Origin of the sequence: Duganella caerulea, assembly GCF_040362985.1 — a bacterium.
GTDB classification, from domain to species: domain Bacteria; phylum Pseudomonadota; class Gammaproteobacteria; order Burkholderiales; family Burkholderiaceae_D; genus Rugamonas; species Rugamonas vulcania.
Genome location: NZ_BPWJ01000005.1, coordinates 226649 through 457334, shown reverse-complemented (window position 1 = coordinate 457334; position 230686 = coordinate 226649). Strand labels below are relative to the sequence as shown.

Genomic DNA, 230686 nt, shown 5'->3' with positions numbered 1-230686 from the left:
GCTGCGCGGCGCGTTGGGGGTACGGCGTTCCGCTGCGGCGCCGGCTGGGCGGGCGAAGCCTCAGCTCAAGCTGCTGGCCTGACGGTTTATCATGCTGGTTTGACGCGGCATTTCGGGAAGCAGCATGGACAAGGCAGTACGGGTAACACTGGCGGGGCAGGGATGGACCTTCGACGCGCAAGCGCCGGCGACGGTGCTGCAAAGCGCGGAGCGCGGTGGCGTGCGCCTGCCCAGCTCCTGCCGCAACGGCACCTGCCGCACCTGCATCTGCCTGAGCACCAGCGGCACGGTGCGCTACCTGATCGAGTGGCCGGGCCTGAGCGCGGACGAAAAGCGCGAGGGCTATATCCTGCCGTGCGTGGCCATCGCCGAAACCGATCTGCTTATCGTGGCGCCCGCCGCCTCCAGGCTCCCGGCCCCACCAGATACTGGCGCTTGAAGGCGCGGTTGAAGGCCGCTTCCGATTGATAGCCCACCGCCTCGGCGACGTCGCCCGCGTGCCGGCCGGCGTCCAGCAGGCGCGCGGCCTGCGCCATGCGCAGCTGCGTCAGCACGACGGCCGGCGCGGCGCCTGCGGCTTGCTTGAACAGGCGCGCGAAGGTGGCGCGCGACATGTGGCATGCCGCCGCCAGTTGTTCCAGTGTCCACGCCCGCTGCGGCGCGGACAGCATGCCGTCCAGCGCGGCCAGCAGGCGGCGCTCCGCCAGCACGGCGAACAGTCCCGGTACCGCCATCGATTGTTCCAGCCAGCTGCGTATCGATAGCGCGAACAAGGCCGACGCCAGCTGGCGCACGATGGCCCCCGATCCGGCGCGCGGCGCTTCCGCCTCCGCCTGCAGCATGGCGATCAGGTGGTTCAGGCCTTGCGCGTCGGCGCGGTTCGCGGTGCGCACCACCAGCATCGGCGGCAGCGCGGCCAGCAGGCCGTTGGCGCCGTCGTCGTCGAAGCGGAATTCGCCGCACAGGATGTCGGTGGCGGGGCCGTCGCCGTCGTTGCCTTCGTAGCGCAGCAGGCCGGGCGCCACGTGCATAGGCGAGGCTTGCGCCGGATCCCCGATGTAGAGCCGGTGCGCGGCGCCGTGCGGGAAGACGATCAGGTCGCCCGCTTGCAGCGTCATGCCGTCGGCGCCGTCCACTAGCGCCGCGCCGCGCACGATCAGGTGGTAGGGCGCGATACCGCTGGCGCTCGCCGGGTGGTCCAGCACCCACGGCGCGCCGAAATGGCAGCGCGTGTCCAGCGCGGTGCGCATCGGGTATAGCGAGAGCAGGCGGCTGAGGGTGTCCATGGCGAACTTCGAATGAGACGAATGAGCAAATTGTAGCGCATATCGAGCATTCAGGATCTTGCCCGGTGAGCCTAGACTGTTTCCATACCAACTCACCTGAAAGGAAACATCATGTCCCGTCTGACTACTCAAGCTGTCTCGGAAGCCACCGGCCACGCCGCGCAATTATTCACCGCCATCAAAGGCTCGCTTGGCAAGGTGCCGAATGCCTATGTCACGCTGGGCACCAACAGCCCGATCGCGCTGGAAACCGCCTTGAATATGGACGCCGCGCTGCGTAAAAGCAGCCTGTTGGCGAAGGAAGTGGAAGTGGTCAAGCTGGCTGTCAGCCAGGATGCGCAGTGCGACTACTGCCTGGCCGCGCATACGATGGCGGGCGCCAGGTCCGGCCTGGGCGGCGAGACGATGCTGAACGTGCGCCACGGCCAGGCCAGCGGCGACGCGCGCATCGATGCGCTGGCGGCTTTCGCGCATACCGTTTTCACCACCAGCGGCGAGGTGCCGGCGGAGGTGGTGGCGGCGGTCAAGCAGGCCGGCTACAGTGACGCGCAGATCGTCGACGCGCTGCTGGCGATCGCCACGATCACCTTCACCAACCTGTTCAACCGGGTGAACGCGACGACGCTGGATTTCCCTCCGGCGCCTTAAGCCTGCGGGCCGCCGTCGCCGCGTTTGCGCAGGCGGCTCAGTAGCGCGTCGGTCGATTCGCTGAGCGGCACGCCGTGGCGCCGCATCAGCTGGATGTTCAGCACCATGTTCTCCAGCACCAGCTTGGCCGCCACGGCCAGCAGCGTCAGGTGCTTGTCTTCCTCGCTGAAGCTTTCCATCGCCTCGGCCATCTCGCACAGGTGGTTGGAGATCAGGCCGCGCAGGTCGTGCTCGTCGAACGGCAGGTCGGCGAAATCGATCGGGTCTTCCTTCTCCACTTCCTCCATCAACAGTTCCAGCTCTTGCGGTGTGATCGTCATGCGGCGCTCCGTTAGTTGATGCGGTTTTATTTTATGCGATTCAGGCATAGAATCTGAATTCCCGTCGAATAAACCAACAAGCATAACGATGGCGCAACTCATTTTTACCCAGCAACTGGCCCGCTTCATGGACGTGCCGCAGGTGGAGACCAGCGCGGCCGATCTGCGCGGCGCCCTCGACGCCGCCTTCGCCGACCATCCACGGCTGCGCGGCTATGTGCTCGACGAGCAGGGCCACTTGCGCGAGAACGTCGTCATCTTCATCGACGGCCAGCGCACCCGCGAGCGAAAATTATTGAACGATGCGCTCGTGCCGCATTCCAAAGTCTATATCTTGCAAGCTCTTTCTGGAGGTTGACATGTCTGACCGCGCCTACATCGGCACTCGCAAAGGATTGTTCGAAATCTACCGCACGCACGAGGCGTGGCATCTGGACCGGCAGCATTTCCTGGGCGATCCGGTGACGATGGTGTTGCCGGACCGGCGCGACGGTACCTTGTACGCGGCCTTGAACCTGGGCCACTTCGGCGCCAAGCTGCACCGGCGCGACCCGGGCAGCGAAGAGTGGACCGAGGTGGCTGTGCCGGCGTTCCCGGTCAAGCCGCAGGACTCGACCGATCCGGTGGAGTGGACGCTGAAGCAGATCTGGTCGCTGGCGGCGGGCGGGCCGGACCAGCCGGGCGTGCTGTGGGCAGGCACCCTGCCGGGCGGCCTGTTCCGCTCGAACGACCGGGGCGACAGCTGGCAACTGGTGGAATCGCTGTGGAATGTGCCGGAACGCTCGCAGTGGATGGGCGGCGGCTACGACGTGCCGGGGATCCACAGCATCTGCGTCGATCCGCGCAACAGCAAGTCGGTGCTGGTGGGGATTTCCTGCGGCGGCGCCTGGCTGACCAACGACGGCGGTGAAAGCTGGAGCATGCGCGCCAAGGGCATGCTGGCCCGCTACATGCCGCCGGAACTGGCCGAGACGCAGCAGGTGCAGGATCCGCACCGCATCGTGCGCTGCCCGTCCGAGCCGGACAAGCTGTGGTGCCAGCATCACAACGGCATCTGGCGCAGCGTGGACAACGGCGCCAACTGGACCGAGGTCATCAGCGCGCCGTTGTCCAATTTCGGTTTCGTGACGGCGGTGCATCCGTCGGATGGCGAGACGGCGTGGTTCGTGCCGGCCGAGGCGGACAGCAAGCGCTACGCCGCGCATGCGGCGCTGGCGGTCACGCGCACCACCGATGGAGGCAAGACGTTCACCGCCTGGCGCGGCGGCTTGCCGCAGCAGCATTGCTATGATTTGGTGTATCGCCACGGGCTGGCCGTCAGCGATTGCGGGCAGATACTGCTGATGGGATCGACCACCGGCGGCGCCTGGCTGTCGGAGGATGGCGGCGGACAGTGGCAGACTATCTCCACCACCTTGCCGCCGATTTATTCGGTCAGCTTCGCCTAGTTAGTTGGCGTAGGCCAGGAACATATCGACGGTCGCCTCGACCACTTTTTTCTGCGTGGCAGCGTCCAGCGGCGGTTGGTTGAGCGTCACCTGCGGCCAGAAGGCGAAGGTCTTCAGCTGGCCGCTCAGCATCTGCGGCGCCAGCACCGGGTCGGCCTTGAGCAGCTTGCCGTCGGCCTGGGCGGCGCGCAGCCAGGCCGTGGCTTCCTCTTCCTTGCGGCTCAGCCGCGTCACCATTTCCTGCGCCCGCTCGGGCGAGTGGATGGATTCGGCGATCGCTACCCGCGCCAGATCCAGGAAGTAACTGTCCTGGAGCATGGCCATCTTTTTCCACAGCAAAGACAGTAGTTGCTCGCGCATCGGCACGGCCGGGTCGTAGGGCTGGTGCTCCTGCGCCATCGAACTATTCCACAACTCATGCAATATCTGCGCGAACAGTTCGTCTTTACTGGGGAAGTGGTTGTACACCGTGCGCTTGGACACGCCTGCGGTGGCGGCGATCTTGTCCATGCTGGTCGATTCGAAACCGCTGACGCGGAATTCCGCGATGGCGGCGTCGACGATGGCCTGGCGTTTGCGGTCGGTCAGTTTGAGGGGCAGGTTCATGGCTTTATTTTACACCGGCTAGTTTACTTTTTAAAAGATAAGAACTACACTGTGTAGTGTACATTCTCAATCCTTGGAGTTGCCCATCATGGCTTATCAATCCGCTATCGCCGAATCCGACCTCGACGGCTTGTCCGTGCCCAGCGCGCCGCGCACGCGGGACGGCAAGTTCCGCAATCCGGTCAAGATGCACAAGATGGGCCTCATCCAGTCGCTGGGCGTGATGCTGCGCTTCGCTTTCGACAAACCCAAGGACACCGTGCCGCGCCAGGCTATTCCCGTTCATGCGATCACGCAGCAGCAGTTATTGGATGCTCCGGATCGCAGCCTGTTCCGCCTGGGGCACTCGACGGTGCTGCTCAAGCTCGACGGCCATTTCTGGCTGACCGATCCGGTGTTTTCCGAGCGCGCGTCGCCGGTGCAGTGGGCCGGGCCGCAGCGTTTCCACCAGACGCCGATCGGCATCGAGGAGCTGCCGCCGATCAAGGGCATCATCCTGTCGCACGACCATTACGACCATCTGGACTACGCCGCCGTGATGAAACTGGCCGCCAAGACCGAGCATTTCATCACACCGCTGGGCGTGGGCGACCGCTTGATGAGCTGGGGCATTCCGGCCGCCAAGGTGCGGCAGCTGAGCTGGTGGGAATCGACCCATGTGGCAGGGCTGAGGCTGGTGGCGACGCCGGCCCAGCACTTCTCCGGCCGCGGCCTGAGCGACCGCAACAAGACGCTGTGGGCATCGTTTGTGATCGAGGATCGCGATGTGAAGGTGTTTTTCAGCGGCGATAGCGGATATTTCGATGGTTTCAAGGAAATTGGCCGCCGACATGGCCCGTTCGACCTCACCATGGTGGAGACCGGCGCCTACGATCCGCAATGGCCGGACGTGCACATGCAGCCGGAAGAATCGCTGCAGGCGCACATCGACCTGCGCGGCAAGGTGATGCTGCCGATCCATAACGGCACCTTTGACCTGTCGCTGCACGCCTGGCACGACCCGTTCGACCGCATCCACGAACTGGCGGCCGAGCGCCGGCTACCGCTGGCCACGCCTGAAATCGGCAAGGCACTGGATATCCACAATCCGCTGGCGGATGGCCGCTGGTGGGACGAGGTAAAAGCATTGGAAGCGGCAATGTCCGCCAGTTAAAACATTGGGGTCAAGTCTGACATTCGGACACGAGCTCTGCCGTAGGCGCGCGCCTACGGCAGAGCTCGTGTCCGAATGTCAGACTTGACCCCAATTAGGCGACGATATTGATCAGCTTGCCGATGGTTTCGCCCTGGGCGTTGATTTGCGGCTTGGGCGGGGCGGTCAGGTCGGCCGGCAGTACCTGCTCGGCGCGGGATGGTTTTTCTATCGCGTTGTTCAGATTCGGGGCCGGCGTCGCTTTCAGCGGCGGTGCGGATGCCTGAGCGCTTTGCTGCTGGGTATCGCTCAGCGTCTGCTTGTCCTTGGTCAGCTGCACGCGGCTTTGCTCCAGCCGGCTGGCGTCCTGGTTCACGCGCGACTGGTCCGTTTGCACCTGCCTTTCGGCTTGTGCAATCGATGCCTGCAGCGCACTGACGGACGTTACGGAAGCCACGATCTAACCCCTAAGCAAGAATTCCAGGCATGGTAAGGCAGAATCGTATTGAGCACGATCAATTGAAGAGTAGGCTACAAAAACAAAAAAGGCAAGGCTGACCACGCCTTGCCTGTGAGGGAGACAGGTTGCTTAGAAGCGGTACAGCACCGACGCTTCCCAGGTGCGGCCAAACAGCGGACGCGCGTTGATCGGTCCGGTGCCTCCGGCTGTCAGGCGGGAATTGCCTTCGGTCAGGCCCAGTTCGTTGTTGAGGTTGGTGCCGCTGAGGCGCACTTCGATCTTGTCGCCCAGCGAGAACAGCACGCCGGCGTCGATGGTGCGGTAGGACGGCAGGTATTGCTGGTTGGCCTGGTCAGCCCAGCGCTCGCCGATCGAGGTGTAGGTGGCGTAGAGCTTGGCCGAGTTGCCGTCGCCGAAAGGAATCCGGTAGGTCGGCGTGAAGCGGAATTGCAGCTTCGGCTGGCGCTGGACGGTTTTGCCTGCGGTCTGCGGATTATCGCGGTATTCCGATTTCTGGTAGTCACCGGTCAGCGCCAGTTGCAGGTTTTCGATCGGGCGCACGGCCAGTTCGAATTCCAGGCCGTTGCCCTTGGAGCCGCTGATCGAGTGCAGTTCGCGGCCGTCGGCCAGGATCTGCGTGAAGGCGATGCCGTCGAACTCCGTGTGGAAGGCGTTGATGTAGGCGCTGTACAGCTGAGTCGCGGTCTTGAAGCCGATTTCGTACTGGCTCACCTTCGGCGTCGGCAGGATGCTGCGGTCGTTGGCGGTCTGCTGGTTGCCGGCGCCGCGCAGGTCGTCGAACGAGATGAAGGTGTGGCCGCGGTTGGCGCGGACGAACACGGCCGTATCCTTGGCCAGCTTGTAGTTGCCGCCGATGGTGAAGGAGTTGGCGCTGTCGGTGCGGCTCAGGTAGGTGTTGGAGCCGTCCGGCATCGAGGTGCCGTTGTTGTACACGGTCAGCGGATTGTTGTCGGTGTCGCCCGAGGTCAGGTTGGAGATCGTGCCGCTGATCTTCTGCTGTTCATGGCGCATGCCGAAGTCGACCTTGATGCGGTCGTTGACTTTCCACTCGTCCGAGATGAAGCCGGCGGTGTTGCGGCCGTCGTACGAGGCGACCGGCGCGTAGAACACATTGCCGTCGGTGCCGTTCTTCGACACGACCACGCCGTTGTTCAGGGTTACGTTGATCAGGCTGGCTTGCGGCACGGCCGACATCAGATGGCTGTTGCCCAGGTACCAGACGTCGCGCGACGAGTAGTCGGCGAAGTAGCCGCCCACGGTGAGCGTGTGGCCGTGGCCGATGTCCTTGCTGACGCGCAGTTCGTCCGTAAACGATTTTAATTGTTTTTCCACCGACCACAGGCCGGCTTGCACCACCTGCTGGTTGCCGTCGACCGCGCCGCCGTGCACGTAGGTGGCGGTGCCGGCCGTGGCCAGCCTGCCGCCGGCCGCCGCGACCGTGGCCGCGTTGCCGTTGGCCGAGGCGATGGCCGCGTTCAGATAGTCGTTCATCGACAGCGGGTTGTTACCGGTGAACATGGCGTTGGTGTTGAGGTCGCCATCGAAGCGGTTGAACTTGTTCGACACGCTCCACTCGCCGATCTTCTGGTCGAAGTCCGCGCCGAACACGGTGGCCTTCAGGCCGCGCCCGTCCGCCAGGTCGCGGTTCAAGGTCTTGCCTGGCGCCGCTTCGATGGTGAAGTTGCGCATCTCGCCGCTCATCAGGGTGCCGGTCAGCGGATTGAAGCCGGGGAATTCCGAGATCGTGTGACCGCCGTTGCTGGAGATCAGCGGCACGCCGGTGTAGAAGGCGTTCTTGTCGTCGGTGTTGCGGACGTACATGGTCAGCTTGCCGTCGTCGAGCTTGCGCGTCAGCGTGGCGGTCAGCTGGTGGCCGTCGTCGGCCGGGAAGCCGGCGTCGCGCACGCCGTCGGTCTTGCGGTAGAAGCCGCCGACCGAGCCGTACCAGCCGTCGCTGATTTTGCCGCCGTAGAACATGTCGACGCGGCGCAGGCTGCCGGTGCCGGTGGTGAAGCGCACCGAGCCTTCCGGCGTGTCGCTGCCTTCTTTCAGGATGAAGTTCATCGTCGCGCCGGGCTGGGCATTGGACCAGATGGTGGACGGGCCGCCGCGCAGCACTTCAACGCGCTCGACCGTGTCGTCCAGGCGGAAGGCCGACGAGCCTTCGAAGAACGACAGCGTCGGCGGCGGGAAGATCGGATTGCCCATCAGCTGCACCGAGACGAACGGCGAATCGCTGCCGGACGGGAAGCCGCGCACCTCGATGTTGGCGCCGGACTGGCCGCCGGTCGACTCCGCATACACGCCCGGCACGATTTTCATGATATCGGCGGTGCTGCTCGGCGAGGCCTGCTTCAGCTGTTCTTCGGTGGCGGTGGTGATCGAGAAGGCCGAGTCGACCTTGCGCACGCCGCGCGCCGAGGCCACGCCGGTGACGACCACTTGCTGGACTTCGGCGGCGACTTCCTTGGTGGGGGCTACTTCGGCGGGGGCGGCGCTCTGGGCTTGCGCGGCGGTCTGGTTGACGAGCGTGAGGACGGCAGCCGTGACTGCGGATAACAAGAACGGATTCTGGCTTTTCATGTGGTCTGTGCTTTCTTATGGTGTAAATCGTCTCCTGGACGGCGCGCCACCAGCAAAAACAGCCTGCGGTAGTTCCATCCCCATCTTCCACGATTCGTGAAGATGGGCCATTGAAACAAGAAATGATATCGATGTCAATCAAAATGTTATCGATGTCATTTTTCGCGACAAACGAAAATTTTCTGTCATAATGCGTGCGCACACCCTGTTTCCAACCTATGAGCGATCAATGCCTTCGAATAAGTCTGTAGCCCGCAAAGCCGAAACAGCATTGACGATGGAGGATCTGGCCAAGCTGGCCGGCGTCTCCAAGATCACCGTTTCACGCGCCCTGCGCGACAGTCCGCTGGTGACGGCGGAGACGCGGGAGAAGATCCGCACCTTGGCGAACGAGCAGGGCTACCGTTTCAATGTGAGCGCGCGCAATCTGCGCATGGGCCGCAGTTATTCGGTGGCGGTTGTGGTGGAAATGACACCCGTGCGCGGCAGGCCGATGTCCGACCCGTATCCGCTGGAGCTGTTGGGCGGCATCACGCAGGAGCTGACCACGGCCGGCTACAGCGTGGTGCTGACCTCCAAGCAGTTGATGAACACCGCGCCGGTGCAGGGCGCCGACGGTTTGATCCTGCTGGGACAAGGCTCGCACGGCGAAGCGGTGCGCACCTTGCAGCAGACCGGCATGCCGCTGGTGGTATGGGGCGCGCCGGAAGCCGATACCGACTACATCGTGGTCGGCTCGGACAATAGAAAGGGCGGCATCAGCGCTGCCGAGCGCTTCATCGCGCAGGGCCGGCAGAAGCTGGTGTTCCTGGGCGACGTCGATCACGCCGAGGTGCAGGAACGCTGCGCGGGCTTCATCGACGCGATGGGCGGGCGGGCGACGGTGCACATCATCCGTCCCAAGGCCTTCACCTTCGAGGCGGGCTTCGACAGCATCTCGGCGCTGTTGAAAAAGAAGGGCGCCATATTCGACGGCGTGTTTGCCGCCAGTGACTTGCTGGCCATGGGCGCGATCCGCGCGCTGGCCGAGAAGAATTTGCGGGTGCCGGAGAATGTCTCCGTCATCGGCTACGACGATACGCCCGGCGCGGCCAGTTTCGTGCCGCCGCTGACCAGCGTGCACCAGTATCTGCGCGATGGCGGCGTGTTGTTGGCCAAGAAGATGTTGGGCCTGATCGAAGGCCAGCCGGTGGCGTCCGAAATGCTGCCGACCACCTTGATGGTACGCCAGACCTAGTTTCCCCCTGAATTAAGCTGAAAACCTCGAAAAACCGGCTTTTTTCAAAATTCAAACCGCTTTGAATCGCATTTTTAAGGAATACGCTGTGCAACAACACACCTATCCCCTCGAAGCCTGGTGCATCCGCGAGACCAGTTTCGACACCGACTCCCACTTTCTTGACGAGACCCTGTTCGCTTTGGGGAACGGCTACATCGGCCTGCGCGGCACCGGCGAGGAGGGCTACAGCGGCCCGGCCGGCACTTCGCTGGACGGCACCTACCTGAACGGCTTCTATGAATCGGAGCCGATCCAGTATCCGGAGGCGGCCTACGGCCTGGCCAAGGTGAACCAGTTCATGCTGAATGTGCCGAACGCGAAGGGCATCGAGTTGTGGTTGGAGGACGAGCGCTTCGACCTGCTGGCCGGTTCCGTGCAGGCCTACGAGCGGGTGCTGGACTTCCGCACCGGCGTGTTGACGCGCACCGTGGAGTGGACCTCTCCGCAGGGCCGCAGCGTGAGGGTGCGCAGCCGCCGCCTGGTGTGCTTCGAGAACAAGCATCTGTTCGCGATCGAGTTCGAGGTGACGCCGCTGAACTTCGCGGGCCGCGTGCGGCTGGTGTCGTCGCTTGATGGCGCGGTGAAGAACCAGGAGGCGGGCGACGATCCGCGTGTGGGCTCGGCGGTGTCGGGCCAGTCGCTGCACATGGTGGGGCACGAGCAGAACGTCGGCTTCGCGGCGCTGGTGCAGCGCACGCACAACAGCGGCTTCATGCTGGTCAGCGCCACCGATACCGAGTTGACGGGCGCCGATGCGACCATCGAGATCGCGCAGGTGGAGCAGCGCCTCACGCAGACATACGAGCTGCAGGCGCAGGCGGGCCAGCGCGTCGCGCTGACCAAGTACGGCAGCTATTTCTCGTCGCGCGACTACGCCGAGGCGGAGCTGATGTGGCGCAGCAAGGACACGCTGGCCACCGCCAAGGCGGGCGGCTTCGAAGACCTGCGCCTGGCGCAGGAACAGTACCTGGCCGATTTCTGGCAGCAGGCGGACGTGCAGATCGCCGGCGACGACGCGCTCCAGCAAGGCATCCACTTCAACCAGTTCCACCTGCTGCAATCGGTGGGCCGCGACGGCAAGACCAACATCTCCGCCAAGGGCGTGACGGGCGAGGGCTATGAAGGCCACTATTTCTGGGACACGGAAATCTACATCTTCCCGTTCTTCCTGTACTCGAAGCCGGAGATCGCGCGCAAGCTGCTGGAGTACCGCTACGCCGGCCTGCCGAAGGCGCGCGAGCGTGCACGCCAGATGTCGCACGCGACCGGCGCGCTGTACCCGTGGCGCACCATCGCCGGCGACGAGTGCTCGGCCTACTTCCCGGCGGGGACGGCGCAGTACCACATCAACGCCGATATCGCCTATTCCATCAAGCTGTACATGGAAGCGACCGGCGACCAGGAATACCTGATGAAGCACGGCGCGGAAATCGTCATGGAGACGGCGCGCATCTGGATGGGCATCGGCAGCTACGACCGCGAGGGCCGCTTCTGCATCAACCAGGTGACGGGGCCGGACGAATACACGGCGCTGGTCAACAACAACTACTACACCAACGCGATGGCGCAAATGCACCTGAATTTCGCGGCCTCCATCACGGAGCAGCTGCAGGCACAGGCGCCGTCCGAGTTCGCGCGCATCGCCGCCGCCACCGCGCTGGATGCGGGCGAGCCAGCCGCATGGCGCCGCGCCGCATCGCTGATGAACCTTCCCTACGACGACGCGCTACAAATCCACGCGCAGGACGACAGCTTCCTGTCCAAGAAGGTGTGGGATTTCGCCAACACGCCGAAGGAAAACTATCCGCTGCTGCTGAACTACCACCCGATGGTGATCTACCGCCATCAGGTGTGCAAGCAGGCGGACGTGGTGCTGGCGCTGCTGCTGCTGTCCGACCAGTTCACGCTGGAAGACAAGCGCCGCGACTTCGACTACTACGAGGCGGTGACGACGCACGATTCGTCGCTGTCCTCCTGCATCTTCAGCATCATCGCGGCGGAGGTGGGCTACCAGGACAAGGCCTACGACTACTTCATGGAGACCGCGCGCCTTGACCTCGATGACACGCACGGCAACACGCATTACGGCGTGCACACGGCGGCGATGGCCGGCACGTGGATGGGCGTGGCGTATGGCTTCGCGGGCATGCGCGTGGTGGGCGGCGAACTGCATTTCGCGCCGTCGCTGCCGAAGCAGTGGCAGCACTACACGTTCAAGATTCATTTCAAGGGCGCGCTGCTGGAGGTGCACGTGGAGCCGGGCCGCGCGGATTACCGCCTGCTGCAAGGCGAGGCGCTGCACTTTACCCACGGCGGCGAGCCTGTCGCACTGACGCTGTCGCAACCGACGCAATCGAGGAGCTTTGCATGAGCCGCTTTAAAGCCGTTATCTTTGACCTGGACGGCGTGATCACCGACACCGCCCACTATCACTACCTGGCGTGGAAGCGCCTGGCGGAATCGCAGGGCGTCCACTTCGACCACGCCTTCAACGAGAACCTGAAGGGCATCGACCGTATGGGATCGCTGGACCTGATACTGGCGTCGTCCAAGCGGACGTACACTGCGGAGGAGAAGCTGGCGCTGGCCGACGAGAAGAACCGCCACTACCAGGAGCTGATCGCGACCATGTCGTCGGCCGATCTGCTGCCGGGCGCGGTGCGGGCGCTGGACGTGGTGCGTGCGGCGGGCTTGCGCATAGGCCTGGCATCGGTGAGCAAGAACGCCTTTACGGTGCTGGGCCGCCTGGGCATTACCGATAAATTCGATTACGTGGTCGACGCGGCGACCATCGCGCGCGGCAAGCCGGATCCTGAGATTTTCCTGAAGGCGGCGCGGGAATTGGGCGTCGCGCCGGAGGACTGCCTGGGCGTGGAGGATGCGGTGGCGGGCGTGGCGTCGATCAATGCTGCCGGCATGTTCGCGCTGGGGATAGGACATCCCTTTGTGCTGACCCAGGCCGACGTGGTGATCACGAGCCTGAACGACTTCAATCTAGAATCATACTAAATCGTATAAATAATAAAATTCGGAGACAGTATGAAGAACAACCGCATCCTATTTGCGCTATTTCTGATTTACTTTGTATTCGCGATCCTGCTCAACAGCGTGGGCACGGTCATCCTTCAGATCATCAACAACTACGGCGTGAGCAAGTCCAGCGCCAGCGTGCTGGAAGGCTTCAAGGACTTGCCGATTGCGGCGGTGTCCTTCCTGATCGCCTCCTTCCTGCCGCGCCTCGGCTACAAGAAAGCCATGCTGGCCGGGCTGGCCATCGTCACCGCCGCCTGCGTGGCGATGCCGGTGCTGCCGTCGTTCGCCACCACCAAGCTGCTGTTCTTCTGCGTCGGCGTATCGTTCGCGCTGGTGAAGGTGTCGGTGTATTCGACACTGGGCCTGATCGCCGCCGACCGAAAACAACACGCCAGCATGATGAACCTGCTGGAAGGCTTCTTCATGGTCGGCGTGTTGAGCGCTTACTGGGTGTTCGGCTACTTCATCGACTCGTCCGATCCGCTGTCGCACAGCTGGTTGCAGGTGTACTGGGTTCTGGCCGTGCTGTGCGCGCTGACCTTCGCGCTGGTGCTGACCACCCACTTCAACGAGGACCTGGCCGCGCTGCCGGAAGGCCGGGGCATCGCGCAGGATTTTGCGGCCATGCTCAAGCTGTTCTTCAAGCCGCTGGTGTGCGTGTTCGTCATCACCGCGTTCTTGTATGTGCTGATCGAGCAAAGCGTCGGCACCTGGCTGCCGACCTTTAACAACGAGATTCTCAAACTGCCGGCGGCGATGAGCGTGCAGGTGACCAGCATCTTCGCCGCCTGCCTGGCGATCGGGCGCCTGTCGGCCGGCGTGTTGATGCGCAAATTGAACTGGTATCCGGTGATGAACGCCTGCGTGATCGGCATGGCCGCCATGGTGCTGCTGGCGCTCCCGCTGACGCATGACGTGGTGGCCGATCCGAACATCAGCTGGTCCACCGCGCCGCTGGCGACCTTCCTGTTCCCGCTGATCGGATTGTTCATGGCGCCGATCTACCCCGGCATCAACTCGGTGATGCTTAGCTCCCTGCCGAAGAACCAGCACTCCGCCATGACAGGCCTGTTGGTGATTTTCTCGGCGCTGGGCGGCACCACCGGATCGCTGATCACCGGCTACGTGTTCGGCAATTTCAGCGGCCACTTCGCCTTCTACCTGACGTTGGTGCCGATTTCTATCGTTCTGATTATGTTGTATTTTTTCAAAAAAGCGGTAGATGACGGTGGTGGTGGTTTCGACCCCTCCGCTATAATCAGCGGTCAACATTGAATAATTGTCTATGAACCTGGAGCGCCTCGCGAACTTACTCGGCATGTCGAAGACCACGGTGAGCCGCGCGTTGAACGGCTACCCCGAGGTGAATGGCCGGACCCGCGAGCGCGTGCTAAAGGCGGCCAAGGAGAACGGCTACCAGCCCAATCCGATGGCGCGCTCGCTGGCGCTGGGGCGCACCAATGTATTCGGCATCATCTACCCGCTGCTGCCTGCGGACCTGGGCGATCCGATGTTCCTCGACGTGGTGGCCGGCATGTCGGCAGCGCTGGAGCGGGTCAGCAAGAACCTGATCATCGCGCCGGTGTCGCCGGCGGCGGAGCAGCCGTCGTACCAGCAGATCGTGCGGGGACGGCGGGTCGATGGACTGCTGGTCAGCCGCACGCTGGTGCGCGACGAGCGCATCGCCTTCCTGAGCAAATCCAGGTTCCCCTTTGTCGCGCATGGCCGCACCGAGCTTGGTGCGCCGTACGCGTGGTTCGACTACGACAACGCGGCCGGCATTCGCATGGCGATGGAGCGCTTGTTGGGATTGGGGCATCAGCGCGTGGCGCTGGTCAGCGCGCCGCTGGAATTGAACTTCGCCCGCCAGCGCAAGGACGCGTTTGTGGCGGCGATGGCGTCGGCCGGGCTGGCGGTGGATACGCGCTACCTGATCGACAACACGCTGGACCGCCGCAGCGGCTACCAGGCGATGCAGCAGCTGCTGGCATGTTCGCCGCGTCCGACCGCGGTCATCGTCGACAATCACCTGTCCGGCGTTGGCGCGGTGCGTGCGCTGCTCGATGCGGGCGTCGATATCGGCAAGGAGATCTCGGTGATCGTCTGGGGCAGCATGGCCGACACGCTGGCCGGTATCGACGTCACCACCATCGACCAGCCGGACGCGCATCAAGCCGGCGCCCGCATGGCCGACATGCTGCTCGCGCTGGTGGACGGCAAGCCGGCCAGCGAACTGCAGGAGCTGTGGCAGCCGGTGCTGCTGGCTGGATCAACGGTGGGATTTGCTCCCCACGCATGACGAAAAAATTTATTTCGGTTGCCGCTGTATGGGCCACGTTCCTGGCCGTGCCGCTCCACGCCGAGAACAATGACGCCACGTGGAAAAGCGTGACGGCGCAGTTGGAGGTATCGCGAAAGTGGGTCGCCGGCGTCATCGACGTTACCAGCGACGTTGACAAGGGAAACGGCGTGCGGCGCATGTCGGCCACCATGCACCTGAGCGGTTGGGAAAAGCAAAAGCCTGTGTACACCACGGTTAAGAAGCAGCCGGAGGAAAAGGCCATCGACTTGACGTTCCTGAACGGGATCACGGCGATTTCCACGTCGATGACGGAGGATGAAACGCCCACCCGGACCGATGGCGTGGCGCTTGACGGCGTCACGTGCACGGTCTTCGAATCCCAGTTCAGCAAAGCCTTAAACAAGGGCACGATGAAACTGTGGGTCGATGCCGGCACGAACAAGCTGCGGCAGATGGTGTTAATTTTCCACTCGCCGTTCTTCGCCGATGGAACCGTCATCACGCACTATGTGGCGGGCGCGCAGGGGCAGGTCCTGCCGGGCGTCGTCGACTACGATCTGAATATCCTGATCCCGTTCAGGAGTGCCAAGATCCGCATACAGCAGACCTCTTCCGCCTGGGTGGCTGTACCCAAGGCGGATTGACCCCAGCGATGTCCGCGGCTGCCGGGACATACTCTCAGTCCCGTTGAATGCCTGTTGCATATTTTTTTCTGACGGATTAGTATCGATTCAATCGACGTCGGCATGAATCCGTAGGCCGGCTTCGATCCTTGACCTGCGCGACCTCGGCTCCCCGCCCTCGTCGCAACGGCGACAGGTACGCAAGGTGCCTGTTTCAGTCATCGCAATCCGGATGCTGAATGTTTATCCAGACCCACCCCGTTGGCTTATATCGATCCTGACTCGCTCAGGCGCGTTGTATCAACACGTGGGTACGAATCGTCACTCGCTTAGCAAGTCACTTTCTAAAAATGGAGACAACCTTGAACTATTCACTCATCGCCGCCAGCGTCCTGCTGGTATCCGCCGCGCAGGCCGCAACCATCGATGCAAAAACCTTTGTCGGCGCCAGCACGCCTTTGCAGACGGCCCAATATGGCGTGCGCAATTACTCGGCCCCGGTGCTGACCAATGGCCTGCACGACCCGGCCAACTACGCGGCCGCGCCCAAGCTGCCGGTGTGGCAGTTCGCCTCGGCCGATCCCACCGGTGGCGTGCTGACCTTTGAGCGCGACAGCGCACCGGCCACCGGCTGGCATGCCCAGACGCGCAAGACGCCGGTGCTGGTGACGGGCGGCGGCTCGGCCACCGCTAACCGCGTCTACACCGTGTACAACGGCCAGCAGCTGGTGGCCGCCATCAATGAAGCAGGCAACGAGCCGAAGATCATCCGCGTGATCGGCCACATCGACCTGCGCTGGAGCCAGAACAATACCGTCTTCAAGGAGTACACCAGCTATTCGGACCAGAAGCTGGGCGGCTCGATCAGCATCCCGTCGAACACCACGCTGGTCGGCATCAACGACGCGCAGGGCCGTCCCGCGCGCATCACCGGCACGTCGCTGCTGATCGGCGGCGAGCTGCCACTGACGGCCGGCGGCGACCCCGAGACGGACTTCAAGAAGTGGATCGCCGATGGCAAGGACGGCGACGACTATCCGACGTGGACCCGCAACGTCATCGTGCGCAACCTGGTGCTGGATACGCCGTGGGACGTCAATCCGGAGGACTCGGCCAACGCCTACGCCGACGGCCTGACCGTATCGCGCGGCCAGAACATCTACCTCGACCACCTGACCATCAGCGACGGCGACACGCCGGACTCGCTGGCCGCGTCGCCATACACTACGCGGCACGACGGCGCGCTGGACGTGGTGCGTGGCAGCGACTACGTCACCATCGCCAACAGCTCCTTCGGCAAGCACCACAAGACCACGCTGGTGGGCAACGGCGACTCGGGCCGCGCATGGAGCGACGAGGGCCGCATGCACGTCACCTTTACCGGCAACTGGTGGAATGGCGCGACCACGCGCCTGCCGTTGAACCGTTATGGCCAGGTCCACCTGTTCAACAATCTTGTCAGCGGCAGCGTGTCGACCACGGATGCGGATGTGAAGTTCGAAAGCGGCTCCGATGCGCGCTACCACTCGAATATGCTGGTCGAGAATAACTACTACAACCTCACGGGCCTCAAGCTGTCCGAGTTCTGCGGAAAGGTCATCAAGGGCAAGGACTACACCGGCTTCCGTTCGTCCGGCCACGTCTTCGTCAGCGACAAGTCGGGTACCAACATGGTCGACGGCCAGTGCGGCCTTGCTGCGCCGAGCGCCGCCAATCAGTGGACGCCGCCGTACGTGTACACGCTGCAGACCGCGACAGCGGCGCAGACCTCCGTGCAGGCCAACGCCGGCGCAGGAAAATTGAAGTAATCGGCTTGTTACAGTCCGGCTCTGCGCCTATATTGCAATGGAACCGTACCGTTAGGGAGAGTGCCATGGCGAACGCGCATGACAATTTGACGTTGCAGATGCTGGACTGGCTGCAGCAGCGGCCACATTCGTATTCCGAGGTGATGGAGGTGTGGCGCAGTTCCTGCCCCAGGTTGACGATTTGGGAGGACGCCTGCGCCGATGGCCTGATCGCGAGCGAAGGAGGGGCCTCCGGGCGGGTCTTCGTTTCGGAGAAGGGCCGGAGGCTGCTGCTGTCGGCCGGCGGGAGGCATTGAACCGCCTCCCGCTTTGCTGCCTTACATATTGCGGCGGTACTGGCCGCCGACTTCGAACAGCGCCGTCGTGATCTGGCCCAGCGAGCAGACGCGCACGGCGTCCATCAGCTTTTCAAACACGTTGGCGTTGTCGATGGCGGCTTGCTGCAGTGCCGCCAGCGCTTGTGGCGCGTGCTCCGCGTTACGGGCGTGGAAGTCCGCAAGGCGGGTGAGCTGCGATTGCTTCTCGTCGTCGGTGGAGCGCGCCAGTTCGATCTTCTGCGGCTCGCCGGTCGCCTTCGGATTGCGGAAGGTGTTGACGCCGATGATAGGCAGCGTGCCGTCGTGCTTCTGGTGCTCGTACAGCATCGACTCTTCCTGGATCTTGCCGCGCTGGTAGCCGGTCTCCATCGCGCCCAATACGCCACCACGTTCGGCGATGCGTTCGAACTCCTGCAGCACCGCTTCTTCCACCAGGTCGGTCAGCTCTTCCATGATGAACGAGCCCTGGTTCGGGTTCTCGTTCTTGGCCAGGCCCCATTCGCGGTTGATGATCAGCTGGATCGCCAGCGCGCGGCGCACGGATTCGTCGGTCGGCGTGGTGATCGCTTCGTCGTAGGCGTTGGTGTGCAGCGAGTTGCAGTTGTCGTAGATCGCGATCAGCGCCTGCAGCGTGGTGCGGATGTCGTTGAAGTCGATCTCCTGCGCGTGCAGCGAGCGGCCCGATGTCTGCACGTGGTACTTGAGCTTTTGCGAACGGTCGTTGGCGCCGTATTTGTCGCGCATCGCCACCGCCCACAGGCGGCGCGCCACGCGGCCCAACACCGTGTATTCCGGGTCCATGCCGTTCGAGAAGAAGAACGACAGGTTCGGTGCGAAATCGTCGATGTGCATGCCGCGCGCCAGGTAGGCTTCGACAAACGTGAAGCCGTTCGACAGCGTGAACGCCAGCTGCGAGATCGGATTCGCGCCCGCTTCGGCGATGTGGTAGCCGGAGATCGACACCGAGTAGAAGTTGCGCACCTGGTGGTGGACGAAGTATTCCTGGATGTCGCCCATCACCTTCAGCGAGAACTCGGTCGAGAAGATGCAGGTGTTCTGGCCCTGATCTTCCTTCAGGATGTCCGCCTGCACGGTGCCGCGCACGTTTTGCAGCACCCAGTCCTTGATCTTGGACGCTTCGTCGGCGCTCGGCTGGCGCTTGTTCTCTTCGACGAATTTGTCGACCTGCTGGTCGATGGCGGTGTTCATGAACATCGCCAGGATGGTCGGCGCCGGGCCGTTGATGGTCATCGAGACTGAGGTGCTCGGGCTGCACAGGTTGAAGCCGTCGTACAGCACCTTCATGTCGTCCAGCGTGGCGATCGATACGCCCGAGTTGCCGACCTTGCCGTAGATGTCCGGGCGCAGCGCGGGATCGGCGCCGTACAGGGTGACGGAATCGAAGGCGGTCGACAGGCGCTTGGCGTCCATGCCGGTGGAGACCAGCTTGAAGCGGCGGTTGGTGCGGAAAGCGTCGCCTTCGCCGGCGAACATGCGCGTCGGGTCTTCACCTTCGCGCTTGAAGGCGAACACGCCGGCCGTGAACGGGAAGGAGCCCGGCACGTTTTCCAGCATCAGGAAGCGCAGCACTTCGCCGTGGTCTTCATAGCGCGGCAGGGCCACCTTGCGGATCTTGGTGCCGGACAGCGTGTGCTGGACCAGGCGGGTGCGGATTTCCTTGTCGCGGATTTTGACGACGTAATCGTCGCCCGCGTACGCGGCCTGCATGTCCGGCCATTGGGCCAGCAGCTTCTTGGCGCCGCCGTCCATTTCCGCATCGCGTTCGGCGATGAGATCGTCGAAGTCGGCGGTCTTGTGGGCGATGGCCAGCATGCGTTTCGATTCGGTCAGCTGCTGGCGTTCGCGAGCCAGCGTGACCTGCTTGCGCGTGAAGCGGTGGTAGCCGCGCACGGTGTCGGCGATCTCCGCCAGGTAGCGCGCGCGCGCCGGCGGCACGATCACGTGTTTGCCGCTGGAGAAGCGCACGTCCACCGGCGCCAGCTTGCCCGGCTTGGCCTTCAGGCCGAACTGCGCCAATTTAGGCAGCAGGCCTTGATACAAGGCGGTCACGCCGTCGTCGTTGAAGCGCGACGCTTGCGTGCCGTAGACCGGCATTTCGTCCGGACGCTTGCTCCACATTTCGCGGTTGCGCTGGTACTGCTTGGCGACGTCGCGCAGCGCGTCCTGCGAGCCTTTGCGGTCGAATTTGTTAATGGCGATGAAGTCGGCGAAATCGAGCATGTCGATTTTTTCCAGCTGCGATGCGGCGCCGAATTCCGGCGTCATCACGTACATCGATACGTCGACGTGCGGCACGATGGCGGCGTCGCCCTGGCCGATGCCGGAGGTTTCGACGATCACCAGGTCGAAGCCGGCTACCTTGCAGGCGGCGATCACGTCAGGCAGCGCCTGCGAAATCTCGGAGCCCGCTTCGCGCGTGGCGAGTGAGCGCATGAAGACGCGCGTCTGGCCGTTCCACGGATTGATCGCGTTCATGCGGATACGGTCGCCCAGCAGCGCGCCGCCGGATTTGCGGCGCGACGGGTCGATCGAGATGATGGCGATGTTGACGGCGTCGCCCTGGTCGAGGCGGATGCGGCGTATCAGTTCATCGGTCAGCGAGGATTTGCCGGCGCCGCCGGTGCCGGTGATGCCCAGCGTCGGCACGGCCAGGCCTTCGGCTGCGGCCAGCAGTTCGGCGCGCAGTGCGGGGGAGGCTTTTTCGTTTTCCAGCGCGGTGATCAGCTGGGCCAGCGGGCGGTGGCGGGTGGCGATATCACCTTCCTTCAACGGCGCCAGCGAGGTTGGCGAGTACTGGGACAGGTCGATGTCGCACTGCTGCACCATCCACTGGATCATGCCGACGAGGCCCATGCGCTGGCCGTCTTCCGGGCTGAAGATCTTGGTGACGCCGTAGGCGTGCAGGTCGGCGATTTCGTCGGGGACGATGACGCCGCCGCCGCCGCCGAATACCTTGATGTGCGCGCCGCCGCGCTGGCGCAGCAGGTCGATCATGTATTTGAAGTATTCGACGTGGCCGCCCTGGTAGCTGGAGATGGCGATGCCTTGCACGTCCTCGGCCAGCGCGGCGGTGACGACTTCGTCGACCGAGCGGTTATGGCCAAGGTGGACCACTTCCACGCCGTTCGATTGCAGGATGCGGCGCATGATGTTGATCGAGGCGTCGTGGCCGTCGAACAGCGAGGCGGCGGTGACGAAACGGACTTTGTTGTTCAGACGCGGCTGATCCGGCACGGCTGCGATTTTCGGAGCGGAGAGGTCGTTCATGGTGTCCCTTGTGCTTTTGTTCAGTTCATTATATGACGTTTACGTTAACGTCAAGTCAAGCGAATTTTTGTCGTTCCCGCGCAGGCGGGAACCCATGCTGAGCGTGCGCCGTATGGGTCCCCGCTTTCGCGGGGACGACGCGGCGGTTTAGGCGGCGCGCTGCTGGCTGAATTGATTCAGCAGGCGTGCCTTCTCGGTACGGAAGGTGGCGACAGCCTTTTCCTTCACGTGGCCGAAGCCGCGCACTTTCTCCGGCAGGCCGGCCAGTTCCACGGCGGTGGCGTGGTTTTCCAGCGACAGCTTGTCCATCAGCGTGGCGACCAGTTCGCGGTATTCGACGATCAGCGCGCGCTCCATCTTGCGCTCCTCGGTGTAGCCGAAGATGTCGAACGCGCCGCCGCGCAGGCCCTTGAACTTGGCCAGCAGCTTGAACGCGCTCCACATCCACGAGCCGAATTCCGCCTTGACCAGGTGGCCCTTGGCGTCCTTCTTGGCGAACATCGGCGGCGCCAGGTTGAACTTGACCGAGAAGTCGCCCTCGAACTGCTGCTTGAGCTGCTCGACGAAGCGGCCATCGGTGTACAGGCGCGCCACTTCGTATTCGTCCTTGTAGGCCATCAGCTTGAAGGCGTACTTGGCGACGGCGGTGGACAGCTTGTTGCCCAGGCCCAGAGCCGTTTCCTTCGCGCGCACCTGCGACACCAGCTGTTCGTAGCTCGCAGCGTAGGCGGCGTTCTGGTACGCGGTCAGGAACTCGACGCGCTTGCTGATGACGTTCTCCAGGCTTTGCGGCATCTGCATCACGATCGCTTGCGTAGGCGTGGCCACGCGCTCGACGCGCTTCAGGTCCACGGCGGCGCGGCGGCCCCACAGGAAGCTCTTCTTGTTCGATGCGATGCCGACGCCGTTCAGCTCAATCGCGCGCAGCAGCGATTCTTCTTTCAACGGGATGCGGCCCTTCTGCCATGCGTAGCCCAGCATGAACAGGTTGGCGGCGATGGAGTCGCCCATCAGCGCGGTGGCCAGCTTGGTGGCGTTGATGAAATCGGCCGCGCCAGCGCCGACCGATTCCTCGATCAGCGCGCGTACTTCCTCCACCGGATACTGCCAGTCGGCGTTCTGCGCGAAGGTGCCTGGTGGCTGCTCGTGCAGGTTGACGATGGCCAGCGTGCGACCCGGACGCATCTTCGATACCGCGTCGGCGGCACCGGCGGTCAGCATGTCGCAGCCGAGGATCACGTCCGCCTCGCCGGTGGCGATGCGTTGCGCGCGCAGGTGGGCCGGGGTCTTCGCCACTTTGACGTGCGAGGTGACCGAGCCGTTTTTCTGCGACATGCCGGTCATGTCCAGCACCGACGCGCCTTTGCCTTCCAGGTGCGCGGCCATGCCCATCAGCGCGCCGACGGTGATTACGCCGGTGCCGCCGATGCCGTTGATCAGGATGTTGTACGGCTCGTCGCAGGACGGCAGCACTGGTTCCGGCAGGGCGCCGAAGCCGTCGTCGGCGTTGTCCTTGGTGACGCCGGTCTTGGTCTTCTTCAGCGATCCGCCTTCGACCGTGACGAAGCTCGGGCAGAAGCCCTTCACGCACGAGTAGTCCTTGTTGCAGGACGACTGGTCGATGGTGCGCTTGCGGCCGAACTCCGTTTCCTTCGGCAGGATGGAGGTGCAGTTGGACTGGATGCCGCAATCGCCGCAGCCTTCGCACACGGCTTCGTTGATGACCATGCGCTTGGCAGGGTCGGGATATTCGCCTTTCTTCCGGCGGCGGCGCTTCTCGGCCGCGCAGGTCTGGTCATAGATCAGCACCGATACGCCGCCCACTTCGCGCAGCTCGCGCTGGACCGCGTCCATGTCCTTGCGGTCGTGCAGGCTGACGATGGACGGCAGTGCGCTGCGGTCGGTGTAGCGGTTCAAGTCTTCGGTCACCAGCGCGATGCGTTTGACGCCTTCGGCCGCCATCTGCTGCGCGATCATCGGCACCGAGGTGATGCCGTCGACCGGCTGGCCGCCGGTCATCGCCACCGCGTCGTTGTACAGGATCTTGTAGGTCATGTTGACCTTGGCCGCCACCGCCGCGCGGATCGCCAGGTAGCCGGAGTGGAAGTAGGTGCCGTCGCCCAGGTTCTGGAACACGTGCGGGATCTTCGAGAACGCGGCCTGGCCGATCCACGGCGCGCCTTCGCCGCCCATGTGCGTGGTCAGCTTGTTGAACTCGGGGTAGATCGAGGTCGCCATCACGTGGCAGCCGATGCCGGCCAGCGCCAGGCTGCCTTCCGGGACCTTGGTCGAGGTGTTGTGCGGACATCCGGAGCAGTAGAACGCTGGACGGAACGGGGTGTTGATGGCCTTCTTCAGCACCGCGTCCTTGGCGTCGAGGAAGGTCAGGCGGGCCTTGATATGGTCGCAGGTGACCGGGTCGGAAATCAGGCGCTTGACGCGCGAGGCGATCACGCGCGCCACTTGCGAGACCGAGAAGTCGGCCTTGGAGGTGAGCAGCCATTCGCCGCGCGGCGCGACCCATTCGCCTTTTTCATCGAACTTGCCGATCACGCGCGGACGCACGTCGTCGCGCCAGTTGTACAGCTGTTCCTTCAGCTGGTACTCGACGATCTGGCGCTTTTCCTCGACCACCAGGATCTCGTCCAGGCCCTGGGCGAATTCGCGCACGCTGTCCGGCTCCAGCGGCCATGGCATGGCGACCTTGAACAGGCGCAGGCCGACATCGGCCGCCATCTTCTCGTCGATGCCCAGTTCTTCCAGCGCTTCCAGCACGTCCAGGTAGGACTTGCCGGAGGCGATGATGCCCAGCTTGGCGTTCGGGCTGGTGATGGTGGTGTGATTGAGTTTGTTCTCGCGCGCGTAGGCCAGCGCGGCGTAGATTTTGTAGTCCTGCATCAGCGCTTCCTGATTGCGCGCCTGCTGGCCTAGCGGGATGCTGGACAGGCGCGCATTCAGGCCGCCTTCCGGCATGACGAAATCGTGCGGGATCTTGACCTCGACGCGGAACGGATCGGCGTCGACGGAGGCCGACGATTCGACCGTGTCGGCCAGCGCCTTGAACGCCACCGTGCAGCCGGAGAAGCGCGACATGGCCCAGCCGTGAATGCCCAGGTCCAGGTATTCCTGCACGTTGCATGGATACAGGACTGGGATCATCGAGGCCGAGAACAAATGGTCCGACTGGTGCGGCAGCGTCGACGAGTAGGCGCCGTGGTCGTCGCCGGCCACCAGCAGCACGCCGCCGTGCTTGGACGTGCCGGCATGGTTCATGTGCTTGAAGACGTCGCCGCAGCGGTCCACGCCTGGGCCTTTGCCGTACCACATGGCGAACACGCCGTCGTACTTGGCTTCGCCGATCAGGTCGACCTGCTGCGAGCCCCAGACGGCGGTCGCGGCCAGGTCCTCGTTCACGCCCGGCACGAACTGCACGTGGTGCGCTTCCAGGTGCGGCTTGGCCTTCCACAGGTTCTCGTCCAGGCCACCCAGCGGCGAGCCGCGGTAGCCGGAGATGAAGCCGGCGGTGTTCAGGCCGGCCGCCTGGTCGCGCACGCGCTGCATCATCGGCAGGCGCACCAGCGCCTGAATGCCGGACAGGAAAATGTCGCCTTTGATCGCGGTGTATTTGTCGTCGAGGCTCACGGAGGTGAGGCGGGATGGGGCGGCGGCGTCGTCTCTGGCGGACGTTGCTGGGCCGTGTGCCGTGGTATCGGGCATGGCGGTGTCTCCGGTTTTGTGTCAGATCGCGCCCAAACTTGGAGGCGCCGGGTAGGCGCGCCAGGATCAGGCCATGGGCCGCATGGTTAGCGGCGGTGCAGATATTTTAGGCTTAAAAATCTGCTTTGTAGCGGAGTATGGGCGCGAGTTGACGTATACGGAAATACGGAATGCCGATAGGGGTATAAGAAAAAGTGATGACCTGTTGGCGGCGCTCAGGCGATGGCGGTCGCGCCCGGCCAAGTGCCGCCCGCGCACAGCTGCGCGCTGACCTGTTGCACCAATCGGCTGACCGCCGCCGCCGCGTTAGTCAGCGGAATGTTCTTGGACGCGCACAGCACCACCGTCCGGGAAATCGACGGGCTGTGGATGCGGTGGGCGCGCATGGCGCCCCGCTCGAGCTCGTCCAGGACGGGCGCCGACGGCAGGATGGTCGCGCCCATGTCGGCCAGGATGGCGGATTTGAGGATGGCGATGGAGTTGATCTCGATCACATTGCCCAGCGTTAGCCCGGCCTGGCGCGCCACGCTTTCGATGCGCGGCCGCACGCCGTGCTGCAGGCCGGGCAGGATCAGCGTGGTGTTCAGCGCCTGGGTCAGTGTCAGTGCTTGCTCACCTTGCGCGTAAGTGGCGTCGGCCCGACAGATGAATTGCAGTTCCTCTTCCGCCAGCGGCGTGGTGGCGAACTGGGCCAGTTGGCCGTCGTCGAACAGCACGGCCAGGTTGACGCGGCCGGACTTGAGCTGGTCGCTCAGGTTGCCGGTCAGCTCTTCCGTCAGCTGCAGGGTGATTTCGGGATACTGGGCGCGGGACGCCGTCAGCAGCGGCAGCGCCAGCGCGCCGGAGATGCTGTGCGGCAGCCCCAGCGTGACGCTGCCGCTGGGGCGCTCGGCCGACTGCGCCACGGCCGAACGGGCGTCCGAAACCTGCTTGAGGATGGCTTGCGCGTGTTCGTAGAAGATCTTGCCGGCGTCGGTGCTGAGCACGCCCTGGGCCGAACGATGCAATAACTGCACGCCCAGCTCCTCCTCCAGCTGCCGCAACTGTTGCGTTAGTGCCGGTTGCGCAACATGTAGTACAACAGCCGCCCGCGACAGCGAACCGTGGTCTACTATAGCTACAAAGTAACGAAGTTGGCGTAATTCCATAAATTGCTAGCGTTCTTAACCTGGACAAACAAATGGTAGCACCTGTAAATCTAATCCTGACAGGAAACTATTTGCTATACTGGCATCAGCCCTTTCCGCTGTTTCCAGCCTCTTCAATGTGGGTACCGGTATGTTAAAGAAAGTCGACGCTTCCCAGTTAAAAGTGGGCATGTACATCCATGACCTGAGTTGCGACTGGATGACCCACCCGTTTGTCCGCAACCGTTTTTTGCTGACCAGTGAAGACGAAATCCGCAAAATCATCAATGCCGGTATCCATGACGTTGTCATAGACAACTCCAAGGGCCTGGACGTGCAGGATGCCCCGTCGGTGGATGAAGCGCAGGCGGCGACCGAACGTGAAATCGTGGAAATCGTCGCCAAGGCGCCGGTCGTCACCCGTGTTTCGCTGGGCGAGGAGATGCAGCGCGCCGTACAGATCCGCCACCAGGCGTCGACCCTGGTGCGCACCGTGATGCAGGATGCGCGCCTGGGCAAGGCCATCGAACTCGATCAGGTCCAGCCGGTGGTGCAGAATATCACCGAATCGATCTTGCGCAATCCAGGCGCGCTGGTGGGTTTGCTGCGGATCAAAAACAAGGACGATTACACGTTCCTGCACTCGGTGAGCGTGTGCACGCTGCTGGTGGCCTTCTGCCGCTCGCGCGGCATGGACCCTGAAATCACCCACCAGGCCGGCCTGGGCGGCCTGTTGCACGACACCGGCAAGGCGCTGGTGCCGGACGCCATCCTGAACAAGCCCGGCCCGCTGACGGACGAGGAATTCGCCATCATCAAGCGCCATCCCCAGGACGGTTACAACATCCTGCTGAAGTCGCCCGAGGTCGGCCCGATTCCGCTGGACATCACGCTGCACCACCACGAGCGGCGCGACGGCAGCGGCTATCCGAACAAGCAGGAAGGCGACGGCATCAGCGAATTGGCGCAGATGGCGGCCATTGTTGACGTGTACGACGCAATTACAGCGGATCGTTGCTATCACAAGGGCATGTCGGCTGCGGCGGCCCTGCGCAAGATCTATGAGTGGAGCAAATTCCACTTCAACCCGAAGTACGCGCAGGAATTCATGCGTTGCGTGGGGATCTATCCGGTTGGCACCATGGTGATGCTGGAGTCGGGGCGGCTGGGTGTTGTAATTGAGCCACACGAGACCAATTTGCTGGCGCCCAAGGTCAATGTGTTCTTCAACACCAAGAAAAATCTCTACATCAAGCCGGAAACCGTGGATTTGTCGCGCGGGCTGGGTTTTGGCGGCGGCGACAAGATCGTCGGCCACGAATCGCCTGCCAAGTGGAACGTCGACCCGATGCGCTTCCTGACCCTGGCGTAAAACCTAGAAGAATTCGGCCGTATCGTTGGATTCGATGGCGTGCAGCAGGCCGCCATCGACCAGTTCGTCGTAATGGCAGGCCAGGTTGCGGCCGTGGCTCTTGGCGTAGTACAGCGCCTGGTCGGCATGCCCCAGGATGATCACCGGCGCCTCCAGCGCGCTGATGCTGACAAAGCCCACACTCACCGTCACCTTGCCCACTTGCGGGAAATCATGCGACGCCACGTTCATGCGGAAGCGGTCGATGATCTTCTTGGCGTTGTCCAAGGTGGTCGAGCGCAGCAGCACGACGAACTCCTCGCCGCCGAAACGGAACACGCGGTCTTGCGCGCGGAACGAGGAGGTGAGCAGGTTGGCGATCAGGATCAGCACCTCATCGCCGTACAAATGGCCGAAACGGTCGTTAACGTGCTTGAAATGGTCGACATCGACCACGGCCAACCATTGCTTTTCCTGCTCATGGTGGCTGCGGCGCTCCGGTTCGCCCGGCAGCGTGACGGAATCCTGTTCGGTGCTGGCGGCCAGCATCTTGGCCAGCTGGTCGTCGAAGGTCTTGCGGTTGAGCAGGCCGGTCAGCGAATCGCGTTCGCTGTAGTCCAGCAGGTTCTGGAAGTTGCGGTAGACGCTGACGATGCCGCCGATGACGTGGATGGTGTCGCTGGTGTACGGCGTCGGATTGACGATTTCCAGGCAGGTGTCGGCCTTGTCTCCCAGCCAGATCGGCAACCACAGCGTGTGTTCGCCCGCCTCGTTGGCGACGTCGGCGCCCGATTCGTGGTTGGCGATGCACTCGGCCAGGGCCGGGAAGCTTTCGATGGGTTCGCCGGGATTGTGCAGGTCGGAACTGTCGACCATGCGCGCAGCCTCGCCGGCGCAGATGATGGCGCGCGGCCGCACGAAGACCTTGCCCCTGACTGTGGCCAGCGTCAGTACGCGGGCCTGGCTGGCGCGGGCAAGTTCCTGCACCGCCGAGATCACGGAGATGTCGAGCATCGTGTGATCGCGGTGGCCGGTCATGTCCACCATGTGTTTCAGTAGGGAATCCATTTTCTTCTCTGGAAAATAATCACACAACCTTGTGTCTAGCCACGTTTCGTTCACGCCTATCAAGCCAATCTCTTTGATAGTCAGGCGCACAGTGAAGCTGCAACACGGGGCCTTTCCAAAGAACAGCTAAGCAGGATAATAGCTTTTTGCAATCAAGGCAATTCATGTGTGCGAAAAAAAACTTTCCTTGCATCTGAATGCGACCTTTTTCCGACAGCCGGGTAACCCCTTCCAGCCTACCCACCGGGAAACTGATGCAGTTTGACATAAGCCAGCCGTGATGTGTGTCCCGTGCGCAGATTTTCCTCCCACTCATGAAAATAATGCCACACGGAAAACTTGCGTCACGTCAACTCTCGGAAAACTCCGATCCGTATAGTAATCCTTAATGGCCCGGGAACCGGTGATTGGGCAGTCCGCCGGCCCGTGCCAGGGGTACTTTTTAACTTCATCCAGAGGAGTAAATCATGAACTCGCTTATTGCAGCGGCAAAAGTGTTCGTGCAGGACGAGGACGGGATCACGGCCATTGAATACGGCCTGATCGCGGCAACGATGGTGGCGGCGGTGGTCACCGCCTTCGCTTTCTTGACGCCGGTGCTGACCAACGCCTTCAGCAAGATCGCGGACAAGATCACCGCCGCGACGTAACCACCAGGCTTTCCAGCCGCGGTTGGCTGGAAAGCCTTACGTTGGAGACCCTCATGTCGATAGCGCTCGAAGTCATCTTGATCTGCCTTGTGGCGCAAGCGGCCGTCACCGACCTGGCCCTGCGCAAGATCCCGAACGTATTGGTGCTCAGCGGCCTGCTGCTGGCGCTGCTGTTGCACCTGCTGGGCGGCCTGCACTGGGCGCCACTGACGCACTGGATGGCCGGCGCCTTGGCCGGCTTTTTTTTATTCCTGCCGCTGTATCTGCTGCGCGGCATGGCCGCCGGCGACGTCAAGCTGATGGCCATGGTCGGCGGCTTTGTCGGCCCGCTGATGGCCGTGAAGGTGGCCATGCTGGCCGCGCTGATCGGCGGCGTGATGGGCCTGCTGATGCTGGTATTTAACGGCCGCTGGCGGGAAGGCTGGCGCAACGTGGCCGCCATCTGCAAGCCGATGCTGCTGCGCAGCCTGGGCGTGCCGCTGCAGGCGGTGCCGCTGGCGCCGGGCGCCAGCGTGGGCGGCATCCCCTACGGTTTGGCGATCGCGCTGGCCACGATGGCGACTGTGGCACTTGCACATCGCTAACGTTCCGCCTGCCGCGCCTTTGCTGCGCGTCAATATCCACAAAGCATGGGCCGATAGACTTGATTCCTCAACGTAACTAATCCACCGCTGGAGATCGTCATGCTCGCCGTCGAAACGCCTACCTCCGCCCTCCATGCCGATCCCGCCGCGGTGCTGCCGGTCCAGCCGAAATCGGTGCGTGACACCGGCTTGACGCAGCAGATGATCGTCGAGCTGATCGCCAAGTCCATTCTGGTCGGCGGCAAGATCCACCTGCCGGTGCTGACCACGCGGCTGCACCTGTCGATCAACGTGCTGCGCGAGGCGCTGGAGTTCATGGTGGCCGAACACGTGGCCGAAGTGGCCTGGCGCGGCGAGTCGGACATCGACGTGCAGTACCAGCTGACCTCCGCCGGCCGCTTGCGCGCCAGCGCCTGGATGGACCGCTGCCCCTACATCGGCCCCGCGCCGGTGACGCTGGAGGCCTACCGCGCCGTGGTCGAGCGCCAGGCCGTCCAGGCGCCGCAGCTGTGCGCCGACGAACTGGCCGCCGAATTCGCCGACGACTTTCTCAGCCCCGCCGTGCAGCGCATGCTGGGCGCAGCCATGTATGCCGGCCGCACGGTGCTGCTGCATGGCCCGTCCGGCGGCGGCAAGTCGGTGCTGGCGCGCCGGCTGGGCAGCCTGCTGCAGGGCGTGATCGCGGTGCCGCATGCGCTGGTGGTGGGACAGGAGATCGTCCAGGTCTACGACGCGCTGCTGCACCGCGCGCCGTCGCCGCAGCATCTGCGCCAGCTGCGGCCGGCGCAGGAGCGCCGCAGCAGCGATCCGCGCTGGGTGCTGTGCCAGCGTCCCGTGGTGGCGCTGGACGCGGACCTGAGCGCCGACATGCTGGAGCTGCAACCGGACAGCCATAACGGCTGCTATCGCTCGCCGCCGCAGCTCAAGGCCAACAACGGCCTGCTGATCGTCGATGACCTGGGTCGCCAGCGCATGGCCGCCGCCGATCTGCTGAACCGCTTCTCGCAGGCGCGGGAGCTGGAGCGCAGCCAGCTGGCGCTGGTCGGCGGCTTCCATTTCAGCGTGCCGTGCCGGATGCAGCTGGTGTTCGCCACCAGCCTGGCGCCGGAAGCGCTGCTCGACGCCTCGGCGCTGCGCCGCATCGGCTACAAGATTCCGGTCGGGCCGCTGGATACGGCCAACTACCGCACCTTGTTTCGCCAACAGTGCGTCAGCGCCGGCGTGACGTTCGATGAAGCGGCGCTGCGCTACCTGGTCGACGAGCTGCATGCGGGCAGCGGCCTGCCGCTGCTGGCCTGCTATCCGCGCGAGATCGTCGGCCGCATCAACGACTTCGCCGGCTTCCTGGGCGAGCCGGCGCGGCTAAGCGTGGAGACGCTGGACCAGGCCTGGACCAGCATCTTCGCAGCTGGCGCACCATCGCCGGTCTACGGGCAGGCAGCATGAACAACCGGCGCGCATTGATGATGATGGCGCTGGCCATCGTCCTGGGATTGGTGGCGGTGGTGCTGGCCTCGCGCTGGCTGCTGCACCAGACGCCGGCGTCGGCCAACAAGATCGTCGTCGCGGCCACCGATGTGAGCCTGGGGCAGCGCCTGACGCCGGAGATGCTCAAGGCGATCGACTGGCCGGCCGAGAGCTTGCCGCGCGGCGCCATCCGCGACGGCACCAAGCTGGCTGGCCGTGTGCTGAAAACCAGTGTGCTGCGCGACGAGCCCCTGACCGAGGCCAAGCTGGCGCCGGCCGGCACGCTGGGCGGCCTGTCGGCACTGATCTCGGAAGGCAAGCGCGCCATCACCGTGCGGGTCAACGACGTGGTGGGCGTGGCGGGTTTCGCGCTGCCGGGGAATTTTGTCGACATCATCGTCAACACGCAGGCCGCCGCCACCGGCAACGAGAACGCGATTTCCAAGATCGTGCTGGAACGGATACTGGTGTTGGCCGTGGCGCAGGAAGTGGGCCGCGACGAGACCAAGCCGCGCGTGGTCAACGCCGTGACGTTGGAGGTGACGCCGGCGCAGGCCGAGAACATCGACCTGGCGCGCAGCGTCGGCACGCTGTCGCTGGTGCTGCGCAACCAGGTCGATCCGCGTCCCGGCGTGACCGACGGCGCCACCAAGAGCACCTTGCTGGGTATCGCCAAGGCGCAAGCTCCGGCTGCGGCGCCGGCCGAACCGCCGGCGGCCGCGCCCAAGCCGCATGCGCAGCTGGCGCAGGCCGCGCCGCGCATCCGGCCGTGCATTGGCGTGATCACCGGCGTGCAGCGCACGCAGGAATGTCTGTGAGCGCGTCATGACGACACTACGATACGCGGCGCTGACGCTGGCGGTGGCGAGCCAGTGGCCGGCGGCGGCCGCCACCAACAACGCCGACCTGCCCGCGCTGTTGGCGCGTCCGGCGGCGGCCTTGGCCGGCGCCGCTCCCGCGCGCGTGGCGGCGGATGGCGCGTCCCGCGAATCGGTGGGCCTGCGCTGCAGCGGCCAAGCAGCCACGCCGGGCAGCCTGACGCTCGCACTGGGCAAGTCGACGCTGATGCGCATGCCGGAAGCGGTGGCGGCGCGCAGCGTCGGCAATCCCGCCGTGCTGCAGGCGATGCTGGTGGCGCCCGACACGCTGTACCTGGTCGGCGCCGATATCGGCAGCAGCAATATGATCGTGCAGGGACGCAGCGGCTTGTGCAACGTGATCGAGGTGGTGGTCGGCATCGATCCCACCGCGCTGCAGAAAGCCTTGGCCGCGCTGATGCCGGAGCAGAAGGACATCCACGTCAGCGCGGCCGGCGACACGCTGGTCCTCAGCGGCACGGTCGACGATGCGCCGACGGCGGCACGGGTGCTGGAGCTGGCCTCCGCGTTCGTGCGGCGCCCGGCGCAGGCACTGGAATCGGCCAAGGGCGAGAAGGGTGACAAGGGCGGCGCGCCTGCGGCAGCGGCAGCACCATCGTCGCCAGCTCCAGTGTCGGCGGCCGGTGCGGGCGCCGCGCGCATCGTCAACTTCCTCAACGTCGGCGCGCCGCAGCAGGTGATGTTGGAAGTGAAGATCGCCGAGGTGTCCAAGACGCTGCTGGACAAGCTGGAGGCCGGCGTGTCGCTGGGCTTTGGAGGCGGCAGCTGGAGCACCACGCTGGCGTCGAGCTTCATCAGCGGGACGTTGAAAGGCCTGCTCAGCGCAGGCAAGGCCACCGGCAATCATGTGGGCATCGCCGCCGACAAGCAGGATGGCCTGGTGCGCATCCTCGCCGAGCCGACGGTGATGGCGATCAGCGGCCAGGAAGGCAGCTTCCTGGCGGGCGGCAAAATCTTCGTGCCGGTCGCGCAGGACAACAACAAGGTCACGCTGGAGGAGAAGGAGTTCGGCGTCGGCCTGCACTTCACGCCCACCGTGCTGGCCGGTGGCCGCATCAACCTGCGCGTGGCGCCGGAAGTGTCGGAACTGTCGCGCGAAGGCATAGGCATCTCGGCGGCCGGCTTCTCGGGCGGCGCCATCCTGCCGCTGATCACCACGCGCCGCGCCGCCACCACGGTCGAACTGTTCGACGGCCAGAGCTTCGCCATCGGAGGCCTGATCAGCAACAACCAGACCACCAACATCCGCGGCCTGCCGGTGCTGGGCGAGCTGCCGGTGCTGGGGGCGCTGTTCCGCAGCACCGACTTCCAGCAGGACCGCACCGAGCTGCTGTTCGTCGTCACGCCGCACCTGGTCAAGCCGCTGCCGCCGAACTACAAGCTGCCGACCGACGACGTGACCACGCCGACCCGCGCCCAGCTCTTCCTCGAAGGGCGCATGGAGGGGGCTCCGCCCCCGAGCACCGACCGCAAATAAACGGGATACGACTATGCGACATCTACTTAGCCTGCCGCTGGCATGCATGCTGGCCTCTTGCGCCCTGCAACTCACGCCGACCACGCCGCAATGGGACCGGGACTTCGGCATCGTCACCCGCGTCGCGCTGGCGCAGCAGGTCGCCGACGCGGAGGCGGGCCGCAACCGCGATCCGGTCGCCGGCATGAACGGCCGCGCCGCGCACGCGGCCTACGAGCGCTATCAGAAGGCCAACAGCGAACCGCCGGCGCAGCCGTCCGCATTCACCATCGGCGTCAGCGGCGCCAAATAGTCGCGCAGATAAAAACGAGGAATGAATATGAAAGCACTAATGATCAGCAAGGACAGCCTGCTGCATGCCGAAGTCGCCGCGCAGGGTTCCGCGCGCATGCCGGCCGTGCAGCTGGTCGCGTCGCGCAACGGGCTGCGCGACGCGGTGGAACGCCAACTGCCGGAGATGCCGGAACTGGTGATCCTCGACGCCAGCGACGTCGGCCCGGACGAGGGGGAACTGGTCGAGCGCCTGAGCAAGCTGTATCCATCGTCCTCCTTCATGCTGCTGGCGCGCGAGCCGCAGCAGGACTTGTTGATCCGCGCCATGCGCGCCGGCATGCGCGAGGTGCTGCAGCTGCCGTTGGTGCACAGCGCCTTCCACGAGTCGATGAGCCGCATCGAGCTGGCGGCGGGCGTGAGCCAGACGCGCGACGGCAAGGTCCTGGCCTTCATCTCCTGCAAGGGCGGCAGCGGCGCGACCTTCTTGTCGACCAACTTCGGCTACGCGCTGGCCGCGCTGGCCGACAAGAAGGTGCTGCTGATCGACCTGCATGGCCAGTTCGGCGACGCCACCTTGTACGTGTCTGACCAGAAGCCGGGGATGACGCTGTCCGACATCTGCGCGCAGATCAGCCGCATGGACGGCGCCTTCCTCGATTCCTGCCTGGTGCATGTGGCGTCGAACTTCGGCGTGCTGGCGGCGGCCGACGATCCCAATCACGCGGTCGACATGAAGCCGGAGCACATGGACGCCATCCTGCGCCTGGCGCGCCAGCACTACGACTTCATCGTGCTTGACGTGGGCCGCCAGATCGACGCCATCTCGCTGCGCGCGCTGGACCAGGCGGACGTGATCCACCCGGTGCTGCAACTGGCGCTGCCGGACATCCGCGACGGCCGCCGCCTGCTGGACATCTTCCGATCGCTGGGCTACCCCAGCGAACGTATCCGGCTGATCGTCAACCGCTACGAAAAGGGCGGCAAGCTGCGGCTGATCGACCTGGAACAGGCGCTGGGCGCGGACGTGGTGCACACGGTGCCGAACGATTATCTGTCGGCCACCGACTCGGTCAACCAGGGCATACCGGTGCTGCAGCTGTCGCGCAGCAGCGCGGTGGCGCGCAGCCTGGCCGAGCTGGTGGAAATGGTGACGGCGCGGCGGGTCTCGGAGAGCAAGGGCCTGTTCGACCGCCTGTTCGGCCGCAACGACAACGACTGACCAAGACAGCGGAGGATGACATGAGTTTACGCGAACGGCTGGCTTCCCCGGACGACAAACGCCACGGCGTCAACGGCCCGCCGGGCCTGGCGGCTGCGGCCTACCAGGAACTGAAGAAGAGCATGCACCAGACGATACTTGACCGTATCGACCTGGAACGCCTGAAGCGTCTCACGCCCGAGCAGTTCAAGCACGAGCTGGCGCTGCTGGTCCAGCGCATCATCGAGGAAGAGCGCATCGTGCTCAATCAGCACGAGCGGCATAGCCTGGTGCTCGACATCCAGCACGAGATGCTGGGTTTCGGGCCGCTGGAGCCGCTGCTGGCCGATCCCGGCGTGTCCGACATCCTGGTCAACACCTGCGCCCAAGTCTACATCGAACGCGCCGGCCGGCTGGAGCTGACCGACGTCACCTTCAACGACAACGCCCACCTGATGAAGATCATCGAGAAGATCGTCTCGCGTGTGGGCCGGCGCGTGGACGAATCGAGTCCGATGGTCGACGCGCGTCTGCCGGATGGCTCGCGCGTGAACGCCATCATTCCGCCGCTGGCGATCGATGGCCCCATCCTGTCGATACGGCGCTTCGCCGTCACGCCGCTGACGGTGCAGAACCTGCTCGACTACCGCAGCCTGACGCCGCCGATGATGGAGGTGCTCAAGGCGCTGGGGCAGGCCAAGGTCAACATCCTGATCTCCGGCGGCACCGGCAGCGGCAAGACCACCATGCTGAACGTGCTGTCCGGCTTCATCCCGGCGGCGGAACGCATCGTCACCATCGAGGACGCGGCCGAGCTGCAGATGCGCCAGCCGCATGTGGTGCGGCTGGAGACGCGGCCGCCCAACATCGAGGGCAAGGGCGAGGTCAATCAGCGCTCGCTGGTGCGCAACGCGCTGCGCATGCGGCCGGACCGCATCATTCTCGGCGAGGTGCGCGGGCCGGAGGCGTTGGACATGCTGCAGGCGATGAACACCGGCCATGAAGGCTCACTGGCCACTATCCACTCGAACACCCCGCGCGACGCCTTGTCGCGGCTGGAGAACATGGTCGGCATGACCGGCCTGAATCTGACGCCGCGCGCCACGCGGCAGCAGATCTGCTCCGCCATCACGGTGGTGATGCAGGTGTCGCGGCTGACCGATGGCACGCGCAAGCTGGTCAGCCTGCAGGAGATCACCGGCATGGAGGGCGACGTGATCGCCATGCACGAGATCTTCCGCTACGAACAAAAAGGCGTGGACGCCAACGGCAAGGTGCTGGGCCGCTTCTCCGCCACCGGCGTGCGGCCGCGCTTCGCCGACCGCCTGCGCATGTTCGGCGTGCCGGTGGCCGATACGGCGTTCGACCCCGACAAGATCTACGAGTAGCGCATGGACGGAATCTTCACCGCTTTCGAGGTGCTGCTGTTTGCCGCCGTGATCCTGCTGATCGAAGGCGGCTGGCTGTGGTGGTCGGGCGCGCACGGCCGGGGGGCGCGGCGCATCGCCAAGCGCCTGCGGCTGATGGCGGCGCGCGGGGAGCGCGGCGGGGAACGCATCGATATTCTCAAGCAGCGCTGCTACAGCCGCAATCCGGCGCTGGAGAAGCTGCTGCGCCGCGTCGGCCGCCTGGCCGCGCTGGACCGGCTGCTGCTGCAGGCGGGCGTGCGCTGGTCGGTGGCGCAGTTCATCGCCTGCGTGCTGGCGCTGCTGGTCCCAGGCCTGCTGCTGCCGGCCATGCTGAACATGCCGGCGCTGGCGGGGGCCGCGCTGACGGCGCTGATCCTGTCGCTGCCGTGGGCGATGCTGATGCGCACGCGGCGCGCGCGCCTGCTCAAGCTGGAGCAGCAGTTGCCGGAGGCCGCCGATTTTCTCGGCAGGGCGCTGCGCGCCGGCCACTCCTTCGCCAACGTCATGCAGATGGTGGGCGAAGAGCTGCCGGAGCCGATCGCCGGCGAATTCAAGTTCGCCTACGAAGAGATCAACTACGGCGTGCCGATGAACGAGGCCTTGCACAACTTGGCGATGCGCGTGCCGCTGACCGACCTGCGCTACCTGGTGATCGCGGTGTTGATACAGCGCGAGTCGGGCGGCAACCTGGCCGAGGTCCTGGGTAACATCAGCCGCCTGATACGCGCGCGCCTGCGCTTGATGGCGCAGGTGCGCGTGATGTCGGCCGAGGGCCGGATGTCGGCATGGATACTGGGCCTGCTGCCGCTGTGCGTGCTGGCGCTGATGATGGTGGTGAATCCCGCCTACGTGCGGGTGCTGTGGACCGATCCGGCCGGCATCACGCTGACGTGGTACACGCTGGTGATGGCGGTGGGCGGCGTGCTGTGGATGCGCAAGCTGATACGCATACGGGTGTGAGGAGCGCGGCATGGATATCCGGCAGATCGTTTTCCTCCTGATCGTCTTCGCGGTGGTGGCGGGCGTCGCGCTGGTGGCGCTGCTCGGTTTTTCATCGGTGCCGATAAGGGACCGGCTCAACGGTTTCATGGGACCTGCGGAATCGTCGGCGCCAACGGAGGGCGGCTGGGTGGAGAAGGTCGCGCATGCGGCGCAGCCTTTCTCCCGTCTGTCGCTGCCGGAGGAGGGCTGGGAGCGGTCGCCGCTGCGCACCCGCTTCATGAACGCCGGCTGGCGCAGCGCGTCGGCGCCGTCGCTGTACTTCGCCGCCAAGACGCTGCTGTCGCTGGGGCTTCCGTCGCTGCTTGCGCTGCTGGGCGCCGCCACGCTGGAGAATGCGGTGAACAAGGGCTTCGTCTACCTGCTGCTGATGACGGCGGCCATCGGCTACTACTTGCCGAACGTGGTCCTGTCGCGCAGGGCCGCCAGCCGCTGCCGCGAGATCTTCGAGACCTTCCCGGATGCGCTGGACCTGCTGACCGTCTGCGTGGAGGCGGGCCTGAGCCTGGAGCGCGCGATGGCCAAGGTGGCGGGCGAGATCCACATCAAGAGCGTGGCGCTGGCGCAGGAGCTGCAGCTGGCGCTGATGGAGATGCGCGCCGGCTTCACCAAGGAGAAAGCCTTGCGCAACCTGGCGCTGCGCAGCGGCGTCGAGGACGTCGACACGCTGGTGGCGATGTTGATCCAGTCGGAGCGCTTCGGCACCAGCATGGGCGAATCGTTGCGGGTCCACTCGGACAACCTGCGCGCCAAGCGCAGCATGATCGCCGAGGAAGCCGCCGCCAAGATCGCGTTGAAGCTGCTGTTCCCGCTGATCTTCTGCATCTTCCCGACCTTGATGCTGGTGTTGATCGGTCCCGCCGGCATCCAGATTTTCCGGATGCTGCCAACCTTGATGGGGAAATAGGAGGCGATGATGAAGCGTACCCTGAGCGCCGCGTGCACCGGCGCGTTGCTGATGGCGTGCAGCGGCATGCAGTCGGCGCCGGCACCGCAGACCGACCCGCAGGCTGCCGCCATCGCGGCGCTGGGACAGGCGTGCCTGCGCGATCCGACCAGCGCGGAAAGATGGGAACAACTGGGCGCGGCGCTGGAAGCCGGCGGCGAACATGAACGCGCGGCGACCATGTTCAGGCAGGCCGCCGCGCTGCGCGCGCACGATGTGCGGCGCGACTATGCGTTGGTGAAGGAAGCCGCCGCGCAGGCCAGTGCCACGACCATGCCCACGGTCGACGCATCGATGCCGCGCACGGAGGTGCGGCAAGTCGGCGCGGCGCTGGTGGAGGTGTTGCGTGTCGCCGCCGGCGAGCGGGCGGTGGCCGAAGCGCATGGCGTCAAGCTGGAAATCAGCAACGGCAATGGCGTGGCCGGCGCCGCCGCGCGGCTGGCGCGCACGCTGGACGCGGAAGGCATCAAGGCCACACGGCTGACTAATCTGAAGCCATTCGTGGTGTCGATCAGCCGCATCGAATACCAGCGCGACCAGCGGCTGCTGGCGCAAGCGCTGTCGCAGCGACTGGGCTTGCCGCTGCAGGTACAGGGCGGCAAGCAGGCATACGCCGACATGCGCATCGTGCTGGGGCGCGACACGGCGCAGGCACGCTATCTCAAATAAAAAAAATCCGTCCGAAAGAAGTGACCCTCTCGGACGGTAAAAACACACCCATGTGTTTCCTGCTGCGGACTACCGCATTCCTTACTGCCAGCTGATGCTGCCCATGCCTCGGGCGCTGGCGTTCCTGCTGGCCGGGTTGCCATACACCTTGGCCGAACCCATGCCGGATAACTTCATGTTCGCGCTGGTCTTCGCGTACACCGACGCGCTGCCCAGGCCTGACATATCGACGTCCACCGCGTCGGCGCGCAGCTGCTGCGCGTCCAGGCCACCAATGCCGCCAAGGCTGGCGTGCAGTTGCCGGGTCTGGCCCGTCATTTCAATGTGGCCCGCGCCGCTCAAGTTCAAGTCGATGTTGTCGCTGCTGCCGGCGTTGACGGTCATGCTGCCCACGCCGCCCAGTTTGACGTCGACATTGCGGTACTGCGCATTTACCCTGACCGCGCCGGCACCTTCCAGGGCCAGGCGCAGCTTGTCGCCATTGAAGCCGTTCACTTCCGTGGAACCGACGCCGCCCGACACCACCTGGCGTAGATTTGGCAGCGTCAGTTCCGCCCGCAGCTCCTGCTTGTTACCGAAGTTGAAGCTGCGGGTCTTGCTGGTGCCGATGTGCAGGGTATCGCCCGTCTGCTCCACCGTCACTTTTTTCAGCGCGTCAGCCTCTCCGTATAGAGTCAGCGACGCGGCTGGACCTTGCCGGACCTTGAGGCTGATGACGCCATCAAGATCGATGTTGACGGTGCGCGCATCGACGCCGCGGTTCTCGCTGATCACATCGGCCGCCAGCGCGGCGTGGGCGCCGCTGCTCAGTACCGTGGCCAGCATCGCAGCCTTCAGATATTTTTTCATCATGCGCTCCGTCGGTCGGCTTGAATTACAGGGCTGCTTTTTCAGCGGCGGTCAGGCGCTTGGCGCTGACGGTCACGATCTGTATCTTGCTGGTGTCGGCCTTGGCGACCACCGCCGCAACTGGGGCTGCGGTGTGCAGGGCTGGTACGGCCGCGGTGGCGAACGAGGTGGCGCTGGCGACTACGATTGCTGCGACGAAGATGGCTTCCATGTTTTTAGCGATGTTCATTTTGAGCTCCTTGGGTGGTTGGTTTCACTGCGTTTTGTCTTGCGTTGAGTGAACTATAGACAAGGGCCCTCTGCACAGCCACCGGGATGTGACGAACTGCAAAAACGGGGGGGCAGAATGCGGATTAGGGGGGTAAAGCTGCACCGCACAATAGCTCCTGGCTGGCGGCGTAGAGCTGCGACAGCCAGGTGGCGACAGTCTTGAAGCGGGCGATGGAGCCGGCGTCGCGGTGGCTGAGCAGCCAGATGTCGCGCAGCACCTCGACACCTTCGCCGATGCGCACCAGTCCTTCCTGCTGTCCCATGATGCAGGGCAGCAGCGCCATGCCGACGCCCGCGCGGCAGGCGCGCACCATCGTGCTCAGGCTGTTCACCTTGAGCACGATGCGCGTCGGCGCTATCCCCGCCAGCCATTGCATTTCGGCGGTGCCGGCCAGCGCGTTGTCGTAGCCGATCCACGGCTGCTCGCTCCAGCGCTCGCGCGGGAGGCCGGCGAAGCTGGCGTGGCCGTAGACCGCGAAGCCCAGGTCGCCCAGCCTGCGCATCACCAGCGCCGCGTCCTCGCCCGGCTGGCCCAGGCGCAGGGCGAAGTCGGCCTCGCGGCGGGTGAAGGACAGGTTCTGGTTTTCCGCCTGCAGCGTCAGTTGCAGGTGCGGATGCTGGGCGTGCAGGGCGGGGACGTGCTCCAGCAGCCAGTAGTCGAACAGGAAGTCGATCGAAGTGATGTTGACCGGGCCGGCGGTGGCGTCGGCCTCCTGGGACGAAGCCTGCAGCATGCTCTGGACGTTGCCGTACACCGCCTCGCCATGCTCGACGAAGACCTGGCCGGCGTCGGTCAGCTGGTAGCCGGTGTTATCGCGGATGAACAGGCGCAGCTTCAAGGACTTTTCGGCGGCGGCGATGCGGCGGCTGATGGTCGACGCGTCCACGCCCAGGTGGCGGCCGGTGGCGCTCATGTTGCCGCTGCGGGCCAGCGCCAGGATCAGCGGGATGTCGTTCCAGTCGAATTCGGTGGTTGATGGCATGGGTGGGGTCGGTTCGTGGTGGCGGCCTGCATTTTTGCAAAGTCACCTTGCAGGGCTGTCTGTTCCGCAAACGCGGCTGCGGGCCTAAGATTCATCCCATCGCAAGGCCAGATTTGCCGGGAACTGTAGCACAGCACCTCAACTCCATCTATCGACTAAAAGGAAGAAAATCATGCAAAACGTAACGCAAACCACCAGCACCATCACCACCCGCGACGGCGTCGAAATCTACTACAAGGACTGGGGTCCACGCGGCGGCCAACCCGTTGTGCTGAGCCACGGCTGGCCGCTGAACGCCGACAGCTGGGAATCGGCAGCCTTCCACCTGGCTAACAATGGTTTCCGTGTCGTCACCCACGACCGCCGCGGCCACGGCCGCTCCAGCCAGCCTTGGGATGGCAACGACATGGACCACTACGCCGACGACCTGGCCCAGCTGATCGAGGCGCTGGACCTGAAGAACGTGATCCTGGCCGGCTTCTCGACCGGCGGCGGCGAGGTGGCGCGTTACGTGGGTCGCCACGGCACCGGGCGCATCGCCAAGCTGGGTTTGATTTCGGCGGTGCCGCCGCTGATGCTCAAGACCGAGACCAATCCCGGCGGCCTGCCGATGGAAGTGTTCGACGGCCTGCGCGCCGGTTCCGTCGCCAATCGTGCGCAGCTGTACCTGGATATCGCCTCGGGGCCGTTCTATGGTTACAACCGTCCGGGCGCCAAGCCATCGCAGGGCATCATCCAGGCGTGGTATGCGCAGGGCATGCAGGCCGGCCACAAGAATACCTACGATTCGATCAAGGCCTTCTCGGAGACCGATTTCCGCGACGACCTGAAGAAATTCGACAAGCCGACGCTGATCATCCACGGTGACGACGACCAGATCGTGCCGATCGACGCCGCCGGCAAAGCCTCGGCCGCCATCGTCAAGCAAGCCAAGCTGATCATCTACGCCGGCGCACCGCACGGCCTGACCGACACGCACAAGGACCAGTTCAACGCCGATTTCCTGGCATTCGCCCAGTCCTGATGCACGGGGCCGCCTTCGGGCGGCCTAAAATAATTTAATTAAATAGCTTGCTATTGAATTGTTGGCGATATATATTGTCGACATGGGCAGCACGAAACGCTCGAACAAGACACTTGAAATAGCTCGCTACTAAATCGTTAACTACTTAAAATGGAGTTCGTCATGAATAAATCTTCCCAATCCCAAGCAATGAACCCATCCCGTCGTTCCGCCTTGTTCGGTGGTGCCGGTGCTGCAGCGGCTGCGGTCGCTCTTCCGCTGGCGGCTTTCTCCGGCAGTAGCGCACAGGCCGCTCCTGCCATTCGCGGCGGCGCCGTCAGCAAAACCGGCAGCACCATCACCACCCGCGACGGCGTTGAGATCTATTACAAGGATTGGGGTCCACGCACCGGCCAGCCAGTCATCCTGAGCCACGGCTGGCCGCTGAACGCCGACAGCTGGGAATCGGCAGCCTTCCATTTGGCTAACAACGGTTTCCGCGTCATCACCCACGACCGCCGCGGCCACGGCCGCTCCAGCCAGCCTTGGGACGGCAACGACATGGACCACTACGCCGACGACCTCGCCCAGTTGATCGAAGCGCTGGACTTGAAGAACATCATCCTGGCCGGCTTCTCGACCGGTGGCGGGGAAGTGGCGCGCTATGTGGGCCGCCACGGCACCAAGCGCATCGCCAAGCTGGGCCTGATCTCGGCGGTGCCGCCGCTGATGCTCAAGACCGCCACCAACCCGGGCGGCCTGCCGATGGAAGTGTTCGACGGCATCCGCGCCGGCTCGGTCGCCAACCGTGCGCAGCTGTACCTGGATATCGCCTCGGGACCGTTCTTCGGCTACAACCGTCCTGGCGCCAAGCCATCCCAGGGCATCATCCAGGCGTGGTATGCGCAGGGCATGCAGGCCGGCCACAAGAACACCTACGATTCGATCAAGGCCTTCTCGGAAACCGACTTCCGCGACGACTTGAAAAAATTCGACAAGCCGACGTTGATCATCCACGGTGACGACGACCAGATCGTGCCGATCGACGCCGCCGGCAAGGCCTCGGCCGCCATCGTCAAGCACGCCAAGCTGATCGTCTATCCCGGCGCGCCGCATGGTTTGACCGACACGCACAAGGACAAGTTCAACGCCGACTTCCTCGCGTTCGCCCAGTCGTAAAACGAACACAGGGCCCGTCGAGGGCCCTGTGTTTGCGGTTTCAACGTGCTATATTGCAAGTATGAGAGCGCGCCTGATGACACTGACCATGCTATGCGTTGGCGTGTTCCACGGCGCGGCGCGAGGCGAGGTCATCAACGTCTACACCAGCGCTCGTGTCGCGCCGCTGATGGTCGGTGACGGCAGCGGCATCTACCCCGACCTGGTGGCTTACCTGAACCGCAAGAAGCTGGACCAGTTGAGCTTCAAGCTGGTTTATCTTCCGCGCAAGCGCTTGCAGCTGCAAGTGGAGCGCAACGAGCTGGACGGCATCGTCATCGGCATGATGCCGCACTGGTTCAACGACGTGGCCGAGAAAAAATACCTGTGGACGGCGGCCTTCGGCACTGACCGGTACGTGATCGTGCTGCCGGCGGCTCTGCCTTTCAACTCATCAAGGCCCGGCGCGCTGACTGGCCGCACGGTCGGCCTGGTGCTGGGCTACAGCTATCCCGAGCTGGACGGATGGATACGGCAGCAAGGCCTGGTCCGCAACGACGCCCCCAGCGACGAGCACAGCCTGGAGAAGCTGCGGGTGGGGCGGATCGATAGTGTGATTGCCGCGCAGTCGGTGGTGCGCTACTACATGAAGGTGCACGCGATGGAGGCCGACAAGTTCCAGCTGCACGAGCTGCCATCGAGCCTGACCGAGCGCCACTTCCTGGTCCCGCGCGCCAAGGCGGCGGTCTACGAAAAGATCGCGCCGGTGATCCGGCAACTCAAGGACGATCCCGAATGGCAGCGCCTGGTTGCCAAGTACGAGTAGGCCAGGATCACCGTTCGCGATGTCGCGACGACGTTGCCAATTCAAGTTCGTCTACGATCGCCAATAACTTGTGCAGATCGGCGGGATCTTCGAAGTTGATGCTGCTTTCGTTGGGCAGTTCCATCCGCTGGTCGGCGAGCTGAGCGATTCGCCTGCCATGCTGGAAGAAGTCGTCCACGTTTGCGATCTTGATGGTCACAGTATTCATTTTTGCTCCCGCAGCGCCTTGCCACTCTTGCCGAAAGCGCGTTTCGCTATTATGGCCGAAATGGTCGCTGGGGGCTGCGGCCGCGCAAACGAAATCAATCTGAATGCTAAACGTAGGGCGTACCTGCCAGCGCAACGTTTAATCCGATGGTTCCCTTATCCACGATCGCGAGAAAGACGGCTTTCGCCGCCGCTGGATCCTGGCTCCGCCGATAGGCTTGGTGCGCCTGGAGTAGCGCCACGCTCCATGTCGCCAGCAGCAGGGAGGCCGCCAGTTGGGCGTCGACATCATCCGGTTCGCGGCCCGCGCATTCGGACAGCGCCAGCGCCACCACTTGCGCGATCTCGTCGCGTATCGCCCTGGCCCGGGCCTTGAGGGTTTCGCTGCTGTCGATGGTCGCGACGAAGCTTTGGCTGCCGGCGGTAAAGCAGACATACAGACTCTGCTCCTCCACCAGCCGGTGGGCGAGCAGGCGCAAGGTCTCGACCGGTGCGGTACCGGGATCGCGCTGCCGCAATGCCTCGCGCAGGAGCTCGCGGCCCTCTTCGTCGCGGTCGAAGAACATGTCCTCCTTGCGCGGGAAATGGTTGAACACCGTCATCCGCCCGACGTAGGCCGCCGCCGCGATTTCATCCACCGTCACATGATCGAAGCCACGCTCGAAGAACAGGCGCGTGGCGGCGTTGGAGATACCCTGCCGCGTGGCGAGGCGTTTGCGGGAGCGAAGATCGGTTGACATGCGGCAGATGATAGCATAGTTTACATATACTGAGTACATATTGGGATTGAGTATATGAAAGTCGATGTAATCGTTGTGGGAGCGGGACCGGTCGGGCTTCTGACCGCCTCGCTGCGCTAGCGCTCCGCGAATTGCCCGCAATGGTTGCGCATATCATTGTCGATGGTTTTTATTGACAATAACTTTTCAACCCTTTTACACTGGGTAAAGGACAATACATAGCAGCCAATCGGAGACGACAACATTGGGCAACCAACAGGCCGCGAAGCCGATACGCGAACTCCACGGCGTTACCCCGGACGGTTTGACGGACGCCATCCTGACGGCGACGCAGCCGCTGGTGTTGCGTGGCCTTGCGGCGGCGTGGCCGATGGTGCGTGCCGCGCGAACCTCGCCGCAGGCAGCCGATGCCTATCTGCGCCGCTTCTACCGCGACGCCAGCGTCAACGCGATGCATGGCGCGCCCGACATCGGCGGACGTTTCTTCTACAACGCCGATATGAGCGGCTTCAATTTCACGTCGGTGCGGGTCCGCTTCGACGCCGTGCTCGACGCGCTGCGCGAGCACCTGGATGACAAGCAGCCGCCCACCTTCTATGTCGGCTCGACCACCATTGATGCCTGCCTGCCGGGCTTTCGCGCGGAAAACGATATCGACCTGGGCGCGCGCGATGCCCTGGCCAGCATCTGGGTAGGCAACCGCACGCGCATCCCCGCGCACTACGACTTGCCGGACAACCTGGCCTGCGTGGCGGCCGGGCGCCGCCGCTTCACCTTGTTCCCGCCGGACCAGCTGGCCAATCTGTATGTCGGCCCGCTGGACCTGACGCCGGCCGGCCAGGCGATCAGCCTGGTCGACTTCGCCGCGCCCGACTTCGCCGCCTTCCCCAAATTCGCCACCGCGCTCGAACACGCGCAGACGGCCGAACTGGAAGCGGGCGACGCGCTCTTCATTCCCAGCATGTGGTGGCATCACATCGAGGCGCTGGACAGCTTCAACGTGCTGGTCAACTACTGGTGGCGGCAATCGCCCGACTATATGGACACGCCGGTCAACACGCTGCTGATGGCCCTGATGACGCTGCGCGAGTTGCCGCCGGCGCAGCGGCAGGCGTGGCAGGAGATCTTCCGCCATTACGTGTTCGACAGCGACGGTAGTGAAGCCAGTCATATCGCACCGCATGCGCGCGGGGTGCTGGCGCCGTTCGATGGCGACGCGGCCCGCAGGCTGCGCGCGCAGTTGTTGAATATGATGCGGCGTTAAACCTTGAGCTTGCCCGCGATCTTGGTGACCGGGCGCATCCGTGGAGCGGCGTCGGATTGGCGCCGTATCAGCTTGTAGTCCATTACCACATGCTCCGGCGCCTCGTCCTCGCCGTCGCGCTGGGCGTTGATCTGCCTGACCAGGAACTGCACCGCCGCCGCCGCCATGTCGGTGATGGGCTGGCGCACGGTGGTCAGCTCCGGCCAGATGGTGGTCGCCAGCGCGGTATCGTCGAAGCCGGCCACCGTCAGGTCGCCCGGCACATCCAGTCCCAGCCGATGGGCGATGGCCACCGTCGCCGCCGCCATGTCGTCGTTGCTGGCGAAGATGGCGGTGGGGCGCTGTTCCAGTCCCAGCAAGGTCTCGGCGGCGTCCAGGCCCGAGCGGTAGGTGAACAGTCCCTGGACGATCAGCTCCGGCCCGCTCTGCGCGCGCTTTTCGGCGATGGCGGCCTGGAAGCCGGCCAGCCGGCGCGCGCTGGCGGTCTGGTTGGGATGGCCGATGATGAAGCCGATGCGCTGGTGGCCCAGCGAGATCAGGTGGTTGGTCATCGCGTGCGCCGCGTGGAAGTCATCGATGCTGACGGCGCAGACCCGGTCGTCCGGGCTGCCGCAGGCCACCGTGACGGCCGGCGTGCCGGAAGCGGCGATGGCATCGATCAGGTTCGGCGTGTCGCACAGCGGCGGCGGCAGAATGATGCCGTCGATGCCGTTGGCGATCATACGGCGCGCCTGGTCGGCGACCTGGTCGTCGGCCTCGCACTTTTCCACCAGCAGCTGCACGTTGTTCGGGCTGGCCTGGTTCAACAGGCCGACCAGCAATTCGCTCAGGTAGCCGGCGCTAGGGTTACTGTACAAGAAGCCGACGCGGATGGGCGGCGCTCCCGCCAGGCGGCGCGCGGCCTGGTTGGGCACGTAGTTCAGCGCCGCCACCGCCTTGCCGACGCGGTTGCGGGTGACTTCGCGGACACGGGTGTCGCCGTTCATCACGCGCGACACGGTCATCGGCGAAACGCCGGCCAGCTTGGCGACGTCGATCATCGTCGGCGCCCCCGACCGGGAACCCGCTGCGGGTTTGGATTTCACCTTGATGCTTGCCATCGGCCTTTTGCTAACCTTGTGTTGTAACATTTTGATTATGCCACGAGTGTTAGCAAACATTTTCACCATGGAGCCTGTCAATGACGATTTCTCGTAGAAATACCTTGGCCTTGCTGGCCGGCGCCGGCCTGATGTCGCTGAGCGGCGTGTCCGCCGCCGACCAAGCGGAATCGTTGAAGGTGCTCGGCAAGCGCAAAGGCCTCAATGTCGGCAACGCGATCGGCGCGGTGGGCTTCCGCGATCCCGCCTATCTGGCGTTGATGGCGCGCGAGTGCAATGTCATCGTCGCCGAGAACGAATGCAAGTGGCCGGCGCTGGAACCGCGCCAGGGACAAGCCAACTACGAACCGGCCGACCGGATGTTCGCCTGGGCCAGGGAGCAGGGCATGCTGATACGCGGGCATAACCTGCTTTGGCAGACGGCCAGGTGGCAGCCGGCATGGATCAATCAATACGACTTCGGCGCGCGGCCCGCGCTGGCGGCGGAGCGGCTGATACGCGAGCACATCGGCGCCGTCTGCAAGCACTTCGGGGCGCAGGTCCATAGCTGGGACGTGGTCAACGAGGCCGTTGATCCGGCCGACGGCGCGCTGCGCCAGAATGTGCTGACCGAGCGCCTCGGGGCGGTCGAGGAGATCGACCTGGCGTTCCGGCTGGCACGCGAGCACGCGCCGCAGGCGCAGCTGGTCTACAACGACTACATGCGGCCCGACGACGGCAGCGCCAGGCACCGCGCCGGCGTGCTGAAGCTGCTGCAGTCGTTGAAGGCGCGCGGCACGCCGGTGCAGGCGCTGGGGCTGCAGAGCCATATCGGTTCATGGGATGAGATGGGACCGGGCAGCAAGGGCCTGCTGGAGTGGCGCAAATTCCTCGACGAGGTGAGCGGCATGGGACTGGATTTGCTGGTGACCGAATTCGACGTCAACGACCGCAAGCTGCCGGCCGATATCGCGGCGCGCGATGCGGGCGTGGCGGCGCTGGCCAAGGACTACCTGGACGTGACCTTCAGCTACCCGAGCTGCCGCGACTTCGTGATGTGGGGCATGGCCGATCACATGAATTGGCTGCAAGGCTGGAAGGAGGCGCCGCGGCTGGATGGCTTGCCGATGCGGCCCGCGCCTTTCGACAGCCGGCTGAACGGCAAGCCGCTGCGCACAGCCATCGCGGAGGCCATCAAGGCCATGCCGCCCAGGTCCGGCACGGCTGGCTAAGACGTGTTGACTTGGCAATCTCATTCGATCACACTGGGAAATGGTAGCGCTATTCATTTTGAGTTAATGGCGTCATACCGCCTAACAAAAACCAGGAGACAAGATGAGTAACGACAAGCGCAGGCAGTTCCTCAAATCGATGACCGGCCTGGCCGGCGCGGCATCGCTCGCGCCGGCGATGGCGCTGGGCGCCACCGCGCGCCCGCCGTACAAGGATGCGTCGCTGCCGCTCGCCAGGCGGGTGGACGATCTGCTGGGCCGCATGACGCTGGACGAGAAGATCGTGCAGATGCAGTGCATCTGGCAGGACAAGAAGCTGATCCAGGACGGGCAGAACGAATTCTCCGCCGAGAAGGCGGCGCGGCTGTACCCGCACGGCCTGGGCATGGTGGCGCGTCCGTCCGACCGCCAGGTGGGCCAGGCGGCCGGCGCCGGCGACACCGGTGCGGTGGGCAACCGCAATGCGTTTGAAACCGCGACCTATGTGAACGCCGTGCAGAAATGGGCGCTCGAGCAAACCCGCCTCGGCATCCCCCTGCTGATGCACGAGGAGTCGCTGCATGGCTACGTGGCCCGCGACGCGACCAGCTTCCCGCAGGCGATCGGCCTGGCGTCGTCGTTCGATACGGACATGGTGCGCGACGTGTTCAGCGCCGCCGCCCGCGAGATGCGCGCGCGCGGCGCCAACCTGGCGCTGGCGCCGGTGGTGGACGTGGCGCGCGAACCGCGCTGGGGCCGCATCGAGGAAACCTACGGCGAAGACCCGCACCTGTGCGGCGAGATGGGCAAGGCGGCCGTGCTGGGCTTCATGGGCGAATCGCGACAGCTGGGCAAGGACAAGGTGTTCGCCACGCTGAAGCACATGACCGGACACGGCCAGCCGGAGAGCGGCACCAATATCGGCCCGGCCGAAGTCAGCGAGCGCACACTGCGCGAGGAGTTCTTCCCGCCGTTCGAGAAGCTGGTCAAGGAAACCCATATCAGCGCCGTCATGCCGTCGTATAACGAGATCGGCGGCGTCCCGTCGCACGCCAACCGCTGGCTGCTGACCAAGGTGCTGCGCGAGGAGTGGGGTTTCAAGGGCGTGACGGTGTCGGACTATTTCGGCATCAATGAACTGATCAGCCGCCACAAGCTGGCCGCCACGCCGAAGGAGGCCGCGCTGATTGCCTTCAAGGCCGGCGTGGATATCGAAACGCCGGACGGCCAGGCCTACAAGACGCTGGGCGAACTGGTACGCGAAAAGAAGATCGCGGAAAAAGAAATCGACGCGGTGGTGCGCCGCATCCTGGAACTGAAATTCCTGGCCGGCCTGTTCGAACAGCCCTATGTGGATGCCAAGGCCGCCGACGGCCTGACCGCGACGCCGGAGGCGGTCGCCCTGGCGCGCCGCGCCGCGACCCGCACGCCGGTGCTGCTGAAGAACGACAAGGGCTTGCTGCCGCTGGACGCGAAGAAGGTCGGCAAGGTGCTGCTGCTCGGCACCCACGCCAAGGACTGCCCGATCGGCGGCTACTCCGACGTGCCGCGCCACGTGGTGTCGATCCACGACGGCCTGCTGGCCGAGAGCCGCGCGCAGGGCTTCGAACTGCGCTACGCGGAAGGCGTGCGCATCACCGAAGGCCACGTCTGGGGCGCGGACGAGATCAAGTTCACGGCGCCGGACGTCAACGCCCGGTTGATCGCCGAGGCGGTGGAAGCGGCCAAATCGGCCGACACCATCATCATGGTCCTCGGCGACAACGAGCAGACCAGCCGCGAGGCCTGGGCCGACAACCACCTGGGCGACCGCGACAGCCTGGACCTGATGGGCCAGCAGAACGACCTGGCGCGCGCCATTTTCGCGCTGGGCAAGCCGACCGTGGTGTTCCTGCTGAACGGCCGTCCGTTGTCGGTCAACCTGCTGGCGGAAAAAGCCGACGCGCTGATCGAAGGCTGGTACATGGGCCAGGAAACCGGCCACGCCGCCGCCGACCTGCTGTTCGGCCGCGCCAACCCGGGCGGCAAGCTGCCGGTGTCGATCGCGCGCAGCGTCGGCCAGCTGCCGGTGTTCTACAACCACAAGCCGTCCGCGCGCCGCGGCTACATCGACGGCCTGACCAAGCCGCTGTACCCCTTCGGCTTCGGCCTGAGCTACACCAGCTTCGACATCTCGGCGCCGCGCCTGGCCAAGGCCAGCATCCGCGCCGGCGAATCGACCAAGGTCGAAGTGGACGTGCGCAACACCGGCAAGCTGGCCGGCGACGAAGTGGTGCAGATCTACATCCGCGACGACGTCAGCTCGGTCACCCGTCCGGTGCTGGAGCTGAAGGCCTTCAGGCGCGTGACGTTGCAACCGGGCGAGCAACGCACGCTGTCCTTCGACATCACGCCGGCCGACCTGTGGTTCTACAACATCGACATGAAGCGGGTCGTCGAGCCGGGCAGTTTCACCATCCATGCCGGCCCGGATAGCGTGCAGCTGAAATCCGTCAAGCTGATGGTGTCATAAGCAAAAAAGCCGCTCCCTTTTCGGGGAGCGGCTAAGACCACGAGCGTGGCCGCGAGACGATGGTGTGGTGCTTAGAACTTGTAGCGCGCGCCGATCATGTAACGCGGTCCTGCCTGCGTCACATTCAACGTCGATGCGAACGTGCGGCCATGCTGGCGCTGGGTGGCATCGTTCAGGTTGATCGCCTCAAGTTGGAAGCTCAGGTTCTTGTTGTAGTTGTAGCCCACGCTGACGTCGACCTGGCCGTAGGCGTCGGTGTACACCGGCGCCGCGCGGTTGTTGCCGTCGACCGTCGCGGCCAGGAACTCGTCGCGCCAGTTGTACGCCACCCGCACCGACCATTGCTTGTTCTCGAAGATGCCCACCACGTTGGCTGAATTGCTCAAGCCGAGAATGGCGAACTGGTCGTTGACGTCGGCGTTGTTGTACTTCAGCGGCGAGTGCACGTACGTGTAGTTCGCCTGCACACCGAAACCGCTTTCGCCGAACATGTGCTGCACGTTGACCTCGGCGCCACTGACGTTGGCCGATTTCTGGTTGGCGTAGGTGGTGGTCTGGAAGTAGAGCAGCGGGTCGGTCGACAGGCCGGTGATGGTACCGTCCAGCATGCCATCGCCTTTTTTCCCGGTCATCTTCACGCCAGGCTGGCCGTCGAAATTGCCCAGGATGTAGTTGCGGATGCAGTTGGTGTCCGCCGCGCCGCAGCCGCTGCCCAACGCCGCCTTGTAGTAGGCGCCGCCGATCGGCGTGTGCAGGTCGTACAGCGACTGCGAGATCAGGGTCTGGCCGGCGTAGTTATCCAGCTGTTTGCGGAAGAAGGCCAGCGACAACAGGCTCTGCTTGTTGTAATACCATTCCCACGAGAGATCCAGGTTCTTCGACTTGACCGGCTTCAGCGCCGGGTTGCCGACCGAGGCGCTGCCGCCGGTGAAGACGTTGGCGATGGTGCCCAGTGTCATGCCGCCTTGCAGCTGATCGTAGCGCGCGCGGCCGATGGTGGCGCCGAGGCTGGCCCGCAGCTTCATGTCGCTGCGCAGGTCGGCATCCAGGTTGAGGGCCGGCAGCACATTGGTGTAGGACGCGTCGGTGCTGCTGAATGCCTGGCCGCCGAAGGTCAGCGGCAACTCGTTCTGCGCCACCCACACCACCGCGCTGGCCGGCAGCACCTGGGCGACCGAGCTGACCTGGGTGCGTTCCACCCGCACCCCGACCGATGTGTGGACAGGAATCTTGAGATCCCAATCGCTGTTGAGGGACAGGTAGGCCGACGTGGTTTTTTCCTGCAGCGTGCGGTCGGTGTCGGGAACACCGAAGTTAGGCAGGTAGGCGGCCTGGTTGCCCACCGCGTTCGCGGTCACCTGGCGCACCTTGGCGAAGTCGAAGGTGTACAGCGTGCCGAACAGGTCGGGCGAGTTGGCGCCGCCCAGCTTGTTGAAGAACGAGGGCAGGGAGTTGGCCTGGTACAGGCTGGCCGGATAGTCCGACGCCTTGGTCGCGCCGCCCCAGGTGTTGTTCTGCACATTGGAGAAGGTCGAGCGGTTGGTGGTGTCGGTGTAGCCGACGCCGAAGTTCAGCTCGGATGCCTCCATCAACTGCAGGCTGCCTTTTGCCTGCGCCTGCTTGATGACTGATTTTTCGTAGCCGTTGTGGAACCACGACCCGGCGGCCTGGATCGGCGCGGCGGCCAGGTTGGCGGCCGGCATGCTCAGAATCGGCAGCTCGTGGGTGAAGTCGACCTTGGTCGTGCCACGGCTGAAGCTGGCGTTGGACAGCGCGTTCTCGCTGCCGAACGGGCTGTCCGCGCCGGACTCGGCGGTGGAATGGTGGGCGTCGAACTCCAGCTTCAGGCCCGGACGGACTTTCCAGGCGGCGTTGAAGCCGATCGACTGGTTCTTGGTCTTGGTGGCGAAGTCGCTGCCCACCACCGAGATGTCCTGCGGCGTCGGGTAGACCTCGGAATAGGTCAGCGGGCTGACCACGTGCCCGCTCGGCCAGCTGCTGGTCGAGGTCGGCGTCTGCGCGAACCATACGCTGAGCTCGTTACGCTTGGTCTGTATCTTGTTTTCCGAATAGGTGTAGTCGACCGTCGTGGTCAGGTCCTTCACCGGACGGAACTGGAAGGTCAGCTGGCCGTTGGTGCGCTGCCGCTGGACCGCGGCAACGTTGTAGTTCATATTCTGTGGAATCGAATACAGCGCGTCCTGCGCCGGGCGGTTGGTGATGTTCGCCGCGCCGGGCGTGCCGGGTTGGGGCAGGGTCTGTCCGTCGATGACCGCCGACCCCAGGTACGGACCCTGGTAGCCATTGAACAGGCCGGCGCGGTTGAAGCCGGAATCGCGCGACTGGAAGCTGGCGCTCAGCGACACGCCGAAGCGGCCGTCGGCGCTGGTGTTCGAGTAGATGCCCGACACTTCCGGGGTGACGCTGTCGCCCTTCACGCCGGATGGCAGATGGTCGTTGGAGGTATCCTTGACCGCCTTGACGCCTATGCTGGAATGCATGCCGGGATTGTCGAACGGACGGCCGGTGACCACGTTGATGGTGGCGCCGATGCCGCCGGTCGGGCTGTCGGCGCGGCCGGTTTTGTACACCTGCAGTTGCGAAATCGATTCCGACGCCAGGTTCGAAAAGTCAAACGAGCGGCCGGACAAATCGCTCAGGTCGGTGGTGGGCATCTGGCGGCCATTCAGCAACACCAGGTTGAAGTCCGGGCCTAGGCCACGCACGGTGACTTTCTGCCCTTCGCCATTGCTGCGGTCGATCGAGACGCCGGAAATCCGCTGCAGCGATTCGGCCAGGTTGGTATCGGGGAACTTGCCCATGTCTTCGGCAACGATGCCGTCGACAATGCCGTCCGAGTTGCGCTTGAGGTTCAGGGTCGACTGCATACTGGCGCGGATGCCCGTCACGATAACTTGCGGGCCTTCGGTGCCGGGAACTGGCGCCTGCTGTGCGTGGCCGGGCATGGCCAGCGCGCTGCATGCACTGGCAACCGCCAGGTACATCAAACGACGTTGAAAAGGTTTCTGCATAAAGTCTCCGTATTTTTTATATTGAGTTGCTTGTACGTGGTCTAACGGTTTGATGTCCGGTCGCTTCTCTCCTTGTAACGGTTGATGTTTAGCCGCTCCTTGTCATCGCGGTAATGACACGGTGCGCTTCAAGACCATGGGCGCCTGCTGTCCCGCCACGCCCGTGCCGGGCTGCCCGGAGCCCACGCTCAGCTGGTACTGTCCCGGCGTCAGCTGGCGCTGGCCGTCGCGCGTGACAAAGCTCAGGTCGCGCGGCGTCAGGCGGAAACTGATCTTGCGGCTCTCGCCCGCCTTCAGCGTGACGCGCTGGAAGCCGCGCAAGGCCAGCCGTGGCGCACCGTCGAAGGCCGGCGGCGTCAGGTACAGCTGCGCCACCTCGTCGCCGTCGCGGCTGCCGGTGTTGGTCACTTGCGTGGTCACCGTCACGCCGTTTTCCGGCGCGCCATCCACCGGCGCGACCTGTAGCGGCGCGTAGCCGAAGCTCGTGTAGCTGAGGCCGGCGCCGAAGGCATAGACCGGTGTTCCGGTGTAGTAGCGGTAGGTGCGGCCGCGCATGCCGTAGTCGTCGAACGGCGGCAGGTCGGCCACGTTGCGGTAGAAGGTCAGCGGCAGGCGGCCGCCCGGATCGGCGCGGCCGGTCAGCACATCGGCAATCGCCAGCCCGCCCGACTGGCCGGGATACCACGCTTCCAGGATGGCGGCAGCGTTGTCCCTGGCCCACGACAGGTCGAGCGCGCTGCCGTTCATCAGCACCACCACCAGCGGCTTGCCCAGCGCCTTGGCGCGTTCCAGCAGTTGCCGCTGCTCGGCCGGCAGGTCCAGCGATGTCTTGTCGCCGCCCTCGAAGCCGTCCACCTTGATCGCCATTTCCTCGCCTTCCAGGTCCGACGTCAGGCCGACCACGGCCACGACCACGTCGGCGTCCGCGGTGGCGCGGCGCAGGTCGGCATCGGCGTCGCTGGAGATGCGCTTCCAGAACAGGCCGGGCACGCCGCTGCCGCCGGACTCCGCCTCGAAATGCAGCGGATAGCGCTGGCCTTGCTCCAGCCGCACCGTGGTCAGTTTCAGCGGCTCGCCCCATTGCGAATATTCGCTGGCCTCGACCAGCGCCTTGCCGCCTGCCTTCAGCGCACCCTTGACGCCGCTGACACCCAGCCGGTACAAGCCGCTTTCCGGAACGCTCAGCTCGCCATCCCAGGTGATCTTGTGATGATCGGCGACCGCCTTGAATTGCAGGCCGTGCGCTTCGAGTCCCGGTTCGGTGAGGCTCAACACCGGCTTGCTGTCGTATTGCTCACCGTTGCGGTTGAAGTACTCGACGCGCAAGCCCGGCTGTCCATCCGGCGCGCGCAAGGCGGAGGCCGGCACCGGATCGCCGTCGGTGATCGAGGCGCCGGCGGGCGCCAGCGTGATCCGCGCCTGCGGCAGCACGCGCCGCAAGCCCTCCAGCACCGACACCGGCGGCGCCGACTGGGTCGACGAGTAATTGCCGCGCAGGACGCGGGTGGCGTCCGCCAGCGGGCCGATCAGGGCCAGTTTGAGTCCCGGCTTGAGCGGCAGCACGCCGTCGTTCTTCAGCAGCACCAGGCTGCGCGTGGCCGCCTGCAGCGCCAGCGCCTGGTGCGCGGGCGTGTTGATGGCGCTGACCGGCACCGCATGGGCCTGGCGCTGCGGCAGGCCGGCCAGGTCGCCGTTGCGGTAGCGTGCCGAGAACAGCCGCACCAGGGCCTGGTCGATGTCGGCCATATTGATCAGGCCGCGCTGCCAGGCTTCGCGATAGCGCTCCGCCAGGCCTGGCGTTTCACCCAGGGTCTTGGTATTGCACTCGTTGTCGGTGCCGGCCTTCAGCGCCACCGCCACGGCGGCGGCCGGGTCGGCGGCGTATTTGTGGCGTTCCGAGATGTCGGTCACCGCATCGCAATCGGAGACCACATAGCCCTTGAAGCCCCAGGCGCCGCGCAAATGCTGCTGCATCAGCAGCTCGCTGCCGCAGGCCGGCTGGCCGTTGATGCGGTTGTAGGCGCACATGATGGAGCCGGCCTGGGCATCGACAATGGCGGCGCGGAAGGCCGGCAGATAGGTGTCCTCGAGATCGTGCGCGGAAACGAACACGTTCGCCGCATGGCGGGTCGATTCCGGCCCGCTGTGCACGGCGAAATGCTTGGGCGTGGCGACCACGTCCGGCAGATCCGGGTTGCCGCCCTGGATGCCGCGGATGAAAGCGACGCCCAGCGATGCGGCCAGGTAAGGATCCTCGCCATAGGTTTCCTGGCCGCGTCCCCAGCGCGGGTCGCGGAAGATGTTGATGTTGGGCGACCAGGTATCGAGCCCGGTACCGATGCGGCCCAGGTGCCCGGTCTCGCGGCCCAGCGTGTGCAGGGCGCGCACCTCGGTGCTGATGGCGGTGGCCACCTGGTGCAGCAGCGGCGCGTCGAAACTGGCGGCCAGGCCTATCGGTTCGGGGAAGTTGGTGGTGGGCAGCGGCCCCAGTGCGCCATGCAGCGACTCGGTCCACCAGTTGTAGGCCGGGATGTTCAAGCGCGGCACGGCGGGCGCCACGTTCAGCAACTGATTGATCTTCTCGTCCAGCGTCAGTTGCGCCACCAGCCGGTGGGCGCGCGCCTGGGCGTCACCGCGCACGTCTGCGGCATGGACCGGGAGCGGAATGGCAGCAGCCAGCACCAGGGCCTGTACGGCCAAGCGCCTCCATCCGCGATACGTGTCTCCTGTTCGGCCCTGTAGGCGGGCCTTTTTATGTCGCATGTTAGCCTTCATGTTAGTGAAGCTAAAAATGTTTGCGGTAACATTTTTTAATACGACAAATGTAGTCCTTGAATTATCAATTAACCAATCACTTTTTTTTCTCGCTTGATACCGAAATTGATATCGCAGGGAAGGTGCGGGCACCGCCCACTCCGAACCGCGTATTATTGCTTCAGTTGCGCGCTTGACAGCCAATATTTGCAATGGAAGAATGCCCGCCCGATCAATTCCTGCCAGCTGACCTGCCATGTCCATAGACCATCGCCAACCGCCGCTGGTGTTATTCGTCGCATTTCCCCAAATGGGATTGCTGGACCTGACCGGTCCGCAATCGGCGTTTTGGGTCGCGTCCAAGAACATGGCAAAGCTTGGCCAGGCCGGGTACGAGCGGCACACGGTCAGCTTGCGCGGTGGCCTGATCCAAACGGTGGAGGGCGTCGGCATCGACAGCCGCCCGTTCAGCGACTTCGAGGGCCGGGTGATCGATACCATCGTGGTGCCGGGCGCACCGGACATCCTGACGGTGATGGGCGAGGTCCCGGAAACGGTGGACTGGATCCGCGCCAACGCCAAGCTGGCGCGGCGCACCACATCGGTTTGCACCGGGGCCTTCCTGCTGGCCGAAGCCGGCCTGCTGCAGGGGAAACGGGTGGCGACGCACTGGGCCCAGTGCGACGAGTTGCAGCGGCGCTTTCCCGCGCTGACCGTCGATGGCGAGGCCATCTTTGTGCAGCAGGGCGCCACCTGGACTTCCGCCGGCGTCACCGCCGGCATCGACCTGGCGCTGGCCCTGATCGAAGCCGACAGCGGGCGCGGCATGGCCATGCAGGTGGCCAAGGAGCTCGTGGTGTTCCTGAAGCGCTCCGGGGACCAGGCACAGCATAGCGAGTTGTTGCAGGCGCAGTCCAAGGACACGGCCGCCTTTGACGAGCTGCACCTTTGGCTGGCTGAAAACCTTGGCCAGACCAACATCACGGTCAGCGTGCTGGCCGAGCGTGCGTGCATGAGTTCGCGGAACTTCTCCCGGGTCTACAAGCAAAAGACCGGCAATGCGCCGTCCAAGGCGGTCGAGCTGTTTCGCCTGGAGGCGGCGCGGCGCCTGCTGGAGAACTCGAAACGCAACCTGGACCAGATCGCCCGTCATTGCGGCTTCGCCGACGAGGAGCGCATGCGGGTGATCTTCCACCGCAATCTGGGGATGTCGCCATCGGATTACCGGAAGCGCTTTGCCGCCCGTGCGGCGGCCGAGTGACGGCCTTATCCCTGCGCCATGCGCGTGAAATTGGTGATGCAATGCAGGTCCAGCGCGCGGATGTGCTGGGTCATGTAGTCGACGAAGACCCGTATCCTTCGCGGCAGGTGATGGCGGCTCAAATAGCACACATAATGCCCACGGTCGTTGGGCGCGCAGGAGGGCAGGCAGGCCACCAGCCGCCCCGAGCGCAGGTGATCGCATATCTGATAGCCCGCCAGCTGCGCCAGCCCTTCGCCGTCGAGCACGGCCTGTAGCACCAGGTCGGCGTCGTTGTAGCTGCTGCTGCCCTGGGGCAGGAACTTCTGCTCGATGCCGCCCACCTTGAACTCCCATTCGCACACCCGGCCCGAAGCCAGCAACAGGTTGATGCACCGGTGCTGCGCCAGCTCGTTCACGCTTTGCGGCATGCCATGCTTCTGGATATATTCGGGCGAGGCGCACACCAGCATTTGCATAGGGATCAGCTGCTTCGCCACCACCTGGCTGTCATCCATGCGGCCGTTGCGAAACGCCACGTCGATGCGGTCGGCGATGAAGTCGGTGGGGCTGTCCTCCAGCACCAGGTCGATCCTGATTTCCGGATAGGCCTCGCGAAAGCCACGCAACAGCGGCGCCACCACCTTGCGCCCGAAACCGGCCGTGGCGCTCAGGCGCAGCAGGCCGCGCGGCGTTCCGCTGCGCAGTTCGCGCATCTCTTCGATTGAGCGGACGATGCGCTCCACGCCCGGCCTGCAGTTCTCGTAGAACAGCTCACCCTCGCCGGTCAGCGATGTGCTGCGCGTGGTCCGCAGGAAGAGGCGCGTGTCGAGCTGGTGCTCCAGCTTCTGCACGCTGCGGCTGATCGCCGAGCGGCCTATCCCCAGCCGCTCCGCCGCCTTGGCGAAGCTGCCTTCGTGGACCACCGCGATGAACGCCACCACGCCCGCATAGGTCGTGGCGAAACTCGATGCGAGCGCGTCAACTCGGTGGTCTGGATGAAGCTGATGAAGTGTCATGTGCTCGCCTTGTCACGTTGTCGCCCGCACGGTTTTTCGGTGGCGGGCGCTGCTTGTTTCCTGAGCTGGATGGTAGTTTCGAACCAACCCGGCGTAAATGACAAAAATCCCTTTATTTATGACGGGGCCGTCTGGATTGGTGCCTGCCATGAACCACTGTGCAGCCCGGCACAGCCCTACCGCCCGATATGGAGCAGGCCTAGAATTTTCCTTGGCATCACTGCTATTCCCTACCCATATCTCGAAAGGCGGATCACCATGAAGATCGTCGTTATCGGAGGCACTGGCCTCATCGGAAGCAAGCTGGTCAACATTCTTCGCACACGTGGCCACGAGGTGGTCGCCGCGTCGCCCGCATCGGGCGTCAACACCATCACCGGTGAAGGCCTGGCCGAGGTGTTGGCGGGAACGAATGTGCTGGTGGACGTCGCCAACTCGCCGTCGTTCGAAGACCAGGCCGTGATGGAATTCTTCCAGACGTCCGGCCGCAACTTGCTGGCCGCGGCTGCCTCGGCGGGCGTCCGGCATCACATCGCATTGTCTGTCGTCGGCACGGAGCGTTTGGTGGACAGTGGCTACATGCGCGCGAAGGTTGCGCAGGAGGCCCTCATCCGCCAGTCGGGCCTGCCGTACACCATCGTCCACGCGACACAGTTCTTTGAATTCCTCGGCGGCATAGCCAAGGCAGGCTTCGATGGCCAGGCGATACGGCTGTCGCCCGCCATGATGCAGCCGATGGCGTCGGACGATGTCGCGGCCGCTTTGGCCGACATCGCATTGGGCAGCCCTGTCAATGGCCTGGTTGAGATTGCCGGACCCGAGCGCGGCAGCATGGCCGGCCTGGTGCAGCGCTATCTGGACAGCATCAAGGATGGCCGTGCCGTCACGGCGGATGTGCATGCGCGCTATTTCGGCGCCGAGCTGAAAGAGCTGGACCTGGTGCCGGGCGGCCAAGCGCGCCTGGGCACGATCACGCTCGATCAATGGCTGAAGACGGCAGGCGCCGCGCATCCATAAGTGCGGCCCAGCAAAGGAGGAGACACGATGAGAGAACTGTCCGCGCCGCCGGTTTCCATGCTGGACAAGTACGTCGGTGAAGACTTCAAGCCGCTGTACAAGACCTGCGTCAACGTGACAGGCGGGTGCACAGAGCATGGGCGGGCTTCGGGCAAGGTGCGCTCGGACGACGGCGCTCTGGACATCGAGCTGAGGTTGCCGAAAGCCTTGGGCGGCCCCGGCGGCGGCACCAATCCGGAGCAGTTGTTTGCGGCCGCCCTGGCCGCCTGCTTCCACGGCGCGCTGACGCTGCTGGCGACGAAGTCCGACATCAAGCTGGAGGGCTGCTCGGTCGACGCCTCGGTCGCTTTTGGACGGGATCCGGTGGATGGGCTTTACATGCTGGTCGCCGAAGTCTCGATCGACATGCCCGGTGTTCCACTCGCCATTGCCGAGGAACTGGTTCGCAACGCGGAGCGCGTGTGCCCGTACACCAAGATGGCGCGGCACGGCATCATTTGCATCGTCGCCCTGGTCAAGCCATGAAGCGCTTCCCTGCCCAGCAGCGTGCGATCCAAGTCCATCTGATGCACCAGTGTCCCATCGTCAGCGCGGGCTTGCGCGCCATATTGTCCACCCAGCCGGACTTCCTCCTCAGCACCGATGCGCATGGCGCGCCGCCTGCCGGATCCACCTGCGTGGTCATCGCCGACTACGAGTCGGGCGTCAACGCGACGCGCGGTGAGCCGGTACTCGTGTTGACCTATCAGGTGAAGGCGGAGGCGATACGGCATGCGATGGAAAGCGGTGTGCGCGGCTATGTCATCCAGGGCTGCGATGCCGGCGAGCTGATCGAGGCCGTGCGCATGCTGGGCCGGGGCGGTTGCTATCTCAGTCCCGTGGCCGGCCGCCTGCAAGCCGAGGAACTGCAACGTGCGCCCCTGACCCGGCGCGAGGCCGAGGTGTTGCAGGTGTTGGTGCGCGGCAGTTCCGACAAGGTGATCGCCCGTGGGCTGGGGATCGGAGTCGGGACGGTGAAGACTCATATGAAGCAATTGTTCAGGAAGCTGGGTGCATCCACCCGGACCCAGGTCGTCATCAAGGCGATGGATCTCGGGCTGCATGAATCGCTCGGCGAGCTGGGGCACAGGCTTCCATTACTAGACCCGTATTGCCAACAACAGGAGAAACGTCATGTCCCAAATTAAAAATCTCATCGCCATCATCTGCGCCACGGCTGGCTTGCTCGCCACGCAGCACGCCAGCGCCGCCGCCGATGCCGTGGTCGCGCCGCTGATCACCAAGCCATTCAATGACCTGCCTGGCAAAGAGGGGTTGATGCTGATGGTCGAATATCCACCGGGTGCTGTCGACCCGGTCCATCGCCACGACGCGCATGCCTTCATCTACGTGCTGGAAGGCTCCATCGTCATGGGCGTCAAAGGCGGCAAGGAACAGACGCTGACGGCGGGCCAGACATTTTACGAAGGCCCGAGCGACATCCATACGGTGGGCCGGAACGCGAGCGCGACCGAGCCGGCCAAGTTCCTGGTGTTCATGGTGAAGGAGGCGAAGAAGCCGGTCCTGATACCGGTTAAGTAAGCACGGCTGGAATTTCATCTTCAATCTTCAATAGGAGTAGTTCATGCGCATCCCATTCATCGCCATATCCGGCTTGCTGCTTGCCGCCACCGGCGCGTCCGCGGCGGACGTGAAATCGATCTCCCGCCTTGCCGCCGGACCGGACAACATCCTGTTCGTCGCCGACTGGAAAGCGGCGCGCGTCCACGCGATCACGCTGCCGGCGGCGGCGCAACAGCCGTCCGGCACGATATTCAATGTGTTGGACCTGGAGCCGCGTTTGTCGCGCGAAGTCGGCGGCGCCAAGGTCACCGTCGAGGACATGGTGGTCCGGCCCGGCACCGGCGAAGTGTATGTGGCGGTCAGCTACGGCCCGGCGAAAAAGCCGGCGCTGATCGTCGTGACCAGCGACAAAAAGACCCGCCGCATCAACCTGCAGGCGGCGCCATCGACCTCGATAGCGCTGCGCAACGCGCCGACCACGGACAACAGTTTTTGGCGCGACACGCCTGAGCGCAGCTTCACCGCCACCGATATGAAGTGGCGCAACGGCGAGCTGTTCGTCGCCGGCCTCTCCAACCAGGACTTTGCCTCGACGCTGCGGCGCATCAAGTATCCATTTGGCTCCGAGCAGTCGGTCACCTCGGTGGAGATCTATCATGCCGGCCACAACCTGATCGAAACGCGGGCGCCGGTGCGGGCGATGAGCTTTGCCAGCTGGGGCGGCAAGTCTTACCTGGTGGCCGCGTACACCTGCACGCCGCTGGTGACCATCCCGCTCGACGACCTGAAGGATGGCGCCCATATCCGCGGCAAGACCGTCGCCGAACTGGGCTATGGAAACACCCCCGCCGACATGATCTCGTATACCACGACCCGCGAGGGCAAGGCCGAGGATGTACTTTTGCTGGTGAATTTTAACCGTGTGTCGAACCTGATTCCGGTGTCGCAGCTGGAGGCGGCGGGCGCTCGGCCAGGCATCGAGAAGAACGTGCCGTACGGGCAGGTCACTGGCCTGGACGTGGCGCAGGTTCCGCTGTCTGGCACGCTGCGGGTCGACAACCTCGACGACAAGTCCATCGTCGTCGTGCGCCGCCAGCTGGAGCGGGATGCGCTGCAACTGGTATCGATAGGGAAGGAGCTGAGCTTCCGCCTGAGCGACCATGTGTCGGAATACGCGTTTCCGGAATTTAGTTTCCGGGGCAACGCCTTCCAGCAGCAGTATGCCAAGCCGCGCGTGGACATACTGATGAAGGAAGAGGGATTCCCTGAGTTGATCAAGGCGTCGGAGTAACCGGTGCGGCCCGGTCGACTGATCGTCGCCGCCTTGTTTGCGGCGCTGAGTGCGACGGCTGCCGTGCAAGCGGCGCCGGGCGTGGTGCAGGTTCAGCCATCGGCGGCCGAGGTTCCCGCCAACCTGCTGCGCATCTCGATCCGGTTTGCGGCGCCGCCCGAAGGGGCGGTGCTGCCCAGGCTGGCCTTGCGGCACGCCGATGGCAGGCCGGTGCAGCAGCCGTTTCTGCCGCAGGAGCTGTGGTCTCCGGACGGCAAGATACTGACGATCCTGATGCATCCCGGCCGCGTCAAGACCGGCCTGCTTGCGCGCGAGGAGATGGGGCCGATCCTTGCGGCGGGGGACGACGTTGTGCTGACGCTGGACGGACATCCTCTTCAGCGCTGGAATGTTGGGCCTGTCCGCGAGGGTGGTCCGATGCCGTCGGCGTGGCGGTTGTCGCCTGTCGCGGCAGGGTCGAAGCAGGCGCTGGTGGTGAGACTCGATGGCGCCATCGATGGCCGTGACGCCGGCTACCTGGCGATTGCGGACCATCGCCACCGGCGCGTCGCTGGCAGCGTGCGGTTAAAGGATGGCGAGAGGGTCTGGACCTTCACGCCGCAAGCGCCCTGGCGGGCCGGCGAATACACGCTGGTCGCCCGTGGCACTTTGGAGGATCCTGCCGGCAATCGACTGGGCGGCCACTTCGAAACGGCGGTTGATCAACCGGGCGGCCCGCCGGTTGATGCGGCGATTACCTTTAAGGTGGACAGGTGACTACCCCGTTTGCGCTTGACGCCGGAGGCGGTCTATGGTCCGATCTCATCGATCACAAATTGTAAGAAAGACGCCATGAACAAGCCCATCAAAATTCTTTTGCAGACCACCATCGTCACCACCGACAATGATTGGCATATCGGCCGCTTCTCTTTGCTGCGCGACTTGTTGGCCGGCTTGACCGGCGATGATGGTCAGCCGCTGTTCGAGGTGACTGCGCGCGACCGCGTCAGTGTCGGCAGTGCCGATCCGGTGCTGTCGACATTGGCGGAGTCGGACTACGGCCAGGTATGGCTGTTCGCGGTCGACACCGGCGACGGCTTGCACACCGACGACCGCGCGGGACTCTCCGCGTTCCACCGCCGGGGCGGCGGCTTGATGATCACGCGCGACCATATGGATTTGGGCTGCTCCATCTGCTCGATAGACGTGATCGGCGCCATGCATATTTTCCATAACCACAATCGCGTCGCGGGCAGCTTGCCGCCTGCGCCGGACGATCGCGGCACGCCGCAAATCCTGTGGCCTAATTTCCATTCGGGAGCCAACGGCGACGCTCAACGCATCGCCATCGTCAGCCCGGCGCATCCCGTGTTGCGCGATGCCGAGTCCGAAGACGGCTTGCTGCATTATCTGCCGGCCCATCCGCATGAGGGCGCGGTGGACGCACCGGCCGGCGTGGCGAATGCACGCGTGATCGCCACCGGCATCAGCAAGGCCACCGGCAACCCGTTCAACATCGCCGTCGCAATCGAAGCGACCGCCGGCAACGGCCCGGTGATTGCACAGTCCACCTTCCACCACTTCGCCGACTACAACTGGAATCCGGCCTCAGGCTGCCCGGACTTCGTGAGCGAGGCGCCGGGGAACAGTCTGGCGACGACGCCTCACGCAATGCGTTCGGTTCACCGGTACGCTAGCAACGTCGCGCTGTGGTTGGCTGGACGGCTGGGCTAAAAATTCGGAATCGTTGCTCGGCGTGCCGAAATTACCCAATACAACCCACTAGCTGTAAATTGAATTTACAGCTTATATACTGTAAGAGGTGATTGGAGCCTGATCATGGATTACCCCATCCGAACTTTGCAGCAACTACGACCACTACTTGTCGGCTTTCGTAAGCACGCAGGCTTGTCGCAGGCCGAGGTAGCCGCATTGTTTGGAGTGACCCAACAGAGCTATGCAAAGATCGAGGCGAACCCAGCCGCCACGAGCGTCGAGCGGCTGTTCACGATTCTACGACTGCTCGGCGGTGAGATCGTGTTGGCTCAAAACGATAAATCTGGTGAATCTGGTGAAGCGTTGATATTGGATACTATGCCAGATTGTGCGCCAGCAGGTGGCCGGCCTGTGCCAGCAACCAAGCCCAAGAAGGTAAGTGTGGCCGCGCCATCCAAAGTGGTCCCGCGAACCAAGAAGATGGAGCCTTGGTAGCATGGGACGGCGCACGCATGCCCAGCGGTTGAAGAAACCGGGGAATGCGCCGTATCGCGGCCCGGTGGTGGAAAACTATTTCGATAATCTGCTGCCCGATAGCGACGGGATACGTCGACGAATTGCGAAGCGTTTCAGGATGGAGGGGTGTGAGCCTTATCAGCTGCTTGCGGCTATCGACCGCATCTTGAGCATGGTCAAGTAATCGCGAATGTTGCTATGCAGCATTTTGGAAGTAAAGGTTGCCCAATTTTGAGCAACTTGGTACTATGTTGGCGTAGACAAGCGCAGGACTTGTAGAGGTCGCTTAACGGCGGCAGCCCGAATGGGTGGGAACCTCGAACCTGGGGTCTACTTTTATTTAAGGGCTCACTAATTCAGTGAGCCTTTGTTTTTCTACTTGGTCGCTGCACCATAGCTTAAGACCATAGCCTTCTATCCGGTTTTGCTTCTTGTATAGAGTTGGCAATAGCATACGTAAATACCGTTCTTCTACCTCGCCATACTGCGTTTTGTTCACTGCAAAAAAAACGCTTGAAGCGACCGCATCGGCAAGCTGTAAACCAGCCAATTTATCGTGGTTAACTGCTCGGACCTTATCGCAACTTATCGCTGGCCAGTAGATGCTGATATCGCTGGACGCCGCAGACTGGTGTTTTAATAATTGCAAATAACTCCGTAAATCGTCATACGACATAGCGGACCTGTTCGAAAATACAAGGTCCGCGCTGCATTTCCCCTCATGCGCAAAATCCCGGCATAACCAACTCACTCGCTCCAGCAACAGCCGAGTCGCGTACCGGTAAAGCTTGTGCGCCTCTTGCTGAAAATTTTCAGGATTTGGAATTGACGGTTTATGAATGAGCACGTTGACGGTCTTGACCGGCATTCCACTGATAAGCCGTACCAAGGGATACGCTGCTCATGCTTTAGCTCGCGAAAGTGGAAAACAAATTTTTCTGGCTTCCCTAGCAGCGTACGAGCATCCTTGGCAATCTTCACCATCTGTAGGTCATTCGACTTGCGAGCCACTGTTGCAGAGAGCACAAACCAACGAGAGCTGCCACGCTCACCCTCTAGGAACTTGAAACCTTCGTCCCCTGCTTCATCTATATACACAACAAAATCTGCTGTCATACCCAGATCCTTTAGCTCGTAGCGCTCACTAGATTATAAAGGGAAGTTGAACCGCCTCTGAAAAATGCGACGCTGCCTATATGGCGCCTATAGATGGGTACAAACAGCTTCGGCAGTAAAAAAGGGTTACACGCCAAAGCATGTAACCCTTTGTTATTCCTGCGTATTTCTGGTGCCGACTGCCGGTTTCGAACTGGCCACCTGATGATTACAAATCAACTGCTCTACCAAATGAGCTAAGTCGGCGAAACTTGTACGGGGCGAATTATACGCTATTTAATTCGCGTGAGAGTAGGACGGCCACCCTTTTTTGGCGGGTCGGTATCGTCTTCCGGAGCGCTTGGCGCCTCGGTTTTCACCTCTTGCGCGGGCGCTGGAACGGCGGCCAGCACCGGTGCCGGCGCGCTGGTTTCCTCATCGGCTGGTGGCTCGGCAAAGCCCAGTTGCGGCTCGAACGCCATCCCCTGGCCGTTCTCGTTGGCGTAGATCGCCATGACGTTGTTGACCGGGACGTAGATCTCCCGCGACACACCGCCGAAGCGCGCGTGGAAGCGGATGCTGTCGTTGTCCATCTTCAGGCCCGAGGTGGCGCCGAAGCTGATGTTGAGGACGATTTCGCCTTTTTTCACATATTCCATCGGCACCGTGGTCGAGGCGTCGACCTTGACGGCGAGGTAGGGCGTATAGCCGCTGTCCGTGCACCACTCATAAATGGCGCGCAGCATGTAGGGCTTGGTTGAGATTTCAGACATGGTCTTCCAGACTGCAGTAAAACCCGGCGCGCCGCCCGCTAAGGCCGGCAAACGCGCCGATAGACTTCAAGTAAATCGGCCCGCGTCCGATTAACGGCGCATGACCTTTTCCGACGGCGTCAGCGCTTCGATGTAGGCAGGACGCGAGAAGATGCGCTCGGCGTACTTCATCAGCGGGGCCGCGGTCTTCGACAGTTCGATGCCGTAGTGATCCAGGCGCCACAGCAGCGGCGCGACCGCCACGTCCAGCATCGAGAACTCATCGCCCAGCATGTACTTGTTCTTCAGGAACAGCGGCGCGAGCGTGGTCAGGCGGTCGCGGATTTCCGCGCGCGCCTTGTCGTGGCTCTTGTCGTTGCTCTTGGCGCGTTCGCTTTCCAGCACGTGCACGTGGACGAACAATTCTTTCTCGAAGTTGAACAGCATCAGGCGCGCACGGGCGCGCATCAGCGGGTCGGCCGGCATCAGCTGCGGATGCGGGAAGCGTTCGTCGATGTACTCATTGATGATGTTCGATTCGTACAGGATCAATTCACGTTCCACCAGGATGGGCACCTGACCATAGGGATTCATGGTCGAGATGTCTTCCGGCTTGTTGAACAGGTCGACATCGCGCACTTCGAAGTCCATGCCTTTTTCAAACAGGACCAGACGGCAGCGTTGCGAAAATGGGCAGGTTGTACCCGAATAGAGAACCATCATTTTTATAGTTCCTTAGAAGAACAAAGGGGGTGAAGCCGCGAACGGATCACCCCGGATCGATCGCCCGCCAACGCGGGCATCGCAAAACAAGCGCCGGCTAGCCGGCACTCTCGATTATTTAACTTCTTTCCAGAACGACGCGTTCAAGCGCCATGCCAGGAAGGCGAAGCCGGCCATAAACAGCACCACCCATGCGCCCAGTTTTTTGCGGGTCTGCGCTGCAGGCTCCGCCATCCACTCCATGTAACCGACCAGGTCGGCCACCGCAGTGTCGTATTCCAGCTTGCTCAGTTTGCCCGGCGTGACTTGCTCGAAGCCGGCAAAGTGATGGATCTTCTTGCCTTCCTCGTGCGGGTCGGCCACTTCTTCCATCTTGACCTTCTGCACGCCCTGCAGTTCCCACAACACGTGCGGCATCGCCACGTTGTTGACCACCAGGTTGTTCCAGCCGGTCGGGCGGGTGTCGTCCTTGTAGAAGGTGCGCAGGTAGGTGTACAGGTAGTCGCCGCCGCTGCCGGCGCCCGAGGCTTTCGCGCGCGCGATCACCGACAGGTCCGGCGGCACCACGCCGAACCATGCTTTCGCGTCTTTCGGGTTCATCGTGGTGGTCATCATTTCGCCGACCTTGTCGCCGGTGAACAGCAGGTTGGCCTTGATTTGCTCTTCCGTCAGACCGAGGTCGCGCAGACGGTTGTAGCGCATCGAGGACGCATTATGACAGTTCAGGCAGTAGTTGACGAACAGTTTGGCGCCGTTTTGCAGGGCCGCCATGTTATTCGAACGGTCAGGCGCCTTGTCGAGGGCGACGCCGCCTTCGTTGGCCAGTACCAGGCCTGGCACCAGGGCCAGGATGGCGAGCAGTTTTTTAGAAAAATTCATGTAATGTCCTTTGTGTACTTTAGCGGGAGGCGTCGATCAGTGCGCGTGGAACACTACGCGGTCCGGGACCTTCTTGAACGTGCCCATGGCGCTCCACCAAGGCATGAACAGGAAGAAGCTAAAGTAAAGCAGGGTGCATACTTGCGAGAACAGCGTGCGGCCTTCGGTCGGCGGCAGGGTACCCAGGTAGCCCAGCGACAGGAAGCAGAAGAAGAACACGGCGTACACATACTTGTGCCAGCTCGGGCGGTAGCGGATCGACTTGACCGGCGACTTGTCCAGCCATGGCAGGAAGGCCAGGATCACCACCGAGCCGCCGAAGAACACCACGCCCCAGAACTTGGCGTCGAGCACCTGCGGCAGCATGCCGACGATGGCCACCAGCGCGATCGCGGCGATCACGGTCTTGACCGCGCTCGACAGGCGCGACTTGAGCCAGATGAACACCACGTAGGCGGCCACGAAGAACATCAGCACCCACATGAAGTCGGCGGTGGTGGCGCGCAGCACCGAGTAGAACGCGGTGAAGTACCAGGTCGGCGCGATGTGCAGAGGGGTCTTGAGCGAGTCGCCCGGCAGGAAGTTGTTATATTCCAGGAAGTAGCCGCCCATTTCCGGGGCGAAGAACACCACGGCGCTGAAGATCAGCAGGAAGATCGATACGCCGAACAGGTCGTGCACGGTGTAGTAAGGGTGCGAAGGGATGGAATCGACCGGGTGGCCGTCGGCGCCCAGGTTTTCCTTCACTTCGATGCCGTCCGGGTTGCTCGAGCCGACTTCGTGCAGCGCGATCAGGTGGGCAGCCACCAGACCCAGCAGCACCAGCGGGATCGCGATCACGTGGAAGGCGAAGAAGCGGTTCAGGGTGGCGTCGGACACCACGTAGTCGCCGCGGATCCACAGCGACAGGTCAGGGCCGATCAGCGGGATGGCGCCGAACAGGTTGACGATCACCTGGGCGCCCCAGTACGACATCTGGCCCCATGGCAGCAGGTAGCCGAAGAAGGCTTCTGCCATCAGGCACAGGAAGATGGCGAAACCGAACAGCCAGATCAGCTCGCGTGGCTTGCGGTACGAGCCGTACAGCAGGCCGCGCGTCATGTGCAGGTAGACGATGATGAAGAAGGCCGAGGCGCCGGTCGAGTGCATGTAGCGCACCAGCCAGCCCCACGGTACTTCGCGCATGATGTATTCGACCGAACCGAAGGCCAGGTTGGCGTCCGGCTTGTAGTGCATGGTCAGGAAGATGCCGGTGACGATCTGCAGCACCAGCACCAGCATGGCCAGCGAGCCGAAGATGTACCAGAAGTTGAAGTTTTTCGGGGCGTAGTATTTGCCCCATTGGTCGTTCCACAGCTTGGTCAGCGGGAAGCGGTCGTCGACCCAGCCCAGTGCTTTTTGTGCGGCCGGTGCATCGGCCGGGAATTTAGTCTCTTTGAAAGCCGCCATGATTTACGCCTCGCCTTTCTCGTCTTTACCAATGATCAGCTTGGTGTCGCTCAGGAACATGTGACGCGGCACCTGCAGATTGTCCGGCGCCGGCTTGTTCTTGAACACGCGGCCGGCCATGTCGAAGGTCGAGCCGTGGCATGGGCACAGGAAGCCGCCTTCCCAGTCGTCCGGCAGCGATGGCTGCGGGCCGGGAGTGAATTTGGACGATGGCGAGCAGCCCAGGTGGGTGCAGATGCCGACCGCCACCAGGATCTCCGGCTTGCGCGAACGCCATTCGTTGCGGGCGTATTCCGGGGTGAATTCCTCCGGGTTGCGCTTGGAGTCGGCGTCGGCCACCTTGCCGTCGGTCTTTTTCAGCGAGGCCACCATTTCAGGGGTACGCTTGATAATCCAGACCGGCTTGCCGCGCCATTCGACGGTTTTCATTTCACCGGGATTGAGGCTGGAAATATCCACTTCCACCGGTGCGCCGGCGGCCTTGGCGCGCTCGGAAGGTTGGAACGTGCTTACCAGTGCCCCGGCGGTTGCCAGGCCCACTACGCCACCCGCCGCGCCTGTTGCGACGAGCAATCCGCGTCGGCCCGAATCGACCTGCTTTTCGATACTCATACAAACCCCAATCAGTCAAAGTGCGAACAAAATCCGAAAACCGCGAACAAAATCTGAAACTTGTTGAAGCACGAATATCGCTTCTAGCAACCTTAAATTATAAGGTAAGCGTGATACGAATTAAAGCAAAAACGTTGCCGTAACCCCAATTGCGGGCATTTGCGCACCGTTTTGGACTTGATTTTTGCCGGCCCATCCCCTACTGACGGAGCGCAAGCGATAGATATTGATGCAAGACAAATTTATAGCGTAAATCGGTGTCCAACGCGCATGGCGCGAGCGAGTTTGGAATCCAATTGAAAAAATAGTATGATCCAGACGCAGTTTTGTTCACAAATGACCACAGAGCGAGGATAGAAGAATGGCAATGATGCAGGAATTTAAAGAATTCGCGATGAAGGGCAATGTGGTCGACCTCGCCGTTGGCGTGATCATCGGTGGCGCGTTCGGCAAGATCGTCGACTCGCTGGTGGCCGACATCATCATGCCGCCGATCGGCAAACTGTTCGGCGGGCTGGATTTCGCCAATTACTATATCGCGCTGAACGGCCAGGATCCGCACCTGAGCCTGGCCGAAGCGAAAAAGCTGGGCGCGGTGTTCGCCTACGGTAATTTCGCCACCATCCTGCTGAACTTCATCATCCTGGCCTTCGTGATCTTCCAGATGGTGCGGCTGATGAACAAGGCGCGCCATTTGAACACCAAGGAAGTGGCGGCGGAAGCGGCCGCGGCGCCGGCGCCGACCCCGGAAGACATCGTGCTGCTGCGCGAAATCCGCGACTCTCTGAAGAAATAACAAGGACGCCGTCCGTGGGACGGCAGGCTGAACGCTATGCGACGACTCTGGTTATTGTTTGCGCAAACGGTGACCGTCGTATTGGCACTGTATTTCGTCTACACGGCGGTGGGGCCGGAACGGCTCGCGCCGGTGCGCTCGCAGCAGATCGGCAACGCCGACCATCCGGCCGTGACGCTGGAGGCGGGACCGGGTAAGGCGCCCGGCGTGGCGGTCGGTTCCTACCGGGCGGCGGCGGGGCGGGCCATGCCGGCCGTGGTCAACATCATCACCAGCAAGAAACCCAAGCGCGGCAAGCATCCGCTGCTGCGCGACCCCTTCTTCAAGAAATTCTTCGGCGACCGCGACCACGACGGCGAGAACGACGACGACGAGTCCAGCCTGGGCTCGGGCGTGATCGTCTCCGGCGAAGGCTACATCCTGACCAACAACCACGTGGTGGAGGCGGCCGACGAGATCGAGGTGATCCTGGCCGACGGGCGCAAGGCCGCCGCCAAGGTGGTCGGCACCGATCCCGAGACCGACCTGGCCGTCATCAAGATCGCGCTCGACAAGCTGCCGGTGATCGTGCTGGGCCAGGCCGAGCAGGCGCGGGTGGGCGACGTGGTGCTGGCCATCGGCAATCCGTTCGGCGTTGGCCAGACCGTGACGATGGGCATCATCTCCGCGCTGGGGCGCAACAACCTGCACATCAACCACTTCGAGAACTTCATCCAGACCGACGCCGCGATCAACTTCGGCAATTCCGGCGGCGCGCTGGTGGACGCCAACGGCAACCTGCTGGGGATTAACTCGGCGATCTATTCGCAGTCGGGCGGCTCGGTGGGCATCGGCTTCGCCATTCCGGTGTCGACCGCCAAGTCGGTGATGGAGGCCATCATCAAGTCCGGCCACGTGGTGCGCGGCTGGATCGGCGTGGAGACGCAGGAGATCACGCCCGAGCTGGCGTCGAGCTTCGGCTTGACGCGGCAGAGCGGCGCCATCATCGCCGGCGTGGTGCGCAACGGCCCGGCCGACAAGGGCGGCATGAAGCCGGGCGACATCCTGCTGTCGGTGGACGACAAGCCGGTGGCCGACACCAACGACATGCTCAATCTGATCGCCCAACTCGTTCCCGGCGGAAGCGCTAAAATGCGGATCTTGCGCAAGAGCCGCGAGACCACGCTCGAGATCACGGTCGGCAAGCGGCCGGCCGGCGCCAAATAAGGAACCTGAATGCACCTGCGTGACCTGACTCAATTTCTCAAGGAACTGGCGGACAACAACAACCGTCCCTGGTTCATCATGAACAAACCGCGCTACGACATCCTGCGGGAAGAATTCCTGCAGGTGGTGACGGAGATGATAGGCGAGCTGGGCAAGTTCGACGCCGCCGTCAAGTTCTGCAATCCGAAGAAGGCGATGTTCCGCATCAACCGCGACGTGCGCTTCGCGCATGACAAGAGCCCGTACAAGACGCGCTTCTCGGCCGCGGTGGCGCCGAACGATTTGCGCCGTCCGAGCAAGGCCGGCGGGCCGACGTATTACATGCAGATCGACGGCAGCGGCAAGCTGCTGTTTGGTGCCGGCGAATACATGCCGCCGCCGGCGCGGCTGAAGGCGCTGCGCCAGCACATGGTCGAGGACGCGGCCGGCTTCAGCAAGGTGCTGAAGAATAAAAAATTGAAAGCCACCTTCGGCGACATCCAGAACGAAGGCAAGCTGATGCGTCCGCCCAAGGGCTACGACCCCGAGCACCAGCACATCGAATACATCAAGCTGAAGAGTTTCTTTGTCTGGACCGAGGTCGACCTGCCGCTGAACAAGCCGGAGCTGCTGGTGCCGATGATCGCCAGCGGCCTGAAGGATGCCTACCCGCTGGTCGAATGGATGCGCGCCGCCAAGGAAGAGGCGGCCGAGGACTAACGCTTCACTTTTTCATCGCGGGGGTCGCGGGCCAGCAGGCGCGAGACCATCGCTTGCGGCTGGTCGCCGTCGAACAGCACGCCGGCCACCGCGTTGGTGATCGGCATGTCGACGCCCATCCGGGCCGCCAGTTCGCGCACGGCCTTGGAGCACGGCACGCCTTCGGCCACGTGGCCCAGCTCGTGCACGATGGCGTCCAGCGGCTTGCCCTGCGCCAGCCCGAGGCCGACGCGGCGGTTGCGCGACAGGTCGCCGGTGCAGGTCAGGATCAGGTCGCCCATGCCGGTCAGGCCCATGAAGGTTTCGGTCTGCCCGCCCAGCGCGGTGCCGAGGCGGGTGATTTCCGCCAGCCCGCGCGTGATCAGCGCGGCGCGCGCGTTCAAGCCCAGCCCCAGGCCGTCGGCCACGCCGGTGGCGATGGCCAGCACGTTTTTCACCGCGCCGCCCACTTCCACGCCGACCAGGTCTTCGCTGGAGTACACGCGGATATTGCCGCCGTGGACGGCCGCCACCACGCAGTCGCGCAACGCGGCCGAGTCGGAGGCGATGGTCAGCGCGCACGGCAGGCCCCTGGCCACTTCCTGCGCGAACGACGGGCCGGACAAGGCGCCGCCGGCCACGCCGGCGCCCAGCACTTGCCGCACGATCTGGTGCGGCAGCAGGCCGGTGCCGTATTCAAAACCCTTGCACAGCCAGACCACGTTCGGTATCGCCCGCGTCTTCAGCTGCTCCAGCAGCGGACGCAGGCCCGCCACCGGGCAGGCGGCGATCAGCAGGCTGTCCGGTCCGGCCACGTGGGCCAGCGCGGCGTCGAAATCGTCGGTGACCTGTAGGCCAGCGGGGAAGGGATGGCCGGGCAGGTAGGCGCTGTTTTCGCGCGCGCGCGCCATGTCTTGCATGGCGTCGCGGTTGCGGCCCCACAGCATGACGTCGTGACGCTGGGCCAGCGCCATGGCGACGGCGGTGCCCCAGGCGCCCGAGCCGAGCACGGCCACCTTGCGGACGGTGCCCGCGGCTTTGTTTGGATTATCTTGCATGGGACCTCATTCGACGCCTGATGGCGCCGCTACGGCAATTATATGCCCCAGACTTCGGAATTCTTGACGTAACCGACCAGGCCGTCGCGGTGACGCACCTTGAGCCAGCCGCCGGCGGCCGATTCGGTCACTTCCAGCAGTACGCCCTTGTCGGCGACGAACACCGGCGCGGCGCTGTCGTCCGGCGTGGCGCGGATCTTCAGGTTGGGCGTGCGGATGATGACGTTGCGCTTGGCGGTCAGGCCCTTGGCCTCGGTCCAGGCCAGCTCGCCTGTGACGTCGCGCACCTTGAGCCATTCGCCGTAGGCCAGCACCACTTCCAGCGGCGTGCCACGCGGTACGACGAACAGCTTGCCGCCCTTGGTCGATGGCGCGTCGTACAGGATCACGGGCGCGGCGCCTACCGTTTTGAAGTCGAACGCGTGCCCGGCGCTTACCGCCAGCATCAGGGTCAGACCGGCAATCAAACGGGGAAAAGTCATGGCTTACCTTGCAGAGGGACAGCGCGCGAAGGCGCGGCGTGTCGGGGTGATACCGCTGCCGGACGTGGCGTCCGGCAGCGTCATACTTCAGAAACGGCTTAGTGCGTGGTCGCGGCGCCGTCGGTTGCTGCTGGTGCTGCGGCGGCCGCGTCGGCGATCGCTTGCATGCGCTGCTGGTAGAACACTTCGAAGTTGATCTCGGCCAGGTGCACTGGTGGGAAACCGGCACGGGTGATCACGTCGGCGATGTTGGCGCGCAGGTAAGGGTAGACGATGTTCGGGCAACCGATGCCCAGCAGCGGATCGAGCTGCTCGGCTGGGATGTTGCGCGCTTCGAAGATACCGGCTTGCTTGCCTTCAACCAGGAAAGCGACCTTGTCTTTGACTTTGGCGGTCACGGTGATGGTGACGGTCGATTCGAACACGCCATCGGCCAGCGGCTCGGCGCCGACGTCCAGGGCGACTTCGATCGATGGCGCTTCCTGTTCCAGGAAGATTGCTGGGGAGTTCGGTTGTTCCAGCGACATGTCTTTCAGGTAGACGCGTTGGATTTGGAATACTGGTTGCAGGTTTTCGTCAGACATGGAACGCTTTCGTTATAGTGAAAACGAGCGGCACGCGCCGCTCGGAATATGTTGGCTTGGTATGGAGCTCAAATCAAACGCGAGGGCAATTGTATCAAAACCATTAAGATTTCAAACTATTTCTGCGGCCCTCTCGTTGTTATTTTGGGGCGCTTAGCCGTTTAACAAGGGGGTCAGGCGGCCGGCCTGCTCCAGCGCGTACAAATCGTCGAAGCCGCCGACGTGGGTTTCGCCGATATAGATCTGCGGCACGGTGCGGCGGCCGGTCTTTTCCATCATCAGCATGCGCTGTTGCGGATCCAGGTCGACGCGGATCTTTTCCAGCGTGGTCACGCCCTTGGCTTCCAGCAGGCGCTCGGCGCGCACGCAGTAGGGACATACGGCGGTGGTGTACATGATTACACGGGCAGTCATCTTGACCTCCTTATTTGGCCAGCGGCAAGCCGGCTTTTTGCCATGCGGCAATGCCGCCGTCCAGGTTGACCACGTCCGCGAAGCCGGCCTTGGCCAGCACGCCGGCCGCCGAGTTGGCGCGCGCGCCGCTCTGGCAGACCAGGACCACGCTCTTGCTCTTGAACTTGTCCAGTTCGCCAATGCGCTTGGACAGCTCGCCCAGCGGAATGTTCTTGGCATCCGGCAAGTGGCCAGCGGCAAATTCCGTTGCTTCACGAACATCCACAACGGTGGCTTTGCTGCGGTTGATCAACAGCGTCACCTCTTGCGCGCTGGCGCGTTTGCCGCGCTGCGTCAGTACCGGCCAGAGCAGGGCGCCGCCCGAGAGGACCACGATGGCGATGATGAAAATATTGTCAATGAAGAATTTCACAGGGTTCCAATGGTTTAAGTCAATGCGCGCATTATAAAATAGAAGCTGGAAGAGTTCTCGCAGTACCGGTTTTCCGTCCCGTTCAATCCTTTTTGAAGATAGTTCAAATGTATAAAATCGTATTCATGCGCCATGGCGAGTCCACCTGGAACCTCTCGAACCGCTTCACCGGCTGGACCGACGTCGACCTGACCGAGAAGGGCATCGCCGAAGCCAAGGCGGCCGGCAAGGTGCTCAAGGAATCCGGCTACACCTTCGACCTGGCTTACACCTCGGTGCTCAAGCGCGCGATCCGCACGCTGTGGCTGACCATGGACGAGATGGACATGATGTACCTGCCGGTCAAGAACGACTGGCGTTTGAACGAGCGCCACTACGGCGCGCTGCAAGGACTGGACAAGGGCGAGACCGCCGCCAAGTACGGCGACGACCAGGTGCTGGTATGGCGCCGCAGCTACGACACGCCGCCGCCGCCGCTGGCCGAGAACGACGACCGCGCCTCTTTCAACGACCCGCGCTACGCCGGCCTGGACAAGTCGCAGATCCCGCTGACCGAATGCCTGAAGGACACCGTGGCGCGCGTGATGCCGGCCTGGGACGAGGAAATCGCCCCGGCCATCCGCGCCGGCAAGAAGATCATCATCTCGGCCCACGGCAACAGCCTGCGCGCGCTGATCAAGATGCTCGACGGCATCAGCGATGACGACATCGTCGGCCTCAACATCCCGAACGGCCAGCCGCTGGTGTACGAACTGGACGCCGACCTGAAGCCGATCCGCCACTACTACCTCGGCGACGCCGACGCCATCGCCGCAGCGCAAGCCGCCGTGGCCAACCAGGGCAAGGCCAAGTAATTTGTCGCATTTTTCCTTACGAGGCTGGCGCGGCGCCGCCACCAGTGCGGCGCTGATGCTGATGATCCTGAACGGCGCGCACGCCGCGCCGTTCAGCAAGACCACCGAGCGCAGCAAGCAGAAAGCGGCGGCCGAGGCCGAGCGCGCCAGCCTGCAGCAGAAACTCAGCGCGCTCAAGAAAGACATCGGCAAGACCGAGAGCGCCAAGGACGACGCGGCCGACACGCTGGCCGAGTCCGAACAGGCGATCTCGGACGCCAACCGCTCGCTGCGCGATCTGGCGCAGGAGCAGGGCGACACCAACACCAAGCTGCAACAGCTCGCCGTCGAACACGACAAGCTGGCGGCCACGGTCGCCCAGCAGAAACAGCAGCTGGCCAAGCTGCTGCGCGAACAATACGTCGCCGGCAACGAGGACCGCATCAAGCTGCTGCTGTCCGGCGACAACCCCAACCGTATCAACCGCGACCTGCAGATGATGTCCTACGTGTCGCAGGCGCAGGCGCGGCTGCTGGACTCGCTGCGCGCCAACCTGAAGGCGGTCGAGGTCAACCAGGCCGAGGCGCAGAACGCCAAGGACGAGCTGCAGGAAATCGCGGCCGAGGAAATGGAACAGAAGGCCAAGCTGGAGCAGGAGAAGTCGCGCCGCGCCGCGCTGCTGGCTTCGCTGTCGAAGAAACTGGTGGCCCAGCGCAAGGAAGCCGGCAATGTCGAGCGTGACGAGCAGCGCCTGACCGGCCTGGTCGACAAGCTGGGCAAGCTGATCCAGGAGCAGGCGATCGCCGCCGCGGCCGAGAAGAAGCGGCAGGAACTGGCCGCCGCCCGCGCCAGGGCTGAAGCGGAAGCCAGGGCCAAGGCCGAAGCAGACGCGCGCGCGCTGGCCAAGGCCAAGGCTGCGGCCGAGGCGGAACGCCAGCGCCTGGCCAAGGCCAACGCCGCCAAGTCCGGCACCATCAAGCCGCCGCCGTCCAAGCCCGACGCCATCGACGCCGACGAACCGAAAGTGGCGCAGCAGCCTGCCCGCCCGCCGGAACCGGTCAAGCCGCCGCCGCGCGAGGAGGAACCGGCCAGGCCGGCGGCCAAGGCGGCGGATATCGCGCTGGCGCCGGCCGTGCCGTCCGGCGCGCCGTTCGCCAGCCTCAAGGGACAGCTGCGCGCGCCCGTCAGCGGCAAGATCGCCGCCAAATTCGGCACCAAGCGCGGCGACGGCCCAAGCTGGAAGGGGATGTTCATCCGCACCGGCGAGGGCGCCGAGATCCGCGCCATCGCCGGCGGCAAAATCATTTTCGCCGACTGGCTGCGCGGCTTCGGCAACATGATCATCGTCGACCACGGCGGCCAGTACTGGAGCATCTACGGCAATTGCGAGTCGCTGCTCAAACGGGTCGGCGACGTCGTCAAACCCGGCGACTCGATTGCCAGCGCAGGTAACAGCGGCGGCAACGAGGAATCGGGGCTATACTTTGAGCTTCGCCATCAGGGCACGGCATTCGATCCGGCTGGCTGGGTCAAGTTTTAAGGTTTGCGGAAAAAATGGGCAACAAAGTCAAGAGCATCGGCCTGATCGGCCTTGGGATGGTGGCCGGGGTTGCCGTCTCCCTGCAGTTTTCCGCCATCGCGCAAAAGGTCACCGGCTCGCCGCTGCCGCTGGAGGAGTTGCGCCAGCTGTCCGACGTCTTCGGCTTGATCAAGACCGACTACGTTGAAAACGTCGACGACAAGAAGCTGCTCACCGAGGCCATTTCCGGCATGGTGGCCTCGCTCGACCCGCACTCGGTCTACCTCGACAAGAAAGCCTTCCGCGAAATGCGCGAGACCGTGGCCGGCAAATTCGTCGGCATCGGCATCGAGGTCGGCATGGAGGACGGCTACATCAAGGTGGTCTCGCCGATCGAGGATTCGCCCGCGTTCAAGGCCGGCATCAAGACCGGAGACCTGATCACCCGCATCGACGGCACGCCGATCAAGGGACTGACGCTGGATGAAAGCGTCAAGAAGATGCGCGGCGAGCCGCACTCCAAGGTCACCGTCACCATCAGCCGCAAGGACGAGGACAAGCCGCTCAACCTGACCATCGTGCGCGAGGAGATCCGCGTGCAGAGCGTCAAGGCCAAGATGATCGAGCCGGGCTACGCCTGGCTGCGCATCTCGCAGTTCCAGGAGCCGACCGTCGAGGATATGGCGCGCAAGCTCACCGCCCTGTACGCGCAGGACCCGCACATCAAGGGCCTGGTGCTGGACCTGCGCAACGATCCGGGCGGCGTGGTGCCGGGCGCGATCGGTGTCTCGGCCGCCTTCCTGCCCAAGGACTCGGTGATCGTCTCGACCAACGGCCAGCTGCTCGACTCCAAGCAGACCTTCTACGGCCGCAGCGAGTTCTATTCCACGCGCGCCAAGAACGATCCGCTGGCCAAGCTGCCGGCCGCGCTCAAGGATGTGCCGATGGTCGTCCTGGTCAACGCCGGTTCGGCGTCGGCCTCGGAGATCGTCGCCGGCGCGCTGCAGGACTACAAGCGCGCCACCATCATGGGCACGCAGACCTTCGGCAAGGGCTCGGTGCAGACGCTGCGCCAGCTGACCGCCGACACCGCGGTCAAGCTGACCACGGCGCGCTACTACACGCCGCACAACCGCTCGATCCAGGCGCGCGGCATCGTGCCGGATTTGATGGTCGATGAAACCGCCGACGGCGACGGCTTGAACAGCCTGCGCGTGCGCGAATCCGACCTGCAAAAGCACCTGAACAACGACAAGGACCCGGACGGCGACAGCGCCGCGCAGAAGGCCCTGACCGCGCAGCGGGACGAGCTGGAAGACGAGCAGCGCGCGGCCTCGCTGGCGAAGAAAGCCAAGCCGGTGGAATTCGGTTCCAAGGACGACTTCCAGCTGGCGCAGGCGATCAACCACTTCAAGGGCTTGCCGGTCAAGCTGTCGAAGGTGGAGGCGGCGCCCGCCGCCGGCGGCGAGGTTGGCGAGATCAAGTCGGACAGCAAGCCGGCCGTCAAGCCAGCCGCCAAGCAGGATTCCAAGCCCAAGGCCAGCGACAAGAAGCCGGCCCTGAAACAACCCGTGACCCAATAACGGCGGGCGCGCCGCCGGCCTGAGACGATGAACGACTCGCAACTGCTGCGCTATTCGCGCCACATTCTCCTCGACGAAATCGGCATCGAAGGCCAGCAAAAGCTGCTGGCCGCGCATGCGCTGGTGATCGGCGCCGGCGGCCTCGGATCGCCGGCCGCCATGTACCTGGCGTCGGCCGGCGTCGGCCACATCACGCTGGTGGACAACGACACCGTCGACCTCACCAACCTGCAGCGCCAGATCGCCCACACCACGGAGCGGGTCGGCCAGCCCAAGGCCGAATCGGCGCGCATCACGCTGGCGCAGATCAATCCCGAGATCGAAGTCACCGCGCTGACCGAGCGCGTGGACGACGCCCGCCTGGCCGAACTGGTGGCGCGGGCCGACGTGGTGCTCGACTGCACCGACAACTTCGCCACCCGCCACGCCGTCAACCGCGCCTGCGTCGCGCTGGGCAGGCCGCTGGTATCGGGGGCGGTGATACGTTTCGACGGCCAGGTCAGCGTGTTCGATCCGCGCGGCGGTGCGCAGCCCTGCTATTCCTGCCTGTTCCCGCAGGACCAGAAGTTCGAGGACGTGGCCTGTTCCACCATGGGCGTGTTCGCGCCGCTGGTGGGCGTGGTGGGCGCGATGCAGGCGGCCGAAGCGCTCAAGCTGCTGATGGGCGTGGGCGCCTCGCTGGCCGGGCGCCTGTTGATGCTGGACGGCCTGCACATGGAGTGGACCAGCATCGGTGTGGGACGCAATGGCGATTGCCCGGTCTGCGCAAAAAAATAACACTAAACGGAAGGAGACTATCTTGCTGATGAAACGACTCGCTGTACTGCCGCTGGCGCTGTCCATGGCGTTCGCCGCGCAGGTGGCCACCGCCGCCGCCAACATCAAATACCTGATCATCGCCGAAAACGGCAAGCAGATCGGCGAGCAAGCCGTCGAGCGCCAGGACGACGGCCTGACCAAGGTGCGTTTCATCTTCAAGAACAACGGCCGTGGCCCGGAACTGACGGAGCAATTCCGCATGGGCGCCGACGGCGTGATGACCGAGTACAGCGTCAAGGGCAACTCCACCTTCGGCGCGGTGGTCGACGAGCGCTTCGCGCGCACGGGCGGCCAGGCCGAATGGAAGTCGACCTCCGAGCAGGGCACCAAGGCCGTCAGCGGCCCGGCCGGCTACCTGCCGCTGAACGGTTCCTTCGAAACTGTCTCCGCCTACATCACCGCGCTGGCCGCGGCGCCCGAGCATAAACTGGCCCTGCTGCCATCGGGCACGCTGTCGCAGACCGTGCTCGATACGCTGGAAGTCAGCAGCGGCAGCGGCGCGAAACAGACCGTGCAACTGGTGGCGCAGACCGGCGTCGGCTTGTCGCCGGCGTTTTACTGGGCCACCACCGGCGCCAGTCCGCGCCTGTTCGGCGTGATCATCCCCGGCTTCGCCAACATGCTGGAAGAGGGCTGGCAGGGCGCCGCGCCGGAGCTGGCCGTGCGCCAGAAAAAAGCCGAGAACCGCATGCTGGAAGAGCTGGCGGCCAGGCTGCAGCACCCGCTCACCGGCCTGACGCTGGTGCGCAACGCCCGCGTGTTCGACAGCGACAAGGCCACCGTCGGCGCCCCGTCCGACATCTACGTGCTGCGCGGCCGCATCACCGCCGTGCTGCCGGCCGGCTCGCCGGTGCGCGAGGCCGACAACACCATCGACGCCGGCGGCCGCATCGTGCTGCCTGGCCTGTTCGACATGCATGGCCACGTGGACCGCTGGTCCGGCGCGCTGAACATGTCCACCGGCGTGACCAGTGTGCGCGATATGGGCAACGACAACAAGCAGTTGCAGGCGATGCTCGACGAAACCGCGGCCGGCAAGCTGCTGGCGCCACAGGTGGTGCCGGCCGGCTTCCTGGAGGGCGAGAGTCCGTTCAGCGCCAACAACGGCTTCGTCATCAAGGACCTGGCGGGCGCGAAGGAGGCGGTCGACTGGTACGCGGAGCGCGGCTATCCGCAGCTGAAGATCTACAACTCCTTCCCCAAGGCGATCCTGAAGGACACCGTGGCCTATGCCCACAGCCGCGGCATGCGGGTGTCCGGCCACATTCCGGCCGGCCTGCGCGCGCAGGAGGCGCTGGACGCCGGCTACGACGAGATCCAGCACATCAACCAGGTGCTGCTGAACTTCCTCGTCAAGCCGGATACCGAGACGCGTAACCTGAACCGCTTCCTGCTGCCGGCCGAAAAAGTGGCCGACATGGACTTCAACACCAAGCCGTTCAAGGACTTCGTGGCCGGCCTGGTGAAAAAGCAGATTTCGATTGACCCGACCATGTCGGCCTTCGCTTTCATCCAGCAGAAGGACGGCGACCTCAATGAACCCTACCGCGCCTTCGCCGCCAACATGCCGCCGGACGTGGCGCGCAGCCTCGCGGTCGGCGCCATGAAGATCGACGGCGACGCCACCCTCAAGCGCTACCAGAAGTCCTACGGCAAGATGGTGGAATTCGTCGGCATCATGTACAAGGCCGGTGTGCCCATCGTGGCCGGCACCGACGATATCGCCGGCTTCACGCTGCATTCGGAGCTGGCGCTGCTGGTCAAGGCCGGCCTGACGCCGGCCCAGGCCCTGCAGGTGGCGACCCGCAACGGCGCCCGCTACACCCGCACCAGCAACGACCGTGGCAGCATCGCGGCCGGCAAGCTGGCCGACCTGGTGCTGGTGGATGGCGATCCAACCAAGGATATCGCCGACGTGCGCAAGGTGGCGGCGGTGATCACGCGCGGTTACGTGATCTACCCGCGCGAGATCGACGCCGCGCTGGGCATCGCGCCGTTCGTCCAGAACGCGCCGCAGGTGGCCAGAACCTCGGCCGCCGTGGCGGAGATCAACGGTGCCGGCAACGAGGGCGCGCTGCGCCGCATCGACGCCACCGCCCGTCAGCGCGATTGAGTAAATCGCGGTAAAAACCGGACGCGAGGCGTGTCCGGTTAAGCGCTGTTTAAGCCTGCCGGCGCAAAAATCGTTCTCTGGTTTCGCTGGCGGCGGCGATTCGGCCTTATACTCTGCACTCACTTTTACCTGTTATCGAATATGAAAAAACTCTTCGTCCCCCGTCGTGCCGCCGCGCGTGGCTTTACGCTGATTGAAATCATGGTGGTCGTGGTCATCATGGGTGTGCTGGCGGCGCTGGTGGTGCCCAAGCTGCTCAGCCGCACCGGCGAATCGAAAGTCGCCGCGGCCAAGGTCGATATCGCCACCGTCATGCAGGCGCTCAAGCTGTACAAGCTGGATAACCAGCGCTACCCGACCACCGAGCAAGGCCTGCAGGCGCTGCTGACCAAGCCGACCACCGGCCCGGCCGCCAATGGCTGGAAGTCCGGCGGCTACCTGGAAAAAATGCCGAAAGACCCTTGGGGCAATCCATACCAGTTCCTCTCGCCCGGCATCAAGGGCGAGGTCGATGTGTTCTCCTACGGCGCCGACGGCGCGCCGGGCGGCACCGGCGACGATGCCGACATCGGCTCCTGGGATAACTGATCGCAGGGGGACCACGGCTCATGCGCGCCGCCCGCCAGCGTGGATTCACGCTGATCGAACTGCTGGTGGTGATGGTCATCCTGGGCATCACGCTTGGGCTGGTGTCGCTCAACGCGCTGCCGGGCCAGAAGCAGTCCTTGCGTGAGGACGCGCAGCGCATCGCGCTGCTGCTGCAACTGGCACGCGACGAGGCGATCGTGCGCAACCGCCAGATCGCCTTCGAGGCGGGGCCGGACGGTTACCGCTTCCTGATCCGCAACGAGCGGGAATGGACGCTGGCGGTGCAGGACGACCTGCTGCGCGAGCGCGAATTCAAGCACGGCCCCATCACGCTGATGCTGGATCCGCCGCCGAGCATCCCGGACGCCGGCAACCTGCGCATCGTCTTCGGCCGCGAGCCGGTCGACAAACCCTTTGTGCTGACCCTCAGCGGCGGCGATGCCAGCATCGCCATCCGCGCCGACGGCATCGGCCATTTCACGGTGGACTAGATGCGCCTTCAACGACAACGCGGCTTTACCCTGCTGGAAGTGCTGGTGGCGCTGGTGATCGTCGGCACGGCGCTGGGCGCCTCGCTGCGCGCGGTCGGCAGCCTGACGCAGAACAGCAATGGCCTGCGCGGCGCCATGATGGCCACCTGGTCGGCCGAGAACCGGCTGGTGCAGCTGCGCCTGACGCGCCAGTTCCCGGCGGTCGGCAAACAGACCTTCGAATGCCCGCAGGGCGACATGAAGCTGATGTGCGAAGAGGAAGTGATCGCCAGCCCGAACCCGCGCTTCCGCCGGGTCGAGGTCAGCGTCTACGACCAGGCCGCGCCGGAGCGGCGCATCATCAAGCTGGTCCAACTGGTGCTGAACCAATGACGGCCCCGATGCGCCGCCGCGCGCGCGGCTTCACGCTGATCGAGCTGCTGGTGGCGATTTCGATCCTCGCCATCGTCGCGGTGCTGGGCTGGCGCGGTTTGGACGGCATCATCCGCTCGCGCGGCGCGCTGACCGCGCAGATGGAGCAGACGCGCGGCCTGCAGCTGGCCTTCGCCCAGCTGCAGAGCGATTGCGCCAACCTGGTGCCGCAGGCGCTGATCGGCACCCGCGCCATCCTGCGCGCGGAGGACGGCCGCATCACGCTGGTGCGCATGTCGCTGGGCGAGAACGAGCCGACGCGCTTGCAGGTGGTGTCCTACCGCGTGCGCGACGGCGTGCTGACGCGGCGCGAATCGGCCAGCACGCGCGACCTGGTGCAGCTCGACACGCTGTGGCAGGCCGCCACCGGCGACGCCGATCCGGCCGATGGCGTGGCGCTGCAGTCGGGCGTGCAGCGCATGACGGTGCGCTTCTGGACCACGCAGGGCTGGGTGCCGGCGGCCGGTGTGATGCCAGCCCCTCCCGCCCCGGCGGTGGGAGCGCCGAGCGGCATGGAAGTGTCGATGAACCTGGACGGCGTGGAAGTACCGATGATTAAATCCTTCCTGCTGGGGGCCCTATGAAGCTGCGGCGCCAGCGCGGCGTGGCCGTCATCACGGCGCTGCTGTTGACCACACTGGCGGTGACCATCGTCGCCAGCCTGTTCTGGCAGCAGCAGGTGCAGGTGCGCTCGATGGAGAACCAGCGCCTGCAACTGCAGACCCGCTGGATCGTGCGCGGCGCGCTCGACTTGAGCCGGTTGGTGCTGTACCAGGACCACCTGGATTCGCCAACGGTCACGCAGCTCAACGGGGTCTGGGCCACGCCGCTGGAAGAAACGCGGCTGGACGACTACATCGAACGCGAACGCGCCGAGGCGGAGAATTTCAACGCCACGCTGTCCGGCAAGATGATCGACGCGCAGTCGCGTTACAATCTTGCCAATCTGGCCGTCAACCACGGAGTCAAGCCCGACGAGTTGAAGGTGTTCGAGCGGCTGCTGACCAACCTGCGGCTCGATCCGTCGCTGGCGCAGGCGGTGGCCACGCAGGTGGCAAACGCGCAGACGGCGGCGCCGCCGGGACCGGGGGGGACAGGAGGGCAGCCGCCGCAACCGGCGCAGACCTCGGGGCCGCAGCCGGTCGACCTGTTGCGCGTGGAGGATCTGCTGGCGGTGAGCGGCTTTACGCCGCAGATGGTTGAGAAGCTGCGCGACTTCGTCATCATCCTGCCGGAGCGCGGAACGGAGTTGAACGTGAATACCGTGCCGGCCGAACTGCTGTCGGCCATGTGCGAGCAGCTGTCGTTGTCGGATGCTGCAGCGATTGTAAATACGCGGCAGCGCGCTTATTTTCGCGACAAGGCGAATTTCAATGCGCTGCCGCAGCTGTCCGGTGGCGACAAGCTGCCGAGAACGAATTACGACGTCAAGAGTCGCTACTTCCTGGCCTACAGCCGGGTGAGGCTGGACCGGGCGGCGCTGGACGCGCAATCCCTGCTGGTGCGGGCGGCCAACGGCATCACGACGGTGGTCTGGATACGGGAATATTAGAACTGGCATGAACGAAAGCGAGACCCTTTGACTACACTACTTATCCGCTATCCGGCCAAGGCCAGCGTCGACAGCGGCGCGGCCCAGACCTGCCCGTTCGCGCTGGTGGGCGACGGCGGCAACCTGCTGCAGCAGGGCGTTTCCCCGCTGGGCAACCTGTCGGACCTGGTGGCCTCCGCGCGCCGCGTGGTGCTGCTGCTGGCCGCCGCCGACGTCACGCTGCTGCGCGTGGTGGCGCCGCCATTGTCCGCCGCGCGCCTGAAAGCCGCGCTGCCGGCGCTGGTGGAGGAACAGGTGCTGGGCGATCCGGCCGACTGCGTGCTGGCGGCCGGCGCCGCCGACGCCGACGGCGGCCGCACGGTGGCCGTGGTGCAGCGCAGCTGGATCGAAGTGCTGGTCAAGGCGCTGCTGGCGCAGGGCGCGCATCACGTCTCGGTGCTGCCGGCGCAACTGTGCCTGCCGTTCCAGCCGGGGTCCGTGTCGGCCGCGTTGAGCACCGGCGACGCCGGCTTCGAACTGATACTGCGCCAGTCGCAGACCATGGGCATGGGCCTGACGCTGCCGGCGCAGCCGCAGGCCGCGCTGCAGACGCTGCGCGCGATGGCGGGCGACGAGCCGGTCACGCTGTACCTGGCGCCGGCGCAGATGGCGCAGTTCGCGCCGCTGGTGGCGACGGCGGACGCCGGCCACGGCGTCACGCTGATGGAAGACCACTGGGCGCACTGGGTGGCCGCCTCGCGCTCGGCGGGGCTGGACCTGGCGCCGGCATTGGGCGCCACCGGCGCCAACGCGCGCCAGTGGCAGCGCTGGCGCTGGCCGGTGCGCATCGCCGTGCTGGCGCTGCTGGTCAACGTGGCGGGGCTGAACATCGAATGGCTGCGCCTCAAGCGCGAGGCCGGCGCGGTCAGCCAGTCCATGCTGCAGACCTTCAAGGCCGCCTATCCGAACGAGCCGGTGATCCTCGACCCGGCCGCGCAGATGCGCAAGAATATCTCGCTGGCCAAGGCCGACGGCGGCCAGCCCGCCGCCGACGAATTCACCGCGCTGAGCGCCGCCCTGGGCGAGGCGCTGGGCGCCTTGCCGCGCAAGGACATCATCGCCACGCTGGAGTACCGCGACCGCGCGCTGCAGATCAAGGTCAAGCCCAACACCGTCGATAGTGGCACGCTGGCGCAGCTGCGCTCCGCGCTGGCCGCGCGCAAGCTCGATCTGTCGGAAACCAATCCGGGCGCCTGGCAGATACGTCCGTCGAGCGGCGCGGGCGGAGGAAAATCATGAACAAACTGACCCAAACGATACAAGACTATCGCGGCCGCGCCTCGGCCTTCTGGATCGAACGCACCGAGCAGGAACGCAAGTTCCTCGGCGTCGGTGGCGCGGTGCTGGGCGTGGCGCTGTTTTATTCGGTGCTGATCGCGCCGGCGCTGGACGGCGGCGCCAAGCTGCGCAAGTCGCTGCCCGAGCTGCGCCAGCAGGCCGCCGAGCTGCAGGCATTGGCGCTGGAGGCGGCCGCGCTGCGCGGCCAGAACACCATCGCCCCGTCGCCGATGACGCGCGAGATGCTCAACGCCGGCCTCGCCGCGCGCGGGCTGACCACGCAATCGGTGTCCGTCACCGGCGAATACGCCAAGGTGCAGATGAACGGCGTGCCATTCCCGGCGCTGATCGCCTGGTTGGACGCGATCCGCACCGAGAGCCGCATCGCCGTCTCGGAGGCCAACATCAGCGCGCAGGACACCGCCGGCATGGTCAACGCCACGCTGACGCTGCGCCAGAACGCGGGCGGCCGGTGATGCGAAAAGGCTGCCCATGAAGCGCCTCGTGCTATGGTTGCTGACCATCGCGCTGAGCGTGGCGGCCACGCTGGCGGTGTTCTTCCCGGCGGCCTGGCTAGGATCGCTGGTGGAGACGCGCACGGGAGGACGTTTGACGCTGGGGGACGCGCAGGGTACGCTGTGGCGCGGTTCGGCCTTTATCGGCGGCGCGGCCAGCGGCAACAGCCCGGTCACGCCGCTGCTGCCGGGCCGTTTCAGCTGGAAGATTTCGCCGCTGGCGCTGGTCGGCATGGTCGACCTGCAGCTGGAGAACAGCGAGGCGCTGGCGCAGCCGCTGACCTTCAAGGGCAGCTGGTCGCAATGGCAGCTCAGTCCATCGGCGCTGCTGCTGCCGGCCGAGGGCCTGGCCGGCCTGGGCGCGCCGCTGAACACCGTGGCGCCCAGCGGCACGATGCGGCTGTCGTGGACCGCGCTGGAGCTGGCACTGGCCGACCGCCAGGTCGCCATCAACGGCCGCACCACGCTGGAGATGACGGACATGGCCTCGCGGCTGTCGTCGGTGCGGCCGCTGGGCAGCTACACGCTGGCGCTGGACTGGCATGGGCAGTCGGCGGCGCTGACGCTCAATTCCGTCAAGGGTCCGCTGTTGTTGAGCGGCTCCGGTAACCTGAATAACGGCCGCCTGCGGTTTTCCGGGCAGGCCGAGGCAGCAAAAGGATTTGAAGAGCAGCTGGCCAACCTGTTGAATTTGCTGGGCCAGCGCAAACCGAATAGTGACCGCAACATCATCGCTTTAGAGTTCCACTAAGTTCAGATAAAAGTTCAGACAATGAAAAAACAGTCCGTGAGCAAATCCACCCTTCCCGCGCTGCGCCGCCTGAGCGCGGGCGCGATGCTGTGCTGTGCGACGAGCGTCGTGCCGGTCGTGACGCCGTTGCTGGTGCTGCTGCCCGCCACCGCCCACGCCGCGGCCGACGACGCCGCGCTGAACTTTGTCGGCGCCGACATCGAGTCGGTGATCAAGGCGGTCGGCCACTACACCAACATCACCTTCGTGATCGACCCGCGCGTCAAGGGCACGCTGACGGTGGTGTCGGAGAAGCCGGTCACCAAGTCGCAGGCGTTCGGCCTGCTGACTTCCGCGCTGCGCCTGCAGGGCTACGCGGTGGTCAGCGGCGACGGCTACGCCAAGGTGGTGCCGGAGGCGGATGCCAAGCTGCAGGCCGGCCCGACCCAGGTCGGCGCCAGCCAGGCCTCGGCCAAGGGCGACCAGATCGTCAGCCAGATCTTCCATCTGAATTATGAGTCGGCGGCCAACGTGGTGACGGTGCTGCGTCCACTGATCTCGCCCAACAACACCATCAACGCCAACCCGGGCAACAACACCGTGGTGGTCACCGACTACGCCGACAACGTCAAGCGCCTGGCCAAGATCGTCGCCGCGCTGGACGCGCCGGCGGTCGCCGACCTCGATGTGATCCCGGTGCGCTACGCCATCGCCAGCGACCTGGCGGCCATGGTCAACAAACTGATGGACTCCGGCGGTGGCGCCGGCGACGCGGGCAAGACCAGCGTGCTGGCCGATCCGCGCACCAATTCGCTGATCCTGCGCGCGCCGTCGGCGGCGCGCTCCAACCTGGCCAAGTCGCTGATCGCCAAGCTCGATCAGCCGACCCAGGAACTGGGCAACGTCCACGTGGTCTACCTGAAGAACGCCGAAGCGGCCAAGCTGGCGCAGACGCTGCGCAGCGTGGTCTCGGGCGACACCTCGGCGGCCAACGCCACCGGCGTCGGCACCGGCCAGACCGGCCAGGGTGGCCTCGGTGGCCAGGGCCAGGGTGGTTTGGGCGGCCAAAGCAGCAACACCGGCAGCGGCATGGGCTCCAACAGCTCCGGCATCAGCTCCGGCCCATCCAATCCGCTGCTGAGCGGCTCCGGCCAGCAGCAGCAGGGCGGCGGCGGCGGCACGGCAGGTTTCATCCAGGCCGATTCCACCACCAACACCCTGATCATCACCGCGCCGGAATCGGTGTACCGCAACCTGCGCGCCGTGATCGACCAGCTGGACGTGCGCCGCGCGCAGGTCTACATCGAATCGCTGATCGTCGAGGTTTCGTCCGACAAGGCCTCCGAATTCGGCATCCAGTGGGTGGGCGCGACCGGCAACGAGAACAGCACCTACCGTGTCGGCGGCCTGCAGTCGTATTCGAGCGGCGGCAACAACATCGGCACGCTGGCCAGCCAGCTGCTCAACAAGGGCACCGGCACCACCACCACAGGGCCGACGCTGCCCGGCGCGGGCCTGACCATCGGCGTTTTCAAGCAGGTGGCCGGTGGCCTGGGACTGGGCGCGCTGGCGCGCTCGCTGGAATCGGACGGCAACGCCAACGTGCTGTCGACGCCTAACATGATCACGCTCGACAACGAGCTGGCCACGATCTCGGTCGGCCAGAACGTGCCTATCCTGACCGGCCAGTTCACCACCACCTCCGGCACCAACAACAATCCGTTCCAGACCATCGACCGCAAGGAAGTGGGCCTGACGCTGAAAGTGCGTCCGCAGATTTCCGAGGGCGGCACGGTCAAGCTGGCGATCTATCACGAGACCTCCAGCGTCGACAAGACCACGCTGACGGCGGCCGCCGGCATCACCATCAACAAGCGCGTGATCGAGAACAACGTCATCGCCGACGATGGCCAGATCATCGTGCTCGGTGGCCTGATCGAGGACACCGAGGGCGACGGCGTGGACAAGGTGCGCGGCCTGGGCGACATTCCGGTGCTGGGCAATCTGTTCAAGTACCAGACCCGCACCCGCAAGAAGACCAACCTGATGGTGTTCCTGCGCCCGGTGGTCATCCGCAGCAAGGAGCAGAGCACCTCGCTGGCGACCGACCGTTACGACTACATGCGCGGCCAGCAGGAGTCGATCCAGCCGCCCGAGAGCATCCTGGTCAAGGATCTGGGCCAGCCCTTGCTGCCGACGCTGAAGGACGGCGCGCCGCTGGGCGGGACGATGGTGCGTCCGCTGCCGGCCGCGCCGACACCGGTGCGCGAACCGGGCGCCGGCGAACCAACCAAGCAGCAGTGATATGAGCAATCTCCTTCCATACGCCTTCGCCCGCGACTTCGTGGTGCTGGCGCAGCAAAGCGACGAAGCCGAACACACGGTGGACGTGCTGGTCTGCGGCGCCACCGCGCCCGCGGCCATCGCCGAGGTGTCGCGCCGCTTCGGCCGCATCCAGCTCAAAAGCATGCCGCGCGCCGACCTGGAAACGGCCATCGCCGCGGCCTACGCCAGCTCGGGCGGCAACGCCTCGATGGTGGCCGAGGAATTCGACGCCGACCTCGATCTGACCAAGCTGCTGCAGGACGTGCCGGCCATCGAGGACCTGCTGGAATCGTCCGACGACGCGCCGGTGATCCGCATGATCAACGCGCTGCTGACGCAGGCGCTGCGCGACAGTGCCTCCGACATCCACATCGAGCCGTTCGAACAGACCTCGGTGGTGCGCTTCCGCGTCGACGGTTCGCTGCGCGACATCGTCCGTCCGCGCAAGGCCATCCACGGTTCGCTGATCTCGCGTATCAAGATCATGGCGCAGCTGGACATCGCCGAGAAGCGCCTGCCGCAGGACGGCCGCATCACGCTGCGCATCGGCGGCAAGCCGGTGGACGTGCGCGTGTCGACGCTGCCGACCGGCCACGGCGAACGCGCGGTGCTGCGTTTGCTGGACAAGGAAGCGGGCCGGCTGGACCTGAACCACCTGGGCATGAGCGAGACCATGCTGCCGCAGTTCGACGCGCTGATCAACCAGCCGCACGGCATCGTGCTGGTGACCGGGCCGACCGGCTCGGGCAAGACCACCACGCTGTACGCCGCGCTGTCGCTGCTGAACGCGGCCACCACCAACATCATGACGGTGGAAGACCCGATCGAATATGACCTGAACGGCGTCGGCCAGACCCAGGTCAACCCGCGCATCGACATGACCTTCGCCAAGGCGCTGCGCGCCATCCTGCGCCAGGACCCGGACGTGATCATGATCGGCGAGATCCGCGACCTGGAAACCGCGCAGATCGCGGTGCAGGCCTCGCTGACCGGCCACCTGGTGCTGGCCACGCTGCACACCAACGACGCCGCCGCCGCCGTCACGCGCCTGCTGGACATGGGCATCGAACCGTTCCTGCTGTCGTCGTCGCTGCTCGGCGTACTGGCGCAGCGGCTGGTGCGCAAACTGTGCGGCAGCTGCAAGACCTTCGACGGCCAGCAGTGGCACGCGGTGGGCTGCGAGCATTGCGGCCACACGGGCTACCAGGGCCGGGTGGGCGTGTACGAATTCCTGCAGACCACGGAGCAGATCCGCGCGCAGATCCACAACCGCGCTTCCGAGGCCGAGGTCAAGGCGGCGGCGCTGGCGGGCGGCATGCACACCATGCGCGAGGACGGCGAACGCTGGCTGGCCGCCGGCATCACCACGCAGGCCGAGCTGCTGCGCGTGACCAAAGACTAGGCGACCGACGATGCCCGCATTCCGTTATGAAGCCGTCGACGCCAGCGGCGCCACCAAGAAGGGCGTGCTCAATGCCGACAGCGCGCGCTCGGCGCGTTCCGAGCTGCGCACGCAAGGCCTGGTGCCGCTCAAGGTGGACGCCATCGCCGCGCAGGTCGACGCCGCCGGCGTGGCCAAGAGCCGCGGTTTCGGCGAGCGCCTGTCGGCCACCGAGCTGGCGCTGTTCACGCGCCAGCTGGCCAGCCTGCTGGAGGCGGGGCTGCCGCTGGAGCAGGCCTTCACCGCCTTGCTGGAGCAGGCTGAGCGCCCCTACATGCGCGACCTGATCGCCTCCATCCGCTCCGAGGTGATCGGCGGCGCCTCGCTGTCCGACGTGCTGGGACGCCATCCGCGCGACTTCGCCGAGATCTACCGCGCGCTGGTCGCCTCCGGTGAGCAGATCGGCCAGCTGTCGCGCGTGCTGTCGCGCCTTGCAGACTACATCGAGCGCCGCAACGCCTTGATCCAGAAGGTGCGGCTGGCCTTCACCTATCCGGCCATCGTCACTGTGGTGGCGTTCTCCATCGTGATCTTCCTGCTGACCTACGTGGTGCCGCAGATCGTCTCGGTGTTCGCCAACACCAAGCAGAAGCTGCCCATCCTCACCATCATCATGCTGGCGGTGTCGGACTTCGTGCGCAACTACGGCATCGTGGTGGCGATCCTGCTGGTGGGCGCGTGGTTCATGTGGCGCCGGGCCTTGCAGAACCCCGCGCTGAAGCGGCGCTGGCACACCTGGTTGTTGACCGCGCCGCTGTACGGCAAATTCGAGCGCAGCCTGAACACGGCGCGCTTCGCCAGCACGCTGGCGATCACCACCGGTTCCGGCGTGCCTATCCTGCGCGCGCTGGAGACCAGCCGCGACACGCTGTCCAACGTCGCCATGCAGGAGCTGGTGGAAGAGGCCAGCGACGCGGTGCGCGAGGGCGTGAGCCTGGCGCGTTCGCTGTCGGCGCAGAAGCACTTCCCGCCAATGCTGATCCACATGATACGGGCCGGCGAAATCACCGGCGAGCTGCCGGCCATGCTGGACCGCGCCGCCGCCGCCCAGGAGGCCGACCTGGAACGCCGCACGCTGACCATCGCCGGCCTGCTGGAGCCGGCGCTGATCCTGGCGATGGGCGTGGTGGTGCTGCTGATCGTGCTGGCGGTCCTGATGCCTATCATCGAAATTAATCAGCTGGTACGCTGAGGAAGTAAAGAGAACCATGAAGCGTTTGCCATTATTCGTTACCGTCCTTGCCGTGGTGCTGTTGTCGGCGTCGCTGGCCTACTGGGGCCTGCAGTTGTTCAAGCCGCAGCAGCGCGCCATCGCCGCGCCGCCGCAGCAGGTGGCGCCGCCGTTGAACATCGAGGCGGCCAAGGGCCTGTTCGGCGGCCAGATCACCGTGGCCGCCGTCAGCAACTACCAGTTGAAGGGCGTGGTCGCCGCGCGCGGCCAGGACAGCGCGGCCATCATCGTGGTCGACGGCCAGCCGCCGTTGGCGCTGGGCGTGGGCCGCGAGGTGGTGCCCGGCGTGACCGTCAAGGAAGTCCATCCGAACTACGTGCTGCTGTCCGAGGGCGGTGCGCTCAAGCGCGTGGAGCTGGCCAGCGATGCCGGCCCCGGCGCGGGAGCCAATGCGCCGCAGTCGCTGTTGCCCGGCGCGGGCCAGCCGCCGCTGCCGCCGATCGCGCCGCCGCTGGCGCCGCCGCCACAGCAGCAACCGCCGCCGCAGCAACAGCCGCCACAGCAGCAGCCGCAGCAACCGCCGCCGCGTTCCAGCGTTTCCGGCACCATCGTCGCTCCCGATCGTACTCAATAGGCCGTCCCATGGTGATCTCCCGTACCCTGGCCGCAGCTTTTTGCTGCGGCTTTTTCTTGGCGGCCGTGATCGGCGCGCCCGCCGCCGCACAAACCGCCGTGCAAACCACCGCGCCGGGCGGCACGCTCAAGCCGCGGCCCAAGGTCGCGCTGGTGCTGTCCGGCGGCGGCGCGCGCGGTTTCGCCCACATCGGCGTGCTGCGCGCCCTGCAGGAGCTGCGCGTGCCGGTCGACTTCGTGGTCGGCACCAGCATGGGCAGCGTGGTGGGCGGCGCCTACGCGGCCGGCAGCTCGGTCGAGCAGCTGGAGCAGCTGGTGCGCCGCACCGACTGGAACGCCGTGGTGGCGGACCGCCCGCCGCGCGATGAGCTGGTGTACCGCCGCCGCGAGGAGGATCTGCTGCTGCCGTCGCGCATCGAGTTCGGCGCCAAGCTCGATGGCATCTCGCTGCCGCCGGCCGCCGCCGGCAACGAGGCGCTGGAGCTGGCGCTGACCCGCGTGCTGCCGCACGGCGCGCGCGACAAGCCGGTCAACCTGCTGCAGCTGCCGTTCCGCTCGGTGGCCTCGGACCTGGTGACGGGCGAGCTGGTGGAGCTGAACGACACGCCGCTGTTCCTGGCGATGCGCGCCTCGCTGGCGGTGCCGGGCGTGTTCGCTCCGGTGCGGGTGAACCAGCGGCTGCTGGTGGACGGCGGCCTGGTGCGAAACCTGCCGGTGGACGTGGCGCGCGACATGGGCGCCGACGTCATCATCGCGGTCAACGTCGGCACGCCGCTGGCGCAGGAAAAGGAACTGATCAGCGCGGTCAGCGTGGCGCAGCAGATGCTGCAGATCCTGACCGAGCAGAACGTGCAGCGCTCACTGAAGGAGCTGCGCCCCGACGACATCCTGGTGGCGCCCGACCTGGGCGGCATCGGCTTCCTCGACTTCGCCCGCCACGACCGCGCCATGAAGGCCGGCGAGGCGGCGGTGCGGGCCATGAGCGCCAGGCTGGTCAAGCTGGCGCTGCCCGAGTCGCAGTACGCGGCGTACGAGCTGCAGCGGCTGTCGGCGCCGGTCGGCATCGACCAGCCGGTGCGGCTGGCCAAGCTGGAGGTGGCGCCGAGCGGGCGCATCAATCCGAAGGAACTGGAAGTGCAGTCCGGCCTGAAGGTGGGGCAGCCGGTGACCAGCGAGCAGGCGCAGGCGGCCGGTAACGCGCTGTTCGGGCGCGGCGACCTGGCGCGGGTGGAGACCGAGGTGCATGACGACAAGGATGGCCGCAACGTGCTGATCAAGCCGACCGAGGCCGACTGGGCCCGCAGCCGCCTGCGCGTGGGCCTGGAGCTGACCAGCGATTTTTCCGAGAACAACGCGTTCGAGCTGAAGGTGATGCATGTGCTGTCGTCGCTCAACGACTGGGGCGCCGAGCTGCGCACGGTCGGCCGGGTCGGCACCGAGCGCGCGCTGGGCGTGCAGTTCTGGCAGCCGCTGGGCGCGGGTTCGCAGTGGTATGTGGCGCCGGGGCTGCAATACGACTCGTCGGCGGTGGACATCTTCAGTCCGAGCGGCTTCCGCCAGGCGCGCTACGCCTACAACCGCCAGGTCGGCGAGCTGGCGCTGGGCCGCCAGCTGGGCCGCTGGGGCGATATCCGCTACAGCGTGTCGCGCCAGAAGCAGGTGTATCACCAGAGCATACCGGAGGACCGCACCGAGGGCTCGGACATGCAGACGGTGCAGCAGCTGTCGTTCAACATCGACAGCCTCGACACGGTGGCCTTCCCGACCCGCGGCACCTTGTTCTCGCTGGGCTGGCAGCGGCTGATGCACAGCGGCTCCACCGGCGCCGTGCCGACCACGCAGGCGGTGCAGGGGCTGCAGGCCTTCCACCTGGACCGCTGGGCCGGCCATGTGTACGCGGAATGGTCGCGCAGCCAGGGCGGGGCGTCGGCCAATACATTGGGCGGCTTCCTGCGCCTGTCGGGATCGACGCCGCAATCGATCATCGGCGACCGCACGCTGCTGGGCCGGGTGGTGATGGCGCGCAGCATCGGCGCGATGCCGGCCGCGCTGGGCGGCGATGTGCGGCTGGGCTTTTCGCTGGAGGCGGGCGGCGCGTATAGCCCGACCAGTCCGCTGCGCTGGGGTTCGCTGCACCAGGCCGCCAGCGGCTTCTTCGCGGTCGATACGCGCTTCGGTCCGCTGTACCTGGGCGCCGGCACCACCAAGGGCGGCAACAGCAGCGCCTATCTGTTCCTCGGACCTATTTGGTAAGCGAGGTGGCGGGCGCGCGCCGCAGCGCGGTGAAGGCGGCGAATTCCCACGAGCGGAAGCCGACCAGCAAGGTAAAGCCGTCGCGGTCCTGCGGCGCCAGCTTGCGGTCGCCCTGGTGCAGCCGCGCCAGCTCGCCGGCCAGTTGCTGGATGCGGCCGACCAGCTCCTCGGCGCTGGGCAGCGACAGCCGCGCGGGCAGGCACAGCAGCGTCTCGCCGGCGCCGTCGAAGCTGCCGCTGAAGTAATCGTGCACCGCGTGCTCGCGGAAGAATTGTTGCACCGGCCCGTCCGGCAGCCAGCGGAAGGCGTTCGACACGCGCAGGCGGTAGCGGTTCAGCGGTTTCAGTTCGATCACGCCCAGCCGGTCCAGTTCGGCCAGCAGCAGGATGCATTCGGGTTCGGTCAGGTTGTAGGTTTCCAGCACCTGCTCCAGGGTCCAGTGGCCCAGGCAGCAGATCGCCATCAGCAGCAGGTGGGGCTGGGCCAGCAGCGATTTTTCCTGCGTCAGCGTCAGCGCGTCCGCCTGTGGCGTGGCGTCGGCCGCGCCGCGCAGCACGTCCTCCATCGCCACCCCGGCCGCCTTGCAGATCTGCGCCAGCCGCGACAGCGACATGTCCTGCTGGCCGAACATGCGCTTGACGCTGGACTCGCTCATCGAGATCCGCTCGGCCAGCATTTTGTAGGTGACGCCGGCGGCCCGCATCTGGGTCCGCAGCACTTGCAGCAGCAATTCCGGTGAGCTCATACCCTGCCTTGGCAAAAGAATAAAAGGTATCGTAACACGGTACTTGCCGGCGTGAAAAGCGGCGCTTGGGATAATCGATTGGTACATCGCGCGTAAGTGCGCGACACTGCGGGCACGCTGTCCCTCGCAGCAGGGATGGCACCGGATAACCCGAGAGCGGGGGCCACCACCGGCGTCCGCTAACGGTTACTTTTCCTCAGGATCCGGCTTCAGGCTGATCTTCGCCAGCAGGCGCTTGGCGGCCTGCCGGTCGACCGACTGGGGCTTGGCGTGCGGCCCGGCGCCGCCGGCGCGCGCCTTGGCCGCCAGCGCCACCGGGTTGCGCGGCGGCTTCTGCGACGGCTCGACCCGTATCGTCATCTTCTGCCGCGTGGCCAGTGCCTTGTTCGCCATGATCCCTCCTTACAAGACGTAGCGCGACAGGTCTTCGTTGACCGCCAGCGCATCCAGCCGCGCGTTGACGTAGGCCGAGTCGATGGTGATGACCTTGCCGCTGTCCTCGCTGGCCGTGAACGACAATTCCTCCAGCAGCTTTTCCATCACCGTGTACAGCCGGCGGGCGCCGATGTTCTCGGTGCGCTCGTTGACCGAGTAGGCGATCTCCGCCAGCCGCGTGATGCCTTCCGGCGCGAACTCGATGGTGACGTTCTCGGTGGCCAGCAGCGCCTCGTACTGCTTGGTCAGGCAGGCGTCGGTGCTGGTGAGGATGCGCTCGAAATCGGCGATCGACAGCGACTCCAGCTCGACCCGGATCGGGAAGCGGCCCTGCAGCTCGGGGATCAGGTCCGACGGCTTGGCCAGGTGGAAGGCGCCCGAGGCGATGAACAGGATGTGGTCGGTCTTGATCATGCCGTACTTGGTGTTGACGGTCGTGCCCTCGACCAGCGGCAGCAGGTCGCGCTGCACGCCGGCGCGCGAGACGTCGGCGCCGCCCACCTCGGAGCGCGAGGCGATCTTGTCGATCTCGTCGAGGAACACGATGCCGTTCTGCTCGACGTTCTGGATGGCCTTCTGCTTCATTTCCTCGTCGTTGACCAGCTTGGCGGCTTCCTCGTCGATCAGCACCTTCATCGCTTCCTTGATCTTGACCTTGCGCGCCTTCTTGCGGTTGCCGCCGATGCCGGAGAACATCGATTTGATCTGCTCGGTCATCTCCTCCATGCCGGGCGGGGCCATGATCTCCATCTGCGGGCCGTTCTCGGCCAGCTCGATCTCGATTTCCTTGTCGTCCAGCTCGCCCTGGCGCAGGCGCTTGCGGAAGGTCTGGCGGGTGCTGTCGCCTTCCTTGCCCTCCTTGGGCGCGTCGGCTGGCGTGGCCGGGTGGAAGCCGAAGTCGCGCGCCGGCGGCAGCAGGATGTCGAGCACGCGGTCCTCGGCGGCGTCCTCGGCGCGCGCGCGCACCTTGGCCATCTCGGCCGAGCGGGTCTGCTTGACGCCGATGTCGATCAGGTCGCGGATGATGGTGTCGACGTCGCGGCCGACGTAGCCCACCTCGGTGAACTTGGTGGCCTCGATCTTGATGAAGGGCGCGTCGGCCAGCTTGGCCAGGCGGCGTGCGATCTCGGTCTTGCCGACGCCGGTCGGGCCGATCATCAGGATGTTCTTCGGCGTGATTTCGTGGCGCAGCGGCTCCTCCACCTGCTGGCGGCGCCAGCGGTTGCGCAGCGCGATGGCGACCGCCTTCTTGGCCTTGCCCTGGCCGACCACATGTTTGTCGAGCTCGCCGACGATTTCCTTCGGGGTCATGTTCATGCTGGATCCAGTGTTTCGATGATGTGGTTCAGGTTGGTGTAGATGCACAATTCGCCGGCGATGGTCAGTGACTTTTTGACGATTTCCGACGGCGACAGTTCCGTGTTTTCCACCAGCGCCTTGGCCGCCGATTGCGCGTAGCTGCCGCCGGAGCCGATGGCGCCGATGCCGTCCTCCGGCTCGAGCACGTCGCCGTTGCCGGTGATCACCAGCGTCGATTCGCTGTCGGCCACCAGCAGCATCGCCTCCAGGCGGCGTAGCACGCGGTCGGTGCGCCAGTCCTTGGCCAGCTCGACCGAGGCGCGCAGCAGGTTGCCCTGGTGTTTTTCCAGCTTGCCCTCGAAGCGGTCGAGCAGGGTGAAGGCGTCGGCCGTGCCGCCGGCGAAGCCGACCAGCACCTTGCCCTGGTAGGTCTTGCGCACCTTGCGGGCCGTGCCCTTCATGACGATGTTGCCCAGCGTGACCTGGCCGTCGCCGCCCAGCGCGACCTGCTTGCCGCGGCGCACGCACAGGATGGTGGTGCCGTGAAATTGTTCCATAGTTACCTCAAAGTAATGACGCGAACTGCTACAAGACTGAAAAGTGGGGTTGGTCCCGGAAATTGCAAGATTCAGTAGTTGTGCGGGTAAATCCTGGCGATGTCGGCAAAGCCCAGCAGGCGCAGCAGCGCCGTGACCAGGTGGTTGACGTCGCGGAACTCGATCTTCTTGTCCAGCTGGACCAGGCTGGCGTGCAGCTGGTTGGCGCAGGCGTAGTCGATGCGGCTCAGGCGCGAGCAGTCGAACACCAGGGTCTGGTATTGATCAGCATAGTGCTGGATCTGGCCGAGTAAAGGGCCGAGCTGGCCTTCGAGCAGCGGCGGCAGCATGAAGCGGTTCGGCGGCGAGGCCGAAACGAAGGCCGTTGGCCGCTGCGCCGTGGCGGTGGCCACCTTGTGCGGCGCCGTGAACGACGGCGGCGACACTTCGAAGGTGACGCAGTAGTCCATGCCGGTTTCCTCGAATTCCTTTTCGCGGTTCAGCAGTTGCAGCAGCTCCAGCAGCAGCAGCCACGGCGCCTCGGTGTCGTCGCGGCGGCCGACCGCGATGCCGTCGCGGATCAGCGCGGCCAGGCTGTCGGCGCCCACCAGGATCAGCTCGCGCTGCTGGGCCTGCAGCTTGCGCAGCGTCTCGAGCAGCAGCGCGCAGCCGGCCGGCTCGACCGCCGTCACGCGGGAAAACTCCAGCCGCAGCACGGGGCTGGCGGCGGCCGCCTGGCGCAGGCGCTCAAGCTGGGCGTCGATGTGCGGATCGAGCACGCCGGCGAAGGCTTCGGTTGGCGTCAGGCCGGCCCAGCCGGAAGAGGTTGCGGCCGGTTCGGCCGGCGCGTTCCACGGCGGCGGCGAGGTTTCAAAGGTGCTGGCGTAGTCGATCGACAGGTTGTCGAAGCGCTCGCGCTGGCCGCCGACCTGGTACAGGTCGAACAGCATCCACCAGACGGTGCGGTCGCCGCCGGCCTCGGCCACGCTGGCGGTCAGCAGCTGCTCGGCCACGGCGCCCTGGCCGTTGGCGTACAGGATGGCGATTTCCTCCACCACCGGGGCGGTCTCGGCGGCCACGGCCTGCTGCGGCAGGTCGTCGTCGCGCAGCAGGATGGTGGTGGGCAGGTCGTCCAGCGCCTGCGTGTCGGGGCCGGCGTGGGCGGCGGTCTTGGGCCTGGCCGGGCGGGCGGCGCGCTGGCTGCCCCAGGCCGGCTCCGGCTCGTTGAAGATGTCGAAGGTCATCGCCGATTCGATGGCGTCGATCTTCATCGCGGTGGCGCGGGCGATCTCGCGCTGGCGCGCCTGCTGTTGCTGGCGTTCGGTTTCGCTGTTGGCGGCCAGCCGCGCCGCCTCGTCATCCTCGCTGGGGGCGGGGGCGGGCGTTGCGTCGGTCTTCTTGAAGATGGAGAACAGTCCCACGCTGATCCTCGTCTGAACCTCGGTAGCTGCCGTAAAAAAAGCACGCGGTTGCGTGCTTTTTTTAAAGTCCGGGCGAATTAATCGCCGTACAGTTTCTGCTTCAGTTCGCGGCGCTGCTGGGCTTCCAGCGACAGCGTCGCGGTCGGACGGGCGATCAGGCGTGGAATGCCGATCGGCTCGCCGGTTTCCTCGCACCAGCCGTAGTCGCCGCCGTCGATGGCGACGATCGATTGCTGGACTTTTTTCAGCAGCTTGCGCTCGCGGTCGCGGGTGCGCAGTTCCAGCGCGTGCTCTTCTTCGATGGTGGCGCGGTCGGCCGGGTCCGGCACCAGCACGGTTTCGCGCAGGTGTTCGGTGGTTTCGCCGGCGTTCTTCAGCAGTTCTTTTTCAAGCGCTTGCAGCTTGGCTTTGAAGAAGGCCATTTGCGCCGGATTCATATAATCCTTTTCATCCATCTTCAGAATTTCTTCTTCGGTCAGGATGCGGTCGGCGGCGGCGGGGGTCGATTTATTAGTTTTGGTGGTCATAACTTCGCTTACCTTCGATACGACAGAGTTTTCAATTAATCAGCCCGGAGTTTGTGGCTATTTAGCCATCCCCACAAAACCCGGATAGTTTATACCAGACATTGTTCTAAACCGCTAATAAAGATATCTTTCGGCAGATTTTTACCGATAAACACCATTTTGCTGCCTCGAACGTCGTTTTCTCCCCATTTGGCGCCCAGGTCGCTGCCCATGATCTGGTGTACGCCCTGGAACACGACCTTGCGATCGGCGTCCTTCATGAACAATACGCCTTTGTAGCGCAGCATGCGAGGACCGTAGACATTTACCAGCCCGCCAAGGAACTCGTCGAGCTTGGCGGTGTCGAATGGGCGTGTACTTTTGAACACAAACGCGGCGATGTCGTCGCTGTGGTGGGCGTGGTGGTGGTTGTGGCCGTGGTCTCCGTGGTGGCCGTGTTCGTGATTGTGATCGTGGTTGTGGCCGCAGTGCTCGTCATGCACGTGGTCGTCGTCGTGGGCCTGGTCGGTTTCCAGGAAATCCGGGTCCAGCTCCAGCTTGTCGTTCAGGTTGAAGCCCTTCAGGTCCAGCACCTCGGACAGCGGGGCGCGGCCGAAGTCCGCCGTGCTGACCGGCGCGCGCGGGTTGATGCGCTTGAGGCGGGCGGTCAGCGTGGCCACGTCCTCGGCGCTGACCAGGTCGGTCTTGGACAGCAGCAGCTTGTCGGCGAAACCGACCTGACGCTGGGCTTCCTCGTGCTGGTCCAGCTGGTCCATGGCATGGCGGGCGTCCACCACGGTGACCACGGCGTCCAGCATGTAGTGAGTGCCCACTTCCTCGTCCACGAAGAAGGTTTGCGCCACCGGGCCGGGATTGGCCAGGCCGGTTGTTTCGATCACCACGCGGTCGAACTGCAGCTCGCCGGCTTCGCGCTTCTGCGCCAGGCCGCTGAGGGCGACGATCAGGTCGCCGCGCACGGTGCAGCAGATGCAGCCGTTGTTCATTTCCACGATCTGTTCGCCGCTGTCCTGCACCAGGATTTCGTTGTCGATGTTTTCCTGGCCAAACTCGTTTTCGATGACGGCGATGCGCATGCCGTGCTGCTCCTGCAGGATGCGGTTCAGCAGGGTGGTCTTGCCGGCGCCAAGGAAGCCGGTGAGGATGGTGGTCGGTATCAGTGCCATGGTGCTTACCAGTCTGGTCTAGAGGGAAACCCTAGATGGGGATCAAATGCAGAAATGCAACCGGCCGATTATGCCGGAATTCGGCCGACGCTAGCAATTCGTCCGATTGAGCAACCTCAGTACGGGCCGCGCTATTTTACTTTGGCGCGCGGATGGGCCTTGTCGTACACCTCGGCCAGGTGCTGGAAATCCAGCGCGGTATAGACCTGGGTCGAACTGATGCTCGAATGGCCCAGCATCTCCTGCACCGCCCGCAGGTCGCCCGACGATTGCAGCACGTGCGAGGCGAACGAGTGGCGCAGCATGTGCGGGTGCACGTGCACCGGCGCGCCGTGGGCCACGCCATGGGCCTGCAGGCGTTGCTGGATCACCCGTGGCGACACCCGCGTGCCGCGCGTGCTCAGGAACAGGGCGTTGCCGCCGTCGGTGGGCGCCGGGCGCACGGCGATCCAGGCCGCCAGCGCCTCCAATGCGGCGTTGCCGACCGGGACGACGCGCTGCTTGTTGCCCTTGCCGGTGACGACGACCTCGCGGTTGTCCAATGCCACCCAGCCCAGCGCGTCCTTGCCGGCGGTCAGGTCCAGCCCGGCCAGCTCGGACACGCGCAGGCCGCTGGAATACAACAGTTCGAACATGGCGCGGTTGCACAGCTCGGCCGCGTCCGGGGCGGCGCCGGCGCTGGGCCGGGACGGCGCCACCAGCTGCACGGCATCGTCCACCGACAGCGCGCGCGGCAGTGTCTTGGCGCGTTTGGGGGCGCGCACGCCCTGCACCGGGTTGGCCGCCAGCGCGGTCTGGCCGCCCAGCCAGTCGAAGAAGCCGCGCCAGCTCGACAGCTTGCGGGCGATCGAGCGCGGATCGAGCTCGCGCGCGTGCAGCTTGGCGGTCAGGCGGCGGATGGCGAAATGGTCGATCGCGGGCCAGTCCTGCCCGGCGGTGAGGCCGGCCAATTCCTGGAGGTCGCGCGCGTAGGCGCTGACGGTGTGGGGCGACAGCTGGCGCTGGTCGCGCAGCTGGGCCAGGTAAGCGTCGATCCAGGCCAGCTTGCTGTCCGGGCCGGCGCTCATGGCGGCGCTCAGGCCAGCAGCCAGGCCAGCGCGGTGCTGGTGGTTTCGCCGATGTGGACCAGGAAATCGGTGGCCATCAGCGAGGTGAAGCGCGCCGGGTCGGCCGAGCCCATGATCAGCAGGCCGAAGGCGTTCTTGTTGCCCGGCTTGCGCAGCGGAATGATCACGGTGGAGGTGATGCCGGTGGCGTCCTGCAGCCAGCGCACCGCCTCGAAATCCTTGTTGGTGCCGCAGTAGGGCGCCATCAGGCTGTTGGCGAAGATGCGCGCGTCTTCCGAGACGCCGTTGACGAACCATTCGCCGAGGTAGTCGGGCGCGGTGTCCCAGATGCGCAGCGTGACCTGCGGTACATCAAAACTGTTCTTCAGGCCGCTGACCACGGCGTGTGGCATGGAACCCACATCTTCGGCTTCCAGCAGCACCTTGGTCCAGCGGTGGAACTTGTTGGCGATCGCTTCGTTTTCCGACGCCAGGCGCATCAGATTGCTCATGCGCAATTCCAGCGCCTTGTACTTGTCGCGCATCACTTCCATCTGGCGCTCCTGCAGCGACACGGCGCGTCCCGTCAGCGGGCTGGCCAGTTTGATTTCTCCCAGCAATTCAGCGTGCTCTTCGAAGAAATTCGGGTGTTCGGTCAGGTATTGCGCGACGAGGGTGTGATCCAGTGGGACAGTCATTGAGGTACTTTATTTACGAGGGTGGAAAGGCAGTGTCATTCTAAACGAAAAAAAACGGACATGGTTGCCCATGCCCGTCATTCCCCAACCCAAGCGCCGGCAGTTCTTGCCGACTGCGCGGCTTAGAAGTTGTGGTGGATACCGAGGCTGTAGAAATTCAGCGTGGTAGCTGCCTTCTTGTTCGAGGCATCGATATACAGGTAGGTGCGGGCCGACAGGTTGTAGTCGTAGCCGATCGACGCTTGCTTGGTCTTGACCAGGGCTGGGTTGTTCAGCGCGTTGTCCGGGGTCTTCTGGCCATAGCCAACGCGGATCAGGCCGGCGCCGACGGTGTAGTTGGCGCCCAGCAACCAGGCCTTGGTGTTCGGATTGATCAGCGTGCTGTTGCCCTGGTCCTGCTTCTGGTAGGAACCCATCAGTTTCAGGTCGTTGATTGGTTTGAACGAGGCGCCGATCGACCACAGTTTGGTTTCGATGGCGTTTTTCTCGTACGCGGCATAGGCGGCGAACGGGCCGTTGGCGGCGGTGGCGCTCAGCGAGTAAGGCATGGTCTGCGGCGCGCTGTTGGCCGGGAACTGCGGATTGAGCGTCGTGCCCTTGCCGACGATGACCGGATTGCCGTTGGCTTCCTTGGCGGCCACGGCGACGTTCAACTGGAACATGTCGGCGATCATCGGGGTGTTATAGAACACGGCGTTCGAGAAGCGGTTGTTCGAGTTGCCGGCTGGGCTCAGCGGATCGCTGGTGTAGCCGGCCACTTGCAGGTCGGTCTGGTAGCCGGCTGGGCCTGGCATGCCGCTCCATGGTTCGAAGGCGGTGCTGGTTTCCTGGAAGGGGGTCAAGCCACGGCCCAGGCGCACGGTACCGAAGTCGCCCTGCAGGCCGACGCGGCTTTGGCCCTGGAACAACGGACGGCTGGTGGTGGCGGTGGTGTTCTCAATGACGCCGGTGTCCGGCTCGTAGCGGATCTCCAGCTGGAAGATGGCCTTCAGGCCGCTGCCCAGGTCTTCGACGCCCTTGAAACCGAGTTTGTTGTTGTCGCGCTTGCCCACCTGGGTGGTGGTGCCGGTGCGCTTGGAAATGCCTGCATCCACAGTGCCATAGATGGTCACGGACGATTGCGCGTATGCGCCAGCAAATGCGCCCATGAGAGCCAGAGCCACTAAAGATTTTTTCATTTGAGTTATTCCTTTATGAGTGAACATGCATACAGCCAAAGCTAGCGGGTCGCAAAGTCAACCCTCGATGAGAGGAACCTTAATATCTCATCAGGCCAAAAACGCTGGAATGGTTGATTATGGCGGCTAGTTTTGGTCGAAAGCCAAAGAAACCGGGCTTCTTGTTGTATTTTTGAAACGCTTGATACGCAAGCCACCAGGGCCTGTTTAACGCATTATTTCCTTTCATTCAGGCACCAAAACAGCCTTTAGCGTACAGGGCTAAACGGGGTGGGACGCTTGTGCAAAATCAAAGCGAACCGCATATTCTTTAGGGTGTGGCGCCGATCGCACGCTACACTCATAAGTAGCAACGGTCGCCTAGGCTGCACAGACAGCACGGCTGCGCCCGCTTCGATGAATCGGACGAATAGTGAGACGATGGCAAATCGAGAAGAGTTAGGGATCATCCGGGGGGCGCGCGCGGGAGATGCGGTCTGCCAACTGGCGCTGGGCAAGCTCTACTTGTTCGGCGGCGCGGGTTTGCCGCTCAGCCTGCCCACGGCACTGCATTGGCTGAACCGCGCCGCGCTGCAGGAGCAGGACGAGGCCTGGATGTTGATCGGCAACTACGTTCCATTCGAGCACGCACAACATTGCCTGCCGTCCGCGCTGTCCTGGTACGACCGCGCCTACGACGCCGGCGTCGAACAGGCCGGCCTGGTGCTGGCGCAACTGGTGTTGAACCACGCCGCGCCGCCGGAAGCGTTGCATCTGCGCGACAAGGCGCTGCTGGCGCTGGAGACCGCCGCGCGCGGCGGCTCGGCCGAGGCGCAATGGCTGTTGGCGCACCAGACCGGCGCGCCGTCGCCGACGCCGGTGGCGCCGTTGCCATCCCGGCGTGGCGTCCCGCTGTCGCACCGCGCCAACGCCCGCCAGCAGTGGTTGGACCGGGCGGCCGACGGCGGCCTGGCCGCTGCCCAGTACGCGGTGCTGGAACAAGCCTGGCACGGCGACCGCGCGGCGTTTTTGCAACGGGCGCTGCCGCTGGCGCGCAAGCTGCTGGACGGCGCCCCGGCCGATGCCGAGGCGGCCCGCGCGGTCGACTGGCCGCTCGAGCCGGTCCAGCTGACGCTGCTGTCGCGCTGCGCCGCGCTGCTTGACGAGGAGGCCGGCCGCCACGCCGAGTTCCGCGACGAACTGCACCATTGCCGCGAACTGGCCGCCCACGGCGGCGACCGTCAGGCCCAGTTGGCGCTGGGCTTGTGGTTCGCCCGCATGGATGGCGACGGCCGGCGGCAAGTCAACGGCATCGCCGCCGTCAATTTCAAGCGCGCCATACGCTGGCTGACGCAAGCGGGCGAGCAGGGCCTGGCCGACGCCTGGTACGCGCTGTCGCGCATTTATCTGAAACCGGAATTTTCCCAGCGCTGCGTGGCCGAGGCCCAGGGCTACCTGGAGCGGGCGGCCGACATGGGCCACTGCGCCGCGCAGCTGGAATGCGGCATGTACGCCTGGCGCAACCGCCGCGCCGACGAGCAGAGCGACGTGCGCGCGGCCTACTGGCTGCAGAAGGCCGCGGCCCAGGGCTGCGACGAGGCCGAGGCGGCGCTGGCGCGCATCGGCGCGGCGCCCAAGGAGTCGGACTGGGCCGAAGCCATCCTGCGCCACATGTCGCGCGAGGCGCTGGAAAGCCAGCCGTTGCTGGCGGCGCGCCTGACCCTGGCCCAGCTGTTCGGGCTGAGCCGCGCGGAAGCGTTGTTGCTGGATGTGAAAGCGGCCGACCAGGGCCATTGCCTGGTGGTGGATATCCGCGCCAGTTACGGCCGCAGCAAGCGGCGCCTGGTGTTGCTGCGCACCGCGCGCGAGCGGCAGGCGCTGGACCGCATCGGCCGATTGTTCGAGAATCTCGACAACGGCCCGGACGGACTGGAAGGCAATTACCGCCAGCGCCTGTACCGGCTCAAGACCTGGTTGCCAGGCGCCGACGAACGGCTGGCGGCCTGAGCCAGCTTTAAATTTCTATCTCGCCCTCGAACACCGTCACGGCAGGGCCGGTCAGCCATACCGGCTGGCCCACGCCCGCCCAGCTGATCGACAACTGGCCGCCGCGCGCATCCACGCGCACCGGGCTGTCGAGCAGGCCGCGGCGGATGCCGGCCACCACGGCTGCGCACGAGCCGGTGCCGCAGGCCAGCGTTTCGCCCACGCCGCGCTCGAACACGCGCAGCTTGATGTGGTTGCGGCCGACGATCTGCATGAAGCCGGCGTTGACCCGGTTCGGGAAGCGCGCATGATGCTCGATCAGCGGCCCGGTCAGTTCCACCGGCGCGGCGTCGACATCGTCGACGATCTGCACCGCGTGCGGATTGCCCATCGACACCACGGAAATGAGCACGCTCTCGCGCGCGCCGCCCAGCTCCAGCACCAGCGGCCACAGCGTGTCTTCGCCCTGGCGCTCGCCGTGCAGGCCCTCGGCGTCGAACGGCACGCGCTGCGGTTCCAGCACCGGCGCGCCCATGTCGACCGTGATGCTGCCGTCCAGCTCCAGCCGCGGCGCGATCACGCCGGCCTTGGTCTGCACCGTGATGCTGCGCTGCGCGGTCAGGCCTTTTTCCGCCACGAACTTGACGAAGGCGCGCGAACCGTTGCCGCACTGCTCGACCTCGCCGCCGTCGGCGTTGAAGATGCGGTAGCGGAAATCGCAGCCTGGCTCGGTGGGTTTTTCCACCAGCAGGATCTGGTCGGCGCCCACGCCGAAGCGGCGGTCGCCCAGCAGCTGCCATTGCGCGGGCGAGAAGTCGATGTGCTGGTTGATGCCGTCGATGACCACGAAGTCATTGCCGGCGCCGTGCATTTTGGTGAATTTGAGTTTCATCTGCTGCCTGTGTTTACTTGGAACGCTGGTACAGCGACGCTTCGCCGTTCGGGCGCGTCTTGAACCGTTTGTGCGTCCAGAAATATTCAGCCGGGGCTTCGCGCACGCGTTCCTCGATGAACTCGTTCATGCGGCGGGTGGCGGCTACCATGTCGGGACCAGGGTAATTGTCCCACACTGGATAGAATTTCACACGCCAGCCCTGGTAATCGGGCAGGAAAGTGGCGATCACCGGCATCACCTGCGCGCCGGTGGTGGCGGCGATGCGGGCGGTGGCGGTCAGCGTGGCGGCCTCGATGCCGAAGAAGGGCACGAACTCGGCGTCCTTCTCGCCGAAATCCATGTCCGGCAGCATAAAGTAGGGCAGCTTGTCGCGCAGCGCCCGCAGGATGGGCTTGATGCCGTCCTGGCGGGTGAACAGCTTGACCGGCTTGAAGCGGGCGCGGCCGGCGCGCAGCACCTGGTCGAAGGCGGCGTTCTTTTGCTGCACATACATCGACGAGGCGCTGGTCTCCATGGCGATCGAGGCGCCGGCCACGTCCAGGCACACGAAGTGCGGACACAGCAGGATGGTAGGCCTGGACGTCATCTCCTCCACCGGCACGGGACCCGGCTCGACCTTGATCAGGCGCTTCAATCTTTCCTCCGACGCCCACCACAGGATGCCGCGTTCCCACACGCTGCGGGAATAGGCCTGGAAGTGACGGCGGCCGATGGCGGTGCGCTCGGCCTCGCTCAGCTCCGGCATGCACAGGCGCAGATTGGTCAGCGTGATGTGGCGGCGCGAGCGCATCACCACGAACAGCAGGCTGCCGACGGCGTCGCCAAAGCGGCCCAGCACCGGCAGCGGCAGCCAGTGCAGCAGCCACATGATTCCCAACAGCAGCTTCATGCCTGTTCTCCCGCCGTTGGCGCCGCACCTGGCGCGTCTATGCCGGCCGGCACCTTGTAGCGGTTGTAGCTCCAGAAATACTGGCTCGGGCTGCGCGCGATCAGGCGCTCCATGGCGTGGTTGATGGCCTGCGCCTGCTCGGCGGCGCCGCCCTCCAGTGTGCCGTCGAAGGGCACGAAGCGGATCACATAGCCTTTGCCGCCCGGCAGCCGCTCGGCGTAGGTGACGATGATGGTGGCGTCGCCCAGCTGCGCCAGCTTGGCGGGCAGCGTCATGGTGTAGGCGGCGCGGCCGAAGAAGGTGGCCCACACGCCTTCGCCTTCCTGCGGCACCTGGTCCGGCAGCAGGCCGATCGGCTTGCCCTTCTTCAGGCACTTGGCCAGCATGCGCACGCCGGACATATTGGCCGGCGCCAGCAGCAGGTTGTCGCGCGCGCGGGCGCCCTCGATCAGTGGCTTCAGCGCGGCCTTTTTCGGCGGCCGGTACATCACCATCAGCTCGGTGCGCAGCGCGATTTCCTGCGCGACGATTTCAAAGCAGCCCAGGTGGGGCGTGAGGAACACGATGCCGCGGCCGGCGTCCAGCTCGGCCTGGACGAGGGCCCAGTTCTCGTCCGTCGCGTGGCGCGACACCCGCGCCGGATCGGCGCACCAGATGAAGGGCAGCTCGACGATGCTCTTGCCCGCCTCGGCGATGGCGGCCGACAGGTGCCGGGAATAGCCGGCCTGCGCCATGTTGTCGCGCATGCGGCGGCGGTAGGACGGCGAGCTCAGGTAGACCAGCCAGCCCAATGCCGCGCCCAGCGCGTGTAAAAATGGCAAGGGGAAGATGGAGAGGAAGCGAAAAATGGGTACAAGCATGAGTAATTGTTCTAGTAGAAAGTGCTCTTGGCCGCCGTTGCCATGCCAAAATTTTTTAAGAAGCGTAAAATACCACGTATGCAGTAACCGCTGAGTTAACAGACAACTTGCGAAGCGGAATATAAATGTCGCTAAAGCGTCGCAAGCCGTATTGGTTAGCGACAAAACATTCTTAACCAATCACAGGAGCTTGCGATGTCAAATGATTATCTTTTTACTTCCGAATCCGTATCGGAAGGCCACCCCGACAAGGTCGCCGACCAGATTTCCGATGCGATTCTGGACGCCATCCTGACCCAGGACCCGAAAGCCCGCGTTGCCGCTGAAACCTTGTGCAACACCGGCCTGGTGGTGCTGGCCGGCGAGATTACCACGTTCGCCAATGTTGATTATATTCAAGTTGCGCGCGAAACCATCAAGCGCATCGGCTACGACAACACCGACTATGGCATCGACTACAAGGGTTGCGCCGTGCTGGTGGCCTACGACAAGCAGTCGCCGGACATCGCCCAGGGCGTGGATGAGGGCGCGGGGATTGATCTCGATCAAGGCGCCGGCGACCAGGGCCTGATGTTCGGCTACGCCTGCGACGAAACCGCGGAACTGATGCCTGCGGCCATCCACTACGCGCACCGCCTGGTCGAGCGCCAGTCGCAGCTGCGCAAGGACGGCCGCCTGCCATGGCTGCGCCCGGATGCCAAATCGCAAGTCACGCTGCGCTACGTCAACGGCCGTCCGGTGGCGGTGGACACCGTCGTGCTGTCGACCCAGCACGCGCCGGAAATGCAGCACAAGCAGATCGAGGAAGCGGTGATCGAGGAGATCATCAAGCAGGTGCTGCCGCGCGAGTGGCTGGTGGACACCAAGTACCTGGTCAACCCGACCGGCCGCTTCGTCATCGGCGGCCCGCAGGGCGATTGCGGCCTGACCGGCCGCAAGATCATCGTCGACACCTACGGCGGCGCCAGCCCGCACGGCGGCGGCGCGTTCTCCGGCAAGGATCCCACGAAGGTGGACCGTTCGGCCGCCTACGCCGCCCGCTACGTGGCCAAGAACGTGGTGGCCGCCGGCCTGGCGCGCCAGTGCCAGGTGCAGGTCAGCTACGCGATCGGCGTGGCGCGTCCGATCAACATCACGGTCTACACCGAAGGCACGGGCGTGATTCCGGACGAGAAGATCGCCGCGCTGGTGATGGAGCATTTCGACCTGCGTCCGAAAGGCATCGTGCAGATGCTGGACCTGCTGCGTCCGATCTACGCCAAGACCGCCGCCTACGGCCACTTCGGCCGCGAAGAGCCGGAATTCACGTGGGAGCGCACCGACAAGGCCGCCATCCTGCGCGCCGCGGCCGGCCTGAAGTAATCGCCACCGCCTGAATTCCAACGCCCCGCCTGCGCCAGCAGCCGGGGCGTTGTGCTATTTGGGCCGTTGCGGCGGCGGCGGCGGCGGATTGGGGGGCAGATATTTTTCGCGTTGGTTTTTGGTGTTCATGCTGTTCTCCTGATCGCCCAGCTAGTCGGTGCGTAACATGGTATTCAATTTCTGCTGAATCTTTGCCCGCAGGCGTTCCGTCAGCAGCATATCGTATGGGAAATCGCCCAGTTCGACCCGGTATCGGCCGTGTAGCAAGAGCAATTTCTTTTCAAATTCGGCGACGGGAAACTCGGCGTTGATTTTCATTCGGATAATTAACGACCCGATGTCGTTGGTCAGGGCGGTCAACTCGGTTACCGCCGTCGCATGGATTTTGAGCCGCTTGGCAACCGATAGTTCTTTAGACAGGATGGCGAGCAGGGCGCTGCCGGACGTAAACAGCGGCCATAGAAAAGTATAGTCCGCGTTTTTCCAGAATACGAGGCCGGTGAGCGCCGCGCCGCCCGACGAAATCGCCACGGCGATTTTGGTCACGCTGTCCAGCCACGTCCAGCGCGCCAGCAGCGCCGCTTCGAGCTCCTCGGTGTAGCTGGTGTTGTACAGCAAATGGTGGGCTTCGTTCCAGATTGCATCGCGCGGGTCGATCGCCATGGCGTACTCCGGCTAAAAAGACCACTATAGGCCGCCAGCCCAAGCTTCATTTGCGCGCCCTCAAGCTGGAATTTCTTGCGCCAGTCGTGCCCAACGGTGCTAAAATGCGCCTTCCGAGGAGCGTTGCGACGAATCATGAATTCGCCAGGCTCGGAGTCCCAAACCGCGCTCACGTTACTTTTTTCAACATGAAAGGAGGGCGTGATGAACGCCGTACTCAAATCCGCACAAGACTTCCTGGTCGCCGACATCTCCCTGGCCGCCTGGGGCGACAAAGAAATCAAGATCGCTGAAACCGAAATGCCTGGCCTGATGGCCATCCGTGAGGAATTCGCCGCGTCGCAGCCGCTCAAGGGCGCGCGCATCACCGGTTCGCTGCACATGACCATCCAGACCGCCGTGCTGATCCAGACGCTGGAAGCGCTGGGCGCCAAGGTCCGCTGGGCTTCGTGCAACATCTACTCGACCCAGGACCACGCCGCCGCCGCCATCGCCGCCGCCGGCACCCCGGTGTTCGCCATCAAGGGCGAAACCCTGGACGAATACTGGGACTACACCCACCGCATCTTCGAATGGCCAGCCGACGCTTCGGGCAACGCGGTCTACTCGAACATGATCCTCGACGACGGCGGCGACGCCACGCTGCTGCTGCACCTGGGCGCGCGCGCTGAAAAAGACATCTCCGTGCTGGCCGCGCCAGGCTCGGAAGAAGAGATCTGCCTGTTCAACGCCATCAAGGCCCACCTGGCGATCGACCCGGCCTGGTACTCCAAGCGCCTGCCGCACATTCTGGGCGTGACCGAGGAAACCACCACCGGCGTGCACCGCCTGTACCAGATGCACAAGGAAGGCAAGCTGGCCTTCCCTGCGATTAACGTCAACGACTCCGTCACCAAGTCCAAGTTCGACAACCTGTACGGCTGCCGCGAATCGCTGGTCGACGGCATCAAGCGCGCCACCGACGTGATGATCGCCGGTAAGGTCGCCGTGATCGCCGGCTACGGTGACGTCGGCAAGGGCTCGGCCCAGGCCATGCGCGCGCTGTCGGCGCAAGTATGGGTCACCGAAATCGATCCGATCTGCGCGTTGCAGGCCGCGATGGAAGGCTACCGCGTCGTGACCATGGACTACGCCGCCGAACACGGCGACATCTTCGTCACCTGCACCGGCAACTACCACATCCTGACCGAGAAGCACATGCTGGCCATGAAGGACCAGGCCATCGTCTGCAACATCGGCCACTTCGACAACGAGATCGACGTCGCCGCGCTGAAGAAATACACCTGGGAAAACATCAAGCCACAGGTCGACCACGTGATCTTCCCGTCGGGCAAGCGCATCATCCTGCTGGCCGAAGGCCGCCTGGTCAACCTGGGTTGCGGCACCGGCCATCCGTCGTACGTGATGTCGTCGTCGTTCGCCAACCAGACCATCGCCCAGATCGAGCTGTACGCCAACACCGCCAAGTACCCGGTCGGCGTGTACGTGCTGCCGAAGCACCTGGACGAAAAAGTGGCGCGCCTGCAGTTGAAGAAACTGAACGCGCAGCTGACCGTGCTGACCGAAGAGCAAGCGGCCTACATCGGCGTGACGCAAGAAGGTCCGTACAAGCCTGACCACTACCGTTATTAATCTGCCGGCATGAAGCGGGGCCGGCCAGTCGCCGGCCCCGTTTTTATCCAGTCCTTTTTTTGCAGCGAGCTCATCTTATGCGTTTGGTCCTTACCTGGTTAATCAATGCAATTGCCTTGCTGGCAGTTCCCTACCTGATGCATTCCGTCGATGTCACAAGCATAGGCGCAGCCCTCGTCGCGGCCCTTGTACTGGGCCTGGTCAACACGCTGATACGCCCTGTGCTGTTGTTGCTGACGCTGCCCGTGACCGTGGTGTCGCTGGGCCTGTTCATCTTCATCATCAACGGCTTCATGTTCTGGCTGGTCGCCCAATGGGTGGACGGCTTCCACGTCGACAGCTTCGCGTCGGCGATCGGTGGTGCATTGTTGTACAGCGTGATTTCCTGGGCCCTGTCTACCTTACTTTTGAAGACGTCAGATGGCTAATCATAATTTCAGTATCGAGTTCTTTCCGCCCAAGACGGCGGAGGGCGCGGAAAAGCTGCGCGTCACGCGCGCCAAGCTGTCCGAGCTCAAGCCCAAGTATTTTTCCGTGACCTTCGGCGCCGGCGGCAGCACGCAGCGCGGCACGCTCGACACCGTGGTGGAAATCCTCGCCGCCGGTGAAGACGCCGCGCCGCACCTGTCCTGCGTGGGCGGCACGCGCGAATCGATCCGCGAGATCCTCACGGAATTCAAGGCGCATAACATCAAGCGCATCGTCGCGCTGCGCGGCGACCTGCCGAGCGGCTACGGCGCGGCCGGCGAGTTCCGCTACGCGAACGAGCTGGTGGAGTTCATCCGCCAGGAGACCGGCGAGTGGTTCCACATCGAAGTGGCGGCCTACCCGGAAGTGCACCCGCAGGCCAAGTCGCCGCAGGACGATTTGCTGGCGTTCGAGCGCAAGATCAAGGCCGGCGCCAACGCCGCCATCACCCAGTACTTCTACAACGCCGACGCCTACTTCCAGTTCGTCGAGCAGACCCGCAAGATCGGCATCGACGTGCCCATCGTGGCCGGCATCATGCCGATCACGAACTATACGCAGCTGATGCGCTTCTCGGACATGTGCGGCGCCGAGATCCCGCGCTGGGTGCGACTGAAGCTGGCCAGCTTCGGCGACGACAGCGCCTCGATCAAGGCCTTTGGCCTGGACGTGGTGACCGCGTTGTGCGAACGCCTGCTGGCGGGCGGCGCGCCCGGCCTGCACTTCTACAGCATGAACCAGGCAGCGGCCACCACGGCGCTGTGGCAGCGGCTAGTCTGATTCGGTGACGATGCGGTCCAGCGCCACATCGTGGCCGTCGCTGTCGAACCGCACCTGCAGGCACTGGTAAGCGATACCCAGTGTCTGCGGGCGCGGCGACCGCGCCAGCGTGCGGTCGTAGAAACCGCCGCCGTAACCCAGCCGGTAGCCCTCCGGACTGAATCCCAGGCACGGCACCAGCAGCGCCGGCGGATACGCCTCCTGCAGGCGCAGGTCGGCCGGCACCGCCACCCCCATCGCATCCTTGACCATCGCCTCGCCGATGCGCCACTCGGCGAATTCCAGCGCCGCGTGTTTTTCCACCACCACCGGCAGCAGCAGCCGCGCGCCAAGCCGCGCCAGTTCCGCGTAGGCCGCGTGCAGATCCGGCTCGTCGCGCAGCGGCCAGTACACGCCCAGCGCCGCCGGCCGCGCCGCCTTCCACCAATCGACCACCTGCGCGCCAATCGCATGGTCCCACGCCGCCCGCGTGGTGGGGTCCAGCGCGCGCCGCGCGGTCAGCAATTGCTTGCGTAAATCGGCTTTTTGCAGAGCTACCGGGGCTGGTGGTTCAGTCGCGGCGCGTGGTATTCTAGGGTCGCTGGTCATAGGTTCAGATTTTCAAGACTTTAGAGAGTTGCACATTGATTTCCGCTTTAAAATGGATTGCCGGCGCCGCCGCCTTTGCAGCCGTGGCCATGAGCACCCTGGCCCACGCCGACGACCTTGGCGATGACGGCCGCCGGGCAGACGACTCCTTCCTGCTGCTGCGCGACGCCGTGCGCCAGGACGACGCATCCAAGGCCGATTTCTACGCCGCCCGCCTGACCGATTACTCCATTCCGTCCTACGTCGATTATTATCGGCTGAAACCGCGCCTGAAGGATGCCTCGTACGCCGAAATCCGCGATTTCATGAAGCGCTACGAAGGCCAGGCCATCGTCGACCGCCTGCGCAACGACTGGCTGCTGGACCTGGGCCGCAAGCGCGACTGGGCCACCTTCGACGAGCAGCTGCCGCTGTTCGTGCTGAATGACGACACCCAGGTCAAATGCTACGCGCTGCAATCGCGCGCGCTCAAGGGCCAGAAGGTGGCCGGCGAGGCGCGCGAGCTGCTCACCGCGCCGAACGGCTACGGCGAACCATGCGCGGGCCTGATCGCCACGCTGTACCAGGCGGGCCAGTTCAACGTCGACGACCTGTACGCGCAACTGCGCCTGTCCGGCGAATTCAACGCCACCGGCCAGGCGCGCCGCATCGTCGCGCTATTGGACGGGAACGAGAAGAAGGCCGTGCAGGCGGTGGACCTGCCGGCCATCGCGCTGGCCAAGGGCGTGGGCAGCGGCCGCGTCGAACACGAAATCTACATCGTCGCCATCGGCCGTATGGCCAAGACCAGCACCAAGCTGGCGGTGCTGGCGCTGAACAAGGCCGCGTCCAAACTGAGCCCGCAGGAACAGCAGGAGGCATGGGCCGCGGTGGCGCTGCAGTCGTCGTACTCGCTGGCGCCGGAGACCGGCGAGTACTGGCAGAAGTCGAACGGGGCCGCGCTGTCGATCGACCAGCTTCAATGGAAGACCCGCATCGCGCTGCGCAACGGCGATTGGAAGCAGGTGGAGAAGAACATCCGCGCCATGCCCGCGTCGCTGCGCGCCGATCCGGCCTGGGTCTACTGGCTGGGCCGCGCGTTGATGGCGCAAGCGGGTTCCATCCAGGCCACCGGCGAGGCGATGCAGCTGTTCCGCAGCATCTCGGACCAGTCCAATTTCTACGGCCTGCTGGCGCTGGAGGAAACCGGCAAGCTGATTACGATCCCGCTGCCAGGCCTGCCGATCACGCAGGCCGAGATCGCGCCCATCGCCGCCAATCCCAACTTCCAGCGCGCCCTGAAGTTTTTCGGCATGCGCCTTCGCTTCGAAGGCACGCGCGAGTGGAACTGGGGCCTGCGCGGCCTGAGCGAACGCGAACACCTGGCCGCCGCCGAATTCGCACGCCAGAACAATATCCTCGACCGCATGGTCAACACCTCGGACCGCACCCGCATCCAGGTCGACTACACGCAGCGCTACCCGTCGCCGCACATCGACATCATGCATCCGACCACGCAGACGCTGGGCCTGGACAAGGCCTGGGTCTACGGCCTGATACGGCAAGAGTCTCGCTTCATCATGGACGCGCAATCGCACGTCGGCGCCTCGGGCCTGATGCAGGTGATGCCGTCCACCGGCCGCTGGGTGGCAAAGAAGATCGGCCTGGCCGACTTCGCGCAGGAGATGCTGAGCGACGTGCGCACCAACATCCTGCTGGGCGCGAACTACCTGAACATGGTGCTCGGGAACATGGACGGCTCGCAGGTGCTGGCCACCGCCGCCTACAACGCCGGGCCGGGGCGCCTGCGCTCGTGGCGCTCCACGCTGACCAAGCCGATGGACAGTGCGGTGTTCATCGAGTCGATCCCGTTCGTGGAAACCCGCACCTATGTCAAGAACGTGATGTCGAATACCACCTACTACGCGGCGTTGTTCGAAGGCCGGCCGCAATCGTTGAAGGCGCGCCTGGGCACCGTCGCGCCACGCGGCTACACCGAACAGGAACAGCAGGAGTCGAGCTTCGGCTCGCGCTGACTCAGATACCCGACCCATACAACCATCTTGGACGCATCATGCAGACCACACAACTAGATCCCAGCCTGTCGCAAACCCTGGCCGCCGCGCGCGAGCCTGGCCTGACGCTCGTCATCGGCAACAAGAACTACTCGTCGTGGTCGATGCGGCCGTGGGTGGCGATGACCGCCTTCGGCATCCCGTTCCAGGAAGTGCGCGTGCTGCTCGACCAGGACGACACCGCCAACCGCATCTGCGGCTACTCGGCCAGCGGCCGCGTGCCGGTGCTGCTGGCCGGCGAGATGACGATCTGGGACAGCCTGGCGATCTGCGAATACCTCGCCGAGCAGTTCCAGGAGCTGCACCTGTGGCCGCAGGACGTGGCCGCGCGCGCGATGGCGCGTTCGGTCTGCGCCGAGATGCACGCCGGCTTCGGCGACCTGCGCACCTCGATGTCGATGAACATCCGCGCCAGCTATCCGGGCAAGGGCCGCACCAACGGCACCCAGGCCGACATCGGCCGCATCAGCGAGATATGGGAAGAGTGCCTGTCGCGCTTCGGCCACCACCAGTTCCTGTTCGGCGACTTCTCCATCGCCGACGCCTACTACGCGCCGGTGGTGCTGCGCTTCCGCACCTACGGCGTGTCGCTGGCGCCGGCGCTGGACGCCTACTGCCAGCGCGTGCTGGCCCATCCCGCCGTGGCCCGATGGGTCGAGGAGGCGATGGCCGAAACCGAAACGGCGCCCAAGCACGACGCCGAAATGCCGGACTGACGATGATGCGGATTTATGTCGTCGGCGGCGCGGTGCGCGATGAACTGCTTGGCCTGCCCGTCAAGGACCATGACCACGTCGTGGTCGGCGCCACGCCGGACGACATGCTGGCCAAGGGCTTCCGCCCGGTCGGCAAGGACTTCCCGGTGTTCCTGCATCCGAAGACGCAGGAGGAATACGCGCTGGCCCGCACCGAGCGCAAGACCGCGCCCGGCTACAAGGGCTTCGTGTTCCACACCTCGCCCGACGTCACGCTGGAAGACGACCTGGTACGCCGCGACCTGACCATCAACGCCATCGCCCGCGCCGACGACGGCACGCTCACCGACCCTTATGGCGGCAGGCGCGACCTGGAGCAGCGCATCTTCCGCCACGTCTCCGACGCCTTCGCTGAGGACCCGGTGCGCATCCTGCGCGTGGCCCGCTTCGCCGCCCGTTTCAGCGACTTCCGCGTGGCGCCCGAAACCAATGCGCTGATGCGGCAGATGGTGGAGCAGGGCGAAGTCGACGCGCTGGTGCCGGAGCGCGTGTGGCAGGAACTGTCGCGCGGCCTGATGGAAGCCAAGCCCTCGCGCATGCTGGAAGTGCTGCGCGACTGCGGCGCGCTGGCGCGTATCCTGCCGGAGCTGGACGCATTGTGGGGCGTGCCGCAACCGGAGAAGTGGCATCCCGAAATCGACACTGGCACCCACATGCTGCAAGTGATCGACTGCGCGGCCGAAGCGGGCCACGAACTGGCCACGCGCTTCGCCTGCCTGATGCATGACCTGGGCAAGGGCGCCACGCCGCCGGAAAACTGGCCCGCGCACCACGGCCACGAAGGACTGGGCGTCAAGCTGGTGGAACAGGTGTGCAAGCGCCTCAAGGTGCCGACCGAATGCCGCGACCTGGCCGTGATGACCGCGCGCGAGCATGGCAATGTGGGCCGCGCGCTACAACTGCGGCCCAACACCATCGTCACCCTGCTGGAACGCTGCGACGCCTTCCGCAAGCCGGCGCGCTTCTCGCAGATGCTGCTGGCGACCGAATGCGATGCGCGCGGCCGCATCGGCCCGAACGCCAGCTTCCGCGATGCGCCGTTCCCGCAACTGGCGCATCTGGAGACGGCGCTGACGGCCGCGCGCGGCGTCAACGCCGGCGAGATCGCCATGGCCAGCACCGCCGACCCGCAACGCATCCCGGAGCTGGTGCACCGCGCGCGGGTGAGGGCGGTGAAGGTGGCCCTGCGTGCCGGCGACGACGGCGATGACGACGAGACCGCGGCGGAAATATGAGCTCGATCGACCTTTTCCAGAACCCGCTGCGCCGCTGGGGCAAGCACAAGGACGGCAAGCGCCGTCCGACGGTTCTGGTGAAGGAGCTGCGCGAACGTGACCGGCGGCGCATGGTCAAGCACTTCCTCGATCTGGAGAACAGCGACCGCCTGCTGCGCTTCGGCACCGTGCTGCCGGACGAGCAGGTGGCCAACTACGTCAACCGCATCGACTTCTCGCGCGACATGGTGTTCGGCGTGTACAACCGCGTGTTCAAGCTGGTGGCGGTCGGCCACCTGGCCTTCGCGCCGCGTGACGAGTCGAAGAGCGCCGTCACCGAGAAGGAACGGGTGGCGGAGTTCGGCGTGTCGGTCAGCCGCTCGGCGCGTGGGCTGGGCATCGGCTCCAAGCTGTTCGAGCGCGCCGCCATCCACTGCCGCAACGACGACGTCGATACCTTATATATGCACTGCCTGTCGTCCAACAAGACGATGATGCACATCGCGAAAAAAGCCGGCATGGAGATTCATCGCGACTACGGCGAGGCGGACGCCTATCTGAAACTGCCACCGGCCAATCCGGCCAGCGTGCTGCAGGAAGCGCTGGACGAGCAATTCGCCACGCTGGACTACACCCTCAAAGCCAACAAGCGCATCGCCGCGAAATGGCTCGACCGCCTGCGCGGCCGAAAATAAATCTCCCTTCGTTAGAACCTTTGCTGCGCGGCCGGGTATGAACGGTCGGACAAGATACGCAACCGGCAGCAAAACCACTATATCCCGTGTCGTCGATTACCCATTTTTGCAGCACGCAGTTGCAGGCGCCGGACTTTGCCGTCTGCCTTCGCCTGCTGCTGCTCTCGCCTGCGCTGGAGGAATGCGTGGTCAGGGCAGGGCTGCAGGAGTGGATGACGCGCCAGCTGGCGGCCAGTAACGGCGGCCTGCCTTTGGCACGGGGTGGACCTGTGCTGGTGTCGACGGCGGTTTTCGGCTTGCTGCATATAGGCTCCGGCTGGCAGCACGCGCTGGCGGTGCTGGCGCCGGGACTGGCGCTGGCGCTGCTGTACCAGCGCACCCGAAGCTGGACCTGGTGCGCCCTGGCGCACAGCGGCATGAATGCCTTTGCGATCTCTGTCTGCGAATTACAGATCAATTTTTAGATCAACTTCAGGAGAATGTGATGACAGGCTTGTTAGCAAAGGTGTTCCGGCTTCGGTGGACTGCGGTCCTGCTGGTCGGTGTGATGGGGCAGGGCGCCAACGCGGCCGATGCGCTGAACGGCAAAAGCCTGTATTTGAACGGGCCGGTGTCCGGCGGGGCCACGTGCGCCTCGTGCCACACCGCCTCGCCGGCGAATAACGTCAACAATATCCTGGCGGCGGCCAACCAGCCGTCCGTGATCCAGAACGCCATCGCCACCAACAAGGGCGGCATGGGTAGCCTGTTCAACGGCAAATTCAGCGCGGCGGAGCTGTCCGACCTGGCGGCCTTCATCGGCAACCCGAACGTGGTGGCCGCGCCGGCAGCCTCGCTGGCGCCGGCCAGCCTGACCTTCAGCGGCACCAGCATCGGCCAGACGGCCGGCCCGCTGTCCGCCACCTTGAGCAATACCGGCAACGCCGCGCTCAACATCGGCACCATTTCCCTCAGCGGCGCGGCGGCGGGCGACTTCAGCGTCGCCGGCGGCAGTTGCGCCAACGGCGGCGCGGTCGCGGCGGGCGCCAGCTGCACCGTGCAGGCCAGCTTCAAGCCGACGGCGGCGGGCGCACGCGCGGCTTCGCTGACCATCACCCACAACGCGACCGGCGGCAGCAGCGTCGTCGCGCTGAGCGGCACCGGCAACGCCACGCCGCAGGCCACCATCGCCCTGTCGGCGGCCAGCGTCAATTTCGGCACGCTGCTGACGGGATCTCCTTCCGCCGTGTCGACCATCACCGTCAGTAACAGCGGACAGGCCGCGCTGACCTTCAACTCCATCGCGCTGGGCGGCGCCAACGCCGGCATCTTCACGCTGGGCGGCACCTGTGCCGTCGCCACGCCGGTGCCTGCGGCAGGCAGCTGCACGGTGACGCTGCAGGCATCGCCAGTGGCTGCCGGCGCGTTCACCGCCAGCCTGGCGCTGGCTTCCAACGCCTCCAACGGCAACGCCACGGTGGGCCTGTCTGGCACGGCCGCCACGCCGGCGCCGGCTTTGACGGCCACGCCGTCGGCCATCGCCTTCGGCACGCAGACCATCGGCGCGGCAGCGGTGGCGCAGACGGTCAAGCTGGCCAACACCGGTAATGTGGTCATCACCTTCAACAAGATCGGCTTGAGCGCCGGCGGCGCGGCCAGTATCACCCTGGGCGCCAGCGATTGCGGCGCCACCCTGGCGGTGGGCGCCAGCTGCTCGGTGCCCGTGCGTTTCGCGCCTACGGCGGAAAGCGCCGCCTCGGCCACGCTGGCCGTGACTTCGAACGCGGCTGCCCTGCAAGTCGGCATCACCGGCACCGGCACCAAGCAGGCCACGGCGACACCGGTGCTGTCCGAAGCCGGTCCTATCGTCTTCGCCGACACGCAAGTCGGCAGCAGCGCCACGGTGCACACGACCACGCTGTCCAACAGCGGCAACGCTTCGTTGTCCATCGCCACGCTGACGCTGGGCGGCAACCAACCTGGTGACTTCGTCCTCGGTGGCACTTGCGTTGCCGGCGCCGCAGTCGCTCCGGGTTCCAGCTGCACGCTGACCACCGCCTTCAAACCGGTCGCCGCCGGCGCCCGCAGCGCCGACCTGCTGCTGGTGACGGACGGCGGTGCGCAGTTCCACCTGGCCCTGAACGGCAACGGTGTGGCGGTCGTCATCACCACGCCATCGCTGACGATAGCGCCGCAGAGTTTTGACTACGGCTCGGTCGTCATCGGCAGCGCTGCGCCTACCCGCCGCTTCACGCTGACCAACAGCGGCGCCGCCGCGGTCACGCTGTCCAGCGCCACCTACACCGGCCCATTCGCCGCCGTGGCGGACAGCACCGGCTGCGCGGCCTTCCCTGTGACGCTGGCGCCGGGCGCCTCATGCGACCTGGTGGTGAGCTACACGCCGGCCAACGCTGGCGCCAGCACCGGCAGCGTGGCCCTGCAGTCCAGCGTGGCCGGCAGCAGCTGGACCATCGCGCTGAGCGGCCAAGGCACGGCTGCGGCCAGCAACGCCGCACCGGTGAACAAGGGCGGTGGCGGTTGCTCGGCTTCGGACGACGTCAACGATCCGATGATGGTGTTCCTGATTTTCTCGGCGGCGATTGCCATCGGCTGGCGCCGTCGTCAAACCAAACGCATTGGAGGCTGACATGAAACCGATATCGATCGCAATGCTGATGGCGGCCGCGCTGGGCGCCGCCCCGGCCTGGGCGCTGGAGAAGGGCGCCGCCGCGCCGCAGTTCGACCTGCAAGGGTTGGAGGGCGCGGTGAAGCTGGCCAAGCTGCAGGGCAAGGTGGTGTATGTGGACTTCTGGGCCTCGTGGTGCGGCCCGTGCCGCCAGTCCTTCCCGTGGATGAACGAGATGCAGGCCAAGTATGGCGCGAAGGGTTTGCAGATCGTCGGCGTCAACGTCGACGCCAACAGCGCCGATGCGCGCCAGTTCCTGACGACGACGCCGGCGCGCTTCGCCATCGGCTTCGACCCGCAAGGCGCCACGCCGCGCAGCTACGGCATCAAGGGCATGCCGAGCAGCGTGTTGATCGGCCCGGACGGCAAGGTGCTGCTGGAGCATTCCGGCTTCCGCGAGGCCGACCGCGCCGAATTGGAAAGCAAGATCCAGAACGCACTGGGAGCCGTCAAATGAAGGCGCTGCTGTTGATCGCACTGGCGGCGGGATTGTCCGGCTGCGCTTCGCTGGGCAATGTGCAGCCCTGGGAGAAGGGCACGCTGGCGCGTACCGAGATGACCTTCGGCGATGGCCATATGTTCACGCGCTTCGACGACCATATCTACACCAGCCGCGAGGCCTCGTCCGGCGGCGCTGGTGTGGGCGGCGGCGGATGCGGCTGCAATTGAGGACCACCATGACAAGTAACGAAGACAAGGCACCAGGCCGCGGCCTGGCCGCCTCCATCATGACGGCGGCGCTGATGCTGCCGGGCGTGCAGGCGCACGCCGAAACGCCGCCGGCCAACGGCACCATCACGCTGGGCTATTTGAACTACAAGGACAGCCAGTCCGGCCTGGACCGCGTCACCGTGCATTCGCCGTCGGTGTCGATCACGGCGCCGGTGGCGGGCGTGTGGAACATCGGCGCCTCGGTGGTGTCGGACGACGTGTCGGGCGCTTCGCCGCGCTACCACACGGCCATCTCGGGCGCCTCGCACATGCAGGACCACCGCACGGCGGGCGACATCTCGGCCACGCGCTATTTCGAACGCGGCACGGTGACGGCTGGCGCGGCGTATTCGAACGAGCATGATTACCTGTCGCGCGCCTTGTCGCTGCAGGGCAGCCTGGAAAGCGAGAGCAAGAACACCACGTGGACCGTCGGCATCGGCCACGCGGATGACCACATCAACCCGGTCAACAAGATCGTCAGCAACGAGAAGAAGCGCAGCACCAGCCTGCTGCTGGGTGTGACGCAGGTGCTGACCACCAGCGACATCGCCCAGCTGACGCTGACGCACAGCGAGGGCGAGGGCTATTTCTCCGATCCGTACAAGGCATTCGACAATCGCCCGCGCAGCCGCGACGAGACGACCTTGCTGGCGCGCTGGAACCATCACCTGGCTTCGACCGGCGGCACCAGCCGGCTGTCCTACCGCTATTACCGCGACAGCTTCGGTGTGCGCGGGCATACGCTGGGCGCCGAGTATGTGCAGCCGCTGTCGCAGGGCTGGACCGTGACGCCGGAGGCGCGGCTGTATTCGCAGAGCGCGGCCAGCTTCTACTACGATCCGCTCTACGACGCGAAGCTGGGCGCGCCGTTCCCGCCGGGTTACAACGGCACCGGCTACATGACGGCGGACCAGCGCCTGTCCGGCTTCGGCGCGGTCACGCTGGGTCTGAAGGTCAGCAAGCAGCTGGACAAGCTGTGGTCCGTCGACGTGAAGGCGTCGGTGTACCAGCAGCGCGGCAGCTGGCGCCTGTTCCACGAAGGCAGTCCGGGTCTGGATGCGCTGCGGGCGCAGACGATACAGATAGCGGTCAACCGGCAGTGGTAAAAATAAGGGTAGAAGCGAAATGGTAGACGCAATACATCGCACCGCGTTCCAGGCGATGGCCAGCCGCTGCGAGCTGCGGTTCGCCGCGCCGGACGCGCACACGGCGGCGCTGCTCGCGCAGCGCGCCATGGACGAGGTGCTGCGTATCGAAACCAAGTATTCGCGCTACCGGCCGGACAGCATCGTCTCGCGCATCAACGCGGCGGCGGGCAGGGAGGCGGTGCATTGCGATCCCGAGACCATGTCGCTGCTGGGCTACGCGGCGGCGCTGCACGGCGCCAGCGAGGGGCTGTTCGACATCACCTCCGGCGTGCTGCGGCGGGCCTGGGATTTTCGCCGGCCCAGGGTGCCGGGCAAGGAAGTGCTGGAACCCTTGCTGGCGCTGGTCGGCTGGGACAAGGTGGACTGCGGCGCGGAGGACATCCATCTGCGCCAGGCCGGCATGGAGATCGATTTCGGCGGCTTCGGCAAGGAGTACGCGGCTGATCGCGCGGCGGCGCTGTTGGCCGATGCGGGTGTGCGGCATGGCTATGTGAACCTGGGCGGCGACATGCGCTTCATCGGCCCGCGCCTGAACGGGCGGCCGTGGAGCATCGGCATCCAGGACCCGCGCGATCCGGACAGCGTGGTGGCGAGTATCCCGGTCAGCCACGGGGCGCTGGCCACCAGCGGCGATTATGAGCGCTACTTCGAGCTCGATGGGCAGCGCTACTGCCACATCCTCGATCCGCGCGACGGCATGCCGGTGCGGTACTGGCGCTCTGTGAGCGTGCTGGCGCCGATGGCGACCGCCGCCGGCAGCTGTTCCACCATCGCGATGCTGAAGCAGCAGGATGGTCTGAATTTTTTGAATGCGTCCGATATGGGGTATCTGGCCGTGAACGATCAGGGGCAGATGCTGTTCAGGGATGTTTGAATAGGATGGATATGATGAACAATTGGATGACGCGCCTGATGGCGTTAATAGTGGCGGTGCTGGCGCTGGCCACCGGCGCGCGGGCGGATGATTTTCTGGAGCCGGAGCAGGCGTTCCAGCTGAAGGGGGAACTGGTCGATGCGCATACGGTGCGGCTGTCGTGGGCGATCGCGCCGGGCTATCACCTGTACCGTGACCGTTTGAGTTTCAAGTCCGACGGTGCGCAGATTGCCGCACCGTCGCTGCCGGCTGGGCTGCGCAAGTTCGACTCCAACTTCAACAAGGAGATGGAGACTTACCAGGACAAGCTGGTGGTCGACTTGCCGGTGACGGCGGCTGCGGCGTTCACGCTGCAGGTGGGTTATCAGGGTTGTGCGGACGCGGGCCTGTGCTATTCGCCGGCGACGCAAAGCTATCGCGTCGATCCGTCGGCGCCGGGGAAGCTGGTGGCGGTTGACGCGCCGCCTGCCGGCGCGACGGCCACCGCCGCCACCACTGCCGCCAGCAACGCCAGCACCGGCGCCGCCGCAACCACGCCGGCCGCTGAGGCGACTGCGCCAGTTCACGAAGACGACAGTTCCCTCGCCCAGCGCACGCTGCAAAGCGGCAGCGCATGGCGCATCGGACTGGCCTTCCTGGCCTTCGGCCTACTGCTGTCCTTCACGCCATGCGTGCTGCCGATGGTGCCCATCCTGTCCTCGATCATCGTGGGCGAGGGCGCGGTATCGCGCGGACGCGGCTTCTCGCTGGCGCTGGCATATTGCCTGGGCATGGCGCTGGTCTACACCTCGCTCGGCGTGGGTGCGGGCCTGGCTGGCGAAGGCCTGGCCGGCGCGCTGCAAAAGCCATGGGTGCTGCTGACCTTCGGCGCGCTGCTGGTCGGCCTGGCCCTGTCGATGTTCGACGTCTACCAGCTGCAGCTGCCAAGCGCCCTGCAAAGCCGCTTGAGTGAGACCAGCGGCAATATGGGCGGCGGCCGTTTCGCCGGCGTGTTCGTGATGGGCGCCTTGTCGGCACTGATCGTCGGCCCATGCGTGGCCGGTCCCCTGGCCGGAGCGCTGCTCTACATCAGCCAGACGCGCAACGTCTGGACGGGCGGCTGGGCCTTGTTCTCGATGGCGGTCGGCATGAGCGTGCCGCTGCTGCTGACTGGTATCTCGGCCGGCAGCCTGCTGCCGCGCGCCGGCGCATGGATGAACGGTGTGAAGAAGATCTTCGGCCTGCTGCTGATCGCGGTCGCGATCTGGATGGTGACGCCGGTGTTCCCTGTGCCGGTGATGATGGCACTGTGGGGTGTATTCGCTCTGTTGTGCGCAGTGTTCCTGCATGTGTTCGAGCCGCTGCCCGCGGCACGCGGCGCTGGCCTGGGGGCGTATGTCGGCAAGACCCTGGGACTGGCGTTCCTGCTCGCCGGATTATTTGAGCTGACGGGCGCCGCCAGCTCCGGCCGCGACGTGCTGCAACCGCTGGGCCACCTGGGCCTGGCCCGCGCGGAAGGCGCCGCGCCGGCCGGCGACGAGATCCGCTTCAGCCGCATCAAGACCGTGGCCGAACTGGATCAGGTGCTGGCCTCCAGCACCACGCCGGTGATGCTGGACTTCTACGCCGACTGGTGCGTGTCCTGCAAGGAGATGGAGCGCTTCACCTTCTCCAAGCCGGCCGTCAGCGGCAAGTTGAAGCAGGTGCGTTTGATCCAGGTGGACGTCACCGCCAACAGCGCCGACGACAAGGCCTTGATGAAGCGTTTCGGCCTGTTCGGGCCACCGGGCATCATCCTCTTCAACGGCGGCAAGGAGATCCCGAACAGCCGCGTGATCGGCTTCCTGGCGCCGGAGCCCTTCGTCCAGCACCTGAGCCGCCACCTCACTTCCTGAGCGGCCCTGTTTTTCTTTGCTGAGTCTCCAGATCAATGCCCACCGCCTTCTCGGCAGCGGCATTGATCGCAGCGAAGCGCGTCTTTATACCAGCGGCAGCGCGGTGGTGTCCTTGATGCGCTGCAGGGCGAACGAGGATTTCACGTCCAGCACCGCCGGGTGGCGCAGCAGCGTCGCCATCATGAAGCGCGAGAAGTGGTCCATGTCCTCTACATGCACCCGCAGCAGGTAATCCATCTCGCCCGTCATCGCATAGCAGGCCACCACCTCCGGCCACTGCTCCACCGACACCGCGAAATCCGCACGCGGCGACACCGGCGCGTTCGGCGCGCCCAGCGCGCGGGCGTTGCTGTGCGCCGCCGCCTCGCTGTGCTTCTCCAGCCGCACGTTGACGTAGGCCAGCAGCCCCAGGCCGATCTTGTCGGGATCCAGCAGCGCCACGTACTGGCGGATCACGCCCGCCTCCTCCAGCCGCTTGATGCGGCGCAGGCACGGCGACGGCGACAAGGCCACCAGCTCCGCCACGTCCTGGTTCGACAGCCGTCCGTCCGCCTGCAAGATGGACAGAATCTTACGGTCCGTTTTGTCCAGCGTAATCTTGGTCATAAACACCTCAAAAATTCTTGGTTCAGGCAATATTATTGCGCAAAACCGCCCCCTGTGGGAATTGTTTGCAATTTACTGCTGTCGGACCGAGACTATACTGTGCGCTATTCTAAGAAGGAGACTTGCATGAAATTTACGCCTTGGGACAACCCGATGGGGACCGATGGTTTTGAATTTGTCGAATACGCCGCACCCGATCCCAAAGCACTGGGCGCGCTGTTCGAGAGCATGGGTTTTACCGCGATCGCCCGCCATCGCCATAAGGATGTGACCCTGTATCGCCAGGGCGACATCAACTTCATCATCAACGCCGAGCAGGACTCCTTCGCCCAGCGCTTCGCCCGCCATCACGGCCCGTCCGTGTGCGCCATCGCGATCCGCGTGCAGGATTCCGCCTTCGCCTACAAGCGCGCGCTGGAGCAGGGCGCCTGGGGCTTCGATAACAAGACCGGCCCGATGGAGCTGAACATCCCCGCCATCAAGGGCGTGGGCGATTCGCTGATCTACCTGGTCGACCGCTGGCGCGGCAAGAACGGCGGCGAGCAAGGCGCCATCGGCGACATCAGCATCTACGACGTCGACTTCGTCGCCATCCCCGGCGCGGAAGCCAATCCGGTCGGCCATGGCCTGACCTATATCGACCACCTGACCAACAACGTCCATCGCGGCCGCATGAAGGAATGGGCGGACTTCTACGAGAAGATGTTCAACTTCCGCGAAGTGCGCTACTTCGACATCGAGGGCAAGCTGACCGGCCTGAAGTCGAAGGCCATGACTTCGCCATGCGGCAAGGTGCGCATCCCGATCAACGAATCGTCGGACGACAAGTCGCAGATCGCCGAATACCTGGACGAGTACCACGGCGAAGGCATCCAACACATCGCGCTGGGCACCGACGACATCTACACGTCCGTCGAGACGATGAAGAAGGCCGGCATCGTCTTCCAGGACACGATCGAGACCTACTATGAACTGGTCAACCGCCGCCTGCCGAACCACGGCGAGCGCCTGGAAGACCTGCGCCGCCTGCGCATCCTGATCGATGGCCACAGCAACGAGAACGAGCGCGAACTGCTGCTGCAGATCTTCAGCCAGAACGTCATCGGTCCGATCTTCTTCGAGATCATCCAGCGCAAGGGCGATCAAGGTTTCGGCGAAGGCAACTTCCGCGCGCTGTTCGAATCGATCGAGCTGGATCAGATCAAGCGCGGCGTGTTGAAGGATCCTAGCGAAGCATAAGGAACAAGGGTCTGAAGCCCGCAGCCCCGCACAGAACGGGGCGCAGGCCTGTGGTACCCTATAAAAAAACCGCATTTTTCCGTTCCGCCGTCTCCACAAGGGCCGGCGGATCGCGCGCTACTGGGCCAATCCGGCCCTGTAGCGCATGGCTTAAAGAATAATGGAGACACAATGAACGCACCTCACAAGGGCTCGCAACTGGAGCCGGGCACGCACTCGGACAACGAAATTTCACTAGACGACAAGTGGACGCTGGAACACGGCCGGGCCTTCATGACCGGCACCCAGGCCCTGATCCGTCTACCGATGATGCAGCGCGAACGCGACCTGAAAGCAGGCCTGAACACCGCCGGCTACATCACCGGCTATCGCGGCTCTCCCGTCACCAGCGTCGACATGACGGCGATGAAGGCCAAGAAGTACCTGGACGCCCACCACGTCAAGTTCCATCCCGGGATGAATGAAGACCTGGCCGCCACCGCGGTCTGGGGCACGCAGCAAACCAATCTTTTCGAGGACGCCAAATACGACGGCGTCTTCTCCATGTGGTACGGCAAAGGCCCCGGCGTCGACCGCTGCGGCGACGTCTTCAAGCACGCCAACAACGCCGGCTCCGCGAAGCACGGCGGCGTGCTGGTACTGGCCGGCGACGACCACGCCGCCAAGTCCTCGTCCACCGCCCACCAGTCGGACCACATCCTCAACGCCTGCGGCATCCCTGTGCTGTATCCGTCGTCGGTGCAGGAGTACATCGACTACGGCCTGCACGCCTGGGCCATGAGCCGCTACACCGGCCTGTGGGTATCGATGAAGTGCGTCACCGACATCATCGAATCCGGCGCCGTGGTGGACTTCGATCCCGACCGCGTGCAGATCAACCTGCCCACCGACTTCGAGCTGCCCGCCGGCGGCCTGAATATCCGCTGGCCGGACACCGTGCTCGATATGGAAGTGCGGATGAACAGCTACAAGTGGTACGCCGCGCTGGCCTACTGCCGCGCGAATAAGCTGAACAAGATCATCTGGGATTCGCCGAAGCCGAAGATCGGCATCATCACCGCCGGCAAATCCTATCTGGACACGCGCCAGGCGCTGGCCGACCTGGGCATCGACGAGCAGGCCGCCGCCGACATCGGCATCCGCCTGTACAAGATCGGCATGACCTGGCCGCTGGAGGCGGACGGCGTGCACGAATTCGCCAAGGGCCTGGACGAGATCCTGGTGGTGGAAGAGAAGCGCCAGATCCTCGAATACGCGCTGAAGGAAGAGCTGTACAACCTGCCGGACGGCCAGCGTCCGCGCGTGGTCGGCAAGTTCGACGACACCGGCGAATGGAGCAACAAGGGCAAGACGGGCCACGGCGACTGGCTGCTGCCGGCCACCTATGAACTGAACCCGGCGCAGATCGCGCGCGCCATCGCCTCGCGCATCGCCCACTACTGCGCCGGCCATCCGGTGGCGCAGCGCGTGCAGGAGCGCGTGGCCTTCCTGGAAGCGAAGGAGCTGGCGCTCAAAACGCTGCCGTCCAAGCCGAATCCGGAAACCGACCGCACGCCGTTCTTCTGCTCCGGCTGCCCGCACAACACCTCGACCAAGGTGCCGGAAGGCTCGCGCGCGCTGGCCGGCATCGGCTGCCACTACATGGTGCTGTGGATGGACCGCGAAACCTCCACCTTCACCCACATGGGCGCGGAGGGCGTGACCTGGGTAGGCCAGGCGCCGTTCACCAACGAGAAGCACGTCTTCACCAACCTGGGCGACGGCACCTACTTCCACTCCGGGATCCTGGCGATCCGCGCGGCGGTGGCGGCCAAGGTCAACATCACCTACAAGATCCTGTTCAACGACGCCGTCGCCATGACCGGCGGCCAGCAGTTCGATGGTCCGCTGGATCCGGGCATGATCTCGCGCCAGATCGCCGCCGAAGGCGTCACGCCGATCATCGTCGTCACCGACGAACCGGAAAAATACCCGTCCGATTACAACTGGGCGCCAGGCGTCACCGTGCGCCACCGCAGCGAGTTGATGGACGTGCAGCGTGAGCTGCGCGACAAGCCGGGCGTCTCGGCCATGATCTACGACCAGACCTGTGCCTCCGAGAAGCGTCGCCGCCGGAAGCGCAACGAATACCCAGATCCAGCCAAGCGCGCCGTCATCAACGAAGCTGTCTGTGAAGGCTGCGGCGATTGCTCCGTGCAGTCCAACTGCCTGTCGGTGGAACCGCTGGAGACGGAACTGGGCCGCAAGCGCCAGATCAACCAGTCGTCCTGCAACAAGGACTTCTCCTGCACCACCGGTTTCTGCCCGAGCTTCGTGACGGTGGAAGGCGGCGCGTTGAAGAAGCCGAAGAAGGCCGCTGTCGGCGAGGCGCCGCAAGTGGTGCTGCCTACGCCGGTGCTGCCGTCGACCGAGACGCCGTACGGCATCCTGATCACCGGCATCGGCGGCACTGGCGTGGTGACGGTCGGCCAGATCCTGGCGGTCGCCGCGCACGTCGAAGGCAAGGGCGCCATCGTGCTGGACATGAGCGGACTGGCCCAGAAGGGCGGCCCGGTGATGTCGCACGTGCGCCTGGCGGACAAGCAGTCCGACCTGCACTCGACCCGCGTCGGCACCGGCAGCGCCGACCTGGTGGTGGGCTGCGACCTGATCGTCACCGCCTCGCGCGACGCCCTGTCGCGCATGGGCGAAGGCCGCACGCACGCGATGATCAACTCGACCGGCTCGTCGACGGCGGCGTTTGTGAAGAATCCGAACTGGCAGTTCCCGGACGCTTCCTCGCGCGGCGAAATCGTCAAGGCCTGCGGCAATGAGCTGGTGGACTTCGTCGACGCCGGTCAGATCGCCACCGCGCTGATGGGCGACTCCATCGCCACCAATATGTTCATGCTGGGTTACGCGTTCCAGAAGGGCCACGTGCCGCTGAGCGAAGCGTCGCTGGTCAAGGCGATCGAGCTCAATGGCGTGTCGGTGGGCTTCAACAAGGCGGCCTTCAACTGGGGCCGCACCGCCGCGCACGACCTGGCATCCGTGACCAAGCTGACCACGCCGGCCAAGGTGATCGAGTTCAAACGCATCCAGACGCTGGACGACATCGTCGCCCGCCGCGTGGAGCTGCTGACCGCGTACCAGGACGCGAATTATGCTAAACAGTATAAATCGTTTGTCGACCAGGTCCGCGCGGAAGAGGCCAAGCTGGGCAAGACCACCCGCCTTAGCGAAGCTGTGGCGCGCTACTACTACAAGCTGATGGCGTACAAGGACGAGTATGAAGTCGCGCGCCTGTACACCGACGGCGCCTTCCAGCAGAAGATCGCCGGCATGTTCGAGGGCGACGTCACGCTGAAGTTCCACCTGGCGCCGCCGCTGTTCGCCAAGCACGATGCCGAAGGCCATCTGGTCAAGCAGGAATTCGGCCCGTGGATGATGAAGGCGTTCGGCGTGCTGGCCAAGCTGAAGGGCTTGCGCGGCTCGGCGCTGGATATCTTCGGCTATACGGCGGAGCGCAAGATGGAACGCGCGCTGATCGGCGAGTACCGCGACACCGTGGCCTCGCTGCTGCCCAAGCTGACGGCGGAGAACCTGTCGCAAGCCGTGGCCATCGCCAGCATCCCTGAAGACATCCGTGGCTACGGCCATGTGAAGGAGCGTCACTTCAAGGCGGCCAAGCAGAAGGAGGCGGCGTTGCTGGCGGCTTTCGGCAAGCCGGCCGGCAGCCACACCAACGCTGCATAAAAAACGACGGCCCCTCGCGGGGCCGTTTTTTTCGCCTGGCCTTCCGGCTCACACCTTGCGCAGCGAGCAGACGGTGTCGAACCAGGCCTGCATGCCGACCAGTGGCTGCGGGTTGATCGGCAGCAGGGCGTTGATGTTGACGCCATTGCCGCGGCCACCGTTCTTCTTGTCCCACCACACGCCGGCGTTCAGGTCATCGATCGCCGGCGCCGGCCCGAAGGCCTTGGCCGCCTCGGGACCTATCCCCTGCGCCGCCACTTCCACACGCCGTCCATTGCGTCCCTCGGCGGCACGCCCGCCGCTGATCCAGCCCAGCGAATTCGACACCGCCACCACGCGCGGATGGATGCCGCGCGTGACGAACACCCGCATCCGCGCCGAACCGATCTTCTCGCCGTTGCCGCGATACGCCTGCAGGCCCGCCTGGTCGGCCGGTCCTGACTGCGGCCGGTAGGTGGTCAGTTCCACCATGTCGCCGCTTTTCAGGCCGAGCTTCCTGGCCGTCGCGACGTTGATCCACATTGGATTGTCGTGCACGATCTCGCTCAGGTATTTTTGCGACGCGGTGCGGCCCTGCGTATGCACATTCCATTTGAAGGTGCTGAGGATGAAGCGGTCCGCCGGCAGGTCGCGGTGCGACGGGATCTGCACGAAGGTCGGCATGCCGTCGTCGTCAAAGCCGCGCGTCTTCGCCACCTTCGTCACCTCCGGCGCGTGCACTTCGAACTTGCGTGATGGGGTGGCGAAGCCGCGCACCGGCGCGCCGCCCGCCATCAGGCCGATCGCGCTGTCCTTGCCCTTGTCGTTGGGACGGTAGATCACGCCGCTGGCGGCATCCACCCGGCTGCCGTCAAGCTGCTTGCCGCTCAGCGGCTTCTGGAACACCTCGTACGGTTTCGGTTGCGAGGTATCGACATACACGCCGTAGTGCTTCATGTATTCGAAGCCGTCCTTGAACTGCTTGCCGTCCGGCCCCGTGGCCGGCAGCTTCGAGCACTGGATGCGCACGAAGTCCTCGTGGCTGCCGAACTGGAAGTACTTGGCCTGTTCGGGCGCGAGGCGGCGGCCGATATCGAACAGCACATCGGCGAAGCTGCGCGCCTCGCCCGGCGGCGGCACCAGCGGCTGGCGCAGCGTGACGAAGTGCGTCAGCTCCAGGTTGTTGCGGATGTCGAGGCCCCAGCGCTCGAGGAAGGTCGCATCGGGCAGGATCAGGTCCGCGTAATGGGCCATCTCGGAATAGACCACGTCCGAACAGGCGTGGAAGGGGATCAGCTTCTCATCCTTCAGCACTTCGACCGTGGTGCTGCGACCCTCCGGCCACGTCATCGGCGAAGCGATGGTGTAGCTCAGGTAGACGTCCAGCTTTGCCCGGCCCTGGCGCAGATAATCGTAGACGATCTGGCCGACCTTCATCTTCTGCCAGCGGTTGGCCAGCGGCCATTCCTGTGGATCTTCCAGGTCGGTGCGGATCTTGGGCGACGGCGGCACGGGCTGCGGCAGCGGATAGCGGCTGGCGGACAGCTTCTCTTCCAAGCCATAGCAGTAGCCGCCGGGCCGCGCCACCGAGCCGACCAGCGCGTTGAGCATGACGACCGCGCGCTCGGAGTTGAAGCCGTTGTAGTGGGCGCCGGTGCCGCGATTGGTGAAAGCCGCGACGGCGGGGCGCTTGCGCGCAAACTCCAGCGCCAGCCGCTCGATGTCGGCGGCGGCGATGCCGGACAGCTTGGCCGCCCACGCCGGCGTGCACGGGGCCAGCCATTCGCGAATGGTCTCAAGGCCGGGCTGCACGAACTTGTCGATGAAGTCGTGATCGATTTCGTTTTCGCGCACTATCACATGCGCCATCGCCAGCGCGACCGCGCCGTCGGTGCCGGGGAAGGGCTGGTGCCATTCGTCGCTGCGGCCGGCCGTGTTGGACAGGCGCACATCGAACGTCACCAGCTTGGCGCCATGGTCGAAGCGCGCCTTGACGATGCGGCTCACCAGATGCAGGCCGCCCTGGTGCGCTTCGTAGAAATTGGCGCCGAAGTTGAGGAAGTACTTGCAGCGCTCCGCGTCGATCGATTCCCAATCGGTCTCGCCGAGCGAAACATAATTAGCGGCGCGCTTGTTGGAGGAGCACAGCGCGCGGTGGTTCAGCTGCACCGGCGTACCGATCGCGCTCAGGAAGCGATTGATCTCGGCGTCGATGCGGGAGCGGCCCTGGTGCAGCGCCACCCGCTCCGGATGGCCGCTGGCGATGCTGGCCTTGATGCGGTCCGCCACCTCGGCGTAGGCCTCGTCCCAGCTGATGCGCTTCCACAGTCCCTCGCCGCGCGCGCCCACCCGCTTGAGCGGGTACAGCAGGCGCTCGGGGTAGTCGTTGATGGTCGGCGCGGACTGCCCCTTGGCGCAGGTCATGTGGCTGCCCATGTTGGGGTCGAGCGGATTGCCGCGAATCTTGATCACCTTGCCATCCTGGACGAAGGCCTCGATGCCGCACACGGTCGAGCAGTTCAGGCATACGCTGGTGACGCGCCTGGCGTTGCGGTAATCGTTCTTGACCTTGCGCTGGTCGCCGTTGGCCAGCGGCCGGTAGTTCAGCGCCTGCGCGGCGTTGGGCGTCAACAGGATGGTCTCGCCCAGTCCCAGTCCGGCCATCGAGCCGATGCCGCTTTTGATGAATCCCCGACGGTCCATATTCATGCTCCCTTCGGTTTTGGGAACGCTGACTTCAGCTGGTCCCAGGTGTCGATCTCGTAGGAGAACGGATCATGGCTGCGGCCCTTGGGCACCTTGTGCGCCATCGCGCGCGGCACCACGCCTCCCAGGCCCCGGTACTGCACCAGCGGCTTGGTTTTTTCCTCCGGCTTGAGCGGCGCCACCTGCTGGCGGTGCCTGGCGTGGAACTGGCTGACTGCACTGGCCGGATCGTTCAAATCACCGAACGCGAATACATCGGCGGGGCATACCTCCACGCAGGCCGGCTCCATGTCCGCCGCCAGCCGGTGGGAGCAGAAGTCGCACTTGTCGGCCACCTCGGCCACCGGATCGATGTGGATGGCGCCGTAGGGACAGGCCTTGATGCAGTCGCGGCTACGGTCGCAGGCGGTATCGTCGATGTGGATGATGCCGTCGGCGCCGCGCTCGATGGCGTCGTTGGGACAGGCGTCCAGGCAGGGCGCGTCCTCGCACTGCATGCACAGCGTCGGCAGGAAGGCGCGCTTGGTGGTCGGCTGGTGATTGAACGGATTGACCGCGGCGAAATCGTAGTAGTACACCTTGGTGCGGAAGTGGCCGAGCGAGACGGAGTTCTCGACCTTGCACGCCACCGAGCATGCGTGGCAGCCGATGCAGCGTTCCAGGTCAATAGCCATGCCCCATTTGGGGCCGGAGGTGGTGGATGTCATGGGTGTGTTCCTTGGGGGCGCGAGTCCTGAGATTAGACCACAAAATAATGCATAAGCAATCGCGAATTCATTCGTTCAGGTTTGTCCGGTGGCTTGCTAAGGTGGCGTCCCATTCTTCACCCGGATCACCTCAATGAAAACACAATTTGAATTGAAGTCTCTGGCGGCAGGCGCTATCGCCCTGTTGTGCGGGGCCGCCGCTCCCGCGCTGGCACAAGCGCAGGACGCGGCCGCAGTCACTGCAGTCACCGCCACGCCACCCGCCGTCGTCGTCACCGGTTCGCGCATTCCGCGCGCCAGCCCGGAAGGGCCTTCGCCCGTCACCGTCGTCACCGGCGAGGACATCACCAGGCAGGGTTACAAGAACGTCTTCGATGCGCTCAGCAATTTGACGCAGAACAGCGGCTTCACCCAAGGCGCCGATTATGGCAACACCTTCACGCCGTCGGCCAACACCATCAGCCTGCGCGGCCTCGGGCCGAACCACACGCTGGTGCTGCTCAACGGCCGCCGCATGGCGGACTTCCCGATCGCGTATGAAGGCACGGTCAACTTCACCAACCTGGCCAATATTCCATCGGGCGTGGTGGAGCGCATCGAGATCCTCAGCGGCGGCGCTTCCGCCGTCTACGGCTCGGATGCCATCGCGGGCGTGGTCAACATCATCCTGAAAAAACAGGCAGAGGGAGTGGACGTCAACGTCAAAGTCGGCGGCACCTCGCGCGGCGGTGGCGGCGACCAGCGCCTGCAGCTGACCGGCGGCCAAAGCTTCGGCAAGCTCAATACCCTGTTCAGCGCCGAGTTCCTAAAGCGCGATCCGCTGTGGAGCCGCGACCGCGAATTCATGAGCGCCAAGACCGGCGTGGCGCCGACTCCCCTGTTGGGCCGCAAGAACGTCAACACCGGCAAATACATCGATCCGGGCGAGGCCTGCGCCAGCCTGGGCGACCTGTTCGAAGGCAGCACCGTCAAGTTCACCGGCAAGGCGGGCAGCTACTGCGGCAGCGGCAAGGTGGGGCCGACCTACTGGACCACGCAGACCAAGAACAGCAGCCAGAATCTGTTCGGCAGCGCCAACTACGATCTGTCGGCGGACACCACGCTGTTCGCCGAAGCGCTGCTGGGCCAGAACCGCAGCGCCAACAACACGCGCGGGGCGTCATGGACGTCGGCATCGACCGCCGACAGCTATTTCTGGAACCGGAACAGCGGCACCTATGAGGCATGGAACCGCTACATCGCGCCGGAGGAAATCGGCGGCGTGCAGCGCTACAACCGCAGCTGGGACGACCAGGCCAGCTCGATCGCCTTCGGCGCCAAGGGCCGCATCCCCGGCACCGGCTGGCAGTATGAAGCCGCCTACACCGCATCGCAGTACAAGAGCGAGAGCCACACGCCGCGCGCGCTGTCGAACATCGACAGCTTCTTCCTCGGCCCCAAGCTGGGTGTCGACGCGGACGGCGTGGCGATCTACGCGCCCGATCCGGCGCGCTTGACGCGGCGCCTGACGCCGTCGGAATTCGACAGCATCACCGGCACTTCGGTCAGCAACGACAAGTCATGGACCAACACCGCCAGCATCAGCGCCAACGGCGAGGCCTTCCAGCTGCCGGCCGGCCCGGTCAAGCTGGCGGCGGTGGCGGAGGTGGGCAAGCAGGGCTTCTCGAACACGCCGGATCCGCGCATCAACCAGGGCTACTTCAACACCGTGACGCCGTCCGACGTCACCGCAGGCACCCGCAAACGCTACGCGTTGGGCGTGGAGGCGAACGTGCCGCTGCTGCAAAAGCTCGACGCCACGCTGGCCGGCCGCTACGACCGTTACAGCTTCGCCGGCCGCAGCGACGGCAAGCTGACTTACAACGCCGGCCTGGAATGGCGTCCGGCCGCGCAGCTGCTGGTGCGCGGGAACCATTCGACCAGCTTCCGCGCGCCGGACATGAACTACATCTTCAAAGCGCGCGGCACCGGCTACTACTCGTCCACCACCGACTACTACCGCTGCGCCAAGGCCGGCCAGCCGGTCGAGAAGTGCGAGTTCGCCAACGTGTCGCCGGGCGCGGACTACGAGCAGTCCGGCAGCAAGGACCTGCGTTCGGAGAAGGGCCGCTCGTCGGGCCTGGGCGCGGTGTGGTCGCCAAGCGCCAACTTCGATTTGACGCTGGACTACTGGAACATCAAGATCGATGACCTGGTCACGAACCTGAGCGCCGACAAGCTGCTGCGCGATGAGGCGCACTGCCGCACCACCAACGACCTGACCTCGCCGACCTGCGCCGACACCATCGCGCGCGTGGTCCGCAATCCGCTGACGGCGCTGAACAAGCCGGGCGAGATCTGGCAGATCCGCGTCAGCCCGATCAACGCCGCCTCGACCAGCGTGAGCGGCATCGACATCAGCGGCAAGTACGTGCTGCGCACGCAGGCATATGGCGTATGGATCGCCAAGGGCGCCTACTCCAAGACGCTGAACAAGAAGTCGCGCCAGTTCTCAGGCGACGAGTTGATCGACGACCTGGAAGACCTGGGCAACGCCGACTGGCGCGACAAGCTCAATGCCAGCCTGACCTGGAACCAGGGCGACTGGTCGAACACCCTGTTCCTGCAACGCTACGGCAAAGTGCCCAACGGTGCCGGCACGGCCTTCCTGTCGCCGACGACGCTGGCCAACGCCAGCGTCGTCTACCGGCTGAACCAGCGCACCACGCTGTCGGTGGCGGTCAACAACCTGTTCAACAAGGTCAAGCCCGACACCAGCGGCGGCTGGCCTTACTACCCGGTCGGTAACTACAGCCCGACCGGCCGCCAGGGCTGGGTCGAGCTGAATTACCACTTCGGCTCCTAAGCTGGCAGGTGCTGCGCGACCAGTTCGCGCAGCGCCGGATCCTTGATTTCGAAGATATCGAGGACGCCCAGCGCCACCACACCCGGCAGGCCGTCGATGATGTCGGCGCGCGCTTCGGCGCGGGCCTCTTCCGAGCTGTCCTTCGCCTGCAAGGTGCGGGCGTTGGCCAGGAAGGCGCCGACGGTGCCCTTCCTCACGGTGACGCCGTTGAATTCTCCGGCATTGATATGGTCTGGCAGTACGTCTTGTGCTCGCATGATGAAAACTCCTTGTGGGTTGATGAGGACTCCATCTTGGCAGCGCGACGGTGGCCTGGCTTGCGCGGCGATGCCATAATGTGTCGCATGCAAGCCAAACCATCTCCCCAGATCGATCCCGCCCGCGCCGATGCCGATGGCGGCCCGCTGCTGTTCGCCGCGCTGTCGGCCGGCGACATGCGGCACACGCCCACCCACAGCCACGCGCGTGGCCAGGCCATCGGCGCCTTGAGCGGCCTGCTGACCATCGGCACGGAGCGCGAGCGCCTGGTGGTGCCGCCGGGGTATGCGATCTGGATGCCGCCGCATCACCCGCACGGCCTCGATGCGCACGGGCCGACCAGCGGCTGGAGCGTCTACGTCGCGCCGGACGCCTGCGCCGCGTTGCCCGCGCTGCCGCAGGTGTTCCAGGTTTCCGGGTTGCTGAGGGAGGCGGTGCTGCGCGCCAGCGCGTGGCAGGCTTCCGAGCGGGGGCCGGCGCAGGAGCGCATCGTGGCGGTGATCCTGGACGAACTGGCGGCCGCCGCGCGCGAACAGCTGGTGCTGACCATGCCCACCGACCGCCGCGCGTTGAAGATCGCGCTGGCGCTGGCCGCCGATCCGGCCGATGCGCGTTCATTGAATGAGTGGGCCGATTGGGCCGCCATCGCCCCGCGCACGTTGACGCGGCGCTTCGTGGAGGAGACCGGCCTTTCCTTCAGCGACTGGCGCCAGCGTGCCCGCTTGATGCGGGCAGTGGAGCTGCTGGCGGCCGGGCAGGCCGTTACCGCCGTGGCGCTGGAGCTGGGCTACGACAGCCTGAGCGCCTTCATCGCCATGTTCCGCCGCGAGATGGGCGTGGCGCCCGGCGGATTCGCCTCCGCACACGCGGCGGCGTTGGCGCTGCCTTAGACTTTCACTCCGGCGTTGAGCGCCGAGGAGTGCGCGGCATACTCGGTCAGCCAGTACAGCAGCGCCAGTCCGGGGAAGGCCATGCCGGTCAACAGCGCGGCGTGCCAGCCGTGGGTGGCGAACATCCAGCCGCCCAGCGCCGAACCGAGCGCGCCGCCGGCGAAGAACAGCGCGAAGTACACGCCATTCAGACGGCTGCGCACCTCCGCGCCCAGCGAGAAGATGGCGCGCTGGCCCAGCACCAGGTTGGCCGCCACACCCATGTCCAGCACGATGGATGCGATCACCAGCATCGCCAGCGCCACGTTGCGGGATTCAGGCGCCACCATCGGCAGCGCGAAGCCCACCACACCCAGCGCCAGCGCGGCGGCGGTTGCCATCAGCGTGTGGCCGGCGTCGGCCAGGCGGCCGGCGACCGGCGAGGCCACCGCACCGGCCATGCCGACCAGCGCGAACACCGCGATGCCGGTCTGCGACAGGTGGAACTGCGGGCCGGCCAGCATCAGCGGGGTGACGGTCCAGAACAGGCTGAAGGAACCGAACAGGCCTGCATGGTAGGCGGCGCGGCGGCGCAGCACCGGCGTGCGCAGGAACAGGTGCCACAGGGACGCCATCAGCGCGGGATAGCTGATCGTGGCGGTCGGCACGCGCAGCGGCAGTTTGGCGCGCAGCACCAGGGCCACGGCCAGCACCAGCACGGCGGCGCCGCCGAATACCACGTGCCAGTTGCTGGCGTCGGCGATCAGGCTGGCGGCGGGGCGGGCCAGCATGATCCCCAGCAGCAGGCCGCTGACCACTTTGCCGACCGTGTGGCCGCGCGTGGCTTCCTTCGACAGGTGGGCGGCGAACGGCACGATGATCTGCGCCGCCACCGAGCCCAGGCCGATGCCCAGCGCGGCGCTCAAAAACATCCATGCGCTGGTGCTGAACGCGGCCAGCACCAGCATGGCGGAGGTGAACAGCAGGCCGGTGACGATCAGGCGGCGGTTTTCCAGCAGGTCGCCCAGCGGCACGACGAACAGCAGGCCGAGGGTGTAGCCGATCTGCGTCAGCGTGACGATCAGGCCCGCCGCTTGCGGCGACAGGCCGGTGGCGGCGCTGATCGGGCCGACCAGCGTTTGCGCGTAGTACAGGTTGGCGACGATCAGGCCGGTCGCGGCGGCCAGCAGCAGCACCATGCCGGGGCTGATGTCGTCTTGTGCGGAATTGCTCATGATGACTCCGTAAGTAAGTGGGGATGGGCAGATTCTAGGCAAAACCGCAGCAAAGATAATTAGGGCATAATGCCCTTACACTTTTCACATAAGATGAACAATCATGGACAGGCTCAAGGCCATGCAGACCTTTGTGCGCATCGTCGAGGCCAATAGCTACACGCGGGCCGCCGAAACGCTGGACCTGCCGCGCGCCGCGCTCACGGCGACCATCAAGAAGCTGGAAGCCTTCCTCGGCACCCAGCTGCTGCAGCGGACCACGCGCCGCCTGTCGCTCACCCCCGACGGCGCCGACTACTTCAGGAAGTGCCTGGAGATTCTGCAGGCGGTGGAGGATGCCGAGGGCGTGTTCCGCGGCCACGGCCGGGGCAAGCCGCATGGCAAGCTGCGGGTGGAGCTGCCGGGCGCGGTGGGCCGCCACGCGGTGCTGCCGCATATCGCCGGCTTTTGCCGCGAGTATCCCGACATCGAACTGGTGGTCAGCCTGAACGAGCGCCTCACCGACCTGACGCAGGAAGGCCTGGACTGCTCGCTGCGCGTGGGCGAGCTGCAGGATTCGGCGATGGTCGCGCGGCGGCTGGGCAACATGGGCTTCCTGACCTGCGCCGCGCCGTCCTACCTGGCCGCGCACGGCGTGCCGCAAACCCCGGCCGACCTGGCGTCGCATCGCGGCGTGACGCATTTCTCCGGCCGCACCGGCCGCGCCTTCGCGTGGGACTATGTGATCGACGGCGGCGTGACGATGGTGGAGGTGCCCGGCGCGATCGCGGTCAACGATCCCGACGCCTACGTCATCTGCGCCCTGCAGGGCATGGGCCTGATCCAGGCGGCGCGCTATCAGGTGCGCCAGCATCTGGCCAGCGGCGCGCTGGTCGAGGTGCTGGCGGCCACCCCGCCGACGCCGATGCCGATCTCGCTGCTGTACCCGCAGGGCCGCATGGCGTCGCCGCGCCTGCGGGTGTTCGCGGACTGGATCGCCGGCGTGTTCAAGGCCGATCCCGACCTGCAGGCCTAAATTGTAAGAAAGATTGCTAAATAGATACGTTGGCGCGGATTGCGGATTATAATTTGGCGATGAAAATAACTCCCCTTGCCTTCGCGGCCGCACTGGCGCTGCCCTTGCTGAGCGGTTGCGGCGGCGATGCCCCGCCAGCGCCGGCCACCCCGGTTGCGCCGGCTGAACCGGTCTCCCCGCCGGTCACGCCGCCGGTCACCCCGCCGGTCACGCCGCCAGTGACCCCACCCGTGACGCCGCCCGTGACGCCGCCGGTCACCCCGCCGGTCACGCCACCCGTCACGCCGCCGCTGGACTACACCGGCGACTGGTTCGTGCTGGCCTCGCACTGCGAGAAGCCGCGCCCGGGCTCCTCGGTCGAGGTGCAGGGTACGCTGATGGACGAGCTGAAATGGCTGCGTTCCGTCCAGGAGAACGCCTACCTCTGGTACAAGGAGCTTCCTGCCGATCTCAAGATCGAAAGCTACAAGAGCACAACCGCCTACTTCGCCGACCTGAAAACGCCGGTCATCACCGCGTCCGGCCGGCCCAAGGACCGCTTCCACTTCACCTATCCGACCGACGCATGGCGCGCGTTGTCGGACTCCGGCGTCGAGTTGGGCTACGGCCTGACCTGGCTGCGCAGCACCGACACCTCGCCCCGGCGCGTGTGGACGCTGACGATGGTGGCGCCGGATTCCCCGGCCGCCCTGGCCGGCCTGCAGCGCGGCGACATGCTGGTCTCGGTCGACGATGTCGCCATCGGCGACACCAGCACCGCCGGCCTGGCCGCGCTCAACGCCGGCCTGTTCCCGGTCAAGGCCGGCGAATCCCATCGCATGGTGCTGAGCCGCGACGGCGTCCAGCGCACGGTCACCATGACGTCGCAGCAATTGGCGGTGCCGCCGGTGCAAAACGTCAAGCTGCTCGACACGGCCAGCGGCAAGGTCGGCTACCTGCAATTCAACGAGCACAATGCGGTGGCCGAAGGCCAGCTGGTGAAGGCCATCGGCGGCTTCAAGAGCGCCGGCGTCACCGACGTGGTGCTGGACATGCGCTACAACGGCGGCGGCTTGCTGGACATCGCCAACGAGCTGGCCTACATGATCGCCGGTCCGGGACCGACCGCCGGCAAGACCTTCGAACAGCTGCGCGCCAACGACAAGACCAAGCAGGATCCGCCGTCGAAATTCCTGACCAGCACCAGCGGTTTCAAATCGCCAGGCCAGCTCCCGCCAGGCACGCCGCTGCCTTACCTTGGCCTGAAGCGGGTCACCATCCTGACCACGCCCGGCACCTGTTCGGCCAGCGAGTCCGTCATCAACAGCCTGCGCGGAATCGACATCGAGGTCACGCTGATCGGCGGCGAAACCTGCGGCAAGCCGTATGCCTTTATTCCGTCCCCGAATTGCGGCACCACTTATTTTTCGATCCAGTACCAGGGCATGAACAACAAGGGCTTCGGCGACTACGCCGACGGCTTCCCGCCGACCTGCCGCGCCAGCGACGACCTGACGCAGACGCTGGGCGACCCGGCCGAGAACATGCTGGCTACGGCGCTCAGCTACCGCGCCAGCGGGGCCTGTCCGGTGGCGCCGCAGGGCAACCGCATGCAGGCTGGCGCCAAGGAAGGCGCCACACAGGGCGCCATGCAGCTGGTGCGGCCGCCGGTGAAGGAAATCGCGATCCGCAATCGCTGACGCGCAAAGCCGACTATAATTTCCAGCGCATCCGATGCCGGCGGGCCGCTCCCGCCGCGCATTGGCCACTCAACCCTTGCTGGAAGCCTGTCCATGATACGTTCCGCCATTCTGCTTGCCTTTGCCGCCACCTCCACGCTGGCCGTCGCAGCGCCCGCCGCCACCTCCCTGAGCACCATCGCCGAACGTTCCGGCTTCCAGAACACCGGCCGTTACGACGAAGTCGTCGACCTGTGCGCGCGCTTCCAGAAGGCGTATCCGAAGCAGGTGCGCTGCTTCGAATTCGGCCGCACGCCGGAGGGCCGTCCCATGCTGGCGCTGGCCGTCTCGCGCACCGGCGCGCTGACCGCCGAGCAGGCGAAGAAGCGCGGCCTGCCGGTGATGCTGGTGCAGGGCGGCATCCACGCCGGTGAAATCGACGGCAAGGACGCCGGCTTCCTGGCGCTGCGCGAGGCGCTCGAGAACAAGGCCGCGCCGGGCGCGCTGGACAAGCAGGTGCTGTTGTTCGTCCCGGTGTTCAACGTCGATGGCCATGAGCGCTTCGGCAAATGGAACCGCCCGAACCAGCGCGGCCCGGTGGAGATGGGCTGGCGCACCACGGCGCAGAACTACAACCTGAATCGCGACTACGTGAAGGCCGACGCGCCGGAGATGCAGGCCATGCTGGCGCTGGTGAACGCCTGGGATCCGCTGGCCTACATCGACCTGCATGTCACCGACGGCGCCAAGTTCCAGCCCGACGTCTCGATCCAGGTCGAGCCGGTGCACGGCGGCGACGAGGAACTCAAGCGCGCCGGCGCGGCGCTGCAGACCGCCGTGATGGCGGACCTGAAGGCGCAGGGCTCCGATCCCAAGCCGTACTACATCTCGTTCGCGGCCGACGACGATCCGACCTCCGGCTTCGTCGACAGCATGGCGACGCCGCGCTTCTCGACCGGCTACTTCCCGCTGCGTAACCGCTTCGCGATGCTGGTCGAAACCCATTCGTGGAAGGACTATCCGACCCGCGTGCGCATCACCCGCAACACCATCGTCTCGCTGCTGTCGCAGGTCGCCGTCCACGGCAAGGAATGGCAGAAGATGACGCAGGACGCCGACGCCCGCGCCACCGCCATGGCCGGCGCCGATTTCCCGATCAGCTACCGCACCACCTTCAACGCCAAGACCATCGAGTTCCCCGGCTACGAATACACGCGCGGCTACTCGGAAGTGTCGGGCGGCCTGATGACGCACTACGACGAGAGCAAGCCGCAGATGTGGAGCGTGCCGCTGCGCGACGAAGTGGTGCCGGACCTGAAGATCGCCGCGCCGAAGGGCGGCTACCTGGTGCCGCTGGCCGAAGCCGCGCGCATCGGCGCCAAGCTGAAACAGCACGGCATCGCCTTCAAGGTGCTGGCGTCGGACCAGATGGCGGCCGAGGTGGAGACCTTCCGCGCGACCAAGACTAAGTTCGGCGCGCAGTCGTTCGAGGGCCATCAATCGCTGGCGGTGGAGGGCGACTGGGGCCGCGAGCGCCGCAGCCTGGCGAAGGGCGCGCTGTTCGTGCCGATCGCGCAACCGAAGGCGCGCCTGGTGATGACGATGCTGGAGCCGCGCGGCGCCGATTCGCTGCTGGCCTGGGGCGAATTCAATAACGCCTTCGAGCGCAAGGAATACATGGAGGAATACGTGGCGGAGGACGTGGCGCGGGCGCAGCTGGAGGCCGATCCGGCGCTGCGCGAGGAGTTCCAGAAAAAGCTGGACAGCGACGCGGAGTTCAACAAGAGCCCGGCCAAGCGGCTGGAGTTCTTCGCGCGCCGCCACGCATCGTGGGACGAGCGCTTCAACCTCTACCCGGTGATGCGCACCGCGCAGAAGTTTTAAACGGAGACGCTGACGCCAGTAACGCCACTGGCGCCACTAACGCCGCCGCCATCGCCGCCGCCATTTGCCTTGGCGGTGGCTTCTTCCATCTTCTGTTTGATGAGCGCGGCCACCTTGGCCATGATCGACGCCTGTTCCTCGGGCGACTTGGCCGCCAGCGATTCCGGCGTCTCGCCCAGGCTTTTCAGGATCATTTCCGCCATCCGTTCGGCCGGCGATTTCTTCATGTAGGTGTCCAGCTCCTGCGCGGCGGTCGGCTGCGTCGGCGGCTGCTGTTTGGTCTCGAGCACCGCCTTGAAATCGGCGCCGCCGGATTTCCTGCTCGTGGCGAAGGCCGCCGCGCTGGCACTGCCGAGCGCCTTGGTATCGATTTTCATCATGCTTCCCCTGGTAGTGGTTATTTACGCAATATAGCGTAATTTGCACTAGCAGAGGGACGAGGAAGACCGGGCGCCGTTCAGTTGCGCTGCAGCGGGATGATGCCCGGCACGGTGGACGGCGTCGAACACGGCTCTTCGTCGAAGGCGATGTCGCCCAGCGGATTGGCCTGGCCGTCCGCCTTGATGTCCTTGAAGCCGAACAGGTCGCGGTCCATCAGGTGCGACGGCACCACCGTCGACAGCGACGAGAAGATGTTCTCCACGCGGCCGGGGAATTTCTTTTCCCAGTCGCGCATCAGGCCCTTGATCTGCTTGCGCTGCAGGTTCTCCTGCGAGCCGCACAGGTCGCACGGGATGATGGGGAAGCCTTTGACCTCGGCATAGCGCTCGGTGTCCTCTTCCTTCACGTAGGCCATCGGGCGGATCACCATGTGCTTGCCGTCGTCGGACACCAGCTTGGCCGGCATGCCCTTGAGCTTCCCGCCGAAGAACATATTCAGGAAGAAGGTCTCAAGGATGTCGTCGCGGTGGTGGCCCAGCGCGATCTTGTTGCAGCCCAGTTCATCGGCCACGCGGTACAGGATGCCGCGGCGCAGGCGCGAGCACAGCGAGCAGGTGGTCTTCCCTTCCGGGATCAGGCGCTTGACGATGCTGTAGGTGTCCTGGTTCTCGATGTGGAACGGGATGCCCAGTTCCTTCAGGTAGGCCGGCAGGATGTGGTCGGGGAAGTTGGGCTGCTTCTGGTCCAGGTTGACGGCGACCAGTTCGAAGTTGATCGGCGCGCGTTCGCGCAGCGTCATCAGGATGTCCAGCAGCGCGTAGCTGTCCTTGCCGCCGGACAGGCAGACCATGACCTTGTCGCCGTCCTCGATCATGTTGAAATCGCCGATGGCCTGGCCGACCAGGCGGCACAGGCGCTTGTGCAGCTTGTTGTTTTCCAGCGCGATCTTCTCGGCCGATTTGCCGGCCGGCGCGGCCGCTGCGTTGTCGAGTACTGCGTTCATACGGTTTCCTTGATTTTAAATACTTCCACGCCGACGCCTTCGCAGTCTGGATAGACGTCCGGCTTCATGGTCGACACGCGTGCCGCGCGCACGCGCGGGTGGGCCAGCATGGCGCTGACGATGTCGTCGCACAGGCTTTCCTGCAGGTGCACGTGGCCGCGCGCCATCAGCTTGGCGATGGAGTCGCGCATGAAGTCGTAGTCCACCACTTCCTCCAGCTGGTCCTTGACCGGGGTCGAGACGGCCAGCGGGATGTACAGGTCGACGTTGATGAGCAAACGCTGCTCGCCCTTTTTCTCGAACTCGTAGACGCCGATGTTGATCAGCACTTCGTAATTGCGCAGGAACAGGCGGCGGCAGTCGTTCAGTTGCGGGTGGATCAGGGCGGACAGCATAGTTTCACTTTCTAGAGATGGTATTCATTTGGCCAGGAACATCACGTCGCGCGGCAGCGGCATCAGGTGCTGGCCGCCGTCGACCAGCAGGGTGGTGCCGGTCAGCGCGCGCGCCGTGGCAGCGTAGACCACGCTGTCGGCGATATCTTCCGGGGTGCTGGAGCGGCCCAGCGGGGTTTGCCGGTGCGCGTTGGCGAAACCGGCCTCGGTCTGGTCGCCGGACACCATCGTGATGCCGGGCGCGATGCCGACCACCCGCACCGCCGGCGCCAGCTGCTGCGCCAGCATCGTGGTGGCGGTGTGCAGCGCCGCCTTGGACAGGGTGTACGACAAAAAATCAGGATTGAGATTGTACAGTTTTTGGTCGAGCAGGTTGATCACCACGCCCTGTTCGCCGGTACTCGCCAAGGCCGCGTGCAGCGCCTGCGCCAGGATCACCGGCGCGGCCACGTTGGCGCGCATGTGGGCGTCGAGGCGGGCGGCGGTGAAGTCGGCGGCGCTGTCGTACTCGAACAGCGAGGCGTTGTTGACCACGCAGCGCACCGCGCCCAGCGCGGCCGCCGCCTGCGGCAGCAGCGCGCGCACGGCCGCCTCGTCGGCCAGATCGCAGGGCAGGGCGGCGGCGCGCCGGCCCAGCGCCTCGATCTCGGCCACCACCGCGCGCGCCTCGTCGGCCGAGGCGCGGTAGTGCACCGCCACGTCCCAGCCGGCGCGCGCCAGGCCGAGCGCGATGGCGCGGCCGATGCGGCGGCCGGCGCCGGTCACGAGCGCCACTGGCGTGCCGGTTGCTGTTTGTTCTGCTGTCGTCATGTGCTGTCTGAATGTCAAATTGGCGGCCCGGCGCGCCGATTCGCTACAATGCCGGTTATGTCCCTACCTGTTCCCACCAGTGACGCGCTGGCCGCGTCCCACGCCCTGCAGCACCTGATCGCCGCCGAAATCGCGCGCAACGACGGTGCCATTTCCTTCGCCCGCTACATGGAGCTGGCCCTGTACGCGCCCGACCTGGGCTACTACAGCGGCGGCTCCGCCAAACTCGGCAAAGATGGCGATTTTACAACCGCGCCCGAGCTCACGCCGCTGTTTGGCGCCGCCGTGGCTCAGGCCGCAGCCGCTATTATCGCCCAAAGCGCGCCGCGGATCCTCGAATTCGGCGCCGGCACCGGCAAGCTGGCCTTCGACATCCTGACCGAGATGGCCGCCGCCGGCGTGGCGATCGAGCGCTATTTCATCGTCGAGCTGTCCGGCGAACTGCGCGCGCGCCAGCAGGACAAGCTGCGCGATTTCCCGCAGGTGGAGTGGCTGGACGAATTCCCCGACGCCTTCGACGGCGTGGTGGTCGGCAACGAGGTGCTCGACGCCATGCCGGTTCAGCTGATCACCAGGCATCCGGAAGGCTGGCAGGAACTGAAGGTGACGGTGCGCGACGGCCGCTTCGATTATCTCGAAGTGCCGGCCGGCCCCGAGCTGCTGGCGCAGATCGCCCTGCAGATCCAGGATCACGACAGCCTGCCGGTCGGCTACGTGACCGAGGTGCACGGCGTGGCCTGCGGCTTCATGGCGACGCTGGCGCGCATGCTGCGCAACGGCCGCGCCAACGCCGCCTTCCTGTTCGACTACGGCTTCCCGGCGCACGAGTACTACCTGGAGCAGCGCGCCACCGGCACCCTGATGTGCCATTACCGCCACCATTCGCACCCGGACCCGTTCTACTATCCGGGCCTGCAGGACATCACCGCCCACGTCGACTTCACGGCGATGGCGCTGGCCGCGCAGGAGGCGGGCATCGACGTGCTGGCCTACCTGAACCAGGCCGGCTTCCTGATCGGTGCCGGCGCCGGCGAGCTGTTGTTGCGCACCGACCCGTCCGACGCGATGCGCTACCTGCCGCAGGCCAAGGCCTTGCAAAAGCTGTTGTCGCCGGCCGAGATGGGGGAGTTGTTCAAGGTGCTGGTGATCGGCAAGAACGTCGCCTTGCCGGACGCCATAGCCGCTCATGACCGCACCCACCGCCTGTAGATTAAATGTTACAGTGGTCAGAACAGCAAGGCCAAACCTTGTTTGATCGCTGAGTTACGGCGCGCCAGATCGGCTATGATGAATAACGCACGCTCGCCGGACAATTATTGGAACGATGGCAAAGATACACACTCACTATGACAACCTGAAGGTGTCGCGCATGGCGCCGCAGGAAGTCATACGTGCCGCCTACAAGGCGCTCAGTCAAAAATACCACCCGGACAAAAATCCGGGGGATGAGAAGGCTGCGCGCATCATGGCCATTCTCAACAGCGCCTACGACACCTTGTCCGACACCCAGCGCCGCAAGGAGCACGATGAATGGATCGCGGCCGAGGAGTGGGAAATCGAATGGCTGGAGAGCACCCGCCACGAGGACGGCCACCGCGGCGACAAGCACCGCCACGACGGCGCGGAGCGGGCCTGGAGCCCGGAACCGGTCGACGACCTGCCGCGTCCGCGCCGGCGCGGTGCGTGGAAGTGGTGGGGCGGGCTGGCGGCCAGCCTGATGCTGGGCTGGGTGGCAGGCGTGACCATGATGTCCGAAACGCAGGTGGTGTCGTCCGCGCTGGCGGCGGCGTGGGGTGGCAAGGGCGACAACGGCAGGAGCGCGCAGCCGCGCGAGGCGGCGCGCGATCCCAAGGCCGAGATGCGCGAGGCCTGGGCCGGCGCCCAGCCGTACTACCCGGAAGCGAACAGCAGCCGGCCGGCGGCGATCAAGGTGCAGGCGTTGTCGCAGGTGATACTGCCGAACGCCACCGCCGATTGCGAAAGCGAAACCCAGACCCTGGTCGCGCCCAACGGCGAGCCATGGCCGACGCAGTCCGGTTACATGACCGGTTTCCCGGTCGGCAACCGTGGCGACGACATGCAGCTGACGCTCGACAACGCCGGCAACGCGTCGGCGGTGTTCATCAAGATTTACGACACCGAGCGCCATTCCAACGTGCGCTACGCCTACGTGCAGGCGCACGACAAGCTGTTGGTCGACAAGCTCGCCAACGGCAAGTACGAGATCCGCTACCAGAACCTGGACGTGGGCGCCAACCAGAGCGGCTGCGCGCCCGCCAGCCGCACGGCGGCGGCCAAGGCGGAGCCAGCGGTGAGCAACTAGCGAGGCCAGCGCCTTTAACTCGAACTAAAATTGCTTAAGGTGGACTGCAGGACAGCACCGCAACTGGTCTTGTGGCCATCATACGCGACAGGTATTCCATCGATGACGTGATGGGCATTGCCTTCGATAATGACGCAGATTCCATGGCCAGGTATGGGACAACTGCATTGATCACCAACGCGGGCCACTGCAATTCCATCGACGGAAAACCAGCTTGCGCTCACGCTGACCACCTTGCCGCCGTGTGAGGTTGGGTCGTTCAGACGAATGACATTCGGCATATCGAAACATGATCCAGTTTAAGAGCGAGTAATATTCCAAGTGGCATCCCAAAAATCGAGCAAGCCAGCTCGAGATCGCTATGTTTGCGTATCGCTCGCGGGTTGATCGGTTACTGCATCAGACGGCGAAACCGGATGGGTCTTCTCATCCGCCTCGGCATACCGCACCAAGCGCCACACGGTATTGGTGTTGTAGTGATCACTGGTGCCTTTGACTCGTTCGATGAACGACAATTCACGCTTAACGTTTGCGGTCGGCATAACGTCACCTTGTTTAAATAATCGGGTGCTGCCGTTCAGATCGTTCTCAGGGCAATTCCAATAGCCAGTTTGTGGACAAGCCATGCCGGTTCGGGCAAGTTCGCCAAGTGGCAGCACATCTCCAGAAATTCCCGGTGGCGATTTCTTGTCATCGGCTGTACTACTCTTGCCATCATCTGTTGGACGGAGGCGCAGCGAATTGAGGATCTTTTCCCAGAGTTTGAGCATTTCCTGATCTGTTAAACTAGCAGGCCCCGGCTCGACGCCCTGTCCATATTTTGCCGATTCCAAATCAACACGGATCTGGGGATGCATCTTGTCCCGAGTCGCTCCCGGCGCCTCCCAGGTAAAAAGATGTGCCTTGTGGCCCACGTCATTTGGCGCTGTTATCAGCCACTGTTGGCCAGCCGTGTCTCCGATCTTTCTGTCGCCCTCCTTGATTGTACGTACCCCGGCAAGGGTTGCACCTAAGGTGCCGAGCGCACCCATAACGCTAGGTTTTCGCGAAAGCAGAGACTCCGGCGGATTACCTTCGTTGACCGAAGTGCTGATATCGAGAGTAATGTCTTTTTTGTGCTGAAATTCAAAGTGCAAGTCGGCGCTTTCCGGGTAGGTGCGCCCATCATCAAGAATAATGGCATCTAGGATGCAAAAGCCCCGAGAGACTGAAATTTCACCGTTGAGCGGTCGAACCAGTGAAATGAAATTCTTCATCCATGCGGTACCCTCATCAATTTTCGGACCGCTTACAATCCGTCGAAAGAGATAACGTTTCCCATTCAGCCAGCGATACCCATCGACGATGGCTTCTCTGCTCGTATCGTGCTTCCAGTATGCGAGCACACTACTGTCATCGCCGAGCCGTAAAACGTTTACGAGGAGAGGTGAGTCACCCCCATGCGTCAAACCCTTCATTTTCTTTTCTTCCGAGCGTATCTCTTCCAAAAAGGCTTCTTGAGTCCTGGCTTCGATTTCAATATCGGTGTAGGCGTAACTGAACCTTCCACCTCTGTAGTGGGCTTCTGCCGGCAGATCGATGAGGTAGCGTCCTATGGAATAGGTAATTATTTGACCTGGATTCGTATGAGTCATAGATTGTTCTCTTGCATAGGCATTCGTTGCAGGGATGGTCGAAATTAATAGCGTCAGTGTCCGCACCCAGAAGAAAAATTTTTGCCTGTGGTAATTCCATTTGTTCATACTAATCCCCTGCGGCACCATCTAATACGCCAGATGCCAGTGTTAACTTCGCAATGGCGTAGAGCGTCAGCCCCGCTGTAAAGTCATTTCCATAACTACCTTGGTGGTCATAGCTGACATGGCCTTTGGCCGTGCCTTCGTGGCGAAAGATTTGTTTGACGAACGGTTTCGGCGCCTGGCCAGAGAACTCCGGCACTGTACCGTCGCCCGGAAGATTCTGACCCTCTATCTCAAGTCTGCATATCTGATCACCAAATTTTACTTTGACAGTGCCATTCTGATCGTCATCAATTAATTCACCTCGCGAATAATCTCCAATTGGAATGTTCGCCTTCCAGCACACCTCGCCCCATGCCGGTTGGTTTGAATCAGCGGCATAATACGCATAGCAGTTGCTATGATATTGCCCTAGCAGGGACTCATGGAATCGTCGAACTATGCTCAATTGGTCTAAGTAGGCGTTAAAATCGGGATCAGTTCGCATATTGTTATCTGCCCAATCGCTCTTTTGATCAGTTGCGATGGTCACTTTCGTTGGATTGATGAGTTCCGCTTTTACGAGGCGCCACCAAGCGTCATAGTTAGGATAAATAGCATCGTACGGATTTCCATCTCCCAAGAAGACGGGGGCGATCTGCTCGCCGTCTTTGCTTTCATATCGTGCTCGTAACCAATGCATCGTCCCATTTGGCAACTTGGCGCGGTACTCGGATGTAGGTAACAGTTCCATTGGCCCAGGTGATTGTGTTAAAACGGCTGTGGCTTCGGCCGCGTTTCGCCCTAGTAGGACTTGTTCAACACCTTCAAAACCTGCTCGCATGCGCTTGTAGGTTGCCGGGGCACCTATTGCAGGCATCACGCCGTGTAGTACACCAAGTACTTTGTCGCTCTTCCCTTGTAACTGCGTACAGGCTCGTGCTACCAATCCCCCCATGGAGTGGGTAACCAAGATCACCTTTTCGCAATCCTTGTTCAAGGTGTTCTTGTAGAAATCAGTGATGGCGTCGATCTTGTCCACCAGACGCAGGACTGAAACATTGTTCGACTGGAGCCAGTTATAACCAACGGCATGAATTGGATATGCAGCATTGGCAAACCTCTTCAGGTCATCAGGCGTAATTTCTTCAAATGTCTTTTCGGCGCCAAATTGGTGAACTTGTTGCTGTTCCAAGACCAGCTTTGTCCATGCATCATCTGGTGTTCCATCCGTCTTTAGAATATCGTGCAGGCGCTCCTGCAGCGTGTTTAAGATTCCCCCATAGCTGTCTTTATGCAATTCCCCCCAGCCGAACAATTTTGCCAGTTTTTCCGGATCAAGGTCTGGCGCCCCTTTCAACTGATTCTCAACCTTTCCCGTCAGTTTAACAGGGCCTTCCTCATCAACTTCGACATGATCCGGATGCAATATTTTCTTCCTCGCTTTAGCATCCTTACCGAGGTATTTTATGACTTGGACAATGCCGGCCAATTTTCCATTGGGCGGACGCCACGCATGGTCTTTACTATTCTTTACCCGGAGGTTCGTTCCCATAATTCCAGGAATGAAAATGATCGGGATGATGCGCTTCGGGTACAACTTGACCAGTGCGCGCACGGGGAACCCTTCCGGCGACAGCACGGATTTCGCGCGTACTGTCGTGCCGTCATATTGCGAACGAACTTCACGGGTTGGTGTAGTGTCTGTCATTGCTTGGTTTCTCTTCTTTAAACGCCGTCGCGGATTTCAATATCGGCGATGAGCATTTCTTGCTCTTTACTCAGTTCGGTTTCGCCCTTGGCATTGGTCATCCCGCTGATCACATTTCCGTTGTTCAGGGTGATGGTATAAGCCGCACCTTTGACTGGAGCGTTGCTACCGATGTAGCGGACGATGAACTTTTCATCAGTCTTCACCTTGCTCTTTGGCAGATTCAATGCCGGTGGATTGGCGTCACCCGGACCGCTATGCGCGAAGGCGGCAGACTTCACCGTGTAGTTCCCGGAGAGCGTGTGGTTGACCGCGCCGCCGCCATATACGGTCTGTGCTCCCTGGCTCACAATGCTCACCTTGGGGGCCTGGATGACGATTTCCTCTGCGGCGGACAGCACGATCTTCTTGGCTGACGTCAGCTCTATATTGTCCTGGTGGGTCTGCACTTCGATCTTGCCGGCAGCTGCTATCAACTTCATGCCCAGTTTGTGCGCGAAGAGGCTGACGCTTTGCGCCGCGTTCAGCAGCAGCTTGCGTCCGGCGGACATTTGGGTATTGCCGACGCTAACGACATCCACATGCGTTTGCGCCCCGATAACGATATTGTCAGAACTGCCGAGTATCGCGCCGGCTGGCGCGTTGACGGCCACAATTGGCTGTCCGCCGGCCGGGTTGCCTTTTCCTCCGTCGGTGTTACTGCCTTTTTCCCACTGCTTGAGATGGCCAATCAATTGGGACAAAGGCTTGGCATCGCCGTCTTCGGCGTGATGGCCGCCAGCGAGTTCGGCCAATTGGTGCTGAATACTTTGCAAGGCGTCGGCCAAGCCCGTCAACCCGTCACGCTCCAATTGACGTCCCGCCGCTCGCAACTGCGCGTCCGCGCTGATATAGACACCCTGCGCGCCTTTGATTGCAACCGCGTGGTCGCTTCGTAGTTCCGCGCCTTCGCCGCGCGGCTCTCCTTGGCCTTCGTAGCGTGGTTTGCTCAGATAGCCGAGATTCAATTCGCTATGCCCGTGCTCGCTGGATAGTTGCGCACTGATCTGGGCCGGCGTGTCGTCCAGGCGCAGCTGGTTGTAGCGTTCGCCTTGGACTTCCTTACTCTTAATGCCAGACACATAGCGGTTGCCCGGCAAACCGCCGGCATGGCTGAACGTTGGAGGACGCGTGGTGCCTCCATAAACGCGGCCGGTGATGATCGGCTTGTCCGGGTCGCCTCCCAGGAATGTCACAATACACTCGTCGCCAGCCCGCGGCAACGAGATAGCGCCCCATTGGCGGCTAGCCCAAGTCCCGGCTACGCGTACCCATGCCGAGTCGCGGTCGGTATCGGATGCACCCGCACCGTTCCCATGGTCATCTGCACGACAAGCAGGGAAGCGGATCTTTACCCGCCCCAGCTCATCGCAATGGACCTCTTCGCCGGGTGGGCCGACCACGATCACGCTTTCGGCCTCGGTGCGCGGCAGGTCGACGCGTGGGTCGTACGAAGGAACAATGGCGATGCCGCGCCGCACGCAGCTGAAGTGGTTGGTGTAACGTACGCCGCGCTCTTCGCTGGCCTGTCCCAGCGCAGCCGTTGATTCGTCGCCGCGCCAGCGATTCAAAGCAAATAGGCGAAGCGCTTTGTCATTCAGCGCCTTGGGCAGATTGTTCTCCGCATCCACCTGCAGCTCGGTGATGACGAATTCGCGTTCTTCCGGCGGATGTGCGTCAACGACGGCATGGCCGGTCACTCCGATCCATTGGCCAATGCACAGGTCGCGCACGCCGCTCTCGCCGCGATGACACTTCGATTCGTACTCATGGCGAAGCATGCGCAGGGCGCCAAGGCTGCGATAATCCGGATCGCGTAACGGTACAAGAATGGCAACAAATTATAGATGAAATAATATTTATTTGTTTTGCAAGATTCAATTGTGCGCGGGTGCAATTTCGTACGCGAGCCCATGACATGATAGGGCTGCTGCGTCAGTTGATTGGGCTGCACCGCGCCTAGCCATGCACGGCTATATTGCGTGTGGCGTTGCCGGTCGAATGTGTAGGGCGCCCCGAGAAGGGCGCAGGCTGTGCGTCAGCGCGCAATTCGCATACGCGAAATTACGATGTTGTTTCACCGTGTCGGTGTGTGCGCGGCCTGACGCGGAGGAGACGCAGTAACAGGGGCCTCCTCTCCAATTGCTTAGAACTCTTCCCACTCCGAATTCAGATCGGCCTTGGGCTTGGACGCGGCTTTGGCGGCCGATTTCGCGGCCGGCTTTGCGGCTGGCTTGGCGGCCGGCCGGGCCTCCGCCGGCTTGCCGGCTGACGCCAGCCGTGGCGTTGCATCGTCGCCGGCCGCCTTGGCGACGATTGGATGCGCCGCAGGACGTGCCGCGGTACGCGCCGCCGGCCGGGCCGCCGCAACCGGCGCCGCTTGCGCGGCGTAGCTGCTATCGAGCTTGAACACGCTGACCGAGGCCGACAGCGTGGCCGCCTCGTCCTGCATGCTTTGCGCGGCGGCCGCCGCCTGCTCCACCAGCGCGGCGTTCTGCTGCGTCATCTCGTCCATCTGCGAGATCGCCTCGTTGACCTGCTCGATGCCCATGCTCTGTTCCTGGCTGGCCGAGGTGATCTCCGCCATGATGTCGGCCACCTGCTGCACCGAGGTGACGATCAGGCCCATGGTCTGGCCGGCCTCGTCCACCACGGCGCTGCCGCCGTCCACCTTCTCCACCGAATCGTCGATCAGCACCTTGATTTCCTTGGCCGCCGTGGCCGAGCGCTGCGCCAGGCTGCGCACCTCCGACGCCACCACCGCGAAGCCGCGTCCCTGCTCGCCGGCGCGCGCCGCTTCCACCGCCGCGTTGAGCGCCAGGATGTTGGTCTGGAAGGCGATGCCGTCGATGACGCCGATGATGTCGACGATCTTGCTGGAGCTGGCCTTGATCGAGCCCATGGTGTCGACCACCTGGGCCACCAGCTCGCCGCCGCGCGTGGCCACCGACGACGCCGAGATCACCAGCTGGTTGGCCTGGCGCGCGTTGTCGGCGTTCTGCTTGACGGTGGAGGTCAGCTCCTCCATGGTGCTGGCGGTTTCCTCCAGCGAGCTGGCCTGCGACTCGGTGCGGCCCGACAGGTCCATATTGCCGCTGGCGATTTCGGCCGAGGCGCGGTTGATGGTGGTGGTGCTGCTGCGCACCTCGTGCACGGTGCGCGCCAGGCTGGTGTTCATGTGCTGCAGCGCCTCCAGCAGCTCGCCCGTCTCGTCGCTGGCGCGCGCCTCGATGTGCGTGCTCAGGTCGCCGGCCGCGACCGATTTGGCGATCGCCACCGCCTCCTCCAGCGGGCCGGTGATCGAGGCCGTGATCCACACCGCCAGCGCGGCCGAGACAATCAGCGCCACCACGCCCAGCACGATCATCATGGTGCGCGAGAAGTCGATGTGGCCGGTGGCCACCTTGCCGCCGTCCTCGATGTCGGTCTTCTGCTGCTTGACCATGGCGCCGGTCAGTTCCTCAAGCGTGTCGAGCGCGGGGAAGGCTTCGCGGTTCATCAGCTCGGACGCCTTGTCGCGGTCATCCGCCTCGACCAGGTCGGCCACCTTCAGGAAGGCCGTGTTGTAGGTGGCGCGCGCGGCCTGGATCTTGGCCAGCAGCGCCTTCTCGTCGGGCGTCTCGGTCAGCTGGCCCAGCGTGACCAGCGCGGCGTCGATGGTCTTCTTGTCCTGGTCGATCCGCTCATAGCTCTTGGCGCGCTGCGCCTTGTCGGTGATGACGAACAGGGCCAGCACGCGGCGCGCGTCCTCGCGCGCGGCGGCGTCGATGGTGGCGGCGGCCGAGGCGCTCGGCCAGTCGCGCTCGACGATGCCCTTGGCGCTCTGGCTGATGGCGCCGAAGCGGCCGATGGCGGTCGCTATCATGATGAGCATGAGCAGCACCAGCACGCCGAAGCCGGCGCCGAGGCGGGTTTTGATTTTGAAGTTGGTCAGGTTCATAAGGGCGCGTGGGTAGGGTTCAGTTGGCGGCGGCGACGTCGGTCAGGCCCATCTCGTCGCTCGACATCAGCTTGTCGATGTCGACCAGGATCAGCATGCGCTCGTCGATGGTGCCCAGGCCGATCATGTAGTCGGAGTTGAAGGCCGTGCCCATCTCCGGCGCCGGCTTGACCTGGTCGGGCATGAGCGTGGTCACGTCCGACACCGAGTCCACCACCATGCCCACCACGCGCCCGCCGATGTTGAGGATGATGACCACGGTGAACTGGTCGTACACCGGCTCGCCGAGCTTGAACTTGATGCGCATGTCGACTACCGGGATGATGATGCCGCGCAGGTTGATCACGCCCTTGATGAACTCGGGCGCGTTGGCGATGCGGGTGACCGCCTCGTAGCCGCGGATCTCCTGCACCTTGAGGATGTCGATGCCGTATTCCTCGGCGCCGAGGGTGAAGGCGAGGAACTCGCGTCCGGCGATGTCCGATGCGTTTTCTTGCATGATGGTGGTCCTTGAAATATTGATCTGATCGCGATATCGCCTTGGTCGGCGACCGCGCCGCAATCCTTACAATGACGGCGCTAGCGTATCAGGTTCGCGGCCCGCTGACGAGCGCGGCAAAGCACGGCATGGGCGAAAAACGCACGCCTGTTGCTATCAATTCCGAAGGGGGTTGTCACAGGGGGGGAATCTGATTATGCTAGTCCCAAGACAGCCACGGGCTTAGCGCCAGGAGATGTGATGACCGATTCCAACGCCGCAGACGACAACTGGCTGATCCAGGAAGACGAGGAGCCGGCGCCAGTTGACGGAACGGGGTCGCCGGAACAGCGCCTGTGGCGGGTGCTGATTGTCGACGACGACGTCGACGTGCACGCGGTCACGCGGCTGGCGCTGCGCAACGTCTCGTTCAAGGGCCGCGAGCTGGAACTGTTCTCCGCCTACAGCGGGCGCGAGGCCTACGAGTTCCTGCGCGACACGCCCGACATCGCGCTGGTGCTGCTGGACGTGGTGATGGAAACCGACGACGCCGGCCTGCTGCTGGCGCGCCGCATCCGCGAGGAGCTGCACAACGCCATCGTGCGCGTGGTGCTGCGCACCGGCCAGCCGGGCCAGGCGCCCGAGCAGCGCGTGATCATCGAATACGACATCAACGACTACAAGGCCAAGACCGAGCTGACCACGCAGAAGCTGTTCACCACGGTGATCTCGGCGCTGCGCGCGTACGAGAGCCTGAACATGCTCGAGCGCAGCCGCATCGGCCTGGGCAAGATCCTGGCCGGCGCCACCAACCTGTACCAGATCCATTCGCTGCGCGAGTTCGCCTCGGGCGTGCTGAACCAGGTGAGCGCCATCCTCGACGTCGGCGCCGACGGCGTGCTGTGCCTGATGCAGGGCGACACCGGCGTCACCAGCGTGGTGGCGGCCACCGGCGGCTACGCGGCGCTGGGCGAGTCCGAGCTGATGCCGGCCAGCCATCCGCTGTGGCCAACCATCGCCAAGGCCTTCGCTGAAAAGAAAAGCCAGTTCGAGCATCCGGCCAATGTGTTGTTCATCCACACGCAGGAAAACCGCGAGGTGGCCATTTCGGTCACGCCGCCGTGGCCGCTGGCGCAGATCCAGCGCGACCTGCTGGAAGTGTTCTGCCAGCGCATCGCCGCCGCGTTCGACAACCTGTACATGTTCGGCCAGCTGCGCAAGGCGCAGGAGGCCACCGTGGTGGCGCTGGCCGACCTGGCCGAGTTCCGCGACAGCGGCACCGGCGGCCATGTGCGGCGGGTGCAAATGCTGTCGACTTCGCTGGCGCAGCGGATGGCCGCGCGCGGCGTGTACGCCGACGAGCTCACGCCGCAGCTGCTGGAGATGATCGGCCTGGCCAGCATCCTGCACGACGTCGGCAAGGTCGCGACGCCGGACCACATCCTGCTCAAGCCGGGCATCCACACGCCCGAGGAGCGGGCCGAGATGCAGACCCACGCGGCGGTCGGCAGGTCGATCCTGGAGCGCGCCGCCAACATGGTCGACGGCGTCAGCTACCTGACCTACGGCGCCGAGATCGCCGGCGGCCACCACGAGCACTTCGACGGCAACGGCTATCCCAACCAGCTGGCCGGGCGCGCGATCCCGGTGTCGGCCCGCATCGTCGCGGTGGTCGACGTGTTCGACTCGCTGCTGCACGAGCGCCCGTACAAGGATCCATGGCCGCACACCGAGGTGATGACCTACATCACCGAGCGCTCCGGCAAGCAGTTCGACCCCGAGGTGGTGGCCGCGCTGCTGGACCTGATCGAGCGCGACCCCACCATCGGCCACACGCCGGACTAGGACCAGGCTGCGCCCACCGCGGGCGCGCGGCCGCCCAGCACCACGCCAGGACTTGCCATGCCATCGAATCCGCATCCGTCCGACAGCGAAGCGCGCCCGGTGCGCGGCGCGCTGCTGAAAAAGCTCAGCGGCGACGAGGGCATGTTCGCGCTGGGCGCCTCGGTGGCGCGCGTGGTGCAGCTGGCCGATTCCGACGACCAGGGCACGCAGAGCCTGGCCTACTACGTGCTGTCGGACGTGGCGCTGACGCAGAAGGTGCTGCGGCTGGCCAACACGCCGACCTACCGCGCGGCCGGCGGCACCGCCGTCACCACCATCTCGCGCGCGATTTCCCTGCTCGGCTTCGACAACGTCAAGACCACGGCCATGGCCATGCTGCTGGTCGACACGCTGGCCAACAGCAAGCACGCGCACAGCGTGCGCATCGAGCTGGAGGCGGCGTTGTGCGCCAGCCTGGTGGGACGCGAGATGGCGCGCCTGAGCGTCTACCAGGGCGCCGAGGAGGCGGCCATCGGCGCGCTGTTCAAGAACATCGGCGCGCTGGTGGTGGCCTCGCACGAGCACGCGCTGTTCCGCGAGATCGGCGTGCTGGCGGCGACCGGCAAGATGACCGAGGCGCAGGCCGCGCTGCAGGTGCTCGGCTGCAGCTACGACAGCCTGTCGGCCGCCATCCTGCATGAATGGAAGATTCCGGAAGTGATCGTGCGCGCGCTGGCGCCGCTGCCGCCGGGCCCGTGCAAGCCGGCCACCGGCCGCCAGGAATGGATGCGGCAGGTGGTGTCGTTCAGCATGGAGACGGCGCGGCTGCTGGCGCGCCGCCTGCGCGCCGACAGCGCCGAGGGCAGGGCGCTGGAGCAGCGCTACGGCGCCGCGCTCAACCTGGACCAGGAGCGCCTGGCGCAAGTGTTCGCCACCGTCTCGCGCGACATGGACAGCCTGCTCGAGAGCCTGCAGATGGGCGCGCACGCCGATCCCGACGACGACGGCCCCGGCCTGCCGGGCGTGCTGGCGCAGGCGGCGATGGGCGCGGGCGAGGCGTCGCAGGGCAGCCATCCAAGCGGCAAGCCGTACAACGCGCGCGAGCTGCTGCTGGCCGGGGTGCAGGAGGTGACGCAGATGCGCGCCGGCGGCCACGGCAAGGTCAACGACATCATCCAGGCGGTGCTGGAGACGCTGTACCGCGGCATGGGCTTCCGCTTCGCCACCGTGTGCCTGAAGGACGTGCGCAGCGGCCAGTACCGGGCGCGGGTGGCGTTCGGCGAGCGCCACGTGGAGCGCCAGGCCGGCTTCGTGTTTCCGTCCGCCGCCGGCGACGACCTGTTCCACCTGGCGATGCAGAACAACGCCGACCTGATGATCGCCGACGCCAGCGCGCCCAAGATCCGCGCGCTGCTGCCGGAGTGGCACCGCAAGCTGCTGCCGGACGCGCGCAGCTTCATCGTGCTGCCGCTGGTGGTCAACTCGGTGCAGCTGGGCCTGTTCTACGCGGACCGCGCGCTGCCGGCGCCGGAGGGCGTGCCGCCCGACGAGACCTCGCTGATCCGCGCCCTCAAGGGCCAGGTGCTGGTGGCGCTCACGCCGGGCTGAGGTCGACGTCGGCGGCGCTCTCGTTGCGCACCATGGCCTCGAACTGCGCCACCGGCATCGGCCGCGCGTACAGATAGCCCTGCGCCTCGTCGCACTGCTTGGCGCTGAGGAAGTCGCGCTGGGCCAGCGTCTCGACGCCCTCGGCCACCACGCCCAGTCCCAGCGAATGCGCCAGCGCGATGGTGGCGGCCACGATCACGGCGTCGTCCGGATCGCTCTCGATGTCCTTGACGAAGCCGCGGTCGATCTTGATGCGGTCGATCTCGAACAGCTTCAGGTAGCTCAGCGAGGAATAGCCGGTGCCGAAGTCGTCGATCGCCACCTTGATGCCGCGCGAGCGCAACTCGACCAGCAGCGCGCGGCTGCGTTCCGGATCCTGCATCGCGGCCGACTCGGTGATCTCCAGCTCCAGCAGGGCCGGGTCGATGCCGTGCGCGGCCAGCAGGCGGTCCAGCAGCGGCAGCAGGCCGGCGCCGTGGCACTGGCGCGCCGACAGGTTGACCGCCAGCCGCAGGTGCGCCAGCCCCGGCGCGCGCCACGAGGCCAGCAGGCGGCCGGCGCGCTGCAGCACCCAGTCGCCCAGCGGCAGGATCAGGCCGGACTCCTCGGCGATCGGGATGAAGCGGTCCGGCCCCACCATGCCCAGCTCGGGATGGTGCCAGCGCAGCAGCGCCTCGGCGCCGATGATGCGCCCGCTCGCCAGCTCGACCTGCGGCTGCAGGTACAGCTCGAACTCGTTGTGCTCGAGCGCCTGCCACAGGCGGTTCTCCAGCATCAGGCGCTCGTGGGTGGCGCTGTTCATCTCGGCCGAGAAGAACTGGAAGTTGCCGCGGCCCTGGCTCTTGGCCGCGTACATGGCGGTGTCGGCGTGGCGCAGCAGCGTGCTGCCGTCCTCGCCGTCGGACGGGAACATGGCGACGCCCACGCTGGCGCCGCTGTGCACGGTCTTGCCCTCGAGGTGGTAGGGCGCGCCCAGCGACTCGACGATGCGCACCGCGATGTTGGAGGCCTCGTCCGGCGTGACGCTGCCGGAGGTGACCACGATGAACTCGTCGCCGCCCAGGCGGGCGATGGTGTCGACCTCGCGCAGCAGCTCCTGCAGGCGCTGGGCCACCGCGATCAGCAGCAGGTCGCCGGTCTGGTGGCCGTGGGTGTCGTTGATCTTCTTGAAGTGGTCGAGGTCGATGAACAGCACGGCCGCCGCGCCGCCCGCGCGGCGGGTCTGGGCCAGCAGCTGGTCCAGCCGCAGGTTGAGCGACAGGCGGTTGTCCAGGCCGGTCAGGGTGTCGTGGTGGGCCAGGCGGTGGATGCGCTCCTGCGCCATCTGCTGCGCGGTCAGGTCGTGCAGGATGGCGACGAACAGGTGCTCGTCCGGCAGCTCGACCTCGCTCACCGACATCGCCAGCGGGAACTCGTTGCCGTCGCTGCGCCAGCCGGTCAGTTCGTATTCGTGGGTGACGCCGCAGGCGATCATGCGCAGCAGGCCGGCCGCGTCCAGGCCGGCGGCCTCGCCCACGCCGACCGGGATCAGGCGGTCCAGCGGCAGCGCCGTCATGTTCTCCGGCGCGTAGCCGAACAGGCGGCCGGCGGCGGCGTTGGCCGACATCAGCAGGCCGTCGCCGTCGATGGTGAGGATGGCGTCGGCCGCCTTGTTCAGGATGGCCTGCAGGCGCGCTTCGCGCTCGCGCAGGCGCGAGGTGCTGTCCTTGACCTGGGCCTGGATGCGGGCGCGCTCGCCGCTGATCAGCATCATCAGCGTGCCCAGCAGGCCGGTCAGCAGCAGGCCGCAGGTCAGCACGGTCCAGCTCTGCCAGCCGCGCTGCTGGCGCAGGTATTCCGGCGTCGGCGCCAGGGTCAGCTCGTAGATGCGGCCGCCGAAGTGCAGCTGGCGCTGGAAGTCGCCCGGCCCGGCGGCGCGCCCCAGGCTGTCGCGCACCGTGTGGCGCGGGCCGTCGTCGTCCATGTCCTCGAAGCGCATCAGGAAGTGGCCGAACTCGGAGCGCTTGAGCGCCTGGTCCAGGTAGGCGTCGAACTGCATCGAGATCAGCAGCGAGCCGATGGCCTGGTGGCGGTTGTTGTTGGGGTAGACCGTCTGCAGCAGCAGCAGGCCGGCGCCGGCCTGAATGCGCAGCAGCTGCAGCGGTTCGGTGGCGGTGGGCTGGCCGGACTGGATGGCGCGCTCGAGCGCGGCGCGGCGCGGCGGATCGGACAGGAAGTCCAGCCCCTGGAACACGCGGTTGTTGGCCGGCTCGATGTAGGTGGCGGCGAAGTAGCGCTCGCGCGGGGCGGCCACCGCCAGGGTGTCGTCGGGGCCGCGTTCGCGGATCGCGAAGTCGGGCGCCACCTGGGCCCGGCCCCAGGCCTCGAAGGCGGCGCGTTCGCCGCCGGCCACCGGCGTCAGCCAGGCCATCGACAGCAGCTCGGGGCGCTGGTCGAGGTAGCCGTGCGCCAGGTTGCCGAAGTCCTCGGCGCTGAGCACGCGGCGCGGATCGTTGAGGGCCTTGGCCATCGCGTAGATGAAGCGCTCGTGCTCGCTGAACTGGGCCTGCAGCAGGTCGCCGGTCTGTTGCGCCTTGAGGCGGAAGGTCTGCATCTGCTGGTTGTTTTCCCAGCGGTCGGCCTGCAGGTAGATGGCGATGAAGGCGGCCGCTGACAGCAGCAGCGGCAGGCCGACCAGCAGGCGCCGGCGCGACCACAGCGCGCGCGGGCGGCCGATGACGATCCAGGTCAGCGGCGCGGCCAGCAGGATGCCGATGGTGTCGCCCATCCACCAGGCCAGCCAGTCGAGCGCGACGGTGTCCCAGCTGAGGATGCCGAGCAGGGTCATGCCGGTCAGCGCGACGGTGCTGTTGATGACGGTGACGCCGGCCGCCAGCATGACGAAGCGCACCACGTCGCGGCCGGAACCGATGGCCGGGTCGATATAGCGGCGGAACAGGGCGCTGCCGGCCCAGGCCTGCAGCAGGGCGCCCAGCGCCGGGAAGCAGGCGCCGGCGAATGCCGTGGCGCTGACGCCGCCGGGGCTGAGGAAGGGATAGACCAGGTTGACCGCCAGCGAGCCGAGCGCCACGGCCGGCAGCAGGCGGGCGCCGCCGGTCACGCAGCTGGCCAGCGCCAGGCCGGCCGGCAGGAAGATCGGCGAGGCGTAGCCGGGCGGCAGCGCCAACAGCAGGCCCAGGCGGCCGGCGACGAAGTAACAGGCCAACAGGCCCAGATTGGCCAGCACCAGGCTGCGCAAACTACCGCTACGGTTGTTCAACTGCGGGGCTCCAGGTCTTAGTATTGTCAGACGATTGTATAGGATTTCGTTGAACGTAAAAACAACACTTGCACTTTTGCAGTTGGTGCAGTTAAAATCTCGCCCCGAAGCAGACGGTTCATCCGCACAGCGTGAAATAGCTGGTAAAAAACGCGATGCAGGGTTGACAGGTCAAAGAAGTTGCTTCATACTCTGCGGTTCCTCGCGGAGGGGTGGCCGAGTGGTTAAAGGCGACAGACTGTAAATCTGTTCTTTCGAGTACGCTGGTTCGAATCCAGCCCCCTCCACCAAGTTTTTGCAAGAAGACTGGGTGACGCAAGTAGATGAAGTAAGAATTGAACAATCCTCGCGGGTGTAGCTCAATGGTAGAGCAGAAGCCTTCCAAGCTTACGACGAGGGTTCGATTCCCTTCACCCGCTCCAGTGTTGTTGCAATGCAGATGTACCCCATAAGCCCTTGTAGCTCAGTGGTAGAGCACTCCCTTGGTAAGGGAGAGGCCACGTGTTCAATCCACGTCAAGGGCACCAGAATTCGCAGTATCCCGCAGCACCGGCAGCATATTTAATACGCAGCACTATCAAAGACAGTCGGGCGCTAGCCCAGGCAATCACACCAAATCGTTAGGAGTCTAAAATGGCAAAAGAGAAATTCGAGCGGACCAAGCCGCACGTTAACGTCGGCACCATCGGCCACGTCGACCACGGCAAGACCACCCTGACCGCTGCGATCGCAACTGTTCTGTCGAAGAAATTCGGCGGCGAAGCTAAAGCATACGACCAGATCGATGCTGCTCCAGAAGAAAAAGCACGCGGCATCACCATCAACACCGCTCACGTCGAATACGAAACCGCTGGCCGTCACTACGCTCACGTTGACTGCCCAGGCCACGCCGACTACATCAAAAACATGATCACCGGCGCGGCACAGATGGACGGCGCGATCCTGGTTTGCTCCGCAGCTGACGGCCCAATGCCACAGACCCGCGAGCACATCCTGCTGGCCCGTCAAGTTGGCGTTCCATACATCATCGTGTTCCTGAACAAGTGCGACCTGGTCGACGACGCGGAACTGCTGGAACTGGTTGAAATGGAAGTGCGCGAGTTGCTGTCGAAGTACGACTTCCCAGGCGACGACCTGCCGATCGTTAAAGGTTCGGCCCGTATGGCGCTGGACGGCGACACCGGCCCAATGGGCGAGCAGGCCATCATGGCCCTGGCCGAAGCACTGGACAGCTACATCCCTACGCCAGAGCGCGCAGTGGACGGCGCCTTCCTGATGCCAGTGGAAGACGTGTTCTCGATCTCGGGTCGCGGTACCGTTGTGACCGGTCGTATCGAGCGCGGCATCATCAAGGTCGGCGAAGAGATCGAAATCGTCGGCATCAAAGACACCGTCAAAACCACTTGCACCGGCGTGGAAATGTTCCGCAAGCTGCTGGACCAGGGTCAAGCTGGCGACAACGTTGGTCTGCTGCTGCGCGGCACCAAGCGTGAAGACGTGGAACGTGGTCAAGTTCTGGCCAAGCCAGGCTCGATCAAGCCACACAACCACTTCACCGGCGAGATCTATGTTCTGTCGAAAGACGAAGGCGGCCGTCACACCCCGTTCTTCAACAACTATCGTCCACAGTTCTACTTCCGTACGACTGACGTGACCGGTTCGATCGAACTGCCAGCGGACAAAGAAATGGTTATGCCAGGCGATAACGTGTCGATCACCGTCAAGCTGATCAACCCGATCGCAATGGAAGAAGGTCTGCGCTTCGCAATCCGCGAAGGTGGCCGTACCGTTGGTGCAGGTGTTGTAGCGAAAATCATCGCTTAAGGAATACTGGTAATACCACCAGGGGCGTCTCTGGTGGTATAATCGATATCCTTTGTAGTTTTACGTAGGGACGTAGCTCAATTGGCAGAGCGTCGGTCTCCAAAACCGAAGGTTGGGGGTTCGATGCCCTCCGTCCCTGCCACCGTTTTCAGGTGCAGGGCACCGAAAGTAAATATAAATGTCAAATCAATCCGTGCAGACCGTCAGCACGTCGAATGACAAGATTAAGGTTGCTCTGGCAATAGCCGTTGCAATCGCAGGTGTGGTCGGGTTTTATTACCTGTCAGACAAACCAGCTCTCGTACGCGCAGGCGCACTTGTAGCTGGTTTGGCTTTTGCCGTTCTGCTCTTGTGGACTTCGACGACTGGCCGTGAATTCCTGAATTTCGCCAAAGAAGCCGTACGCGAAACGAAAAAGGTCGTCTGGCCTACTCGTCGCGAAGCTACCCAGATCACGGGCATCGTGTTTGCCTTCGTGCTGGTGATGGCGCTGTTCCTGTGGGGCACGGATAAGACACTCGAGTTCCTGTTGTACGACGTCATTCTGGGTATACGAAAATAATGAGCGAAAATGTGCAAGACGAGGTGCCGGGCGAAGTTCCGGCACAAGATGCTGGCGCAGCGCCAATCAGCGTACCTGTCAGCAATAAGCGCTGGTATGTTGTACACGCATACTCCGGCATGGAAAAAAGCGTCCAGCGCGCCCTGATGGAGCGCGTCGAGCGTGCGGGCATGCAGGACCAGTTCGGCCAGATCCTGGTGCCGACCGAAGAAGTCGTCGAAGTCCGCAACGGTCAAAAGTCCGTCACCGAGCGTCGTTTCTTCCCTGGCTACGTGCTGGTCGAGATGGAAATGACCGACGAAACCTGGCACCTGGTGAAAAACACCAACAAGGTGACCGGCTTCATCGGCGGCAAATCGAACAAGCCGACCCCGATTCCAGCGCGCGAGATCGACAAGATCATGCAGCAGATGCAAGAGGGTGTCGAGAAGCCACGGCCAAAAGTGCTGTACGAAGTGGGCGAGCAAGTCCGCATCAAGGATGGCCCGTTCACCGATTTCAACGGCAATGTCGAAGAAGTCAACTACGAGAAATCCAAAGTACGCGTCTCGGTTACCATTTTCGGCCGCGCTACTCCGGTGGAACTTGAGTTCGGCCAGGTAGAAAAAGTATAAGCAGGACCGTTCGCCAGAACGGGCGACGGTGTAAAAACCTGACAAATCTGGCAAAGAGGAGCCCCGCCCTGCACAACGCATGGTGGGGCGCTACTACTCATATCCAAGATAGGAGCCATCATGGCAAAGAAAATCATTGGTTTTATCAAGCTGCAAGTGCCAGCTGGTAAAGCAAACCCATCCCCACCGATCGGTCCAGCTCTGGGTCAACGCGGTCTGAACATCATGGAATTCTGCAAAGCGTTCAACGCGCAGACCCAAGGTATGGAACCAGGCATGCCAATCCCAGTCGTGATCACCGCGTTCGCTGACAAGTCCTTCACCTTCGTGATGAAGACCCCTCCAGCAACCTTCCTGATCAAGAAGCACTCGGGCGTTGTCAAAGGTTCGGCCAAGCCACATACCGACAAAGTCGGCAAGCTGACCCGCGCTCAAGCTGAAGAAATCGCTAAATTGAAAACCCCAGATCTGACCGCTGCCGACATGGATGCTGCTGTACGCACCATCGCTGGTTCCGCACGTTCGATGGGCATCACGGTGGAAGGTCTGTAATCATGGCAAAACTGTCCAAACGCGCTAAAGCTATCAAAGCCAAAGTTGATAGCACCAAAACCTACGCATTCGACAACGCAGTCGCTCTGATCAAAGAACTGGCTACCGCCAAGTTCAACGAATCGATCGACGTGTCGGTACAACTGGGTGTGGATCCTAAGAAGTCGGACCAGGTCGTTCGCGGTTCCGTCGTGCTGCCAGCCGGCACCGGCAAGACCGTTCGCGTTGCTGTGTTCGCTTCGGGCGAAAAAGCAGAGCAGGCTAAAGCAGCCGGCGCCGACGTTGTTGGTATGGAAGACCTGGCTGAGCGCGTCAAAGCCGGCGACATGCCTTTCGATATCGTCATCGCTTCGCCAGACACCATGCGTATCGTTGGTACCCTGGGTCAGATCCTGGGTCCACGTGGCCTGATGCCTAACCCGAAAGTCGGCACCGTAACCCCTGACGTCGCTACCGCCGTGAAAAACGCGAAAGCCGGTCAAGTTCAGTACCGTACCGACAAAGCCGGTATCATCCACGCGACCATCGGCCGCAAATCGTTCGCTGACGCAGATCTGAAGAGCAACCTGGTTGCCCTGATCGACGCACTGAACAAAGCCAAGCCAGCAACCAGCAAGGGTGTTTACCTGCGCAAGGTTTCCCTGTCGTCGACCATGGGCGCTGGCGTCCGTGTTGACCAGGCTACCCTGGCTGCTTAAGTAAAAAATTAAGTCCTTGTACGGCCTTGGCCGTGCGGGGCAGTTCTTTGGGCTGGTCGTCGTTGCTTGCAACGGCGGCCAGGCAATCAAAGACCGTTGGGCCGGGTGCATCAGGCAGGCAACCGGTTAATTGAATTTTTCACCCAACGCAGATGGTGTACCCGATCAAGTTTCGTAGTCCATTGGACTCCTAAACCTCGGACGCCGTTGTTCGAACCGATGGCAGGCAGTTTGCCCGTCATCATTTAAGGAGGTTGACCGTGGGTCTCAATCTGAATGACAAAAAGGCCGTTGTCGCCGAAGTTTCCGCAAAAGTAGCAACTGCGCAAACTATCGTCGTGGCCGAATATCGTGGCATCCAGGTTGCTCACTTGACGCAACTTCGTGCCAAAGCGCGCGCTCAAGGCGTGTACCTGCGAGTGTTGAAAAACACCCTCGCTCGTCGCTCCGTCGAAGGCACGCAGTTCGCCAGCCTGGCAGACAGCATGACCGGTCCCCTGATCTACTCGATCTCGGACGATGCCGTTGCAGCAGCTAAAGTCATCGCTGACTTCGCTAAAACCAACGACAAACTGGTCATCACCGCAGGTAACTACGCAGGCAAGCAGCTGGATAAAGCAGCTGTTGCAGCGTTGGCGAGCATTCCTTCCCGTGAAGTTCTCATCTCGCAGTTGTTGGGCGTTATGCTGGCTCCGGTGTCGGGCTTTGCACGTGGTCTGGCTGCTCTGGCAGCGAAAAAATCCGAAGGTGCTCCAGCTGTTGCCGAAGTGGCCGCAGAAGAAGCCCCAGCCGCGTAAGCAGCCGGTTTTTTTCTCAAGTACCAATCTGATGTATTAACGAATCAAAAAATTATTGGAGTTTCAAATGGCAATTAGCAAAGACGACATCCTGAACGCAGTTAGCGAAATGTCCGTAATGGACCTGAACGAACTGGTCAAAGCTTTCGAAGAAAAATTCGGCGTTTCGGCCGCTGCAATGGCTGCTCCAGCAGCTGGCGGCGCAACCGCAGCGGCTGCTGAAGAGCAGACCGAGTTCAACGTTGTTCTGACCGAAGTCGGCGCAAACAAAGTTGGCGTTATTAAAGCAGTTCGCGAAATCACCGGTCTGGGCCTGAAAGAAGCCAAAGACGTGGTTGATGGCGCTCCTAAGACCGTTAAAGAAGCCCTGTCGAAAGCTGACGCTGAAGCCGCTAAGAAGAAGCTGGAAGAAGCTGGCGCCAAGGCCGACCTGAAGTAATCAAGTTGTACGGCGGCTAGTTAGCGCCTCGAGCCAAAGCTGCGGATTTCCTTCTGAAAGGGAGGAAATCCGGCTTTGGCTCCTTTGTCGTCCTCGTCGTATTTGTAGCGTTTGTCCAACGCCGCAGTTTTATCGAATCAGCTGGAAATGGTAGAAGTTTCAGGTTTCGTCTGTGTGACATGCAGCCGATCTTGTTGCTGAAGTGGCTAATAGTGCACTGGCAAAACCTGAATTTTTTATCCTTTCTGTCACTCACGGAGTGTCCATGCACTACTCATTTACTGAGAAGAAACGCATTCGCAAATCATTCGCGAAGCGCGCCAACGTTCACCACGTTCCGTTCCTGCTGGCTACCCAGCTCGAGTCCTACCATAGTTTCTTGCAAGAAGACGTAGCACCGTCGACACGCAAGAACGACGGCCTGCAGTCGGCCTTTACCTCGATTTTCCCTATCGTTTCGCACAATGGCTTTGCGCGTCTCGAATTCCTGTCGTACGTCCTGGGCGATCCCGCCTTTGACGTCAAGGAATGCCAACTGCGTGGCCTGACGTTCGCGTCGCCGCTGCGCGCCAAGGTGCGCCTGGTGATCCTGGACAAGGAATCGCCGACCAAGCCGGTTGTCAAAGAGATGAAGGAACAGGAAGTCTACATGGGCGAACTGCCCCTGATGACCACCACCGGTTCGTTCGTGATCAATGGTACCGAGCGCGTTATCGTTTCGCAGCTGCATCGCTCCCCTGGCGTGTTCTTCGAGCACGACCGCGGCAAGACCCACTCGTCGGGCAAGCTGCTGTTCTCCGCGCGTATCATTCCTTACCGCGGCTCGTGGCTGGACTTCGAGTTCGACCCGAAAGACATCCTGTTCTTCCGCGTCGACCGCCGCCGCAAGATGCCAGTGACGATCCTGCTGAAGGCCATCGGCATGTCGCACGAGCAGATCCTGGCGAACTTCTTCGTGTTCGACAATTTCAACCTGCGCTCCGAAGGCGCGGAAATGGAATTCGTCGCCGAGCGCCTGCGTGGCGAAGTCGCGCGTTTCGACATCGTCAACAAGGAAGGCAAGACGCTGGTCCTGAAGGACAAGCGTATCAACGCCAAGCACGTGCGCGATATCGAATCGAACGGCATCAAGCACATCTCCGTGCCGGAAGACTATCTGCTGGGCCGCGTGCTGGCCAAGAACATCGTCGATCCAGAGACCGGCGAGGTTGTCGCGTCCGCCAACGATGAGCTGACCGAAGACGTGTTGGGCCGCCTGCGCGAAGCCAACATCACCGAAATCCAGACGCTGTACACCAACGACCTGGACCAGGGCGCCTACATTTCGCAAACCCTGCGCATCGACGACACCGCCGACCAGATGGCCGCCCGTGTCGCGATCTACCGCATGATGCGTCCTGGCGAACCACCAACGGAAGACTCCGTCGAAGCGCTGTTCAACGGCCTGTTCTACAGCGCCGACCGTTACGACCTGTCGGCCGTGGGCCGCATGAAGTTCAACCGCCGCATCGGCCGCGATGAACTGACCGGCGCCATGACGCTGTCGAACGAAGACGTGCTGGCCGTGATCAAGATCCTGGTGGAACTGCGCAATGGCCGCGGCGAAGTCGACGATATCGATCACCTGGGTAACCGCCGCGTACGTTGCGTCGGCGAACTGGCGGAGAACCAGTTCCGCGCCGGCCTGGTGCGCGTTGAGCGCGCCGTCAAGGAACGCCTCGGCCAGGCCGAAGCGGACAACCTGATGCCGCACGACCTGATCAACTCGAAGCCGATCTCGGCCGCAATCCGCGAGTTCTTCGGTTCGTCCCAGCTGTCGCAGTTTATGGACCAGACCAACCCGCTGTCGGAAATCACGCACAAACGCCGTGTTTCCGCCCTGGGCCCTGGCGGTCTGACCCGCGAACGCGCAGGCTTCGAAGTGCGCGACGTGCACCCGACCCACTACGGCCGCGTGTGCCCGATTGAAACGCCTGAAGGCCCGAACATCGGTCTGATCAACTCGCTGGCGCTGTACGCCCGCCTGAATGAATACGGCTTCCTGGAAACCCCGTACCGCAAGGTCGAAGGCTCCAAGATCACCGACCAGATCGACTACCTGTCCGCCATTGAAGAAGGCCGCTACATCATCGCTCAGGCGAACGCGACCATCGACAAGAACGGCATGCTGAGCGACGAGCTGGTCTCGGCACGTGAAGCCGGCGAAACCATCCTGGTCTCGCCAGAGCGCATCCAGTACATGGACGTGGCGCCAGGCCAGATCGTTTCCGTGGCGGCGTCGCTGATTCCGTTCCTGGAACACGATGATGCGAACCGCGCATTGATGGGTGCCAACATGCAGCGCCAGGCAGTTCCTTGCCTGCGCCCAGAGAAAGCACTGGTCGGTACCGGTATCGAACGCACCGTGGCAGTCGACTCGGGCACCACCGTGCAGGCGCTGCGCGGCGGTATCGTCGACTACATCGATGCGGGCCGTGTGGTGATTCGCGTGAACGACGACGAAGCGCAAGCTGGCGAAGTCGGCGTGGACATCTACAACCTGATCAAATACACCCGTTCGAACCAGAACACCAACATCAACCAGCGTCCTATCGTCAAGGTGGGTGACCGCGTCGCCAAGCGCGACGTGATCGCCGACGGCGCATCGACCGACCTGGGTGAACTGGCTCTGGGCCAGAACATGACCGTGGCCTTCATGCCATGGAATGGTCTGAACTTCGAAGATTCGATCCTGATCTCGGAAAACGTCGTCAAGGACGACCGCTACACCTCGATTCACATCGAAGAGCTGTCCGTCGTTGCACGCGATACCAAGCTGGGCGCGGAAGAAATCACCCGCGACATCTCGAACCTGGCTGAGAACCAGCTGGCTCGTCTGGATGAGTCCGGTATCGTCTACATCGGCGCGGAAGTGCAAGCGGGCGACACCCTGGTCGGTAAAGTGACGCCTAAGGGCGAAACCCAGCTGACCCCGGAAGAGAAGCTGCTGCGCGCGATCTTCGGCGAAAAAGCATCGGACGTGAAAGACACCTCGCTGCGCGTGCCTTCGGGCATGATCGGTACCGTGATCGACGTCCAGGTCTTCACCCGCGAAGGCATCGTTCGCGACAAGCGCGCGCAACAGATCATCGACGATGAACTGAAGCGTTTCCGCCTGGACCTGAACGACCAGATGCGTATTGTGGAAGGCGATGCCTTCCAGCGTCTGGAAAAAATGCTGATCGGCCAAGTCGTCAACGGCGGTCCGAAGAAGCTGGCCAAGGGCGCCAAGATCACCAAGGAATACCTGGCTGATCTGGACAAGTACCACTGGTTCGACATCCGCCCTGCGGAAGACGCGTCGGCCACCGCGCTGGAAGCGATCAAGGAATCGATCAACGAGAAGCGCCACCAGTTCGACCTGGCCTTCGAAGAGAAGCGCAAGAAACTGACCCAGGGCGATGAACTGCAACCTGGCGTGCAGAAGATGGTCAAGGTCTACCTGGCCGTCAAGCGCCGCCTGCAGTCGGGCGACAAGATGGCGGGTCGCCACGGTAACAAGGGTGTGGTTTCCCGTATCGTGCCGGTGGAAGACATGCCATACATGGCCGACGGTACGCCGGCCGACGTGGTGCTGAACCCGCTGGGTGTTCCTTCCCGTATGAACGTGGGTCAGATTCTCGAGACCCACCTGGGTTGGGCAGCGAAGGGCCTGGGTATCCGTATCGGCGAGATGCTGCAACAGCAGATCAAGGTCGAAGAGATGCGCAAGTTCCTGACCACCGTCTACAACGAGAACGGCCGTCCGGAAGATCTGGACCAGTTCGACGACGAAGAGATCATGAAGCTGGCGAACAACCTGAAGAAGGGTGTTCCGTTCGCCACGCCGGTGTTCGACGGCGCGCACGAGTCGGAAATCCGCCGCATGCTGGACCTGGCGTATCCGGACGACATCGCGACCAAGCTGGGCATGACTCCGTCGAAGAATCAGGTCACGATGTACGACGGCCGCACCGGCGAAGCGTTCGAGCGCAAGGTCACCGTCGGCGTGATGCACATGCTGAAGCTGCACCACCTGGTCGATGACAAGATGCACGCGCGTTCGACCGGTCCATACTCGTTGGTGACGCAGCAGCCACTGGGCGGTAAAGCCCAGTTCGGCGGCCAGCGCTTCGGTGAGATGGAGGTGTGGGCACTGGAAGCATACGGCGCATCGTATGTGCTGCAAGAGATGTTGACCGTTAAGTCGGATGACGTGAACGGCCGTACCAAAGTGTACGAAAACCTGGTCAAAGGCGACCACGTGATCGACGCCGGTATGCCGGAATCGTTCAACGTGCTGGTGAAAGAGATCCGTTCCCTGGGTATCGATATCGACCTGGAACGCAACTAAGACATCACGCACGGGCCCCATCGGTTGTTGCCGGTGGGGCAGTTTAAAGAATTCATCACTACCTGGAGTGATACATGAAAGCACTGCTCGATTTATTCAAGCAAGTACAGACGAACGAGACTTTTGACGCGATCAAGATCGGTCTCGCTTCGCCTGAAAAAATCCGTTCGTGGTCCTACGGCGAAGTTAAAAAGCCGGAAACCATCAACTATCGTACCTTCAAGCCTGAGCGCGACGGTCTGTTCTGCGCCAAGATCTTTGGCCCGATCAAGGACTACGAATGCCTGTGCGGCAAGTACAAGCGCCTGAAACACCGCGGCGTGATCTGCGAAAAGTGCGGCGTCGAAGTCACGCTGGCCAAGGTGCGCCGCGAGCGCATGGGCCACATCGAGCTGGCCTCGCCGACCGCCCACATCTGGTTCCTGAAGTCGCTGCCATCCCGTCTGGGCATGGTGCTGGACATGACCCTGCGGGACATCGAACGCGTGCTGTACTTCGAAGCATACGTGGTGACCGATCCAGGCATGACCCCGCTGAAGAAGTGCCAGATCATGTCGGAAGACGACTACGCCGCCAAGTACGAAGAGTACGGCGACGACTTCACCGCCTTCATGGGCGCTGAAGGTATCCGCGAACTGCTGCGCTCGATCGACATCCACCGCGATGCCGAGACCCTGCGCGTGGAACTGAAGGAATCGAAGTCCGAAGCCAAGATCAAGAAATACGCCAAGCGCCTGAAAGTGCTGGAAGCGTTCCAGCGTTCGGGCATCAAGCCTGAGTGGATGATCATGGAAGTGCTGCCGGTGCTGCCGCCGGAACTGCGTCCGCTGGTGCCGCTGGACGGCGGCCGTTTCGCGACCTCGGATCTGAACGATCTGTACCGCCGCGTGATCAACCGTAACAACCGTCTGAAACGCCTGATGGAGCTGCGCGCTCCAGAGATCATCACGCGCAACGAAAAGCGCATGCTGCAGGAAGCGGTCGACTCGCTGCTGGACAACGGCCGTCGCGGCAAAGCGATGACCGGCGCCAACAAGCGTCCGCTGAAATCGCTGGCTGAGATGATCAAGGGTAAGGGCGGCCGCTTCCGTCAGAACTTGCTGGGTAAGCGCGTCGACTACTCGGGCCGTTCGGTCATCGTGGTGGGTCCGCAGCTGAAACTGCACCAGTGCGGTCTGCCGAAGCTGATGGCTCTCGAGCTGTTTAAACCATTTATCTTCAACAAGCTGGAACTGATGGGCCTGGCTACCACGATCAAGGCCGCCAAGAAGCTGGTCGAGATCCAGGAACCGGTCGTCTGGGACATCCTGGAAGACGTGATCCGCGAACATCCGATCATGCTGAACCGTGCGCCTACGCTGCACCGTCTGGGTATCCAGGCTTTCGAGCCGGTCCTGATCGAAGGCAAGGCCATCCAGCTGCACCCACTGGTCTGCGCGGCATTCAACGCCGACTTCGACGGTGACCAGATGGCAGTCCACGTTCCGTTGTCGATCGAAGCACAGATGGAAGCCCGCACCCTGATGCTGGCTTCGAACAACATCCTGTTCCCGTCGAACGGCGAACCATCGATCGTTCCTTCGCAGGATATCGTGCTGGGTCTGTACTACGCGACCCGCGAAGCGATCAACGCCAAGAACGAAGGCATGCTGTTCCCTGACGTGTCGGAAGTCATCCGTGCCTACGACAACAAGGAAGTGGAACTGACCACCCGTATCACCGTACGTATCGTTGAGAATCCAAAAGATCCAGCGACGGGCGAATTCGTTCGCACCGTGACCCGTTACGAGACCACGGTTGGCCGCGCCATCCTGTCGGAAATCCTGCCGAAAGGCCTGCCATTCTCCGTGCTGAACCGCGCGCTGAAGAAGAAAGAGATTTCCAAGCTGATCAACACGTCCTTCCGTAAGTGCGGCCTGCGCGCGACGGTGGTGTTTGCTGACCAACTGATGCAGTCGGGCTTCCGCCTGGCGACCCGCGCCGGTATTTCGATCTGCGTGGACGACATGCTGGTACCGCCTCAAAAAGTGACCCTGATTTCGGCCGCTGAGTCCGAAGTCAAGCAGATCGAGCAGCAGTACGCTTCGGGTCTGGTCACCGCCGGCGAACGTTACAACAAGGTGGTCGACATCTGGGGCAAGACCTCGGACGAAGTCGGCAAGGCCATGATGGACCAACTGAAAGTGGAAGACGTCATCAAGCGTGACGGCACCAAGTCCACCCAGGAATCCTTCAACGCGATTTACATGATGGCCGACTCGGGCGCCCGCGGTTCCGCAGCGCAGATTCGCCAGCTGGCAGGTATGCGTGGTCTGATGGCGAAACCGGACGGTTCGATTATCGAAACGCCGATTACCGCGAACTTCCGCGAAGGCCTGAACGTGTTGCAGTACTTCATCTCGACCCACGGCGCTCGTAAAGGTCTGGCGGATACGGCACTGAAGACCGCGAACTCGGGTTACCTGACCCGTCGTCTGGTCGACGTGACCCAGGATCTGGTTGTGATCGAAGATGATTGCGGCACGTCCAACGGCACGCTGATGAAGGCGATGGTCGAGGGTGGTGAGGTTATCGAAGCGCTGCGCGACCGTATCCTCGGCCGCGTGGTGGTCAACGACGTCGTCAACCCAGAAACCCAGGCTACGCTGTACGAAGCCGGCACGCTGATGGACGAGGACATGGTCGAAGAGATCGAGCGTCTGTCGATCGACGAAGTCAAGGTTCGCACTCCGCTGACTTGCGACACGCGCTTCGGCCTGTGCGCCAAGTGCTACGGTCGCGATCTGGGCCGCGGCATGCTGGTCAACGCCGGCGAAGCCGTCGGTGTGGTCGCAGCGCAGTCGATCGGTGAACCAGGTACCCAGCTGACCATGCGTACCTTCCACATTGGTGGTGCGGCGTCGCGTGCGGCAGTGGCATCGTCGGTGGAAGCGAAGTCGAACGGTACCATCCGCTTCACCTCGACCATGCGTTACGTCACCAACGGCAAGGGCGCGCAAATCGTCATTTCCCGTTCGGGCGAAGTGCTGATCACCGACGACCACGGCCGTGAGCGTGAGCGTCACAAGGTGCCGTACGGCGCGACCCTGATCGTCAAGGACGGCATGGTCATCAAGGCCGGTACCGCCCTGGCGACCTGGGATCCGCTGACCCGTCCGATCATCACCGAGTACGCCGGTACGGTGCGTTTCGAGAACGTCGAAGAAGGCGTGACCGTTGCCCGTCAGGTGGACGAAGTGACCGGTCTGTCGACCCTGGTGGTAATCGATGCGAAACGTCGCGGCTCGCTGACCAAGACCCTGCGTCCACAGGTCAAGCTGTTGAACGAAGATGGCCACGAAGTGAAGATCGCCGGCACCGAACACGCTGTGGCGATCGGCTTCCAGGTCGGCGCGCTGATCATGGTGAAAGATGGCCAGGCAGTGTCCGTCGGTGAAGTGCTGGCACGTATCCCGACCGAATCGCAGAAGACCCGCGATATTACCGGTGGTCTGCCGCGCGTTGCCGAGCTGTTCGAAGCACGTTCGCCAAAAGACGCAGGTATGCTGGCGGAAGTGACCGGTACTGTTGCCTTCGGTAAAGAAACCAAGGGTAAGCAGCGTCTGGAAATCACGGACATGGACGGCAACAAGCACGAGTTCCTGATCACCAAGGACAAGCAAGTGCTGGTCCACGACGGCCAGGTAGTGAACAAAGGCGAGATGATTGTCGACGGCCCGGCCGATCCACAAGACATTCTGCGTCTGCTGGGTATCGAAGCGCTGGCGCGTTATATCGTTGACGAAGTGCAGGACGTGTACCGTCTGCAGGGCGTGAAGATTAACGACAAGCACATTGAAGTGATTGTGCGCCAGATGCTGCGTCGCGTTCAGATCGTTAATGCCGGCGATACCAACTACATCGTTGGCGAGCAGGTTGAGCGTTCGGAACTGCTGGATGAAAACGATCGCGTGATTGCAGAGAATAAGATCCCTGCAACCTACGAAAACGTTCTGCTGGGTATTACCAAGGCATCGCTGTCGACCGATTCGTTTATCTCGGCCGCATCGTTCCAGGAAACCACCCGCGTTCTGACCGAAGCCGCGATTATGGGCAAGCGCGATGGTCTGCGTGGTCTGAAAGAAAACGTCATCGTTGGTCGTCTGATTCCAGGCGGCACCGGTCTGGCATTCCACCGCGCTCGCAAAGAGAAAGAGCAGTGGGAAGTGGAAGAGCGTCAAGCTCTGCTGCTGGCCGAGAAAGCCTCGATGTCGAGCAGCGATGTGGAAACGACCGAATCGGTTATTCCGCACGACGGCGAAGCGTAATTCAGCTTTTAGTCCCGCAAATAAAAACGGCACCTTCGGGTGCCGTTTTTTATTGTCTACGCAGATTAATGGAATTCTACAACCGGCTGTCCAATGGCGATTGCTCGGGCGATATTAGGCATTGCGATGGAAAATTTTGTGAGCAGTGCGGTCCTCCCGCAGTTGCCACACCTCACCCATATTATTTGAGGTGGAATAGATCCTTGTATTTTTGAACGCTTGAAAAAGTCGGAGTCTTTAGTAACGATAATCAAATCATTTTTAATTGCATATCGCCAAATTTCTAAATCGCTTGCCGCTTCCAGGCCGATATCTGAAACATGAATGCTTTGCCACGATAGCGCGGTAAGATGTCGAGCTAGTGCGATCGGCAGCTGATTATCAATGAGCAGCTTCAATTTAAGCGGCCGAAGCGTGTTCCATTAAGCCCGCCGCGTAAGCGAGCGCGGCATATATATCCTCCCTTTCCAAAAAAGGGTAGTCAATCAATATCTCTTCATAGCTTTCACCAGCCGCAAGCAGATTTAATAGATCGCAGACCCTGAATCTCAGATGACGTATGCATGCTCTTCCACCGCACTGGGCCTCATCTATGGTAATCCGCTGGTGTAGATCTAGCTCCATTGTAGTCTCCCGATCCTATGCGTATGTATTCAATATAGGCGACTTTGGACTTCACGCATTGACAACTGGCAGGCGTGGCGGCGTCTTGAGCCTAGCCGGATGCAAGTTGACTCGGAAACCGTACGTTTAACACGCCAGACTGTGGTGTGTTCATGCTAAGATTTGGCTCATGATCGCTCAAGCACTCTTCACTCCTGCCCAGCAAAAGCTGCTGGGTTTGCTATTCGTACGTGTCAATCAAGGATTCCACTTGAACGAGATCATGCGCCTGACGGGTTTGGGCAGCGCCTCGGCTCAGCGGGAGCTGAAACGGCTACATGAGTCGGGCGTCATCGTGTCCGAGCGCATCGGTAACGTGCGTCGCTTTAAGCCCAACAAGGAATGCATCGTGTTCGGGGAATTAAGCAACCTGGTCAAGAAAACCTTCGGCTTGGTGAGCGTGTTGAATTCGGCGCTGGCGCCGTTGCAGCATGTGCTGAATGTGGCCTTTGTTTATGGCGCCACCGCCAAGGAACATGAGGGCATGGATACGCCCGTGGAATTAATGCTGATCGGCGATAACACCAGCTACGGCGAATTATTATCCCGCCTGCCGGTCGCCGAGCGTTTATTGCGGCGTAAAATCAATCCCAATCTTTATTCCATCCCGGACTTTAAACGCCGCCTGCGCGAGCAACAACCTTTTATTCTCCAGGTATTACGGGAGCAGAAAATATACGTGCTGGGCGATGAAACCGATTTGGAAAAAATCAGTGGCGAAGAAGTCGCGGTAAACTAATCCGGTATTTTTTCGGTGCTTCAGCCTGATGCTGTGGAAAGAGTACGGAAAACCTCGTGTATTTTCCCGCCTGGGATTCGCAATATATTTTTCCGTCAAATGCGGTAATAACCCGCTCGCAGAATGCCAATCCCATGCCGGTACCGCCGCCATTATGCCGGGTGCTGTAAAACGGTTCAAATACATGTGGCAATACGTCGTCCGGTATTCCCGCACCGGTATCGGTCACCAATAATTGCTTGCTATCGCCCTTGGTAAAGAAGGCGATTTCCACCTCGCCACGGCCGGCCAATTTAATCGCGTGTATCGCGTTTTTAAACAGGTTGTACAGCACGTAGACCAACAAGGTATCCGAGCCGAAGAAGGTAAAGTCCTCGGCTGCCTTCACCACCACCTTCTCGCGCATCGAATTTTCAAACGGATAACAGGCCAGGGCTTCATCCACGCATTGCTTGATGGAGTGGTTGGCAAAGTCGCTGCGGCTCAGGTTGCCAGCGCGGGCGGAGGCCAGCATCATGTCGATAATGAAATTGGAACGGCTGATTTCCGCTTCGATATGCTCGGTAAGCTTGCTCAGGTAATTCAGCTGCGCCGGTTGCAGCAGCGGCTTGATATGTTGATGCTCCACAGCGATTTGATAGCCAGCCAGCAACTCCGGCAGGGATTTGGCCAGCACCCGCGACTGGTTGCGGATGGTCGCCAGCGGCGTGCGGATTTCGTGGGCGACGGTGGCGGCCACCACGATCGGGTCGGCCAGCAGGTTGTGCCGCACCATGGCCTGGGCGATCATCCCCAGGCTGGCCGCCACGAACAGCACACCCGGCGGGTAGAACTGCACGCCGTAGTTGCACAGATAATCCACCGAGGCAAGAAAATAGATCAGCAGGCTGACCACGCAGTAGCGCAGCCGGCTCTTCGCGGTCGATACGGCCAGCTGCTGGCGCCGGTAGAGCAGCCACAGGCCGCGGCCAACCACCAGGCCGGTTTGCGCCAGATGCAGCCCGTGCAGAGGCCCTGCCTTGGGGTAGAAACCAAAAAAATAGGGATAGAGGCCGGCGATCAGCCAGTCCGTGCTCAACATGATGACGCCCAGCACCGCCGCGGTCGCATAGGACAACTCCACCCAGCGGCGCTCGCTGCGCCGGGCTGTCAATTCAGCGATGAAATGGTACAGCGTGGTGGGCAGGAAGAGGATGAGCAGGTAGCCCAGCTTGGCCAGCACCAGCGCCTTGTGTGGATCGCGGATCTGGAACAGCACGGCCCAGGCGAACGGCCAGCAGAAGGTGGTCGCGCACAACAGGAAAAAGGTCAGGTTGACGCGGCTGACGCCTCGCGAGTGCAACACATAGGCCCCGTAGCACAGGAGTAACACGGAGACCACTGCGGGCAGTAGAGAGTGCATGCGTTCTTCCAACGGACTGGGGTATGGTTAGTCCGCAGTATTGCGCTTGTTAATCTGGCCTGCTTGATTATCGAATAAGTGTTTGCGTCAGATCAAAGGTTCGTGCGATGGGCGGGCCGTCGTGGCCCGCCCCGTCGATTACTTCTGCGAAGCGATCCAGCGGTCGACTTTTTCTTCCAGCAGGGCCAGCGGCAGCGTGCCGTCGCCCAGCACCACCGCGTGGAACTTCGGTAGGCTGAACTTGTCGCCCAGCGCCTTGGCCGCGCGTTGGCGCAGTTCAACGATTTTCAGCGAGCCGATCTTGTAGCCCAGCGCCTGGCCCGGCCAGGCCATGTAGCGTTCGGTTTCGGTCTTGGCCGAATTGTCATAGCCCAGCGTGTCGTGCATGTACTGGATGCTCTGCTCGCGGGTCCAGCCTTGCGCGTGCATGCCGGTGTCGACCACCAGGCGGGTGGCGCGCAGCAGTTCGTCGTTCAGGTGGCCGAAGTACTGGGCGGGGTCGTCGAACAATCCCATTTCCTTGCCCAGCGTTTCCGCATACAGCGCCCAGCCTTCGGTAAAGGCGTTGTTGCCGCCATATTTGCGGAAGTTAGGCAGATTTAGCTCCTGCATCAGCGCGATGTGGAAGTGGTGGCCAGGCTTGCCTTCGTGCAGGAACAGCGTGGTCATGCCGGTGCTGCCGTACTTGGCCGGATCGTTCACCACCGACCAGAACACGCCCGGGCGCGAACCGTCGCCGGCCGGCGCCGTGTAGTGGTCGGACGCGGTGGCGCGGCTCAGTTCAGGTTCCAGGCGCAGGTCCAGCTTGGCCTTCGGCAGCAGTGTGAACATCAGCGGCAGCTTGGTGTCCAGCACATCGTTCAGCTTGCGGTAGACGGCCTGGACTTCGTCCTCGGTCTTGAACGGGTAGAACTTCGGCTGCGCCGCCACCCAGACCGGCAGGCCGGACGCGGGGCCGGTGTAGCCCAGCTTGGGACCCAGCACTTCGAACTGGGCCTGGATGCGCGCGACTTCCTTCAGGCCGATGGCGTGGATTTCATCGGGTTTGAGTGAGGTTGTGGTGGCGCCGGCAACACGTGCCTGATACCAGGCTGCGCCGTTCGGCAACGCGCCCAGGCCGGTGGTGGTGCGGCAGGCCGGCACGTATTCCTTTTCCAGGAAGGTCGCCAGGCGGGCCAGCGCCGGCATCAATTGCTCGCCGACGGTCTTGCGGTAGGCGGCGGTCAGGCGCTGCTTGTCGGCGTCGGCAAAGGCGGCCGGCAGCTTGGTGACCGGTGTGTAGAAGATGTTGCTTTCCGGCGTGGCGCTGACCAGCTTCTGGAACTGCGGCAAGCCCGATTCCATGATGGCTTTCGGCTCGGTGATGCCTTGTTTGATGCCTTCGCGCATATTGGCGATGGCCTGGTCTATCCAGGCCGGCAGCTGGCTGATGCGGCTCAGGTAAGCGTCGTATTCCTTGACGGTGCCGATCGGTTGCGAGGCTTCGCCGCCCGCGTAGTTGGCCAGCGTCACCGGCACGCTGTCCATCTGGTTGATCGGCAGCAGATGTTCGGGGAACTTCTCCATCGCCAGCAGTTGGTTCAGCTCGTAGCCGAGGATGTCGTAGTTGATGCGGTCGCCGTTATCCAGTTGGACGCGCTTGATCGTCTTCAGGCGGGCGGCGAACTGGCGGTACAGCTTGAACTGCTGGGCACGCTTGGCGGGGGCGATGCTCAGGCCCAGTTGATCGTCGAAACGGTTGTCGCCGTTTTCCGTTGCGTTGATCGGCTCGAAGCGGGCCGCGGCGTCATAGTACTGGTCAGCCAGGGCCAGCAGCGCCTTGTGGGCGGGCGCGGGGCTCACTTGTGGAACAGCGGTGGCCGGCGCGGCGGCGCTGGACGCCAACGGCGCGAACGCCAGCATCACGGCCGCTGCGAGCGGGGCAAGGGTAGCAAGGGTGTTGCGGCGATACGTCATAGTTACGTCCTCGGAATGTCACAAAATTGGCGCCTAGCATAAGCCATTGCGGGGCGGCGCTGGGACAATTTTTGTATCGGCGATACATTGTTTTTGCATGGAAATTTTAACTTCAAATTTGCAAATACAATTGTTTAAAGAACATAAAAAAGCGGCGTATGCTGAGAACTCGGTCGCGTAACTTGCACCGCACTATACACAGGGAGGGATGGCATGAAAAAAATCATGAAAGCCGCATGGACACTGGCCTTGGCCGCGCCGTTGGCGGCATCCGCGGCAACGCCGACCGTCAGCTGGACAGCCTGGGTCAACGCCGGCAGCGGCAGCCTGACGCAGGACGCACAGACGATCGCCGTCACCTACACGGGCGACACGATAGGCCTCGATTACAGTTCCAACATCTACGACGTGCCCTCGTCGTTCACCAATGCCGAAGTGACCAATACACCAGGCAGCAACGGCACCATCCTGATGATGGGTGGTAACGCCACCGTCAATCACTTCCACTTCAGCCAGGCGGTGGTCGATCCGTACATCGACGTGTTCAGCGTCGGCCAGAGCGGCGTCCCGGTCAGCTTTGTGTTCCAGAACGGCAGCCTCACCATCCTCAGCCAGGGCGCCGGCCATTGGGGCGGCGGCACGCTGTTGAGCAGCGGCCTGACCGTCACCGGCTACGAAGGGAATGGTTTGCTGAAATTTAGCGGAACTTACACCGATATCAGCTTCATTACCCCCAACAGCGAGTACTACTACGGCGCCACGGTAGGGGCGGCCATCACGTCTCCCGTGCCGGAGCCGGAAAGCTACGCCATGCTGGCGGCCGGACTGGGCCTGCTGGGCGCGGTGGTCAGCCGCCGCAAGGCCGCATCCTGATTCAAGCAATAACAAAGCAGCACAGCCTGGCCGCTGCCCTCGGGCGCGGCCTTTTTTATTTCAGGCCGCCGCTTCGGCGAAACGGCTCTCGTACAGCGCCGCCACCAGGTCCGACTGCGTGATGATGCCGGCGAAGCGCTGTTCCTCGTCGACGATGGGGATGTGGTGGAAGCCGGAGTCGGCCATCAGCGGCACCAGGTCGACGATCGGCGTGTCCAGCCGCGCCGTGGTGGGATGCTGGGTCATGATCTGTCCGACCACTTCGGCCTTTTCGGTGTGGGTTACGCCGCTTTTGCGCAGAAATCGCTGCAGTTGATGACGGATGCTGCGATAGTCGTCCAGCCCGCCGTGCTCCAGGAAATCGGTCTGCGTGACGATGCCGATCACCCGCCGCGCGCGGTTGAGCACCGGCAACGCGGCCACGCGGTGCGTGCGCATCTGCTGCCAGGCTTCCTCCAGGCTGGTGCCGAACTCGGCGCTGATGATGTCGCGCGACATGATGTCGGCGCAGCTGATGATGCCGAAGCGGCGCTGGTAGGCGCGCTGCTCGGTTTGCATGAACAGCGATTCCAGCTCGTCGCGGCTGATGTCCAGCACCTGGTTGTATTGCTTGAGCACGGCGTCCAGGTCTTCCGGCTTGAAGCCCAGCCGCACGGTCGGCACGGCGTCCTTGGTCGCGTGCGGATTCGGATGCGTGCTTTGCTGCGCATGCGGATAGCGCCGTCCGGTCAGGTTGTTGTACAGCATGGCCATGACGGCCAGCAGCGTCGTGTCGACCAGCACCGTCACCAGCGGGAAGGCGAAGCCGGCCGCGTGGATGGCCGGGCCGCCGATCACCGCCGTCAGCGCCACCGCGCCGCCGGGCGGATGCAGGCAGCGCAGCGCGAACATGGCGGCGATCGCGGTGCTGGCGGCCAGCGCGCACAGCAGGGGAGTCGACAGCACGTCGCCGAAGTAGCGCACGCACAGCACGCCCATCAGGCCGCTGACCACATTGCCGCCGATGGCAGACCACGGCTGCGCCAGCGGACTGGCCGGCAGCGCGAACAGCAGCACGGACGAGGCGCCTATCGGCGCGACCAGGAACAGGGCGCCGGGCGCCATGGATTGTCCGAGCAGCGCGGTTAGCAACAGGCCGAACAGGGCGCCGCCGGCGGCGCGCAGCTGTTCGCGGCGGCTGGCGGTGGTGGGGCTGGGCAGCCAGCGGTCGAGCAGTGCGCGCATGGGCTTAATCAAGTATTTGATATGGGACAATTATTATCCCATGCCCGGCCCGCCACTGCACATTACTGGTGCGAAACCAGCTCCAGCGGCAACGCCGTGGTGATCTTGATCTGCTCCATCGAAAACGCCGACGACACCCCGGACAGCTGCGCCACCTTGATTAACTTCTTGTAAAACCTGTCATATCCTTCGATATCGCTCGTTACCACCTTCAACAAGTAATCGATGTCGCCGCTCATGCGATGGAACTCCTGCACTTCCGGCAAGGCGACCACGGCCGCGGCGAAACGCGCCAGCCATTTGTCGTCGTGCTGGCTGGTCCGCACGCTGACGAACACCGTCACCGGCAAGCCCACCTTGCGGCGGTTGACGATGGCCACGCGGCTCTCGATATAGCCCTCCTCCTCCAGCCGCCGCACCCGTTTCCAGCACGGCGTGGTGGACAGCCCGACCCGCTCGCTGAGCTGGGCGATCGACAGCGTGCCGTCGCCTTGCAATGCAGACAAAATTGCATAATCGTAGCGATCGAGTGGATTCATTCTATTATTTCCTGAGATGGAGCATAAAAATGCTGGATGGGACGCGTATCAGGGGTATTTTAGTACATCTGTTTCAGCGCGGCTGAGTAAACTGTAGGCATCGATTACACAGGCATTTTCATGACGACCGAAATCTACCTCGATGGCAACGCCACCACCGCCGTGCTGCCGGCCGCCATCGCCGCCGCGGCCGACGCCATGGGCCAGCGCTACGGCAATCCCAGCAGCAGCCACGGCACCGGCCTCAAGGCCAAAGTCCTGCTGGACCAGGCGCGCGCCTGCGCGATCCGCCTGCTGGGCGTGGGCGACGGCCGCCTGATGTTCAACAGCGGCGCCACCGAAGGCATCCAGACCGCCGTGCTGTCGGCGCTGGTCGCGCTGCGCGAACGCCGCGAGCGCGGCGAGGCCATCGGCAGCCTGCTGGTCTACGGCGCCACCGAGCACAAGGCCGTGCCGGAAAGCCTGGCGCACTGGAACCGCCTGCTGGGCCTGAACCTGACGCTGCAAAAACTGCCGGTCGACCGGGACGGCGCGCACGACCTGGCCCAGCTGCGCGCGCTGGCGCCGCAAGCCGGGCTGGTATGCACCATGGCCGCCAACAACGAAACCGGCGTCATCACCGACCTGGCCGCCATCGAAGCCGTGCTGGCCGAGACTGGCAGCCCCGCCTACTGGCTGGTCGATTGCGTGCAGGCGCTGGGCAAGCTGGACTTGAACCTGGCCGCCACCCGCATCGATTACGCGCCGTTCTCCGGCCACAAGCTGTACGCGCCCAAAGGCGTGGGCATGTTGTACGTGCGCGCCGGCACGCCGTTCACGCCGCTGATCATGGGCGGCGGCCAGGAGAGCGGCCAGCGCTCCGGCACCGAGAACATGGCCGGCATCGCCGCGCTGGGCGTGGTGCTGGCCGCGCTGGAACGCGGCGACACCTTCCGCAGCCATCACCAGCTGGCCAGCTACCGCGCCCGCCTGGCCGAGAGCCTGCGCGCCGCCTTGCCCGGCGTGGTGTTCAACAACCCTTTCGACAAATCGCTGCCGACCACGCTGAACTTTTCCGTGCCCGGTCTGTCGAGCCGCGAACTGATGGACGTGTTCGACGCCGCCCAGGTGCGCGTCAGCTCGGGCAGCGCCTGCTCGGCGGCAAAGGCCGCGCCCAGCTATGTGCTGGACGCCATGCACGCGCCGCTGTGGCGCAGCGCCGGCGCCATCCGCATGTCCTTCGGCCCGCTGGCCGACGAGGCCACCATCAACGACGCCTGCCGCCGCATCGAGCGCTGCGGCGCGGCCCTGCGCGCCAGCTGCCTGATCCCGTCCGAACGCACCGCCGTCCCTCATGACGGCCTGCTGCAACTGGGCGTCGAAGGCGCGTGCAGCTGGCTGGTGCTGGACGCCGCCAGCCGCAGCTGCGTCGTCATCGATCCCTTGCCGGAAATGACCGGGCGCATCGAATCCTATGTGCGCTGCCAGAACTACCAGGTGCAGGCCATCGTCAGCACCACGAGCGGCGCCGATAGAAGCGCGCTGATCGAAGCGCTCGGCCGCCACTTCGACCACCGCGCCGCGACCGACGCCTACGGCTGGCCTGCCGCCGCCGCCATCAAGCTCGGCGCGCAGACGCTGGCCCGCGTGCAGGACGGCGCCGCGCGCCACTACCTGCTGGGCGTGGCGGACGGCGACACGCTGGCGCCGCGCGCGGTGCGCTTCGCCTTCAGCGCGCGCTCCGCCGTGGAAGCGCTGCGTCCGCTGACCTGCGCGCAGACGCTGCTGTGCCCGACCCGCGACGAACATAACCAATTCTGCGTCGGCATGGCCGCGCCCGCCAATGCTGGTGCGGCTTCGGATCTGCAACTCGACAGCGCCGCGCTGGATGCCTTCCTGCAAGCCCATCCAGACGCCCAACTGGTCGACGTGCGCGAGCCGTATGAATTCGCCGCGACCACCGCGCCTGGTCCGGGCGGACGCCAGGCCCTCAGCGTACCGCTGGGCCGCCTGGCCGAGCACGCCAGCGACTGGCTGCGCGGCGAGCGCGCGCCGCTGGTATTTTTCTGTCGCAGCGGCAACCGCAGCCAGAAGGCCGCGCAGCTGCTGCGCCGGCTCGGCCACGCGCAGGCATACAGCCTCAACGGCGGATTGGCGCTGGCGCCGCTCGCAAGGGCGGCCTGATCCGTTATAGCTTTCTTCCTTTACAAGGCCGCGCAAGCGGCCTTTTTTTTCGTGGAAATTCTTTATGTACGTCAGCGCACAGTCGCGTGCCGTGCGCCCCCGTAGCATGCCTAAGGAGATAATTTCCTATTCGCAGAATTGAAGCGAGGTCCACGTTGAACAAGTCCGCCCCCCTCATGCCCGACATTACGCTGGGCTTTCGCGAATCTCCCTCCGGCTCCTTGCTGTCCGACGAAGACGACCAAGACCTGCCGCTGCGCGCCGAGCTGTTCAGCGCGGCGCAGATGGCCGCGCACGGCAAGACGCTGGCCACGCATCACGAACTGAGCAAGCGCGGCGGCCGCGACCGCCTGCTGGCGCGGCTGGCGGAAAACGCCGCCGTCATCGACTCCACCTGCGACGAACTGACCGCCGCCGTCAAGGCCGGCCGCCAGATCACGCCCGCCTCCGAATGGCTGCTGGATAATTTCTACCTGATCGAAGACCAGATCCGCATCGCCCGCCGCCACCTGCCCAAGAACTACAGCAAGCAGCTGCCGCGCCTGGGCAAGGGCGCGCCGGAGGGCACGCCACGCGTGTACAAGATCGCGCTGGAGATCATCGCCCACGGCGACGGCCGCGTCGATCCCGAATCGCTGTGCCGCTTCGTCGACGCCTACCAGGAAGTGGCCACGCTGCAGCTGGGCGAGCTGTGGGCCATCCCCATCATGCTGCGCCTGGCGCTGATCGAGAACCTGCGCCGCGTGGCCGCGCGCGTGGCCGACAACCGCATCCACCGCGACCTGGCCAACACCTGGGCCGACCAGATGACCGACGTCGCCGAAAAAAATCCCAGCGGCCTGATATTGATGGTGGCCGACATGGCCCGCTCCAACCCGCCCATCACCAGCGCCTTCGTGGCCGAGCTGGCGCGCCGCCTGCAGGGACAAAGCCCGGCGCTGACGCTGGCGCTGTCATGGATCACGCACCGCCTGGCCGAATCGGACCAGACCATCGAGCAGCAGATCCAGGCCGAGATCCAGCAGCAGGCGGCCGAACAGGTCTCGATCGCCAACAGCATCGGCAGCCTGCGCTTCCTCGGCACCATGGACTGGCAGGAGTTCGTCGAGACCATGAGCGTGGTGGAGCAGACCTTGCGCCAGGACCCGGCCGGCATCTACGGCCGCATGGAATTCGCCACCCGCGACCAGTACCGCCACGCGATCGAGAAGATCGCCAAGCGCTCGCGCTATTCCGAAGTCGAAGTGGCGCAGCAGGCCTTGCAGCTGGCGCAGGCCCACTTCGAAGGCGGCGACGAGCGCCACGGCCACGTGGGCTTTTACCTGATCGGCGGCGGCCTGGCCGCGCTGGAAAAACAGACCGGCATGCGCCGCCCGTGGCTGGAGGCGCTGCAGCAAACCTCGCGCGCCTCGCCGCTGACGTCCTACCTCGGCGCCATCGCCGCGATCTCGCTGGTGTCGACCGCGCTGCTGCTGGAGCGCGCCGCGCGCAACGGCGTGCACGGCCCGGTGATCGTGCTGCTTGGCGTGTTGGCGCTGGCGGGCAGCAGCCAGCTGGCACTGAGCCTGGTGAACTGGATCGCCACGCTGGTGACCCGTCCCAATCCGCTGCCGCGCATGGACTTCAAGGACGGCGTGCCGACCGACGCCCGCGCCATCGTGGTGGTGCCGACGCTGGTCTACAGCCGGGAGAATGTCGATGAGCTGTGCGAACAGCTGGAGGTGCGCTTCCTCGCCAACCGCGATCCCAACCTGATATTCTGCCTGCTGACCGACTTCGCCGACGCCGCCGCCGAAACCCTGCCCACCGACGCCGCGCTGATGGAGCAGATGCGCCGCTGCGTCGAGCAGCTGAACCGCAAGTACGCCACCCACGCCAACGGCCAGGCCGCGTCGCCGTTCGTGCTGCTGCACCGCCCGCGCCGCTGGAATCCGCAGGAGGGCGTGTGGATGGGCGAGGAGCGCAAGCGCGGCAAGCTGCAGGACCTGAACCGCTTCCTGCGCGGCGGCGCGCGCGACAAATTCAGCCTGGTGGTGGGCGATGTCGGCGAACTGGAAGACATCAAGTACGTCATCACGCTCGACACCGACACCCAGCTGCCGCGCGACGCCGCGCGCCAGTTCATCGCCGCCATGCGCCACCCGCTCAACCAGCCGCGCATCGACAGCGCGCGCGGCCGCGTGGTGGAGGGCTACGGCATTCTGCAGCCGCGCGTCACCGTCAGCCTGCCGAGCGAGAACGCCTCGCTGTACGAAAAACTGTGCGGCGGCGAACCGGGCATCGACCCCTACACCCGCACCGTCTCCGATGTGTACCAGGACGTGTTCTTCGAAGGCTCCTTCATCGGCAAGGGCATCTACGACGTCGACGTCTACGAGCAGGTGCTGGGCAACCGCCTGCCGGACAACCGCATCCTCAGCCACGACCTGCTGGAAGGCTGCTACCTGCGCGCCGGCCTGCTGAGCGACGTTCAATTGTACGAAGCCTATCCGGCCCGCTACAGCGATGACGTCAGCCGCCGCCAGCGCTGGACCCGCGGCGACTGGCAACTGGCCTCGTGGCTGTTCGGCCGCGTGCCGGGCCCGAACCGCAAGCGCGAACGCAATCCGCTGTCGCTGCTGTCGCGCTGGAAGCTGTTCGACAACCTGCGCCGCAGCCTGACCGCGCCGGCGCTGGTGCTGTCGCTGATCACCGCCTGGCGCTGGCTGCCCGACCCGTGGCTGTGGGCCGGCGCCGTGCTGGCCGTGATCTTCGTGCCGCCGCTGGTCAGCACCGCGCACGACCTGCTGCACCGCCCGGAGGACACCCTGTGGAGCCAGCACATACGGGCCGCGCTGCGGCGCGGCGGCATGCAGTTCGCGCACGCCATCCTGATGCTGGTGTTCCTGCCGTACGAGGCTTATTTCAGCCTGGACGCCATCCTGCGCAGCGGCTGGCGCATGCTGGTCTCGCACAAGCACCTGCTGGAATGGCGGGCCTCGGCGCTGACGCGCGCGGCCGACGGCGCGGCCAGCGTATGGCGCACCATGTGGGTGTCGCCGGTGCTGGCGCTGTTCGTCGGCGGCGCGCTGCTGGGCTGGCGCCCAACCAGCCTGGCGCCGGCCGCGCTGTTCCTGCTGGCGTGGCTGCTGGCGCCGGCCGTGGCGGAGCGGATCAGCCGCCCGATCGTGCGCAGGCACGCCCGCCTCACGCCGGACCAGCAGCGCTTCCTGCACCAGCTGGCGCGCCGCACCTGGGCCTACTTCGAGCGCTACGTCGGCCCGGAAGACCACTGGCTGCCGCCCGATAACATGCAGGAGCACCCGGCGCACGTGGTGGCGCACCGCACCTCGCCGACCAACATCGGCATGGCGCTGCTGGCCAACCTGAGCGCCAGCGATTTCGGCTACATCACCGTCGGCCAGATGATGGAGCGTACCGCCAGCACGCTGGCCACGATGGACCAGCTGGAGCGCCACCAGGGCCACTTCTACAACTGGTACGACACGCAGACCCTCAAGCCGCTGCACCCGATCTACATCTCCACCGTCGACAGCGGCAACCTGGCCGGCCACCTGCTAACCCTGCAGGCCGGCCTGACAGGCTTGTACGACCAGCCCATCCTCGGACAGCAAACGGTGGACGGCATCGTCGCCACCTGCCAGGTGCTGCAGCAATCGCAGGCCGGCGCCGAGGCGCCCGCGCTGGGCGACTTGCTGGCCGCGCTGGCCCCCGCGCCGGACGCCGGCAACCTGCAGCAGCTGCACGCCTGGCTGACCCGCGTGGCCACCGCCGCCGGCCAGCTGCCGCCGCCGGCGGAAGCGGAGACCCATGGCGAAGCGGCCATGTGGTCCGCCGCGCTGGTGCGCCAATGCCAGGCCGCGCTGGCGGACCTGACGCTGCTCACGCCCTGGGTCGACCTGTCGGCGGACGCCGTGTTCGACACCAGCCTGACGCGCGTGCCGACGCTGCGCGAACTGGCCGCCATGATCGACCAGCCGGCCGCCGTGCTGGCCAACGACCTGGCCCCGGCCGAGCGAGACCGCCAACTGGCGCTGGCCGGCCTGTGTGCGCAGGGCGCCGCCGCCGCCCACGAACGCATGCGCGAACTGGCCGCCCTGGCGCAGCGCTGCGGCGCATACGCCCAGATGGAATATGGCTTCCTGTTCAATTCGACCACCAACCTGCTGGCCATCGGCTACAACGTCTCCGAGCGCCGGCTGGACGCCAGCTACTACGATCTGCTGGCGTCGGAAGTGCGGCTGGCCAGCTTCGTCGCCATCGCCCAGGGACAGCTGCCGCAGGAGCACTGGTTCGCGCTCGGCCGTCAGTTGTGCATCGTCGCCGGCAAGCCGGTGCTGCTGTCCTGGAGCGGCTCGATGTTCGAGTACCTGATGCCGCTGCTGGTGATGCCCAACTATCCGAGCACGCTGCTCGACCAGACATACAGCGCGGTGATCGACGCCCAGATCGACTACGGCAAGCGCCGCAACGTGCCGTGGGGGATCTCCGAATCCGGCTACAACACGGTCGACGCCAGCCTCAATTACCAGTACCGCGCGTTCGGCGTGCCGGGCCTGGGCCTCAAGCGCGGCCTGGCCGACGACCTGGTGATCGCGCCCTACGCCACCATGCTGGGATTGATGGTGCGGCCGGAAGCGGCCTGCCTCAACCTGCAGAAGATGGCGGGGCTGGGCTACATGGGCCGCTACGGCTTCTACGAGGCGGTCGACTACACGGCCTCGCGCCTGCCGCGCGGCCAGGCCTCCGCCGTGATCCGCTCCTTCATGGTGCACCACCAGGGCATGGGACTGCTGGCGCTGAGCTACCTGCTGCACGACCGCCCGATGCAGCGCCGTTTCGAATCCGATCCGCTGCTGCAATCGACGCTGCTGGTGCTGCAGGAACGCAGTCCGGAGGCGGGCGCCTTCTACTCCAACACCACCGAGATGGCGGCGATCCGCTCCACCGCGCCGGAGCAGGCCATGCCGATGCGCATCCTGAGCCAGCACACCACGCCGATGCCGGAAACCCAGCTGCTGTCCAACGGCCGCTATCACGTCATGGTCACCAACGCCGGCGGCAGCTACAGCCGCTGGAAGGACCTGGCCGTGACACGCTGGCGCGAGGACAGCACCCGCGACAACTGGGGCAACTTCTGCTACGTGCGCGACATGGAGGATGGCCGCTTCTGGTCCACCACCTATCAACCGACGCTGGTCGATCCGCGCAAGCATGAGGTGATCTTCTCCGAAGGCCGCGCCGAATTCCGCCGCTCCGACCGCAACATCGACCTGTACACGGAAATTGTGGTCTCGCCGGAAGACGACATCGAACTGCGGCGCACCCGCATCACCAACAAGTCCGACCGCGTGCGCACCATCGAGGTGACCAGCTTTGCCGAAGTGGTGATGGCGCCGGCCGCCGCCGACGCCGCCCACCCGGCCTTCAGCAAACTGTTCGTGCAGACCGAAATCCTGCGCGACGAAAAAGCCATCCTGTGCACGCGCCGTCCGCGCGGGCAGGCCGACGTGATGCCGTGGCTGATGCACTCGATGATGGTGCACGACGCCGCCGTCACGGCGGTCTCGTTCGAGACCGACCGCTCGCGCTTCATCGGCCGAGGCAACACCGCCGCCGCGCCGAACGCCATGCTGGAGCAGGCGCCGTTGAGCGGCGCCGAAGGCTCGGTGCTCGATCCGGTGGTGGCGATCCGCCACACCATCACGCTGCAGCCGGACCAGACGGCCATCGTCGACATCGTCACCGGCATGACCGAGCAGCGCGAGGCCGCGCTGCACCTGATCGACAAATACCAGGACCGCCACCTGGCCGACCGCGTGTTCGAACTGGCGTGGACCCACAGCCAGGTGGTGCTGCGCCAGCTCAACGCCAGCGAAGCCGACGCCCAGTTGTACGGCCGCCTGGCCAACTCGGTCATCTACCCGAACGCCGCGCTGCGCGCCGACGCCGGCACGCTGGTCAAGAACCAGCGCGGCCAGTCCGGCCTGTGGGCCTACGCGATTTCCGGCGACCTGCCGATCGTGCTGCTGCAGATCAAGGACCCGGCCAACATCGAGCTCGCGCGCCAGATGGTGCAGGCGCACGCCTACTGGCGCCTGAAAGGGCTGGTGGTCGACCTGGTGATCTGGTACGAGGACCAGTCGGGCTACCGCCAGCTGCTGCACGAACAGATCATGGGTCTGATCGCCTCCGGCATTGACGCCCAGGCCATCGACCGGCCGGGCGGCATCTTCGTGCGCCTGGCCGACCAGATCGCGAACGAGGACCGCGTGCTGCTGCAATCGGTGGCGCGCGCCATCCTCAGCGACAGCCGCGGCACGCTGGCCGAGCAGATCAAGCGCCCCGGCTCGCCTGCGATGCGCATGCCGCCGCTGATGACGGACAACCGCGGCGACTACGCGGACGCCGGCCCCGCCACGCCGGCGGTGCGCACGCTGATGCTGGAAAACGGCATCGGCGGCTTCACGCCGGACGGCCGCGAATACGTCATCTCCACCAGCGATGCGCAGCGCACGCCGGCGCCGTGGTCCAACGTGCTGGCCAACCCGCAGTTCGGCTGCGTGGTCTCGGAAAGCGGCCAGGCCTACACCTGGCACGAGAACGCGCACGAGTTCCGCCTCACGCCGTGGCACAACGATCCGGTCAGCGACGCCAGCGGCGAGGCCTTCTACCTGCGCGATGAACAGAGCGGCCGTTTCTGGTCGCCGACCGCCTTGCCGGCGCGCGGCAACGGCGGCTACGTCACGCGCCACGGCTTCGGCTACAGCGTGTTCGAACACACCGAGACCGGCATCGCCACCGAGATGACCACCTTCGTCGCCACCGACGCGCCGATCAAGTACACGGTCCTCAAGGTGCGCAACGACTCGCTGGTGACGCGGCGCCTGTCGGCCACCGGCTACGTCGAGTGGGTGCTGGGCGACATGCGTTCCAAGTCCGGCATGCACATCGTCACCGAGGCCGATCCGGTCAGCGGCGCGCTGTTCGCCAGGAACCCGTACAACACTGAGTTCACCGGCCGCGTGGCCTTCTTCAACTGCGACGCCACGCTGCGCACCCACACCGCCGACCGCAGCGAATTCCTGGGCCGTAACGGCACGCTGGCCGCGCCGGCGGCGCTGCGCCGTTCCCGCCTGTCCGGCAAGATCGGCGCGGGGCTGGACGCCTGTGCCGCCATCCAGGTGCCGTTCGACCTGCTGCCAGGCCAGGAGCGCGAGATCGTCTTCGTGCTGGGCGTGGCCGGCCGCCGCAACGCCGACGCCAGCAGCCTGGCGCAGAAGCACCGCAGCGCCGGCGCCGCGCACGAGGCGCTGGCCGCCGTGCACGCGCACTGGGAGAAAACCCTGGGCGCGGTGCGCATCGACACGCCGGAGCCGGAGCTGGACCTGCTGGCCAACGGCTGGCTGATGTACCAGACCATCGCCTGCCGCATGTGGGCGCGCAGCGGCTACTACCAGTCCGGCGGCGCCTTCGGCTTCCGCGACCAGCTGCAGGACGCGATGGCCACCATCCACACGCAACCGCAGCTGCTGCGCGACCAGCTGCTGCTGTGCGCCGCCCACCAGTTCCTGGAGGGCGACGTGCAGCACTGGTGGCATCCGCCGTCCGACCGCGGCGTGCGCACGCACTGCTCGGACGACTACCTGTGGCTGCCGCTGGGCGCCTGGCGCTATGTCATCGCCACCGGCGACATCGGCGTGCTGGCCGAAAGCATGCCGTACCTGGAGGGCCGCGCCGTCAAGCCGGAGGAGGACTCCTACTACGACATGCCGGGCCGCTCCAGCGAAAGCGGCACGCTGTACGAACACTGCGTGCGCGCCATCCGCAACGGCCTGCGCTTCGGCGAACATGGCCTGCCGCTGATCGGTTCCTGCGACTGGAACGACGGCATGGACAAGGTGGGCGAGCATGGCAAGGGGGAGAGCGTGTGGCTGGCCTTCTTCCTGTGCGAGGTGCTGCAGCGCTTTGCCGAGGTGGCGGAGCTGATGCAGGACGTGGACTTCGCCACCGAATGCCGCAGCGAGGCCAAGAAGCTGGCCTCCAACGTCGAGCAGAATGCGTGGGACGGCCAGTGGTACCGCCGCGCGTATTTCGACGACGGCACGCCGCTCGGATCGCACACCAACGAGGAATGCCAGATCGATTCGATCTCGCAAAGCTGGGGCGTGCTGTCCGGCGCCGCAGATCCGGTGCGGGTGCGCGGCGCGATGGAGCAGGTCAACCAGCGCCTGGTGCGGCGCGATTCGGGCATCATCCAATTGCTCGATCCGCCGTTCGACAAGGCCGGCCCGAACCCGGGCTACATCCGTGGCTACGTGCCCGGCGTGCGCGAGAACGGCGGCCAGTACACGCACGCCGCCATCTGGACCGCGATGGCCTTCGCCCGCTTGGGCGAGACCGACCGCGCGTGGGAACTGGCGCGCATGATCAACCCGGTGCAGCACGGCGGCACGCCGGAGGGCATGGCGCGCTACAAGGTCGAGCCCTACGTGGTCACGGCCGACGTCTACGCCGTGCCGCCGCACGTCGGGCGCGGCGGCTGGAGCTGGTACACCGGCTCCTCCGGCTGGATGTACCGCTTGATCCTGGAGTCGCTGCTCGGCCTCACGCGCACCGCCACCCAGATCACGCTGGCGCCGCGCATGCCGGCCGAGTGGGATCACTTCACGCTGACGTACCGGCATGGCGAAGGCTCGTATGTGATCCGCGTAATGAAGTCGGCGGAAACCGCCGCGCCGGTGCTGACGGTGGACGGCGTGCGCCAGCTGGCGCTGGCGATCGACCTGCACGATACCGCCAGCATCCATAAGGTCGAACTGCTCATTCCGGCCAAGTTAAATTCTTAACAGAGTGTCCCATTCTGGACATTTTCATCATCGGTACAACGGCGCGAAAATTTAGTTTCGCGCCGTTGTCGCGCACGGGCCCAGTGGCCACCGCATTTATTCCAAAGACCTCTGAATAGCCAAGCTAATTCGAATTGATTCGTCATCTTCCTGTCATGCATAGTTGCCAGTATTTTGGATCCCCAACCGCAGAGAGAAAGAGAACGATGAACAAATCTAAGATGCTGTCCCGGCTCGCGATGATGTTGATGCTGTCTTCCGGCGTGATTGGCGCGGTCCACGCGTCCAAGGCCGACCACCACGAATTCGAGGCCACGCTGCATGCGCCCTTCGCCGCCGACGGCGCCGACCAGGACCGGCCGGAAGCCCGTACCTTCAAGCTCGCCTTCGATTTCCCGCTGCTGGAGCGCGAGCAGGACGTGCGCTGGCGCCTGGAGCTGGTCAGCCCGGACGGCGTGGTGGTTCAGCAGTGGCAGGGCGTGCAGCGCATCGCCGGCAAGCCGGTCGACGTCAGCATCGCGTGGGACGGCCGCGCCGACGGCTTGATCCTGACCGACGGCGTGTACCTGGCGCGCATGCAGGCCGTCACCGGTGACGAGACGGTCGAGCAAAGCTGGGACATCTCGGTGGGCCACAATCCAGCGCAGGCCATGCCGGCCTTCAAGGCGCTGCCGACCAACACCGCGCGGGCGCGCCCGACGCGCCAGGCCGCCCTGATGGCGCAAAGCGTGGCCGCGACATCGTCGCTGCCGTACACCATCTACCTCGGCAACCTGCACAGCCAGACCAACCACAGCGACGGCGGCGGCCCGCTGGGCAGCTGCACCGGCGCGCAGGCGCCGCAAAGCGCGGCCCTGGGACCGGCCGACGCCTACCAGTACGCGATGAACAAGGGCCTCGACTTCCTGATGGCCTCCGAGCACAATCACATGTACGACGGCTCCGACGGCACCAACGCCTCGGCCGATCCGGCCACCGCCAAGGCGCTGTTCCAGTCCGGCCTCACCGCCGCCGCCAATTTCAACAGCGCGCACGCCAACTTCCTCGGCATGTATGGGCTGGAGTGGGGCGTGATCAACAACGGCGGCCATATGAACATCTTCAACACCACCGAGCTGCTGGGATGGGAGAGCAACAGCAGCGGCCAGCTGATCGCCGACACGCTGACGCCGAAGAACGACTACGCGTCGCTGTACACGCTGATGCGCCAGCGCGGCTACATCGGCCAGTTCAATCATCCGGAATCGTCCGGCCAGTTCCTGGTCAACGGCACGGCGCTGGGCTACACCGCCGACGGCGACCAGGCGATGGCCTTGTGCGAAGTGCTCAACACCTCGGCCTTCTCCAACAACACCAGCGAGACCGAGACGGGACGCAGCACCTACGAAGGCGCCTGCAACAAGGCGCTGGAGGCGGGCTACCACGTGGCCTTCTCCAGCGACCAGGATAACCACTGCGCCAACTGGGGCGCGTCCTACACCAACCGCACCGGCGTGCTGCTGCCGACCGGCACCCCGCTGACCACCGCCAGCATGATCGCCGCCATCAAGGCACGCCGCGTGTTCGCCACCATGGACAAGACCTCGCAGCTGATCCTGACCGCCAACGGTCATGTGATGGGCGAGCGCTTCACCAACAGCGGCCCCCTGAACCTGGTGGCCAACTTCGCCAGCAGTAGCGGCAAGACGGTATCGTCGGTGAAGATGTATGAGGGTGTCCCGGGCCGCAACGGCACGGTGACGCAGCTGTCGTCCACCGCCAGCACCACCATCACGCCGGCCGTGGGCGAGCACTTCTACTACGCCAAGATCACCCAGAACGACGGTAACATCCTGTGGTCGGCGCCGGTGTGGGTCACGCAGACCAGCGGTGGCGGCAGCACCACGCCGCCCACCGCCACGCAGCTGATCGTCAACGGCGGCTTCGAATCGGGCGCCGCGTCATGGACCGCGACGTCGGGCGTGATCAGCAACGACTCGAGCCAGGCCGCGCACGCGGGCAGCTACAAGGCCTGGCTGGACGGCTACGGCAGCGCCCACACGGACACGCTGTACCAGACCGTGACGATACCGGCCGACGCCACCAGCGCCACGCTGGCGTTCTGGCTGCAGGTGGTGTCCGACGAGACCACCACCACCTCGGCCTACGACACGCTCAAGGTGCAGGTGCGCAGCGGCGCCAACGCGGTGCTGGCGACGCTGGCGACGTATTCGAATCTGAACAAGGGCAGCACGTATGTGCAGAAGAGTTTCGACCTGTCGGCCTACAAGGGCCAGACGGTGAGGATTTACTTCGAGGGTGTGGAGGGTTCGACGGTGTCGACCTCGTTCCTGATCGACGACGTCACGCTGAACGTGCAGTAAGCGCGCTTACTTGGTCCACGGCTGTTCGCGCTTGTTGCTGTTGCGCGCGAACAGCAGCAGCACCACGATACCGAACACCATCAGCTTGTAGTTCATGGGCTCCGGCACCGGCACGATGGCGGCCTTTTGGGCCGCCGGCTTGACCGGTTTGGCGACGCCGGAAGCGCTGGTGGCATCGCTGGTGGCGTGTGCGGCCACCGGCGCGGCTTCCGCCGCGAAAGCCTGGACGTTCAACGCGGAGGCGCACAACACCAGCGCCGCCATTTGGCTCATCAATCGCATTCCTAGTCCCTGTCAATACTGAAGTGACAAGCATAATAGATTGTTAATTTCCCCGCATCCGTGCGCTAACACACGGAGCGGAACATAAAGAACTTGACCTTACGCGCCGAGGCTGGAGCCGGCGCCCAGCAGCGTCGCCACGCCCAGCACGGCGAACACCAGCGCCGCGATGCCGTGCACCAGCTTGAGCGAGACGCGGTGGGCGATGCGGTCGCCCAGGTAGACCGCCGGCACGTTGGCCAGCATCATGCCGAACGTGGTGCCGCACACCACCGCCACCAGGCTGTGATAGCGCGCCGCCAGCGCCACCGTGGCCACCTGCGTCTTGTCGCCCATCTCGGCGACGAAGAAGGCGATGAGCGTGGTCAGGAACACGCCGTACTTCGCCAGCGGCATGTCGTCGTCGTCGATCTTGTCCGGCACCAGCGTCCACGCGGCCATCGCCAGGAACGATGCGCCCAGCACCCAGCGCAGGATGTCGGGGCCCAGCAGGCTGGTGATCCAGGTGCCGACCGCCGCGGCGAACGCGTGGTTGGCGATGGTGGCGACGAAGATGGCGGCGACAATCGGCAGCGGGCGGCGGAATTTCGCGGCCAGGCAGAAGGCGAGCAGCTGGGTTTTATCGCCGATTTCCGCGAGGGCGACGATACCGGTAGAGACGAGGAAGGCTTCCATGGGATTTTTAGTAGTACGCGGGCCGGAAACGATTAACCAATGATCCAGGCGCGACTCCGGCCCATCATGGCCGCACCTCGATCATGGTCTCGTCAAGTTTTTCAACCACCTGCACCACGGTCTGCGGACCGATTATGTTGACACAGGTTCTTGCGCCGGGACGGCGCAAGCCGACTACTCCCCACTTACGGAGCGAATGATAGCATAGCGTGCGGATGTACACATCTTCGATACATGGCTATGCTATTCTGCTTCGCGCTTCAGTCAACATTGAAAAGACCACCATGCCTATCAAGAAAAAACTGTCCGCGTTCGTCCTGGCCGCCCTGGCGGCGCTGGGCGTCGCCCACGCCGACCCGCTCAGCTACGCGCGCTACGACCAGGTGCGCACCAGCGACCTGTATCTGGACCTGAAGGCCGACTTCGGCCACAAGACGCTGGCCGGCTACGCCGAGCTGACGCTGAACTGGATCGATCCCTCCGCCCGCACGCTGGTGCTGGACACGAACGAACTCAATATCGCCAAGGTGCAGGTGCTCAATCCGAACGGCCGCTGGAGCGCCGCCTCCTTCATGCTCGACAAGCCGGATGCCGAGAAGGGCCGGGCGCTGCGCATCGCGCTGTCGTTCCAGCCGCAGAAGGTGCGCGTGTACTACCGCACCGCGCCGTCGGCCGCCGCGCTGCAGTGGATGTCGCCGCAGCAGACCATGTCCGGCAAGCGTCCGTTCATGTTCAGTCAGTCCGAGGAAATCAACGCCCGCTCGTGGGCACCGGTGCAGGACACGCCTGCCGTGCGCTTCACCTACAGCGCCCGCATCGAGGCGCCGGCCGGCATGCGCGTGGTGATGAGCGCAGAGAACGACCAGAACGCGACCGGCGCCGGCGGCTGGAAATTCAAGATGGCGCAGCCGATTCCATCCTACCTGCTGGCCATCGCCATCGGTGAGATCGACGTGCGCACCATCGGCCCGCGCTCCGCCGTCTACGCCGAGCCGGCGCGCATCGAGGCCGCCGCCTACGAGCTGGCCGACACCGAGAAAATGATCAGCGCCGCCGAAGGCCTGTACGGCCCATACCGGTGGGAGCGCTACGACATGATCGTGCTGCCGCCATCGTTCCCGATCGGCGGCATGGAGAACCCGCGCCTGACCTTCCTCACGCCGACCATGATCGCCGGTGACCGCAGCCTGGTCGACCTGATCGCGCACGAACTGGCGCACTCCTGGTCCGGCAACCTGGTGACCAACGCCTCGTGGAAGCACTTCTGGCTCAACGAAGGCTTCACCACCTACGTCACCACCCGCATCGTCGAGAAGCTGTACGGCGAGGAAGTGGCGGAGATGAACCTGCAGGTGGAGCAGGAGGAGGCACTGGCCTCGCTGCCGTCGATCCCGGCGGCCAAGCAGGCATTGGTCACGCGCGACGCCGACACCAGCGCCGCCAGCTACACCGACAGCGGCCTGGTTTATCCGAAGGGCGCCTGGCTGCTGCGCACCCTGGAGCAGCGCGCCGGCCGCGAGGTGTTCGATCCCTTCCTGCGCGGCTGGTTCGACCAGCACGCGTTCAAGTCCGCCACCACCGACGAATTCGTGGCCTACCTGAAGAAGAATCTGTTGGACGTGCATCCGGACGTGATGTCGCAGGCGGAGCTTGACGAGTGGCTGTACGGCGCCGGCATTCCGGCCAGCGCCAGGCACGCGGCCTCGCCGCGCCTGGCCGCGCTGGACGCGCAGCGCACCGCGTGGCTCAAGGGCGAGCTGCCGACCAAGGACTTGAACGGCAAGAACTGGATCGCGCTGGAGTGGATGCACTTCCTGAACGACATCGACGGCAAGGCCAACGCCACGCAGCTGCAGGAGCTGGACCAGGCTTTCGCGCTGGGCAAAAGCGGCAACAACGAAATCGCCTACCGCTTCTACCTGGCCTCGATCAAGGCCGGCTACAACGTGCGCGAGCCGCTCAACACCTTCCTGATGAGCGTGGGCCGCCAGAAGTTCGTGGTGCCGCTGTACACCGCGCTGCTGAAGAATCCGGGCGACCGGGAATGGGCCAAGGCGGTCTACGCCAAGGCGCGCGAGCACTATCACCCGGTCACCCAGGGATCGGTCGACAAACAATTTAAAAAATAACGATGCTGAAAATCTCCCGTACGTTTTATCGCGCGTCCGCCGCCGCGCTGGTGGTGCTGGCGGTGTCCGTCCCGGCGCTGGCCGCCGCGCCGGCCTACAACCTCGACGCCGACGTCAAGCTCGCGCTGAAGACCTTCGACGTGCCCGGCATGGCGATCGCCATCGTCAAGGACGGCAAGGTGATCTCCGCCCAGGGCTACGGCGTGCGCAAGCTGGGCGACCCGACGCCGGTGGACGGCAAGACCCTGTTCGAAGTGGCCTCCAATTCCAAGGCCTTCACCGCCGCCGCGCTGGCGATGCTGGTCGACGAGGGCAAGATCGCCTGGGACGATCCGGTCACCAAGCACCTGCCGGACTTCCAGATGTACGACTCCTACGTCACCGGCGCGATGACGGTGCGCGACCTGCTCACGCACCGCAGCGGCCTGGGTCTGGGCGCGGGCGACCTGCTGTGGTGGCCGACCACCAATTTCAGCACCGACGAAATCATCGAGCGCCTGCGCTACGTGAAGCCGGCCACCAGCTTCCGCAACAGCTACGCCTACGACAACCTGCTCTACATCGTGGCCGGCAAGATCGTCGCCGCCAAGGCCGGCAAGCCGTGGGGCGCGGCCATCCACGACCGCATCCTGGCGCCGCTGGGCATGAACGGCACCAAGACCAACGTCGCCGAGATGCTGGCCAGCGGCGACTACTCCGCGCCGCACAGCAAGATCGACGACAAGGCCGCAGTGGTCAAGCCCATGCCGGTGGAGAACGCGGTGGGCGCGGTCGGCATCAACACCAACGCCGAGGACATCGCGCGCTGGATGACGATGCTGCTCGGCGGCGGCAAGCTGGAAAACGGCACGCAGCTGATCAGCGCCAAGCAGTTGAACGAGATGTGGTCCGAGCAGACGCCGATACGCATCCGCGAACCGAAACCTGCGCTGGCCGCGACCAAGCCTAACTTCTCGGCGTATGGCCTGGGCTTCAGCCTGCGCGACTACAAGGGCCGCAAGATCGCCATGCACGGCGGCGCGCTGCAGGGCTTTTATTCGACGGTGCTGATGGTGCCGGAGGAGAAGCTCGGCATCGCCATCCTGACCAACGCCGAGAACAGCCCGGCGATGGCGTCGCTGTACTGGCGCATCCTGGATCAGTACCTGAACGTGCCGGCCAGCGACTGGATCAAGCTGTACGCCGACCAGGAAGCGGCGGCGCACAAGGAGGAGCTGGAACGGCAGGGCAAGGAGGCCGGCGCGCGCGCCGCGAAGTCGGCGCCGTCGTTGCCGCTCGCGTCCTACGACGGCGAGTATGAGGACCCGTGGTACGGCAAGGTGACGATACGCGCCGAGGGCAAGAAGCGCATCATGAGTTTCACCCGCACGCCGGACCTGACGGGGGAGCTGGAGCACTTCCAGCACGACACCTTCATCGTGCGCTGGAAGCAGCGCAACCTCAACGCCGACGCCTACGTGACGTTCGCGCTGAACCCGGACGCCAGCATCGAGCGCATGAAGATGGCGCCCATCTCGATGGAGACGGACTTCAGCTACGACTTCCGCGATTTGAATTTCACGCCGGTCAAGCCGCCCAAGTCCGAGCCGGCCGCTAAGTAGACGCAGCGCGGGACTGGTTGATATTTAACGAAATCCTGAGCGCTGGCGCGGTTAAGCTAGTCCAAGTTATCCGCGCCAGGAGGCCACATGCCTAAACCAGACTCCCCACCGTTGTTGACCGCGGGCATACATCGAATGACGCTTCCGGAACTGGAGCAACTGGCGGTTTCCCCATTCCCCGATGACGACCAGCGACAGCGTCTTTTCCTGCTATTTCAACAGTGGGTCTCAAATCTCCAGACAAAATATGTAAGCGCTATACTGTGGATAGACGGCTCATACCCGCGCGGACTATTTGGCTTTCAGCACGATGGCAAGAGTGCCAAGGGTTTTGTGGAGCTAAGCATATGAGCATTGAATTCCTGAAGAAGCACGCGCAGACGCTCGCCGGATTCGCGCGTGAATCATCGGCGCAAGCGGCTCAGAACCCCGCTGATTTCTGGTTGCAAGCCACAGCCAGAAATCAGAAGCAAGCAGCCACGGACGCTGCGCAGGATTTGCAATTAGCGTGTGCCGCGCAAGTCGGTGAGCTGCTTGACTTGAGATTTATCGGCCCCCAAGCCGACGGGGCGATCTCGCTGGAAGCGTTTATTCGTATTGCCGAGCCGTTGTTGAAGGCCTGGAAAGCTGCGGCCTACCGTATCCGTCATGGCGCGGTAGACGGGCGCATAGGTGGCGAAATAGCGGACACGTTGAATTTGAAATTGGCCGGATTGTCGCGGGGATCCGCCCGAATATCATTAACCGGAAACGCAGCCGCTGATTTGTCGGGTGAGAGTCTGCTGCATGCGACCTTGACGCAAACGTTCAATCTGCTTGCTGCAAATAATGATGCTTTTTATGATGCGGTCGATGCGATGGGCGGTCGCGCCGCCGCTCATTTTGGCGATGCGATGAAGGCGATTAAAGCGGCCGGGCTGTCTGCGGAATTTTCCTGGCAATCGCCAACGCAGTGCTTTACCTGGCAGGGAAGCACGGACGAAATTGTTCGCTTGAAAGTACTGTTGGATGCCGTCGCGGAGCCGGAAACTTACGACGAAAAAATTTCTGGTCTTGTGTCCGGCATCACCGATACCGGCCGCCTGGAAATCCGTACTCAGCAGGGCAAGGTGCAGGTGAGGTTCCCGTTGGATCAAACCGAGGCGGTACTGCGCTTGGCGATCAGGAAATCGGCGACGCTGCTGGTTCGCACCACCAAATACTGGAACGCCGTCACGAAGAAGGATGTGCTCAAGAGGCAGATGATCGGCTTGGCCGACTCGTAGTTCACACCTGGCTCTCGACCCGGTTGCGGCCATTGTGCTTGGCGCGGTACAGCGCCAGGTCGGCGGCGTGGAACAGGTCGTCGAGCGCCGCGTGCGGGCCGTGCGCCACGGCCACGCCGAAGCTGGCCGTCACGCGCAGGATATGGCCGTCGTTCAGCGTCAGCGGCTCGCGCGCGATCGCCTCGCGCAGCCGCTCGGCCAGCGCGCGCGCCGCCTCCAGGCCGCAGGACGCCGGCATCACCACGAACTCCTCGCCGCCGTAGCGCGCCACGATCTCGCCGTCGCGCAGGCTGTCGCGCACCACCTCGGCGATGCGGATCAGCACCTGGTCGCCGGCGTCGTGGCCGTAGGAGTCGTTGACCGACTTGAAGTGGTCGACATCGAACAGGATCACCGCCAGCGATTCATTGTGCTCGCGCGCGCCGCGCAGGCGCAGGTTGCCGGCCGCGGTGAAGGCGCGCCGGTTCAGGATGCCGGTCAGGTAGTCGGTGTCGGCGCGCACCTTGAGCTCCTCGATCAGGCGCACGCGCTCCTGCTCCAGCCGCTGGCGGTCCATGCTGTTGGCCCGTAGGGTCGCCAGCGCGCGCAGCATGTCGCCGATCTCGTCGTCGCGGCGGGCGCCGGTGGGCGGCGGCGAGAAGTCGCCGTTGCCCAGCCGGACCACGGCGCGCGTGGCGCGCAGCAGCGGAATCACCACGCGCCGCCGCACGATCAGCAGCAGCAGCGTGAGCGCCAGCAGGATGGCCGCGCCCACCATCAGGGCCAGCATCAGTTCACGGCGCGCGGTCTCGAAGTCGCGCAGGGCTTGGGCCCGCGCCTCGTCCAGCAGCACGTCGCGCAGCGCCAGGATGGGCGCCATGTTCGGCACGTAGCGCTGCGCGAACTGGCCGGTGTCCATGCCGTAGGGCCGGCCCGCGCGGCTGGCCTGCTCGATCTCGGCCACCAGCCGCTGGCCGCCGCCGAAGTAGACCTGGTCCATGCGCGCCACCGCCGCCAGCACGCGCGGCTCGCTGTCGATGTCGCTGCCGGGGAGCTTGATCAGCTGGCGCAGCTGCTCGATGCGGCCGCGCAGGAACTGCAGGCGTTCATGGTCGCTCTCGGCCAGCGGACGGGCGGCCGCCAGCGGCACCGTCAGCGCCGAGCCAAGGCGGCCCGCGTACTCGCGCAGCTCGACCGTCAGGCGCGCCTTCATCAGGATGCGGGCGATGCTGGGGTAGATCTGCTCCGAGGCCCGCGTGTAGCCGGTCACCGCGTCAAGCGCCAGCGGCACCAGCGCGAACATGCGCTCGACCGCCGCGTCCAGGCGTTCCGGCGTGCGCTCGGCCGGCGGCAGGGCGGCCAGCTGGTCGACCGTCTGGCGCGCCGCCGCCAGCGCCGCGTGCAGCGGCGCCAGCGCGGTGGCGGGGATGGCGGGGCCTGAGTCGGCGGCCAGCTCGTCGCGCAGCCGCGCCAGCGCCAGGTCGGTGTCGGCGCGGGCGCGCCGCAGCCGCTCGCGGTAGGCCGGGTCGGCCGGCACGTGGTCGCCCAGCACGGCGTTGACCGGGCCGCGTTCGAAGGAGAGTTTTTCGGCGGCCACCATGGCGCGCCGCATCAGCTGCAGCGTCTGGTTGCCGGTGCCGGCGGCGCGGTAGTGCAGCCATTCGCCCCATAGCAGCCGCCCCAGCATGCCGCACACCAGCAACGCCAGCACTGCGCCGGTGAGGGCGAATAATCGGGTTAATCTCATTGCTGCCAACCTGCATTCCAATTTGCTAGTTGGCAATATGCCATAAAGCGCGGCCGCTGTGGTTGTTGAGGGCGGCCTCGGCTTGAAATGAGACGGCTGTGTGCGGCTAATGGTAGGATGGCGGCCTCGCGTCACGGCACGGCGGTTTGTGTGGATGCAAAGCTTAAATGTTTAATAATTGAGGGAAGAAGATGTCTATGCAACGAGTTATGCTGCGCTCCAAGCTGCACCGGGTGACGGTCACGCAGGCGGATTTGAACTACGAGGGATCGTGCGGGATCGACCAGGACCTGCTGGACGCGGCCGATATCTGGGTCAACGAGAAGATCGAGCTGTACAACGTGAACAATGGCGAGCGCTTCGCCACGTACGCGATCCCGGGCCTGCGCGGCACGGGCGAGATTTCGCTGAACGGCGCCGCCGCGCGCCGCGCCCAGCTGGGCGACCTGCTGATCATCTGCACCTACGCGCCGATGAGCGAAGAGCAGGCCCGCGACTACAAGCCGAAAGTCGTGTTCGTCGACGACAAGAACAAGATCAAAGGCATGAAGTAAACCAGGGCGGGGCCGGGTCCGGCCCCGCTTGCTCAGGTGGAGTTGCGCAGCAGTTGCGACATGTACTGCGGCGTGATGCCCAGGAAGGATGCCACCACCTTCTGCGAGATGCGCTGCTCCAGCCCGGGATATTCGCGGCGGAACGCGCTCAGCCGGCCCTGCGCCGGCGAGGCGCTCTGGTAGCGCCGCCGGCTCTGGTCAATGATGCCGCGCTCCGACACTTTCAAATAATAATCGCGCAGCAGCCCGTTGTTGTGCGCCAGCTTGCTGATCTCCAGCCAGTCCAGCCGGTAACCGTGCACTGCCGTCTCCGCCACCACGAAATTGAGCGCCGGCTCGTCGTCGCGCGCGCGCAGCAGGTCGTCGTGCGCGGCCGCGGTCTCGCCGTCGGTCAGGAAATGCAGCGTCACCTCGTTGCCGGTCTCGGTGATGAAGCCGGTCCGCGCCACCCCGCTGTGCAGCCAGTGCACGCTGGAGGCCACCACCCCGATGCGCTGCAGATATTCGCCCTTGCGCAGGCTGACCCCCACCGCCAGCGGCGCCAACAGGCGCGTCACCTCGTCATATGTGTCCGGCGTGACTTTGAAACGCCGGGCCACTGTCTCCCGGTACTTTGCTCTGTGATCTAAGAATGCCTGGTTCATTTTTGGTGGTGGTCCGCGTCCCGGCATGCAAATGGCCGCCGATAATCAGCCGGAAGTGTAAACGTTTTCTCAGTCCGTAACGCAAGTTTTGTTGTGAATTGGAATGTAAATCGAAAATATATTTGAAACTTCAACCAGTTGAACGAGTTGTCAAATTGGCGTTACCATAGACTGAGGAAATGCCAGCCGGCAATTCAAGACCGGCCCCCACTTCATGCGAACGGAGAACGGAATGAAAATAAGCGACCTCAGCATCGGGCGGCGTTTATCGCTGGGATTTGCCGCCATCCTGGCGATCCTGATATTGAACACCGGACTGGGCATCTACCGTTTGCAGGGCGTGGCCGAATCCACCCGCTCGATGATGGAGCTGCCGCTGGCCAAGGAGCGCCTGATCGCCGACTGGTACCGCGTGGTGTTCGCCGGCATCCGCCGCACCACCGCCGTGGCCAAGAGCGCCGACCCGGTGCTGGCCACCTTCTTTGCCGAGGAGGCCAAGACCTCGACCGCCTACGCCCAGGGCCTGATCAAGAAGATCGAGGAGCTGGCCACCGACGACGACAAGGCGCTGATGGCCGACCTGGTCAACACCCGCAAGGCCTACGTGGCCGCGCGCGACGGCGTCATGAAGTCCAAGGCCGCCGGCGACGCCGACCAGGCCACCCAGCTGCTCGACAGCGCCTACATCCCGGCCGCCAAGACCTATGAGGCGATGCTGCAGAAAATGCTGGACCACCAGCGCAAGGAGATCGACGCCGCCGCCGCCCGCATCGACCAGGTGGCCAAGGACAGCCGCAACCTGCTGATGGCGATGGCGGCGCTGGTGGTGGCCTTCAGCGTGGCGTTCGCGTGGTGGCTGACAGCCGGCATCACCCGCCCCATCAACGAGGCGGTGGCGCTGGCCGAGTGCGTGGCCGGCGGCGACCTGGTCGAGCGCGGCCGCAGCGCCGCCAGCTACCACCAGGACGAGCCGGGCAAGCTGCTGCAGGCGCTGCACCGCATGTCGGCCGCGCTGGTGGGCATCGTCGGCGACGTGCGCCACGGCACCGACGCCATCGCCACCGCCTCGTCGCAGATCGCCGCCGGCAACCTGGACCTGTCCTCGCGCACCGAGCAGCAGGCCAGCTCGCTGGAGGAGACCGCGTCGTCGATGGAGGAACTGACCGCCACCGTCAAGCAGAACGCCGAGAACGCGCGCCAGGCCAACCAGCTGGCGGCGTCGGCCTCGGACGTGGCGCAGCGCGGTGGCGCCGTGGTGTCGGACGTGGTGCAGACCATGGCCTCGATCGACGCCTCGTCCAAGAAAATCGTCGACATCATCGGCGTGATCGACGGCATCGCCTTCCAGACCAACATCCTGGCGCTGAACGCGGCGGTGGAGGCGGCCCGCGCGGGCGAGCAGGGCAGGGGTTTCGCGGTGGTGGCGTCCGAGGTGCGCAACCTGGCGCAGCGCTCGGCCGGCGCGGCCAAGGAAATCAAGGCGCTGATCGACGATTCGGTCGGCAAGGTGGCGGCCGGCACGCGCCTGGTGGGCCAGGCCGGCAGCACGATGGAGGAGGTGGTAGGCAGCATCGGCCGGGTGACCGCGATCATGGCCGAGATCAGCACCGCTAGCAGCGAGCAGACCAACGGCATCGAGCAGATCAACAGCTCGATCACGCAGATGGATCAGGTGACGCAGCAGAACGCCGCGCTGGTGGAGCAGGCCGCCGCGGCGGCCGACGCGATGCAGGAGCAGGCGGCCCAGCTGGCGGCCGCGGTCAGCATCTTCAAGCTGGACGACGCCGCGCTGCGGCGCCCTCCGGTGCCGGGGCGCGCGCGCCCCGTGCTGGCTTAAAACGATCTAAACGGTTTAAACCGTTTACGTCTTTTCCGGCGAGCCGATGAAGCGGTAGATCGCCGCGCCCAGCAGCGCGCCGGCGATCGGCGCGACCCAGAACAGCCACAGCTGGCTGGTGGCCCAGTCGCCCACGTACAGCGCCACGCCGGTGCTGCGCGCCGGGTTGACCGAGGTGTTGGTGACCGGGATGCTGATCAGGTGGATCAGGGTCAGGCCCAGGCCGATCGGCAGCGGCGCGAAGCCCTTCGGTGCGCGCTCGTCGGTGGCGCCCAGGATGATCAGCAGGAACATCATGGTCATCACCACTTCGGTCACCAGCGCGGCCAGCAGCGAGTAGCCGCCAGGCGAGTGGGCGCCGTAGCCGTTGGAGGCGAAGCCGCCCATGACGTCGAAGCCGGCCTTGCCGCTGGCGATGGTGTACAGCACGCCGCCGGCGACGATCGCGCCCAGCACCTGCGCCACGATGTACGGCACCAGCTTATTGGCCGGGAAGCGGCCGCCGGCCCACAAGCCGATCGACACCGCCGGATTCAGGTGGCAGCCGGAGATGTGGCCGATGGCGTAGGCCATGGTCAGCACCGTCAGGCCGAAGGCCAGCGACACGCCCAGCAGGCCGATGCCGACACCCGGAAAAGCCGCCGCCAGCACCGCGCTGCCGCAGCCGCCGAGCACCAGCCAGAAGGTTCCAAAAAATTCCGCGCCATATTGTTTCATTTCATTCCCCATAATTTGATAGTCAACTTTGCATCATTGGCATGCAACGTTGGCAATCTAACCGGGAAGCGCGCAAATGTCGAGTCCGGCGTGGCCGGTGCGGCTTCCGAAATGCTAGTAATTTGGCGGCCGGCGCGCGGTTGCGCGGCTGCAACAGGCGGGTGGGGAGCGTGCGCGGCGGGCCGCATCCGGACGTCAAATTATTTCCCTTCGGAAGCTATTTAAAATCCTGTCGCGTAAAACAACCGATACAATTGAATCGCCGCCTACATTGTGGCGCGTGCTTTATTTCTGGGATACAGTTGGATTCACGGCGCCCTGCGAACGCGGCGCCGGCACACTACAGTGGGGTGGCATCCAGTGAAGAACAATAGCGGATTCGACAGTAAGTTGTTGCTGCCTTTCGGCCTGGCCGGCGGCGGCGCGCTGGGGACCATCGTGGCTGGCTGGAGCGCGTGGGGCTGGTACACCATCCTGTGGGCGGCGCTGCTGCTGGCAGCGGCGGCCTGGAGCGTGCGCGGCGCCGGTGCGCCCGGTGGCGGCGAGCGCGCCATGATCGAGGACTACCTGGCCGCGCGCGAACGCTTCGGCGACGCCGTGCTGCCGATCTGGTGCCGCCACATCGAAAATTCCCGCAGCCAGATGGAGGAGGCGGTGGCCGACCTGGCCGGGCGCTTCTCCAGCATCGTCGACAAGCTCGACGACGCGGTCCACGTGTCCAGCCATGACAGCGGCCACGGCGGCAACGCCATGACCGAGATCTTCTCGCGCAGCGAAACCCAGCTCGGCTCGGTGGTGACGTCGATGAAGTCGGCCATGTCGTCCAAGCAGGCCATGCTGGCGCAGATCAAGGACCTGGAACGCTTCACGCGCGAGCTGCGCGACATGGCCGAGGGCGTGGCCAGCATCGCCGCCCAGACCAATCTGCTGGCGCTCAACGCCGCGATCGAGGCGGCGCGCGCCGGCCCGGCCGGGCGCGGCTTCGCGGTGGTGGCCACCGAGGTGCGCAACCTGTCGAGCCGCTCGGCCGAGACTGGCCGCAACATCTCCAACCGCGTCGGCCTGATCAGCAGCGCCATCCTGGCCGCCAGCCAGGCCGCCGAGCTGTCGAGCGAGCAAGAGGACAAGTCCATGCAGTCGGCCGAGGGCATGATCGCCGCCGTGCTGCAGGACTTCCGCGCGATGACCGACGCGCTGGTGCAGTCGTCCGACAAACTCAAGCAGGACAGCATCGGCATCCAGGGCGAGGTCGGCGAGGCGCTGGTGCAGCTGCAATTCCAGGACCGCGTCAGCCAGGTGATGGCGCACGTGCGCGAGAACATGGAGCAGCTGCCGGCGCTGCTGCGCGACAACCGCGACCGCTATAACGCCGAGCAGGTGCTGGCGCCGCTGGATCCTCAGCCGCTGCTGGGCGACCTGCAGAAGACCTACGCGATGGCCGAGGAACACGCGGTGCACAGCGGCTCCAGCCGCGCCGCGCCGGTGGCGGCGGCGGCCGACGAGATCACCTTTTTCTGACGTTTAAACGGGGAACAGAACATGGCTAAAACCATCATGGTGGTCGACGATTCGGCCTCGCTGCGGCAAGTGGTCGGCATCGCGCTCAAGGGCGCGGGCTACGACGTCATCGAAGGGCGCGACGGCGTTGACGCGCTGTCCAAGTGCACCGGCCAGAAGATCCACTTGGTCGTGTGCGACGTCAACATGCCCAACATGGACGGCATCACCTTCGTGCGCCAGTTCAAGCAACTGCCGCTGTACAAATTCACGCCGGTCATCATGCTCACCACCGAGTCGCAGGAGAGCAAGAAGGAGGAGGGCAAGGCGGCCGGCGCCAAGGCCTGGGTGGTCAAGCCGTTCAAGCCCGAGGTGCTGCTGGGCGCGGTGGCCAAACTTGTGATGCCATAACCTGACGGAGGACGCCATGTCCGATGCAAACGGGGCCGCCGTGGCCCGCGTCGCCCTCGACGGCGAGATGACCATCTACCGCGCCGCCGACCTCAAGGCGATCGTGCTCGACGCGCTGCGCAAGACCCAGGTGCTGGAGCTCGACCTGTCCGGCGTCACCGAGCTCGACACGGCCGGCCTGCAGGTGCTGATGCTGGCCAAGCAGACCGCCCACGCCGACCAGCGCGAACTGCGCCTGGTCAAGCACAGCCCGGCGGTGCTGGAGATCTTCGACATGCTGGACCTGGGCGCCTTCTTTGGCGACGCCCTGCTGATGCACGCCTGACCGCTATATCCGCATTCATCTGTTTAATTTTGTTCCGAGGGCATGACCATGAACCTGGACGAAGCACTACAGACCTTCATCACCGAAAGCCGCGAGCTGCTGGAAGACATGGAGAACGCGCTGCTCAACGTCGACATCGCGGGCGAGCAGGGCGAGGCGATCAACGCCATCTTCCGGGCGGCGCACACCATCAAGGGCTCGGCCGGGCTGTTCAGCCTGGACCACATCGTCGCCTTCACCCACGTGGTCGAGAGCCTGCTTGACGAGGTGCGCGACGGCCGCGTCACGCTCAACGACGAGATGATCGTGCTGCTGCTGTCGTGCTGCGACTACCTGTCCGGCATGACCGACGCGCTGGCCGCCGGCCAGCTCGAGGCCGATCCCGACACCGCGCCGGAAGGCGAGATGCTGCTGCAGCAGCTGCGCCGCCACATGGCGGGCGGTTCGGCCGAGCATGCCGCGCCGGCGGACGCGCCGCTGGCGGTGCACGCCGAGCCGGGCGTCGAGCGCATCGACAAGGACAGGGGCGACAGCGACTACTGGCACATCTCGCTGCGCTTCGGGCGCGGCGTGCTGCAGAACGGCATGGACCCGATCGCCTTCCTGCGCTACCTGGCCAAGCTGGGCAAGATCGTCGGCATCGCCACCGTGCCGGACGCGCTGCCGGCCGCCGACGACATGGACGCCGAGCTGTGCTACCTGGGCTTCGAGATCGCCTTCGACAGCACGGCCGACCGCGAGGCCATCGCCGGCGTGTTCGAGTTCGTGCAGGACGACTGCGAGATCCGCATCATCCCGCCGCACAGCAAGGTGTCGCACTACGTCGACCTGATCCGCGCGCTGCCGGAGCAGGCCGCGCGGCTGGGCGAGATCCTGGTGCGCTGCGGCAGCGTCACCGCGCACGAGCTTGAGGGCGCGCTGCACCAGCAGTCGCATCCCGCCAACCCGCAAGACGATGCCCCGCCGCAGCAACTGGGCAGCATCCTGGTCGACGCCGGCAACGTGCCGCCGGTAGTGGTCGAGGCCGCGCTGGCCAAGCAGAAGCAGGTCAGCGAGCAGAAGGCGCAGGAGAGCCGCTCGATCCGCGTCGACTCCGACAAGCTGGACCGTCTGATCGACCTGGTGGGCGAGCTGATCATCGCCGGCGCGCGCGCCGACATGATCGGCCAGCACATCCAGAACACCGAGCTGCAGGAATGCACCTCCACCTTGTCGGGCCTGGTGGAGGAGGTGCGCGACGCCGCGCTGGAGCTGCGCATGGTCAAGATCGGCGCCACCTTCAACCGCTTCCAGCGCGTGGTGCACGACGTCGCGCGCGAGCTGGGCAAGGACATCGGCCTGATCGTCGACGGCGAGGACGCCGAACTGGACAAGACCGTGGTGGAGAAGATCGGCGATCCGCTGATGCACCTGGTGCGCAACGCCATGGACCACGGCATCGAGCCGGCCGACGTGCGGGTGGCGGCCGGCAAGCCCGCCAAGGGCATGATCAAGCTGAACGCCTTCCATGAATCGGGCAGCATCGTCATCGAGGTCAGCGACGACGGCGGCGGCCTGCGCAAGGAGAAGATCCTGGCCAAGGCGGTCGAGCGCGGCCTGGTCGACCCCGAGCGCAAGCTCAGCGACAGCGAGATCTACAACCTGATCTTCGAGGCCGGCTTCTCCACCGCCGAGAAGATCACCAACCTGTCCGGGCGCGGGGTCGGCATGGACGTGGTCAAGCGCAACATCACGGCCTTGCGCGGCAGCGTCGACGTCTCCAGCAAGGAGGGCGCCGGCACCACCGTCACGGTGCGCCTGCCGCTGACGCTGGCCATCATCGACGGCTTCCTGGTGCAGGTGGGCGCCTCGGTGTTCGTGATCCCGCTCGACATGATCGAGGAGTGCATCGAGTACGCCACCGAGCCGGGCCAGGACTACTGCAACCTGCGCGGCCAGGTGCTGCCGTTTGTGCGGCTGCGCGAGCTGTTCCGCATTGACGGCGCGGCCACGCGGCGCGAGAGCATCGTCGTGCTCAAGCTGGGCAACCAGCGCGCCGGGCTGGTGGTCGACACGCTGCTGGGCGAATTCCAGACCGTCATCAAGCCGCTCAGCCCGCTGTTCAGCGAAGTCAAATGCATCAGCGGTTCCACCATCCTGGGCAGCGGCGAGGTGGCGCTGATCCTGGACGTGGCCGCGCTGATGCACACCGTCAGCGGCAAGGGCGCCACGGCGGCGCTGGCCGCCTGACCGTCGAATGGACCAACCCCGCGAAGAGGACACCATGCACACCGCAGCGAACAACCTGGCCGCCAACGCGGTCACCTACGGCAGCAGTGCCATCGTGGCGCTGCAGAGCGGCGCCGCCCTGCCCAGCCAGTTCCTGACCTTCATGCTGGGCGACGACCCGTACGCGGTCGGCATCCTGCACATCAAGGAGATCATCGAATACGGTGCGCTGGCCACGGTGCCGATGATGCCGTCCTGCGTGCGCGGCGTGATCAACCTGCGCGGCGCGGTGGTGCCGGTGATGGACCTGTCGGCGCGCTTCGAGCGCGGCCCCAGCGCGATCGGCAAGCGCAGCTGCATCGTCATCGTCGAGGTGGACGGCGGCGACGGCAAGCAGGTGCTGGGCATGCTGGTGGACGCGGTCAACGCGGTGGTGGAGATCGCGGCCGGCGACATCGAGCCGGCGCCGTCGTTCGGCACCCGCATCCGGCCCGACTTCATCGCCGGCATCGGCAAGTGCAACGGCAAGTTCGTGATCCTGCTCGACATCGGCCGCGTGCTGTCGAGCGAGGAGATCGTCGAGATGGCGCGCGGCACCGTGGCCGGCTACCACGCCTGAGGCGGCGCCATGGCAGCCGTGATGATCACCGACCGCGAGTTCCTGCAGTTCCAGCGCTTCATCTACGAGGCGGCCGGCATCTGCATGGCCAACGGCAAGCAGGCGCTGGTCAGCGGCCGCTTGGCCAAGCGCCTGGCGCATTACCAGCTGGAGAGCTACGGCGACTACCTGCGCCTGCTCGAGAGCCGCGCCCAGCCGGCCGAGCTGCAGGTGGCGGTCGACCTGCTGACCACCAACGAGACCTATTTCTTCCGCGAGCCCAAGCACTTCGCGCTGCTGCGCGAGCTGGCGCTGGAGGCGCGCGACAAGCGCGCCACCATGCGCGTGTGGAGCGCGGCCAGCTCCAGCGGCGAGGAGGCCTACAGCGTGGCCATGGTGCTGGCCGACGTGCTGGACGAGGCGCCGTGGGAAGTGCTGGGCACCGACATCAGCACCCGCGTGCTGGAGCGCGCCCGCTGCGGTCACTATCCGCTCGAGCGCGCCAGCCAGATGCCGCTGCCCTACCTGAAGCGCTACTGCCTCAAGGGCCAGGGCAGCGAGGCCGGCACGCTGCTGATCGAGCGGCCGCTGCGCCAGCGCGTGCAGTTCCGCCACCTGAACCTGAACGAACCCTTGCCCAAGCTGGGCAGCTTCGACGTCATCTTCCTGCGCAATGTGATGATCTACTTCAACCTGGCGACCAAGCGCCAGGTGGTGTCGCGCCTGCTGGCGCTGCTGCGGCCGGGCGGCTACTTCCTGATCGGCCATTCGGAAACGCTGAACGACATCAACGACACCCTGGTCGCCGTGGCCCCCTCGATCTATCGCAAGCCATGATAGAGACGCCGACCATGCCCGACTCCAAGCTCATCGATATCTTTCTGATGCCCGGCGATTATTTCGTCGGCGATGAGCAGTTCCGCGTGCGCACGCTGCTGGGGTCGTGCGTCTCGGTCACGCTGTGGCATCCGGCGCTGCGCATCGGCGCCATGTCGCACTTCCTGCTGCCGGGCAGCGGTCGCCGCAAGAGCCACGACAAGCCCGGCATGTACGGCGCCGACGCCATGGACCTGCTGATCAGCGGCATGCTGCGCCGTGGCGTGCCGCTGGCCCAGTGCCAGGGCAAGATCTTCGGCGGCGCCGCCATGTTCCCCCGCAATATCAAGGTGCGCGACATCGGCCTGCAGAACGGCGACTACGCGCGCAGCCTGTTGCAGCAGCAGGGCATCCGGGTGGTGTCCGAGAGCCTGTTCGGCGAGGGCCACCGGCAGCTGATCTTCACCATCCGCAGCGGCGAGGTGCTGAGCCGGCAGGTGCCGCCGGAACTGGCCGGCGGCCTGGCGTCGCCGCACAAGGAGAAGATATGAGTGCAATCAACGTGATGATCGTCGACGACTCGGCCGTGGTGCGCCAGGTGCTCAGCAGCCTGCTGAACGCGGCGCCCGGCATCAAGGTCGGCCACGCGGTGGCCAATCCGCTGCTGGCGATGGAGCGCATGAAGACCGAGTGGCCGGACGTGATCGTGCTCGACGTTGAAATGCCCAAGATGGACGGCATCACCTTCCTGCGCAAGATCATGGGCGAGCGGCCGACGCCGGTGGTGATCTGCTCGACGCTGACCGAGAAGGGCGCCCAGACCTCGGTCGAGGCGCTGTCGGCCGGCGCGGTGGCCATCATCACCAAGCCGCGGCTGGACCTCAAGCAGTTCCTGCACGACTCCGCCGACGAGCTGGTGTCGGCGGTGCGGGCGGCGGCCGGCGCCCGCGTCGGCAAGCTGGTCAACCGGCCGGCGCCGCCGCCGGTCACGGCCAAGCTCAACGCGGACGCCATCCTGCCGCCGTCCGAATACCGGCCGATGACCACCACCACCGAGCGCGTGGTGGCGATCGGCACCTCGACCGGCGGCACCCAGGCGCTGGAGGAGGTGCTGACGTCGCTGCCGCGCGTCTCGCCCGGCATCGTGGTGGTGCAGCACATGCCGGAGAAGTTCACCGCCGCCTTCGCCTCGCGGCTGGACAGCGTGTGCCAGGTGCGCGTCAAGGAGGCCGCCAACAACGACCGCGTGCTGCAGGGCCTGGTGCTGATCGCGCCCGGCGGCAAGCACATGCTGCTGCGCCGCACCGGCGCCCAGTACTACGTCGAGGTGGTGGACGGCCCGCTGGTGAATCGCCACCGGCCCTCGGTGGATGTGCTGTTCCGCTCGGCCGCGCGCGCGGCCGGCGCCAACGCGCTGGGCGTGATCATGACCGGCATGGGCGACGACGGCGCCGCCGGCATGCTGGAGATGCACAAGGCCGGCGCCCGCACCGTGGCCCAGGACGAGGCCAGCTGCGTGGTGTACGGCATGCCCAAGGAGGCGGTCAAGCGCGGCGGGGTGGAAAAGTCGCTGCCGCTGAACGCGATCTACCGCGAAATCCTGCAACAGCTTTCCTACTGACGGCGGCCATCGTGAGCACCTCCATCCTGTCCGCCGGCGCCGCCGCCCCGCTTCACGTGTGGAGCGGCCAGCGCGTGCTGGTGGTGGAGGACAGCCTGGTGCAGCGCGGCTACCTGTGCGGCCTGCTGCGCCAGCTCGACTTCGGCGAGGTGCTGGAGGCGGCCGACGGCGTCGAAGCGCTGGCGGTGCTGGAGCGCCTGGGCGGCGACGGCGTGTTCCTGGTGCTGACCGACCTGGAGATGCCCGGCATGGACGGCATCGAGCTGACCTGCCAGCTGCGCGAGCGGCAGCTGGCGCGCAACCTGATCGTGGTCAGCGCGCGCGACCCGCGCCTGCTGGAGGTGATCGAGAGCATGAACTTCGAGGACGCCTGCATGGACCTGCTGGGCACCCTGCTCAAGCCGGTGCAGCTGGACGCGCTGGCCATGCTGCTCGACCGCGCCGGCAAGAAGACCATCGTCAGCCCGGCCTGCGCGCGGCCGGAGATGCCGCCGCCGGAGGAGCTGGAGCAGGCCATCGCGCGGCAGGAATTCGTCCCGTACTTCCAGCCCAAGGTGACCATCCAGAACGGCCACCTGAAAGGCCTGGAGGCGCTGGCGCGCTGGCAGCATCCGACGCGCGGGCTGCTGGCGCCGCTGTACTTCATCGAGGCGCTGGAAGGCACGCCGCTGATGGAGGAGTTCACGCTGCTGATGGTGCGCCAGGTGCTGGACCGGCTGCTGGAGTGGAAGCAACACGGCCTGCCGCCGCTGACGGTGTCGGTCAACCTGTCGGCCGACAACCTGGCCGAGCGCGGCTTCATCGACCGCCTGATGGCGCTGGTGAGCGGCTCGGGCGTGCCGCCGTCGGCGCTGGTGTGGGAGGTGACCGAGACCAGCGTGATGCGCCAGCTCTCGCAGGCGCTGACCAATATGGGGCGGCTGCGGCTGATGGGCTTCGGCCTGGCGATGGACGATTTCGGCATTGGCTACTCGTCGATGCAGCAGTTCGCCCGCTGTCCGTTCACCGAGCTCAAGATCGACCGCGCCTTCGTCCACGGCGCGTGGCAATGGCCGAACCGCCACATGGTGCTCAAGAGCGCGCTGGACCTGGGCCAGAGCCTGGGCGTGGCCACCGTGGCCGAGGGCGTGGAGACGCTGGCCGACTGGCGGCTGCTGCGCAGCCTGGGCTGCGACATGGCGCAGGGCTACCTGCTGTCCAAGCCGATGCCGGCCGGCGAGCTGGTGGCGTGGATCCGCCACGAGCGGCGCCGCCTGCGCGAACTGGCGGAGCAGCCGTAGTCCAACAAGTCCGTACGGTTTCATCAACTGGGAGGCGATATGTTGTCTACATTAACGGTGAGAGCCAAGATCATCATCCTGCTGTCTGTGGCGGTGCTGGCGCTGGCGGTGGTGGTCGCGATCGCCTTCACCGGCATGCGGCAGGACGCGGCCATGCTGATGGAGGTCGGCAAGAACCGGCTGCCGTCCGTGCAGGGGCTGCTGCAGGTGAGCGAAGGCCAGACGGCGATACGCTCGGCCAACCGCGCCATGGACACGGTGGCGGCCTACCCCGAAAACTTCGACCAGATCGCGCATGAGATCAAGCGCAAGCAGGAGATCTGGGCCAGCATCGACAAGGGCTGGAAGATCTACGAGCCGCTGCCCCAGGAGCCCGAGGAGGAGGCGCTGTGGAAGGTGTTCGTCAAGCAGTGGGATGCCTGGAAGGCGCACGACACCGCGATCGGCGAGGCGGCCGCCAGGATCGCGCGGGCCGGCGCCGGTCCGCACAAGGATCTGTACGTCGCGCTGCACAAGGCCATCTCGGAAGCCGGGCCGTTCTTCCACGACGCCGAGGACAGCCTGAACAAGCTGGTGGCGCTGAACGTCGGCTACGGCGACGCCGCCGTGCGCCAGGCCGACGCCTCGTCCGCGCACGCGCTCAACCTCATGTACGTCACCGGCGGCGTGGCGCTGGCGCTGCTGGTGGCGATCGGCCTGTTGATCCTGAACGGCATCATGCGCCAGCTGGGCGGCGATCCGGCCTATGCGGCCGATATCGTGCGGCAGGTGGCGGACGGCGACCTCAGCGCCGACATCGCGCTCCGCAACGGCGACAGCACCAGCCTGCTGGCGGCGATGAAGGGCATGATCGACAAGCTGTCGCTGGTGGTGCAGGAGGTGAACAACGGCGCCGAGGCGCTGGCCAGCGCCTCCGAGGAGGTCAGCGCCACCGCGCAGTCGCTGTCGCAGGCGGCCAGCGAGCAGGCCGCCGGCACCGAGGAGACCAGCGCCTCGGTCGAGCAGATGACGGCGTCGATCTCGCAGAACACGGAAAACGCCAAGGTCACCGACGGCATCGCCAGCAAGGCGGCGCTGGAGGCGGCCGAGGGCGGCGAGGCGGTCGAGTCGACGGTGGCGGCGATGCGGCAGATCGCCAAGAAGATCGGCATCATCGACGACATCGCCTACCAGACCAACCTGCTGGCGCTGAACGCGGCGATCGAGGCCGCGCGCGCCGGCGAGCATGGCAAGGGCTTCGCCGTGGTGGCGGCCGAGGTCCGCAAGCTGGCCGAGCGCAGCCAGGTGGCGGCGCAGGAGATCGAGCAGGTGGCGTCGAGCAGCGTGCAGCTGGCCGAGAAGGCCGGCCGCCTGCTCAGCGAGATGGTGCCCAACATCCGCAAGACGTCCAACCTGGTGCAGGAGATCACGGCGGCGTCGGAGGAGCAGTCGGCCGGCGTCGGCCAGATCAACGCCGCCGTCACCCAGCTGAGCCAGACCACCCAGCAGAACGCCTCCAGTTCCGAGGAGCTGGCCGCCACCGCCGAGGAGATGAGCGGCCAGGCCGAGCAGCTGCAGCAGACCATGTCCTTCTTCAAGCTGGCCGGCGTTTCGCGGCCGGCGCGTCCGTCCGTGGCGCGCAAGCCGGGCAAGCCGGGGCCGCAGGGCAAGGCGCCGGCGCGGTCGCGCGACAGCCACCGCATGGCGGAAATGAGCGATCCCGACGAATCGCATTTCGTTAAATTCTGAGTGAGGCGGCGATGAACACCATGACCATGCCAGCGCAATACCTCAGCTTCATGCTGGGCCAGGAAATGTTCGCCATCGGCATCCTGGCGGTGCGCGAGATCCTCGAATACGCCGGCGTGACGCCGGTGCCGCAGATGCCGGCCTGTATCAGCGGCGTCATCAACCTGCGCGGCACGGCGGTGCCGGTGCTGGACCTGGCGCGCCGGCTGGAACGCGCGCCGTCGCCGATCAGCAAGCGCACCTGCATCATCGTGGTCGAGGTCGACAGCGGCGCCGATGGCGCCTTCGTGATCGGCATCCTGGTTGACGCCGTCAACGCCGTGCTCGACATACCGCCGGCCGAGATCGAGCCGGCGCCCAGCTTCGGCGCCCAGGTGCGCGCCGAGCTGTTGCAGGGCATAGGCAAGGTGGACGGCCGCTTCGTGCTGCTGCTCAACGTGCAGCATGTGGTGGCGGCCAGCGAGCTGGCCGCGCTGGCCGAGGGCGGCGCGCTGGCGCAGGCTTCCTGACTGGCTCGTCCTGCGGCCGCGTGGGATGCGCGCCACAGGTGGGAATTGGTGATATTTACCGCGGTCGATTGGTTCACAATGACACGTGACCCCCGCCGCACACTGGAGAAGACGCTCATGTTCAAACAGATGAAAATGGAGACCCGCCTGCATGCCGGCTTTGGCGGCATCGTGGTGCTGGTGGTGCTGCTGGGCGTGATCGCGTTCGCCAAGCTCAGTTCGCTGCACGGGCACTGGAACGATTTCGAGACCATCACGCTGGCGCGCAAGAACGCCGTGCTGGAAGGCGTCACCGCCCATGGCAACGCGGTCCACCACTTCAAGAATTACATGCTGCGCGGCGGCGATTACAACAGCAAGTTCCGCGCCGACCTGGCCGCCATCGACAAGAGCATGGGCGACTACAAGGGGGGCGGCGGCCTCACGCCCGAGGAGCAGGCGCTGCTGAGCGACGTGATGGCCGCCACCCGCAGCTACGGCGACAGCATGACCCAGCTGGAGGCCATGCACGAGAAGGGCATGTCGGCGCAGGAGATGGACAAGTCCATCAAGGGCGCGGACGAAGCCATCACCAGCGCCTTCCGCAAGCTGCTCAAGGTCAACGACGGCGAGACCAAGGCCGAATCGGCCGCCATGACGGAAGTGACCGACTCGGCCAAGCAGCTGATACTGGGCATGGACATCCTGATCTCGGTGCTGGGCTGCGTGCTGGCGGTGTGGCTGGCGCGCAGCCTGTCGGGCATTGTGCGCGAGGTGCAGGCGGTGGTCGGCAGCCTGGCCGGCGCCTCCGAGGAAGTGAGCTCGACCGCGCAGTCGCTGTCGCAGGCGGCCAGCGAACAGGCCGCCGGCGTGGAGGAAACCAGCGCCTCGATCGAGCAGATGACGGCGTCGATCGCGCAGAACACCGAGAACGCCAAGGTCACCGACGGCATCGCCACCCAGGCGGCGGTGGACGCCGCGCGCGGCGGCGAGGTGGTCAAGGCCACGGCGATGGCGATGAAGCAGATCGCCAGCAAGATCAGCATCATCGACGACATCGCCTACCAGACCAATCTGCTGGCGCTGAACGCGGCGATCGAGGCGGCGCGCGCGCATGAGCACGGCAAGGGCTTCGCGGTGGTGGCGGCCGAGGTGCGCAAGCTGGCCGAGCGCAGCCAGGTGGCGGCGCAGGAAATCGGCAAGGTGGCGGCCGACAGCGTGGAGCTGGCCGAGCAGGCCGGCCAGATGTTCGACGCGCTGGCGCCGAACATCCGCAAGACGTCCGAGCTGGTGCAGGAAATCGCTGCGGCGTCGGAAGAGCAGACTTCCGGCGTGCGTCAGATCAACAGCGCGGTGGTCCAGCTGAGCCAGACCACGCAGGTCAACGCGGCCAGCTCGGAGGAACTGGCGGCCACGTCGGAGGAGATGAGCGCCCAGGCCGAGCAGTTGGGCCTGTTGATGGCGGTGTTCAAGCAGTACGCGGTCGCCACGCCGCAGCGCAGCGCGGCGCCGCGCCGGGCCGCCGTGCTGAACGCGGGCGCCAAGGCGCAGCGTCCGGCGCGCAAGCTCGACCTGGTGGCCGAGGGCGCGCCGGACGAGACCAAGTTCACGCGCTTCTGACGCGTCTGAACTAAGGCTTGACGAACTTCAGCGTCATGCGGTCGCTTTCGCCGATGGCCTTGTACTTGGCGCGGTCCTCGTCCTTGTTGGCGTAGGTCGGCGGCAGCGCCCACACGCCGTTCTTGTGATCGGCGTTGTCCTTCGGATTGGCGTTGACCTCCGACTTGTCGGCCAGCTTGAAGCCCGCCGCCTCGGCCAGGCCAATCACATATTTCTCGTGCATGTAGCCGGTGCTGGCATCCTTGTCCTGCGTCTTGGAAGCCGGCAGGCGATGCTCGACCACGCCGAACACGCCGCCTTTTTTCAGGCTGGTGTAGACGCTGCCGAACAGCACCTTCAGGTTGTCCGGCCCGGTCTCCATCCAGTTGTGGACATTGCGGAACGTGAGCACCATGTCGACGCTGCCGGCCGGCGCGAACTCATACTTGCGCGGCGGCGAGAACACGCCCAGCGCCACCTTGTTGTACACCTCCGGCTTGGCGTTCAGGCGCGCCATGAAGCGCTCGGCGCCCTTGCGTTCGTTGGCGTCGGGCGAGGCCAGGTCGTCGCCGGCGGCGATCAGCTTGCCGTGGTCGCGCAGGTAGGGCGCCAGGATCTCGGTGTACCAGCCGCCGCCCGGCGCCAGCTCGACCACCGTCATGGTCGGCTTGATGCCGAAAAAGCTCAGCGTCTCGTACGGATGGCGATAGACGTCGCGCTCCACATTGGCCGGCGTGCGCGACGGCGCCGCGATGGCGGCCTTCAGCGCCGCGTCCTCTGCGGCGAAGGCGCCGCCCGCGATCAGCATGGTGGTGGCGAGGACGGCAAGTACGGTTCGTTTCATGCAGGGTCTCCTGATGGATCATGGTTGTGGCGATGCGCAGCCGCTCGCCCAGCGCGATCATCGGTCAACCTTGCCAGATGGTCAAGCGAATTGGGACGGACACCCGGCGGACACTTGCGGACACTCCCGGACACTCGCGCGGACAGTCCGGCGGACATCCGGGCCACGGCAAACATGGCAAATGCACCAACTTGCATCATGAATACCCGTGGCACACATTTTGCCTATCTCGTTCCTTAATCCGGCGCTAATATTGCAAAACCCGCGGAAACGGCGGCGGATATTCAGGTGTAGTGCGAAGCAACGAGCGGTAACGAAGTAGTTCCAGCTGGAAGAGCAAATAAAAAGCAGAATCCCGGGCGACCGGCCCGCAATCTAATCCTTGCTGTTACGTTTTTGGAGATACGATGGAACGACGTGCATTCCTCAATGTTAGTAGTCTGGCCCTGGGTACGATGTTGCTGCCCGCCTTCGGCCGCGCAATCGCGGCGGAAGAGCTGCTCAAGCCAGTCGCCCTTCAATTCAAGAAAATGCTGGCCGACACCGCGATGACCGCGGCGACCCAGGCCGGCGCCTCCTACTGCGACGTGCGCGTGGGACGCTATCTGAACCAGTTCATCACCACCCGCGACCTGAACGTCGAAAACGTGGTCAACACCGAATCGGCCGGGGTCGGCGTGCGCGTGATCGCCGGCGGCGCCTACGGCTTCGCCGCCACCAACGACATGACGCCGGACGGCGTGGCCGCGGCCGCGCGCCAGGCGGTCGCCATCGCCAAGGCCAACGCCAAGCTGCAGACCGAGCCGGTCATCCTGGCGCCGGTCAAGGGCGTGGGCGAAGTGGCGTGGGCCACGCCCATCGTCAAGGACTGGCGCACCGTCGCCATCAAGGACAAGGCCGAGCTGCTGATCGCCGCCAACAAGGCCGGCATGGAGGGCGGCGCCAGCTTCATGCAGTCGCTGCTGTTCCAGGTGAACCAGCAGAAGTACTTCGCCTCCACCGACGGCTCCTACATCGACCAGGACATGCACCGCCTGTGGATGCCGGTGTTCGCCACCGCCGTCGACCAGAAGACCAACAAGTTCCGCTCGCGCCAGGGCTTGTCGGCGCCGGTCGGCATGGGCTACGAATACCTGGACGCGCGCCCCGAGCACAAGATCAAGGCGGCCGGCGGCGTGACCACGCTGTACACCAAGTCCTACGACCTGATCGAGGATGCGCGCGCGGCCGGCAAGCAGGCCAAGCAGAAGCTGACCGCCAAGTCGGTCGAGCCGGGCAAGTACGACCTGGTGCTGTCGCCGGAACACCTGTGGCTGACCATCCATGAATCGGTCGGCCACCCGACCGAGCTCGATCGTGTGCTGGGCTACGAGGCCAATTACGCCGGCACCAGCTTCGCCACGCTGGACAAGTGGCAGTCGAAGAAATTCAAGTACGGCTCGGAGCTGGTCAACATCGTGGCCGACAAGACCACCCCGGGCTCGCTGGCCAACGTCGGCTACGACGACGAGGGCGTCAAGTGCAAGCGCTGGGACATCATCAAGGACGGCATCCTGGTCAACTACCAGGCCACGCGCGACCAGGCCCACATCATCGGCGAGAAGGAATCGCACGGCTGCTCGTACGCGGACAACTGGAGCAGCGTGCAGTTCCAGCGCATGCCCAACGTCTCGCTGCAAGCCGGTAAAAAGAAGATGACCCCGGACGAGATGGTCAAGGACGTCAAGAAGGGCATCTACATCGTCGGCGACGGTTCCTTCTCGATCGACCAGCAGCGCTACAACTTCCAGTTCGGCGGCCAGCTGTTCTACGAAATCAAGAACGGCAAGATCGGCGAGATGCTGGAGGACGTGGCCTACCAGTCGAACACCCAGGAGTTCTGGAACGCCTGCGCCGGTTTGTGCGACGAACGCGATTGGCGCATGGGCGGCTCCTTCTTCGACGGCAAAGGGCAGCCTTCGCAGGTGTCGGTGGTGTCGCACGGCGCCAGCACGGCGCGCTTCAACGGCATCAACGTCATCAACACCGCACGCAAAATCGGCTAAGCCCTGGAGACCACGAGATGAAGAATTTGAGTCAAGACGAAGCAAAACGTATCTGCGACAAGGTGCTGTCGCTTTCCAAGGGCGACCAGTGCGAAGTGAACATCACCGGCAGCCGCAAGGGCAACATCCGCTACGCGCGCAACGCCGTGTCGACCGCCGGCTTGATCGAGGATACGCAGATGACCGTGTCGGTCGCCTTCGGCAAGAAGCAGGGCATCGCCAGCATCAACGAGTTTGACGACAAGTCGCTGGAAAAAGCCGTGCGCCGCGCGGAAGACCTGGCCCGCCTGGCGCCGGAGAATCCGGAGTTCATGTCGACGCCGACCAAGCAGGAATACAAGGCCAGCCAGACCTTCTTCCAGAAGACCGCCGACATCGATCCCGAATTCCGCGCGCAGGTCGCGGCCTACAGCATCGAGAACAGCAAGAAGAACAAGCTGGTGGCGGCGGGCTTCTTCACCGACACCTCGCAGTTCACCACCATCGCCAACTCCAACGGCGTGTTCGGCTACCAGCAGGACACGGGGCTGGACTTCACCGTCACCGTACGCACCGAGGATGGACGCGGTTCGGGCTGGGTCAAGCGCAGCGTGGGCGATGTCAGCAAGTTCGACGCGCGCGAAGCGTCCAACGTGGCGATCGAGAAGGCGTTGAAATCGGTGGACGCCAAGGCGCTGGAACCGGGCCGCTACACGGTGATCCTGGAACCGGCGGCTACCTCGGACCTGCTGGGCTATATGTTCAACGGCTTCGATGCGCGCCAGGCCGACGAGGGCCGCAGCTTCCTGTCGAAGAAGGGCGGCGGCAACCGCCTGGGCGAGAAGCTGTTCGACGAACAGGTCAACGTCTGGGCCGACCCGTGGGACAAGGACGTGGCGGTGCTGCCGTGGGACGGCCAGAACATGCTGGCCCGCGAACGCATGGACATCATCAAGGGCGGCAAGGTGGCCAACCTGGATTATTCGCGTTTCTGGGCGCAGAAGCAGGGCAAGCGCGCCGTCGGCTCGCCGGGCAATATCATCATGGCCGGCACCAACAAGTCGACCCAGGAGCTGATCGCCAACACCAAGAAGGGTGTGCTGGTCACGCGCACCTGGTACATCCGCATGGTCGATCCGCAGTCGGTGCTGCTGACCGGCTTGACGCGCGACGGCACCTTCTACATCGAGAACGGCAAGATCAAGCATCCGATCAAGAACTTCCGCTTCAACGAAAGCCCGGTGACGATGTTGAACAACATCGAGGAACTGGGCCGGCCGGAAATCCTGGCGGGTGACGAGTCGCAGTACCAGTTGCTGATACCGGCGATGCGGGTGCGCGACTTCAACTTCACCTCGTTGTCGGACGCGGTGTAAGGCATCAGGGGCCGGATTCGATTCCGGCCCTGTTACATTCATCAGGGAGTCAAAGTGGAACGACGTTCATTTCTAAAAATCGGCGCGGCGGCAGGCGGCAGCATGCTGATACCGGTCTTCGGCAACGCCATCGCGGCCGAGGAGCTGCTCAACCCCATGGCCGTGCAGTTCAAGAAATCGCTGGCCGACGCCGCGATGAACGCCGCCACCAAGGCCGGCGCCAGCTACTGCGACGTGCGCATCGGCCGCTACCTGAACCAGTTCCTCACCACGCGCGACCTGAACGTGGAAAACATCGTCAACACCGAATCCTCCGGCGTCGGCGTGCGCGTGATCGCCAACGGCGCCTACGGCTTCTGCTCGACCAACGTCATGACGCCGGACTCGGTGGCCGCCGCCGCGCGCCAGGCGGTCGCCATCGCGCGCGCCAACGCCAGGCTGCAAACCGAGCCTGTGGTGCTGGCACCCGTCAAGGGCGTGGGCGAAGTGGCGTGGGCCACGCAGTTCAAGAAGGACTGGCGCCTCGTGCCGATCAAGGAAAAGGCCGAGATGCTCATCGCCGCCAACAAGGCCGGCATGGACGCGGGCGCCAGCTTCATGTCGTCGAACCTGTTCCAAGTGAACCAGCAGAAGTACTTCGCCTCCACCGACGGCTCCTACATCGACCAGGACATCCACCGTCTGTGGGCGCCGCTGACCGCCACCGCCGTCGACAAGGCCACCAACCGCTTCCGCACGCGCGACGGGTTGTCGTCGCCGGCCAGCATGGGCTATGAATTCTTCGACGCGAAAGAGTCCAACAAGATCAAGGCTGCCGGCAACGTCACCACGCTGTACAAGGGCGCCTACGATTTGATCGAGGACGCGCACGCCGCCGGCCGCCAGGCCCGCGAGAAGCTGACCGCGAAAACCGTCGAACCGGGCAAGTACGACCTGGTGCTGTCGCCGGAACACCTGTTCCTGACCATCCACGAGTCGGTCGGCCACGCCACCGAGCTGGATCGCGTGCTGGGTTACGAGGCCAATTACGCCGGCACCAGCTTCGCCACGCTGGACAAGTGGAAGAGCAAGAACTTCAAGTATGGATCGGAGCTGGTCAACATCGTCGCCGACAAGACCACGCCAGGCTCGCTGGGCTGCGTGGGCTACGACGACGAAGGCGTGGCCTCCAAGCGCTGGGACCTGATCCGCAACGGCATCCTGGTCAACTACCAGGCCACGCGCGACCAGGCGGCCATCATCGGCGAGAAGGAGTCGCACGGTTGCTCGTACGCGGACAGCTGGAGCAGCGTGCAGTTCCAGCGCATGCCCAACGTGTCGCTGGAGGCGGGCAAGAAGCCGCTCACGCCGGACGACATGGTCAAGGACATCAAGAAGGGCATCTACATCCTGGGCCGCGGTTCGTACTCGATCGACCAGCAGCGCTACAACTTCCAGTTCGGCGGCCAGCTGTACTTCGAGATCAAGAACGGCAAGATCACCAACCAGCTGGAGGACGTGGCCTACC

Annotated in this window: 197 protein-coding genes, 5 tRNA genes, 1 pseudogene and 2 riboswitches (2 of these 205 cut by a window edge); of the genes and pseudogenes, 129 read left to right on the top strand and 74 right to left on the bottom strand. The window is 64.6% G+C overall.

What is annotated here, in order from left to right:
- Together ACUJB0_RS17825 and ACUJB0_RS17820 are read left to right on the top strand one after the other, a co-directional pair.
- A protein-coding gene (locus ACUJB0_RS17825; protein ID WP_444846363.1) for a methyl-accepting chemotaxis protein crosses the window boundary here: on the top strand, positions 1–82 show its end. The gene continues 1565 nt to the left of window position 1, outside the view; only the last 82 of its 1647 coding nucleotides appear in the window; its start codon lies off the left edge, out of view; its stop codon occupies positions 80–82.
- Between the two features lie 42 nt (positions 83–124).
- Positions 125–439 (top strand): 2Fe-2S iron-sulfur cluster-binding protein, encoded by a 315-nt coding sequence (locus ACUJB0_RS17820; protein ID WP_444846362.1) that lies wholly within the window; start codon positions 125–127, stop codon positions 437–439.
- On the opposite strand, the gene ACUJB0_RS17815 is transcribed toward ACUJB0_RS17820, so the two are convergent.
- Positions 384–1286, bottom strand: coding sequence for an AraC family transcriptional regulator (locus ACUJB0_RS17815; RefSeq protein ID WP_444846361.1), 903 nt, complete (start codon positions 1284–1286; stop codon positions 384–386). The genes ACUJB0_RS17820 and ACUJB0_RS17815 overlap by 56 nt on opposite strands.
- 111 nt (positions 1287–1397) lie before the next feature.
- On the opposite strand from ACUJB0_RS17815, the gene ACUJB0_RS17810 reads away from it, so the two are divergent.
- Positions 1398–1934, top strand: coding sequence for a carboxymuconolactone decarboxylase family protein (locus tag ACUJB0_RS17810; RefSeq protein ID WP_444846360.1), 537 nt, complete (start codon positions 1398–1400; stop codon positions 1932–1934).
- Here the strand turns inward: ACUJB0_RS17810 and ACUJB0_RS17805 are convergent.
- Positions 1931–2254: a hypothetical protein gene (locus ACUJB0_RS17805; protein WP_444846359.1), complete on the bottom strand. Its 324-nt coding sequence runs from the start codon at positions 2252–2254 to the stop codon at positions 1931–1933. The two genes, ACUJB0_RS17810 and ACUJB0_RS17805, sit on opposite strands and share 4 nt — an antisense overlap.
- An 88-nt stretch (positions 2255–2342) precedes the next feature.
- On the opposite strand from ACUJB0_RS17805, the gene ACUJB0_RS17800 reads away from it, so the two are divergent.
- Complete coding sequence (locus ACUJB0_RS17800) at positions 2343–2612, top strand: MoaD/ThiS family protein (protein WP_444846358.1); 270 nt, start codon at positions 2343–2345, stop codon at positions 2610–2612.
- 1 nt (position 2613) lies between these two features.
- Complete coding sequence (locus ACUJB0_RS17795; protein ID WP_444846357.1) at positions 2614–3702, top strand: WD40/YVTN/BNR-like repeat-containing protein; 1089 nt, start codon at positions 2614–2616, stop codon at positions 3700–3702.
- Here ACUJB0_RS17795 and ACUJB0_RS17790 read toward each other — a convergent pair whose 3' ends face one another.
- Positions 3703–4308: a TetR/AcrR family transcriptional regulator gene (locus ACUJB0_RS17790; RefSeq protein WP_444846356.1), complete on the bottom strand. Its 606-nt coding sequence runs from the start codon at positions 4306–4308 to the stop codon at positions 3703–3705.
- A gap of 88 nt (positions 4309–4396) precedes the next feature.
- Here ACUJB0_RS17790 and ACUJB0_RS17785 point away from each other — a divergent pair, with 88 nt between their 5' ends.
- Positions 4397–5461 (top strand): MBL fold metallo-hydrolase, encoded by a 1065-nt coding sequence (locus ACUJB0_RS17785; protein ID WP_444846355.1) that lies wholly within the window; start codon positions 4397–4399, stop codon positions 5459–5461.
- Between the two features lie 94 nt (positions 5462–5555).
- Here the strand turns inward: ACUJB0_RS17785 and ACUJB0_RS17780 are convergent, their stop codons facing one another.
- Positions 5556–5897: a hypothetical protein gene (locus ACUJB0_RS17780; RefSeq protein WP_444846354.1), complete on the bottom strand. Its 342-nt coding sequence runs from the start codon at positions 5895–5897 to the stop codon at positions 5556–5558.
- 132 nt (positions 5898–6029) lie between these two features.
- Positions 6030–8504, bottom strand: a complete 2475-nt coding sequence (locus ACUJB0_RS17775; protein ID WP_444846353.1) for a TonB-dependent receptor — start codon at positions 8502–8504, stop codon at positions 6030–6032.
- Between the two features lie 229 nt (positions 8505–8733).
- Between ACUJB0_RS17775 and ACUJB0_RS17770 the strand changes: the two genes are divergently transcribed.
- The 8 genes from ACUJB0_RS17770 to ACUJB0_RS17735 all read left to right on the top strand — a co-directional run bounded on the left by ACUJB0_RS17770 (position 8734) and on the right by ACUJB0_RS17735 (position 17845).
- Positions 8734–9741, top strand: coding sequence for a LacI family DNA-binding transcriptional regulator (locus ACUJB0_RS17770; protein WP_161084846.1), 1008 nt, complete (start codon positions 8734–8736; stop codon positions 9739–9741).
- Positions 9742–9829: 88 nt separating this feature from the next.
- Positions 9830–12154, top strand: a complete 2325-nt coding sequence (locus ACUJB0_RS17765; protein ID WP_444846352.1) for a glycoside hydrolase family 65 protein — start codon at positions 9830–9832, stop codon at positions 12152–12154.
- Positions 12151–12792, top strand: a complete 642-nt coding sequence (gene pgmB / locus ACUJB0_RS17760; RefSeq protein WP_444846351.1) for a beta-phosphoglucomutase — start codon at positions 12151–12153, stop codon at positions 12790–12792. Before ACUJB0_RS17765 ends, pgmB begins: the two co-directional genes overlap by 4 nt.
- 30 nt (positions 12793–12822) lie before the next feature.
- Positions 12823–14091, top strand: coding sequence for an MFS transporter (locus ACUJB0_RS17755; protein ID WP_444846350.1), 1269 nt, complete (start codon positions 12823–12825; stop codon positions 14089–14091).
- Positions 14092–14101: 10 nt separating this feature from the next.
- Positions 14102–15115 (top strand): substrate-binding domain-containing protein, encoded by a 1014-nt coding sequence (locus tag ACUJB0_RS17750; protein WP_444846349.1) that lies wholly within the window; start codon positions 14102–14104, stop codon positions 15113–15115.
- Positions 15112–15762, top strand: a complete 651-nt coding sequence (locus ACUJB0_RS17745; RefSeq protein ID WP_444846348.1) for a hypothetical protein — start codon at positions 15112–15114, stop codon at positions 15760–15762. The genes ACUJB0_RS17750 and ACUJB0_RS17745 overlap by 4 nt, the downstream gene beginning before the upstream one ends.
- 341 nt (positions 15763–16103) lie before the next feature.
- A complete protein-coding gene (locus ACUJB0_RS17740; RefSeq protein WP_444846347.1) occupies positions 16104–17549 on the top strand; it encodes a pectate lyase family protein in 1446 nt (481 codons plus the stop codon).
- Between the two features lie 65 nt (positions 17550–17614).
- The gene (locus ACUJB0_RS17735; protein ID WP_444846346.1) at positions 17615–17845 is read left to right on the top strand and encodes a hypothetical protein; all 231 of its coding nucleotides are present in this window, start codon (positions 17615–17617) and stop codon (positions 17843–17845) included.
- 21 nt (positions 17846–17866) lie between these two features.
- Here the strand turns inward: ACUJB0_RS17735 and icmF are convergent, their stop codons facing one another.
- The 3 genes from icmF to ACUJB0_RS17720 all read right to left on the bottom strand — a co-directional run bounded on the left by icmF (position 17867) and on the right by ACUJB0_RS17720 (position 26019).
- Positions 17867–21154, bottom strand: a complete 3288-nt coding sequence (icmF, locus tag ACUJB0_RS17730) for a fused isobutyryl-CoA mutase/GTPase IcmF (protein ID WP_444846345.1) — start codon at positions 21152–21154, stop codon at positions 17867–17869.
- A gap of 147 nt (positions 21155–21301) precedes the next feature.
- Positions 21302–24871, bottom strand: a complete 3570-nt coding sequence (locus ACUJB0_RS17725; RefSeq protein ID WP_444846344.1) for an indolepyruvate ferredoxin oxidoreductase family protein — start codon at positions 24869–24871, stop codon at positions 21302–21304.
- Positions 24872–25086: 215 nt separating this feature from the next.
- A complete protein-coding gene (locus ACUJB0_RS17720; RefSeq protein ID WP_444846343.1) occupies positions 25087–26019 on the bottom strand; it encodes a LysR substrate-binding domain-containing protein in 933 nt (310 codons plus the stop codon).
- Positions 26020–26149: 130 nt separating this feature from the next.
- Between ACUJB0_RS17720 and ACUJB0_RS17715 the strand changes: the two genes are divergently transcribed.
- On the top strand, positions 26150–27370 hold the full coding sequence (locus ACUJB0_RS17715; protein WP_161084835.1) for an HD-GYP domain-containing protein: 1221 nt from the start codon (positions 26150–26152) through the stop codon (positions 27368–27370).
- A 3-nt stretch (positions 27371–27373) separates the two neighbouring features.
- Here the strand turns inward: ACUJB0_RS17715 and ACUJB0_RS17710 are convergent, their stop codons facing one another.
- Positions 27374–28417 (bottom strand): GGDEF domain-containing protein, encoded by a 1044-nt coding sequence (locus tag ACUJB0_RS17710; RefSeq protein ID WP_161084834.1) that lies wholly within the window; start codon positions 28415–28417, stop codon positions 27374–27376.
- 467 nt (positions 28418–28884) lie between these two features.
- Between ACUJB0_RS17710 and ACUJB0_RS17705 the strand changes: the two genes are divergently transcribed.
- From ACUJB0_RS17705 to ACUJB0_RS17655, 11 genes are all read left to right on the top strand, one after another.
- A complete protein-coding gene (locus ACUJB0_RS17705) occupies positions 28885–29067 on the top strand; it encodes a Flp family type IVb pilin (protein WP_444846342.1) in 183 nt (60 codons plus the stop codon).
- Between the two features lie 53 nt (positions 29068–29120).
- The gene (locus ACUJB0_RS17700; RefSeq protein WP_444846341.1) at positions 29121–29651 is read left to right on the top strand and encodes an A24 family peptidase; all 531 of its coding nucleotides are present in this window, start codon (positions 29121–29123) and stop codon (positions 29649–29651) included.
- Positions 29652–29750: 99 nt separating this feature from the next.
- Positions 29751–31097 (top strand): ATP-binding protein, encoded by a 1347-nt coding sequence (locus ACUJB0_RS17695; protein ID WP_444846340.1) that lies wholly within the window; start codon positions 29751–29753, stop codon positions 31095–31097.
- Positions 31094–31936 carry a Flp pilus assembly protein CpaB gene (gene cpaB / locus ACUJB0_RS17690; RefSeq protein ID WP_444846339.1) on the top strand — a complete coding sequence of 281 codons (843 nt, stop codon included), beginning with the start codon at positions 31094–31096 and terminating at the stop codon, positions 31934–31936. Before ACUJB0_RS17695 ends, cpaB begins: the two co-directional genes overlap by 4 nt.
- 7 nt (positions 31937–31943) lie before the next feature.
- Positions 31944–33473, top strand: coding sequence for a type II and III secretion system protein family protein (locus ACUJB0_RS17685; RefSeq protein WP_444846338.1), 1530 nt, complete (start codon positions 31944–31946; stop codon positions 33471–33473).
- Positions 33474–33486: 13 nt separating this feature from the next.
- On the top strand, positions 33487–33765 hold the full coding sequence (locus ACUJB0_RS17680; RefSeq protein ID WP_444846337.1) for a hypothetical protein: 279 nt from the start codon (positions 33487–33489) through the stop codon (positions 33763–33765).
- A 27-nt stretch (positions 33766–33792) separates the two neighbouring features.
- Positions 33793–34965 (top strand): CpaE/TadZ family protein, encoded by a 1173-nt coding sequence (locus ACUJB0_RS17675; RefSeq protein ID WP_444846336.1) that lies wholly within the window; start codon positions 33793–33795, stop codon positions 34963–34965.
- Between the two features lie 20 nt (positions 34966–34985).
- Positions 34986–36332 carry a TadA family conjugal transfer-associated ATPase gene (locus ACUJB0_RS17670; protein ID WP_444846335.1) on the top strand — a complete coding sequence of 449 codons (1347 nt, stop codon included), beginning with the start codon at positions 34986–34988 and terminating at the stop codon, positions 36330–36332.
- A gap of 3 nt (positions 36333–36335) precedes the next feature.
- Positions 36336–37313, top strand: a complete 978-nt coding sequence (locus ACUJB0_RS17665) for a type II secretion system F family protein (RefSeq protein WP_444846334.1) — start codon at positions 36336–36338, stop codon at positions 37311–37313.
- Between the two features lie 10 nt (positions 37314–37323).
- Positions 37324–38259, top strand: a complete 936-nt coding sequence (locus ACUJB0_RS17660; RefSeq protein ID WP_444846333.1) for a type II secretion system F family protein — start codon at positions 37324–37326, stop codon at positions 38257–38259.
- 9 nt (positions 38260–38268) lie between these two features.
- Positions 38269–38967 carry a LytR C-terminal domain-containing protein gene (locus ACUJB0_RS17655; protein WP_444846332.1) on the top strand — a complete coding sequence of 233 codons (699 nt, stop codon included), beginning with the start codon at positions 38269–38271 and terminating at the stop codon, positions 38965–38967.
- A gap of 81 nt (positions 38968–39048) precedes the next feature.
- On the opposite strand, the gene ACUJB0_RS17650 is transcribed toward ACUJB0_RS17655, so the two are convergent.
- From ACUJB0_RS17650 to ACUJB0_RS17640, 3 genes are all read right to left on the bottom strand, one after another.
- Complete coding sequence (locus ACUJB0_RS17650) at positions 39049–39816, bottom strand: GIN domain-containing protein (protein ID WP_444846331.1); 768 nt, start codon at positions 39814–39816, stop codon at positions 39049–39051.
- Between the two features lie 25 nt (positions 39817–39841).
- Complete coding sequence (locus tag ACUJB0_RS17645; protein WP_444846330.1) at positions 39842–40045, bottom strand: hypothetical protein; 204 nt, start codon at positions 40043–40045, stop codon at positions 39842–39844.
- A gap of 124 nt (positions 40046–40169) precedes the next feature.
- On the bottom strand, positions 40170–41069 hold the full coding sequence (locus ACUJB0_RS17640) for a LysR family transcriptional regulator (protein ID WP_444846329.1): 900 nt from the start codon (positions 41067–41069) through the stop codon (positions 40170–40172).
- A gap of 172 nt (positions 41070–41241) precedes the next feature.
- Between ACUJB0_RS17640 and ACUJB0_RS17635 the strand changes: the two genes are divergently transcribed.
- The 3 genes from ACUJB0_RS17635 (at position 41242) to ACUJB0_RS17625 (ending at position 44056) form a co-directional block, all read left to right on the top strand.
- Positions 41242–42093: an alpha/beta fold hydrolase gene (locus ACUJB0_RS17635; RefSeq protein WP_444846328.1), complete on the top strand. Its 852-nt coding sequence runs from the start codon at positions 41242–41244 to the stop codon at positions 42091–42093.
- Between the two features lie 162 nt (positions 42094–42255).
- Complete coding sequence (locus ACUJB0_RS17630; RefSeq protein WP_444846327.1) at positions 42256–43251, top strand: alpha/beta fold hydrolase; 996 nt, start codon at positions 42256–42258, stop codon at positions 43249–43251.
- Between the two features lie 76 nt (positions 43252–43327).
- A complete protein-coding gene (locus ACUJB0_RS17625) occupies positions 43328–44056 on the top strand; it encodes a substrate-binding periplasmic protein (protein ID WP_444846326.1) in 729 nt (242 codons plus the stop codon).
- Between the two features lie 7 nt (positions 44057–44063).
- Here the strand turns inward: ACUJB0_RS17625 and ACUJB0_RS17620 are convergent, their stop codons facing one another.
- Positions 44064–44264 (bottom strand): hypothetical protein, encoded by a 201-nt coding sequence (locus ACUJB0_RS17620; RefSeq protein WP_444846325.1) that lies wholly within the window; start codon positions 44262–44264, stop codon positions 44064–44066.
- A gap of 106 nt (positions 44265–44370) precedes the next feature.
- On the bottom strand, positions 44371–45003 hold the full coding sequence (locus ACUJB0_RS17615; protein WP_444846324.1) for a TetR/AcrR family transcriptional regulator: 633 nt from the start codon (positions 45001–45003) through the stop codon (positions 44371–44373).
- A 244-nt stretch (positions 45004–45247) separates the two neighbouring features.
- Between ACUJB0_RS17615 and ACUJB0_RS17610 the strand changes: the two genes are divergently transcribed.
- Positions 45248–46267, top strand: coding sequence for a cupin-like domain-containing protein (locus ACUJB0_RS17610; RefSeq protein WP_444846323.1), 1020 nt, complete (start codon positions 45248–45250; stop codon positions 46265–46267).
- On the opposite strand, the gene ACUJB0_RS17605 is transcribed toward ACUJB0_RS17610, so the two are convergent.
- Complete coding sequence (locus ACUJB0_RS17605; protein WP_444846322.1) at positions 46264–47307, bottom strand: LacI family DNA-binding transcriptional regulator; 1044 nt, start codon at positions 47305–47307, stop codon at positions 46264–46266. The two genes, ACUJB0_RS17610 and ACUJB0_RS17605, sit on opposite strands and share 4 nt — an antisense overlap.
- A 140-nt stretch (positions 47308–47447) precedes the next feature.
- Here ACUJB0_RS17605 and ACUJB0_RS17600 point away from each other — a divergent pair, with 140 nt between their 5' ends.
- On the top strand, positions 47448–48578 hold the full coding sequence (locus tag ACUJB0_RS17600) for an endo-1,4-beta-xylanase (protein ID WP_444846321.1): 1131 nt from the start codon (positions 47448–47450) through the stop codon (positions 48576–48578).
- Positions 48579–48681: 103 nt separating this feature from the next.
- Positions 48682–51069: a glycoside hydrolase family 3 N-terminal domain-containing protein gene (locus tag ACUJB0_RS17595; RefSeq protein WP_444846320.1), complete on the top strand. Its 2388-nt coding sequence runs from the start codon at positions 48682–48684 to the stop codon at positions 51067–51069.
- A 71-nt stretch (positions 51070–51140) separates the two neighbouring features.
- Here ACUJB0_RS17595 and ACUJB0_RS17590 read toward each other — a convergent pair whose 3' ends face one another.
- Both ACUJB0_RS17590 and ACUJB0_RS17585 read right to left on the bottom strand, forming a co-directional pair.
- Complete coding sequence (locus tag ACUJB0_RS17590; protein ID WP_444846319.1) at positions 51141–54101, bottom strand: TonB-dependent receptor; 2961 nt, start codon at positions 54099–54101, stop codon at positions 51141–51143.
- A gap of 102 nt (positions 54102–54203) precedes the next feature.
- Positions 54204–56801, bottom strand: a complete 2598-nt coding sequence (locus ACUJB0_RS17585; protein ID WP_444846318.1) for a glycoside hydrolase family 3 C-terminal domain-containing protein — start codon at positions 56799–56801, stop codon at positions 54204–54206.
- Between the two features lie 310 nt (positions 56802–57111).
- On the opposite strand from ACUJB0_RS17585, the gene ACUJB0_RS17580 reads away from it, so the two are divergent.
- Positions 57112–58116: a GlxA family transcriptional regulator gene (locus ACUJB0_RS17580; protein ID WP_444846317.1), complete on the top strand. Its 1005-nt coding sequence runs from the start codon at positions 57112–57114 to the stop codon at positions 58114–58116.
- Between the two features lie 5 nt (positions 58117–58121).
- Here the strand turns inward: ACUJB0_RS17580 and ACUJB0_RS17575 are convergent, their stop codons facing one another.
- Positions 58122–59114, bottom strand: coding sequence for a LysR family transcriptional regulator (locus ACUJB0_RS17575; RefSeq protein ID WP_444846316.1), 993 nt, complete (start codon positions 59112–59114; stop codon positions 58122–58124).
- A 258-nt stretch (positions 59115–59372) separates the two neighbouring features.
- Between ACUJB0_RS17575 and ACUJB0_RS17570 the strand changes: the two genes are divergently transcribed.
- The 9 genes from ACUJB0_RS17570 (at position 59373) to ACUJB0_RS17530 (ending at position 65380) form a co-directional block, all read left to right on the top strand.
- Complete coding sequence (locus ACUJB0_RS17570; protein WP_444846315.1) at positions 59373–60131, top strand: SDR family oxidoreductase; 759 nt, start codon at positions 59373–59375, stop codon at positions 60129–60131.
- A gap of 27 nt (positions 60132–60158) precedes the next feature.
- Complete coding sequence (locus ACUJB0_RS17565; protein WP_444846314.1) at positions 60159–60656, top strand: Ohr family peroxiredoxin; 498 nt, start codon at positions 60159–60161, stop codon at positions 60654–60656.
- Positions 60653–61318, top strand: a complete 666-nt coding sequence (locus ACUJB0_RS17560; protein ID WP_444846313.1) for a LuxR C-terminal-related transcriptional regulator — start codon at positions 60653–60655, stop codon at positions 61316–61318. Before ACUJB0_RS17565 ends, ACUJB0_RS17560 begins: the two co-directional genes overlap by 4 nt.
- Positions 61305–61712, top strand: a complete 408-nt coding sequence (locus ACUJB0_RS17555) for a cupin domain-containing protein (protein WP_444846312.1) — start codon at positions 61305–61307, stop codon at positions 61710–61712. Before ACUJB0_RS17560 ends, ACUJB0_RS17555 begins: the two co-directional genes overlap by 14 nt.
- Positions 61713–61755: 43 nt before the next feature.
- Positions 61756–62985 (top strand): hypothetical protein, encoded by a 1230-nt coding sequence (locus ACUJB0_RS17550; RefSeq protein WP_444846311.1) that lies wholly within the window; start codon positions 61756–61758, stop codon positions 62983–62985.
- A gap of 3 nt (positions 62986–62988) precedes the next feature.
- Positions 62989–63741, top strand: a complete 753-nt coding sequence (locus ACUJB0_RS17545) for an Ig-like domain-containing protein (protein WP_444846310.1) — start codon at positions 62989–62991, stop codon at positions 63739–63741.
- Between the two features lie 75 nt (positions 63742–63816).
- Entirely contained in the window at positions 63817–64698 is an 882-nt protein-coding gene (locus ACUJB0_RS17540; RefSeq protein WP_444846309.1) for a hypothetical protein, read from the top strand.
- A 105-nt stretch (positions 64699–64803) separates the two neighbouring features.
- Positions 64804–65175: a helix-turn-helix domain-containing protein gene (locus tag ACUJB0_RS17535; RefSeq protein ID WP_444846308.1), complete on the top strand. Its 372-nt coding sequence runs from the start codon at positions 64804–64806 to the stop codon at positions 65173–65175.
- A gap of 1 nt (position 65176) precedes the next feature.
- Complete coding sequence (locus ACUJB0_RS17530) at positions 65177–65380, top strand: HipA N-terminal domain-containing protein (protein WP_444846307.1); 204 nt, start codon at positions 65177–65179, stop codon at positions 65378–65380.
- A 156-nt stretch (positions 65381–65536) separates the two neighbouring features.
- Here ACUJB0_RS17530 and ACUJB0_RS17525 read toward each other — a convergent pair whose 3' ends face one another.
- From ACUJB0_RS17525 to petA, 8 genes and pseudogenes are all read right to left on the bottom strand, one after another.
- Entirely contained in the window at positions 65537–66064 is a 528-nt protein-coding gene (locus ACUJB0_RS17525; protein ID WP_444846306.1) for a DUF3800 domain-containing protein, read from the bottom strand.
- Between the two features lie 41 nt (positions 66065–66105).
- Positions 66106–66312 (bottom strand): annotated as a pseudogene (locus ACUJB0_RS17520) (DUF3800 domain-containing protein); the annotation flags it as partial.
- Positions 66313–66482: 170 nt separating this feature from the next.
- Positions 66483–66558, bottom strand: a tRNA-Thr gene (locus ACUJB0_RS17515).
- A 26-nt stretch (positions 66559–66584) separates the two neighbouring features.
- Entirely contained in the window at positions 66585–67064 is a 480-nt protein-coding gene (locus ACUJB0_RS17510) for a ClpXP protease specificity-enhancing factor (RefSeq protein WP_444846305.1), read from the bottom strand.
- A 90-nt stretch (positions 67065–67154) separates the two neighbouring features.
- Positions 67155–67766, bottom strand: coding sequence for a glutathione S-transferase N-terminal domain-containing protein (locus tag ACUJB0_RS17505; protein WP_008443913.1), 612 nt, complete (start codon positions 67764–67766; stop codon positions 67155–67157).
- Between the two features lie 114 nt (positions 67767–67880).
- On the bottom strand, positions 67881–68645 hold the full coding sequence (locus ACUJB0_RS17500; protein ID WP_444846304.1) for a cytochrome c1: 765 nt from the start codon (positions 68643–68645) through the stop codon (positions 67881–67883).
- A gap of 36 nt (positions 68646–68681) precedes the next feature.
- On the bottom strand, positions 68682–70094 hold the full coding sequence (locus tag ACUJB0_RS17495; protein ID WP_444846303.1) for a cytochrome b: 1413 nt from the start codon (positions 70092–70094) through the stop codon (positions 68682–68684).
- Between the two features lie 3 nt (positions 70095–70097).
- Positions 70098–70706, bottom strand: coding sequence for a ubiquinol-cytochrome c reductase iron-sulfur subunit (gene petA, locus ACUJB0_RS17490; protein WP_161084655.1), 609 nt, complete (start codon positions 70704–70706; stop codon positions 70098–70100).
- A 361-nt stretch (positions 70707–71067) separates the two neighbouring features.
- On the opposite strand from petA, the gene mscL reads away from it, so the two are divergent.
- The 3 genes from mscL to ACUJB0_RS17475 are packed head-to-tail and all read left to right on the top strand — an operon-like array spanning position 71068 to position 73407.
- Positions 71068–71502 (top strand): large conductance mechanosensitive channel protein MscL, encoded by a 435-nt coding sequence (gene mscL / locus ACUJB0_RS17485; RefSeq protein WP_444846302.1) that lies wholly within the window; start codon positions 71068–71070, stop codon positions 71500–71502.
- Positions 71503–71538: 36 nt separating this feature from the next.
- Complete coding sequence (locus tag ACUJB0_RS17480) at positions 71539–72708, top strand: Do family serine endopeptidase (protein WP_444846301.1); 1170 nt, start codon at positions 71539–71541, stop codon at positions 72706–72708.
- A 9-nt stretch (positions 72709–72717) separates the two neighbouring features.
- A complete protein-coding gene (locus ACUJB0_RS17475) occupies positions 72718–73407 on the top strand; it encodes a DUF2461 domain-containing protein (RefSeq protein WP_444846300.1) in 690 nt (229 codons plus the stop codon).
- Here ACUJB0_RS17475 and ACUJB0_RS17470 read toward each other — a convergent pair.
- The 5 genes from ACUJB0_RS17470 to ACUJB0_RS17450 all read right to left on the bottom strand — a co-directional run bounded on the left by ACUJB0_RS17470 (position 73404) and on the right by ACUJB0_RS17450 (position 76336).
- On the bottom strand, positions 73404–74444 hold the full coding sequence (locus ACUJB0_RS17470; RefSeq protein WP_444846299.1) for an NAD(P)H-dependent glycerol-3-phosphate dehydrogenase: 1041 nt from the start codon (positions 74442–74444) through the stop codon (positions 73404–73406). The two genes, ACUJB0_RS17475 and ACUJB0_RS17470, sit on opposite strands and share 4 nt — an antisense overlap.
- 38 nt (positions 74445–74482) lie before the next feature.
- A complete protein-coding gene (locus ACUJB0_RS17465) occupies positions 74483–74926 on the bottom strand; it encodes an SH3 domain-containing protein (RefSeq protein WP_444846298.1) in 444 nt (147 codons plus the stop codon).
- 98 nt (positions 74927–75024) lie between these two features.
- Positions 75025–75510 (bottom strand): protein-export chaperone SecB, encoded by a 486-nt coding sequence (secB, locus tag ACUJB0_RS17460; RefSeq protein ID WP_117012620.1) that lies wholly within the window; start codon positions 75508–75510, stop codon positions 75025–75027.
- 153 nt (positions 75511–75663) lie between these two features.
- On the bottom strand, positions 75664–75924 hold the full coding sequence (grxC, locus tag ACUJB0_RS17455) for a glutaredoxin 3 (protein ID WP_444846297.1): 261 nt from the start codon (positions 75922–75924) through the stop codon (positions 75664–75666).
- A 10-nt stretch (positions 75925–75934) separates the two neighbouring features.
- A complete protein-coding gene (locus tag ACUJB0_RS17450; protein ID WP_161084661.1) occupies positions 75935–76336 on the bottom strand; it encodes a rhodanese-like domain-containing protein in 402 nt (133 codons plus the stop codon).
- Positions 76337–76443: 107 nt separating this feature from the next.
- On the opposite strand from ACUJB0_RS17450, the gene gpmA reads away from it, so the two are divergent.
- From gpmA to ACUJB0_RS17360, 18 genes are all read left to right on the top strand, one after another.
- Entirely contained in the window at positions 76444–77190 is a 747-nt protein-coding gene (gene gpmA, locus ACUJB0_RS17445) for a 2,3-diphosphoglycerate-dependent phosphoglycerate mutase (RefSeq protein ID WP_117012623.1), read from the top strand.
- Between the two features lie 61 nt (positions 77191–77251).
- The gene (locus ACUJB0_RS17440) at positions 77252–78709 is read left to right on the top strand and encodes a murein hydrolase activator EnvC family protein (RefSeq protein ID WP_444846506.1); all 1458 of its coding nucleotides are present in this window, start codon (positions 77252–77254) and stop codon (positions 78707–78709) included.
- Between the two features lie 14 nt (positions 78710–78723).
- Entirely contained in the window at positions 78724–80271 is a 1548-nt protein-coding gene (locus tag ACUJB0_RS17435) for a S41 family peptidase (protein ID WP_444846296.1), read from the top strand.
- Positions 80272–80298: 27 nt separating this feature from the next.
- Entirely contained in the window at positions 80299–81048 is a 750-nt protein-coding gene (locus tag ACUJB0_RS17430) for a HesA/MoeB/ThiF family protein (RefSeq protein WP_444846295.1), read from the top strand.
- 28 nt (positions 81049–81076) lie between these two features.
- Positions 81077–83203, top strand: coding sequence for an amidohydrolase family protein (locus ACUJB0_RS17425; protein ID WP_444846294.1), 2127 nt, complete (start codon positions 81077–81079; stop codon positions 83201–83203).
- A 141-nt stretch (positions 83204–83344) separates the two neighbouring features.
- Positions 83345–83791 carry a type II secretion system major pseudopilin GspG gene (gene gspG, locus ACUJB0_RS17420; RefSeq protein WP_117012626.1) on the top strand — a complete coding sequence of 149 codons (447 nt, stop codon included), beginning with the start codon at positions 83345–83347 and terminating at the stop codon, positions 83789–83791.
- 20 nt (positions 83792–83811) lie between these two features.
- Positions 83812–84282 (top strand): GspH/FimT family pseudopilin, encoded by a 471-nt coding sequence (locus tag ACUJB0_RS17415; protein ID WP_161091723.1) that lies wholly within the window; start codon positions 83812–83814, stop codon positions 84280–84282.
- The gene (gene gspI / locus ACUJB0_RS17410; RefSeq protein ID WP_117012628.1) at positions 84283–84654 is read left to right on the top strand and encodes a type II secretion system minor pseudopilin GspI; all 372 of its coding nucleotides are present in this window, start codon (positions 84283–84285) and stop codon (positions 84652–84654) included.
- Positions 84651–85277: a PulJ/GspJ family protein gene (locus ACUJB0_RS17405; RefSeq protein WP_444846293.1), complete on the top strand. Its 627-nt coding sequence runs from the start codon at positions 84651–84653 to the stop codon at positions 85275–85277. Before gspI ends, ACUJB0_RS17405 begins: the two co-directional genes overlap by 4 nt.
- Positions 85274–86245, top strand: coding sequence for a type II secretion system minor pseudopilin GspK (gene gspK, locus ACUJB0_RS17400; protein WP_444846292.1), 972 nt, complete (start codon positions 85274–85276; stop codon positions 86243–86245). The genes ACUJB0_RS17405 and gspK overlap by 4 nt, the downstream gene beginning before the upstream one ends.
- 27 nt (positions 86246–86272) lie before the next feature.
- The gene (gspL, locus tag ACUJB0_RS17395) at positions 86273–87523 is read left to right on the top strand and encodes a type II secretion system protein GspL (RefSeq protein ID WP_444846291.1); all 1251 of its coding nucleotides are present in this window, start codon (positions 86273–86275) and stop codon (positions 87521–87523) included.
- Positions 87520–88038, top strand: a complete 519-nt coding sequence (locus ACUJB0_RS17390; RefSeq protein ID WP_444846290.1) for a type II secretion system protein M — start codon at positions 87520–87522, stop codon at positions 88036–88038. The genes gspL and ACUJB0_RS17390 overlap by 4 nt, the downstream gene beginning before the upstream one ends.
- A gap of 16 nt (positions 88039–88054) precedes the next feature.
- Positions 88055–88828 (top strand): type II secretion system protein N, encoded by a 774-nt coding sequence (locus tag ACUJB0_RS17385; protein WP_444846289.1) that lies wholly within the window; start codon positions 88055–88057, stop codon positions 88826–88828.
- Between the two features lie 21 nt (positions 88829–88849).
- Complete coding sequence (gspD, locus tag ACUJB0_RS17380; protein WP_444846288.1) at positions 88850–91111, top strand: type II secretion system secretin GspD; 2262 nt, start codon at positions 88850–88852, stop codon at positions 91109–91111.
- Between the two features lies 1 nt (position 91112).
- On the top strand, positions 91113–92534 hold the full coding sequence (gspE, locus tag ACUJB0_RS17375; RefSeq protein WP_444846287.1) for a type II secretion system ATPase GspE: 1422 nt from the start codon (positions 91113–91115) through the stop codon (positions 92532–92534).
- Positions 92535–92544: 10 nt separating this feature from the next.
- Positions 92545–93765, top strand: coding sequence for a type II secretion system inner membrane protein GspF (gene gspF / locus ACUJB0_RS17370; RefSeq protein WP_161091715.1), 1221 nt, complete (start codon positions 92545–92547; stop codon positions 93763–93765).
- 16 nt (positions 93766–93781) lie between these two features.
- Positions 93782–94378: a type II secretion system protein N gene (locus tag ACUJB0_RS17365; RefSeq protein ID WP_444846286.1), complete on the top strand. Its 597-nt coding sequence runs from the start codon at positions 93782–93784 to the stop codon at positions 94376–94378.
- An 8-nt stretch (positions 94379–94386) separates the two neighbouring features.
- Positions 94387–96630 (top strand): patatin-like phospholipase family protein, encoded by a 2244-nt coding sequence (locus tag ACUJB0_RS17360; RefSeq protein ID WP_444846285.1) that lies wholly within the window; start codon positions 94387–94389, stop codon positions 96628–96630.
- On the opposite strand, the gene ACUJB0_RS17355 is transcribed toward ACUJB0_RS17360, so the two are convergent.
- The 10 genes from ACUJB0_RS17355 to ACUJB0_RS17310 all read right to left on the bottom strand — a co-directional run bounded on the left by ACUJB0_RS17355 (position 96620) and on the right by ACUJB0_RS17310 (position 105678).
- Entirely contained in the window at positions 96620–97375 is a 756-nt protein-coding gene (locus tag ACUJB0_RS17355; RefSeq protein ID WP_161091712.1) for a helix-turn-helix domain-containing protein, read from the bottom strand. The two genes, ACUJB0_RS17360 and ACUJB0_RS17355, sit on opposite strands and share 11 nt — an antisense overlap.
- Positions 97376–97561: 186 nt before the next feature.
- Positions 97562–97768, bottom strand: coding sequence for a hypothetical protein (locus ACUJB0_RS17350; RefSeq protein ID WP_117012640.1), 207 nt, complete (start codon positions 97766–97768; stop codon positions 97562–97564).
- 9 nt (positions 97769–97777) lie between these two features.
- Positions 97778–99127, bottom strand: a complete 1350-nt coding sequence (hslU, locus tag ACUJB0_RS17345) for an ATP-dependent protease ATPase subunit HslU (RefSeq protein ID WP_444846284.1) — start codon at positions 99125–99127, stop codon at positions 97778–97780.
- The gene (hslV, locus tag ACUJB0_RS17340) at positions 99124–99666 is read right to left on the bottom strand and encodes an ATP-dependent protease subunit HslV (RefSeq protein WP_444846283.1); all 543 of its coding nucleotides are present in this window, start codon (positions 99664–99666) and stop codon (positions 99124–99126) included. Before hslV ends, hslU begins: the two co-directional genes overlap by 4 nt.
- Before the next feature lie 71 nt (positions 99667–99737).
- Entirely contained in the window at positions 99738–101066 is a 1329-nt protein-coding gene (locus ACUJB0_RS17335; RefSeq protein WP_444846282.1) for an STAS domain-containing protein, read from the bottom strand.
- Between the two features lie 77 nt (positions 101067–101143).
- On the bottom strand, positions 101144–101593 hold the full coding sequence (gene dksA, locus ACUJB0_RS17330) for an RNA polymerase-binding protein DksA (RefSeq protein WP_070271465.1): 450 nt from the start codon (positions 101591–101593) through the stop codon (positions 101144–101146).
- An 89-nt stretch (positions 101594–101682) separates the two neighbouring features.
- Positions 101683–102756, bottom strand: coding sequence for a CobW family GTP-binding protein (locus ACUJB0_RS17325; protein ID WP_444846281.1), 1074 nt, complete (start codon positions 102754–102756; stop codon positions 101683–101685).
- Between the two features lie 131 nt (positions 102757–102887).
- The gene (locus ACUJB0_RS17320; protein WP_444846280.1) at positions 102888–103823 is read right to left on the bottom strand and encodes a tyrosine recombinase XerC; all 936 of its coding nucleotides are present in this window, start codon (positions 103821–103823) and stop codon (positions 102888–102890) included.
- A gap of 8 nt (positions 103824–103831) precedes the next feature.
- The gene (locus ACUJB0_RS17315) at positions 103832–104500 is read right to left on the bottom strand and encodes a DUF484 family protein (protein ID WP_161091705.1); all 669 of its coding nucleotides are present in this window, start codon (positions 104498–104500) and stop codon (positions 103832–103834) included.
- A 122-nt stretch (positions 104501–104622) separates the two neighbouring features.
- Positions 104623–105678, bottom strand: coding sequence for a porin (locus tag ACUJB0_RS17310; protein ID WP_506737533.1), 1056 nt, complete (start codon positions 105676–105678; stop codon positions 104623–104625).
- A 420-nt stretch (positions 105679–106098) separates the two neighbouring features.
- Between ACUJB0_RS17310 and ACUJB0_RS17305 the strand changes: the two genes are divergently transcribed.
- On the top strand, positions 106099–107664 hold the full coding sequence (locus ACUJB0_RS17305; protein ID WP_444846278.1) for a hypothetical protein: 1566 nt from the start codon (positions 106099–106101) through the stop codon (positions 107662–107664).
- 7 nt (positions 107665–107671) lie between these two features.
- On the opposite strand, the gene dapF is transcribed toward ACUJB0_RS17305, so the two are convergent.
- From dapF to ACUJB0_RS17290, 3 genes are read right to left on the bottom strand one after another with little or no spacing between them, the layout of a single operon-like run.
- Positions 107672–108535: a diaminopimelate epimerase gene (gene dapF, locus ACUJB0_RS17300; RefSeq protein ID WP_161092259.1), complete on the bottom strand. Its 864-nt coding sequence runs from the start codon at positions 108533–108535 to the stop codon at positions 107672–107674.
- Positions 108536–108548: 13 nt separating this feature from the next.
- Positions 108549–109427 (bottom strand): LpxL/LpxP family acyltransferase, encoded by an 879-nt coding sequence (locus ACUJB0_RS17295; RefSeq protein ID WP_444846277.1) that lies wholly within the window; start codon positions 109425–109427, stop codon positions 108549–108551.
- A complete protein-coding gene (locus ACUJB0_RS17290) occupies positions 109424–110287 on the bottom strand; it encodes a lysophospholipid acyltransferase family protein (protein WP_444846276.1) in 864 nt (287 codons plus the stop codon). Before ACUJB0_RS17290 ends, ACUJB0_RS17295 begins: the two co-directional genes overlap by 4 nt.
- Before the next feature lie 195 nt (positions 110288–110482).
- Between ACUJB0_RS17290 and metK the strand changes: the two genes are divergently transcribed.
- Entirely contained in the window at positions 110483–111649 is a 1167-nt protein-coding gene (gene metK, locus ACUJB0_RS17285; RefSeq protein ID WP_117012651.1) for a methionine adenosyltransferase, read from the top strand.
- A 150-nt stretch (positions 111650–111799) separates the two neighbouring features.
- Here the strand turns inward: metK and ACUJB0_RS17280 are convergent, their stop codons facing one another.
- Positions 111800–112312: a hypothetical protein gene (locus tag ACUJB0_RS17280; protein WP_444846275.1), complete on the bottom strand. Its 513-nt coding sequence runs from the start codon at positions 112310–112312 to the stop codon at positions 111800–111802.
- Positions 112313–112421: 109 nt separating this feature from the next.
- Positions 112422–112490, top strand: a riboswitch (S-adenosyl-L-homocysteine riboswitch).
- A gap of 26 nt (positions 112491–112516) precedes the next feature.
- On the opposite strand from ACUJB0_RS17280, the gene ahcY reads away from it, so the two are divergent.
- From ahcY to metF, 3 genes are all read left to right on the top strand, one after another.
- A complete protein-coding gene (gene ahcY / locus ACUJB0_RS17275) occupies positions 112517–113944 on the top strand; it encodes an adenosylhomocysteinase (protein ID WP_444846274.1) in 1428 nt (475 codons plus the stop codon).
- 77 nt (positions 113945–114021) lie between these two features.
- Entirely contained in the window at positions 114022–114372 is a 351-nt protein-coding gene (locus tag ACUJB0_RS17270) for a phage holin family protein (protein ID WP_117012654.1), read from the top strand.
- Complete coding sequence (metF, locus tag ACUJB0_RS17265) at positions 114365–115192, top strand: methylenetetrahydrofolate reductase [NAD(P)H] (RefSeq protein WP_161086610.1); 828 nt, start codon at positions 114365–114367, stop codon at positions 115190–115192. The genes ACUJB0_RS17270 and metF overlap by 8 nt, the downstream gene beginning before the upstream one ends.
- Here the strand turns inward: metF and ACUJB0_RS17260 are convergent.
- Positions 115184–115780 (bottom strand): 5-formyltetrahydrofolate cyclo-ligase, encoded by a 597-nt coding sequence (locus tag ACUJB0_RS17260; protein WP_444846273.1) that lies wholly within the window; start codon positions 115778–115780, stop codon positions 115184–115186. The two genes, metF and ACUJB0_RS17260, sit on opposite strands and share 9 nt — an antisense overlap.
- 89 nt (positions 115781–115869) lie before the next feature.
- Between ACUJB0_RS17260 and ACUJB0_RS17255 the strand changes: the two genes are divergently transcribed.
- The 11 genes from ACUJB0_RS17255 to dsbD all read left to right on the top strand — a co-directional run bounded on the left by ACUJB0_RS17255 (position 115870) and on the right by dsbD (position 127773).
- Positions 115870–117795, top strand: coding sequence for a lytic transglycosylase domain-containing protein (locus ACUJB0_RS17255; RefSeq protein ID WP_444846272.1), 1926 nt, complete (start codon positions 115870–115872; stop codon positions 117793–117795).
- A 38-nt stretch (positions 117796–117833) separates the two neighbouring features.
- Complete coding sequence (locus ACUJB0_RS17250; RefSeq protein WP_444846271.1) at positions 117834–118550, top strand: glutathione S-transferase family protein; 717 nt, start codon at positions 117834–117836, stop codon at positions 118548–118550.
- A gap of 5 nt (positions 118551–118555) precedes the next feature.
- A complete protein-coding gene (locus ACUJB0_RS17245) occupies positions 118556–119824 on the top strand; it encodes a multifunctional CCA addition/repair protein (RefSeq protein WP_444846505.1) in 1269 nt (422 codons plus the stop codon).
- A complete protein-coding gene (locus tag ACUJB0_RS17240) occupies positions 119821–120498 on the top strand; it encodes a GNAT family N-acetyltransferase (protein ID WP_444846270.1) in 678 nt (225 codons plus the stop codon). Before ACUJB0_RS17245 ends, ACUJB0_RS17240 begins: the two co-directional genes overlap by 4 nt.
- Before the next feature lie 86 nt (positions 120499–120584).
- Entirely contained in the window at positions 120585–120962 is a 378-nt protein-coding gene (mrtJ, locus tag ACUJB0_RS17235; protein WP_444846269.1) for a JDVT-CTERM system glutamic-type intramembrane protease MrtJ, read from the top strand.
- Positions 120963–120982: 20 nt separating this feature from the next.
- The gene (locus ACUJB0_RS17230; protein ID WP_444846268.1) at positions 120983–123124 is read left to right on the top strand and encodes a choice-of-anchor D domain-containing protein; all 2142 of its coding nucleotides are present in this window, start codon (positions 120983–120985) and stop codon (positions 123122–123124) included.
- 1 nt (position 123125) lies between these two features.
- On the top strand, positions 123126–123620 hold the full coding sequence (locus ACUJB0_RS17225) for a TlpA family protein disulfide reductase (protein WP_161092248.1): 495 nt from the start codon (positions 123126–123128) through the stop codon (positions 123618–123620).
- On the top strand, positions 123617–123832 hold the full coding sequence (locus ACUJB0_RS17220) for a DUF4266 domain-containing protein (protein WP_117012661.1): 216 nt from the start codon (positions 123617–123619) through the stop codon (positions 123830–123832). Before ACUJB0_RS17225 ends, ACUJB0_RS17220 begins: the two co-directional genes overlap by 4 nt.
- Positions 123833–123840: 8 nt before the next feature.
- Positions 123841–124983, top strand: coding sequence for a DUF3570 domain-containing protein (locus ACUJB0_RS17215; protein WP_444846267.1), 1143 nt, complete (start codon positions 123841–123843; stop codon positions 124981–124983).
- A gap of 19 nt (positions 124984–125002) precedes the next feature.
- A complete protein-coding gene (locus tag ACUJB0_RS17210) occupies positions 125003–125899 on the top strand; it encodes an FAD:protein FMN transferase (protein WP_444846266.1) in 897 nt (298 codons plus the stop codon).
- Between the two features lie 11 nt (positions 125900–125910).
- Complete coding sequence (gene dsbD, locus ACUJB0_RS17205) at positions 125911–127773, top strand: protein-disulfide reductase DsbD (RefSeq protein ID WP_444846265.1); 1863 nt, start codon at positions 125911–125913, stop codon at positions 127771–127773.
- A gap of 84 nt (positions 127774–127857) precedes the next feature.
- Here dsbD and ACUJB0_RS17200 read toward each other — a convergent pair whose 3' ends face one another.
- Positions 127858–128379 (bottom strand): Lrp/AsnC family transcriptional regulator, encoded by a 522-nt coding sequence (locus tag ACUJB0_RS17200; protein ID WP_444846264.1) that lies wholly within the window; start codon positions 128377–128379, stop codon positions 127858–127860.
- 126 nt (positions 128380–128505) lie between these two features.
- Between ACUJB0_RS17200 and hppD the strand changes: the two genes are divergently transcribed.
- Positions 128506–129618 (top strand): 4-hydroxyphenylpyruvate dioxygenase, encoded by a 1113-nt coding sequence (gene hppD, locus ACUJB0_RS17195; RefSeq protein WP_444846263.1) that lies wholly within the window; start codon positions 128506–128508, stop codon positions 129616–129618.
- Between the two features lie 171 nt (positions 129619–129789).
- Positions 129790–133353, top strand: a complete 3564-nt coding sequence (locus ACUJB0_RS17190) for an indolepyruvate ferredoxin oxidoreductase family protein (protein ID WP_444846262.1) — start codon at positions 129790–129792, stop codon at positions 133351–133353.
- Between the two features lie 48 nt (positions 133354–133401).
- Here ACUJB0_RS17190 and ACUJB0_RS17185 read toward each other — a convergent pair whose 3' ends face one another.
- Both ACUJB0_RS17185 and ACUJB0_RS17180 read right to left on the bottom strand, forming a co-directional pair.
- On the bottom strand, positions 133402–136035 hold the full coding sequence (locus tag ACUJB0_RS17185; RefSeq protein ID WP_444846261.1) for a molybdopterin-containing oxidoreductase family protein: 2634 nt from the start codon (positions 136033–136035) through the stop codon (positions 133402–133404).
- A 2-nt stretch (positions 136036–136037) separates the two neighbouring features.
- A complete protein-coding gene (locus ACUJB0_RS17180; RefSeq protein WP_444846260.1) occupies positions 136038–136745 on the bottom strand; it encodes a 4Fe-4S dicluster domain-containing protein in 708 nt (235 codons plus the stop codon).
- Between the two features lie 133 nt (positions 136746–136878).
- Here ACUJB0_RS17180 and ACUJB0_RS17175 point away from each other — a divergent pair, with 133 nt between their 5' ends.
- Positions 136879–139590 carry a TonB-dependent receptor domain-containing protein gene (locus tag ACUJB0_RS17175; protein WP_444846259.1) on the top strand — a complete coding sequence of 904 codons (2712 nt, stop codon included), beginning with the start codon at positions 136879–136881 and terminating at the stop codon, positions 139588–139590.
- Here the strand turns inward: ACUJB0_RS17175 and ACUJB0_RS17170 are convergent.
- On the bottom strand, positions 139587–139847 hold the full coding sequence (locus tag ACUJB0_RS17170) for a hypothetical protein (RefSeq protein ID WP_444846258.1): 261 nt from the start codon (positions 139845–139847) through the stop codon (positions 139587–139589). The genes ACUJB0_RS17175 and ACUJB0_RS17170 overlap by 4 nt on opposite strands.
- Before the next feature lie 78 nt (positions 139848–139925).
- Here ACUJB0_RS17170 and ACUJB0_RS17165 point away from each other — a divergent pair, with 78 nt between their 5' ends.
- A complete protein-coding gene (locus ACUJB0_RS17165; RefSeq protein WP_444846257.1) occupies positions 139926–140738 on the top strand; it encodes an AraC family transcriptional regulator in 813 nt (270 codons plus the stop codon).
- Here the strand turns inward: ACUJB0_RS17165 and ACUJB0_RS17160 are convergent.
- Positions 140735–141952: an MFS transporter gene (locus ACUJB0_RS17160; RefSeq protein ID WP_444846256.1), complete on the bottom strand. Its 1218-nt coding sequence runs from the start codon at positions 141950–141952 to the stop codon at positions 140735–140737. The genes ACUJB0_RS17165 and ACUJB0_RS17160 overlap by 4 nt on opposite strands.
- 103 nt (positions 141953–142055) lie before the next feature.
- Here ACUJB0_RS17160 and ACUJB0_RS17155 point away from each other — a divergent pair, with 103 nt between their 5' ends.
- The 3 genes from ACUJB0_RS17155 to ACUJB0_RS17145 all read left to right on the top strand — a co-directional run bounded on the left by ACUJB0_RS17155 (position 142056) and on the right by ACUJB0_RS17145 (position 146509).
- Positions 142056–142967 (top strand): LysR family transcriptional regulator, encoded by a 912-nt coding sequence (locus tag ACUJB0_RS17155; RefSeq protein ID WP_444846255.1) that lies wholly within the window; start codon positions 142056–142058, stop codon positions 142965–142967.
- Between the two features lie 59 nt (positions 142968–143026).
- Complete coding sequence (locus tag ACUJB0_RS17150) at positions 143027–144646, top strand: S41 family peptidase (RefSeq protein WP_444846254.1); 1620 nt, start codon at positions 143027–143029, stop codon at positions 144644–144646.
- Positions 144647–144739: 93 nt separating this feature from the next.
- The gene (locus tag ACUJB0_RS17145; RefSeq protein ID WP_444846253.1) at positions 144740–146509 is read left to right on the top strand and encodes a M14 family metallopeptidase; all 1770 of its coding nucleotides are present in this window, start codon (positions 144740–144742) and stop codon (positions 146507–146509) included.
- Here the strand turns inward: ACUJB0_RS17145 and ACUJB0_RS17140 are convergent.
- From ACUJB0_RS17140 to ACUJB0_RS17125, 4 genes are all read right to left on the bottom strand, one after another.
- Entirely contained in the window at positions 146506–146889 is a 384-nt protein-coding gene (locus tag ACUJB0_RS17140; protein WP_444846252.1) for a hypothetical protein, read from the bottom strand. The genes ACUJB0_RS17145 and ACUJB0_RS17140 overlap by 4 nt on opposite strands.
- A gap of 77 nt (positions 146890–146966) precedes the next feature.
- Positions 146967–147893, bottom strand: a complete 927-nt coding sequence (gene ttcA / locus ACUJB0_RS17135) for a tRNA 2-thiocytidine(32) synthetase TtcA (RefSeq protein ID WP_444846251.1) — start codon at positions 147891–147893, stop codon at positions 146967–146969.
- Positions 147890–148288 (bottom strand): dihydroneopterin aldolase, encoded by a 399-nt coding sequence (locus tag ACUJB0_RS17130; RefSeq protein ID WP_444846250.1) that lies wholly within the window; start codon positions 148286–148288, stop codon positions 147890–147892. The genes ttcA and ACUJB0_RS17130 overlap by 4 nt, the downstream gene beginning before the upstream one ends.
- A 24-nt stretch (positions 148289–148312) precedes the next feature.
- Positions 148313–149098 (bottom strand): SDR family oxidoreductase, encoded by a 786-nt coding sequence (locus tag ACUJB0_RS17125; RefSeq protein WP_444846249.1) that lies wholly within the window; start codon positions 149096–149098, stop codon positions 148313–148315.
- A gap of 57 nt (positions 149099–149155) precedes the next feature.
- Here ACUJB0_RS17125 and ACUJB0_RS17120 point away from each other — a divergent pair, with 57 nt between their 5' ends.
- Entirely contained in the window at positions 149156–150307 is a 1152-nt protein-coding gene (locus tag ACUJB0_RS17120) for a class I SAM-dependent methyltransferase (RefSeq protein ID WP_444846248.1), read from the top strand.
- Positions 150308–150422: 115 nt separating this feature from the next.
- Positions 150423–151421, top strand: a complete 999-nt coding sequence (locus ACUJB0_RS17115; RefSeq protein WP_444846247.1) for a J domain-containing protein — start codon at positions 150423–150425, stop codon at positions 151419–151421.
- A 14-nt stretch (positions 151422–151435) separates the two neighbouring features.
- On the opposite strand, the gene ACUJB0_RS17110 is transcribed toward ACUJB0_RS17115, so the two are convergent.
- The 6 genes from ACUJB0_RS17110 to ACUJB0_RS17085 form a co-directional block, all read right to left on the bottom strand.
- Positions 151436–151702 (bottom strand): PAAR domain-containing protein, encoded by a 267-nt coding sequence (locus ACUJB0_RS17110; protein WP_444846246.1) that lies wholly within the window; start codon positions 151700–151702, stop codon positions 151436–151438.
- Between the two features lie 78 nt (positions 151703–151780).
- The gene (locus ACUJB0_RS17105; protein WP_444846245.1) at positions 151781–153163 is read right to left on the bottom strand and encodes a T6SS immunity protein Tli4 family protein; all 1383 of its coding nucleotides are present in this window, start codon (positions 153161–153163) and stop codon (positions 151781–151783) included.
- A gap of 1 nt (position 153164) precedes the next feature.
- Positions 153165–154850: an esterase/lipase family protein gene (locus ACUJB0_RS17100; RefSeq protein ID WP_444846244.1), complete on the bottom strand. Its 1686-nt coding sequence runs from the start codon at positions 154848–154850 to the stop codon at positions 153165–153167.
- A 17-nt stretch (positions 154851–154867) separates the two neighbouring features.
- Positions 154868–156670 carry a DUF2345 domain-containing protein gene (locus ACUJB0_RS17095; RefSeq protein ID WP_444846243.1) on the bottom strand — a complete coding sequence of 601 codons (1803 nt, stop codon included), beginning with the start codon at positions 156668–156670 and terminating at the stop codon, positions 154868–154870.
- A gap of 365 nt (positions 156671–157035) precedes the next feature.
- On the bottom strand, positions 157036–158829 hold the full coding sequence (locus tag ACUJB0_RS17090; RefSeq protein ID WP_444846242.1) for a methyl-accepting chemotaxis protein: 1794 nt from the start codon (positions 158827–158829) through the stop codon (positions 157036–157038).
- A 19-nt stretch (positions 158830–158848) separates the two neighbouring features.
- On the bottom strand, positions 158849–159328 hold the full coding sequence (locus ACUJB0_RS17085) for a chemotaxis protein CheW (RefSeq protein ID WP_161092385.1): 480 nt from the start codon (positions 159326–159328) through the stop codon (positions 158849–158851).
- A gap of 240 nt (positions 159329–159568) precedes the next feature.
- On the opposite strand from ACUJB0_RS17085, the gene ACUJB0_RS17080 reads away from it, so the two are divergent.
- Both ACUJB0_RS17080 and ACUJB0_RS17075 read left to right on the top strand, forming a co-directional pair.
- Positions 159569–161152 carry a DUF3369 domain-containing protein gene (locus ACUJB0_RS17080; protein WP_444846241.1) on the top strand — a complete coding sequence of 528 codons (1584 nt, stop codon included), beginning with the start codon at positions 159569–159571 and terminating at the stop codon, positions 161150–161152.
- A gap of 57 nt (positions 161153–161209) precedes the next feature.
- Entirely contained in the window at positions 161210–162739 is a 1530-nt protein-coding gene (locus ACUJB0_RS17075) for an HDOD domain-containing protein (RefSeq protein ID WP_444846240.1), read from the top strand.
- On the opposite strand, the gene ACUJB0_RS17070 is transcribed toward ACUJB0_RS17075, so the two are convergent.
- The gene (locus ACUJB0_RS17070; protein ID WP_444846239.1) at positions 162726–165998 is read right to left on the bottom strand and encodes an EAL domain-containing protein; all 3273 of its coding nucleotides are present in this window, start codon (positions 165996–165998) and stop codon (positions 162726–162728) included. The two genes, ACUJB0_RS17075 and ACUJB0_RS17070, sit on opposite strands and share 14 nt — an antisense overlap.
- A gap of 206 nt (positions 165999–166204) precedes the next feature.
- Between ACUJB0_RS17070 and ACUJB0_RS17065 the strand changes: the two genes are divergently transcribed.
- The 13 genes from ACUJB0_RS17065 (at position 166205) to rpoC (ending at position 180163) form a co-directional block, all read left to right on the top strand.
- Positions 166205–166288, top strand: a tRNA-Tyr gene (locus ACUJB0_RS17065).
- A gap of 58 nt (positions 166289–166346) precedes the next feature.
- Positions 166347–166420, top strand: a tRNA-Gly gene (locus ACUJB0_RS17060).
- Between the two features lie 30 nt (positions 166421–166450).
- A tRNA-Thr gene (locus tag ACUJB0_RS17055) sits at positions 166451–166525 on the top strand.
- 106 nt (positions 166526–166631) lie between these two features.
- On the top strand, positions 166632–167822 hold the full coding sequence (gene tuf, locus ACUJB0_RS17050; protein WP_117012690.1) for an elongation factor Tu: 1191 nt from the start codon (positions 166632–166634) through the stop codon (positions 167820–167822).
- A gap of 66 nt (positions 167823–167888) precedes the next feature.
- Positions 167889–167964 (top strand) — tRNA-Trp (locus ACUJB0_RS17045).
- A gap of 36 nt (positions 167965–168000) precedes the next feature.
- Positions 168001–168384: a preprotein translocase subunit SecE gene (secE, locus tag ACUJB0_RS17040; protein ID WP_008444107.1), complete on the top strand. Its 384-nt coding sequence runs from the start codon at positions 168001–168003 to the stop codon at positions 168382–168384.
- Positions 168384–168998, top strand: coding sequence for a transcription termination/antitermination protein NusG (nusG, locus tag ACUJB0_RS17035; RefSeq protein WP_117012691.1), 615 nt, complete (start codon positions 168384–168386; stop codon positions 168996–168998). Before secE ends, nusG begins: the two co-directional genes overlap by 1 nt.
- Before the next feature lie 120 nt (positions 168999–169118).
- A complete protein-coding gene (gene rplK / locus ACUJB0_RS17030) occupies positions 169119–169550 on the top strand; it encodes a 50S ribosomal protein L11 (RefSeq protein ID WP_117012692.1) in 432 nt (143 codons plus the stop codon).
- A 2-nt stretch (positions 169551–169552) separates the two neighbouring features.
- Positions 169553–170248, top strand: coding sequence for a 50S ribosomal protein L1 (rplA, locus tag ACUJB0_RS17025; RefSeq protein ID WP_117012693.1), 696 nt, complete (start codon positions 169553–169555; stop codon positions 170246–170248).
- A gap of 260 nt (positions 170249–170508) precedes the next feature.
- Positions 170509–171045: a 50S ribosomal protein L10 gene (rplJ, locus tag ACUJB0_RS17020; RefSeq protein WP_161085535.1), complete on the top strand. Its 537-nt coding sequence runs from the start codon at positions 170509–170511 to the stop codon at positions 171043–171045.
- Positions 171046–171112: 67 nt separating this feature from the next.
- The gene (rplL, locus tag ACUJB0_RS17015; protein ID WP_161098688.1) at positions 171113–171484 is read left to right on the top strand and encodes a 50S ribosomal protein L7/L12; all 372 of its coding nucleotides are present in this window, start codon (positions 171113–171115) and stop codon (positions 171482–171484) included.
- 265 nt (positions 171485–171749) lie between these two features.
- The gene (rpoB, locus tag ACUJB0_RS17010) at positions 171750–175856 is read left to right on the top strand and encodes a DNA-directed RNA polymerase subunit beta (RefSeq protein WP_444846238.1); all 4107 of its coding nucleotides are present in this window, start codon (positions 171750–171752) and stop codon (positions 175854–175856) included.
- A gap of 74 nt (positions 175857–175930) precedes the next feature.
- Entirely contained in the window at positions 175931–180163 is a 4233-nt protein-coding gene (gene rpoC / locus ACUJB0_RS17005) for a DNA-directed RNA polymerase subunit beta' (RefSeq protein WP_117012695.1), read from the top strand.
- A 65-nt stretch (positions 180164–180228) separates the two neighbouring features.
- On the opposite strand, the gene ACUJB0_RS17000 is transcribed toward rpoC, so the two are convergent.
- On the bottom strand, positions 180229–180561 hold the full coding sequence (locus ACUJB0_RS17000) for a DUF5615 family PIN-like protein (protein WP_444846237.1): 333 nt from the start codon (positions 180559–180561) through the stop codon (positions 180229–180231).
- A 1-nt stretch (position 180562) separates the two neighbouring features.
- Positions 180563–180787 carry a DUF433 domain-containing protein gene (locus tag ACUJB0_RS16995; RefSeq protein ID WP_444846236.1) on the bottom strand — a complete coding sequence of 75 codons (225 nt, stop codon included), beginning with the start codon at positions 180785–180787 and terminating at the stop codon, positions 180563–180565.
- Between the two features lie 169 nt (positions 180788–180956).
- Here ACUJB0_RS16995 and ACUJB0_RS16990 point away from each other — a divergent pair, with 169 nt between their 5' ends.
- Entirely contained in the window at positions 180957–181565 is a 609-nt protein-coding gene (locus tag ACUJB0_RS16990) for a helix-turn-helix domain-containing protein (RefSeq protein WP_117012696.1), read from the top strand.
- On the opposite strand, the gene ACUJB0_RS16985 is transcribed toward ACUJB0_RS16990, so the two are convergent.
- Positions 181537–182967, bottom strand: coding sequence for a sensor histidine kinase (locus tag ACUJB0_RS16985; protein ID WP_444846235.1), 1431 nt, complete (start codon positions 182965–182967; stop codon positions 181537–181539). The genes ACUJB0_RS16990 and ACUJB0_RS16985 overlap by 29 nt on opposite strands.
- Positions 182968–183105: 138 nt before the next feature.
- Positions 183106–184923, bottom strand: coding sequence for a DUF885 domain-containing protein (locus ACUJB0_RS16980; RefSeq protein ID WP_444846234.1), 1818 nt, complete (start codon positions 184921–184923; stop codon positions 183106–183108).
- Between the two features lie 213 nt (positions 184924–185136).
- Here ACUJB0_RS16980 and ACUJB0_RS16975 point away from each other — a divergent pair, with 213 nt between their 5' ends.
- Positions 185137–185796, top strand: a complete 660-nt coding sequence (locus ACUJB0_RS16975) for a PEP-CTERM sorting domain-containing protein (RefSeq protein WP_444846233.1) — start codon at positions 185137–185139, stop codon at positions 185794–185796.
- A gap of 60 nt (positions 185797–185856) precedes the next feature.
- Here the strand turns inward: ACUJB0_RS16975 and ACUJB0_RS16970 are convergent, their stop codons facing one another.
- Both ACUJB0_RS16970 and ACUJB0_RS16965 read right to left on the bottom strand, forming a co-directional pair.
- Positions 185857–187020, bottom strand: coding sequence for an HPP family protein (locus tag ACUJB0_RS16970; RefSeq protein WP_444846232.1), 1164 nt, complete (start codon positions 187018–187020; stop codon positions 185857–185859).
- A 62-nt stretch (positions 187021–187082) separates the two neighbouring features.
- On the bottom strand, positions 187083–187559 hold the full coding sequence (locus tag ACUJB0_RS16965; RefSeq protein ID WP_161092372.1) for an Lrp/AsnC family transcriptional regulator: 477 nt from the start codon (positions 187557–187559) through the stop codon (positions 187083–187085).
- A gap of 120 nt (positions 187560–187679) precedes the next feature.
- Here ACUJB0_RS16965 and ACUJB0_RS16960 point away from each other — a divergent pair, with 120 nt between their 5' ends.
- The 3 genes from ACUJB0_RS16960 (at position 187680) to ACUJB0_RS16950 (ending at position 200934) form a co-directional block, all read left to right on the top strand.
- Complete coding sequence (locus tag ACUJB0_RS16960; protein ID WP_444846231.1) at positions 187680–189722, top strand: aminotransferase class V-fold PLP-dependent enzyme; 2043 nt, start codon at positions 187680–187682, stop codon at positions 189720–189722.
- A gap of 176 nt (positions 189723–189898) precedes the next feature.
- Positions 189899–198571 carry a glycoside hydrolase family 94 protein gene (locus ACUJB0_RS16955; RefSeq protein ID WP_444846230.1) on the top strand — a complete coding sequence of 2891 codons (8673 nt, stop codon included), beginning with the start codon at positions 189899–189901 and terminating at the stop codon, positions 198569–198571.
- 206 nt (positions 198572–198777) lie between these two features.
- Positions 198778–200934, top strand: a complete 2157-nt coding sequence (locus ACUJB0_RS16950) for a CehA/McbA family metallohydrolase (protein ID WP_444846229.1) — start codon at positions 198778–198780, stop codon at positions 200932–200934.
- A gap of 6 nt (positions 200935–200940) precedes the next feature.
- Here the strand turns inward: ACUJB0_RS16950 and ACUJB0_RS16945 are convergent, their stop codons facing one another.
- Together ACUJB0_RS16945 and ACUJB0_RS16940 are read right to left on the bottom strand one after the other, a co-directional pair.
- Positions 200941–201207 (bottom strand): hypothetical protein, encoded by a 267-nt coding sequence (locus tag ACUJB0_RS16945; RefSeq protein ID WP_444846228.1) that lies wholly within the window; start codon positions 201205–201207, stop codon positions 200941–200943.
- Between the two features lie 108 nt (positions 201208–201315).
- Positions 201316–201891 carry a TMEM165/GDT1 family protein gene (locus ACUJB0_RS16940; protein WP_444846227.1) on the bottom strand — a complete coding sequence of 192 codons (576 nt, stop codon included), beginning with the start codon at positions 201889–201891 and terminating at the stop codon, positions 201316–201318.
- A gap of 9 nt (positions 201892–201900) precedes the next feature.
- Positions 201901–202086, bottom strand: a riboswitch (yybP-ykoY riboswitch).
- An 89-nt stretch (positions 202087–202175) separates the two neighbouring features.
- On the opposite strand from ACUJB0_RS16940, the gene ACUJB0_RS16935 reads away from it, so the two are divergent.
- The 4 genes from ACUJB0_RS16935 to ACUJB0_RS16920 all read left to right on the top strand — a co-directional run bounded on the left by ACUJB0_RS16935 (position 202176) and on the right by ACUJB0_RS16920 (position 206886).
- Positions 202176–204020: a M1 family metallopeptidase gene (locus tag ACUJB0_RS16935; RefSeq protein ID WP_444846226.1), complete on the top strand. Its 1845-nt coding sequence runs from the start codon at positions 202176–202178 to the stop codon at positions 204018–204020.
- A 2-nt stretch (positions 204021–204022) separates the two neighbouring features.
- Positions 204023–205621, top strand: coding sequence for a serine hydrolase (locus ACUJB0_RS16930; protein WP_444846225.1), 1599 nt, complete (start codon positions 204023–204025; stop codon positions 205619–205621).
- Positions 205622–205708: 87 nt separating this feature from the next.
- Complete coding sequence (locus tag ACUJB0_RS16925; RefSeq protein ID WP_444846224.1) at positions 205709–205972, top strand: DUF6932 family protein; 264 nt, start codon at positions 205709–205711, stop codon at positions 205970–205972.
- Complete coding sequence (locus ACUJB0_RS16920; RefSeq protein ID WP_444846223.1) at positions 205969–206886, top strand: hypothetical protein; 918 nt, start codon at positions 205969–205971, stop codon at positions 206884–206886. The genes ACUJB0_RS16925 and ACUJB0_RS16920 overlap by 4 nt, the downstream gene beginning before the upstream one ends.
- A 1-nt stretch (position 206887) precedes the next feature.
- Here the strand turns inward: ACUJB0_RS16920 and ACUJB0_RS16915 are convergent, their stop codons facing one another.
- Positions 206888–208612, bottom strand: coding sequence for a GGDEF domain-containing protein (locus ACUJB0_RS16915; RefSeq protein ID WP_444846222.1), 1725 nt, complete (start codon positions 208610–208612; stop codon positions 206888–206890).
- Positions 208613–208809: 197 nt separating this feature from the next.
- Here ACUJB0_RS16915 and panD point away from each other — a divergent pair, with 197 nt between their 5' ends.
- Positions 208810–209166, top strand: a complete 357-nt coding sequence (panD, locus tag ACUJB0_RS16910; protein ID WP_117012711.1) for an aspartate 1-decarboxylase — start codon at positions 208810–208812, stop codon at positions 209164–209166.
- A gap of 32 nt (positions 209167–209198) precedes the next feature.
- Here panD and ACUJB0_RS16905 read toward each other — a convergent pair whose 3' ends face one another.
- Positions 209199–209765, bottom strand: a complete 567-nt coding sequence (locus ACUJB0_RS16905) for a Crp/Fnr family transcriptional regulator (RefSeq protein ID WP_444846221.1) — start codon at positions 209763–209765, stop codon at positions 209199–209201.
- A gap of 277 nt (positions 209766–210042) precedes the next feature.
- Here ACUJB0_RS16905 and ACUJB0_RS16900 point away from each other — a divergent pair, with 277 nt between their 5' ends.
- Positions 210043–211647, top strand: a complete 1605-nt coding sequence (locus ACUJB0_RS16900) for a methyl-accepting chemotaxis protein (protein ID WP_444846220.1) — start codon at positions 210043–210045, stop codon at positions 211645–211647.
- Positions 211648–211671: 24 nt separating this feature from the next.
- Here ACUJB0_RS16900 and aqpZ read toward each other — a convergent pair whose 3' ends face one another.
- A complete protein-coding gene (gene aqpZ, locus ACUJB0_RS16895) occupies positions 211672–212364 on the bottom strand; it encodes an aquaporin Z (protein ID WP_444846219.1) in 693 nt (230 codons plus the stop codon).
- A 360-nt stretch (positions 212365–212724) separates the two neighbouring features.
- On the opposite strand from aqpZ, the gene ACUJB0_RS16890 reads away from it, so the two are divergent.
- The 12 genes from ACUJB0_RS16890 to ACUJB0_RS16835 all read left to right on the top strand — a co-directional run bounded on the left by ACUJB0_RS16890 (position 212725) and on the right by ACUJB0_RS16835 (position 224956).
- Positions 212725–213882 carry a methyl-accepting chemotaxis protein gene (locus ACUJB0_RS16890; RefSeq protein WP_444846218.1) on the top strand — a complete coding sequence of 386 codons (1158 nt, stop codon included), beginning with the start codon at positions 212725–212727 and terminating at the stop codon, positions 213880–213882.
- A gap of 21 nt (positions 213883–213903) precedes the next feature.
- Positions 213904–214272 (top strand): response regulator, encoded by a 369-nt coding sequence (locus ACUJB0_RS16885; RefSeq protein WP_117012716.1) that lies wholly within the window; start codon positions 213904–213906, stop codon positions 214270–214272.
- 16 nt (positions 214273–214288) lie between these two features.
- Positions 214289–214597, top strand: a complete 309-nt coding sequence (locus ACUJB0_RS16880; RefSeq protein ID WP_444846217.1) for an STAS domain-containing protein — start codon at positions 214289–214291, stop codon at positions 214595–214597.
- Between the two features lie 48 nt (positions 214598–214645).
- Complete coding sequence (locus ACUJB0_RS16875; RefSeq protein WP_444846504.1) at positions 214646–216826, top strand: chemotaxis protein CheA; 2181 nt, start codon at positions 214646–214648, stop codon at positions 216824–216826.
- 7 nt (positions 216827–216833) lie between these two features.
- The gene (locus ACUJB0_RS16870; RefSeq protein ID WP_444846216.1) at positions 216834–217424 is read left to right on the top strand and encodes a chemotaxis protein CheW; all 591 of its coding nucleotides are present in this window, start codon (positions 216834–216836) and stop codon (positions 217422–217424) included.
- 9 nt (positions 217425–217433) lie between these two features.
- A complete protein-coding gene (locus tag ACUJB0_RS16865) occupies positions 217434–218240 on the top strand; it encodes a CheR family methyltransferase (RefSeq protein ID WP_444846215.1) in 807 nt (268 codons plus the stop codon).
- The gene (locus ACUJB0_RS16860) at positions 218237–218770 is read left to right on the top strand and encodes a chemotaxis protein CheD (RefSeq protein ID WP_444846214.1); all 534 of its coding nucleotides are present in this window, start codon (positions 218237–218239) and stop codon (positions 218768–218770) included. The genes ACUJB0_RS16865 and ACUJB0_RS16860 overlap by 4 nt, the downstream gene beginning before the upstream one ends.
- On the top strand, positions 218767–219840 hold the full coding sequence (locus ACUJB0_RS16855) for a protein-glutamate methylesterase/protein-glutamine glutaminase (protein ID WP_444846213.1): 1074 nt from the start codon (positions 218767–218769) through the stop codon (positions 219838–219840). Before ACUJB0_RS16860 ends, ACUJB0_RS16855 begins: the two co-directional genes overlap by 4 nt.
- Before the next feature lie 11 nt (positions 219841–219851).
- Complete coding sequence (locus ACUJB0_RS16850) at positions 219852–221120, top strand: EAL domain-containing response regulator (protein WP_444846212.1); 1269 nt, start codon at positions 219852–219854, stop codon at positions 221118–221120.
- 39 nt (positions 221121–221159) lie between these two features.
- Positions 221160–222848, top strand: a complete 1689-nt coding sequence (locus ACUJB0_RS16845; RefSeq protein ID WP_444846211.1) for a methyl-accepting chemotaxis protein — start codon at positions 221160–221162, stop codon at positions 222846–222848.
- 11 nt (positions 222849–222859) lie between these two features.
- On the top strand, positions 222860–223357 hold the full coding sequence (locus tag ACUJB0_RS16840) for a chemotaxis protein CheW (RefSeq protein ID WP_444846210.1): 498 nt from the start codon (positions 222860–222862) through the stop codon (positions 223355–223357).
- A gap of 117 nt (positions 223358–223474) precedes the next feature.
- Complete coding sequence (locus tag ACUJB0_RS16835) at positions 223475–224956, top strand: methyl-accepting chemotaxis protein (protein ID WP_444846209.1); 1482 nt, start codon at positions 223475–223477, stop codon at positions 224954–224956.
- Positions 224957–224966: 10 nt separating this feature from the next.
- Here ACUJB0_RS16835 and ACUJB0_RS16830 read toward each other — a convergent pair whose 3' ends face one another.
- Entirely contained in the window at positions 224967–225779 is an 813-nt protein-coding gene (locus tag ACUJB0_RS16830) for a class I SAM-dependent methyltransferase (protein WP_444846208.1), read from the bottom strand.
- Positions 225780–226186: 407 nt separating this feature from the next.
- On the opposite strand from ACUJB0_RS16830, the gene ACUJB0_RS16825 reads away from it, so the two are divergent.
- The 3 genes in view from ACUJB0_RS16825 to ACUJB0_RS16815 are tightly spaced (at most 54 nt apart) and all read left to right on the top strand, a layout consistent with a single transcriptional unit that may run on beyond the window.
- Positions 226187–227824, top strand: a complete 1638-nt coding sequence (locus ACUJB0_RS16825) for a TldD/PmbA family protein (protein ID WP_161086237.1) — start codon at positions 226187–226189, stop codon at positions 227822–227824.
- Positions 227825–227841: 17 nt separating this feature from the next.
- Entirely contained in the window at positions 227842–229179 is a 1338-nt protein-coding gene (locus ACUJB0_RS16820; RefSeq protein ID WP_444846207.1) for a TldD/PmbA family protein, read from the top strand.
- A 54-nt stretch (positions 229180–229233) separates the two neighbouring features.
- Positions 229234–230686, top strand: the 5' portion of a protein-coding gene (locus ACUJB0_RS16815; protein WP_444846206.1) for a TldD/PmbA family protein. The gene runs 185 nt beyond the window's last position; the window shows 1453 of its 1638 coding nt (coding positions 1–1453); it begins with the start codon at positions 229234–229236; its stop codon lies beyond the right edge, outside the window.

Coding starts and splice junctions, on each gene's coding strand:
- ACUJB0_RS17595 (WP_444846320.1), top strand. CDS start 48,682: ATGAGTAACGACAAGCGCAGGCAGTTCCTCAAATCGATGACCGGCCTG.
- ACUJB0_RS16985 (WP_444846235.1), bottom strand. CDS start 182,967: ATGCACTCTCTACTGCCCGCAGTGGTCTCCGTGTTACTCCTGTGCTAC.
- ACUJB0_RS17140 (WP_444846252.1), bottom strand. CDS start 146,889: ATGATGAAAATCGATACCAAGGCGCTCGGCAGTGCCAGCGCGGCGGCC.
- ACUJB0_RS17310 (WP_506737533.1), bottom strand. CDS start 105,678: ATGAAAAAATCTTTAGTGGCTCTGGCTCTCATGGGCGCATTTGCTGGC.
- ACUJB0_RS17705 (WP_444846342.1), top strand. CDS start 28,885: ATGAACTCGCTTATTGCAGCGGCAAAAGTGTTCGTGCAGGACGAGGAC.
- ACUJB0_RS17555 (WP_444846312.1), top strand. CDS start 61,305: ATGTCCCAAATTAAAAATCTCATCGCCATCATCTGCGCCACGGCTGGC.
- ACUJB0_RS17570 (WP_444846315.1), top strand. CDS start 59,373: ATGAAGATCGTCGTTATCGGAGGCACTGGCCTCATCGGAAGCAAGCTG.
- ACUJB0_RS17360 (WP_444846285.1), top strand. CDS start 94,387: ATGGTGATCTCCCGTACCCTGGCCGCAGCTTTTTGCTGCGGCTTTTTC.
- ACUJB0_RS17240 (WP_444846270.1), top strand. CDS start 119,821: ATGAGCTCGATCGACCTTTTCCAGAACCCGCTGCGCCGCTGGGGCAAG.
- ACUJB0_RS16870 (WP_444846216.1), top strand. CDS start 216,834: ATGGACCAACCCCGCGAAGAGGACACCATGCACACCGCAGCGAACAAC.
- ACUJB0_RS17710 (WP_161084834.1), bottom strand. CDS start 28,417: ATGGATTCCCTACTGAAACACATGGTGGACATGACCGGCCACCGCGAT.
- ACUJB0_RS16960 (WP_444846231.1), top strand. CDS start 187,680: ATGACGACCGAAATCTACCTCGATGGCAACGCCACCACCGCCGTGCTG.
- ACUJB0_RS17565 (WP_444846314.1), top strand. CDS start 60,159: ATGAGAGAACTGTCCGCGCCGCCGGTTTCCATGCTGGACAAGTACGTC.
- ACUJB0_RS17280 (WP_444846275.1), bottom strand. CDS start 112,312: ATGGCGATCGACCCGCGCGATGCAATCTGGAACGAAGCCCACCATTTG.
- ACUJB0_RS17105 (WP_444846245.1), bottom strand. CDS start 153,163: ATGAACAAATGGAATTACCACAGGCAAAAATTTTTCTTCTGGGTGCGG.
- ACUJB0_RS17635 (WP_444846328.1), top strand. CDS start 41,242: ATGCAAAACGTAACGCAAACCACCAGCACCATCACCACCCGCGACGGC.
- ACUJB0_RS17305 (WP_444846278.1), top strand. CDS start 106,099: ATGGCAAATCGAGAAGAGTTAGGGATCATCCGGGGGGCGCGCGCGGGA.
- ACUJB0_RS17350 (WP_117012640.1), bottom strand. CDS start 97,768: ATGGCGAACAAGGCACTGGCCACGCGGCAGAAGATGACGATACGGGTC.
- metF (WP_161086610.1), top strand. CDS start 114,365: ATGGCTAATCATAATTTCAGTATCGAGTTCTTTCCGCCCAAGACGGCG.
- ACUJB0_RS17560 (WP_444846313.1), top strand. CDS start 60,653: ATGAAGCGCTTCCCTGCCCAGCAGCGTGCGATCCAAGTCCATCTGATG.
- ACUJB0_RS16880 (WP_444846217.1), top strand. CDS start 214,289: ATGTCCGATGCAAACGGGGCCGCCGTGGCCCGCGTCGCCCTCGACGGC.
- ACUJB0_RS17440 (WP_444846506.1), top strand. CDS start 77,252: ATGATCCTGAACGGCGCGCACGCCGCGCCGTTCAGCAAGACCACCGAG.
- ACUJB0_RS17785 (WP_444846355.1), top strand. CDS start 4,397: ATGGCTTATCAATCCGCTATCGCCGAATCCGACCTCGACGGCTTGTCC.
- ACUJB0_RS17820 (WP_444846362.1), top strand. CDS start 125: ATGGACAAGGCAGTACGGGTAACACTGGCGGGGCAGGGATGGACCTTC.
- cpaB (WP_444846339.1), top strand. CDS start 31,094: ATGAACAACCGGCGCGCATTGATGATGATGGCGCTGGCCATCGTCCTG.
- gspF (WP_161091715.1), top strand. CDS start 92,545: ATGCCCGCATTCCGTTATGAAGCCGTCGACGCCAGCGGCGCCACCAAG.
- ACUJB0_RS17210 (WP_444846266.1), top strand. CDS start 125,003: ATGGTAGACGCAATACATCGCACCGCGTTCCAGGCGATGGCCAGCCGC.
- ACUJB0_RS17510 (WP_444846305.1), bottom strand. CDS start 67,064: ATGTCTGAAATCTCAACCAAGCCCTACATGCTGCGCGCCATTTATGAG.
- ACUJB0_RS17225 (WP_161092248.1), top strand. CDS start 123,126: ATGAAACCGATATCGATCGCAATGCTGATGGCGGCCGCGCTGGGCGCC.
- ACUJB0_RS17530 (WP_444846307.1), top strand. CDS start 65,177: ATGGGACGGCGCACGCATGCCCAGCGGTTGAAGAAACCGGGGAATGCG.
- ACUJB0_RS17325 (WP_444846281.1), bottom strand. CDS start 102,756: ATGGCACTGATACCGACCACCATCCTCACCGGCTTCCTTGGCGCCGGC.
- ACUJB0_RS17355 (WP_161091712.1), bottom strand. CDS start 97,375: ATGAGCTCACCGGAATTGCTGCTGCAAGTGCTGCGGACCCAGATGCGG.
- ACUJB0_RS17575 (WP_444846316.1), bottom strand. CDS start 59,114: ATGACACTTCATCAGCTTCATCCAGACCACCGAGTTGACGCGCTCGCA.
- ACUJB0_RS16845 (WP_444846211.1), top strand. CDS start 221,160: ATGTTGTCTACATTAACGGTGAGAGCCAAGATCATCATCCTGCTGTCT.
- ACUJB0_RS16970 (WP_444846232.1), bottom strand. CDS start 187,020: ATGCGCGCACTGCTCGACCGCTGGCTGCCCAGCCCCACCACCGCCAGC.
- ACUJB0_RS17385 (WP_444846289.1), top strand. CDS start 88,055: ATGAAGCGCCTCGTGCTATGGTTGCTGACCATCGCGCTGAGCGTGGCG.
- ACUJB0_RS17115 (WP_444846247.1), top strand. CDS start 150,423: ATGGCAAAGATACACACTCACTATGACAACCTGAAGGTGTCGCGCATG.
- dksA (WP_070271465.1), bottom strand. CDS start 101,593: ATGACCACCAAAACTAATAAATCGACCCCCGCCGCCGCCGACCGCATC.
- ACUJB0_RS17180 (WP_444846260.1), bottom strand. CDS start 136,745: ATGACATCCACCACCTCCGGCCCCAAATGGGGCATGGCTATTGACCTG.
- metK (WP_117012651.1), top strand. CDS start 110,483: ATGTCAAATGATTATCTTTTTACTTCCGAATCCGTATCGGAAGGCCAC.
- ACUJB0_RS17085 (WP_161092385.1), bottom strand. CDS start 159,328: ATGCAAGAAAACGCATCGGACATCGCCGGACGCGAGTTCCTCGCCTTC.
- ACUJB0_RS17155 (WP_444846255.1), top strand. CDS start 142,056: ATGGACAGGCTCAAGGCCATGCAGACCTTTGTGCGCATCGTCGAGGCC.
- ACUJB0_RS16820 (WP_444846207.1), top strand. CDS start 227,842: ATGAAGAATTTGAGTCAAGACGAAGCAAAACGTATCTGCGACAAGGTG.
- secE (WP_008444107.1), top strand. CDS start 168,001: ATGTCAAATCAATCCGTGCAGACCGTCAGCACGTCGAATGACAAGATT.
- ACUJB0_RS17655 (WP_444846332.1), top strand. CDS start 38,269: ATGAAGCGTACCCTGAGCGCCGCGTGCACCGGCGCGTTGCTGATGGCG.
- ACUJB0_RS17800 (WP_444846358.1), top strand. CDS start 2,343: ATGGCGCAACTCATTTTTACCCAGCAACTGGCCCGCTTCATGGACGTG.
- ACUJB0_RS17090 (WP_444846242.1), bottom strand. CDS start 158,829: ATGAACCTGACCAACTTCAAAATCAAAACCCGCCTCGGCGCCGGCTTC.
- ACUJB0_RS17695 (WP_444846340.1), top strand. CDS start 29,751: ATGCTCGCCGTCGAAACGCCTACCTCCGCCCTCCATGCCGATCCCGCC.
- ACUJB0_RS17230 (WP_444846268.1), top strand. CDS start 120,983: ATGACAGGCTTGTTAGCAAAGGTGTTCCGGCTTCGGTGGACTGCGGTC.
- ACUJB0_RS17535 (WP_444846308.1), top strand. CDS start 64,804: ATGGATTACCCCATCCGAACTTTGCAGCAACTACGACCACTACTTGTC.
- ACUJB0_RS17720 (WP_444846343.1), bottom strand. CDS start 26,019: ATGGAATTACGCCAACTTCGTTACTTTGTAGCTATAGTAGACCACGGT.
- ACUJB0_RS17580 (WP_444846317.1), top strand. CDS start 57,112: ATGTCCATAGACCATCGCCAACCGCCGCTGGTGTTATTCGTCGCATTT.
- ACUJB0_RS17615 (WP_444846324.1), bottom strand. CDS start 45,003: ATGTCAACCGATCTTCGCTCCCGCAAACGCCTCGCCACGCGGCAGGGT.
- ACUJB0_RS16855 (WP_444846213.1), top strand. CDS start 218,767: ATGAGTGCAATCAACGTGATGATCGTCGACGACTCGGCCGTGGTGCGC.
- ACUJB0_RS17475 (WP_444846300.1), top strand. CDS start 72,718: ATGCACCTGCGTGACCTGACTCAATTTCTCAAGGAACTGGCGGACAAC.
- ACUJB0_RS17480 (WP_444846301.1), top strand. CDS start 71,539: ATGCGACGACTCTGGTTATTGTTTGCGCAAACGGTGACCGTCGTATTG.
- ACUJB0_RS17100 (WP_444846244.1), bottom strand. CDS start 154,850: ATGACAGACACTACACCAACCCGTGAAGTTCGTTCGCAATATGACGGC.
- ACUJB0_RS17260 (WP_444846273.1), bottom strand. CDS start 115,780: ATGACCAGCGACCCTAGAATACCACGCGCCGCGACTGAACCACCAGCC.
- ACUJB0_RS17245 (WP_444846505.1), top strand. CDS start 118,556: ATGCGGATTTATGTCGTCGGCGGCGCGGTGCGCGATGAACTGCTTGGC.
- ACUJB0_RS16830 (WP_444846208.1), bottom strand. CDS start 225,779: ATGAAACGAACCGTACTTGCCGTCCTCGCCACCACCATGCTGATCGCG.
- ACUJB0_RS17290 (WP_444846276.1), bottom strand. CDS start 110,287: ATGCTTGTACCCATTTTTCGCTTCCTCTCCATCTTCCCCTTGCCATTT.
- ACUJB0_RS17795 (WP_444846357.1), top strand. CDS start 2,614: ATGTCTGACCGCGCCTACATCGGCACTCGCAAAGGATTGTTCGAAATC.
- ACUJB0_RS16990 (WP_117012696.1), top strand. CDS start 180,957: ATGATCGCTCAAGCACTCTTCACTCCTGCCCAGCAAAAGCTGCTGGGT.
- ACUJB0_RS17175 (WP_444846259.1), top strand. CDS start 136,879: ATGAAAACACAATTTGAATTGAAGTCTCTGGCGGCAGGCGCTATCGCC.
- dsbD (WP_444846265.1), top strand. CDS start 125,911: ATGATGAACAATTGGATGACGCGCCTGATGGCGTTAATAGTGGCGGTG.
- ACUJB0_RS16945 (WP_444846228.1), bottom strand. CDS start 201,207: ATGAGCCAAATGGCGGCGCTGGTGTTGTGCGCCTCCGCGTTGAACGTC.
- ahcY (WP_444846274.1), top strand. CDS start 112,517: ATGAACGCCGTACTCAAATCCGCACAAGACTTCCTGGTCGCCGACATC.
- mscL (WP_444846302.1), top strand. CDS start 71,068: ATGGCAATGATGCAGGAATTTAAAGAATTCGCGATGAAGGGCAATGTG.
- icmF (WP_444846345.1), bottom strand. CDS start 21,154: ATGAACGACCTCTCCGCTCCGAAAATCGCAGCCGTGCCGGATCAGCCG.
- pgmB (WP_444846351.1), top strand. CDS start 12,151: ATGAGCCGCTTTAAAGCCGTTATCTTTGACCTGGACGGCGTGATCACC.
- ACUJB0_RS17605 (WP_444846322.1), bottom strand. CDS start 47,307: ATGATCGACGTCGCCAAGCTGGCCGGCGTTTCGCCGATGACCGTGTCG.
- gspK (WP_444846292.1), top strand. CDS start 85,274: ATGAAGCTGCGGCGCCAGCGCGGCGTGGCCGTCATCACGGCGCTGCTG.
- ACUJB0_RS17095 (WP_444846243.1), bottom strand. CDS start 156,670: ATGCTTCGCCATGAGTACGAATCGAAGTGTCATCGCGGCGAGAGCGGC.
- ACUJB0_RS17775 (WP_444846353.1), bottom strand. CDS start 8,504: ATGAAAAGCCAGAATCCGTTCTTGTTATCCGCAGTCACGGCTGCCGTC.
- hslV (WP_444846283.1), bottom strand. CDS start 99,666: ATGGAACAATTTCACGGCACCACCATCCTGTGCGTGCGCCGCGGCAAG.
- ACUJB0_RS17220 (WP_117012661.1), top strand. CDS start 123,617: ATGAAGGCGCTGCTGTTGATCGCACTGGCGGCGGGATTGTCCGGCTGC.
- ACUJB0_RS17075 (WP_444846240.1), top strand. CDS start 161,210: ATGCCATCGAATCCGCATCCGTCCGACAGCGAAGCGCGCCCGGTGCGC.
- gspE (WP_444846287.1), top strand. CDS start 91,113: ATGAGCAATCTCCTTCCATACGCCTTCGCCCGCGACTTCGTGGTGCTG.
- ACUJB0_RS17465 (WP_444846298.1), bottom strand. CDS start 74,926: ATGACTTTTCCCCGTTTGATTGCCGGTCTGACCCTGATGCTGGCGGTA.
- aqpZ (WP_444846219.1), bottom strand. CDS start 212,364: ATGAAACAATATGGCGCGGAATTTTTTGGAACCTTCTGGCTGGTGCTC.
- ACUJB0_RS17600 (WP_444846321.1), top strand. CDS start 47,448: ATGACGATTTCTCGTAGAAATACCTTGGCCTTGCTGGCCGGCGCCGGC.
- ACUJB0_RS17650 (WP_444846331.1), bottom strand. CDS start 39,816: ATGAAAAAATATCTGAAGGCTGCGATGCTGGCCACGGTACTGAGCAGC.
- ACUJB0_RS17620 (WP_444846325.1), bottom strand. CDS start 44,264: ATGAATACTGTGACCATCAAGATCGCAAACGTGGACGACTTCTTCCAG.
- ACUJB0_RS17120 (WP_444846248.1), top strand. CDS start 149,156: ATGTCCCTACCTGTTCCCACCAGTGACGCGCTGGCCGCGTCCCACGCC.
- ACUJB0_RS17715 (WP_161084835.1), top strand. CDS start 26,150: ATGTTAAAGAAAGTCGACGCTTCCCAGTTAAAAGTGGGCATGTACATC.
- ACUJB0_RS16865 (WP_444846215.1), top strand. CDS start 217,434: ATGGCAGCCGTGATGATCACCGACCGCGAGTTCCTGCAGTTCCAGCGC.
- ACUJB0_RS17670 (WP_444846335.1), top strand. CDS start 34,986: ATGAGTTTACGCGAACGGCTGGCTTCCCCGGACGACAAACGCCACGGC.
- ACUJB0_RS17160 (WP_444846256.1), bottom strand. CDS start 141,952: ATGAGCAATTCCGCACAAGACGACATCAGCCCCGGCATGGTGCTGCTG.
- ACUJB0_RS17390 (WP_444846290.1), top strand. CDS start 87,520: ATGAACAAACTGACCCAAACGATACAAGACTATCGCGGCCGCGCCTCG.
- nusG (WP_117012691.1), top strand. CDS start 168,384: ATGAGCGAAAATGTGCAAGACGAGGTGCCGGGCGAAGTTCCGGCACAA.
- ACUJB0_RS16980 (WP_444846234.1), bottom strand. CDS start 184,923: ATGACGTATCGCCGCAACACCCTTGCTACCCTTGCCCCGCTCGCAGCG.
- ACUJB0_RS17590 (WP_444846319.1), bottom strand. CDS start 54,101: ATGCAGAAACCTTTTCAACGTCGTTTGATGTACCTGGCGGTTGCCAGT.
- ACUJB0_RS17805 (WP_444846359.1), bottom strand. CDS start 2,254: ATGACGATCACACCGCAAGAGCTGGAACTGTTGATGGAGGAAGTGGAG.
- ACUJB0_RS17190 (WP_444846262.1), top strand. CDS start 129,790: ATGAACGCACCTCACAAGGGCTCGCAACTGGAGCCGGGCACGCACTCG.
- ACUJB0_RS17625 (WP_444846326.1), top strand. CDS start 43,328: ATGACACTGACCATGCTATGCGTTGGCGTGTTCCACGGCGCGGCGCGA.
- rpoC (WP_117012695.1), top strand. CDS start 175,931: ATGAAAGCACTGCTCGATTTATTCAAGCAAGTACAGACGAACGAGACT.
- ACUJB0_RS16955 (WP_444846230.1), top strand. CDS start 189,899: ATGCCCGACATTACGCTGGGCTTTCGCGAATCTCCCTCCGGCTCCTTG.
- ACUJB0_RS17425 (WP_444846294.1), top strand. CDS start 81,077: ATGAAACGACTCGCTGTACTGCCGCTGGCGCTGTCCATGGCGTTCGCC.
- panD (WP_117012711.1), top strand. CDS start 208,810: ATGCAACGAGTTATGCTGCGCTCCAAGCTGCACCGGGTGACGGTCACG.
- ACUJB0_RS17525 (WP_444846306.1), bottom strand. CDS start 66,064: ATGCCGGTCAAGACCGTCAACGTGCTCATTCATAAACCGTCAATTCCA.
- ACUJB0_RS17435 (WP_444846296.1), top strand. CDS start 78,724: ATGGGCAACAAAGTCAAGAGCATCGGCCTGATCGGCCTTGGGATGGTG.
- ACUJB0_RS16950 (WP_444846229.1), top strand. CDS start 198,778: ATGAACAAATCTAAGATGCTGTCCCGGCTCGCGATGATGTTGATGCTG.
- ACUJB0_RS16925 (WP_444846224.1), top strand. CDS start 205,709: ATGCCTAAACCAGACTCCCCACCGTTGTTGACCGCGGGCATACATCGA.
- hslU (WP_444846284.1), bottom strand. CDS start 99,127: ATGAACATGACCCCGAAGGAAATCGTCGGCGAGCTCGACAAACATGTG.
- ACUJB0_RS17680 (WP_444846337.1), top strand. CDS start 33,487: ATGCGACATCTACTTAGCCTGCCGCTGGCATGCATGCTGGCCTCTTGC.
- petA (WP_161084655.1), bottom strand. CDS start 70,706: ATGAGTATCGAAAAGCAGGTCGATTCGGGCCGACGCGGATTGCTCGTC.
- rplA (WP_117012693.1), top strand. CDS start 169,553: ATGGCAAAACTGTCCAAACGCGCTAAAGCTATCAAAGCCAAAGTTGAT.
- ACUJB0_RS17320 (WP_444846280.1), bottom strand. CDS start 103,823: ATGAGCGCCGGCCCGGACAGCAAGCTGGCCTGGATCGACGCTTACCTG.
- ttcA (WP_444846251.1), bottom strand. CDS start 147,893: ATGAACGCAGTACTCGACAACGCAGCGGCCGCGCCGGCCGGCAAATCG.
- dapF (WP_161092259.1), bottom strand. CDS start 108,535: ATGAAACTCAAATTCACCAAAATGCACGGCGCCGGCAATGACTTCGTG.
- ACUJB0_RS16940 (WP_444846227.1), bottom strand. CDS start 201,891: ATGGAAGCCTTCCTCGTCTCTACCGGTATCGTCGCCCTCGCGGAAATC.
- rpoB (WP_444846238.1), top strand. CDS start 171,750: ATGCACTACTCATTTACTGAGAAGAAACGCATTCGCAAATCATTCGCG.
- ACUJB0_RS17735 (WP_444846346.1), top strand. CDS start 17,615: ATGGCGAACGCGCATGACAATTTGACGTTGCAGATGCTGGACTGGCTG.
- ACUJB0_RS16825 (WP_161086237.1), top strand. CDS start 226,187: ATGGAACGACGTGCATTCCTCAATGTTAGTAGTCTGGCCCTGGGTACG.
- secB (WP_117012620.1), bottom strand. CDS start 75,510: ATGTCTGACGAAAACCTGCAACCAGTATTCCAAATCCAACGCGTCTAC.
- ACUJB0_RS17500 (WP_444846304.1), bottom strand. CDS start 68,645: ATGAATTTTTCTAAAAAACTGCTCGCCATCCTGGCCCTGGTGCCAGGC.
- ACUJB0_RS17405 (WP_444846293.1), top strand. CDS start 84,651: ATGACGGCCCCGATGCGCCGCCGCGCGCGCGGCTTCACGCTGATCGAG.
- ACUJB0_RS16975 (WP_444846233.1), top strand. CDS start 185,137: ATGAAAAAAATCATGAAAGCCGCATGGACACTGGCCTTGGCCGCGCCG.
- ACUJB0_RS17550 (WP_444846311.1), top strand. CDS start 61,756: ATGCGCATCCCATTCATCGCCATATCCGGCTTGCTGCTTGCCGCCACC.
- ACUJB0_RS17660 (WP_444846333.1), top strand. CDS start 37,324: ATGGATATCCGGCAGATCGTTTTCCTCCTGATCGTCTTCGCGGTGGTG.
- ACUJB0_RS17470 (WP_444846299.1), bottom strand. CDS start 74,444: ATGCAAGATAATCCAAACAAAGCCGCGGGCACCGTCCGCAAGGTGGCC.
- ACUJB0_RS17640 (WP_444846329.1), bottom strand. CDS start 41,069: ATGCCATCAACCACCGAATTCGACTGGAACGACATCCCGCTGATCCTG.
- hppD (WP_444846263.1), top strand. CDS start 128,506: ATGAAATTTACGCCTTGGGACAACCCGATGGGGACCGATGGTTTTGAA.
- ACUJB0_RS17645 (WP_444846330.1), bottom strand. CDS start 40,045: ATGAACATCGCTAAAAACATGGAAGCCATCTTCGTCGCAGCAATCGTA.
- ACUJB0_RS17685 (WP_444846338.1), top strand. CDS start 31,944: ATGACGACACTACGATACGCGGCGCTGACGCTGGCGGTGGCGAGCCAG.
- ACUJB0_RS17270 (WP_117012654.1), top strand. CDS start 114,022: ATGCGTTTGGTCCTTACCTGGTTAATCAATGCAATTGCCTTGCTGGCA.
- gpmA (WP_117012623.1), top strand. CDS start 76,444: ATGTATAAAATCGTATTCATGCGCCATGGCGAGTCCACCTGGAACCTC.
- gspI (WP_117012628.1), top strand. CDS start 84,283: ATGCGCCTTCAACGACAACGCGGCTTTACCCTGCTGGAAGTGCTGGTG.
- grxC (WP_444846297.1), bottom strand. CDS start 75,924: ATGACTGCCCGTGTAATCATGTACACCACCGCCGTATGTCCCTACTGC.
- ACUJB0_RS16935 (WP_444846226.1), top strand. CDS start 202,176: ATGCCTATCAAGAAAAAACTGTCCGCGTTCGTCCTGGCCGCCCTGGCG.
- ACUJB0_RS17365 (WP_444846286.1), top strand. CDS start 93,782: ATGAAGCGTTTGCCATTATTCGTTACCGTCCTTGCCGTGGTGCTGTTG.
- ACUJB0_RS16860 (WP_444846214.1), top strand. CDS start 218,237: ATGATAGAGACGCCGACCATGCCCGACTCCAAGCTCATCGATATCTTT.
- ACUJB0_RS17495 (WP_444846303.1), bottom strand. CDS start 70,094: ATGGCGGCTTTCAAAGAGACTAAATTCCCGGCCGATGCACCGGCCGCA.
- rplL (WP_161098688.1), top strand. CDS start 171,113: ATGGCAATTAGCAAAGACGACATCCTGAACGCAGTTAGCGAAATGTCC.
- ACUJB0_RS16930 (WP_444846225.1), top strand. CDS start 204,023: ATGCTGAAAATCTCCCGTACGTTTTATCGCGCGTCCGCCGCCGCGCTG.
- ACUJB0_RS17665 (WP_444846334.1), top strand. CDS start 36,336: ATGGACGGAATCTTCACCGCTTTCGAGGTGCTGCTGTTTGCCGCCGTG.
- ACUJB0_RS16920 (WP_444846223.1), top strand. CDS start 205,969: ATGAGCATTGAATTCCTGAAGAAGCACGCGCAGACGCTCGCCGGATTC.
- ACUJB0_RS17755 (WP_444846350.1), top strand. CDS start 12,823: ATGAAGAACAACCGCATCCTATTTGCGCTATTTCTGATTTACTTTGTA.
- ACUJB0_RS16995 (WP_444846236.1), bottom strand. CDS start 180,787: ATGGAGCTAGATCTACACCAGCGGATTACCATAGATGAGGCCCAGTGC.
- ACUJB0_RS17415 (WP_161091723.1), top strand. CDS start 83,812: ATGCGCGCCGCCCGCCAGCGTGGATTCACGCTGATCGAACTGCTGGTG.
- ACUJB0_RS16840 (WP_444846210.1), top strand. CDS start 222,860: ATGAACACCATGACCATGCCAGCGCAATACCTCAGCTTCATGCTGGGC.
- ACUJB0_RS17540 (WP_444846309.1), top strand. CDS start 63,817: ATGAACAAGCCCATCAAAATTCTTTTGCAGACCACCATCGTCACCACC.
- ACUJB0_RS17505 (WP_008443913.1), bottom strand. CDS start 67,766: ATGATGGTTCTCTATTCGGGTACAACCTGCCCATTTTCGCAACGCTGC.
- ACUJB0_RS16835 (WP_444846209.1), top strand. CDS start 223,475: ATGTTCAAACAGATGAAAATGGAGACCCGCCTGCATGCCGGCTTTGGC.
- ACUJB0_RS17130 (WP_444846250.1), bottom strand. CDS start 148,288: ATGCTGTCCGCCCTGATCCACCCGCAACTGAACGACTGCCGCCGCCTG.
- ACUJB0_RS17215 (WP_444846267.1), top strand. CDS start 123,841: ATGACAAGTAACGAAGACAAGGCACCAGGCCGCGGCCTGGCCGCCTCC.
- ACUJB0_RS17430 (WP_444846295.1), top strand. CDS start 80,299: ATGAACGACTCGCAACTGCTGCGCTATTCGCGCCACATTCTCCTCGAC.
- ACUJB0_RS17200 (WP_444846264.1), bottom strand. CDS start 128,379: ATGACCAAGATTACGCTGGACAAAACGGACCGTAAGATTCTGTCCATC.
- ACUJB0_RS17315 (WP_161091705.1), bottom strand. CDS start 104,500: ATGACTGTCCCACTGGATCACACCCTCGTCGCGCAATACCTGACCGAA.
- ACUJB0_RS17185 (WP_444846261.1), bottom strand. CDS start 136,035: ATGGACCGTCGGGGATTCATCAAAAGCGGCATCGGCTCGATGGCCGGA.
- ACUJB0_RS17700 (WP_444846341.1), top strand. CDS start 29,121: ATGTCGATAGCGCTCGAAGTCATCTTGATCTGCCTTGTGGCGCAAGCG.
- ACUJB0_RS17675 (WP_444846336.1), top strand. CDS start 33,793: ATGAAAGCACTAATGATCAGCAAGGACAGCCTGCTGCATGCCGAAGTC.
- ACUJB0_RS16900 (WP_444846220.1), top strand. CDS start 210,043: ATGAAAATAAGCGACCTCAGCATCGGGCGGCGTTTATCGCTGGGATTT.
- tuf (WP_117012690.1), top strand. CDS start 166,632: ATGGCAAAAGAGAAATTCGAGCGGACCAAGCCGCACGTTAACGTCGGC.
- ACUJB0_RS17150 (WP_444846254.1), top strand. CDS start 143,027: ATGAAAATAACTCCCCTTGCCTTCGCGGCCGCACTGGCGCTGCCCTTG.
- gspD (WP_444846288.1), top strand. CDS start 88,850: ATGAAAAAACAGTCCGTGAGCAAATCCACCCTTCCCGCGCTGCGCCGC.
- ACUJB0_RS16885 (WP_117012716.1), top strand. CDS start 213,904: ATGGCTAAAACCATCATGGTGGTCGACGATTCGGCCTCGCTGCGGCAA.
- ACUJB0_RS16915 (WP_444846222.1), bottom strand. CDS start 208,612: ATGAGATTAACCCGATTATTCGCCCTCACCGGCGCAGTGCTGGCGTTG.
- ACUJB0_RS17630 (WP_444846327.1), top strand. CDS start 42,256: ATGAATAAATCTTCCCAATCCCAAGCAATGAACCCATCCCGTCGTTCC.
- ACUJB0_RS17750 (WP_444846349.1), top strand. CDS start 14,102: ATGAACCTGGAGCGCCTCGCGAACTTACTCGGCATGTCGAAGACCACG.
- ACUJB0_RS17815 (WP_444846361.1), bottom strand. CDS start 1,286: ATGGACACCCTCAGCCGCCTGCTCTCGCTATACCCGATGCGCACCGCG.
- ACUJB0_RS17250 (WP_444846271.1), top strand. CDS start 117,834: ATGCAGACCACACAACTAGATCCCAGCCTGTCGCAAACCCTGGCCGCC.
- ACUJB0_RS17745 (WP_444846348.1), top strand. CDS start 15,112: ATGACGAAAAAATTTATTTCGGTTGCCGCTGTATGGGCCACGTTCCTG.
- ACUJB0_RS17170 (WP_444846258.1), bottom strand. CDS start 139,847: ATGCGAGCACAAGACGTACTGCCAGACCATATCAATGCCGGAGAATTC.
- ACUJB0_RS16875 (WP_444846504.1), top strand. CDS start 214,646: ATGAACCTGGACGAAGCACTACAGACCTTCATCACCGAAAGCCGCGAG.
- ACUJB0_RS17255 (WP_444846272.1), top strand. CDS start 115,870: ATGAGCACCCTGGCCCACGCCGACGACCTTGGCGATGACGGCCGCCGG.
- ACUJB0_RS17770 (WP_161084846.1), top strand. CDS start 8,734: ATGCCTTCGAATAAGTCTGTAGCCCGCAAAGCCGAAACAGCATTGACG.
- ACUJB0_RS17145 (WP_444846253.1), top strand. CDS start 144,740: ATGATACGTTCCGCCATTCTGCTTGCCTTTGCCGCCACCTCCACGCTG.
- ACUJB0_RS17810 (WP_444846360.1), top strand. CDS start 1,398: ATGTCCCGTCTGACTACTCAAGCTGTCTCGGAAGCCACCGGCCACGCC.
- ACUJB0_RS17295 (WP_444846277.1), bottom strand. CDS start 109,427: ATGAAGCTGCTGTTGGGAATCATGTGGCTGCTGCACTGGCTGCCGCTG.
- ACUJB0_RS17125 (WP_444846249.1), bottom strand. CDS start 149,098: ATGACGACAGCAGAACAAACAGCAACCGGCACGCCAGTGGCGCTCGTG.
- gspG (WP_117012626.1), top strand. CDS start 83,345: ATGAAAAAACTCTTCGTCCCCCGTCGTGCCGCCGCGCGTGGCTTTACG.
- ACUJB0_RS16965 (WP_161092372.1), bottom strand. CDS start 187,559: ATGAATCCACTCGATCGCTACGATTATGCAATTTTGTCTGCATTGCAA.
- ACUJB0_RS17790 (WP_444846356.1), bottom strand. CDS start 4,308: ATGAACCTGCCCCTCAAACTGACCGACCGCAAACGCCAGGCCATCGTC.
- ACUJB0_RS17080 (WP_444846241.1), top strand. CDS start 159,569: ATGACCGATTCCAACGCCGCAGACGACAACTGGCTGATCCAGGAAGAC.
- ACUJB0_RS17110 (WP_444846246.1), bottom strand. CDS start 151,702: ATGCCGAATGTCATTCGTCTGAACGACCCAACCTCACACGGCGGCAAG.
- ACUJB0_RS17725 (WP_444846344.1), bottom strand. CDS start 24,871: ATGCCCGATACCACGGCACACGGCCCAGCAACGTCCGCCAGAGACGAC.
- ACUJB0_RS17165 (WP_444846257.1), top strand. CDS start 139,926: ATGTGTCGCATGCAAGCCAAACCATCTCCCCAGATCGATCCCGCCCGC.
- rplK (WP_117012692.1), top strand. CDS start 169,119: ATGGCAAAGAAAATCATTGGTTTTATCAAGCTGCAAGTGCCAGCTGGT.